This window comes from Comamonas sediminis, from assembly GCF_041107495.1.
In the GTDB taxonomy this organism is placed as follows: Bacteria; Pseudomonadota; Gammaproteobacteria; order Burkholderiales; family Burkholderiaceae_C; genus Comamonas; species Comamonas sediminis.
The window spans coordinates 1-223,586 of record NZ_JBGBDC010000008.1 but is presented as its reverse complement, the minus strand read 5'-3'; the positions used below and the strand labels follow the sequence as shown (position 1 = coordinate 223,586).

The 223,586-nt window shown below is 64.1% G+C and carries 213 protein-coding genes, 2 tRNA genes and 2 pseudogenes (1 of these 217 running past the window's edge); 99 read left to right on the top strand and 118 right to left on the bottom strand.

Translation table 11 applies throughout. The features are described 5' to 3' along the window. Together clpB and moaE are read right to left on the bottom strand one after the other, a co-directional pair. Nucleotides 1-199, bottom strand: partial view of an ATP-dependent chaperone ClpB gene (gene clpB, locus AB7A72_RS18875; protein WP_239809152.1) — the 5' portion only. The gene continues 2,408 nt to the left of window position 1, outside the view; the window shows 199 of its 2,607 coding nt (coding positions 1-199); its start codon is at nt 197-199; its stop codon lies beyond the left edge, outside the window. A gap of 233 nt (nt 200-432) precedes the next feature. After that, nucleotides 433-903 carry a molybdopterin synthase catalytic subunit MoaE gene (gene moaE, locus AB7A72_RS18870; protein WP_312413176.1) on the bottom strand — a complete coding sequence of 157 codons (471 nt, stop codon included), beginning with the start codon at nt 901-903 and terminating at the stop codon, nt 433-435. A 199-nt stretch (nt 904-1,102) separates the two neighbouring features. Here moaE and AB7A72_RS18865 point away from each other — a divergent pair, with 199 nt between their 5' ends. Further along, nucleotides 1,103-1,354, top strand: a complete 252-nt coding sequence (locus tag AB7A72_RS18865) for a hypothetical protein (protein WP_239809154.1) — start codon at nt 1,103-1,105, stop codon at nt 1,352-1,354. Between the two features lie 40 nt (nt 1,355-1,394). Then, nucleotides 1,395-1,733, top strand: coding sequence for a hypothetical protein (locus AB7A72_RS18860; protein ID WP_369460811.1), 339 nt, complete (start codon nt 1,395-1,397; stop codon nt 1,731-1,733). Nucleotides 1,734-1,739: 6 nt separating this feature from the next. Here the strand turns inward: AB7A72_RS18860 and AB7A72_RS18855 are convergent, their stop codons facing one another. The 7 genes from AB7A72_RS18855 to AB7A72_RS18825 form a co-directional block, all read right to left on the bottom strand. Further along, nucleotides 1,740-2,000, bottom strand: a complete 261-nt coding sequence (locus AB7A72_RS18855) for a MoaD/ThiS family protein (RefSeq protein WP_373449965.1) — start codon at nt 1,998-2,000, stop codon at nt 1,740-1,742. A gap of 28 nt (nt 2,001-2,028) precedes the next feature. After that, nucleotides 2,029-3,261: a molybdopterin molybdotransferase MoeA gene (locus AB7A72_RS18850; RefSeq protein WP_369460810.1), complete on the bottom strand. Its 1,233-nt coding sequence runs from the start codon at nt 3,259-3,261 to the stop codon at nt 2,029-2,031. A gap of 60 nt (nt 3,262-3,321) precedes the next feature. Continuing rightward, nucleotides 3,322-3,882: a molybdopterin-guanine dinucleotide biosynthesis protein B gene (gene mobB, locus AB7A72_RS18845; protein WP_313334520.1), complete on the bottom strand. Its 561-nt coding sequence runs from the start codon at nt 3,880-3,882 to the stop codon at nt 3,322-3,324. A 72-nt stretch (nt 3,883-3,954) separates the two neighbouring features. Then, nucleotides 3,955-5,379, bottom strand: a complete 1,425-nt coding sequence (gene thrC / locus AB7A72_RS18840; RefSeq protein ID WP_369460809.1) for a threonine synthase — start codon at nt 5,377-5,379, stop codon at nt 3,955-3,957. A 207-nt stretch (nt 5,380-5,586) separates the two neighbouring features. After that, nucleotides 5,587-7,767: a M48 family metallopeptidase gene (locus AB7A72_RS18835; protein ID WP_369460808.1), complete on the bottom strand. Its 2,181-nt coding sequence runs from the start codon at nt 7,765-7,767 to the stop codon at nt 5,587-5,589. A gap of 244 nt (nt 7,768-8,011) precedes the next feature. After that, the gene (locus AB7A72_RS18830) at nt 8,012-9,346 is read right to left on the bottom strand and encodes a homoserine dehydrogenase (protein WP_239809160.1); all 1,335 of its coding nucleotides are present in this window, start codon (nt 9,344-9,346) and stop codon (nt 8,012-8,014) included. 79 nt (nt 9,347-9,425) lie between these two features. Further along, nucleotides 9,426-10,721 (bottom strand): pyridoxal phosphate-dependent aminotransferase, encoded by a 1,296-nt coding sequence (locus tag AB7A72_RS18825; protein ID WP_239809161.1) that lies wholly within the window; start codon nt 10,719-10,721, stop codon nt 9,426-9,428. Between the two features lie 198 nt (nt 10,722-10,919). Here AB7A72_RS18825 and AB7A72_RS18820 point away from each other — a divergent pair, with 198 nt between their 5' ends. From AB7A72_RS18820 to AB7A72_RS18810, 3 genes are all read left to right on the top strand, one after another. Next, nucleotides 10,920-11,300 (top strand): Mth938-like domain-containing protein, encoded by a 381-nt coding sequence (locus tag AB7A72_RS18820; protein ID WP_239809162.1) that lies wholly within the window; start codon nt 10,920-10,922, stop codon nt 11,298-11,300. 154 nt (nt 11,301-11,454) lie between these two features. Beyond that, on the top strand, nt 11,455-11,943 hold the full coding sequence (locus AB7A72_RS18815; protein ID WP_239809163.1) for a peroxiredoxin: 489 nt from the start codon (nt 11,455-11,457) through the stop codon (nt 11,941-11,943). A 288-nt stretch (nt 11,944-12,231) separates the two neighbouring features. Then, a complete protein-coding gene (locus AB7A72_RS18810; RefSeq protein WP_369460807.1) occupies nt 12,232-14,010 on the top strand; it encodes a PhoH family protein in 1,779 nt (592 codons plus the stop codon). A gap of 113 nt (nt 14,011-14,123) precedes the next feature. Here AB7A72_RS18810 and AB7A72_RS18805 read toward each other — a convergent pair whose 3' ends face one another. Together AB7A72_RS18805 and amaB are read right to left on the bottom strand one after the other, a co-directional pair. Continuing rightward, nucleotides 14,124-15,815, bottom strand: coding sequence for a thiamine pyrophosphate-binding protein (locus AB7A72_RS18805; protein ID WP_369460806.1), 1,692 nt, complete (start codon nt 15,813-15,815; stop codon nt 14,124-14,126). Between the two features lie 361 nt (nt 15,816-16,176). Then, nucleotides 16,177-17,709, bottom strand: a complete 1,533-nt coding sequence (gene amaB / locus AB7A72_RS18800; protein WP_239809166.1) for an L-piperidine-6-carboxylate dehydrogenase — start codon at nt 17,707-17,709, stop codon at nt 16,177-16,179. 290 nt (nt 17,710-17,999) lie between these two features. Here amaB and AB7A72_RS18795 point away from each other — a divergent pair, with 290 nt between their 5' ends. Next, nucleotides 18,000-18,902 carry a LysR substrate-binding domain-containing protein gene (locus AB7A72_RS18795; protein WP_230775087.1) on the top strand — a complete coding sequence of 301 codons (903 nt, stop codon included), beginning with the start codon at nt 18,000-18,002 and terminating at the stop codon, nt 18,900-18,902. Between the two features lie 33 nt (nt 18,903-18,935). On the opposite strand, the gene dnaB is transcribed toward AB7A72_RS18795, so the two are convergent. Continuing rightward, nucleotides 18,936-20,348, bottom strand: coding sequence for a replicative DNA helicase (gene dnaB / locus AB7A72_RS18790; RefSeq protein WP_133855424.1), 1,413 nt, complete (start codon nt 20,346-20,348; stop codon nt 18,936-18,938). Nucleotides 20,349-20,359: 11 nt separating this feature from the next. Between dnaB and AB7A72_RS18785 the strand changes: the two genes are divergently transcribed. Further along, a complete protein-coding gene (locus AB7A72_RS18785; RefSeq protein ID WP_239809168.1) occupies nt 20,360-20,512 on the top strand; it encodes a hypothetical protein in 153 nt (50 codons plus the stop codon). A gap of 4 nt (nt 20,513-20,516) precedes the next feature. On the opposite strand, the gene rplI is transcribed toward AB7A72_RS18785, so the two are convergent. The 4 genes from rplI to rpsF are packed head-to-tail and all read right to left on the bottom strand — an operon-like array spanning nt 20,517 to nt 21,956. Next, the gene (gene rplI, locus AB7A72_RS18780; protein WP_239809169.1) at nt 20,517-20,969 is read right to left on the bottom strand and encodes a 50S ribosomal protein L9; all 453 of its coding nucleotides are present in this window, start codon (nt 20,967-20,969) and stop codon (nt 20,517-20,519) included. A gap of 11 nt (nt 20,970-20,980) precedes the next feature. Then, entirely contained in the window at nt 20,981-21,262 is a 282-nt protein-coding gene (gene rpsR, locus AB7A72_RS18775; RefSeq protein ID WP_021028346.1) for a 30S ribosomal protein S18, read from the bottom strand. An 11-nt stretch (nt 21,263-21,273) separates the two neighbouring features. Next, nucleotides 21,274-21,570, bottom strand: coding sequence for a primosomal replication protein N (gene priB / locus AB7A72_RS18770; RefSeq protein WP_230775098.1), 297 nt, complete (start codon nt 21,568-21,570; stop codon nt 21,274-21,276). A gap of 11 nt (nt 21,571-21,581) precedes the next feature. Beyond that, nucleotides 21,582-21,956, bottom strand: coding sequence for a 30S ribosomal protein S6 (rpsF, locus tag AB7A72_RS18765; protein WP_230775490.1), 375 nt, complete (start codon nt 21,954-21,956; stop codon nt 21,582-21,584). 262 nt (nt 21,957-22,218) lie between these two features. Between rpsF and grpE the strand changes: the two genes are divergently transcribed. The 4 genes and pseudogenes from grpE (at nt 22,219) to dnaJ (ending at nt 26,465) form a co-directional block, all read left to right on the top strand. Further along, the gene (grpE, locus tag AB7A72_RS18760) at nt 22,219-22,755 is read left to right on the top strand and encodes a nucleotide exchange factor GrpE (RefSeq protein ID WP_239809171.1); all 537 of its coding nucleotides are present in this window, start codon (nt 22,219-22,221) and stop codon (nt 22,753-22,755) included. 102 nt (nt 22,756-22,857) lie between these two features. After that, nucleotides 22,858-24,795: pseudogene (dnaK, locus tag AB7A72_RS18755) on the top strand (molecular chaperone DnaK); the annotation flags it as partial. 173 nt (nt 24,796-24,968) lie between these two features. Further along, the gene (locus AB7A72_RS18750) at nt 24,969-25,310 is read left to right on the top strand and encodes a DUF7709 family protein (RefSeq protein WP_239809173.1); all 342 of its coding nucleotides are present in this window, start codon (nt 24,969-24,971) and stop codon (nt 25,308-25,310) included. Nucleotides 25,311-25,334: 24 nt separating this feature from the next. Beyond that, nucleotides 25,335-26,465 carry a molecular chaperone DnaJ gene (gene dnaJ, locus AB7A72_RS18745; RefSeq protein ID WP_239809174.1) on the top strand — a complete coding sequence of 377 codons (1,131 nt, stop codon included), beginning with the start codon at nt 25,335-25,337 and terminating at the stop codon, nt 26,463-26,465. Between the two features lie 87 nt (nt 26,466-26,552). Here the strand turns inward: dnaJ and AB7A72_RS18740 are convergent, their stop codons facing one another. Further along, nucleotides 26,553-27,530 carry a DUF4349 domain-containing protein gene (locus AB7A72_RS18740; protein WP_369460805.1) on the bottom strand — a complete coding sequence of 326 codons (978 nt, stop codon included), beginning with the start codon at nt 27,528-27,530 and terminating at the stop codon, nt 26,553-26,555. Nucleotides 27,531-27,774: 244 nt separating this feature from the next. Between AB7A72_RS18740 and AB7A72_RS18735 the strand changes: the two genes are divergently transcribed. From AB7A72_RS18735 to accD, 12 genes are all read left to right on the top strand, one after another. Then, a complete protein-coding gene (locus AB7A72_RS18735; RefSeq protein ID WP_312527701.1) occupies nt 27,775-28,773 on the top strand; it encodes a LysR family transcriptional regulator in 999 nt (332 codons plus the stop codon). A gap of 49 nt (nt 28,774-28,822) precedes the next feature. Continuing rightward, nucleotides 28,823-30,247 (top strand): 3-isopropylmalate dehydratase large subunit, encoded by a 1,425-nt coding sequence (gene leuC / locus AB7A72_RS18730; protein WP_239809177.1) that lies wholly within the window; start codon nt 28,823-28,825, stop codon nt 30,245-30,247. A gap of 16 nt (nt 30,248-30,263) precedes the next feature. Further along, nucleotides 30,264-30,389, top strand: a complete 126-nt coding sequence (locus AB7A72_RS18725) for an entericidin A/B family lipoprotein (RefSeq protein ID WP_239809178.1) — start codon at nt 30,264-30,266, stop codon at nt 30,387-30,389. Nucleotides 30,390-30,451: 62 nt separating this feature from the next. Continuing rightward, nucleotides 30,452-31,114, top strand: a complete 663-nt coding sequence (leuD, locus tag AB7A72_RS18720) for a 3-isopropylmalate dehydratase small subunit (RefSeq protein ID WP_116924768.1) — start codon at nt 30,452-30,454, stop codon at nt 31,112-31,114. Between the two features lie 79 nt (nt 31,115-31,193). Then, entirely contained in the window at nt 31,194-32,261 is a 1,068-nt protein-coding gene (leuB, locus tag AB7A72_RS18715; protein WP_312413107.1) for a 3-isopropylmalate dehydrogenase, read from the top strand. A gap of 491 nt (nt 32,262-32,752) precedes the next feature. Next, entirely contained in the window at nt 32,753-33,865 is a 1,113-nt protein-coding gene (gene asd, locus AB7A72_RS18710) for an aspartate-semialdehyde dehydrogenase (protein WP_369460804.1), read from the top strand. A gap of 334 nt (nt 33,866-34,199) precedes the next feature. Beyond that, nucleotides 34,200-36,944 (top strand): FimV/HubP family polar landmark protein, encoded by a 2,745-nt coding sequence (locus AB7A72_RS18705; RefSeq protein WP_369460803.1) that lies wholly within the window; start codon nt 34,200-34,202, stop codon nt 36,942-36,944. A gap of 79 nt (nt 36,945-37,023) precedes the next feature. Continuing rightward, complete coding sequence (gene truA / locus AB7A72_RS18700) at nt 37,024-37,842, top strand: tRNA pseudouridine(38-40) synthase TruA (RefSeq protein ID WP_239809182.1); 819 nt, start codon at nt 37,024-37,026, stop codon at nt 37,840-37,842. 22 nt (nt 37,843-37,864) lie between these two features. Continuing rightward, nucleotides 37,865-38,587, top strand: a complete 723-nt coding sequence (locus AB7A72_RS18695) for a phosphoribosylanthranilate isomerase (RefSeq protein WP_369460843.1) — start codon at nt 37,865-37,867, stop codon at nt 38,585-38,587. After that, nucleotides 38,580-39,848 carry a tryptophan synthase subunit beta gene (gene trpB, locus AB7A72_RS18690; RefSeq protein ID WP_239809183.1) on the top strand — a complete coding sequence of 423 codons (1,269 nt, stop codon included), beginning with the start codon at nt 38,580-38,582 and terminating at the stop codon, nt 39,846-39,848. Before AB7A72_RS18695 ends, trpB begins: the two co-directional genes overlap by 8 nt. Then, nucleotides 39,845-40,654: a tryptophan synthase subunit alpha gene (gene trpA, locus AB7A72_RS18685; protein WP_312413093.1), complete on the top strand. Its 810-nt coding sequence runs from the start codon at nt 39,845-39,847 to the stop codon at nt 40,652-40,654. The genes trpB and trpA overlap by 4 nt, the downstream gene beginning before the upstream one ends. Nucleotides 40,655-40,714: 60 nt before the next feature. Continuing rightward, nucleotides 40,715-41,587: an acetyl-CoA carboxylase, carboxyltransferase subunit beta gene (accD, locus tag AB7A72_RS18680; protein WP_133855407.1), complete on the top strand. Its 873-nt coding sequence runs from the start codon at nt 40,715-40,717 to the stop codon at nt 41,585-41,587. 103 nt (nt 41,588-41,690) lie between these two features. Here accD and AB7A72_RS18675 read toward each other — a convergent pair whose 3' ends face one another. Beyond that, a complete protein-coding gene (locus AB7A72_RS18675; RefSeq protein ID WP_369460802.1) occupies nt 41,691-42,248 on the bottom strand; it encodes a YggT family protein in 558 nt (185 codons plus the stop codon). A 255-nt stretch (nt 42,249-42,503) separates the two neighbouring features. On the opposite strand from AB7A72_RS18675, the gene lysS reads away from it, so the two are divergent. The 4 genes from lysS to AB7A72_RS18655 all read left to right on the top strand — a co-directional run bounded on the left by lysS (nt 42,504) and on the right by AB7A72_RS18655 (nt 46,163). After that, nucleotides 42,504-44,045, top strand: a complete 1,542-nt coding sequence (lysS, locus tag AB7A72_RS18670; RefSeq protein ID WP_312463269.1) for a lysine--tRNA ligase — start codon at nt 42,504-42,506, stop codon at nt 44,043-44,045. 107 nt (nt 44,046-44,152) lie between these two features. Continuing rightward, entirely contained in the window at nt 44,153-45,166 is a 1,014-nt protein-coding gene (locus AB7A72_RS18665) for a hypothetical protein (RefSeq protein ID WP_369460801.1), read from the top strand. A gap of 81 nt (nt 45,167-45,247) precedes the next feature. Continuing rightward, nucleotides 45,248-45,871, top strand: a complete 624-nt coding sequence (locus AB7A72_RS18660) for a mechanosensitive ion channel family protein (RefSeq protein WP_239809188.1) — start codon at nt 45,248-45,250, stop codon at nt 45,869-45,871. A 118-nt stretch (nt 45,872-45,989) separates the two neighbouring features. Next, the gene (locus tag AB7A72_RS18655) at nt 45,990-46,163 is read left to right on the top strand and encodes a DUF1328 domain-containing protein (RefSeq protein WP_021026435.1); all 174 of its coding nucleotides are present in this window, start codon (nt 45,990-45,992) and stop codon (nt 46,161-46,163) included. Nucleotides 46,164-46,262: 99 nt separating this feature from the next. Here AB7A72_RS18655 and AB7A72_RS18650 read toward each other — a convergent pair whose 3' ends face one another. The 14 genes from AB7A72_RS18650 to AB7A72_RS18585 all read right to left on the bottom strand — a co-directional run bounded on the left by AB7A72_RS18650 (nt 46,263) and on the right by AB7A72_RS18585 (nt 58,783). Continuing rightward, nucleotides 46,263-48,020 carry an ABC transporter ATP-binding protein/permease gene (locus AB7A72_RS18650; protein ID WP_369460800.1) on the bottom strand — a complete coding sequence of 586 codons (1,758 nt, stop codon included), beginning with the start codon at nt 48,018-48,020 and terminating at the stop codon, nt 46,263-46,265. An 85-nt stretch (nt 48,021-48,105) separates the two neighbouring features. After that, nucleotides 48,106-49,191, bottom strand: coding sequence for a beta-N-acetylhexosaminidase (gene nagZ, locus AB7A72_RS18645; protein WP_369460799.1), 1,086 nt, complete (start codon nt 49,189-49,191; stop codon nt 48,106-48,108). A gap of 55 nt (nt 49,192-49,246) precedes the next feature. Then, the gene (gene acpS / locus AB7A72_RS18640) at nt 49,247-49,639 is read right to left on the bottom strand and encodes a holo-ACP synthase (RefSeq protein WP_239809191.1); all 393 of its coding nucleotides are present in this window, start codon (nt 49,637-49,639) and stop codon (nt 49,247-49,249) included. 24 nt (nt 49,640-49,663) lie between these two features. Then, the gene (locus tag AB7A72_RS18635; RefSeq protein WP_239809192.1) at nt 49,664-50,434 is read right to left on the bottom strand and encodes a pyridoxine 5'-phosphate synthase; all 771 of its coding nucleotides are present in this window, start codon (nt 50,432-50,434) and stop codon (nt 49,664-49,666) included. Further along, entirely contained in the window at nt 50,431-51,192 is a 762-nt protein-coding gene (gene recO, locus AB7A72_RS18630) for a DNA repair protein RecO (protein WP_230775147.1), read from the bottom strand. The genes AB7A72_RS18635 and recO overlap by 4 nt, the downstream gene beginning before the upstream one ends. Before the next feature lie 106 nt (nt 51,193-51,298). After that, the gene (gene era, locus AB7A72_RS18625) at nt 51,299-52,375 is read right to left on the bottom strand and encodes a GTPase Era (protein ID WP_394680463.1); all 1,077 of its coding nucleotides are present in this window, start codon (nt 52,373-52,375) and stop codon (nt 51,299-51,301) included. A gap of 6 nt (nt 52,376-52,381) precedes the next feature. After that, nucleotides 52,382-53,065 (bottom strand): ribonuclease III, encoded by a 684-nt coding sequence (gene rnc / locus AB7A72_RS18620; protein ID WP_239809193.1) that lies wholly within the window; start codon nt 53,063-53,065, stop codon nt 52,382-52,384. After that, a complete protein-coding gene (locus AB7A72_RS18615; RefSeq protein ID WP_373449979.1) occupies nt 53,066-53,434 on the bottom strand; it encodes a DUF4845 domain-containing protein in 369 nt (122 codons plus the stop codon). A gap of 25 nt (nt 53,435-53,459) precedes the next feature. Beyond that, nucleotides 53,460-54,428, bottom strand: coding sequence for a signal peptidase I (gene lepB / locus AB7A72_RS18610; RefSeq protein WP_239809194.1), 969 nt, complete (start codon nt 54,426-54,428; stop codon nt 53,460-53,462). 26 nt (nt 54,429-54,454) lie between these two features. Next, nucleotides 54,455-56,263 carry a translation elongation factor 4 gene (gene lepA / locus AB7A72_RS18605; protein WP_312833853.1) on the bottom strand — a complete coding sequence of 603 codons (1,809 nt, stop codon included), beginning with the start codon at nt 56,261-56,263 and terminating at the stop codon, nt 54,455-54,457. 156 nt (nt 56,264-56,419) lie between these two features. Further along, nucleotides 56,420-57,370 carry an MBL fold metallo-hydrolase gene (locus AB7A72_RS18600; RefSeq protein WP_369460798.1) on the bottom strand — a complete coding sequence of 317 codons (951 nt, stop codon included), beginning with the start codon at nt 57,368-57,370 and terminating at the stop codon, nt 56,420-56,422. Between the two features lie 66 nt (nt 57,371-57,436). Further along, a complete protein-coding gene (locus tag AB7A72_RS18595; RefSeq protein ID WP_407064998.1) occupies nt 57,437-57,721 on the bottom strand; it encodes a hypothetical protein in 285 nt (94 codons plus the stop codon). Between the two features lie 5 nt (nt 57,722-57,726). Then, a complete protein-coding gene (locus AB7A72_RS18590) occupies nt 57,727-58,122 on the bottom strand; it encodes a nuclear transport factor 2 family protein (protein WP_239809198.1) in 396 nt (131 codons plus the stop codon). Nucleotides 58,123-58,141: 19 nt separating this feature from the next. After that, entirely contained in the window at nt 58,142-58,783 is a 642-nt protein-coding gene (locus AB7A72_RS18585; RefSeq protein ID WP_407064997.1) for a DsbA family protein, read from the bottom strand. A 75-nt stretch (nt 58,784-58,858) separates the two neighbouring features. On the opposite strand from AB7A72_RS18585, the gene AB7A72_RS18580 reads away from it, so the two are divergent. The 3 genes from AB7A72_RS18580 (at nt 58,859) to AB7A72_RS18570 (ending at nt 62,389) form a co-directional block, all read left to right on the top strand. After that, nucleotides 58,859-59,827, top strand: coding sequence for a LysR family transcriptional regulator (locus AB7A72_RS18580; protein WP_369460795.1), 969 nt, complete (start codon nt 58,859-58,861; stop codon nt 59,825-59,827). A gap of 76 nt (nt 59,828-59,903) precedes the next feature. After that, on the top strand, nt 59,904-60,512 hold the full coding sequence (locus AB7A72_RS18575) for a M17 family peptidase N-terminal domain-containing protein (RefSeq protein ID WP_369460794.1): 609 nt from the start codon (nt 59,904-59,906) through the stop codon (nt 60,510-60,512). Between the two features lie 230 nt (nt 60,513-60,742). Then, nucleotides 60,743-62,389 (top strand): ABC-F family ATP-binding cassette domain-containing protein, encoded by a 1,647-nt coding sequence (locus tag AB7A72_RS18570; protein WP_369460793.1) that lies wholly within the window; start codon nt 60,743-60,745, stop codon nt 62,387-62,389. Here the strand turns inward: AB7A72_RS18570 and AB7A72_RS18565 are convergent. Continuing rightward, on the bottom strand, nt 62,386-62,553 hold the full coding sequence (locus tag AB7A72_RS18565; RefSeq protein WP_239809203.1) for a hypothetical protein: 168 nt from the start codon (nt 62,551-62,553) through the stop codon (nt 62,386-62,388). The genes AB7A72_RS18570 and AB7A72_RS18565 overlap by 4 nt on opposite strands. Before the next feature lie 72 nt (nt 62,554-62,625). Here AB7A72_RS18565 and AB7A72_RS18560 point away from each other — a divergent pair, with 72 nt between their 5' ends. The 3 genes from AB7A72_RS18560 to AB7A72_RS18550 all read left to right on the top strand — a co-directional run bounded on the left by AB7A72_RS18560 (nt 62,626) and on the right by AB7A72_RS18550 (nt 65,088). Next, entirely contained in the window at nt 62,626-63,519 is an 894-nt protein-coding gene (locus AB7A72_RS18560; RefSeq protein WP_369460792.1) for a LysR family transcriptional regulator, read from the top strand. Continuing rightward, the gene (locus AB7A72_RS18555) at nt 63,452-64,504 is read left to right on the top strand and encodes an NAD(P)-dependent oxidoreductase (RefSeq protein ID WP_369460791.1); all 1,053 of its coding nucleotides are present in this window, start codon (nt 63,452-63,454) and stop codon (nt 64,502-64,504) included. The genes AB7A72_RS18560 and AB7A72_RS18555 overlap by 68 nt, the downstream gene beginning before the upstream one ends. Nucleotides 64,505-64,605: 101 nt before the next feature. Continuing rightward, a complete protein-coding gene (locus tag AB7A72_RS18550) occupies nt 64,606-65,088 on the top strand; it encodes a hypothetical protein (protein ID WP_369460790.1) in 483 nt (160 codons plus the stop codon). A gap of 58 nt (nt 65,089-65,146) precedes the next feature. Here AB7A72_RS18550 and yghU read toward each other — a convergent pair whose 3' ends face one another. Then, nucleotides 65,147-65,983: a glutathione-dependent disulfide-bond oxidoreductase gene (gene yghU / locus AB7A72_RS18545; protein WP_313332416.1), complete on the bottom strand. Its 837-nt coding sequence runs from the start codon at nt 65,981-65,983 to the stop codon at nt 65,147-65,149. Nucleotides 65,984-66,244: 261 nt separating this feature from the next. Between yghU and AB7A72_RS18540 the strand changes: the two genes are divergently transcribed. Further along, on the top strand, nt 66,245-66,994 hold the full coding sequence (locus AB7A72_RS18540; protein WP_239809208.1) for a type 1 glutamine amidotransferase: 750 nt from the start codon (nt 66,245-66,247) through the stop codon (nt 66,992-66,994). A 65-nt stretch (nt 66,995-67,059) separates the two neighbouring features. On the opposite strand, the gene serS is transcribed toward AB7A72_RS18540, so the two are convergent. The 3 genes from serS to AB7A72_RS18525 form a co-directional block, all read right to left on the bottom strand. Beyond that, a complete protein-coding gene (gene serS, locus AB7A72_RS18535) occupies nt 67,060-68,376 on the bottom strand; it encodes a serine--tRNA ligase (RefSeq protein WP_312413021.1) in 1,317 nt (438 codons plus the stop codon). A 116-nt stretch (nt 68,377-68,492) separates the two neighbouring features. After that, nucleotides 68,493-69,476, bottom strand: coding sequence for a 4-hydroxy-3-methylbut-2-enyl diphosphate reductase (gene ispH / locus AB7A72_RS18530; RefSeq protein ID WP_239809210.1), 984 nt, complete (start codon nt 69,474-69,476; stop codon nt 68,493-68,495). 2 nt (nt 69,477-69,478) lie between these two features. Beyond that, nucleotides 69,479-69,964 carry an FKBP-type peptidyl-prolyl cis-trans isomerase gene (locus AB7A72_RS18525; RefSeq protein ID WP_230775199.1) on the bottom strand — a complete coding sequence of 162 codons (486 nt, stop codon included), beginning with the start codon at nt 69,962-69,964 and terminating at the stop codon, nt 69,479-69,481. Nucleotides 69,965-70,227: 263 nt separating this feature from the next. On the opposite strand from AB7A72_RS18525, the gene radC reads away from it, so the two are divergent. Beyond that, entirely contained in the window at nt 70,228-70,935 is a 708-nt protein-coding gene (gene radC, locus AB7A72_RS18520; RefSeq protein ID WP_312833864.1) for a RadC family protein, read from the top strand. A gap of 205 nt (nt 70,936-71,140) precedes the next feature. On the opposite strand, the gene AB7A72_RS18515 is transcribed toward radC, so the two are convergent. After that, nucleotides 71,141-73,453, bottom strand: a complete 2,313-nt coding sequence (locus AB7A72_RS18515; RefSeq protein ID WP_369460789.1) for a UvrD-helicase domain-containing protein — start codon at nt 73,451-73,453, stop codon at nt 71,141-71,143. 1 nt (nt 73,454) lies between these two features. Further along, nucleotides 73,455-74,303 (bottom strand): hypothetical protein, encoded by an 849-nt coding sequence (locus AB7A72_RS18510; protein WP_369460788.1) that lies wholly within the window; start codon nt 74,301-74,303, stop codon nt 73,455-73,457. A gap of 471 nt (nt 74,304-74,774) precedes the next feature. Here AB7A72_RS18510 and AB7A72_RS18505 point away from each other — a divergent pair. After that, nucleotides 74,775-75,434 (top strand): annotated as a pseudogene (locus tag AB7A72_RS18505) (Smr/MutS family protein); the annotation flags it as partial. Between the two features lie 169 nt (nt 75,435-75,603). Here the strand turns inward: AB7A72_RS18505 and AB7A72_RS18500 are convergent. The 4 genes from AB7A72_RS18500 to AB7A72_RS18485 form a co-directional block, all read right to left on the bottom strand. Further along, nucleotides 75,604-76,719, bottom strand: coding sequence for a M48 family metalloprotease (locus AB7A72_RS18500; RefSeq protein ID WP_369460787.1), 1,116 nt, complete (start codon nt 76,717-76,719; stop codon nt 75,604-75,606). A 42-nt stretch (nt 76,720-76,761) separates the two neighbouring features. Beyond that, nucleotides 76,762-77,355, bottom strand: a complete 594-nt coding sequence (locus AB7A72_RS18495; RefSeq protein WP_239809212.1) for a LemA family protein — start codon at nt 77,353-77,355, stop codon at nt 76,762-76,764. Nucleotides 77,356-77,567: 212 nt separating this feature from the next. After that, the gene (locus AB7A72_RS18490) at nt 77,568-77,966 is read right to left on the bottom strand and encodes a group II truncated hemoglobin (protein ID WP_239809213.1); all 399 of its coding nucleotides are present in this window, start codon (nt 77,964-77,966) and stop codon (nt 77,568-77,570) included. A gap of 105 nt (nt 77,967-78,071) precedes the next feature. Next, entirely contained in the window at nt 78,072-80,588 is a 2,517-nt protein-coding gene (locus tag AB7A72_RS18485; protein ID WP_369460786.1) for an ABC transporter permease, read from the bottom strand. A gap of 196 nt (nt 80,589-80,784) precedes the next feature. Between AB7A72_RS18485 and AB7A72_RS18480 the strand changes: the two genes are divergently transcribed. Further along, nucleotides 80,785-81,810 (top strand): sensor domain-containing diguanylate cyclase, encoded by a 1,026-nt coding sequence (locus tag AB7A72_RS18480; RefSeq protein WP_369460785.1) that lies wholly within the window; start codon nt 80,785-80,787, stop codon nt 81,808-81,810. Nucleotides 81,811-81,854: 44 nt separating this feature from the next. On the opposite strand, the gene AB7A72_RS18475 is transcribed toward AB7A72_RS18480, so the two are convergent. The 4 genes from AB7A72_RS18475 to apbC form a co-directional block, all read right to left on the bottom strand. Beyond that, complete coding sequence (locus tag AB7A72_RS18475) at nt 81,855-82,145, bottom strand: hypothetical protein (RefSeq protein WP_369460784.1); 291 nt, start codon at nt 82,143-82,145, stop codon at nt 81,855-81,857. Further along, entirely contained in the window at nt 82,145-84,436 is a 2,292-nt protein-coding gene (locus AB7A72_RS18470; protein ID WP_369460783.1) for an FdhF/YdeP family oxidoreductase, read from the bottom strand. The genes AB7A72_RS18475 and AB7A72_RS18470 overlap by 1 nt, the downstream gene beginning before the upstream one ends. Nucleotides 84,437-84,536: 100 nt before the next feature. Continuing rightward, on the bottom strand, nt 84,537-85,499 hold the full coding sequence (locus tag AB7A72_RS18465; RefSeq protein WP_369460782.1) for a LysR family transcriptional regulator: 963 nt from the start codon (nt 85,497-85,499) through the stop codon (nt 84,537-84,539). After that, nucleotides 85,499-86,590 carry an iron-sulfur cluster carrier protein ApbC gene (gene apbC / locus AB7A72_RS18460; RefSeq protein WP_312453015.1) on the bottom strand — a complete coding sequence of 364 codons (1,092 nt, stop codon included), beginning with the start codon at nt 86,588-86,590 and terminating at the stop codon, nt 85,499-85,501. The genes AB7A72_RS18465 and apbC overlap by 1 nt, the downstream gene beginning before the upstream one ends. Nucleotides 86,591-86,698: 108 nt before the next feature. On the opposite strand from apbC, the gene AB7A72_RS18455 reads away from it, so the two are divergent. From AB7A72_RS18455 to AB7A72_RS18440, 4 genes are all read left to right on the top strand, one after another. Further along, on the top strand, nt 86,699-87,280 hold the full coding sequence (locus tag AB7A72_RS18455; protein WP_312412982.1) for a restriction endonuclease: 582 nt from the start codon (nt 86,699-86,701) through the stop codon (nt 87,278-87,280). A gap of 74 nt (nt 87,281-87,354) precedes the next feature. Beyond that, nucleotides 87,355-88,620, top strand: a complete 1,266-nt coding sequence (locus AB7A72_RS18450; protein WP_369460781.1) for a patatin-like phospholipase family protein — start codon at nt 87,355-87,357, stop codon at nt 88,618-88,620. Nucleotides 88,621-88,741: 121 nt separating this feature from the next. Continuing rightward, on the top strand, nt 88,742-90,892 hold the full coding sequence (metG, locus tag AB7A72_RS18445; protein WP_369460780.1) for a methionine--tRNA ligase: 2,151 nt from the start codon (nt 88,742-88,744) through the stop codon (nt 90,890-90,892). Between the two features lie 5 nt (nt 90,893-90,897). Then, entirely contained in the window at nt 90,898-91,296 is a 399-nt protein-coding gene (locus AB7A72_RS18440; protein ID WP_369460779.1) for a hypothetical protein, read from the top strand. A gap of 21 nt (nt 91,297-91,317) precedes the next feature. Here AB7A72_RS18440 and AB7A72_RS18435 read toward each other — a convergent pair whose 3' ends face one another. Further along, the gene (locus AB7A72_RS18435) at nt 91,318-91,995 is read right to left on the bottom strand and encodes a YitT family protein (RefSeq protein WP_312452977.1); all 678 of its coding nucleotides are present in this window, start codon (nt 91,993-91,995) and stop codon (nt 91,318-91,320) included. Nucleotides 91,996-92,322: 327 nt separating this feature from the next. Next, the gene (locus tag AB7A72_RS18430; protein ID WP_312412967.1) at nt 92,323-92,817 is read right to left on the bottom strand and encodes an outer membrane protein assembly factor BamE; all 495 of its coding nucleotides are present in this window, start codon (nt 92,815-92,817) and stop codon (nt 92,323-92,325) included. A gap of 44 nt (nt 92,818-92,861) precedes the next feature. Here AB7A72_RS18430 and AB7A72_RS18425 point away from each other — a divergent pair, with 44 nt between their 5' ends. The 3 genes from AB7A72_RS18425 to AB7A72_RS18415 all read left to right on the top strand — a co-directional run bounded on the left by AB7A72_RS18425 (nt 92,862) and on the right by AB7A72_RS18415 (nt 94,431). After that, the gene (locus AB7A72_RS18425; RefSeq protein WP_021026491.1) at nt 92,862-93,068 is read left to right on the top strand and encodes a DUF3460 family protein; all 207 of its coding nucleotides are present in this window, start codon (nt 92,862-92,864) and stop codon (nt 93,066-93,068) included. A gap of 64 nt (nt 93,069-93,132) precedes the next feature. Continuing rightward, nucleotides 93,133-93,996 (top strand): segregation and condensation protein A, encoded by an 864-nt coding sequence (locus AB7A72_RS18420; protein WP_407064996.1) that lies wholly within the window; start codon nt 93,133-93,135, stop codon nt 93,994-93,996. A 72-nt stretch (nt 93,997-94,068) separates the two neighbouring features. Then, the gene (locus tag AB7A72_RS18415) at nt 94,069-94,431 is read left to right on the top strand and encodes a 5-carboxymethyl-2-hydroxymuconate Delta-isomerase (protein ID WP_239809226.1); all 363 of its coding nucleotides are present in this window, start codon (nt 94,069-94,071) and stop codon (nt 94,429-94,431) included. A gap of 107 nt (nt 94,432-94,538) precedes the next feature. Here AB7A72_RS18415 and AB7A72_RS18410 read toward each other — a convergent pair whose 3' ends face one another. Then, the gene (locus tag AB7A72_RS18410) at nt 94,539-96,107 is read right to left on the bottom strand and encodes a TerC family protein (protein WP_312413651.1); all 1,569 of its coding nucleotides are present in this window, start codon (nt 96,105-96,107) and stop codon (nt 94,539-94,541) included. 240 nt (nt 96,108-96,347) lie between these two features. Beyond that, the gene (locus AB7A72_RS18405; protein ID WP_369460777.1) at nt 96,348-98,177 is read right to left on the bottom strand and encodes a chorismate-binding protein; all 1,830 of its coding nucleotides are present in this window, start codon (nt 98,175-98,177) and stop codon (nt 96,348-96,350) included. Nucleotides 98,178-98,262: 85 nt separating this feature from the next. Between AB7A72_RS18405 and AB7A72_RS18400 the strand changes: the two genes are divergently transcribed. Together AB7A72_RS18400 and AB7A72_RS18395 are read left to right on the top strand one after the other, a co-directional pair. Beyond that, nucleotides 98,263-98,895: a tRNA-uridine aminocarboxypropyltransferase gene (locus AB7A72_RS18400; protein WP_369460776.1), complete on the top strand. Its 633-nt coding sequence runs from the start codon at nt 98,263-98,265 to the stop codon at nt 98,893-98,895. 117 nt (nt 98,896-99,012) lie between these two features. Then, the gene (locus AB7A72_RS18395) at nt 99,013-100,542 is read left to right on the top strand and encodes a M20/M25/M40 family metallo-hydrolase (RefSeq protein ID WP_369460775.1); all 1,530 of its coding nucleotides are present in this window, start codon (nt 99,013-99,015) and stop codon (nt 100,540-100,542) included. A 50-nt stretch (nt 100,543-100,592) separates the two neighbouring features. On the opposite strand, the gene AB7A72_RS18390 is transcribed toward AB7A72_RS18395, so the two are convergent. Further along, nucleotides 100,593-101,654 carry a purine-nucleoside phosphorylase gene (locus AB7A72_RS18390; RefSeq protein WP_369460774.1) on the bottom strand — a complete coding sequence of 354 codons (1,062 nt, stop codon included), beginning with the start codon at nt 101,652-101,654 and terminating at the stop codon, nt 100,593-100,595. Nucleotides 101,655-101,686: 32 nt separating this feature from the next. Then, nucleotides 101,687-102,676 (bottom strand): LysR family transcriptional regulator, encoded by a 990-nt coding sequence (locus AB7A72_RS18385; protein WP_369460773.1) that lies wholly within the window; start codon nt 102,674-102,676, stop codon nt 101,687-101,689. 167 nt (nt 102,677-102,843) lie between these two features. On the opposite strand from AB7A72_RS18385, the gene lysA reads away from it, so the two are divergent. Continuing rightward, entirely contained in the window at nt 102,844-104,094 is a 1,251-nt protein-coding gene (gene lysA, locus AB7A72_RS18380; protein WP_312452903.1) for a diaminopimelate decarboxylase, read from the top strand. Here the strand turns inward: lysA and AB7A72_RS18375 are convergent, their stop codons facing one another. After that, entirely contained in the window at nt 104,095-105,504 is a 1,410-nt protein-coding gene (locus tag AB7A72_RS18375) for an aminotransferase-like domain-containing protein (RefSeq protein WP_369460772.1), read from the bottom strand. Between the two features lie 148 nt (nt 105,505-105,652). On the opposite strand from AB7A72_RS18375, the gene AB7A72_RS18370 reads away from it, so the two are divergent. The 3 genes from AB7A72_RS18370 to AB7A72_RS18360 all read left to right on the top strand — a co-directional run bounded on the left by AB7A72_RS18370 (nt 105,653) and on the right by AB7A72_RS18360 (nt 109,573). Then, nucleotides 105,653-106,939 (top strand): hydroxymethylglutaryl-CoA reductase, degradative, encoded by a 1,287-nt coding sequence (locus AB7A72_RS18370; RefSeq protein WP_369460771.1) that lies wholly within the window; start codon nt 105,653-105,655, stop codon nt 106,937-106,939. A 357-nt stretch (nt 106,940-107,296) separates the two neighbouring features. Continuing rightward, nucleotides 107,297-108,484 (top strand): DUF11 domain-containing protein, encoded by a 1,188-nt coding sequence (locus tag AB7A72_RS18365; RefSeq protein WP_312412930.1) that lies wholly within the window; start codon nt 107,297-107,299, stop codon nt 108,482-108,484. A gap of 198 nt (nt 108,485-108,682) precedes the next feature. After that, nucleotides 108,683-109,573, top strand: coding sequence for an NAD(P)-dependent oxidoreductase (locus AB7A72_RS18360; RefSeq protein ID WP_239809237.1), 891 nt, complete (start codon nt 108,683-108,685; stop codon nt 109,571-109,573). Nucleotides 109,574-109,591: 18 nt separating this feature from the next. On the opposite strand, the gene AB7A72_RS18355 is transcribed toward AB7A72_RS18360, so the two are convergent. The 4 genes from AB7A72_RS18355 to AB7A72_RS18340 form a co-directional block, all read right to left on the bottom strand. Further along, nucleotides 109,592-110,593, bottom strand: a complete 1,002-nt coding sequence (locus AB7A72_RS18355) for an NAD(P)H-dependent glycerol-3-phosphate dehydrogenase (RefSeq protein ID WP_239809238.1) — start codon at nt 110,591-110,593, stop codon at nt 109,592-109,594. A gap of 120 nt (nt 110,594-110,713) precedes the next feature. Then, nucleotides 110,714-111,175 (bottom strand): protein-export chaperone SecB, encoded by a 462-nt coding sequence (gene secB, locus AB7A72_RS18350; RefSeq protein ID WP_116924716.1) that lies wholly within the window; start codon nt 111,173-111,175, stop codon nt 110,714-110,716. A gap of 161 nt (nt 111,176-111,336) precedes the next feature. Beyond that, nucleotides 111,337-111,594, bottom strand: a complete 258-nt coding sequence (gene grxC / locus AB7A72_RS18345) for a glutaredoxin 3 (RefSeq protein ID WP_312412904.1) — start codon at nt 111,592-111,594, stop codon at nt 111,337-111,339. Nucleotides 111,595-111,680: 86 nt separating this feature from the next. Next, nucleotides 111,681-112,088, bottom strand: coding sequence for a rhodanese-like domain-containing protein (locus AB7A72_RS18340; RefSeq protein WP_312412899.1), 408 nt, complete (start codon nt 112,086-112,088; stop codon nt 111,681-111,683). Between the two features lie 294 nt (nt 112,089-112,382). Between AB7A72_RS18340 and gpmA the strand changes: the two genes are divergently transcribed. The 4 genes from gpmA (at nt 112,383) to AB7A72_RS18320 (ending at nt 116,338) form a co-directional block, all read left to right on the top strand. Continuing rightward, nucleotides 112,383-113,123 carry a 2,3-diphosphoglycerate-dependent phosphoglycerate mutase gene (gene gpmA, locus AB7A72_RS18335; RefSeq protein ID WP_239809241.1) on the top strand — a complete coding sequence of 247 codons (741 nt, stop codon included), beginning with the start codon at nt 112,383-112,385 and terminating at the stop codon, nt 113,121-113,123. 332 nt (nt 113,124-113,455) lie between these two features. Beyond that, nucleotides 113,456-114,964: a S41 family peptidase gene (locus AB7A72_RS18330; protein ID WP_239809242.1), complete on the top strand. Its 1,509-nt coding sequence runs from the start codon at nt 113,456-113,458 to the stop codon at nt 114,962-114,964. A 78-nt stretch (nt 114,965-115,042) separates the two neighbouring features. Then, entirely contained in the window at nt 115,043-115,798 is a 756-nt protein-coding gene (locus tag AB7A72_RS18325) for a HesA/MoeB/ThiF family protein (RefSeq protein WP_369460770.1), read from the top strand. A gap of 153 nt (nt 115,799-115,951) precedes the next feature. Continuing rightward, entirely contained in the window at nt 115,952-116,338 is a 387-nt protein-coding gene (locus AB7A72_RS18320; RefSeq protein WP_239809244.1) for a response regulator, read from the top strand. 76 nt (nt 116,339-116,414) lie between these two features. Here AB7A72_RS18320 and AB7A72_RS18315 read toward each other — a convergent pair whose 3' ends face one another. Further along, a complete protein-coding gene (locus tag AB7A72_RS18315) occupies nt 116,415-117,047 on the bottom strand; it encodes a response regulator (RefSeq protein ID WP_021026242.1) in 633 nt (210 codons plus the stop codon). Between the two features lie 109 nt (nt 117,048-117,156). On the opposite strand from AB7A72_RS18315, the gene AB7A72_RS18310 reads away from it, so the two are divergent. From AB7A72_RS18310 to AB7A72_RS18290, 5 genes are all read left to right on the top strand, one after another. Then, complete coding sequence (locus AB7A72_RS18310; RefSeq protein ID WP_239809245.1) at nt 117,157-118,494, top strand: sensor histidine kinase; 1,338 nt, start codon at nt 117,157-117,159, stop codon at nt 118,492-118,494. 262 nt (nt 118,495-118,756) lie between these two features. Continuing rightward, nucleotides 118,757-118,918 carry a DUF1328 domain-containing protein gene (locus AB7A72_RS18305; RefSeq protein WP_021026244.1) on the top strand — a complete coding sequence of 54 codons (162 nt, stop codon included), beginning with the start codon at nt 118,757-118,759 and terminating at the stop codon, nt 118,916-118,918. 111 nt (nt 118,919-119,029) lie between these two features. Further along, entirely contained in the window at nt 119,030-119,416 is a 387-nt protein-coding gene (locus tag AB7A72_RS18300; RefSeq protein WP_239809246.1) for a hypothetical protein, read from the top strand. 93 nt (nt 119,417-119,509) lie between these two features. Beyond that, complete coding sequence (locus AB7A72_RS18295; RefSeq protein ID WP_239809247.1) at nt 119,510-119,830, top strand: BON domain-containing protein; 321 nt, start codon at nt 119,510-119,512, stop codon at nt 119,828-119,830. A 124-nt stretch (nt 119,831-119,954) separates the two neighbouring features. Then, nucleotides 119,955-121,079 carry a zinc-binding metallopeptidase family protein gene (locus AB7A72_RS18290; RefSeq protein WP_312527612.1) on the top strand — a complete coding sequence of 375 codons (1,125 nt, stop codon included), beginning with the start codon at nt 119,955-119,957 and terminating at the stop codon, nt 121,077-121,079. Between the two features lie 14 nt (nt 121,080-121,093). Here the strand turns inward: AB7A72_RS18290 and coaD are convergent, their stop codons facing one another. From coaD to AB7A72_RS18270, 4 genes are all read right to left on the bottom strand, one after another. After that, nucleotides 121,094-121,591, bottom strand: coding sequence for a pantetheine-phosphate adenylyltransferase (gene coaD, locus AB7A72_RS18285; RefSeq protein ID WP_239809249.1), 498 nt, complete (start codon nt 121,589-121,591; stop codon nt 121,094-121,096). A gap of 105 nt (nt 121,592-121,696) precedes the next feature. Beyond that, nucleotides 121,697-122,401, bottom strand: a complete 705-nt coding sequence (rsmD, locus tag AB7A72_RS18280) for a 16S rRNA (guanine(966)-N(2))-methyltransferase RsmD (RefSeq protein WP_239809250.1) — start codon at nt 122,399-122,401, stop codon at nt 121,697-121,699. After that, nucleotides 122,401-123,744 carry a M16 family metallopeptidase gene (locus tag AB7A72_RS18275; RefSeq protein ID WP_369460769.1) on the bottom strand — a complete coding sequence of 448 codons (1,344 nt, stop codon included), beginning with the start codon at nt 123,742-123,744 and terminating at the stop codon, nt 122,401-122,403. Before AB7A72_RS18275 ends, rsmD begins: the two co-directional genes overlap by 1 nt. 102 nt (nt 123,745-123,846) lie before the next feature. Then, nucleotides 123,847-125,292, bottom strand: a complete 1,446-nt coding sequence (locus tag AB7A72_RS18270) for a M16 family metallopeptidase (RefSeq protein WP_239809252.1) — start codon at nt 125,290-125,292, stop codon at nt 123,847-123,849. Between the two features lie 28 nt (nt 125,293-125,320). On the opposite strand from AB7A72_RS18270, the gene ftsY reads away from it, so the two are divergent. From ftsY to AB7A72_RS18255, 3 genes are all read left to right on the top strand, one after another. Further along, entirely contained in the window at nt 125,321-126,535 is a 1,215-nt protein-coding gene (gene ftsY / locus AB7A72_RS18265; RefSeq protein ID WP_369460768.1) for a signal recognition particle-docking protein FtsY, read from the top strand. 152 nt (nt 126,536-126,687) lie between these two features. Continuing rightward, complete coding sequence (locus AB7A72_RS18260; RefSeq protein WP_369460767.1) at nt 126,688-129,873, top strand: metallophosphoesterase family protein; 3,186 nt, start codon at nt 126,688-126,690, stop codon at nt 129,871-129,873. Between the two features lie 93 nt (nt 129,874-129,966). Beyond that, a complete protein-coding gene (locus AB7A72_RS18255; protein WP_312527603.1) occupies nt 129,967-130,746 on the top strand; it encodes a DeoR/GlpR family DNA-binding transcription regulator in 780 nt (259 codons plus the stop codon). Nucleotides 130,747-130,776: 30 nt separating this feature from the next. Here the strand turns inward: AB7A72_RS18255 and cutA are convergent, their stop codons facing one another. Next, nucleotides 130,777-131,124 carry a divalent-cation tolerance protein CutA gene (gene cutA, locus AB7A72_RS18250; RefSeq protein ID WP_239809256.1) on the bottom strand — a complete coding sequence of 116 codons (348 nt, stop codon included), beginning with the start codon at nt 131,122-131,124 and terminating at the stop codon, nt 130,777-130,779. A gap of 349 nt (nt 131,125-131,473) precedes the next feature. On the opposite strand from cutA, the gene rpoH reads away from it, so the two are divergent. The 7 genes from rpoH to AB7A72_RS18215 all read left to right on the top strand — a co-directional run bounded on the left by rpoH (nt 131,474) and on the right by AB7A72_RS18215 (nt 138,696). Further along, nucleotides 131,474-132,451 (top strand): RNA polymerase sigma factor RpoH, encoded by a 978-nt coding sequence (gene rpoH / locus AB7A72_RS18245; protein ID WP_394680901.1) that lies wholly within the window; start codon nt 131,474-131,476, stop codon nt 132,449-132,451. A 162-nt stretch (nt 132,452-132,613) separates the two neighbouring features. Continuing rightward, the gene (locus tag AB7A72_RS18240) at nt 132,614-133,585 is read left to right on the top strand and encodes a Bug family tripartite tricarboxylate transporter substrate binding protein (RefSeq protein WP_373450014.1); all 972 of its coding nucleotides are present in this window, start codon (nt 132,614-132,616) and stop codon (nt 133,583-133,585) included. Continuing rightward, nucleotides 133,582-134,337 carry a sterol desaturase family protein gene (locus AB7A72_RS18235; protein ID WP_369460766.1) on the top strand — a complete coding sequence of 252 codons (756 nt, stop codon included), beginning with the start codon at nt 133,582-133,584 and terminating at the stop codon, nt 134,335-134,337. The genes AB7A72_RS18240 and AB7A72_RS18235 overlap by 4 nt, the downstream gene beginning before the upstream one ends. Before the next feature lie 10 nt (nt 134,338-134,347). Beyond that, the gene (locus tag AB7A72_RS18230) at nt 134,348-135,304 is read left to right on the top strand and encodes a fatty acid desaturase (protein WP_312527600.1); all 957 of its coding nucleotides are present in this window, start codon (nt 134,348-134,350) and stop codon (nt 135,302-135,304) included. A gap of 6 nt (nt 135,305-135,310) precedes the next feature. Further along, on the top strand, nt 135,311-137,254 hold the full coding sequence (locus AB7A72_RS18225; protein ID WP_369460765.1) for an iron-containing redox enzyme family protein: 1,944 nt from the start codon (nt 135,311-135,313) through the stop codon (nt 137,252-137,254). Next, a complete protein-coding gene (locus tag AB7A72_RS18220; RefSeq protein WP_369460764.1) occupies nt 137,251-138,174 on the top strand; it encodes a DUF6999 family protein in 924 nt (307 codons plus the stop codon). The genes AB7A72_RS18225 and AB7A72_RS18220 overlap by 4 nt, the downstream gene beginning before the upstream one ends. A 21-nt stretch (nt 138,175-138,195) precedes the next feature. After that, complete coding sequence (locus AB7A72_RS18215) at nt 138,196-138,696, top strand: gamma-glutamylcyclotransferase family protein (RefSeq protein WP_369460763.1); 501 nt, start codon at nt 138,196-138,198, stop codon at nt 138,694-138,696. Between the two features lie 24 nt (nt 138,697-138,720). On the opposite strand, the gene ureG is transcribed toward AB7A72_RS18215, so the two are convergent. Genes ureG through AB7A72_RS18175 form a run of 8 tightly spaced genes read right to left on the bottom strand, consistent with a single transcriptional unit; the run spans nt 138,721 to nt 144,184 of the window. After that, nucleotides 138,721-139,380: an urease accessory protein UreG gene (ureG, locus tag AB7A72_RS18210; RefSeq protein ID WP_133855334.1), complete on the bottom strand. Its 660-nt coding sequence runs from the start codon at nt 139,378-139,380 to the stop codon at nt 138,721-138,723. Further along, nucleotides 139,377-140,078 (bottom strand): urease accessory protein UreF, encoded by a 702-nt coding sequence (locus AB7A72_RS18205; protein WP_407064995.1) that lies wholly within the window; start codon nt 140,076-140,078, stop codon nt 139,377-139,379. The genes ureG and AB7A72_RS18205 overlap by 4 nt, the downstream gene beginning before the upstream one ends. 2 nt (nt 140,079-140,080) lie before the next feature. After that, nucleotides 140,081-140,656, bottom strand: coding sequence for an urease accessory protein UreE (gene ureE, locus AB7A72_RS18200; RefSeq protein WP_369460761.1), 576 nt, complete (start codon nt 140,654-140,656; stop codon nt 140,081-140,083). Beyond that, nucleotides 140,653-141,135 carry a GNAT family N-acetyltransferase gene (locus AB7A72_RS18195; protein WP_369460760.1) on the bottom strand — a complete coding sequence of 161 codons (483 nt, stop codon included), beginning with the start codon at nt 141,133-141,135 and terminating at the stop codon, nt 140,653-140,655. Before AB7A72_RS18195 ends, ureE begins: the two co-directional genes overlap by 4 nt. A 14-nt stretch (nt 141,136-141,149) precedes the next feature. Then, nucleotides 141,150-142,868: an urease subunit alpha gene (gene ureC, locus AB7A72_RS18190; RefSeq protein ID WP_312833896.1), complete on the bottom strand. Its 1,719-nt coding sequence runs from the start codon at nt 142,866-142,868 to the stop codon at nt 141,150-141,152. Between the two features lie 49 nt (nt 142,869-142,917). Then, the gene (locus tag AB7A72_RS18185) at nt 142,918-143,226 is read right to left on the bottom strand and encodes an urease subunit beta (protein ID WP_230775352.1); all 309 of its coding nucleotides are present in this window, start codon (nt 143,224-143,226) and stop codon (nt 142,918-142,920) included. 14 nt (nt 143,227-143,240) lie between these two features. Continuing rightward, complete coding sequence (locus AB7A72_RS18180) at nt 143,241-143,849, bottom strand: HupE/UreJ family protein (protein WP_239809267.1); 609 nt, start codon at nt 143,847-143,849, stop codon at nt 143,241-143,243. Between the two features lie 32 nt (nt 143,850-143,881). After that, entirely contained in the window at nt 143,882-144,184 is a 303-nt protein-coding gene (locus AB7A72_RS18175) for an urease subunit gamma (RefSeq protein ID WP_239809268.1), read from the bottom strand. Nucleotides 144,185-144,444: 260 nt separating this feature from the next. On the opposite strand from AB7A72_RS18175, the gene AB7A72_RS18170 reads away from it, so the two are divergent. Continuing rightward, the gene (locus AB7A72_RS18170) at nt 144,445-145,275 is read left to right on the top strand and encodes an urease accessory protein UreD (protein WP_369460759.1); all 831 of its coding nucleotides are present in this window, start codon (nt 144,445-144,447) and stop codon (nt 145,273-145,275) included. A 33-nt stretch (nt 145,276-145,308) separates the two neighbouring features. On the opposite strand, the gene AB7A72_RS18165 is transcribed toward AB7A72_RS18170, so the two are convergent. Genes AB7A72_RS18165 through AB7A72_RS18145 form a run of 5 tightly spaced genes read right to left on the bottom strand, consistent with a single transcriptional unit; the run spans nt 145,309 to nt 149,498 of the window. Next, complete coding sequence (locus AB7A72_RS18165; protein ID WP_369460758.1) at nt 145,309-145,917, bottom strand: SCO family protein; 609 nt, start codon at nt 145,915-145,917, stop codon at nt 145,309-145,311. Between the two features lie 7 nt (nt 145,918-145,924). Further along, nucleotides 145,925-146,824, bottom strand: coding sequence for a heme o synthase (gene cyoE, locus AB7A72_RS18160; protein ID WP_312452589.1), 900 nt, complete (start codon nt 146,822-146,824; stop codon nt 145,925-145,927). A 33-nt stretch (nt 146,825-146,857) separates the two neighbouring features. Beyond that, nucleotides 146,858-147,988: a COX15/CtaA family protein gene (locus AB7A72_RS18155; RefSeq protein ID WP_239809272.1), complete on the bottom strand. Its 1,131-nt coding sequence runs from the start codon at nt 147,986-147,988 to the stop codon at nt 146,858-146,860. Nucleotides 147,989-148,000: 12 nt separating this feature from the next. Then, entirely contained in the window at nt 148,001-148,741 is a 741-nt protein-coding gene (locus AB7A72_RS18150; RefSeq protein ID WP_239809273.1) for an SCO family protein, read from the bottom strand. Next, nucleotides 148,674-149,498 (bottom strand): SURF1 family protein, encoded by an 825-nt coding sequence (locus tag AB7A72_RS18145; RefSeq protein ID WP_369460757.1) that lies wholly within the window; start codon nt 149,496-149,498, stop codon nt 148,674-148,676. The genes AB7A72_RS18150 and AB7A72_RS18145 overlap by 68 nt, the downstream gene beginning before the upstream one ends. A 203-nt stretch (nt 149,499-149,701) precedes the next feature. Here AB7A72_RS18145 and AB7A72_RS18140 point away from each other — a divergent pair, with 203 nt between their 5' ends. Beyond that, nucleotides 149,702-149,920, top strand: a complete 219-nt coding sequence (locus AB7A72_RS18140; RefSeq protein ID WP_239809275.1) for a DUF2909 domain-containing protein — start codon at nt 149,702-149,704, stop codon at nt 149,918-149,920. Between the two features lie 25 nt (nt 149,921-149,945). Here the strand turns inward: AB7A72_RS18140 and AB7A72_RS18135 are convergent, their stop codons facing one another. From AB7A72_RS18135 to AB7A72_RS18105, 7 genes are all read right to left on the bottom strand, one after another. After that, complete coding sequence (locus AB7A72_RS18135; protein ID WP_239809276.1) at nt 149,946-150,827, bottom strand: cytochrome c oxidase subunit 3; 882 nt, start codon at nt 150,825-150,827, stop codon at nt 149,946-149,948. A 56-nt stretch (nt 150,828-150,883) separates the two neighbouring features. Next, entirely contained in the window at nt 150,884-151,096 is a 213-nt protein-coding gene (locus AB7A72_RS18130; protein WP_239809277.1) for a DUF2970 domain-containing protein, read from the bottom strand. Further along, the gene (locus AB7A72_RS18125) at nt 151,096-151,722 is read right to left on the bottom strand and encodes a cytochrome c oxidase assembly protein (protein ID WP_369460756.1); all 627 of its coding nucleotides are present in this window, start codon (nt 151,720-151,722) and stop codon (nt 151,096-151,098) included. The genes AB7A72_RS18130 and AB7A72_RS18125 overlap by 1 nt, the downstream gene beginning before the upstream one ends. 18 nt (nt 151,723-151,740) lie before the next feature. Continuing rightward, entirely contained in the window at nt 151,741-151,848 is a 108-nt protein-coding gene (locus AB7A72_RS18120) for a cytochrome oxidase small assembly protein (protein ID WP_230775372.1), read from the bottom strand. Further along, nucleotides 151,845-153,491 carry a cytochrome c oxidase subunit I gene (gene ctaD / locus AB7A72_RS18115; protein WP_116924682.1) on the bottom strand — a complete coding sequence of 549 codons (1,647 nt, stop codon included), beginning with the start codon at nt 153,489-153,491 and terminating at the stop codon, nt 151,845-151,847. The genes AB7A72_RS18120 and ctaD overlap by 4 nt, the downstream gene beginning before the upstream one ends. A gap of 39 nt (nt 153,492-153,530) precedes the next feature. Beyond that, on the bottom strand, nt 153,531-155,174 hold the full coding sequence (gene coxB, locus AB7A72_RS18110) for a cytochrome c oxidase subunit II (RefSeq protein WP_369460755.1): 1,644 nt from the start codon (nt 155,172-155,174) through the stop codon (nt 153,531-153,533). A 289-nt stretch (nt 155,175-155,463) separates the two neighbouring features. Next, entirely contained in the window at nt 155,464-156,372 is a 909-nt protein-coding gene (locus tag AB7A72_RS18105) for a biotin synthase (RefSeq protein ID WP_369460754.1), read from the bottom strand. A 49-nt stretch (nt 156,373-156,421) separates the two neighbouring features. Here AB7A72_RS18105 and AB7A72_RS18100 point away from each other — a divergent pair, with 49 nt between their 5' ends. Beyond that, complete coding sequence (locus AB7A72_RS18100; protein ID WP_369460753.1) at nt 156,422-157,189, top strand: ComF family protein; 768 nt, start codon at nt 156,422-156,424, stop codon at nt 157,187-157,189. 64 nt (nt 157,190-157,253) lie between these two features. After that, entirely contained in the window at nt 157,254-157,739 is a 486-nt protein-coding gene (trmL, locus tag AB7A72_RS18095; protein ID WP_369460752.1) for a tRNA (uridine(34)/cytosine(34)/5-carboxymethylaminomethyluridine(34)-2'-O)-methyltransferase TrmL, read from the top strand. A gap of 39 nt (nt 157,740-157,778) precedes the next feature. Here the strand turns inward: trmL and AB7A72_RS18090 are convergent, their stop codons facing one another. Continuing rightward, nucleotides 157,779-158,417 (bottom strand): LysE family transporter, encoded by a 639-nt coding sequence (locus AB7A72_RS18090; protein ID WP_239809283.1) that lies wholly within the window; start codon nt 158,415-158,417, stop codon nt 157,779-157,781. A 245-nt stretch (nt 158,418-158,662) separates the two neighbouring features. Here AB7A72_RS18090 and kefC point away from each other — a divergent pair, with 245 nt between their 5' ends. Together kefC and AB7A72_RS18080 are read left to right on the top strand one after the other, a co-directional pair. Continuing rightward, a complete protein-coding gene (gene kefC / locus AB7A72_RS18085) occupies nt 158,663-160,537 on the top strand; it encodes a glutathione-regulated potassium-efflux system protein KefC (RefSeq protein WP_239809284.1) in 1,875 nt (624 codons plus the stop codon). Nucleotides 160,538-160,631: 94 nt separating this feature from the next. Continuing rightward, complete coding sequence (locus tag AB7A72_RS18080; RefSeq protein WP_239809285.1) at nt 160,632-161,066, top strand: DUF1841 family protein; 435 nt, start codon at nt 160,632-160,634, stop codon at nt 161,064-161,066. Between the two features lie 21 nt (nt 161,067-161,087). Here AB7A72_RS18080 and AB7A72_RS18075 read toward each other — a convergent pair whose 3' ends face one another. Continuing rightward, nucleotides 161,088-161,768, bottom strand: coding sequence for a c-type cytochrome (locus tag AB7A72_RS18075; protein ID WP_239809286.1), 681 nt, complete (start codon nt 161,766-161,768; stop codon nt 161,088-161,090). Between the two features lie 103 nt (nt 161,769-161,871). Here AB7A72_RS18075 and AB7A72_RS18070 point away from each other — a divergent pair, with 103 nt between their 5' ends. The 3 genes from AB7A72_RS18070 to AB7A72_RS18060 are packed head-to-tail and all read left to right on the top strand — an operon-like array spanning nt 161,872 to nt 163,572. Beyond that, the gene (locus AB7A72_RS18070; protein ID WP_239809287.1) at nt 161,872-162,726 is read left to right on the top strand and encodes an AAA family ATPase; all 855 of its coding nucleotides are present in this window, start codon (nt 161,872-161,874) and stop codon (nt 162,724-162,726) included. A gap of 7 nt (nt 162,727-162,733) precedes the next feature. Beyond that, entirely contained in the window at nt 162,734-162,964 is a 231-nt protein-coding gene (locus AB7A72_RS18065) for a hypothetical protein (RefSeq protein WP_239809288.1), read from the top strand. A gap of 14 nt (nt 162,965-162,978) precedes the next feature. Beyond that, complete coding sequence (locus tag AB7A72_RS18060) at nt 162,979-163,572, top strand: GNAT family N-acetyltransferase (protein WP_239809289.1); 594 nt, start codon at nt 162,979-162,981, stop codon at nt 163,570-163,572. A gap of 19 nt (nt 163,573-163,591) precedes the next feature. On the opposite strand, the gene AB7A72_RS18055 is transcribed toward AB7A72_RS18060, so the two are convergent. Further along, the gene (locus AB7A72_RS18055) at nt 163,592-164,203 is read right to left on the bottom strand and encodes a hypothetical protein (RefSeq protein ID WP_369460751.1); all 612 of its coding nucleotides are present in this window, start codon (nt 164,201-164,203) and stop codon (nt 163,592-163,594) included. A gap of 72 nt (nt 164,204-164,275) precedes the next feature. Here AB7A72_RS18055 and AB7A72_RS18050 point away from each other — a divergent pair, with 72 nt between their 5' ends. From AB7A72_RS18050 to AB7A72_RS18040, 3 genes are read left to right on the top strand one after another with little or no spacing between them, the layout of a single operon-like run. Further along, nucleotides 164,276-165,463 (top strand): vWA domain-containing protein, encoded by a 1,188-nt coding sequence (locus AB7A72_RS18050; protein WP_312452451.1) that lies wholly within the window; start codon nt 164,276-164,278, stop codon nt 165,461-165,463. A 2-nt stretch (nt 165,464-165,465) separates the two neighbouring features. Then, nucleotides 165,466-167,352: an autotransporter assembly complex protein TamA gene (locus tag AB7A72_RS18045; RefSeq protein WP_369460750.1), complete on the top strand. Its 1,887-nt coding sequence runs from the start codon at nt 165,466-165,468 to the stop codon at nt 167,350-167,352. Between the two features lie 2 nt (nt 167,353-167,354). Continuing rightward, the gene (locus AB7A72_RS18040) at nt 167,355-171,758 is read left to right on the top strand and encodes a translocation/assembly module TamB domain-containing protein (RefSeq protein WP_369460749.1); all 4,404 of its coding nucleotides are present in this window, start codon (nt 167,355-167,357) and stop codon (nt 171,756-171,758) included. Between the two features lie 129 nt (nt 171,759-171,887). Here the strand turns inward: AB7A72_RS18040 and AB7A72_RS18035 are convergent, their stop codons facing one another. Next, the gene (locus tag AB7A72_RS18035; protein ID WP_369460748.1) at nt 171,888-172,622 is read right to left on the bottom strand and encodes an MOSC domain-containing protein; all 735 of its coding nucleotides are present in this window, start codon (nt 172,620-172,622) and stop codon (nt 171,888-171,890) included. A 170-nt stretch (nt 172,623-172,792) separates the two neighbouring features. On the opposite strand from AB7A72_RS18035, the gene AB7A72_RS18030 reads away from it, so the two are divergent. After that, nucleotides 172,793-172,867, top strand: a tRNA-Arg gene (locus AB7A72_RS18030). 215 nt (nt 172,868-173,082) lie between these two features. Here the strand turns inward: AB7A72_RS18030 and AB7A72_RS18025 are convergent. The 3 genes from AB7A72_RS18025 to AB7A72_RS18015 form a co-directional block, all read right to left on the bottom strand. Next, nucleotides 173,083-174,366 carry a fibronectin type III domain-containing protein gene (locus AB7A72_RS18025; RefSeq protein ID WP_369460747.1) on the bottom strand — a complete coding sequence of 428 codons (1,284 nt, stop codon included), beginning with the start codon at nt 174,364-174,366 and terminating at the stop codon, nt 173,083-173,085. Between the two features lie 425 nt (nt 174,367-174,791). Then, nucleotides 174,792-175,229 carry a bleomycin resistance protein gene (locus AB7A72_RS18020; RefSeq protein WP_369460746.1) on the bottom strand — a complete coding sequence of 146 codons (438 nt, stop codon included), beginning with the start codon at nt 175,227-175,229 and terminating at the stop codon, nt 174,792-174,794. 96 nt (nt 175,230-175,325) lie between these two features. Beyond that, nucleotides 175,326-176,132, bottom strand: a complete 807-nt coding sequence (locus tag AB7A72_RS18015) for a sulfite exporter TauE/SafE family protein (RefSeq protein ID WP_369460745.1) — start codon at nt 176,130-176,132, stop codon at nt 175,326-175,328. Between the two features lie 105 nt (nt 176,133-176,237). Here AB7A72_RS18015 and AB7A72_RS18010 point away from each other — a divergent pair, with 105 nt between their 5' ends. The 6 genes from AB7A72_RS18010 (at nt 176,238) to AB7A72_RS17985 (ending at nt 181,487) form a co-directional block, all read left to right on the top strand. Further along, nucleotides 176,238-177,026, top strand: coding sequence for an AraC family transcriptional regulator (locus AB7A72_RS18010; RefSeq protein ID WP_369460744.1), 789 nt, complete (start codon nt 176,238-176,240; stop codon nt 177,024-177,026). Nucleotides 177,027-177,139: 113 nt separating this feature from the next. Then, nucleotides 177,140-177,439, top strand: coding sequence for a DUF705 domain-containing protein (locus AB7A72_RS18005; RefSeq protein WP_369460743.1), 300 nt, complete (start codon nt 177,140-177,142; stop codon nt 177,437-177,439). A gap of 92 nt (nt 177,440-177,531) precedes the next feature. Further along, on the top strand, nt 177,532-177,909 hold the full coding sequence (locus tag AB7A72_RS18000; protein ID WP_369460742.1) for a c-type cytochrome: 378 nt from the start codon (nt 177,532-177,534) through the stop codon (nt 177,907-177,909). Nucleotides 177,910-178,184: 275 nt separating this feature from the next. Continuing rightward, the gene (locus AB7A72_RS17995; protein WP_312412585.1) at nt 178,185-179,549 is read left to right on the top strand and encodes a chloride channel protein; all 1,365 of its coding nucleotides are present in this window, start codon (nt 178,185-178,187) and stop codon (nt 179,547-179,549) included. Nucleotides 179,550-179,605: 56 nt separating this feature from the next. After that, nucleotides 179,606-180,016: a hypothetical protein gene (locus tag AB7A72_RS17990; RefSeq protein ID WP_369460741.1), complete on the top strand. Its 411-nt coding sequence runs from the start codon at nt 179,606-179,608 to the stop codon at nt 180,014-180,016. A 361-nt stretch (nt 180,017-180,377) separates the two neighbouring features. Beyond that, entirely contained in the window at nt 180,378-181,487 is a 1,110-nt protein-coding gene (locus AB7A72_RS17985; RefSeq protein ID WP_369460740.1) for a hypothetical protein, read from the top strand. 224 nt (nt 181,488-181,711) lie between these two features. On the opposite strand, the gene AB7A72_RS17980 is transcribed toward AB7A72_RS17985, so the two are convergent. After that, on the bottom strand, nt 181,712-182,059 hold the full coding sequence (locus AB7A72_RS17980; protein ID WP_312527522.1) for a PRC-barrel domain-containing protein: 348 nt from the start codon (nt 182,057-182,059) through the stop codon (nt 181,712-181,714). Nucleotides 182,060-182,268: 209 nt separating this feature from the next. On the opposite strand from AB7A72_RS17980, the gene AB7A72_RS17975 reads away from it, so the two are divergent. After that, nucleotides 182,269-182,886, top strand: coding sequence for a hypothetical protein (locus AB7A72_RS17975; protein WP_369460739.1), 618 nt, complete (start codon nt 182,269-182,271; stop codon nt 182,884-182,886). Nucleotides 182,887-183,015: 129 nt separating this feature from the next. Here AB7A72_RS17975 and AB7A72_RS17970 read toward each other — a convergent pair whose 3' ends face one another. From AB7A72_RS17970 to AB7A72_RS17960, 3 genes are all read right to left on the bottom strand, one after another. Beyond that, nucleotides 183,016-183,552 carry a Dps family protein gene (locus AB7A72_RS17970; RefSeq protein ID WP_239809305.1) on the bottom strand — a complete coding sequence of 179 codons (537 nt, stop codon included), beginning with the start codon at nt 183,550-183,552 and terminating at the stop codon, nt 183,016-183,018. Between the two features lie 257 nt (nt 183,553-183,809). Then, nucleotides 183,810-184,019 carry a helix-turn-helix transcriptional regulator gene (locus tag AB7A72_RS17965; RefSeq protein WP_369460738.1) on the bottom strand — a complete coding sequence of 70 codons (210 nt, stop codon included), beginning with the start codon at nt 184,017-184,019 and terminating at the stop codon, nt 183,810-183,812. Further along, nucleotides 184,019-184,429 carry a hypothetical protein gene (locus AB7A72_RS17960; RefSeq protein WP_369460737.1) on the bottom strand — a complete coding sequence of 137 codons (411 nt, stop codon included), beginning with the start codon at nt 184,427-184,429 and terminating at the stop codon, nt 184,019-184,021. Before AB7A72_RS17960 ends, AB7A72_RS17965 begins: the two co-directional genes overlap by 1 nt. A gap of 290 nt (nt 184,430-184,719) precedes the next feature. On the opposite strand from AB7A72_RS17960, the gene AB7A72_RS17955 reads away from it, so the two are divergent. Further along, nucleotides 184,720-185,910, top strand: coding sequence for an IPTL-CTERM sorting domain-containing protein (locus AB7A72_RS17955; protein WP_369460736.1), 1,191 nt, complete (start codon nt 184,720-184,722; stop codon nt 185,908-185,910). A 67-nt stretch (nt 185,911-185,977) separates the two neighbouring features. Here AB7A72_RS17955 and AB7A72_RS17950 read toward each other — a convergent pair whose 3' ends face one another. The 5 genes from AB7A72_RS17950 to AB7A72_RS17930 all read right to left on the bottom strand — a co-directional run bounded on the left by AB7A72_RS17950 (nt 185,978) and on the right by AB7A72_RS17930 (nt 191,639). Then, a complete protein-coding gene (locus AB7A72_RS17950; RefSeq protein ID WP_369460735.1) occupies nt 185,978-187,381 on the bottom strand; it encodes a phospholipase D-like domain-containing protein in 1,404 nt (467 codons plus the stop codon). 59 nt (nt 187,382-187,440) lie between these two features. Next, nucleotides 187,441-187,797 (bottom strand): arsenate reductase (glutaredoxin), encoded by a 357-nt coding sequence (gene arsC, locus AB7A72_RS17945; RefSeq protein ID WP_239809310.1) that lies wholly within the window; start codon nt 187,795-187,797, stop codon nt 187,441-187,443. A 13-nt stretch (nt 187,798-187,810) separates the two neighbouring features. Further along, nucleotides 187,811-188,215 carry a roadblock/LC7 domain-containing protein gene (locus tag AB7A72_RS17940; protein ID WP_133855284.1) on the bottom strand — a complete coding sequence of 135 codons (405 nt, stop codon included), beginning with the start codon at nt 188,213-188,215 and terminating at the stop codon, nt 187,811-187,813. A 51-nt stretch (nt 188,216-188,266) separates the two neighbouring features. Next, a complete protein-coding gene (locus AB7A72_RS17935; RefSeq protein WP_312527509.1) occupies nt 188,267-189,652 on the bottom strand; it encodes a phosphatase domain-containing putative toxin in 1,386 nt (461 codons plus the stop codon). A gap of 352 nt (nt 189,653-190,004) precedes the next feature. Next, nucleotides 190,005-191,639, bottom strand: a complete 1,635-nt coding sequence (locus AB7A72_RS17930) for an ABC transporter permease (RefSeq protein ID WP_312452225.1) — start codon at nt 191,637-191,639, stop codon at nt 190,005-190,007. An 88-nt stretch (nt 191,640-191,727) separates the two neighbouring features. Between AB7A72_RS17930 and AB7A72_RS17925 the strand changes: the two genes are divergently transcribed. Beyond that, on the top strand, nt 191,728-192,771 hold the full coding sequence (locus tag AB7A72_RS17925) for an ABC transporter ATP-binding protein (protein WP_369460734.1): 1,044 nt from the start codon (nt 191,728-191,730) through the stop codon (nt 192,769-192,771). A 28-nt stretch (nt 192,772-192,799) separates the two neighbouring features. On the opposite strand, the gene AB7A72_RS17920 is transcribed toward AB7A72_RS17925, so the two are convergent. The 8 genes from AB7A72_RS17920 to AB7A72_RS17885 form a co-directional block, all read right to left on the bottom strand. Continuing rightward, a complete protein-coding gene (locus tag AB7A72_RS17920) occupies nt 192,800-193,555 on the bottom strand; it encodes a lysophospholipid acyltransferase family protein (RefSeq protein ID WP_369460733.1) in 756 nt (251 codons plus the stop codon). A 17-nt stretch (nt 193,556-193,572) separates the two neighbouring features. Next, the gene (ruvX, locus tag AB7A72_RS17915; protein ID WP_312833932.1) at nt 193,573-194,022 is read right to left on the bottom strand and encodes a Holliday junction resolvase RuvX; all 450 of its coding nucleotides are present in this window, start codon (nt 194,020-194,022) and stop codon (nt 193,573-193,575) included. Then, nucleotides 194,019-194,627, bottom strand: coding sequence for a YqgE/AlgH family protein (locus AB7A72_RS17910; RefSeq protein WP_239809316.1), 609 nt, complete (start codon nt 194,625-194,627; stop codon nt 194,019-194,021). Before AB7A72_RS17910 ends, ruvX begins: the two co-directional genes overlap by 4 nt. Nucleotides 194,628-194,750: 123 nt before the next feature. Continuing rightward, nucleotides 194,751-201,023 (bottom strand): hybrid sensor histidine kinase/response regulator, encoded by a 6,273-nt coding sequence (locus AB7A72_RS17905; protein WP_369460732.1) that lies wholly within the window; start codon nt 201,021-201,023, stop codon nt 194,751-194,753. A 165-nt stretch (nt 201,024-201,188) separates the two neighbouring features. Further along, nucleotides 201,189-203,456: a methyl-accepting chemotaxis protein gene (locus AB7A72_RS17900; protein WP_312412546.1), complete on the bottom strand. Its 2,268-nt coding sequence runs from the start codon at nt 203,454-203,456 to the stop codon at nt 201,189-201,191. A 38-nt stretch (nt 203,457-203,494) separates the two neighbouring features. Further along, on the bottom strand, nt 203,495-204,022 hold the full coding sequence (locus AB7A72_RS17895; protein ID WP_239809319.1) for a chemotaxis protein CheW: 528 nt from the start codon (nt 204,020-204,022) through the stop codon (nt 203,495-203,497). 3 nt (nt 204,023-204,025) lie between these two features. Continuing rightward, nucleotides 204,026-204,391, bottom strand: coding sequence for a response regulator (locus tag AB7A72_RS17890; RefSeq protein WP_256460938.1), 366 nt, complete (start codon nt 204,389-204,391; stop codon nt 204,026-204,028). 9 nt (nt 204,392-204,400) lie between these two features. Next, nucleotides 204,401-204,787 carry a response regulator gene (locus AB7A72_RS17885; RefSeq protein ID WP_021027286.1) on the bottom strand — a complete coding sequence of 129 codons (387 nt, stop codon included), beginning with the start codon at nt 204,785-204,787 and terminating at the stop codon, nt 204,401-204,403. 304 nt (nt 204,788-205,091) lie between these two features. On the opposite strand from AB7A72_RS17885, the gene thiD reads away from it, so the two are divergent. Both thiD and hemL read left to right on the top strand, forming a co-directional pair. Then, entirely contained in the window at nt 205,092-206,012 is a 921-nt protein-coding gene (thiD, locus tag AB7A72_RS17880; protein WP_369460731.1) for a bifunctional hydroxymethylpyrimidine kinase/phosphomethylpyrimidine kinase, read from the top strand. A gap of 98 nt (nt 206,013-206,110) precedes the next feature. Then, the gene (gene hemL / locus AB7A72_RS17875) at nt 206,111-207,409 is read left to right on the top strand and encodes a glutamate-1-semialdehyde 2,1-aminomutase (RefSeq protein ID WP_239809321.1); all 1,299 of its coding nucleotides are present in this window, start codon (nt 206,111-206,113) and stop codon (nt 207,407-207,409) included. An 85-nt stretch (nt 207,410-207,494) separates the two neighbouring features. Here hemL and AB7A72_RS17870 read toward each other — a convergent pair whose 3' ends face one another. The 5 genes from AB7A72_RS17870 to dusB form a co-directional block, all read right to left on the bottom strand. Then, the gene (locus AB7A72_RS17870) at nt 207,495-208,205 is read right to left on the bottom strand and encodes a Bax inhibitor-1/YccA family protein (protein ID WP_239809322.1); all 711 of its coding nucleotides are present in this window, start codon (nt 208,203-208,205) and stop codon (nt 207,495-207,497) included. 146 nt (nt 208,206-208,351) lie between these two features. After that, a complete protein-coding gene (locus AB7A72_RS17865) occupies nt 208,352-208,840 on the bottom strand; it encodes a c-type cytochrome (protein ID WP_239809323.1) in 489 nt (162 codons plus the stop codon). Nucleotides 208,841-208,969: 129 nt separating this feature from the next. Continuing rightward, nucleotides 208,970-210,568, bottom strand: a complete 1,599-nt coding sequence (gene purH, locus AB7A72_RS17860; protein ID WP_369460730.1) for a bifunctional phosphoribosylaminoimidazolecarboxamide formyltransferase/IMP cyclohydrolase — start codon at nt 210,566-210,568, stop codon at nt 208,970-208,972. Nucleotides 210,569-210,646: 78 nt separating this feature from the next. Further along, complete coding sequence (locus AB7A72_RS17855; protein WP_021027292.1) at nt 210,647-210,880, bottom strand: Fis family transcriptional regulator; 234 nt, start codon at nt 210,878-210,880, stop codon at nt 210,647-210,649. After that, nucleotides 210,877-211,950: a tRNA dihydrouridine synthase DusB gene (gene dusB / locus AB7A72_RS17850; protein WP_312412514.1), complete on the bottom strand. Its 1,074-nt coding sequence runs from the start codon at nt 211,948-211,950 to the stop codon at nt 210,877-210,879. The genes AB7A72_RS17855 and dusB overlap by 4 nt, the downstream gene beginning before the upstream one ends. A gap of 307 nt (nt 211,951-212,257) precedes the next feature. On the opposite strand from dusB, the gene AB7A72_RS17845 reads away from it, so the two are divergent. Next, nucleotides 212,258-212,797 (top strand): YqaA family protein, encoded by a 540-nt coding sequence (locus AB7A72_RS17845; RefSeq protein WP_369460729.1) that lies wholly within the window; start codon nt 212,258-212,260, stop codon nt 212,795-212,797. A 25-nt stretch (nt 212,798-212,822) separates the two neighbouring features. Here AB7A72_RS17845 and AB7A72_RS17840 read toward each other — a convergent pair whose 3' ends face one another. The 5 genes from AB7A72_RS17840 to AB7A72_RS17820 form a co-directional block, all read right to left on the bottom strand. Then, nucleotides 212,823-213,815 (bottom strand): tripartite tricarboxylate transporter substrate binding protein, encoded by a 993-nt coding sequence (locus AB7A72_RS17840; RefSeq protein WP_407064994.1) that lies wholly within the window; start codon nt 213,813-213,815, stop codon nt 212,823-212,825. Between the two features lie 51 nt (nt 213,816-213,866). Beyond that, the gene (gene nadC / locus AB7A72_RS17835; protein ID WP_312833939.1) at nt 213,867-214,736 is read right to left on the bottom strand and encodes a carboxylating nicotinate-nucleotide diphosphorylase; all 870 of its coding nucleotides are present in this window, start codon (nt 214,734-214,736) and stop codon (nt 213,867-213,869) included. A 149-nt stretch (nt 214,737-214,885) separates the two neighbouring features. Continuing rightward, on the bottom strand, nt 214,886-215,785 hold the full coding sequence (locus AB7A72_RS17830) for an NUDIX hydrolase (protein ID WP_369460841.1): 900 nt from the start codon (nt 215,783-215,785) through the stop codon (nt 214,886-214,888). 335 nt (nt 215,786-216,120) lie between these two features. Next, on the bottom strand, nt 216,121-217,215 hold the full coding sequence (gene ychF, locus AB7A72_RS17825) for a redox-regulated ATPase YchF (RefSeq protein ID WP_239809328.1): 1,095 nt from the start codon (nt 217,213-217,215) through the stop codon (nt 216,121-216,123). Between the two features lie 185 nt (nt 217,216-217,400). After that, nucleotides 217,401-218,282 carry an MOSC domain-containing protein gene (locus AB7A72_RS17820; protein WP_312527487.1) on the bottom strand — a complete coding sequence of 294 codons (882 nt, stop codon included), beginning with the start codon at nt 218,280-218,282 and terminating at the stop codon, nt 217,401-217,403. Nucleotides 218,283-218,436: 154 nt separating this feature from the next. Between AB7A72_RS17820 and AB7A72_RS17815 the strand changes: the two genes are divergently transcribed. The 5 genes from AB7A72_RS17815 to AB7A72_RS17795 all read left to right on the top strand — a co-directional run bounded on the left by AB7A72_RS17815 (nt 218,437) and on the right by AB7A72_RS17795 (nt 223,584). After that, a complete protein-coding gene (locus AB7A72_RS17815) occupies nt 218,437-219,594 on the top strand; it encodes an FAD-dependent monooxygenase (RefSeq protein WP_369460728.1) in 1,158 nt (385 codons plus the stop codon). 192 nt (nt 219,595-219,786) lie between these two features. Beyond that, entirely contained in the window at nt 219,787-220,500 is a 714-nt protein-coding gene (locus tag AB7A72_RS17810; protein WP_312412499.1) for a DsbC family protein, read from the top strand. Between the two features lie 107 nt (nt 220,501-220,607). Then, nucleotides 220,608-222,443 carry a M61 family metallopeptidase gene (locus tag AB7A72_RS17805; protein ID WP_369460727.1) on the top strand — a complete coding sequence of 612 codons (1,836 nt, stop codon included), beginning with the start codon at nt 220,608-220,610 and terminating at the stop codon, nt 222,441-222,443. Between the two features lie 148 nt (nt 222,444-222,591). Next, nucleotides 222,592-223,371 carry an enoyl-CoA hydratase gene (locus tag AB7A72_RS17800; RefSeq protein ID WP_230778938.1) on the top strand — a complete coding sequence of 260 codons (780 nt, stop codon included), beginning with the start codon at nt 222,592-222,594 and terminating at the stop codon, nt 223,369-223,371. A 139-nt stretch (nt 223,372-223,510) separates the two neighbouring features. Further along, nucleotides 223,511-223,584 (top strand) — tRNA-Met (locus AB7A72_RS17795). Nucleotides 223,585-223,586: the final 2 nt, after the last annotated feature.

Genomic DNA, 223,586 nt, shown 5'->3' with positions numbered 1-223,586 from the left:
TCGCGTTTTCTGCCGCTGTGCTCATCGCCGTGGCATTGGCGCCTGCGCGCGCCAGCAGCGATTTGGGGCCATCGGGCTGGCGCAGCATGGCCGCCAGCACATGGACCGGTTCGATATAGGCATTGTCATTGCCCAGGGCCAACGATTGGGCGTCGGCCAGCGCTTCTTGAAATTTGGTTGTCAGTTTGTCAATTCGCATGAATGTTCCCACTCAACAATTGTTACTGGGGAATATTTTGCGCTGGACCTCGAATTTTCAAGAACCTCGCCGCACATATAGGTCGTGCCAGCGCGCATCGCCAGATGCTGTACGCCTGCTCCTACGGCAGCAACGGTACCCATGGCAGCCCCGCTCCCCGCATCCATTGCAGCAGCAATGTGCCCCCAATTGCTTGCGCCCGGTCAAGACCGGCGCAAACAGGCCGGTCGCTGTCAGCGCTGGGGCCACCCCCAGCGCGCCATCGCGGCCTCATCGCTGACGCGGGCATCGACCCAGCGTGCGCCCTCGGGCGTGTCTTCCTTCTTCCAGAACGGCGCCTCGGTCTTGAGGTAGTCCATCAAGAACTCGCAGGCCTGGAAGCTCTCGCCCCGGTGCGCGGAGGAGACGGCAACCAGCACAATCTGGTCACCTGGCGCCAGCAGCCCCACGCGGTGGATGACGCGGGCGCCAAAGATGTCAAAGCGCTGGCTGGCGGCCTCGACCATCTGGGCAATCGATTTTTCCGTCATGCCGGGGTAGTGCTCCAGCTCCATAGCCGCCACCTGGCTGCCGGCATTGCGGTCGCGCACGGTGCCGACAAAGCTGCAGACCGCGCCGATGCGGCCATCGGCGGCGCGCAGCAGCCGCAACTCCTCGCTCACATCAAAGTCAGCGGTCTGTACGGCGATATGGGTGTGCAGCATGGCAGCGTCTCGGCAAAAAAGGCAACAGGACCCAAGCCTAGCACGGCCATCCGGCGCCTTGCACAAACCAGCGCAGGCGACGGCCGCTTTGCGATTGCGGCACACTAATGCTTTTGCACCCGGCATGGCTTGGACAGATTCCCTGGTCCGCTCCCGGCCCGCCATGGTGCAAGGCCCGTTTTTTATTTGGATGGTTTCCATGCCCAGTCAGACCCTGCAGGCCCACGGCTTCCTGCTCTACCCCAATCCGCGCAACCAGCACCGTATCGTGTTCGAGCACCATGTGTTCGTGCCCTACCCTTACGCGATCATCGACATTCCCGCGATGGACCTGGTCGGCAAGACCAGCGTCTATGCCGCCTGCCGAGAGAGCGATCAGAAGATGGGCCAGGTCGTGACCTTCGAACTGCTGGAGGACGTGGCCCGTTTTGAAAAGCGTTTCACGCCCTAAGAACGCGCCGGCGCGCCCACCACCCACCACACGGACACCCATGCAAGACGGCAGCCAGATCTTTGTCCCTGATTCCTTCATCGCCCTGTCCCAGGGCCGCAACCAGCGCCTGCGCCAGCCGCTCGACGAGATCGCCCAGCGCTATGAGCTCTGCGAAGACCTGGCGCAGATGCTGGTCGAGCAGGCGCAGATCCTCTACCACCAAAGCGCGCCGTCGGAGAGCGCCATTTTGCAGACCATCTACAGCGGTCTGCAGACACCGGACGCCGGCATCAGCGCCGAGGAAGCCCGCTGGGTGGTACTGCGCCTGTCCGAACTGCTGGAATGGAAAGCGCCCGAGTTGCTGCTGCCCAGCCCCGCAGAAGATGGCGCTGCTTAAGGTTTCTTAACCGCCGGTCACCGGCGGAAAAAACGCCACCTCGGCACCCGCTTCCAGTACCGCGCTTTCGTCGCTGAGCACCTGGTTGACGGCGGTGCGAACAGCGCGCCCCCGGGCCAGGCAGCTGGCATAGGGCTCGCCCCGCGCCAGCAGGGCCTCGCGCAGCTCGGCGACGGTGCTGGCGCCGGTGACAAAAGCCTCGCTGCCGCTGCCAATGGCCTCGCGGATACTTGCAAAATAGCGCAGCTGTACGGTTTTCATGGTCATCGCGTTCTCCCTGTGGGCAGGCCTGGGCTCAGCCCAGCAGCTGGGCAAAGGGCACAAAGCGCACCGTGTCGCCATGCGCAATCGTCTGGCCGGGCGGGTTGTCGACCAGGCCATCGGCCCAGACGGCCGAGGTCAGCACGCCCGAGCCCTGGTTGGCAAACCGGTCCAGCCCCCCTTGCGCATTGATGCGCACCCGCAAGAACTCGCGGCGCTTGTCGGCACGTGGCCAGTCAAAGTCGGCGCGCATGTCCACCGCCTGCGGTGCCACAGCCCGCACGCCTTGCAACCGCAGCAGGAATGGCCGGACCAGCAATGCAAAGGTCACCAAGCTGGAGACCGGGTTGCCCGGCAGGCCGATGACATGGGTCTGGCCCACGCGTCCATAGGCAAAGGGTTTGCCCGGCTTGATCGCGATCGCCCACAGATCGAGGCTGCCCAGCGCTTGCACGGCCGGCTTGACATGGTCTTCCTCACCAACGGACACGCCCCCGCTGGTCAGCACCAGGTCGCTGTGCTGCGCCGCATCCTGCAGTGCTGCCACCGTCGCCTCGTAGCTGTCGGGCACGATGCCCATGTCACGCACTTCGCAGCCCAGGCGCTGCAGCATGGCACGCAAGAAGAAGCGGTTGCTGTTGTAGATGCTGCCGGCGGGCAGGTCCTGGGGTGCCACATCGCCGGGCATGACGAGCTCATCACCGGTGGAGAACAGGGCCACGCGCGGGCGGCGCGCCAGCGGCAAGCGGGCACAGCCCATGCTGGCGGCCAGGCCCAGCTCGGCAGGGCCCAGGCGCGTGCCGGCAGTCAGCACCGTGCTGCCCAGTTGCATGTCCTCGCCGCTTTTGCGGATGTTCTGCCCTGCTTTGACCGACGCATGGACCTGCACCCGGCCATCGTCCAGCACGCTGCACTCTTCCTGCATCACCACCGCATCGGCGCCCTCTGGCACGGCCGCCCCGGTAAAGATACGGGCGGCGGTGCCGGCAGCCAGCGGCGGGCCGAGGTTGCCTGCCGCGATGCGCTGGCTGACCGGCAAGGCCTGTTCTGGCCCGCTCAGGTCGGCGGCGCGCAGCGCATAACCATCCATCGCGCTGTTGTCGAAAGGCGGCACCTGCAGCGCAGCGACCAGGTCCTGCGTCAGCACGCGGCCGTCGGCATCAAAGGTATTCAGCAGCTCATGGCCTTCCAGCGGCTGGGCATGCGCCAGCAGCTCGGCCAGCGCGGCATCGAGCGATTTCAACGGGGGACGGGGCTGGCTGTTCATCTCAATCATTCCTTGGGTTGGCGGCCGCCTTCAGGCAGGCCGAACATCGATACGGCCCGCTCAGCCGGCACTGTCGATCGCAAAGACACAGGGCGGCGTATAGGCAAAGCGGGCGCGGTGTGCCAGCAGCCACTGTGCCACGGCGCCGGGCGCATCGCGGGGCAGCTGCGGCAACACCGTGGCGGGCAGCAGTTGCCGGGCCGCCGACAGCACCACGGCCTGCACGGCCGCATCCTGCGGGTAGAGCGGCGCCTTGCCACTGGCTTCCGGCGCATTGGCCAGCACCTCCAGCTTGGGCAGGTCACAGTCCTTGAAGCCTTCCACCAGCACCCAGTCCACCTGGCGGTCGAGCTGGGCGATCAGCGCATGCACATCGGGCTCCTGTGTCCGGGGCAGCTCGCGCATCAGCACCACGCGCTGGTCGGAGGCGGCCAGCACCTCGTAAGCGCCCGCCTGGCGGTGGCGCCAGGTGTCCTTGCCGGGCGTGTCGATGTCAAAGCGGTGGTGGGCATGCTTGATGACCGACACCCGCTGGCCCTGCGCGATCAGCACCGGGATGACCTGCTCGATCAAGGTCGTCTTGCCACTGCCGGAATAGCCCGCAAAACACACCACCTGCATACCGACCCTCCTTGATGATCCCACGGCCCGCCCGGCACCCAGGCACGCGGCGGCAGCAAAAGCGCAGCCTGCTCAGCGGCAGTGGTCCTGGATATAGGCCTTGACCTGGTCCACATCGGCAGGCATCACCACCACGCGCTTGGGCAGCGCTTCGATGCCGTCGAACTTGGCGGGGCGTTCGGGCAGGCGGCCCAGCGCCTCTTCGATGGTCGCGGCGAACTTGATCGGCAACGCAGTTTCCAGCACGATCATCGGCTCGGCCCCCAGGTGCTCACGCGCCACCTTCACGCCGTCGGCGGTGTGGGTGTCGATCATCTGGCCCAGGCGCTGGTAGGTGTCCTGGATGGTGGCCAGGCGGTCGGCATGGCTGCTCTTGCCGCTGACAAAGCCATAGCGGCCCGCCGCATCCTTGAAGGCCGGATCGGCCTGCAGGTCAAAGCGGCCCTCTTGGGCCACGCCCTGCGAGAACAGCTGCTGCAGGCGGGCGCCATCGCGGCCGACCAGGTCGAACACAAAGCGCTCGAAGTTGCTGGCCTTGGAGATGTCCATCGACGGGCTGGAGGTCTCGAAGGTGTGGGCAGCGCCCCGCACCTGGTAGACACCGGTGCGGAAGAATTCGTCCAAAACGTCGTTTTCGTTGGTGGCCACCACCAGCTTGGCAATCGGCAGGCCCATCTGGCGCGCCACATGGCCGGCGCAGACATTGCCGAAATTGCCGCTTGGCACCGTGAAGCTCACCTTCTCGCTGTTCTGGGTGGTGACCTGCAGGTAGCCGGCAAAGTAGTAGACCACCTGGGCCAGCAGGCGCGCCCAGTTGATCGAGTTGACGGTGCCGATCTTGTACTGCGCCTTGAAGGCGTGGTCATTGCTGACCGCCTTGACGATGTCCTGGCAGTCGTCAAAAACGCCTTCGATGGCGATGTTGTGGATGTTCTCGTCCTGCAGGCTGAACATCTGTGCCTGCTGGAAGGGGCTCATGCGGCCGTGCGGGCTGGTCATGAACACACGCACGCCCTTTTTGCCGCGCATCGCGTATTCCGCCGCGCTGCCGGTGTCGCCACTGGTGGCACCCAGGATATTGAGCTCCTCGCCACGGCGCGCCAGTTCGTACTCGAACAGGTTGCCCAGCAGCTGCATGGCCATGTCCTTGAAGGCCAAGGTGGGCCCATTGGAGAGCGCCTCGATCATCAGCTGGCCTTCGAGCTGGCGCACTGGCACAATCGCCGCCGTGCCGAACACCGCCTCGGTATAGGTCTTGTTGCACAGCGCGCGCAGGTCCTCGGCCGGGATGTCGTCGATGTACAGCGACAGGATCTCGAACGCCAGTGCGGCATAGCCCTGATTGCGGAGCGTCTCGCGCAACGCGGTCAGCTTGGCATCGTCAATCTGCGGGTACTGCACCGGCATGTACAGACCGCCATCGGGCGCCAGGCCCTCGAGCAAAATGTCGCAAAAACGTTTTTGTTCGGCATGGCCGCGCGTGGAGAGATACAGCATGGAGGGTGCGAAATAAGTGGACACAGCCCGCTCGCGGGCAAGGAGCAACCACCTATTATCCTGCAGTCACCAGTACCGGCACAGCTTGCGCAGGAATGTGGGGCACAGCAGCCGGTAGCAGCGGCCAGGCTGCAACACCGATGGCCGCCGCAGGCATAAAAAAGCCCCGGACCAGGTCCGAGGCTTGGCGGCGTCAAGAAACGGCGGTCAGGCCTGCTCACCCATGCGCGCCAGGTCCTGGCGGGCGTAGTAGGCGCGCCACTGGTTCACCAGCAGCTCGGCAAAAGCCTGGTTCTTCATCTTCTTGACGCCCTTGAGCATCACCACGACCCGCTGCTTTTTCTTCTGGAACTGGGCGCGGCGCTTGCCCACACCCATGGCAGGCGGCTGCACTCCGGGCTCCAGGGCCATGATGACGGTGAGCATATGGTTGGCCTGGTTGAATTGAAAGTCATCGATCGCCGACCAGGGCAGCAACTGCTGCGCGTTGAAAAGGCGCACACCCGCGGGCTGCAGCACCATCGCCGGGCTCTGGCCATCGCGCCAGAACAGCCGCGCGACCCACAGGCAGACAACACCACCGGCCAGCACCCCGGCACCAATGGCGGTATGCAGGCCCGCGATGAACAAGGCCACCGCCCCGCCAAAGCAGGCCAGGGCCAGAAAGCAGAACAAACCCATCATGAAGACCGAGCGCTCATGGATCACCGTCTCGGGCGTCGCCAGGGCCGCGATCTCGCGCAGCTCCACCAGCTTGGCGCTGCGGTTGGCCGCTGCCGCACTGCTGAGCTCGTTTTGCAATGCGGCATTCATATCGACCACGGCAGCGGGCGCCACCGCGCCGGCCAAGGTGCGGCTGCCAGCCGCAGGCGCGCCCTGCTCCAGCCCAAACTCCTGCAGCAGCGGGCTGCCCTGGGCGTCCATCGCGCGGGCCAGCAGTTCGGGACTGACGGGCACTCCCAGCGCCGCCAGGCGCTCGGCCAACTCGGGATGGGTGTCGGTGGGGTGGGCCTGGCGCTGGTCCAGGTGCTCGCTGGGGTCGGTCATGCCCTTGGCAGCGACCAGCTGGCGCACATGGCCCAGCACACCGCCTTCGACCGTCTCACCCCGGTCCCAATTGGCCTGCAACGCCTCCTCCACCAGCGGAGCCAGTGCGCTGATGCGCAGCAGCGAAGAAGCAACGGCCTGCGGGCTGACCACCTGCGCGCCCACGGCATCGGCGGCCAGCTCGCGCTTGCGGCTCCAGTAGCGCACCGCTTCGTGGAAGCTGTCGAGAAACATCTCGCCAAACAAGGTGGCAGGCCGGCGCAGGATGTCCATCCAGGACTCCTCATAACGCTCGCCGCCACTGATGGCCACCAGGTGGTGGATGGTGGCGCTGTAGATCGGCGAGAAGCGCTGGCTGTAGAGCGTGTCTTCGCCGATGAAGTGACCCAGTTCGTGGCCGATCACCGCCGCAACTTCGCCGGCATTGAGAAAGGCCAGGTACGGCAACGGCAAATACAACACCCGCCCCTGGGGCAGCAAGGCGCCGCTGGCCAGTTGCACCGGATGCTCGGTCACAAAAAAGCCCTCGTTCAAACCCACCACCAAGGTATCGGGCAGGCCTGCGCCGGTCTTGGCCGCCACGCTGTCGACAAAGGCCCACAGCTCGGGCGCCTGCTGGCGGCTGACGGTCTGGCCCATCACGTCGATGGGCTCGTTCTCCAGCGGCTTGCGCGAAGCTTTCCAGACATCGACGAGCACCTTGCAGCCCGAGTACAGCAGGAACAGCGCCAGGCCGCCGAGGATGAACATCAGCTTCATGTCACCCTTGCTGTAGTTGCGGTGGCGGAGGATAGGCATCATCTCGTAGACCAGCAGCGGGATGGCTGCACCAAACAGCAGCAGCACCATGACCACCATATAGGTGGGCAGGAGCTTGCGGCCCTTCTGGAACGTGGCGAGCAGCTGCTCGCGCGACTGCATCGCCTTGGCGCCCATGCCCCGCTGGTAGACCATGCCCAGTACCGACCACAGCAGCGCCAACACGCTGAACGCGATGGTGCAGCCCGCCAGCACCGGCTGCAAGTTACGGGTAGTGACATTCAAACCCTGGTTTTGCAGGTCCTTGATGGCCATCAGGTAGTCGTTCTTTACCTTCCAGACCGGGTGCTCCTTGCCCTCGCTGTCCCGCACCGTTGCGCGGCGCCCCGGTTTTTCGGCCTCGATCGCCTCGAGCTGGCGCACCACCTGCTGGTACTCGGCGATCTGCGCGCCCACATCGGAGACCGGCGTATCCGCCCGCGACCACTGCCAGACGCCGATGGCCAGCATCAGCAACGGAATCCCGAACAACACCCCCCAGCGCTTGGCAAGCGCCATCCATTTCTTGTCGGTCTCCGACATAGTGCAACTTCCTTTTGTTATCGATGGACAGCGTCTGCGGGACCGGGCCCGAGGCACTGCATTTGTGAGCGGCAATTATTTATAAAAATAATGATGTAAACAAACCGACAAGTAACAGAATGATGCGCGTTCCGCTACGGCAGCGGGAGGCAGAAAAAAGAGAACCGCCAGGGCCGGAGAGGCCACAGGCGGTTCAGGGAGCGGCAGACGCCAGGCCTTGCGGCCGCAGCGTCGCACTGCAGGTCTAGTTCAACTCTTCCTTGCGGATACGGGTGATCGGCGCCAGCACGGTCGGCAGGCCCTGGATTTGCGCCAGCGCCTTGTCCATGTCGCCTTCGCGCGTCTCGTGCGTCAGGATGATCAGGTCGGTCTGGGTCGAGCCCTCACCACCGATTTCATCGGCTTCGCGCTGCAGCACGGCATCGATGCTGATGCCCGCACCCGCCAGCAGGCCGGTGACCTTGGCCAGCACGCCCGCCTCATCGGCAACCCGCATGCGCAGGTAGTAGCTGGTGGTGATGTCGGCCATCGGCAGCACCGGCAGCTCCTGGCCCGCTTCGCGCAGGGTGCTGCTTTGGAAGGCCAGCGGCGGCACGCGGTGGGCCACATCGGCGCCTTCCAGGCGGGCGATGTCGACCAGGTCGGCAATCACGGCCGAGGCGGTGGGCTCGGAGCCCGCGCCCTTGCCGTAGTACAGGGTCGTGCCGACAGCATCGCCATGCACCACCACCGCATTCATCGCGCCTTCCACGTTGGCGATCAGGCGCTTGGCGGGCACCAGCGACGGATGCACGCGCAGCTCGATACCCTTGTCGGTGCGCTTGGTGATGCCCAGCAGTTTGATGCGGTAGCCCAGCTGCTCGGCGTAGCGGATATCGATCGACGACAGCTTGGTGATGCCCTCGACGTAGGCCTTGTCGAATTGCACGGGCACACCAAAGGCGATGGCGCTCATCAACGTGGCCTTGTGGGCAGCATCGACGCCTTCGATATCGAAGGTCGGGTCGGCCTCGGCATAGCCCAGGCGTTGCGCTTCTTTCAGCACCACGTCAAAGTCCAGGCCCTTGTCGCGCATCTCGGACAGGATGAAGTTGGTGGTGCCGTTGATGATGCCGGCGATCCACTGGATCTGGTTGGCGGTCAGGCCTTCGCGCAGCGCCTTGATGATCGGGATGCCGCCTGCCACGGCCGCTTCGTAGGCGACCATCACGCCCTTGTCGGCGGCAGCCTTGAAAATCTCGGAGCCATGCACCGCCAGCAAGGCCTTGTTGGCCGTCACCACATGCTTGCCAGCGGCAATCGCCTCCAGCACCAGCGTCTTGGCCACGCCGTAGCCGCCGATCAACTCGATGACCACATCGATATCGGGATGGGCGATGACCTCGCGGGCGTCCTTGACCACGGCCACCTGGTCACCCACCACGGCACGGGCACGGGTTTCGTCCAGGTCGGCCACCATGGTCACGGCAATATCGCGGCCCGCGCGGCGGCGAATTTCGTCATGGTTACGTTGCAACACGTTGAACACACCGCTACCGACGGTGCCGATGCCCAACAAGCCTACTTGGATCGGTTTCATAAATTCTCTTGGATACGTTGAATAACCAACAAGGCGCCCAGCCGGACGCCCGTTGTTGTCAGACAGGGAAGGGGTCGACTCAGGCGGCGGATTTTTCTGCCTTGGTCTTGACCAGCTTGATATCGGCCTTATGGGCCTGCGCCAGCTGATCGGTTCCATGGCGAAGGCGGTACTTGGCCAGGAAAGCGGCCAGGCGGTTGATCGCTTCGCGCAGGTCCGCCTCATGGGGCAGGAACACGATGCGGAAGTGGTCAGGCCGTGGCCAGTTGAAGCCGGTGCCCTGGACCAGCATCACGCGGGTCTCCTTGAGCACCTGCAGGAAAAACTCCTGGTCGTCCTCGATCGGGTAGATCGCAGGGTCGAGCTTGGGGAACATGTACAGCGCGCCCTGGGGCTTGACACAGCTGACACCGGGGATGGCATTGATCAGCTCCCAGGCCAGGTCGCGCTGCTTGCGCAGGCGCCCGCCCTCTTGCACCAGCTCGTCGATGCTCTGGTGCCCGCCCAGCGCGGTCTGCACGGCCCACTGGCCCGGCACATTGGCGCACAGGCGCATGTTCGAGAGCATGTTCAGGCCCTCGATGTAGTCGGCAGCGCCACTCTTGTCGCCGGAGATCACCATCCAGCCGGCGCGGTAGCCGCAGCTGCGGTAGGCCTTGGACAGCGAATTGAAGGTGATGGTCAGCACATCCTGCGACAGCGAGGCCATCGGCGTGTGCTTGGCGTCTTCGTACAGCACCTTGTCATAGACCTCATCGGCAAAGATGACCAGGCCATGCTCACGCGCGATCTGCACGATGTCGCGCAGCAGTGCGTCGGAGTACAGCGCGCCCGTGGGGTTGTTGGGGTTGATGACGACGATGCCCTTGGTGCGGGGCGTGATCTTGGCGCGGATGTCGGCCAGGTTGGGCATCCAGCCGTTTTCTTCGTCGCACATGTAGTGCACCGGTGTGCCGCCGGACAGGCTGGTGGCAGCCGTCCACAACGGGTAATCGGGGGCCGGCAGCAGCATCTCGTCGCCGGTATCGAGCAAGGCATTGGTGGCCAGGCTGATCAGCTCGGACGCGCCGTTGCCCAGGTAGATGTCGTCCAGACCCACGCCCTTGATGCCCAGGCGCTGGGTTTCGTGCATCACCGCCTTGCGCGCCGCAAAGATGCCCTTGCTGTCCGAGTAGCCTGCCGAATTGGGCAGGTTGCGGATCATGTCCTGCTGCACCTCTTCAGGGGCATCGAAGCCGAACACCGCCAGGTTGCCGATGTTGAGCTTGGTGATCTTCTGTCCTTCGTCCTCCATCCGCTTCGCCGCGTCCATGATCGGCCCTCGAATGTCGTAACACACATTGGCCAGCTTGGCGGATTTTTGAATCGTCTTCATGACAGAAACCACTACCTCTGAAAACAAGGGATTGCAGCCGGTGGGCAACCATGCCAACACCTCGAACCCACAATCCAACTAGGTGAAAACTATAATTTGACCACAGATCCTTGCGTTGATCGCCCTGTAGTGGCTCCCTGTGCCTGCCGCAGCGCGCCCTGCCCCGTGTTTGCCCCCTGTTTGCCGAAAGCCCGCGCCATGAAGTTCCAGCCCGACAAATCCGACACCTTGACCATCACAGGCTACGGCCCGGGCTGGCTGGCGGTGGACAAGCAGTCCTACACGCACAGCCTCGTCGTCAGCTCCAGCGGTAGCCTGCAAGCCTGGGACTGCACACGCTTCGAAGACCTGGGGCCTGCCCATTTCGCCCAGCTCGCAGAAGCCGATGTGGAAACGATCATTTTCGGCAGTGGCAATCGGTTACGTTTTCCTTCGCCGGCTTGGCTGGCTCCACTGATTGCAAAACGTATCGGCTTCGAGACGATGGATACGCCCGCTGCGTGCCGTACCTACAACGTATTGGCGGGTGAAGGACGCAAGGTGTTACTGGCCGCCCTCGTAGAGGCACCTGCGCTATAACCACAATCGATAGCCTGTGTTTATCAGGGGGGCTCGATAAATATTTCGATTCGGGTTAAAATACTCGCTTGCGGCCGCGGGCCTGAATAACAACTAGATGAATACTTTGATTCCTGCGGCCTTTTTGCGATTACTCCGGAGAAAATAGAGAGCTATGGCTGTTGTTGTCAACAAACCCTTGCCAGAATTTGAAGCACAAGCGACCGGAGGCCTGAAGGTCTCCAACACGTCGCATCAGGGGCAAATTCTGGTGCTGTACTTCTACCCCAAGGATAACACCCCCGGTTGCACTACCGAAGCCATGCAGTTCCGCGACAAGTACGCGGACTTCGTCAAGGCCGGTGCAGCCGTCTTCGGCGTGTCGCGCGACAACATGAAGTCGCACGACGACTTCAAGGAGAAGCTCGAGCTGCCGTTCGAGCTGATCGCTGATACCGAAGAAAAGCTGTGCCACATGTTCGGCGTCGTCAAGAACAAGATCATGTACGGCAAGAAGGTCAAGGGCATCGAACGCTCGACCTTCCTGGTCGGCCCTGATGGCCTGCTGGTGCAGGAATGGCGCGGTCTGAAGGTACTGGGCCACGTCGAAGAAGTGCTCAAGGCCGTCAAATCGATGAAGGCCGCGCAAAAGAAGGCTGCCTAAGTCCTTCTGCCAGGCAGAACCAGTGCGGCGGCGCGCGATCTGCGGATGCGCGCCGTTGCTGTTTCCGTCTTTCTGGCCAGGTGCCGCTATCGCTGACGGCGATTGCTGGTTCCGAGACGTCCAGAATGTGCATAATGGGCTCCATATGTATGTGAGTCCGGATTGTTCTGTCATCCCCCATGAAAAAGGCTGTCTTGCTTGCGAGATGGCCTTTTTTGCATCCGGGTGGCAGGCGTTCGGAGTGAGTTCGCCCATTTGGCGAGTGTTTAGATAAAGGCCCCGAGCTCCATGCCCTTGCCTCCCGCACCTACCCGCCGTGGCAGCCAGCTTGCCGCTGGTGACTTTTCCGCCAAGACCAACGCCAAATCCCGTGCATCCGCCGCCGCTGCGCGCGATGAACAAGACGACGATCTTTTTGACCTGGACCCGGCGCCCGCCGCCGTGGCCCCTGCGCCCGCACCCCGCCGCGCACAAGCCGCTGCCGCGCCCAAGGCCGGCAGCCGCAGCAAGAAAGGGGCGGCCGCTGCTGCCCCGGTGCACGCCCCTGCGCCGGTGGCCGCAAACGCCAAGGCGCCAGCTGCCGCCAAGCCTGCGCAAGCTGCGCGCAACCCTGCCGTGGCGGAATCCAGCCCCGTGCCGGCCAGCAAGCCTGCCAAGGCCGCCAAGCCGCGCAGCGACAAGGCCAAGCTTTTCGTGCTCGACACCAATGTGCTGCTGCATGACCCCAGCAGCCTGTTCCGCTTCGAAGAGCACGACATCTACCTGCCAATGATCGTGCTCGAAGAGCTCGATGGCCACAAGAAGGGCATGACCGAAGTGGCCCGCAATGGCCGCCAGGCCAGCCGCACACTCGATGCACTGGTCGCCAGCCAGGAGGCCCATCTGGCCCAGGGCATTCGCCTCGATGCCACCGGCCAGAAGGGCGCCAGCGGCTGCCTGTTCTTCCAGACCGAGCCGCTGACTTACCAACTGCCCGAGAGCCTGCCCCAGGGCAAGGCAGACAACCAGATCCTCGGCGTCGTGGAGGCACTGCGCCAGCGCCATCCGGACCGCCCTGTGGTGCTCGTCTCCAAGGACATCAACATGCGCGTCAAGGCGCGTGCGCTGGGCCTGGAGGCAGAGGACTACCAGAACGACAAGACCTTGGAAGACGGCGACCTGCTCTACACCGGCATGCTGCAGCTGCCGCTGGATTTCTGGGCCAAGGTCGGCAAGAAGGTCGAGAGCTGGCAATCGGGCGCTTCCACCTGCTACCGCATCAGCGGCGCCATCACCCAGCAGTTGCACATCAACCAGTTCGTCTACTACGAGGCACCTGGCGAGAACAGCCTGTTCGCCCGTGTGATCGAGATCCGCGACAAGACCGCCGTGCTGGAGACCTTGAAGGACTACGGCCACCAGAAGAACAATGTGTGGGGCGTGACCACACGCAACCGCGAGCAGAACTTCGCGATGAACCTGCTGATGGACCCGGATGTGGACTTTGTCACGCTGGCCGGTACGGCGGGTACCGGCAAGACCTTGATGGCCTTGGCCGCAGGTCTGAACCAGGTACTGGACGAGCGCCGCTACACCGAGATCATCATGACCCGTGCCACTGTCAGCGTGGGCGAGGACATCGGCTTTCTGCCAGGCACCGAAGAAGAGAAGATGGGCCCCTGGATGGGCGCGCTGGACGACAACCTGGAGTTCCTGGCCAAGGGCGACGGCGGCAACCCGGGTGAGTGGGGGCGCTCTGCCACCAATGACCTGATCCGCAGCCGCATCAAGATCAAGAGCATGAACTTCATGCGCGGCCGCACGTTCCTGAACAAGTACGTGATCATTGACGAGGCACAGAACCTGACACCCAAGCAGATGAAGACCTTGATCACCCGCGCCGGCCCCGGCACCAAGATCATCTGCATGGGCAATCTGGCGCAGATCGATACGCCCTACCTGACCGAAGGCTCCTCGGGCCTCACCTATGTGGTGGACCGCTTCAAGGGCTGGCCCCACAGCGGCCACATCACCTTGGCACGGGGTGAGCGCTCGCGCCTGGCAGACTTTGCCAGCGATGTGCTGTAAGCCTATCTAAGCTGCAGCGGAGGCGTCACAGTCTCCGCCAACGCCCAGGCCAAAAGCCCAACAAAAAGGCACCGAGTTTTAGCTCGGTGCCTTTTTTTGCGTTCGGCCGGCGCTTAAACGCCGGTGCCGCGGATCTGGTCCAGGCTGCGGGCCGGAGTGATGGCCTGCGGATCGAGCTTGCAGTGCAGGATCACCGGCAACTGGTGCTGTTCAGCCCAGCTGCGCATGGCAGCCAGCGCAGGTGCAAAGTCTTCGGTCTTCTCGACCAGGGCCGCATTGCCGCCAAAGGCCTTGGCATAGGCGACAAAGTCGGGGTTGCGCAGCTCGGTCGCGCTGACCCGGTTCGGATAGTCGCGCTCCTGGTGCATGCGGATGGTGCCGTACATGCCGTTGTCGATCAGCAGCACGATGACGGGCAGCTGGTACTGCACGGCGGTTGCAAACTCCTGGCCATGCATCAGAAAGTCGCCATCGCCGGCAATGCAGACGACACTGCGCTGCTTGTTCAGCCGTTTGGCGCCCACAGCGGCCGGCAGACCATAGCCCATGCTGCCGCTGGTGGGGGCCAGCTGGCTGCCGTAGTGGGTAAACGGCCAGAAGCGGTGCACCCAGGTGGCAAAGTTGCCAGCGCCATTGCACCAGACCGTATCGGCCGGCAGCACCTCGCGCACATGGGCCATCAGCTGGCCCATCTGCAGCGCGCCGGGCACCTGGATCGGCGCGGGGTTGCTCCAGGCCAGGTAGTCGGCATGGGCCTGCTGCACCAGCGCCTGGCGCTCGGGGCGCGGGGCAGCGGCGGGCTGGCGGGCCAGCGCCGCGCAGAAGGAGTCGGGCGCGGCCACGACCGCCTGGTCGGCCTGGTAGACCCGGCCCAGCTCGTCCGGATCCGGATGCACATGGATGAGCCGCTGGCCGCTGCTGGCCGGAATACCCAGCAGGCTGTAGCCCTGCGATGGCACCTCGGACATGCGGCCGCCCAGCAGCAGCACCAGATCGGCCTGCTTGATGCGCTCGATCAGCTTGGGATTGACGCCCAGCCCCACATCGCCGGCATAGTTGCCGTGCAGCGCGGGAAACACCATCTGGCGGCGGAACGAGCAGGCCACCGGCACCGCATGGGCCGCGGCAAAGGCGGCGATATCCGCATGGGCCTGCGCGCTCCAGCGCGAGCCACCAGCAATGATGATGGGGTTTTGTGCCGCCGCCAGCTGGGCCACCACGGCGGCCACATCGGCATCGGCGGCGTGCGCGGGCGCGGGCTGGTAGCGGCGGGCATCGGGCACCATGACGGCATCGCGCAGCATGTCCTCGGGCAGCGCAATCACCACCGGGCCGGGGCGGCCGCTGGTGGCCACTGCAAACGCGCGGGCAATCGTCTCGGGGATGCGCGCCGCATCATCGATCTCTGTGGCCCACTTGACCATGCTGCCAAACACGGCGCGGTAGTCCAGCTCCTGGAAGGCCTCGCGCCCGCGCGCCGAGCGCTCGATCTGGCCAACGAAGAGGATCATTGGGGTCGAGTCCTGCATCGCGATATGCAGCCCGGCCGAGGCGTTCGTCGCGCCAGGCCCCCGCGTGACCATGCAGATCCCGGGCTGGCCGGTGAGCTTGCCTTGCGCTTCGGCCATCATCGCGGCGCCGCCTTCCTGGCGGCAGATCGTCGTTTCGATGGGCGCGTCATAAAGCGCATCGAGCACCGCCAGAAAGCTCTCGCCCGGCACCGTGAAAATCTGCTGCACGCCGTGGATCAGCAGCTGGTCCACCACCAGCTGGCCACCGGTGCGTGCTTGTTGCTTGTCTGCCATGTCTTGTCTCCTTGGTCTTGTCATCGATGCGCCAGAAGCGGGGGATTGGACCGCATCTGGCCAGGGTACACATTGCGCCAGCGCAGCAAAAGGCTGCGCAGCGCCGCAAAAAACGGCAGCATCGGATGCACCAAGGGCTGGCCTGCAGCAGTGGCAGGCCAGCCCTTGGCGGATGCTGGAGTGGTAGGAGGCAGGAGCGCCGAGCCCCTGTCTGGGCGGGAGGCCGCACCAGGCACAGGCATATCAGTGGCCTGCGCTGGCAGCACATACCCGGCGGCGCAGCGGCCGCCCCGGTTGGGAGCGCTGCCAGCCCGGGCAGCGGGCTGCATGCCCGCTGTGCCGGACGGCAGCTGCCCGCCCATCAAACGTCAAAGCGTACGCCTTGCGCCAGTGGCAGCGCGCCACTGTAGTTGATGGTGTTGGTGGCACGACGCATATAGCCCTTCCAGGCGTCCGAGCCGGATTCGCGGCCACCGCCGGTTTCCTTCTCGCCGCCGAAGGCGCCACCGATTTCCGCACCCGAGGTGCCGATATTGACGTTGGCAATGCCGCAGTCACTGCCGGCCGGCGACATGAAGCGCTCGGCGTCGCGCAGGTCGCTGGTGAAGATGGCCGACGACAGGCCCTGGGGCACGGCGTTCTGCACGGCGATCGCATCGTCGGCGCTGCCTTCGTAGGTGACGATGTACAGGATCGGGGCGAAGGTTTCGTGCTCCATCACCTTGGTCTGCGCAGGCATCTTCACCAGCGCGGGACGCACGTAGTAGGCGTCCTGGCCCAGGTCTTCGCGCTCGCGCTGGCCGCCGATGACGGTGCCGCCCTCTTCCTTGGCCTGGGCCAGTGCGGCCTGCATGCCGTCGAACGAGGCCTTGTCGATCAGCGGACCCACCAGGGTGCCGTCGGTCAGCGGGTCACCGACGGTGACGCTGCCATAGATCTTTTCCAGGCGGGCCACCAGCTGGTCGGCCACCGATTTGTGCACGATCAGGCGGCGCAATGTGGTGCAACGCTGGCCAGCGGTACCCACCGCCGCAAAGGTGATGGCGCGGGCGGCCAGTTCCAGGTCGGCCGACGGTGTGACGATCATCGCGTTGTTGCCACCCAGCTCCAGGATGGAACGGCCAAAGCGCTCGGCGACCTTGACGCCGACCTGGCGGCCCATGCGGGTCGAACCGGTGGCGCTGACCACGGGCACCAGGGGGCTGTCCACCAGCACCTCGCCCACTTCACGGGCACCAATCAGCAGCTGGGCCAGGCCGGCCGGCACGGCGCCGGGCTGCTCCTGGTTGAAGGCGGCAATGGTCTGCTCCAGCAGGTGCTGGCAGGCGACGGCGGTCAGCGGGGTCTTCTCGGAAGGCTTCCAGACCACCGCGTCGCCGCAGACCAGCGCCAGCGCGCTGTTCCAGCACCAGACGGCCACCGGGAAGTTGAAGGCCGAGATGATGCCCACGACGCCCATCGGGTGCCAGGTTTCCATCATGCGGTGGCCGGGGCGCTCGCTGGCAATCGTCAGGCCATGGAGCTGGCGCGACAGGCCAACGGCAAAGTCGCAGATATCGATCATTTCCTGGACTTCGCCCAGGCCTTCGGAGGTGATCTTGCCCGCCTCGATCGACACCAGCGCGCCCAGCGCGGCCTTGTGCTGGCGCAGCGTCTGGCCAAAGCGGCGCACCAGCTCACCACGCACCGGTGCGGGCACGGTGCGCCACTGCAGGTAGGCCTGGTGGGCTGCGGCGATGGCGTCCTGCGCCTGCTGCGCGCTGTGGGCCTTCAACACGGCCAGGGTGGCGCCATCGGCAGGCGAGCGGCTGGTGATGTCCTGGCCTGCCAATGGCTTCAAGTCGAGCGCAAGCGCCTTCAGGATATCGTTCAAACGTTGGGTGGATTGCGTCATCGCTCGTCTTTCCTATTCACTATCACAACAGAAACTGTCCGGTCCACTCGGCGGGCCCGGACCATGATGGGGGGCGCTGCCCTGCAGCTTAAGGCGCGGCAGGCACAAACGCAGGCACAGCCCTTGGTACACCCCGCCGGTGACAGGGCTGCACATCGGGGCATGCGGCAGTCAGCAAGCACGGCGCGCGGGCTGAAGTGCCGAACTTAAAAATACTATGTGAACTATCAGGAACAACAAAATGAGAAAATGGTGAGACATAGTGCGTTTTTTGAACAAAGTCTCCATCCATGCGCAACGCGATTCCCAATATCGGCCTGTTGATGGCTTTTGAAGCCTCGGCCCGGCACGGCAATTTCTCCCGCGCTGCCAATGAGTTAGCGTTGACCGCCAGTGCCGTCAGCCGCCATGTGGCGGCGCTGGAGGACCGGCTGGGCGTGCCGCTTTTTGTGCGCCACAAACGCCGCGTCATGCTGACGGATGCGGGTAAACGATATGCGCAGCGCGTGCGCGTGCACCTCAATGGCCTGGAGCGCGATACGCAAGAGATCGCCAACAGCCGCGCGCAGGGCTATGCGATCCACCTGGCCGTCGTCTCCAGCTTTGCCACGCAGTGGCTGGTGCCGCGCCTGCCGGCCTTTGCGCAGCAGCACCCGGACATCCACGTCCACCTGTCGGTGCGCTCCGAGCCGTTTGCGTTCGAGGAAAGCGGCTTTGACGGCGCCATCTACTCGGGCGACGGCCTCTGGTCCAAGACCCAGGGCCAGCGCATTGCCCGCGATGGTGCCTGCATCCCCATCTGCAGCCCCGCCTTTGCGGCGCAGCATGCGCTGGCCACGCAGGAGGACTGGCAGCAGCTGGTGCACATCGGCCTGGAAAGCCGCCCCGCCGCCTGGCGCGACTGGTACAGCGGCCTGGGCTGGGATTACTCGGTACAGGCCTCGCGCGGTCCGCGCTATGAGCTGTTCTCGATGGTCATCATGGCCGCTGCCGCCGGCCTGGGCGTGGGCCTGGTGCCTGAGGTGCTGGTGCAAACCGCGCTGGACGCCGGCCAGGTGATTCCCGCCCATACCCAGACCTTGCCGGGCACGCAGAGCTACTGGTTCAGCTACCCGACCTACCGCGAGCCTTCGCCGGCGCTGCAGGCCTTTGAGCAGTGGGTGATCCAGCAAAGCCAGGGGCAGCAGGACTGAGCGCTGCGCCAGCCTGCCCGGCCCTGCCCGGCATCAATAGTCGTCGCCGCCCACCGCCAGGTTTTCAAAGCGGGTCTGGTTCTTCTGGAAGAACAGCTTGACCGTGCCGGTCGGGCCGTTACGCTGCTTGCCGATGATGACCTCGGCCACATTGGGCTCGTTGCTCTCTTTGTTGTAGTAGTCGTCGCGGTAGATGAACATGATGATGTCCGCGTCCTGTTCGATGGCGCCCGATTCCCGCAAGTCGGACATCATCGGGCGCTTGTCGGTGCGCTGCTCCACCGAGCGGTTGAGCTGCGACAGCGCAATCACCGGGCATTGCAGCTCCTTGGCCAGCATCTTCAAACCCCGCGAGATCTCACCCAGCTCGGTCGCCCGGTTGTCCGAGCTGGCCGCGGAGCCCGAGCCACTCATCAGCTGCAGGTAGTCGACGACGATCAGGCCGAGCTTGCCGCACTGGCGGGCCAGGCGGCGCGAGTTGGCACGCAGCTCCGACGGCGTCAGGCCCGGGGTCTCATCGATGTGCAGCGAGACGGTGCGCAGCCGCTCGATGGCCTCGGACAGCCGCGGCCACTCTTCATCGGTCAGCTTGCCGGTACGCAGATTGCCCTGGTTCACCCGGCCGATCGAGCCCACGATACGCACCGCCAGTTGGGCGGCGCCCATTTCCATCGAGAAGATGGCCACTGGCAGGCCTTCGTTGAGCGCCACATGCTCGGCAATGTTCACCGCAAACGAGGTCTTGCCCATCGAAGGGCGCGCCGCCAGCACCACCAGGTCACCAGCCTGCAGGCCACTGGTCATGCGGTCCAGGTCGGCAAAGCCGGTGGGCACACCCGTCACGTCGACCGGGTTGTCCGCCATCTCCTGCACCCGGTCGAGCAAGTCCACGACCAGGTTGTCCAGCGACTGGAAGCCCTGCTTCATGCGCGAGCCTTCTTCGCCGATGGCAAAGATCTTCTGCTCGGCTTCGTCCAGAATGCGGTCCACCGTCTTGCCCTGCTGGTTGAAGGCATTGGTGGCGATCTCGTCGCTGGCGGTGACGAGCTTGCGCAGAATCGAGCGCTCGCGCACGATCTCGCCATAGCGGCGGATATTGGTGGCGCTGGGCACATACTGGGCCAGCTGGTTCAGGTAGGCCAGCCCGCCCACTTCCTCGGCCTTGCCGATGCTTTGCAGGTGCTCATAGACCGTGATCACATCGGCGGGCTTGCCGGCATTGATCATGCTGGCCATCGCCGCAAAGATCAGCTTGTGCTCATGGCGGTAGAAGTTGTCCTCGGCCAGCACATCGCCGACGCGGTCCCAGGCATTGTTGTCCAGCAGCAGGCCACCGAGCACGCTGGACTCCGATTCGATCGAATGCGGCGGTATGCGCAGCTGTGCCACCTGCTTGTCGGGGGTGATGAAGGCAGCGTCATCCAGGGGAGGAAAGGTCTCTGACATGGGGAATCCAAATGAGCAAACGCCAGCTTGGCAGCCAGCAATCCACAAGAATAGCGCAGATGCCGCGCAAGGCTGGCAGCGGTGCGCAAAACCCGCATCCCGGCGAGACGCTGCGGCCGGGAACGAAAAAGCCGCCCGAAGGCGGCTTCCAACGCAAAGCGTGAGAAATTACACGTGTTCGCCGTAGACGGACACGGTCACTTCCACCACCACGTCGGTGTGCAGAGCCACTTCCACAGCGGTCTCGCTCACGGTCTTGATAGGACCGTTAGGCAGACGCACTTGCGACTTGACCACTTGGAAGCCCATCTTGCCCAGTTCATCAGCGATGTCGTGGTTGGTGACGGAGCCGAACAGACGGCCATCGACACCTGCCTTTTGGGTCAGCTTCACGGTCTGGCCGGCCAGCTTCTCGCCTTGGGCTTGTGCAGCAGCCAGCTTCTCAGCAGCAGCCTTTTCCAGCTCAGCGCGCTTGGCTTCGAACTCAGCCTTGGCAGCTTCGGTAGCGCGGCGTGCGCGGCCCGAAGGGATCAGGAAATTACGTGCGTAGCCGTCCTTGACCTTGACGATTTCACCCAGGTTGCCCAGGTTCACGACCTTGTCGAGCAGAATGATTTGCATGTTCGTGCTCCTTAGATCTTGTGTTGGTCAGAGTAAGGAACCATGGCCAGGAAGCGAGCGCGCTTGATGGCAGTGTTCAACTGACGTTGGTAGATGGCACGGGTGCCGGTCAGACGTGCTGGGATGATCTTGCCGTTTTCAGCAACGAAGTCACGCAGGGTGTCGACATCCTTGTAGTCGATTTCTTCGACGCCAGCCACGGTGAAGCGGCAGAAACGCTTGCGCTTGAACAGCAGCGACTGGGTGTTGCGCTTTGGGCGCTTGTCTTTGTTGAATTTCTTGAACGTGGCCATTTTCGGACCTCTCAATAAGTATCTTGTTGAATATCCTGGATGTGCAGAACCAGCGATTTGCTGTTGCGCGGTGTGGCCAGAAAACCCTGGAATGTCCAGGTGCTCCCTACAGCCTGCCGAGCGATTCGCTCTGCCAGTGCACCAAAGGCAACCGCCTTGAGCACGGCATTGACTTGTCGGGGTTGGGCTGCTTCGGTCTGGGTGGAGCGGTGCTCCAGCACGACATCTACAGCAGGTAGCCCGGCCGGCGTGTATCGCAAAATCTTGATTTCAGCGATGACGGCGGTGACAAGTACGCGGTTCTCCACCTCCTGTGTGATTAACGCTCTGCAGCGGCGTGCTCAGCCTGGTTGGCCTTGCGCGCTTCTTCGCGTTCCACGGTCTTCATCATGGCGGAAGGAGCGGTTTCAGCCTTCTTCTTCTGCACAGTCAGTTGGCGCAGCACAGCGTCGTTGAACTTGAACGCGTGTTCCAGTTCAGCCATCACAGCCTGGTCGGCTTCGATATTCAGGCACAGATAGTGGGCCTTGGCCAGCTTGTTGATCATGTAGGCCAGTTGACGGCGGCCCCAGTCTTCAACGCGGTGGATCTTACCGCCGCCGGCGGTAATCATGCCTTTGTAACGCTCCAGCATAGCTGGAACTTGTTCGCTCTGATCGGGGTGGATCAGCAGCACGATCTCATAGTGACGCATGCAAACTCCTTGTGGATTGCGCCACCCGCTAGTGCGCCTTTTCGCAAAGAACGCAGCACGGTGTGGCAAGGGAAACCAGGGATTATACAAACCAATTCAAAAACCGTCAAACATGGTTTATAAACACGGGCCCCGGCAGTCTCCAAGGCACCCGGGAGCGAGGGCTCCGGCCCGAACCGCAAATAAGCCCCTTGAAAAGCAAGGAAATGCCCCCAGGTGCGGCCACAAGAGTCCTTTTTGTTAACGAAATACGAACAGCACCATGTCAGACAAGCTCCACCCCGAAGGCCAAAATCCCATGTCCGCCGAAGAGCTGGAAGCCGCTGCCGCTGCCAACCAGTCGCAACTGGAAGCAGAGCTGGCGGAGTTGAAGGCCAAGAATGCCGAACTGGCCGACCAGTACCTGCGCGCCAAGGCCGAAGTCGAGAACGCCCGCCGCCGCGCCGATGATGAAGTGGCCAAGGCCCGCAAGTTCGGCGTTGAAAGCTTTGCCGAAAGCCTGTTGCCGGTGATCGACAGCCTGGACGCCGCATTGGCGATCCAGAATGCCAGCCCCGAGCAACTGCGCGAAGGCTCGGATGCCACCTTGCGCCAGCTCGTCTCCGCGCTGGAACGCAACAAGGTGGTTGCCATCAACCCGGCGGCCGGCGACAAGTTCGATCCCCACCACCACCAGGCGATCTCTGCCGTCCCCGCGGCCCAGGATCCCAACACCGTGGTGGCGGTGCTGCAAAAGGGGTATGCCATTGCCGAGCGCGTGCTGCGTCCGGCCCTGGTGACCGTTGCCGCACCACAATAAAACGCACCTCCCGGCTTTTTTGCGTTGCGCACTTGAACAACACCAAAAAAGCCACAAATAACAGTCAATTAGGGCGCAACGCCGCCTCAAGAATACAGGAGTAGAGAAATGGGAAAGATTATCGGTATTGATTTGGGCACGACCAACAGCTGCGTGGCCGTGATGGAAGGCAACACCACCCGTGTGATCGAAAACAGCGAAGGTGCACGCACCACGCCGTCGATCGTTGCATACCAGGAAGACGGTGAAATCCTGGTGGGCGCTTCTGCCAAGCGCCAGGCCGTCACCAACCCCAAGAACACGATTTACGCTGCCAAGCGTCTGATCGGCCGCAAGTTCGACGAGAAGGAAGTGCAAAAGGACATCGACCTGATGCCGTTCCAGATCGTCAAGGCCGACAACGGCGACGCCTGGGTGCAAGTGCGCGACCAGAAGCTGGCCCCGCCACAGATCTCCGCAGAAGTGCTGCGCAAGATGAAGAAGACGGCCGAGGACTTCCTGGGCGAGCCCGTCACCGAAGCCGTGATCACCGTGCCTGCGTACTTCAACGACGCACAGCGCCAGGCCACCAAGGACGCTGGCCGCATCGCCGGGCTGGAAGTCAAGCGCATCATCAACGAGCCTACCGCTGCAGCCCTGGCCTTCGGCCTGGACAAGGGCGGCAAGGGTGACCGCAAGATCGCCGTGTATGACCTGGGCGGCGGTACCTTTGACGTGTCCATCATCGAAATTGCCGATGTGGACGGCGAAAAGCAGTTCGAAGTGCTGTCGACCAATGGCGACACCTTCCTGGGCGGCGAAGACTTCGACCAACGCGTGATCGAATACATCATTGCCGAGTTCAAGAAAGAGCAAGGCGTGGACCTGTCCAAGGACGTGCTGGCCCTGCAGCGCCTGAAGGAAGCGGCTGAAAAGGCCAAGATCGAGCTGTCCAGCTCGGCGGCGACCGACATCAATCTGCCCTACATCACCGCTGACGCGTCAGGTCCCAAGCACCTGAACATCAAGCTCACCCGTGCCAAGCTCGAAAGCCTGGTGGACGAGCTGATCGAGCGCACCATCGCCCCTTGCCGCACCGCGATCAAGGACGCTGGTATCGCTGTCTCCGATATCGACGACGTGATCCTGGTGGGCGGCATGAGCCGTATGCCCAAGGTGCAGGAGAAGGTCAAGGAATTCTTCGGCAAGGATCCCCGTAAGGACGTGAACCCTGACGAAGCCGTGGCCGTGGGCGCTGCCGTGCAGGGCCAGGTGCTGGGCGGTGACCGCTCCGACGTGCTGCTGCTGGACGTGACGCCACTGTCCCTGGGTATCGAAACCCTGGGCGGCGTGATGACCAAGATGATCACGAAGAACACGACGATCCCGACCAAGTTCGCGCAGACCTACTCGACCGCCGAGGACAACCAGCCTGCGGTGACCATCAAGGTGTTCCAGGGTGAGCGTGAAATCGCCAGCGCCAACAAGCTGCTGGGTGAGTTCAACCTCGAAGGCATCCCTGCTGCACCCCGTGGCACGCCACAGATCGAGGTGACCTTCGACATCGATGCCAACGGTATCTTGAACGTTTCTGCCAAGGACAAGGGCACCGGCAAGGAAAACAAGATCACCATCAAGGCCAGCTCCGGTCTGTCCGAGGACGAGATCCAGAAGATGGTCAAGGACGCCGAGCTGAACGCGGCCGACGACAAGAAGAAGCTGGAGCTGGTGCAGGCGCGCAACCAGGGCGAAGCTGCCGTGCACAGCGTCAAGAAGAGCCTGGGCGAGCATGGCGACAAGCTCGATGCCGCTGAGAAGTCGGCCATCGACACCGCAGTGCAGGCGCTGGAAGAAGCGCTGAAGACCGAGGACAAGGACGCCATCGAAGCCAAGACCACGGCCTTGATGACCGCCAGCCAGAAGCTGGGCGAGAAGGTGTATGCCGACGCCCAGGCCGCACAGGCGGGCGCCGCCGGTGCAGCAGCGGGTGGCGCAGCCGGTGCTGCGGCAGCCGATGACAACGTCGTCGATGCCGAAGTCAAGGAAGTGAAGAAGGACTAAACGCCTTCCGACGAGCCTGGAGCCAGCCGCTGCCAAGCACCCATGCCGGAGTTCGCATCGCCGCACTCCGGCATGGCTTTTCTGCAGCATCGCTCTTTCCCCGGCCGCCCGCAACCGCGGCCGGGTCAACGCAGACCCCGTCTCTCATTCATGCAAGCATCCAAAGGCACACGATGACATCTACCACAGCACCTGCGACCGACGCACTGCATGTTGCAGAGCTCAGCCGTGTCAACCAGAAGATCACCGATGGCGCGGCAGACCTGCCCGCCGTCACGCTCAAGGACGGCAGCCGGGTGCAGACCGGCACCGTGGCCACGATGCTCTACAACATCGCTCTCTACAATGCCGGCGAGCGCGGTGCCGTCGAAGCAGAGCTGAAGATGGCGATCCCCACGCTGTTCAAGGTGGGGTTGTTTGAGCTATTTCCACCGCAGCAATGGATTGACGGCGACAATCCCGGCCGCAGCTTTGTGGGCACACATGCCCGGGCGTACCTGAACGCCGCTGGTTAATTACCCACAGAATTGAAGAACACCATGTCCAAACGCGATTACTACGAAGTCCTCGGCGTGAGCAAATCCGCCACGGAAGTCGACATCAAGACGGCCTACCGCAAGATGGCCATGAAATACCACCCCGACCGCAACCAGGGCGACAAGGCCAAGGAAGCGGAAGAGAAGTTCAAGGAGTGCAAAGAAGCCTACGAAATGCTCTCCGACAGCCAGAAGCGCAGTGCCTACGACCAGTACGGGCACGCCGGTGTCGACCCCAATATGCGTTCGGGCATGGGCGGCGAGGGCTTTGGTGGTTTTGCCGAATCGTTTGGCGACATCTTTGGCGAAATGTTCGGCGGCGGGCGCCGTGGTGGTGGTGGCCCCCAGGTCTACCGGGGTAACGACCTGTCCTACGCGATGGACATCAGCCTTGAAGAGGCGGCTGCAGGCAAGAACGCGCAAATCAAGATTCCCTCCTGGGACGAGTGCGACACCTGCCACGGCAGCGGCGCCAAGCCCGGCACCCAGGTCAAGACCTGCAGCACCTGCCACGGCAGCGGCCAGGTCCAGATGCGCCAGGGCTTTTTCGCGGTGCAGCAAACCTGCCCGCACTGCCGAGGCACCGGCAAGATCATTCCTGAGCCTTGCACCAGCTGCCACGGCCAGGGCCGCACCAAGTCGCAAAAGACCTTGGAAGTGAGCATCCCCGCCGGTATCGACGACGGCATGCGCATCCGCTCGACCGGCGACGGCGAACCCGGCCAGAATGGCGGCCCGCCCGGCGACCTGTACATCGAGATCCGCGTGCGCAAGCACGAGGTGTTCGAGCGCGATGGTGATGACCTGCACTGCGAGGTGCCCGTCAGCATGGTCACTGCCGCCTTGGGCGGCGAGATTGAAGTGCCCACCTTGAGCGGCAAGGCTGCGATCGACATCCCCGAGGGCACCCAGACCGGCAAGCAGTTCCGCCTGCGCGGCAAGGGCATCAAGGGCGTGCGCGCCAGCTACCCCGGTGACTTGTATGTGCACATCGTCGTCGAGACGCCCGTCAAGCTCACCGAGCACCAGCGCAAGCTGCTCAAGGAGCTCGATGAGTCGCTGAAAAAGGGCGGCGCCAAGCACACGCCCAATAACCAGTCCTGGGCCGACCGCCTGAAGAACCTGTTCACCTGATCAAGCAAAACGCCGCGTCTCTCCGATGCGGCGTCTCTTGTGCAAGCACCAGCCTCGCTGGTGCTTTTTTCATGGCCGTTGCGCGCCTCAGTCCTGGTTTGCAGCCTGCGCCCGGGCAGCGCTGCGGCGCATCCAGCGCCGGATGGCGAAGCGCAGCGGCAGCAGCACCACCAGGGCCAGCGCCAGCAACCAGGGCAGCGCTTGCGCGGCAGTCAGAATCAGTGACTGCACGCTGCGCGTCAGGCCATCCCAGCTGCGTTGCCAGGTTTGCTGCCAGGGGCTGTAGGTGCCACTGGCGATGGCGCGTGCGGGCTGGAACCGCATCTGCACAAACTGCTTGGCAGTATCGCGCTGCAGCAGCGCACGGTGGGTGTTGGCCGCATCGATCTCGGCCTGCACCTGCGAGAGCGTATCGCGGATGGCCATCAGATCCTGCAGGCTGCGTTTGACATTCTTCTCCAGCATCAGCGCGCGCAGGCTGTCGCGGTATTCGGTCCGGTTCTTGATTTGCGCCTCCACGTCCACCACCTCATAGGTCTTGTCCTCGGTCGTGGTCTGGTGGTTGAGCACCCGGGCGCCGGCGCCCAGCGACGAGGTCAGCGCAGCAAAGTCCTGGGGGCTGACCCGCATCGCCAGCATGGCCTCGGCGGCCGACTGCGGGGTTTCGCGCCGCAGTTGCGAGCCCTCGACATAGCAGTCCAGCCGCTCGCAGCGCGCCTTGACCTCTTCCCACAGCCCCGCCAGATCGGCAGCAGGCGTCTCCACCTGGATGCGGTGGCTGATCGCCAAAAAGCGCGCGCTGGGCGCGGCCGCACCGCCCTGCCCCATGGCCATATCGGCGGCGGGCGCCATCTCCATGCTGGCCATCTTGCCCGCGGAGCGCGCCGCCATCGGCGCTGCCGGTGCAGGTGCAGCCGGCGCCGCCAGCTGCACTTCAGCGGGCGGCGCGCTCTGCCCGGCATCTGGCGAGCAGCCGGCCAGCAACGCGGCCACCGCGATGGCAATGGCCGCCAGGCCACCAGAACGCGCATTGAACAGGCCAGAAGAAGGGGAGCGAGAAAACATCGGTCATTCCGTTTCTAGAGCATCGCTGCTTGCGATGTCTGCTCAATCGCTGTAGGCCTGCCGAATGGGGTCAAGGCTTTACAAAAACGAACATCTTCCGCACCCGCTGGCGAAAAATCGTGGTTGGGGGGCCTGGCTACGTTTTCATGCAAATGACACATCAGCCATCGTCATTCGCGATACCAGTTGCGCTATTTGCCTATAAAATGGCTGCTGATTTCTAAAAACACGATACCTCCCCGCCATGAAAAGCTCAGAGCGCAGTTTTGCGCGCCGCATTGACCTGACCTCGCTCCAGCTGTTTGTGGCGGTGTGCGAGCTGGGCAGCATTGGCCGGGCGGCGGAGCGGGAGTTCATTGCAGCGTCGGCTGTCAGCAAGCGGCTGTCGGACCTGGAAACGGCCGTCGACACCCAGCTGCTGTACCGCCACAGCCGGGGCGTCACCTTGACGCCGGCCGGAGAGAGCCTGCTGCACCATGCCCGCAATGTGCTGTTCGGGCTGGAGCGCATGCAAGGCGAGCTGAGTGAGTACGCCGATGGCGTGCGCGGCCATGTGCGCATCCATGCCAATATTTCCGCAATTGTGCAGTTTCTGCCAGAGGACCTGGGCCGCTTTGCGCGCGCGCACAGCCAAATCAAGATCGACCTGCAGGAGCACCTGAGCGCGCAGGTGATCCAGGCCGTGCACGAAGGCACGGCCGATCTGGGCATCTGCAACCCCGATGCCGTCGCCAACACCGCCGAGCTTGATCTGCAGTCGCGCCCCTACCGCAGCGACCACCTGATGCTGGTCGTACCACTGGACCATGCGCTGGCCCAGCGCAACACGATCAGCTTTGAAGAAGCGCTGGAGTGGGACATCGTCGGCCTGCAATCGGGCAGCAGCATCAGCCAGGCGATGCGCACGGCATCGGCCCAGCTGCGCCGGCCACTGCGCCAGCGCATCCAGGTCACCAGCCTGGATGCCATGTGCCGCATGATCGACAACGGCCTGGGCATAGGCCTGCTGCCGGACCGCGCCTTTGCATTGATGCACGGCGTGGGCAACCTGCGCGGCATCCGCCTGGCCGACGCCTGGGCGCACCGCGAGCTGCGCCTGATGGCCCGCGATTTTGAGGCGCTGCCGGTGACTGCCCGCCTGCTGGTCGAGCACCTGAGCCCCCGGCCCGCCGACGCGACCCAGGCCGCCGAGCAGCAGGACGCCGACATGGCCGCACACCTGCAGACCTTTGCCCATCTCTGATATTTCGTATTAGCCCCTTGATGAGACCCTTGACCCAAAGAGAACCACGATGACCGGACGCACCCTCTACGACAAGATTTTTGACGAGCACACCATCCACACCGAAGAGGATGGCACTGCCGTGCTGTATATCGACCGCCATCTGGTGCACGAAGTCACCAGCCCCCAGGCGTTCGAAGGGCTGCGCATGGCGGGCCGCAAGCTCTGGCGTGTCAGCTCGGTGGTCGCCACCGCCGACCACAACACCCCCACCACCGGCTGGGAGCGCGGCTATGACGGCATCGAGGACCCGATCAGCAAGGAGCAGATCGTCACCTTGAACGACAACATCGGCGAATTCGGCGCAGCCGCCTTCTTCCCGTTCATGGACAAGGGCCAGGGCATCGTCCACGTGATGGGGCCTGAGCAAGGCGCCACCCTGCCCGGCATGACCGTCGTCTGCGGCGACAGCCACACCAGCACCCATGGCGCCTTCGGCGCGCTGGCCCACGGCATCGGCACCTCCGAGGTCGAGCACGTGATGGCCACCCAGACCCTGCTGGCCAAAAAGGCCAAGAACATGCTGATCAAGGTCGATGGCAAGGTGGCCCCCGGCGTGACCGCCAAGGACATTGTGCTGGCCATCATCGGCCGCATCGGCACCGCAGGCGGCACCGGCTACACGATCGAGTTCGCCGGCTCGGCCATCCGTGACCTGTCCATCGAAGGCCGCATGACGGTCTGCAACATGGCGATTGAAGCTGGTGCCCGCGCCGGCCTCGTGGCCGTGGACAGCAAGACCATCGACTATGTCAAGGGCCGCCCGCTGGCGCCCACCGGCGTGGAATGGGACCAGGCCGTCAGCTACTGGAAGACCTTGCACTCCGATGTCGATGCCAAGTTCGACACCGTGGTCACCTTGCGCGCCGAAGACATCGTTCCGCAGGTCACCTGGGGCACCAGCCCCGAGATGGTGCTGGGCGTCGATGCGACCGTACCCGATCCAGACAAGGAAAAGGACCCGAACAAGCGCGGCGCCATCGAGCGGGCACTGACCTACATGAACCTGGAGCCAGGCAAGCCGATCAACGACATCTTCGTCGACAAGGTGTTCATCGGCAGCTGCACCAACAGCCGCATCGAGGACATGCGCGAAGCCGCAGCCGTCATCAAGAAGCTGGGCCAGAAAGTGGCCAAGAATGTGAAGCTCGCGATGGTGGTTCCCGGATCGGGCCTGGTCAAGGCCCAGGCCGAGGCCGAAGGCCTGGACCAGATCTTCACCGCCGCCGGTTTTGAGTGGCGCGAGCCCGGTTGCTCGATGTGCCTGGCGATGAACGCCGACCGCCTGGAGCCCGGCGAGCGCTGTGCATCGACCAGCAACCGCAACTTTGAAGGCCGCCAGGGCGCCGGTGGCCGCACCCACTTGGTCAGCCCCGCGATGGCTGCAGCCGCTGCGGTACACGGCCACTTTGTGGATATCCGCCGTTTTGCATGACCCCAGGAGCCCTGCGATGAAAACCCGTTTTGCCTTCATCACCATCGTGCTCGCCGCGCTGCTGTCGGGCTGCAACACCGTCCACGGCATTGGCCAGGATGTGCAGGGGGCGGGCAACGCCATCTCTCGCGCAGCACGCTAAACCATCACTCATACCGCTGCCCGCGCTCAGTCCATGAATGCGGACAGCCCAAAGGCTAGAACATGCAGAAATTCACCATCCACACCGGCCTCGTGGCACCCATGGACCGCGAGAACGTCGACACCGACGCCATCATTCCCAAGCAGTTTCTCAAGTCGATCAAGAAGACCGGCTTTGGCGTCAATGCGTTTGACGAATGGCGCTATCTGGACCAGCCCGGCCAGCCTGGCGTGCCCGAGTCGGCGCGCAAGCCCAACCCGGACTTCGTGCTCAACCAGCAGCGCTACCAGGGTGCCAGCATCCTGATCGCCCGCAAGAACTTTGGCTGCGGCTCCAGCCGTGAGCACGCCCCCTGGGCGCTGGACCAGTTTGGCTTCCGCGCCATTCTGGCGCCCAGCTTTGCCGACATCTTCTTCAACAACTGCTTCAAGAACGGCCTGCTGCCCATCGTGCTGCCCGAGGCCACGATCGACATGCTGTTCAACGAAGTCGCAGTGCACCCCGGCTACAGCCTGACCATCGACCTGGACCAGCAGGTCATCCTGCGTCCCGGCGGCGAAACCATCCCCTTCGATGTGATCGCCTTCCGCAAGTACTGCCTGCTCAACGGCTTTGACGACATTGGCCTGACCCTGCGCCACAAGGACAAGATCCAGGCCTATGAAGCCAACCGCCTGGCGACCAAGCCCTGGCTGGCGCACAGCCTGGTGCAAGCCAAGGCCTGAGCGCCGCGAGAGGCGGTTCACCGCCATCCCCGCTGCGCCCCACCGGGCGCGGCCCTGCCATCCTGACTGAGAAAAAACCATGAAAATCGCTGTATTGCCCGGAGACGGCATTGGTCCAGAAATCGTTGCAGAAGCCGTCAAGGTGCTCGACGCCCTGAAGCTGGACCTGCACCTGCAAAGCGCACCCGTCGGTGGCGCCGCCTATGAGGCCTCCGGCCACCCGCTGCCACCCGCCACGCTGGAGCTGGCCCAGGCATCGGACGCGATCCTGTTTGGCGCCGTGGGCGACTGGAAGTACGACACGCTCGAGCGCGCACTGCGCCCCGAGCAAGCGATTCTGGGCCTGCGCAAGGCGCTGGGCCTGTTTGCCAACTTCCGCCCCGCGATCTGCTACAAGGAGCTGACCCACGCCTCCAGCCTCAAGCCTGAGCTGGTGTCCGGTCTCGATATCCTGATCATCCGCGAGCTGACGGGCGACATCTACTTCGGCCAGCCACGCGGCCGCCGCAGCGCACCGGACGGCCACTTCCCCGGCGCCGAAGAAGCGTTCGACACGATGCGCTACACCCGCCCCGAAATCGAGCGCATCGGCCATGTGGCCTTCCAGGCCGCGCAAAAGCGCAGCAAGCGCGTGACCAGCGTCGACAAGGCCAATGTGCTGGAGACCTTCCAGCTGTGGAAGGACGTGATGACCGAAGTGGGCAAGCAGTACCCCGATGTGCAGCTGGACCACATGTATGTCGACAACGCCGCGATGCAGCTGGTCAAGGAACCCAAGCGTTTCGACGTCGTCGTCACCGGCAATATGTTTGGTGACATCCTGAGCGACGAAGCCTCGATGCTGACCGGCTCGATCGGCATGCTGCCCTCGGCCAGCCTGAACGACAAGAAGCAAGGCCTGTATGAGCCCAGCCACGGCTCGGCACCGGACATCGCCGGCAAGGGCGTCGCCAACCCGCTGGCCACCATCCTGTCGGCGGCGATGATGCTGCGCTTCAGCCTGGGCCAGGAAGCCGCTGCCCAGAAGATCGAGGCCGCTGTGCAAAAGGTGCTGGCCCAGGGCCTGCGCACGCCCGACATCTACAGCGAAGGCACGACCAAGGTCGGCACCCAGCAGATGGGCGATGCCGTGGTGGCCGCGCTGTAAGCAGCGGTCTTCAGCTTGCATCTCTGACAGCGACCTGCGGGTCGCTTTTTTGCGCCGGCGCAAGAACGATCCGCATCCACCGCGCAAACCCCTGCCCCGATTCAGCACCAAAACGACGACAGAAGCACGGCTCGCTTTCGACTTTGGTCATTTCGACGAATTAAAAAACCATAAATGGTCGAAAAATAGTTTTTAATGTCATATATGCATGCGCTTCGATGCGCCAGCACTCGAAATTTATAAAATTTCTTGCACAGGTTTTAAAAATTGGCGCTAGAATAGCTTCCCATGTCTGCGCACCGCCCTATTTCTTGGCTGAACACCATCACCCCCATTGAGGCGGGTATGGCTGCGCGCGCATACACATTCACAACCACCACGAAGATTACCGGCTGATCCAGCCTGGTTCGTCGTGCGCCTCCCACTGGCCGACGAGCCAGGCCCTCAGCCCCCGTGGCATTTCCTTTCGTTTAGGTAGACAAGGGCGTTTTATGAGCAAGCAATTGGTAGGTTTGGTGGGCTGGCGCGGCATGGTCGGCTCGGTGTTGATGGACCGCATGCAGGCCGAGGGTGACTTCGCGCTGATCGAGCCGGTGTTTTTCTCGACCTCCAACGCCGGCGGCAAGGCACCGGCGATGGCCACCGTGCACACCCAGCTCAAGGATGCCAATGACATCGCCGAGCTGTCCAAGTGCGACATCATCATCACCTGCCAAGGCGGCGACTACACCAAGGAAGTCTTCCCCAAGATCCGCGCTGCCGGCTGGAACGGCCACTGGATCGATGCCGCCTCGTCGCTGCGCATGCAAGACGACGCCGTCATCGTGCTGGACCCTGTCAATGACGCACTGATCCAGCGCAAGCTGGCCGCAGGCGGCAAGAACTGGATCGGCGGCAACTGCACCAACTCCATCTTGCTGATGGGCCTGTCGGGCCTGTTCAACGCCGGTCTGGTCGAATGGGTCTCGTCGATGACCTACCAGGCTGCGTCCGGCGGCGGTGCCAACCACATGCGTGAACTGCTCAAGGGCATGGGCGTCGTCCATGCCGCCGTGGCCGATGAGCTGGCCACGCCCGCTTCGGCCATTCTGGACATCGACCGCAAGGTCGCGCAGACCATCCGCAGCGATGTGCCCACCGAATTCTTCGGCGCACCATTGGCCGGCGGCCTGATTCCCTGGATCGATGCCCAGCTCGACAACGGCCAGTCCAAGGAAGAGTGGAAGGGCCAGGCCGAGGTCAACAAGATCCTGGGCACAGACGCCCCGATCCCCGTCGATGGCCTGTGCGTGCGCATTGGCGCGATGCGTTGCCACAGCCTGGCGCTGACCCTGAAGCTGAACAAGGACCTGCCGCTCGCCGAGATCGAAGCGCTGATCAAGGGCGGCAACGACTGGGTCAAATGGGTGCCCAACGAGCGTGCCGTGACGGTCAAGGAGCTGACCCCCGCAGCCGTGACCGGCGGCCTGGAAGTCGCTGTCGGCCGTGTGCGCAAGCTGAACATGGGCCCCGAGTACCTGTCGGCCTTTGTGATCGGCGACCAGCTGCTCTGGGGCGCTGCCGAGCCCCTGCGCCGCATGCTGCGCATCCTGCTCGCCGCTTGATGGCCGGCTGATTCCCCGCCAACCCACACCACACCTTCCGGATCTGCCCGATGCAGCCGGAAGGTGTTTTTTCTGGTGATCGGGCCCAGGGCCGAGGGATCGGGGTGTGCAGGCGCCGCTCTCTGAAAAGTTGCTCCAGCACAACATTCATGCAGGCCGGGGCCAGCCCAGGCTGCCTATCAAAAGGCAAGCCCGCTCCTTAACTTGTCACCCCAAGACATTACTGTTAAGGTTCTTTTTACTGATAATTACCGATTTCGCGTCTTAGGGGGAGGGCTTTCTCATGGGTACAAAAACAACCCCGCACGCTTCTACTATTCAATCAAATAGCACTATGCATCGCTGGAAAATCACTGCGCTTGCCGCCGCCATGGCAGCCTTTGGCCTGTACACAGGGGAAGCATCAGCACTCGCGCTGGGCAAGATCAATGTGAAATCTGCACTGGGCGAACCGCTGCGCGCGGAAATCGAAGTGCCGCAGATCACGGACGCCGAGGCCGACACCTTGCAGGTCAAGACGGCCTCGTCGGCCGTGTTCCGCACCCAGGGCATGGACTACTCAGGCACCGCCAGCGCCGTGCGCGCCCAGCTGCAGCGCCGAGCCAATGGCACGGCCGTCATCGTGCTGACTACCCAGCGCCCCGTCAACGACCCCTTTGTCGACTATGTGATCGACGCCAATTGGAACTCCGGCCAAGTGGTGCGCAGCTACACGATGCTGTTCGATCCACCCAACCTGCGCAAGTCTGAACCAGCCGTCACCGTGGCCCCGCAGCTCAGCGCTGCCGCCGCGCCAGCTGCCCGCCCGCCCACGCCTCCCGTGCGGGTGATCGAGGAGCCGCTGGCCTCTGCCACGCCAGCACCTGCGCCGGCCGCACGCACCGCCGCCGCACCGCGCCCTGCGGCCCCGGCGCGCGCCAATGTTCCTGCCACCTCCAGCAACAACACCGGCGGCGACTCCGTGCGCACCCAGCGGGGTGACACGCTAGGCCGCATTGCGGCCCAGAACAAGCCCGCCGATATCTCGCTGGACCAGATGCTGATTGCGGTGGTCCAAAGCAACCCCCATGCCTTTGTTGGCGGCAACGTCAACCGCATGAAGGCCGGCGTAACCCTGACGATGCCATCGGCCGAACAGGCCCGGGCCGTCTCGCCACGCCAGGCACGCCAGATGGTGGCCGCACAAAGCCGCGATTTCAACAGCTACCGCAGCCAGCTCGCCGCCAAGGCAGCACCGGCCCAGGTCGCCACCGATACCCGTGCCGCCAGCGGCAAGGTGGAAGCCTCGGTCGACGACAAGAAGCCCCAGAGCGTAGCACCGGACCAGCTCAAGCTCAGCAAGGAAGCCGCCAAGGGCACCAAGTCCGCAGAAGCGAGCGTTGCCAGTGCCCAGCAGGCCAATGCCGCCCAGGAGCGCACCTCCGAGCTGAACAAGAACATCGAGGAGCTGAACAAGCTCAAGCAAGCCGCTGCAGGCTCTGCCGCCGCCGGGGCATCCGCTGCTGCGCCCGCAGACAGCAAGCCCGCCGGTTCGGCGACTGTCCCTGCTGCGGGCACGACCGCTGCGGCTGCAGCGCCTGCTGCCACGCCTGGGGCTCCGGCCCCTGCTGCATCCGCGCCTGCACCGGGAGCACCGGCAGCACCTGCCACCCCAGCAGCCACCGCGCCCGCGCCTGCTGCGGCTGCCAGCGACTCTGCAGCGCCTGCACCGGCTCCTGCCCCTGCCCCCAAGCCCGCGCCTGCACCAGCACCTGCGCCCGTCGAAGAGCCCAGCTTTGTCGATGAGCTGCTGGACAACCCGCTGCTGCCAGCAGCGGGCGGCCTGGCCATCCTGGCGCTGCTGGGCGGCCTGTGGTACCGCAACAAAAAGCGCAAGGAAGGGGTCCACGCGGCCACCGATTCCGTGCTCGAGAGCAGCCTGGCCCAGGACTCGTTCTTTGGCGCCAGCGGCGGCCAGCACATCGACACCTCGGTAAGCGCGATGACCACCGGCAACTCCTCGCTCGCCTACACGCCCAGCCAGCTCGACGCTGGCGATGTGGACCCGGTGGCCGAGGCCGATGTCTATCTGGCCTATGGCCGTGATCTGCAGGCCGAGGAAATCCTCAAGGAAGCGCTGCGCACCAGCCCGACCCGCAGCGCCCTGCATGCAAAGCTGGCCGAGATCTATGCCAAGCGCAAGGACCGCCTGGCGCTGGAGAGCATTGCCAAGGATGCCCGCCAGATCACGGGTGGCGCCGGCCCTGACTGGCTGCGCATTGCCGCGCTCGGCCAGGAGCTGGACGCCGCCAACCCGGTCTACCAGAACAACACCGCTGCGGTGCCGTCTGCTACCGAGATCGCCACGCCTGCCGCGCTGGCCGCCGCTGCCGCTGCTGCGCGCGCCGAACCGATCCCGTTCGAGAACACGCTGCCACCCACTGCGATCGCACCGTCCAGCAGCCCTGCCAGCGCATTCAGCCCGTCCACCGGTCTGGATTTCGCGATGAGCAGCCAGCTGACCGAAACCCCGGATGCGGCCTCTCAGTTCCAAGCGGCAGCACCTGCAGCCCCGGTTGCAGCGCCTGCAGCCGATGCCGGTCTGGCCTTCGAGGCATTGGCGCCTGCCGCTGGCAAGCCCGCGCTGTCGATGGAAGACTTTGACCGCCAGCTGGCCGAAGCGCTGAGCATTCCGTCGGAGCTGTCGCCCAGCGCCAGCCACAGCGCCGCCCAGAGTCTGGAGACCCAGCCCGGAGCACTGGACTTCCAGCTGAGCGACTTCGACAGCCAGAGCACCGCGCAGATGCCCATCAGCGACAAGAGCATGCCGACGATGGACTTCGACATGACCTCACTGTCGCTGGATCTGCCCGGCTCCGGCGAGCCAGACCATACGCATCCGGTCACCTTGGCCGATGACATGGCCGGTCTGGAGATCGATGACAGCGACCCGCTGGCCACCAAGCTGACCCTGGCCCAGGAATTCCTGGCCATCGGCGACAAGGAAGGCGCCCGTTCACTGGCCGAGGAAGTCATGGCTGAATCGTCCAGCGCCACGGTCAAGGCCCAGGCCCAGCGCCTGCTGGACCAAAGCCGCTGAGCGGCAGGCCCTCTCCGGCAAGCCCCGCTCTGCGGGGCTTTTTCATGGCCGGGTGCGCCAGCCGCTTTATGATGGCGCCATGCGAATCGCCCTGGGCATCACCTATAACGGACAGGCCTACCAGGGCTGGCAAAGCCAGCCCAGCGGCAACACTGTCCAAGACCATCTCGAAGCGGCGCTGAGCCGCTTTGCCGCCTCCCCCATCTCCACCATTTGCGCAGGCCGCACCGATGCCGGTGTGCACGGCCTCATGCAGGTGGTGCATTTTGACGCCCCTGTGGAACGCACCGAGGCCTCCTGGGTGCGCGGCACCAACACCTTTCTGCCCAAGGACATCGCCGTCCAGTGGGCGCGGACCGTGCCGGACGCGTTTCACAGCCGGGCCTGCGCCACATCGCGCCGCTATGGCTATGCCTTGCTGCAGTCGCCGGTGCGCCCCAGCGTCGAGGCTGGCCGGGTCGGCTGGGTGTTCCAGCCGCTCGACCTGCAGGCCATGGAGCGCGCGGTGCAGTACCTGCTGGGCGAGCACGATTTCTCGTCGTTTCGCGCTGCCGGCTGCCAGGCCAAGTCGCCGGTCAAGACCTTGTATGCGATCCACATTGGCCGCAGCGCCCAACGCCCTAGTGCCTCCCGCGACGGGGTGCCTTCGTGCTACTGGCGCTTTGACTTCCAGGGCAGCGCCTTTCTGCACCACATGATCCGCAACATCATGGGCTGTCTGGTCGTGATTGGCCAGGGCACCAAGCCGCCGCAATGGATGCAGGAGGTGCTGCAGGCCCGCAGCCGCGAGACCGCTGCTCCCACTTTCTCGCCCGACGGCCTGTACTTTCTGGGCCCCCAGTACGATGCGCACTGGGGCCTGCCCACCGAGGCCATTTCTTTTGACTGGTTTGCCTGAACAAGGAGTTCCATTGACTGCGATGCAAGCAACTGCGGGCCGCACCCGCATCAAGATCTGTGGCCTGACGCGTGAACAGGACGTGGACGCGGCCGTGGCCGCCGGGGCGGATGCCATTGGCTTTGTGCTCTACCCCGCCAGCCCCCGGGCCGTGACCGCCGAGCGCGCCGCCGAGCTGGCGCGCCGCCTGCCGGCCTTTGTAACGCCAGTGCTGCTGTTTGTCAATGAACCGCCTGCCCAGGTGATGGCCGCCTGCGGCAAGGTGCCCGGCGCGATCGCGCAGTTCCATGGGGATGAGACCCCGGAGCAATGCCTGGCATCGACCGGCGGCGGCGAGCGCAGCTTTTTGCGCGCCGCACGCATACCCCTTGGCGACGCTGCGGTGCAGTTCGACCTCGTAGAATATGCCCATCGATATTCACACGCCAAGGCCATCCTGCTCGACGCCCATGTCGAGGGGTTCGGCGGTGGCGGCAAAGCATTCAATTGGTCACTGCTTCCAACAAACGTAGCCTCTCATCTCGTTTTGTCTGGTGGACTCACGCCTGCAAACGTGACCGATGGCATTGTGCAAGTCAGACCGCGCTGCCTCTCGCTCGCGGTGGATGTGAGCTCCGGCGTTGAGAGGACCGGTGCCGATGGCAAGGCCATCAAGGGCACCAAGGACGCCGAAAAAATCCAACAGTTTGTCGCAGCCGTGCGTGCCGCTGACACACTACTTGCCAAGAATCCCTTCCATGTTTGAATACCAGCAACCCGATACTGCGGGCCATTTCGGCCCCTATGGCGGCAGCTTTGCCAGCGAAACCCTGACCCACGCCCTGGTCGAGCTGCGCGAGGCCTATGACAAGTACCAGAACGATCCGGAGTTCCTGCGCGAATTCCAGTACGAGCTGGCCCACTATGTCGGCCGCCCCTCGCCCGTCTACCACGCAGCGCGCATGTCGCGCGAGATGGGTGGCGCGCAGATCTACCTCAAGCGCGAGGACCTCAACCACACCGGTGCCCACAAGATCAACAATGTGATCGGCCAGGCCATGCTGGCCAAGCGCATGGGCAAGCCGCGCATCATTGCCGAGACCGGCGCCGGCCAGCACGGTGTGGCCACTGCCACCATCTGCGCCCGCTATGGCCTCGAATGCGTGGTCTACATGGGCAGCGAAGACGTGCGCCGCCAAAGCCCCAACGTCTACCGCATGAAGCTGCTGGGCGCCACCGTGGTGCCGGTCGAGTCGGGCAGCAAGACCTTGAAGGACGCGCTCAACGAGGCCATGCGCGACTGGGTGGCGAATGTGGACAACACCTTCTACATCATCGGCACCGTGGCCGGCCCCCACCCCTACCCGATGATGGTGCGCGATTTCCAGAGCGTGATCGGCAACGAGTGCCTGTCCCAGATGCCGGCGCTGTTCAAGGAACAGAACATGGCCGCTGAGCAACCCGATGCAGTGATTGCCTGCGTCGGGGGCGGCAGCAATGCCATGGGTATCTTCTACCCCTATATCCCCTATGAGAACACGCGCCTGATAGGCGTCGAAGCGGCTGGCGAAGGCCTGGACAGCGGCAAGCACTCCGCATCGCTGCAGCGGGGATCCTCCGGTGTGCTGCATGGCAACCGCACCTATATCCTGCAGGACGACAACGGCCAGATCACCGAGACCCATTCCATCAGCGCCGGCCTGGACTACCCCGGCGTCGGCCCCGAGCATGCCTGGTTGCAGGAAATCGGCCGTGCCCAGTATGTCGGCATCACCGACCAGGAGGCGCTCGATGCCTTCCACTACCTGTGCCACACCGAAGGCATCATCCCGGCGCTGGAATCCAGCCACGCCGTGGCCTATGCGATGAAGCTGGCCAAGACCATGCGCCAGGACCAGTCCATCCTCGTGAGCCTGTCGGGCCGGGGCGACAAGGACATTGGCACGGTGGCCGATCTCTCGGGCGTCGACTTTTATGCCCAACCCTCCAGCCGCGGCGTGGCCGTCAAGGGGAGCTACACCAAATGAGCCGTATCGCCGCTACTTTTGACCAGCTGAAGCTGGCCGGCCGCAAGGCCTTGATTCCTTATGTCACCGCCGGCTTTCCGTTTGCCGACATCACACCTGCGCTGATGCACGGCATGGTCGATGCGGGCGCCAACGTGATCGAGTTGGGCGTGCCCTTCTCGGACCCGATGGCCGACGGCATCGTCATCCAGAAAGCCGGGGAGAAGGCCCTGTCGCTGGGCATTGGCATGAAGCAGGTGCTGGCGATGGTGGCCGAGTTCCGCGTGAAGGACAACACCACGCCGGTGGTGCTGATGGGTTATGCCAACCCGGTCGAGCGCTACGAACAGGTGCACGGCAAAGGCGCTTTTGTGCGCGATGCCGCTGCCGCCGGAGTCGATGGCCTGCTGGTGGTAGACTACCCGCCCGAAGAATGCGAAGCCTTTGCGGCCGATCTGCGTGCGCATGGCATGGACCTGATCTTCCTGCTGGCGCCCACCTCGACGCCGGAGCGCATGCAGCAAGTGGCGCGCGTGGCCAGCGGCTATGTGTACTACGTCTCGCTCAAGGGCGTTACCGGTGCGGGCACGCTCGATACCGGCGCCGTCGAAGCGATGCTGCCGCAAATCCGCCAGCATGTGCATATCCCTGTGGGCGTAGGCTTTGGCATTCGCGATGCGCAGACGGCCCAGGCCATCGGCAAGGTGGCCGATGCCGTGGTGATCGGCACCCGCATCATCCAGCTGATCGAAAACCAGCCGCACGAGAAAGTCGTGGCGCTGGTCTCCGATTTTTTGCGTGGCATCCGCAAGGCGCTTGACGCATAATGCGCCTCCTGGGCTGCGCCGTGCGCAGCCCGACGAGTGCGAGAGCAAAGGAAAACAACCATGTCCTGGCTAGAGAAACTGTTACCCGCCAAGATCCAGCACACCGACCCGGCCGAGCGTCGCCAGATGCCCGAAGGTCTGTGGATCAAGTGTCCAGCCTGCGAAGCCGTGCTGTACAAGGCCGACCTGGAGCACAACTTCAATGTCTGCCCCAAGTGCAGCCACCACCACCGCATGTCGGCGCGCGCGCGCCTGAACCAGTTTCTGGACGCCGAAGGCCGCTACGAGATTGGCCAGGAAGTGCTGCCCGTCGATGCGCTGAAGTTCAAGGACAGCCGCAAGTACCCAGAGCGCCTCAAGGAAGCGCTGGAAAACACCGGCGAGACCGATGCGCTGGTGGTAATGGGGGGCTCGGTCAAGAGCGTCAACCTGGTGGTCGCCTGCTTCGAGTTTGAATTCATGGGCGGCTCGATGGGTTCGGTCGTCGGCGAGCGCTTTGTGCGCGGCGTCGAAACCGCCATCGAGCAAAAGGTGCCGTTCGTGTGCTTCACCGCCACCGGTGGTGCGCGCATGCAGGAAGGCCTGCTCAGCCTGATGCAGATGGCCAAGACCAATGCCGCGCTGACCCGCTTTGCCAAGAAGGGCCTGCCCTATATCAGCGTGCTGACCGACCCCACGATGGGCGGCGTGTCCGCCGGTTTTGCCTTCATGGGCGACATCGTCATGGCCGAGCCCAAGGCGCTGATCGGCTTTGCCGGCCCGCGCGTGATCGAGAACACCGTGCGCGTGAAGCTGCCGGAGGGCTTCCAGCGCGCCGAGTTCCTGCAACAAAAGGGCGGCGTGGACATGATCGTTGACCGCCGCGAGCTGCGTGACCGCATCGCCAGCAGCCTGGCCATGCTGCAGCGCCTGCCCGCTGACGCCGTGGCCTGATCGGCCCCGATACCCCAGCGGCCTACTCAGGGCCGCTACCCCCACAAAAAAACCGCCCTAGGCGGTTTTTTCGCGTCCGGGCTTGCGCCCCACAAGTGTCAGATCACACAGCCAGCAGCAGCCGCGACTGCAGGTGGGCCAGCATAATGGAGATGATCTGCAAACCCACCAGCAGCACGATGGGCGACAGGTCCACACCGCCAACCAGCGGAATGATCTTGCGCAGCGGGCGCAGCAGCGGCGCGGTCAGCTGGTAGAACACGGCATTCATCACCGCGTTGCCCGACGACAGCCAGGACAGCACCGCATGCACCAGCGTGACCACCACCATCGTGGAGATGCCGATATTGGCCACGCCAATGGTGGCGACCACCAGCACCGACAGCAGCGATGACAGCCCCCCCGCCGCCAGCCACAGCAGCACAAACTGGACCACCTGCACCAACCAGGCGCCCAGGATGCTGGCCCAGTCGCCGCCGGGCAAGCCCTTGGTTATCCTGCGCAGCGGCAGCACCATCCAGCTGGTCAGCGCCAGCACCAGCTGCCCCAGCGGGTTGTTGAAGGAGACGCGCTGGTACTGCATATACCAGCGCAGCAGGCAGGCACCGGTCAGCAGACCACCTGCAATATTGAGCAGCAGGGACAGGATTTGAAAAAGCATCGGTGTTTTCCAATCGGGAGCGATCCCGAGAATGCGAAATTTGCTATTAAAAACGAAGCTGACAGACCAATGGCAAAGGGCTTCAAGCTGTTATTCTAGGGCCGCGGCCAGGTCCCGTGCCACCAAATCCCCCAGCGTGCCAGGGACGAAAAGCGGTGCAGCAGTCGGACACTACGGCTTTTGCCGGCACAGGGCACGCTAAAAATCTTAAAATGACAGGTTTTGGCCGTTTACCAGCGCAATGCTGGCCTCTTCATGTCTGAAAACCACACCACTCCCGAGACCGCGCCGGTTGCGCACGACGAAAACCAACTGATTGCCGAGCGCCGCGAAAAACTCAAAGCCCTGCGCGAAGCACAGCGCCAAGGCAAAGGTGTGGCTTTTCCCAACGACTTCAAGCCCGCCGACCGCGCAGCCGATCTGATTGCGGCCCACGCCGAGCAGGACGCCGCCGACCTGGACGCTGCCGCACTGACGGTCAGCGTCGGCGGCCGCATGATGCTCAAGCGCGTGATGGGCAAGGCCAGCTTTGCCACCGTGCAGGATGCCACCGGCCGTATCCAGCTCTACGTCACCCGCGATGCGGTGGGCGAGGAGCTGTACGCCGATTTCAAGAAATGGGATCTGGGCGACATCATCGGCGCCGAAGGCCAGCTGATGAAGACCAAGACCGGCGAGCTGTCGATCAAGGTGACCAAGATCCGCATGCTCACCAAGAGCCTGCGCCCCATGCCCGACAAGTTCCACGGCATGGCCGATCTGGAGCAGAAGGTGCGCCAGCGCTATGTCGACCTGATGACCGACGAAGACGCACGCAAGCGCTTTGTGGCCCGCTCCAAGGCGGTCTCCGGCATCCGCGAGTTCATGGTCGAGCACGGCTTTCTCGAAGTCGAGACCCCGATGCTGCACCCGATCCCCGGTGGCGCCAATGCCAAGCCCTTCATCACCCACCACAATGCGCTCGACCAGGAGATGTACCTGCGCATCGCTCCGGAGCTCTACCTCAAGCGCCTGATCGTCGGTGGCTTCGAGCGCGTGTTCGAGATCAACCGCAACTTCCGCAACGAAGGGGTGTCGGTACGCCACAACCCTGAGTTCACGATGATGGAGTTCTACGCGGCCTACTGGAACTACCGCGATGTGATGGACTACACCGAAGCGCTGATCCGCGACGCCGCGATGAAGGCCGTGGGCACCTTGGAGTTGAGCTATGGCGGCAAGCCGGTGGACCTGACCCAGCCCTTCGAGCGCCTGACCATCACCGAAGCCATCGTCAAGTACACCGATGCCGGCGAGAACGTGGGCAACCGCGAATGGCTCACCAATGCCTTGAAGAAGCTGGGCATGAAGGAAGAGAAGGACAAGCTGGCAGGCCGCACCCTGGCCAGCCTGCAGGTGCTGTACTTTGAGGAAGTGGTCGAGGACAAGCTCTGGAACCCCACCTTCATCATGGAGCACCCGACCGAGATCAGCCCGCTGGCCCGCGCCAACGATGACCGCCCCGAAGTGACCGAGCGCTTTGAGCTCTACATCACCGGCCGCGAGTTCGGCAACGGCTTCTCCGAGCTGAACGATGCCGAAGACCAGGCCGCGCGCTTCAACGCCCAGGTCGCTGCCAAAGATGGCGGCGATGACGAAGCCATGTACTACGACCACGACTTTGTGCGCGCGCTCGAGTACGGCATGCCACCCACCGGCGGCTGCGGCATCGGTATCGACCGCTTCATGATGCTGCTGACCGACAGCGCCAGCATCCGCGACATCATCCTGTTCCCCGCGCTGCGCCGGGAGCAATAAAGCGCGCGGCAGGCCCCTGGCCTGCCAGCAGCGCCCAGCGGCACAGGCTCTGCCCAGAGCCTGTGCCGCTTTTTTCTTGGCTTGCCGCCGCCGATATACTGGCCTGCATGCAGATACCCCGTTACTGGGCGCAAGCACGCCTGCGACATGAAACCAGCCCGCGCCATGGCGCCACCGTGCAGCGCTGGGGCTGGTCCGACCACAGCCCCGAAGCCGCACAAGCCCATGCCCAACAGCGCGCCCAGGCTGCGCTCGACCAGGTGCTCAGCGCCCCGCAACTGCGCCATCTGGATGCCAGCTTTCAGCGCATGGAACGGCTCGGTGAATATGGCCTGAATGGCCAGACCCCCATCCGGGAAGAGATCCTGGGCCAGCGCGGCCAGACCGTGATGACGCGCAACAGCTACGGCGCGCACTGCCTCAACACCCCCGATGTCGCCATCGCCGACATGGACTTCCCGCCGCAACCCCAGCCACCCAGTGCGGCACCGCTGCTGGCCGCAGCTGTCTTGGCGCTGGCGGTGGGCTTCGTCGTCTTTGCGCAGGGTGGCGTGCTGCCCGCGATGGCGGTGCTGGCGGGCGGGGCCGTGGTCCTGGTGCTGTGGCTGCGGCGCTGGTTGAACCTGCGCCAAAAACAGGCCGGCAGCGCCGATCCCCGGCAGTTGGCGCTGGAGCGGGTCACCGCCTTCAGCCAGCAGCACCCCGAATGGGGTCTGCGCGTCTACAGCACGCCCAAGGGGCTGCGCATCATCGTCACCCACGAGGCCTTGCGGCCCGGCGACAGCGCGGTGCAGGATCTGTTCTCTGCGTTGCAGGTCGATCCGGTCTACCAGCGCCTGTGCCTGCAGCAGCAGTGCTTTCGCGCCCGCGTGACCGGCAAGCCCTGGCGCATGGGCCTGTCCGGCCCCAGCCCGCAGGTGCGGCGCTGGCCGGTGGCTGCCAGCCAACTGGCAGCACGCGCTGAATGGACGCATGTCTACGACCAGCAGGCAGCGCGGTACAGCGCCTGCCAGTTCATTGCGCAGCTGGGCCAGTCCCGCATGGGCATGGACATCCAGGCCCTGGTCGACTGGCATGACGAAGCCTGCCGCGCCCAGCAAAGCCAGCTGCCGCTGGCCTGAAGCCCGCTCCATCGTCATCGATAATCAGCGCATCCCCCACCACGGGCCCATCTGGCGCCCGTTGCGCGCCCTGCTCCCGCCATGAACCGACTCAAACTCCTGATTCCCGAATGGGCCACCGAATGGGTGGACATCATCGTGCCTGCGATACAGATCACCTTGATCCTGCTGCTGGCCATCACGCTCAACTACGTCACCCGCAAGCTCATCACCCGCGTGGCCCAGCACTACCACTGGCCGCTGGAGCTGGCCGTGCCCGTCAAGGGCTTGGTGCGCTGGCTCATCATTGGCGGCACCTGCCTGTTGATTCTGGAGCGCCTGGGGGTCAGCGCCACCGTGCTGTGGACGGCGTTCTCCGGCTTTGCCGCGGTCGGCGCCGTGGCCTTCTTCGCTGCCTGGAGCGTGCTGTCCAACTTCTTCTGCGCGGTGCTGATCTTCACCGTGCGGCCCTACCGGCTGGGCGACTACATCGAGGTGCTGGACGGTCTGGACAAGCCCGGTGCCAAGGGCCGGGTGGTCGATATCAACATGCTCTACACGACACTCGAAGATTTTGTGGCGGACCGCAGCCAAAGCGTGGTGCTGCAAATCCCCAACACCCACATCTTCCAGAAGGTGGTGCGTCGCTGGACCGATGATCCCCCGCCCCAGCAGCCGCCAGAGGCCAGCCCGGCTGCGCCAGCCGATACGCCCGCTGTACCGTGACACCGCGCATTCCAGGCGGCTGTCAGCGCCAGCCTACCGGTACTTGCCTCTTCGGCCCACGGCGCTGATTCGCCCCCCTGCTTAAGATCAACCATCACATGACAACAGGAGGTGTTCGATGCTTAAGTGGGCCATTATTTTTGCGGTGATCTCGTTGCTGGCCGGTGTGTTCGGCTTTACCGGTGTAGCCTCTGGCGCCGCCGGAATCGCGAAGATCCTTTTCTTCATCTTCATCGCCATCACGGTGATCTTCCTGGTGATCGCCCTGCTGGGTGTCGGCGCCGTCGCCTGACCCCGCCTCCACCAGCCATCGCTGACGAATGCCTGCCCCGTGCAGGCATTTTTTTGGTCCGCCGCAGCCGGGTCGCCTTGCGGCGGCCCAGGGCACGGACTAGCGCGTGCCCGTCCCGGGCCGCACCGCACGCTGCGCCGCATCGAGCTGCCAGCGCCCGCTGTGGAAGGCCTGCACGCTGTCGCGGTGGGCCACGGACACCAGCGATCCGCCGCGCGCACGCACCAGCGCTACCAGCGCCGCATAGACCTCGGCCTCGGTCGCCTGGTCCAGCGCGCTGGTGGCCTCGTCGGCAAACACCCAGGCCGGGCGTTGGAGCAGCACCCGTGCAATCGCCAGGCGCTGCTGCTCCCCGCCCGAGAGCATGGCGTTCCAGGCGGCAGTCTCATCCAGCCGCTCCACCAACGGTGCCAGCTGCGCGGCGCGCAAGGCTGCCTGCAGCTGGGCATCGTCATAGTCCGCAGCGGGCTGCGGGTAGGCCAGGGCCTGGCGCAGGCTGCCATCGGGGAAATAAGGGCGCTGCGCAATGAACATGCTGTCCATCGGCCGCTGCACCCGTCCATGCGCAAACGGCCAAATGCCGGCCAGGCTGCGCAGCAACGTGGATTTGCCGCTGCCCGAGCGTCCGCTGATCAGCACGTCCTCGCCGGCCGCCAGCTGCAATGCCGCATTGTCGATCACCACCCGGCCATCGGGCAGCGCTACCTGCAGCCCCTGGGTTTGCAGATGGCCAGCGGCCTCCAGCGTCGGGCCCTGGGCTTGGGCCTGGGCGCGCAGACCGGCGTCAAAGCTCGCCAGCCGCCGCGTGGTGGCTCGCCAGGCCGCTATATCGCTGTAGTTGTTGACGATCCAGCTGAGCGCGTCCTGCACCTGGTTGAATGCCGAGGCAATCTGCATCAGCTGGCCCAGCTGAATGGCACCGCTGAAAAAGCGCGGCGCGGCAATGATGAAGGGAAACACCACGGCGGCCTGGCCAAAGAAATTGGTGAACCAGGCGAGCTTCTTTTGCTGGCGGATCAGCAGCAGGTAGTTGCCCAGCACATCGCCAAAGCGCAGGCGCAGCTGCTCGCCCTCTACCCGCTCTCCGCCATCCATCGCGATGGCTTCGGCATGCTCACGCACCCGGACCATGTGGTGGCGGTAGTTGGCCTCCAGGCGCTGTTGCTGGATATTCAGACCCACCTGCGGCTTGCCCAGCCACAGCGATACCGCGCTGCCGACCAGGCAGTACACGACGGCCATCCAGACCATAAAGCCGGGAATATGCAGGCTGCCGCCGCCCAGCATGGCAGGCAGATCCAGATCCATCGCCGCGCTCAGCCCCCAGAGGATGCCGACAAAGCTGACAAAGGTGACCAGGGCGTTGAGCAGCCCCATGCTGAGCGCCACAGTGTAGCTGCTGAACAGGTTGATGTCTTCCTGGATGCGCTGGTCGGGGTTGTCCGGCATCTGCTGGCTGCCGCTGTAGCGGCCCAGCTCCATGCGGTAGAAGGCCTTGTGGGCCAGCCAGCGGCCTTGCAGGTGCTCGGTCAGCCAGCGGCGCCAGTGCCACTGCAGCAGCTGGGTGAGGTAGAACTTGTAGACTGCAATGACGATGTAGACCAGCGCCAGCCACAGAAAGCGCCAGAGCTGGTGCCAGAACACATCGGCCTGCTTGTTCTGCAGCGCATCGTAGAACACCCGGTTCCAGCTGTTGATCTGCACCAGCATGAACACGGCCGCCAGGTTAAGCGCGACGATGGCGGCCAGCAGGCCCCAGGCGCGGACCTTGTCCTCGGAAACAAAATACGGCCGGGTCAGCGCCAGGGCCTCGCGGCCGGCCAGCGCCACACGGCGCAAAGGGTGGTGAAGGGGCATCGCTCTCTGCCAGCTAGGGGATGAGAGCAATCTAGAGGACGGGGCTGAGGCGAGGCTTAAACCGCCGCCTCCGTCAAAAAGCGGTTCAGCCCAGCAGGTCCAGCGCGTCCTGGTAGGCCGGCTGGCGCATCAGCTCATCCCAGGGCTGGGGCACCGTCTCGGGCAGCAGCGCCAGGCGGCGCGATTCCGAATCTTCGTCCGGCTGCCAGCGGCCGCTGCGCAGCGCATCGTCCATGCCGTCGAGCAACTCGTCCACATGGGCGCCCAGGCCCAGGCTCTGGTTGCACAGCAGCACCATGTCGCAGCCGGCAGACAACGCGGCCAGCGCGGCCTCGGTATAGCTGATCACGCTGCCATTGATGCGGCGCGCGCCTTCCATACTCAGGTCATCGCTGAAGATCGCACCGTCATAGCGCAGGCGCGTGCGCAATACGTCCTTGAGCCATTTCTCGCTGAAGCCGGCCGGGCGCTTGTCCACCTTGGGGTAGATGACATGGGCGGGCATCACCGCCGTCAGCACGCTGCTCAGCCAGGGGTAAGGCGCGGCATCCTCGGCGAGGATGGCGCTCAAGCTGCGCCCATCGACGGGGATGGCAACATGCGAATCCGCCTTGACAAAGCCATGGCCGGGGAAATGCTTGCCGCAGTTGCCCATGCCGGCCTGCAGCAGGCCATGCATCAGGCTCTTGGCCAGCATCGCCACCACTCGCGGGTCGCGGTGAAAGCTGCGGTCACCGATGACCGAGCTTTCGCCGTAGTCCAGATCCAGCACCGGCGTGAAGCTGAAATCCACCGCGCAGGCCCGCAGCTCGGCGCCCAGCACATAGCCGGCAGCGGTGGCGGCATTCATCGCCCGCATCGCACCGCTGCCCTCACGTTTGCGGCTGCCCTGGCCGTCGTCCATCCACATCTGGCCGAAATGCCGCATCGATGGCAGGTGTGTGAAGCCATCGGTGCGAAAACGCTGCACGCGCCCGCCCTCGTGGTCCACACAGATCAGCAGGTCGGGCTTGATGGCCTTGATCTGCGCGCACAGCTGCACCAGCGCCGAGCGGCTCTCCCAGTTGCGGGCAAACAGGATGATGCCGCCCACCAGCGGGTGTGCGAGACGGGCGCGGTCGGCATCGGTCAGGGCCGTGCCGGCGATATCAATGATCAGAGGAGCGTGCATGGATGGATGCGAAAGAGTCAGAAACGGGCCCTGGCAGGGCCCGGAGGATCGGAAATCAGAGCTTCTCGACCACGCAAAAGCTGGCGGCGTAGTCGACCTCGTCGGTCACGGTGATATGCGCCGTCAGGCCTTGCGCCTCGAACCAGGCGGCCAGCTCGCCATGCAGCCGGATGCCGGGCTTGCCGCTGGGCAGGTTGATGACCTCGCAGTGGCGCCAGGTCATCGGCATGCGCATGCCCAGGCCCACGGCCTTGCTGAAGGCCTCCTTGGCCGAAAAGCGCGTCGCCATGTAGCGCACGCCCCGGTCGGGCCAGCGCTCGCTGCGGCGGCGCCAGACAGCCAGCTCCCCCTCGGCCAGCACCTTGTGGGCAAAGCGCTCGCCCTGGCGCTCCAGGGTCGCACGGATGCGGCGGATATCACAGATGTCGGTGCCAATACCGTAAATCATGCTGTCACAGACCTGGGCGGGCGGTTACAGCAGCACGCCATCGGCGCGGGCGTCGAGCGAGCGGCGGTAGGCACGCACAGCCTCGGCGTAACCCATCTCCAGCGCATCGGTCACAAAGGCGTGGCCGATCGACACTTCCAGCACCTGGGGCACATGGGTCACAAAGGGGGTCAGGTTGCGCAGGCTCAGGTCATGGCCGGCATTGACGCCCAGGCCCACCGCCTGCGCGGCCTTGGCGGCTGCCACGTAGCGCGCCAGCTGCGTGCTTTGCTCGGGCGTGCCAAAGGCGGCCGCATACGGCTCGGTGTACAGCTCGACCCGGTCGGCGCCCACAGCCTTGGCAGCGGCCATCTGCTCCGGGATCGGGTCCATGAACAGGCTCACGCGCACACCCAAGGCCTTGCACTCGTCAATCAGCGGCTTGAGGCGCTCGGCATCCTGCGGAAAGCTCCAGCCATGGTCGCTGGTGAACTGGTCCTCGCCATCGGGCACAAAGGTGGCCTGGTGCGGACGGTACTTGCGCACATAGTCCATCAGATTCTGGAAGGGATTGCCTTCGATGTTGTACTCGCGCTTGACCGGCCAGGTGGCGATCACGCCCGCGAGCTTTTCCACATCGCCGGGGCGGATGTGGCGCTCGTCCGGCCGGGGGTGCACGGTGATCCCCTGCGCGCCCGCTTCCAGGCACAGCCGTGCCGCACGCGTCACGCTGGGAATCTCCAGGTGGCGGGTGTTACGTACCAGTGCCACCTTGTTGAGGTTGATAGACAGGGCAGTTTTCACGGGGGTAGTCATAGCGATTGGATATCCATCATCAACTGGCGCGTACGCAATACCGGCTGACCACAGTGGTGTTGCAGCAGCGTACGCAACTGAACTTTTAACTCGCCGGCACACAACACGCAAGCCCTCAGAACAGCCGGATAGGGATTTGCCGCCGACAGCGCTTCCTCCAGGGCTTCCCATTGTGCACCGGTCAGGCCTGCCCTGTCCTGTCCATGGGCCTCGCGCAGGCCGGCATCGGGCACCAGCACATAGCGCGTGGCGGGTTGGAGCGGCTGCAGCGACAGCGTCTGCGCCGCCAGCGAGGGCAGCAGCCCCAGCTCGCGCAGCAGCAGCAGCTCGAAGGCGCGCAGCACGGGTTCGAGCACATCGCCATGGTCGGTGGCCAGCACGCGCACCACACCGGCATAGATGTCGAACAGGTTGGCAAAAGGGTCCTCGCGCGCCAGCAGCCGCATCAGCAGCTCATTGAGGTAGAGGCCCGACAGCAGGCCACCGCCCACCGGCATCGTGTGGCCGCCCACCCATTCAGCACTTTTGAGCGTGTGGATGTCCGAGCCGCCCTCGCCCGCGATGCCCCAGGACAGGCGCAGCGGCTGCAAGGCCAGCAGCACCGGACGAAAGTTGGAAGTGGGTTTCTTGACGCCCTTGGCAACCAGCGCCACGCGCCCCCGGTGGCGGGTAAAGCACTCCAGCACCAGGCTGGATTCACTCCAGTCATACCGGTGCAGGATATAGGCCGGTTCCTCGTTGACGCGCTTGACAGCCATGGCTCAGGGGGTTGCATTGCGTGGCCCGCGCGGGGCCACAGAAGAGGTCGGTATCACGCACGGGGCGCGCAACCCGTGCATAGCAGACGGTGCGCCAGGGTTGTGCTTATTCGTAGCCGAAGGACTTGACCCGGGCCTCGTCATCGGCCCAGCCGGACTTGACCTTGACCCAGACCTCCAGGAACACCTTGGCGTCCAGCAGCTTTTCCAGCTCCTGGCGCGCTTCGGTGCTGATGCGCTTGAGCTTTTCACCCTTCTCGCCAATCACCATCGCCTTGTGGCCATCGCGCTCGACGACGATGGTCGCGGCAATGCGCATGAAGCGGCCATGTGTCTTGCTGGGCTCTTCGTCGAACTTGTCGATGACAACGGTCGAGGTGTAGGGCAGCTCATCGCCGGTAAAGCGGAAGAGCTTTTCGCGCACCGTCTCGGACGCCAGGAACTTCTCGCTGCGGTCGGTCAGCTCTTCGGGACCGTAGAACCAAGCCTGCTCGGGCAGGTATTTTTCGCAGATGCCGAACAGGCGCTCGATATCGCCCTTGTTCTTGGCCGACATCGGTACGAACTCGGCAAAGGGGTGGCGCTCCTGCATGTCACGCAGCCAGGGCGCAATCTCGTGGCGGCGGTGCACGGTGTCGAGCTTGTTGGCGATCAGCAAGGTCGGAATGCCGGGCTTGAACAGCGACAGCACCTTGGCATCGGCCAGCGTAAAGCTGCCCGCTTCGACGACGAACAGGATCAGGTCCACATCACCGATGGCACCCATCACCGTCTTGTTGAGCGACTTGTTCAACGCGCGCGAATGGCGGGTCTGGAAGCCGGGCGTATCGACAAACACGAACTGGGTGTTGTCCTGCGTGCGGATACCGGTGATGCGGTGGCGTGTGGTCTGCGCCTTGCGCGAGGTGATCGAGATCTTCTGGCCGACCAGCGCATTCATCAACGTGGACTTGCCCACATTGGGCTTGCCAACGATGGCGATCAGGCCGCAGCGCTGGGGGCCGGTTGGCGCGGCAGGCGCCTCGGCCTGGCCGGCATCGGGGGCGCTGACGCGCGCCACGGTCGCACCGGGCTTGGCGGCGGCCAGCATCGCGTCCAGGTCGGAGAGGGTCTGGCCCGAAGGCAGCAGCTCTGCAGGGGCTTGGCCAGCAGCGCTTGGAGAAGGAGATTTTTTCGAGGTCATAAAAGCTTAGCGATGCTGGGTCTGCAGTTGTTGCAACATGATGGCGGCTGCCGCCTGCTCGGCCGCGCGGCGCGATGCGCCAGCGCCTCCGCTGCGGGCCTGGAAGGCCGGCACCACACAGTCGACATGGAAAGTCTGCGCATGCGCAGCACCGGTGGTGCCGGTCACCACATACTCCGGCACCGATTTCTTGCGTGCCTGCAGCCACTCCTGCAACGCCGTCTTGGCATCCTTGGACGCGGCGGGCATGTGCTGCGAGATCTCGACACGCTCATAGAGATGATGCACGATCGCCTCGGCCTGCGTATAGCCGGCATCCAAGTAAACCGCTCCAATAATCGCCTCGACCGCATCGGCCAGAATCGAAGGACGCTCGCGTCCGCCCGATTTGGACTCGCCCTCCCCCAGACGCAGCACCTTGGCCAGCTGCAGGCGCAGCGCAATCTGGTGCAAGGTGTCCTGCTTGACCAGGTTGGCCCGCATGCGCGAGAGCTCGCCTTCCGGGGTGCCCTTGAGCTTCTGGAACAGCATCGTCGATACCGCCAGGCCCAGCACCGAGTCACCCAGAAACTCCAGGCGCTCATTGTGATCCGCACAAAAACTACGGTGCGTTACCGCTCGCTGCAGCAACGCACCGTTCGCAAAGGAATACTGCAGGCGTTCCTGCAATCGGCTGAGTTCTGATTCCACCTACTTCACACTATCGTTAAAACGGAAGACCAGATAGGCCGGACCGTACAGCGGGATATCGCGCTCGTAGCTGTACGACACCACAATCTTGCCGTCCGTGTCCTTGGTCACTTCCAGATCATTGGCATTGACCGAGGTCATGTCATCAATGGCCTGCGAGCGCTCATAGATGGCGCGCACTTCCTGCACCGTAGTGCCCTGGCGCGCGGCCTTGACCGCGGCCTTCTTGATGTTCATGTTCTCGATCACGATCGGGACGGCCTTGCTGCCCACAATGGCCAAGGCCACGATGATGAAACCCCAGAGCACCACACCGATGAACGACATGCCGCGCTGGCGGTGCCTTGGTGCTTGTTTCATAGTCTGCATAGCCAATCCCTCTTAGAAAACTTTTTTAGTTAAACGGTCCGATACGCTTGATGTTACCGAAATTCATCCAGACAAAGAAGGCCCGGCCCACAATGTTGGCATCCGGCACAAAGCCCCAGTAACGGGAATCGAGCGAGTTGTCGCGGTTGTCGCCCATCATGAAGTAATGGCCTTCAGGCACCTTGCAGGTCACGCCTTCGACGCTGTAGCGGCAGTTGTCCTTGTACTTGAAATCCGTCACGCCCTGGACAAAATTGGGCACATCCGGGTTGATGATGGCGCGGTGCGTCTTGTCACCCAGCTGCTCCTCGATCTGCTTGAAGTAGCGCATCGCATCCTGCTCGAAATAATCGGGCTGGTTGGTCGTCGGCACCACCTTGCCATTGATCGTCAGGCGCTTGTTGATGTAGGCCACCTCGTCACCGGGCACGCCCACCACACGCTTGATGTAGTCCATGCTGGGCTGCGGCGGGTAGCGGAACACCATCACATCACCGCGCTTGGGCGCCGTGCCCTCGGTGATCTTCTTGTTGATCACCGGCAGGCGCACGCCATAGGTGAACTTGTTGACCAGGATCAGGTCGCCCACCTGCAAGGTCGGGATCATCGAGCCCGACGGGATCTTGAACGGCTCGAACAGGAAGGAGCGCAGGATGAAGACCACGGCGATCACCGGGAACAGGCCTGCGGTCCAGTCCAGCCACCAGGGCTGCATCAGCAGGCGCGTCTTGCCCTCTTGCACGTCGATGCCATCGACCTTGTCGATCCCCTGGGCATCGAGCTGCCGGCGCCGCTCGGCCGCCGACACTTCCAGCTGCGCGGCAGCCGCCTGGCGCCGGGGGAAGAAGTAAAAGCGCTCCGCCAGCCAGTAGGCGCCGGTGATCACCGTGGCCAAAAACAGCAGCAGTGCAAAATTGCCTTCGATGGCGCCGCTGTACCAGGCGCCCATATAGGCCACAAAGGCGGCCAGAATCAGTGTTGTCAGGAGTTGCATAGCTTTGCTTTTGGCTTCTTCTCTTCTTAATCGTCCACTTGCAGAATCGCCAGGAACGCCTCTTGGGGCACTTCGACCGAGCCGATCTGCTTCATGCGCTTCTTGCCGGCCTTCTGCTTTTCCAGCAGCTTGCGCTTACGCGTGATGTCGCCACCATAGCACTTGGCCAGCACGTTCTTGCGCATCGCCTTGACGGTTTCGCGGGCGATGATGTTGGCACCAATGGCCGCCTGGATCGCCACGTCGAACATCTGGCGGCTGATGATTTCGCGCATCTTGGCCACCACCGCACGGCCCCGGTAGACCGACTGCGAACGGTGCACGATGATGGACAGCGCGTCCACCTTCTCGCCGTTGAGCAGAATGTCGACCTTGACCACGTCGGAGGCCCGGTATTCCTTGAACTCGTAGTCCATCGAGGCATAGCCGCGCGAGACCGATTTGAGCTTGTCAAAGAAGTCCAGCACGATTTCGCCCAGCGGCATTTCGTAGGTGAGCATCACCTGGCGGCCGTGGTAGGCCATGTCCATCTGTACGCCGCGCTTCTGGTTGGCCAGGGTCATCACCGGGCCTACATAGTCCTGGGGCATATAGAGGTGCACGGTCACAATCGGTTCCCGCACCTCTTCCAGACGGCCGGCATCGGGCATCTTCGAGGGGTTTTCCACATCGATGAGTTCGCCATCGGCCTTGAGCACCTGGTAGACCACGCTGGGCGCGGTGGTGATCAAGTCCTGGTCGAACTCGCGCTCCAGGCGCTCCTGCACGATTTCCATGTGCAGCAGGCCCAGGAAGCCGCAGCGGAAGCCAAAGCCCAGTGCCTGCGACACCTCGGGCTCGTAATGCAGTGCTGCATCGTTGAGCTGCAGTTTTTCCAGCGCGTCACGCAGCTGGTCGTATTCGGAGGCCTCGGTCGGGTAGAGACCTGCGAACACTTGGGATTTGACTTCCTTGAAGCCCGGCAGCGGCGCGCTGGCGGGGCCCAGGTTGTTGGGCAGCTTCTTTTCCAACGTGATCGTGTCACCCACCTTGGCGGCCTTCAGCTCCTTGATGCCGGCAATGATGTAGCCCACCTCTCCGGCCTTGAGCACATCGCGCGGCTCATTGGCGGGCGTGAACACGCCCAGGCTGTTGGCTTCATAGGCCGCGCCGGTGGCCATCATCTTGAAGCGCTCGTTCTTCTTGAGCTGGCCATCGACCACGCGCACCAGCATCACGACGCCCACATAGGGGTCAAACCAGCTGTCCACGATCATCGCGCGCAGGGGCGCTTCGGGCTCGCCCTTGGGTGGCGGCACCTTGGCCACCACGGCTTCCAGAATGTCTTCAATGCCCATGCCGGTCTTGGCCGAGCAGGGAATCGCGTCGCTGGCATCAATGCCGATCACATCTTCGATCTCGGCCTTGGCATTGTCCGGGTCTGCATTGGGCAGATCCATCTTGTTGAGCACCGCGAACACTTCCACGCCCAGGTCCAGCGCGGTGTAGCAATTGGCCACCGTCTGGGCTTCAACGCCTTGCGACGCATCGACCACCAGCAGCGCACCTTCGCAGGCCGACAGCGAACGCGAGACTTCATAGGAGAAGTCCACGTGGCCGGGGGTGTCGATCAGGTTCAGGTTGTAGACCTGGCCGTCCTTGGCCTTGTAGTGCAGGGCCGCCGTCTGCGCCTTGATGGTGATACCGCGCTCTTTCTCGATGTCCATCGAGTCCAGCACCTGTGCCTCCATGTCGCGCTCGGCCAGGCCTCCGCAATATTGGATCAGGCGGTCCGCCAAGGTCGACTTGCCATGGTCAATATGGGCAATGATGGAAAAATTACGAATGTGCTGCATTAACAAACAACGGAAAAAGGCCTGGAATCGGGCGCGCACGCCAAAGGGGGCTGGAGATTCCAGCCAAAACACGCATTGTAGGCAAAAAACAATGCACCCCAGCGGGGATAGCCGATCCCGCCGGGGTGCCGTGCTGTGGGCCGTATCAGCCCCTCATCAATGCCACTGCATCTCGCCCTTGGCCACCTTGGCGCTCAGCGCCAGGCCTTCCAGACCGCCCAGGTGGGGAAAGCGCTGCTTCATTGCCGCTTCCAGTGCAGCGCCGTCCTTGGCCTTGGCCGTTTCTTCGTCAAAGGCGCGGATGTAATCGGCGGTAAAGTCCACGGCCGCCGTGCCCGCTGGCATCGTGCCGGCAAAGTGGCCGGGGATCACCACATCGGGGCCCAGCGCCTTGATGCGCGCCAGCGTCGCCAGCCAGTCGCTGTGCGACTGCGGCGTCTGGGTATCGGCCATCCAGACATGCTCACCGGCCATCACCGGGATGCCACCGGCCACCGTCTTGATCGACGGAATCCAGACCACCGTGCGGTCCGGCGTAGGGCCGTCCAGGCCAATCAGCTGCAAGGCCTGGCCATCCACCTGCAGGCTGTCGCCCTGCAGCGGCTGGGGCACCACCAGCTGCTTGGGCGCGTTCTCGCCCAGCTTCGGGCCCCAGACCTTGAGCTTCTCGTCCTTCGTGGCCTCGATATGGGCAATGGTCTGCGGGGTCGCCACAATCCTGGCGTCTGGGAACGCGGCTTGCAAGGTGTCCAGACCAAAGTAGAAGTCCGGGTCGCCATGGCTGATGTAGATGGTCGTCAGGCGCTTGCCGCTGGCCTTGATCTTGTCGGCCAGCTTGCGCGCCTGCTCGGCCGAGAACTGCGCATCGATCAGCACCGCCTCGGTCTTGCCCTGCACCAGCACCGAGGAGACGGCAAAGATCGCTTGTTCGCCAGGATTGAAGACCTCGGTGGTCAGGGTCGCCTGTTGGGTATCGGCCGGCGCGGGGGCCGCAGGCGCGCTGGCGGCCGGCGCAGCGGGCGCCTGCTGGGTGCTGCTGCGCTCACAGCCCACCAACAAGGCAGCGGCCAGCGCACAGGCGGACAGGGTGTAGTAGCGTTGTTTCATGGTCTGGTTTGCTTTCAAAAAGGGATTCAACAAAGGTGGGCGCAGGCCAGGCTGCAACCCGGTGATTCAGGCTCCGGCAGCAGCCCCCTCTGCCATCGCTTGCGCCAGGGCTGCGTGGAACTGGGCCAGTTCCTGCGCCAGGCTTTCGCGCTGGCGAAAACGCTTGCCGGCGCGCTCGTACCAGTTTTCGGCGTCTTCCAGATCGCCTTCCTGCAAATGCACGATGCCGTGCAACCAGGCGGCCAGCAGGCCGGGAATGCGCTGCACGCCATCGTGGGCGGCATGCCAGTCACCCGCTTGCAACTGGGCCGCCAGCCCCTGCAACTGGCGCAGTTCGTCCGGCGTCTGCATGGCCGTCATGGCTGCATCGCCTGGCGCATCGCAGCGCTGTCCACCACCTGCTCCATGCGGATGATCTGGCCACCGCGCAGCTGGTACAGGTGCGAAAAGCCCGCCTCCATCGCCCGGCCGCTGGCGCGGTGGGTGCCGGTGTAGCGGCCAAAGGCGGCCACCCGGTCGCCATCGGCCAGGTAGCTGTGCACATGGACGCGGAAGTCCGCCCAGTCGCTGCCCAGCCGCGCAAACACACCCTCCACGATCTGCGCGGCGCCCACATACTCGCCGGCATAGGGCGATCCGGCCGCCTCGATCCAGCGCACATCGGGCGCCAGCGCCGCCATCAAATGGCGGGCGTTGTCCTCGGGGCTGCCTTCATAGGTGGCACGAATGGTGTCCAGGTTGCGGGTGGTCATTGAGAGCCTCCGTACAGATTCAGGCAGCCAGGCACTGCGCCACAAAGGCCTGGGGGTTGGAGAAAGCGGCGCTGGCGTTCAGCAGCTGGCGCTGGCCATCGCGCTCCAGCACAAAGCTGGGCACACCCTGGGCGCCCAGCTGGCGCATCAGCTGCCGGGCCTGGGCCATTCGGGCGTTGTTGGCGTCCATCAGCGCGGCATCGGGTTGCGCCAGCCGGGCGGCAGCGTCGTTCAGGCCCAGGCCCCGCAGCAGATCGAGCAGCACGGGAATGGCCGTGTTGTCCAGCCCATCCACATAGCGCGCATGCTGGATGGCCTTGAGCGCCTCGGCCTCGCGCTCTGGTGCCGTCAGGTGCACGGCCGTCAGCGCCACCGTGGCGGGGCCGCTGTCAAACATCTGTTGCGGCTTCTCGAGCACCTCGCTGCGGTAGCGCTGGCTGAAAGGCTGGCCGGTCAGGCGCTCGATGCGCTGGTCATTGCTCCAGGCATAGGCGGCAAAGGCCTCGTCCATCGGGCGGGCGCCTTCGCCCGAGAAAAGTCCGCTGGGCAGCAATTGCAGCTGCTCGCCGCCTTGCTGCGCCAGGCTTTCCAGCACCGGTCCTGCGCCATAGCACCAGCCGCAAAGAGGATCAAAGAGGTAATAGAGGCGTTTCATATCCATTGCTTATCGAATGCGATGGCGCCATAGTAGTCAATTTGAATTGACAAATAAACCGCAATCAAATAGATAACTCGTATGCAAAAAGCAAACAATCTTGATGATGCGGCGATGGGCCACTTCTCCAACCTCAAGCGCTTGGCCTATTTCAGTGCCGTGGTGGAAACCGGCAGCTTCACCGCCGCCGCCGCGCGCCTGGGCATCACCAAGGCGGTGGTCAGCCAGCAGGTGGCACGGCTGGAGGCCGACTTCCGCACCAGCCTGCTGACGCGCAGCACCCGCAAGGTGGTGCCCACCGATGCGGGCCAGGCCTTCTACCAGCGCTGCGCGCTGATCCTCAAGGAAGCAGCCGACGCCTTTGACGAGCTGGCCCAGGGGGCCGAGGCGCCCACGGGCACCTTGCGGCTGACGGCACCGCTCGATTACGGCATTGCGGCCATCGTGCCGGCCATCACCGCCTTCTGCCGCCGCTACCCGCAGTGCAAGGTCGACGCCTCGCTCAGCGACCAGTCGCTGGACCTGATGGACGGGCAGGTGGAGCTGGCCATCCGCGTGGGCTGGCTGACCGAGCTGCACCTGCAGGCGCGCCAGATCGGCAGCTTTCGCCAGTTGCTGGTGGCTTCGCCTGCCTGGAAGCCACAGCTGGCCAGCATGGAGGAGCCGCAGCAACTGGCCGCCCTGCCCTTTGTGGCCAACACCGCGCTGCGCGATCCGCTGCACTGGAGCTTTTCGCGCACGGCTCTGGAGCGCCAGAACGTCAGCATGCCGTCGGTGCTGTCGCTCAACGCCACGATGGCCGTGCGCGAGGCGGTGCGCCACGGCGCAGGCCTGTCGGTGCTGCCCGACTATGCCGTCGCCGATGACCTGCACAGCGGCCGGCTGCTGCAGGTGCTGCCGGATTGGAAACTGCCCTCGGGGGGCATCCATGCCGTGTTTCCCGCCGCGCGCTTTCGCCCGGTGAAGGTGCGCGCCTTTGTCGAGCTGCTGCAAGAGCAGCTGGCGCAGCAAGACGCCAAAGCCGGAGGCCCTTTGACGGCAGCCGGTTGATGCGCTTGTTAGGATGGCCGACACCTTGGGCGGCATGCAGCCGCCGCGCAACCCCCTCTGACAGGAGATACCCCCAATGGCAGCAGCAGTAGAACGTAGCGATATCGGGCAGTACCGAGGGGTGCGGCTGGAGCTGGTGACGGTCGATGCCACTGGCGCGCAGGTGGATCTGTCCTGCGCCTGCATGTTCACGCATGAAGTGGACCACCAGCCCATGGCAGGCGGCCTGGCCCACCTGGATGCCGCCCTGGGCGGCCAGCTGGCCCAGGCCCGGCGCGATGGCGCGTTCCGCGCCCAACCGTTGGAGACGCTATTGATCACACCCCCAGCAGGCGCCGTGCAGGCCCCCGCCATCCTGGTGATCGGCATGGGCCATCCCGAAGACTGGAGCCCCGCGACCAGTGCCGCTGCGGTGGCCTGCGCATTGCGGGTCGGCCACCTGCGCGGTGCGCGCAGCGTGGCGATCGCGCCCAGCATTCTGGACACCGGCATCCACTCCGATGAGGACGTCAACGGCCCCATGCTGCATGGCTTCAAAACCCAGCTCGATGCCCTGCACCAGCTCCACAGCCTGGGGCTGGCAGCCGCGCCCGCCATCGAGCACTGGGTGTTCGACACCGGCGCGGCCCATTTCCCGCACAAGCTGCAGCACTACCAGCAGGCTTTTGCATCGATGATGGGCTGAGGGTCAGGCAGCGGCGGCTCTTGACCGCTGCGCCATGCGGCCTACAATGGGCTGCTTTCTTACCTGTGCGAGGTCTTCTACCCATGCGCTATTGATGCTGCCGTCTTGCTGACGGCCCCACGTCCCGCCCCTTGATCGCAGCGGCTGCCCTATCTCTCACGATGGCCAAAGCTGCAGGCTCACCAGCCATGGCTCGGGGATGTTCGGCATCGATGAATCGCACGGGTGGTATGACAGACACGCATTTGACGCTGCATGGCGTCTCCTATTCGCTGCCGCAAGGCCGGCAGCTTTTCTCCGATCTCCACGCCCGCTTTGACCGCCAGCACACCGCGCTGGTCGGCCGCAATGGCGTGGGCAAAACGGTGCTGGCCCAGCTGCTGGCTGGCGCGCTCGAGCCCACCAGCGGCCGCATCAGCCGTGCAGGCCGCATCCATTACCTGGCGCAGAACCTGCTGGTGCAGCACCCCGCGCAAAGCATTGCCGAGCTGGCTGGCCTGGCACCTGCGCTGGCAGCGTTGCAGCGCATCGAGCAAGGCAGCAGCGACCCGCAGGACTTTGCGCTGCTGGCAGAGCGCTGGGATCTGCGCCAGCAGTTCCAGACCCTGCTGCAGGACAGCGGCTTGCCCGCGCTGCCTGCCGAGACCCCGGCCCACACCTTGAGCGGCGGCCAGGCGATGCGCGTGGCGCTGTTGGGCGCGCAACTGGCCCAGGCCGATTTTCTGATTCTGGACGAGCCCAGCAACCACCTGGATGCCGCTGGCCGCGCCGCACTGGCGCAGCGCCTGCAGCACTGGCCCGGCGGCCTGCTGCTGATCAGCCATGACCGGCGCCTGCTCGCCCAGATGGAGGTGATCGCCGAGCTGAGCAGCCAGGGGCTGCGCATGTACAGCGGCTCCTTTGGCGGCTACCAGCAGGCGCAGCAGCAGCGCGCGCAGCATGCGGCGGATGCGCTGGCCCGCAGCAAGCTTGAGCGCAAGCGCAGCGAGCAAGCGCTGCAGGGCCAGCAGGAGCGCCAGCAACGCAAACAGGCCAGAGGCCACCAACAGGGCAAGCAGGCCAACCAGGCCAAGATCCTGCTGGGCCGCGCCAAGCAGCGCGCCGAGGCCAGCTCGGGCAAGCTCGTAGCCCAGCATGCCGCTGCCCGCGATGCCTTGAACGCCCGCGTCAGCGAAGCGGCCCGGGCGATCGACTGGCAGGCCGGCCCCATCCACTGGCAGCTGCCGCCCGAGGCCTTTGAGCAAGGCCGCAGCAGCGATGCCCTCGTCGCCGAGCTGCAGGACCTGCAGTCCCCCCGCCTGGCGGGCAGGCAGCCGCTGAACCTGCAGCTGCGTGCAGGCCAGCGCCTGGCCATCACCGGGCCCAACGGCTGCGGCAAAAGCAGCCTGCTGCAGATCCTCGCCGGCCAGCTGGCACCCGGCGCGGGCCAGCGCCAGCTGCATGTGCCCTGGGCCATGCTGGACCAGCAGCAAAGCCTGCTCGACCCCGCGCGCAGCCTGCTGGCCCAGCTGCAGCAAGGCAACCAGCAGACGCCGGAAGGCGTACTGCGCATGCGCCTGGCGCAGCTGGGGCTGGATGCGCGCTGCATTCTGCAGCCCAGCGGCGAGCTGAGCGGTGGCGAACGGCTCAAAGCCGCCATGGCCTGCGCGCTGTACCGCGATGCGCCCGCGCAGCTTTTGCTGCTGGACGAGCCCGACAACCACCTGGACCTGCCGGCGCTGCAAGCGCTGGAGCAGATGCTGCGCAGCTACCCTGGCTGCCTGGTCGTCGTCTCGCACGATGAGGTACTGCTCGATGCGCTGGCCTTGACGCACCGGCTGGCATTCGAAGGTGACCGCTGGGAGTTGGCGCCATGGAGAAGCGGTACGCAGTCCTAGCCTCCGCCTGGTGGTACCCGGAAGTTCTCGCTGATGCGGCGCTCGGCGCGCTGGCATAGATTCAGCCAGCCATGCCAGCGCCGGGCCAGCCAGCTGCGCGGCAGCGGGGCCGCTGGCGGTGGCGGATGGGGCAAGGGTTCAGGCAGTGGTCGAGGGTTTTGCATGGCCACCGATGCTCGGCGCCGGCCAGACTTCTGTAAAGTTGAATTTCCTATGCATTCACTTCAGAAAAACTGATGCGCAACCTCAACCTCGACCAGGTGCAGACCCTGGTCGCCATTGCCGACCTGGGCACCTTTGCGGCGGCCGCGCAGGCGCTGCACCTGTCGCCACCGGCCATCAGCCTGCATATCAAGGAGCTGGAAACGCGCATGGACACGGCCTTGCTGGTGCGCGGCCGGCGCCAGGCGGTGCTCACGGCGGCGGGCGAGCTGCTGGTGGCCCATGGCCGCAAGCTGCTCGACGCCAGCGATGAGCTGATCGACCTGGTGCAGCGCCGTGCCAGCGGCCGCGAAGGACTGGTCAAGGTGGGCGTGTCGGCAGGGGTCAGCACCCGCTTGCTGCCGATGATGCTCGAACAGCTGAGCAGCCGCAGCCCGGGGGTGGAGGTCAAGCTCGAAGCGGTGGGTTCGGCCGATGCGATGCAGCGCCTGCGCACCGGCTCGCTGGATGTGGCCATTGTGGCCAGCCCCCAGCCCAGCAGCGCCGAGATCGTGCTGACACCCTGGCGCAATGACCCGATGGTGGTGCTGCTGCCCGCCGCCTGGAAGGCGCCCAAGCGGGTAACGCCGGACTGGCTGGCCGGCAAGCGCTGGGCCTCGTTTGCACCAGCCACACAAATGCATGGGCTGATCGCCGGCTGGTTCGGGCAGGCGGGCCACCACCCCCGGCCCTTTCTGACCCTGAGCTACCCCGGCGCCCTCAAAAGCCTGGCCGCGGCCAGCCAGAGCGCGGTCATCCTGCCGTTCGAAGAGGTCGAAGACCAGCTGCAGCTGCCCGGCGTGCAGGTGCGCCATCTCTGGCCCCGCCTGATGCGCCCGATGGCCGTGGCCCACCGCCGCGATGGCAGCCACAACCCGGCAGCCGCTGCGGTGCTGGCGGTGCTGGCCGCTTTTGCGCTGCCGGGCTGATGTCCTGTGTTTGACAGGGGCCAGGGCCCCGCGCCTGCCATCATGGACGCATACCAACAAGGAGACATGCATGGCAGACAAGATCGGTTTTATCGGCCTGGGCCGCATGGGCAAGCCCATGGCTGCCAACCTCGTCAAGAAGGGTTTCGCACTGGTCGTCCATGACCTGAACCAGACGGCCGTCAAGGACCTGGTCGCGATGGGTGCGCAAAGTGCCCAGGTGCCCGAACTGGCGCGCGACTGCAGCATCATCGTCACGATGCTGCCGTCCTCGGTGGAGGTGGAGCAAACGGCGCTGGGCGAGGGCGGCATCTTTGCACATGCCCAGCCCGGCAGCATCCTGATGGACATGAGCACCATCGATCCGCTGGCCACCGACCGGCTGGCGCAGCAGGCCGCTGCCAAGGGCCTGTCGATGGTGGATGCGCCGGTGGGCCGGCTGGCCGAACATGCCGACCGGGGGGAATCGCTCTTCATGGTCGGCGCCAGCGATGCCGACCTGGCCCGCGTGCAACCCCTGCTGAACGCGATGGGCACTACCACCCACCACTGCGGCCCGGTGGGCACGGGCGGGCGCACCAAGCTGGTCAACAACTACCTGGCCGTCACCCTGACCCAGGTGAATGCAGAGGCGCTGGCGTTGTCGCAGCGCTTTGGCCTGGACATCGGCAAGACCTTGCAGGTGCTGCTGGGCACCTCGGCCACCAATGGCCAGCTGCGCATGAACTTTGCCAACAAGGTGCTGCTGGGCGACACCACGCCGGGCTTCACGATCGACCTGGCCCACAAGGACATGTCGCTGGTCATCGCCGCCGCCCATGCGAGCAAGGTGCCGATGCCGGTGGCCGCTGCGGTGCATGAGTCCTACAGCCTGGCCCGCGCCAGCCAGCACGGCGGCCTCGATTTCTCCGGCATGGCCGATGTGCTCTGCGGCCTGGCAGGCATCGACAAGCCGCGCGTGCCCAAGGGCTGGACACCCGGTTGAGGGGCTGATCCCGGAGGCTGCGATGTCAGCCCTTGTCCTATGCCCGCCGCAGCGCAAAATGGGTACAAAGACTGCTGTTCCACCCTCTGCCGAGACCCGCCATGTCCACGCCTATCCCTGCCCCTATCGCCGCTCTCTGGCGCAATAACGACAAGATCGCCGCGATCAAGCGGCTGCGCGAAGCTACCGGCATGGGCCTGGCGGAGGCCAAGAGCGCATTGGAGACGCAGCTCGATGGCGACGATGGACGGGAGCTGCCCGGCGGTGCAGAGGCATTGCGCCCCGCGATTGAAGCGGCGCTGGCGCGGGGCGACAAGATCGTCGCCATCAAGCTGCTCAAGGATGCCACCGGCATCGGCTTGAAAGAAGCCAAGGACCGCATCGAATCCGGCGACCCCCAGCAGTGGTTGCCGCAGCCCAATGCCGCCACGAGCCCCGGCAGCACGCCGGCCGCACCCGCTGCTGCAGCGTGGATGGCACCGGACCATGAGCCGGGCCGGGTGCGCAGCTCGGGCGCCTGGACGGCGGTTTTCGCCGTAGTACTGGTTCTGCTGCTGGCGGGCTGGTACTTCTGGCGCGCCTGATCGGCAGACCGCCGGGCAGCGCTGCGCGTCAGCGCGCGGCAGTCCGGCCGCCTAAGCGTCAGCGCTCAAAGTCTGCTGCACTGTGCCGCTCGGGCATCGGTGCATCGCCCCGGATGCGGTTGACCCGCTTGCCGCGTTGCACCGCAGGGCGCTGCGCGATCTCATCGGTCCAGCGGCGCACATGCTGGTAGGACTGGACATCCAGGAACTCGGCCGCGTTGTAGACCTCGTTGTTCAGCAGCGCGCCATACCAGGGCCAGGCAGCCATGTCGGCAATGCTGTAGTCCTGTCCAGCGATAAAGCGGTGCTCGGCGAGCTGGCGGTCGAGCACATCGAGCTGGCGCTTGACTTCCATCGCATAGCGGTTGATCGGGTAGGCCATCTTCTCGGGCGCATAGGCATAGAAGTGGCCAAAGCCGCCACCCAGAAACGCCGCGCTGCCCACCTGCCAGAACAGCCAGTTCAGCACCTCGGTGCGGGCCGCTGCCTCCTTGGGCAGGAACTGGCCAAACTTCTCGGCCAGGTGCAGCAGGATGGAGCCCGACTCGAACACCCGCACGGGCGTGCTGCCACTGCGGTCCAGCAGCGCGGGGATCTTGGAGTTCGGGTTGACCTCGACAAAGCCGCTGCCAAACTGGTCACCCTCGCCGATATTGATCAGCCAGGCGTCGTACTCGGCCTCGGCAATGCCCAGCTCCAGCAGCTCTTCGAGCATGATCGTCACCTTGACGCCATTGGGCGTTCCCAGCGAATACAGCTGCAAGGGGTGCTCACCCACCGGCAGTACCTGGTCGTGCGTGGCGCCCGCTTCGGGGCGGTTGATATGGGCGAAGGCGCCTCCATTGCCTTTGTCCCAGGTCCAGACCTTGGGCGGTTGGTACGGTTGATCCGACATGCTTTACCTCAGCTTTCTGTACATGGCTGGGGCCCATCGCTGCGGCCCGGCAGGGTGCTGGCGCGTGCTGGGGGCCACCTGCTGCCGATCATAGAGAGGAGCCCGGCGCACTGCAGCGGCGCCGTGAAAGACCACAACGCAGGTTGGCAGCAGCTTGATGCCATCTTGATGGCGGGCCGCACAGTCTAGACATGCGCTCAATGCCGGGCTTTCTACAGTGGGGGCCTCTCCACCCAGGGCTTGAAGCGCAAGCCACCCTCCATGAAACCTGTCGCCATCCTCCAGCATGAAACCTCGCAGGGCCCGGGCGTGCTGCTCGCGCACCTGCAGCAGCAAGGCATCCCCTATGCATTGATCACGCCCTGCGACAAGGGCATCGCGGCCATGCGGGCGCGCGACTACCGGGGCATCGTCGTGCTCGGCAGCAACCACTGTGCCAATGAGCAGCTGCGCTGGATCGAGCAGGAACGCTGCCTGCTGCAAAGTGCCCTGGCGGCGGAGGTGCCCGTGCTCGGCCACTGCTTTGGCGCGCAGATGCTGGCCCGCGCGATGGGGGCCCGCGTATGGCGCAACCCCTGCGCCAATATCGGCTGGAGCCGTGTCTGGATCACCCCCGACGCGCAGGCTTGCATGGACCTGCCCGCCGAGGCCACCCTCTTCAACTGGCACTACGACAGCTTTGAGATTCCGCACGGCGCCCGCCGCAGCATGTACGGCCGCCACTGCCTGAACAAGGGCTTTGTGCATGGGCCGCACTGGGCTTTCCAGGGCCATCTGGAGGTCACCGCTCAGAGCGTGCGCGACTGGTGCGACGAAGGCGCGCCCGAGCTGCGCAGCGCTGCAGGCCCTGCCGTGCAAAGCCGGGCGCAGATCCTGGCGCAATTGCCCAGGCATATCCGCCAGCTGCACCAGATCGCCGCGCGCACCTACAGCGCCTGGACGGCCCAGCTGCCGCGCCCGCGCCTGTTCTACATGCCCGTCTGGGGAGAGGCGCGCCTGGCGCTGGCATGAGCCGGCCCCATCAAAAAAGCCGGTGCATCGCTGCACCGGCTTGGTAGAACGCAGGGCCTGAACGCTTAGACCTTCAGCACGGCCACGCCGCCCAGGTAGGGTTGCAGCGCTTCGGGCACGGTCACCGAGCCGTCGGCATTCTGGTAGTTCTCCAGCACGGCCACCAAGGTGCGGCCCACGGCCAGGCCCGAGCCGTTCAAGGTGTGGACCAGCTCGTTTTTGCCTTGCGCGTTCTTGAAGCGGGCCTGCATGCGCCGGGCCTGGAAGGCTTCGCAGTTGCTCACCGAGCTGATTTCGCGGTAGGTGTTCTGCGCGGGCAGCCAGACTTCGAGGTCATACGTCTTGGCAGCGCCAAAGCCCATGTCACCGGTCGACAGTGCCAGCACGCGGTATGGCAGGCCCAGGCGCTGCAGCACATCTTCGGCATGGCGCGTCATCTCTTCCAGCGCCTCGTAGCTCTTGTCCGGGTGCACCACCTGCACCATCTCGACCTTGTCAAACTGGTGCTGGCGGATCAGACCGCGCGTGTCGCGGCCGGCCGAGCCCGCTTCCGAGCGGAAGCAGGGGCTGTGCGCCGTCAGCTTGATCGGCAACTGGTCTTCGCTCAGCACTTCGTCGCGCACCAGGTTGGTCAGCGGCACTTCCGAGGTCGGGATCAGGTAGAGCGCTGCGGTGTCGGGCACCGGCTCGGCATCCTGGCCGCCCTTGTTGGCGGCGAACAGGTCCTGCTCAAACTTGGGCAGCTGGCCCGTGCCCTTGAGCGAGTCGCTATTGACGATGTAGGGCACATAGCACTCGGTGTAGCCATGCTGCTCGGTCTGCAGGTCGATCATGAACTGCGCCAGCGCGCGGTGCAGGCGGGCGATCGGGCCCTTCATCACCGTGAAGCGCGAGCCAGTCAGCTTGACACCGGCCTCAAAGTCCAGGCCCAGTGGCGTGCCCACATCGACATGGTCCTTGATCTCGAAATCAAAGCTGCGGGGCGTGCCCCAGCGGCGCACTTCAACATTGGCCGACTCGTCCTCGCCCACCGGCACACTCTCGTGCGGCAGGTTGGGCACGGCCACCAGCATGGCCTGCAGCTCGGCCTGCAGTTCATCCAGACGCGTGGCCGATTGCTCCAGCTCGGTCTTCATCGCGGCCACATCGGCCTTGGCGGCTTCGGCAGCGTCCTTCTCGCCCTTGCCCATCAGCATGCCGATTTGCTTGGACAGCTGGTTGCGCTTGGCCTGCAGCTCTTCGGTGCGGGTCTGGATGGTCTTGCGCTCGGCTTCCAGCGCCTTGAAGGCCTCGACATTCAGAAACTGCTGGGGGCTCTTGCGGGTCTGCAAGCGGGCGATGACCGAGTCCAGGTCTTTGCGAAGCAACAAAATATCAAGCATGAATAACCTCTTGGGGTGGGGCAGCGCCGAGGCCTGCCCATGAAAGGGGAGTGAGGTGGGCGCCGCCCACCGCGATCAAAGGGAAGTGGACGAGCCGCCAGGCCACCAGGCCTTGTTCAGCGACCCGTCTCCGGAGATCGTGCAGAAATCTCCAGCCCGCCGACATCGATTTTCAGGCCCTTGGGCAGCGGAAACTTCACCGTCTCCTCGATGCCATCCATCTTGCGCACTGATGTGGCACCCAGCACCTTGATGCGCTCGATCACCTGCTTGACCAGCACCTCGGGGGCCGAGGCGCCCGCGGTCAGGCCCACGCGGGCGATGCCGTCAAACCATTCGGGCTTGAGCTCGTCGGCGTTGTCCACCATATAGCCCGGCGTGCCCAGCTTGACGGCCAGCTCGCGCAGGCGGTTGCTGTTGGAGCTGGTGGGGCTGCCCACGACGATGACGAGATCCACCTGGCTGCTCATCACCTTGACGGCATCCTGGCGGTTCTGCGTCGCGTAGCAAATGTCCTGCTGCTTGGGCTCGCGGATCTGCGGAAAGCGCCGCTTGACGGCCGCAGTGATCTCGGCGGCATCGTCCACGCTCAGCGTGGTCTGCGTCACCACCGCCAGTTTGTCGGTCTGGCCGGGGTTGACATGGGCCACATCGCCCACTTCTTCGACCAGGTGGATACCTTCGGACAGCTGGCCCATCGTACCCTCGACCTCTGGATGCCCCTTGTGGCCGATCATGATGAACTCATAACCCTCCTTGGCCAGCTTGGCCACTTCCACATGGACCTTGGTCACCAGCGGGCAGGTGGCATCGAAGATGCTGAAGCCGCGGCGCTCGGCCTCCAGCTGCACGGCCTTGCTCACGCCATGGGCCGAGAAGATCAAGGTCGCGCCCGGGGGCACGTCATCGAGCTCTTCGATGAAGATCGCACCCTTGGACTTGAGGTCGTTGACCACATAGGTGTTGTGCACGATCTCGTGGCGCACATAGATGGGCGCGCCAAACTTTTCGATCGCGCGCTCGACGATCTCGATCGCCCGGTCCACACCGGCGCAAAAGCCGCGCGGCTCAGCCAATACGATTTCCTGGGGCCGCAACATGCTCAGAGCACTCCGATCAGCTGGACTTCAAAGGTCACCGGCTGGCTGGCCAGCGGGTGGTTGAAGTCGAATTGCACGGCGCCATCGTCGCGCACCTGCATCGCCACACCGGCGTAGGTGCTGGCACCATCAGGCGTGGGGAACTGCACCACATCGCCCAGCGTGTACTGCTCCATCGGATCGCCCAGCTCATTGAGCAGGCGCCGTGCCACCCATTGCACCATCTCGGGGTTGCGCTCGCCAAAGGCTTCGCCAGCGGGCACGTGGAAGGTCGCATGCGTGCCCTCGGGCAGACCCAGCAGCAGGTTTTCGACCGCAGGCGAGAGCTCGCCCATGCCCAGCGACAGGGTCGCGGGCTTGCCTTCAAAGGTGTTGATCACATCGCCCGCCGGACCAGCCAGGCGGTAGTGCAAGGTCAGAAACGATCCGGGTTGTACCACTGGCGCATCAACAGGCAGCGGCGTCACGGGGGCCATCGGAGTAGTCATGCAAATCCCTATAAACTGGGGTGTATTGTAGGTTGTAGGGTGAAACCCCTGCATGCAACCTATATCAAAAGATGCCCGGCAGAACCCGACCAAATGGGGGGTTTTGCCCGGACAAAAGGCCACCGGCCGACAGCGAACCGCCAGGAGTGCCCGTGAACACCCATCGTTGCTGCCTTGCCCCTGCCTGCGCATGGCATGCCCCGCCCCTGCCCCGCCCGTCTGGCGCGCCCCCGGGGCCAGGCCAGCCCGATTGAAAGGACTGCATGCCCCTCAAAGACCTCCCCGCCGACTGCCAGCCGCGCGAGAAACTGCTCGCCAAAGGTGCCGGCACGCTCACCGATGCCGAGCTGCTGGCCATCCTGCTGCGCACCGGCATGGCCGGCAAAAGCGTGCTGCAATGGGCGGCCGAGCTGCTGGCGCCGCGCCAGCCCGATGCTCTTGGCAGTGTTGGCAGCTTTGGCAGCATCAATGGCCTGCTGCAGGCCAGCAGCGCCGAGCTCTCCCAGGTCAAGGGCCTGGGGCCTGCCAAGCGCGCTGAACTGATCGCGGTGCTGGAGCTGGCCCGCCGCGCGATGGCCCAGCAGTTGCAACAACGCCGGCTGCTGGACAGTGCCGCCACCGTCAAAGCCTATGTGCAGCTGCACCTGGCCCACAAGCAGCATGAGGTGTTTGCCGTGCTGTTTCTCGACAGCCAGCACCAGCTGATTGCGCTGGAGGAATTGTTCCGGGGCACCCTGGGCCAGGCCTGCGTCTACCCCCGCGAAGTGGTCATACGGGCGCTGCACCACCACGCTGGCGCCGTCATATTGGCGCACAATCACCCCAGCGGCCAGGTCACGCCCAGCCAGGCAGACAGGCAACTGACGCAGAGCCTGCGGGCCGCCCTGTCCCTGGTCGATGTGCGTGTGCTGGACCATATCATTGTGGGCCCCGGGGCTGCACTGTCGATGGCCGAGGAAGGTGAGATGTGAGTAAACAGGACAAAGCACGAGGCGCCACCGCAGGCAAAAAACCTCAACACACACCCTCAGTTATAAAATTAAACCACCTAAGTCGTCCAATCTGTATCATTGATCAAAAAATAATAACGATGCGAGCAGCAGCCAAAACCATGCCAACACAGATATCACTGATGTATTAGATAAATAATTTTTAATTATTAAAGACTATACCAGATCATACTTCATTCACAGTCAGAAGCTCCGAAGCTACGGCACTTGAAAATACCGGACTCAGACCACGAGGACGTGCCCCCAATATTTCCACTCTATATTTAGCACGTGTTAATGCTACATATACACGCTGATGAGAAGCATAATTAAGATAATTTTGACTATCTTGGTACGCTCCCCCGTCTCTAGGCGGCACTCTCCCACCATCCACTCCAACCAATACGACTGCGCTAAACTCCAGCCCCCCGACATATTCGGGGGCAGTTAATACAAAACGCCCGGATACTTTTGCCTTATTTACGGCATCTAAGTCCCCACGACTTTTAATGACCTCCACCGGTTTACCCAAAGTTCTAGCTCTACTTTGCAATAAACCAAAAAGCTCATTTCCAAAAGCAATAACAGCAACGTCCGCTTTAGTTCCGCCAATTGCTTTAACAATTGCCTCTGCGCGTGAAAATGCCGCATCCATCATGAGCTCATCAGAGGCGTACATCAAAGCAGTCGGTTTCTCGCATTTTCTTTCCTCTTCTGCAGTAAAAATACTTTGTGCAGCAACCATGGGATTGTGAAAATCAGTGAACAAGGTTGCACCTGATGCTGTTACTGAAAATGCTAAATTCACAATATCTGGCGAACAACGAAATATAGATTTAACATCCGTTGACAAAGGATCTCCAGCTATTGAATTGGGATCAAAAGCATGCTCAAATGAGGAATCAGTCCATCCACGATCTCCCAGTGCTTGAGATCGATCAACCGAATATGCAATAGGTTGCGAATTCTCAGCCCTAGTCAATCGATGAAATATTGAAAGCTCATTTACATTAAAGAGATGAGTTTCATCTACGAAAATACTGTCATAACCTTCTCGAACTCTTCTACGTCGCCAAATTGGCGTTGTAAGTTGCGACATTGCACTCAAAACCACATCATCTGTATCATACTGATTTGAGTTCTCCAACTCAGCTTGATATTTCTCATGCATAAGAAATACAAATATCTTATCGCCATCAGTCACTAATGGAAAGCCATTTTTTAGTCGAGCAAGTTTTTTATAATTCTCGATATTTTGTCCCGCACGTCCTTTAATTTGCACGCTTATTTCATGCTGAAGCATATCAGCAACAACCCATTTTTCTGTTTTTGACAGAAAGTCAATAAATTCGTTAGACAAATATGGTTTATGCGACGCTAATTCTCTTTGCATCGCAAAGTCTACAGCTTCAGCAGCATATAGTCCCTGCACCATTTTTGACTCATACGCATCTTTATCCACAAGCTCAGTTTCAGAAATATCTTGGTGCAACAGTCTTGAACAAAGACTTTGCAAAGTGGCTACACGTACTTCTTGTCTTTTGGTGAACTCATGGGATATTGGAGTAAAAAATCCATGCTCATCATTTATACTAAATAGATTCTCAATTGCTTTTTTCGTAGCTTCACTATGAGCAACAAAAAGGCTACGATGATCTTTATCGTCATCACGAGCCATCTCCAGAGTTTTAAGACATTTGAGGACCAAACTCAAGGTCTTTCCTGTTCCTGCGGGTCCTTCAATTCGATGCGGCACAGTTAAACGACTTTTGACAAAATCTTGTTGCTTCTGTGTTAATAGTGGCATCCAGGCATTCAAACCGGCTTCATAAGCAGCATGGCTTCGACGATCATTCTCGAGCGAAGTTACTGCCAAAGCTTTTTCGCCAGGCTGTGCAACTTTGTTTACTGCAGCGATTACTTGTGACGCATATTCATATGCTCCAACGCGCTCCTCAAGTGATCTTCGAAAATTTGTAGTTCTGACTTCCTCGCTAACACCATTGCCAGCACCATTAGAAAATTTATAAACTAAAAGTGCAAGCCCTGTTTCCCGCTTAGCTCGTCGCTTTTCATCTGGATTTCGCTCAATAGCGACTCTTAAATCCGTTTGCATCCCTATTGGATACGGAAAGACAACCGCCTTCCCATTCGCCAATACCAGCTCATGAGCACTCGGCTTATTACCATCCCAAAGCTTAATCGCAAACCTTAAAGTCTTTTGCAACACCAACAAGAATCCATTATCATCCAGCTGCAACAGATCTCGCGCCTCCTCATAATCAAAAACAATATAATTATCTGTATTTTTCCCTGAGTAAATGATATAACTGCCGTTCGAAGAAGCCACACCAGCAACGCGTGCACCAAGAACTATTTCTTTCAACCCATTTTTAACAAATTGCGCTAAACTTTTTCCTATAGGAAACTCCGCCGATTGAAGAGTTCTCTCCAAAACAAGCTCTCTCGCCGAGAATTCATCCAGATATAAAAACTTCATTTCATGCTCCAAGACCTATTTTGATTAAAGATTTTTTCACATCTTTATGATCAATATCTTTTACGCCAATTCTAGCGAACAGCATAGAAAAACACTGCATTATGTGCTCAATCCATGGCGAGGTAATTTTACCAATTGGAAGAGAAAAATCATCTGAATCAATAAACCTAGGACAAATTAAGTCAGCTCTCTTCATATCTAAAATATCACTTGGAGCGCAGCCATCAATTATTTTTCTCGCAATACTACCCGGAATATGATGAACTTCACGGAGCAGAACTATAAAATCGGTTTCATCATCTGCATCCAAGCTTTTAACGCCACGCAGTAAATAATATCCACTCAACCTATTTCCCGACAACTCTTTCAACAACCCCTCAACCGTTTTCTCAAATATCTTCAAAGCATCTTTAATCACTTCAGCATCATCAATTTTCTCTTTAAATAAAACAACCTGCTTATATGTATTTAAATTTTTTTCGAATTTCAAAAAATGAGATTTTTTTGCCTTATCAGTTTCCATTGGAAGAAAATGAGTTTTAAAAATATCATCCAATGGATGCACCTTCAAAAGCGAAGGAGACAAATCGACTGCCTTCAAAATCAAACTAAATGTATTATCCAAATCTGCCAGTATACGCTCGAACATGATGATGGCTCCGTCTCTTAGCATCCAAGTCGCCAATGAAACCACCGGAACATAGGAGTACACAGGGACCTTTTCTTGCGCAGCGTCGCATCGAGCAGTAATAACAAGTCCATAAACTTTATTTTTTAGATAATTCTCCGCATAAGCACACGAAAAAATTGTCCCCTGAGTAAATTGCCCAGTTCTTGGCTGTTCGAACATATACCCTCAATATACAATTATGCAAATATAAATTTAGTCACTATTGATTAGTATACTATTTCACACTCACAACAAATTAAATACACATAGATCATTTTAAAATTTTGTAAAACCCATATACCCCAGATAAATTAATTTGTGATTTATGAATATTTTATTTATTTTTGCAATACATTTTTCATATCGCATTGTTGATTACTGGGAATTTATACTTTAATCAAGCACCCAACCTAATAAACTACTACATACAAAATTAAATCTTGTTCTCATTGGATAAAACAAGAAAAGTCTTATATGATTTTTTGTGCAATGAATTATTTCAGATATTTTTGATTAAAACAAGTCTCTTGCATCCGAATTACGATAGAAGGATGGGAACTTCACCGCACAAGCAAGATTCTGGCGCACAATCTTTCTGCTGTGAGCCGACGCGTACGGAGCAGCACTGTCGATGGCCGAGGAAGGTGAGATGTGAGTAAACAGGACAAAGCCCGAGGCGCTTCATCGTTGCGCGAGCTCAAGCAGCTGCGCAAGGCGCTGACGGCCTTGCAGGCCGAGCAGGCGGCCCAGCGCCAGCTGCAGGAAGCCGCCCGCCAACAGGCGCTGCGCCAGACCGAACGCGACCGCCTGCTGTTCCGGCAGACCGTGGGCGCCGTGCGCCCGCTGCCCAGCAGTGGCCAGATCCACGCCGAGATGGCGCTGCCCGATCCGCTGCCGCTGCAACACTGGGCTGATGAAAAACGCGTGCTGCTCGAAGCGATGAGCGACGAGTTCGACGCCAGCACCCTGCTCGATACCGATGACCAGTTGAGCTTCAGACGCAAAGGCATTGGCCGCGATGTGGTCCACAAGCTGCGTGCCGGGCACTGGACCATCCAGCGCCAGATCGATCTGCATGGTCTGCGCACCGACGAGGCGCGCCAGGCGCTGGGTACGTTCATCCGCCAGTCCCAACGCCAGGGGCTGCGCTGCGTGCGCGTGGTGCATGGCAAGGGCCTGGGCTCGCCCGGGCGCATGCCGGTGCTCAAAGGCCGGGTGCACAGCTGGCTGGTGCAGAAAAACGAGGTGCTGGCCTTTGTGCAGGCGCGCCCGGCCGAAGGCGGCGCCGGCGCACTGGTGGTGCTGCTGCGTGCCGCCACGATGACGGCCAGTGCCGTCAACGTGGCCGATGCGCTGCTGGAGATGCAGGCACTGGCCGGGCAGGCCGCCGCCGTGCCCGCCCCTGACCCGGTGGCCCAGCAGGTGGCATCCTGGGCGGCGCAGTACCGCAGCGCCAAGCCCAAGCGCTGACCGCGCGTTTTCAGGATGCCTCGGGCTTGCCCAGCGGCAAAGGGGCCGTGAAGGGGTTCACCCAGCGCTTGTCCGGGTCCTGCAGCGGCAGCGCCTCGCGCGCATCTTCTTCGCCATAGATGCGGGCGATACGCTCTTCCAGGCGGGGATGGCTGGCCAGCCAGCGCGCGCCGCCCAGGTGCCAGAAGTCGTGCATCTCTTCGGTGCTGTGCACCTCCACCAGCAGCATGTGCTCCACCAGAGGCGCATAGGCGCCGGCTGCCCCGCCCCGGGATTGCAGCGCACCGGCCTGCATCGGGTAGTCCTGCTGCCACAGCGCCTTGCGCAGTACGCGGCCCAGGCCATCGGGGTTGCGCGTCCACTGCACGGCCCGGGCATCGGCCAGGTACTCGCGCTGGCGCGATACCGCCGCCTTGAGCGCCTGCGCCGCCAACCAGCCCAGCCAGCCTACGGCCATCAACGGCCTGCCAAACAGCGACACGCCGCGCTCGACCCAATCGCGCCCGTAGTTGAACAGCATCTCCAGCCCGAACACATAGCCGGCCAACTCCATGTTGAGCCGGGTATCGCCCTCGTGCAGATGGGACAGCTCATGCGCCACTACCGCCTGAAGCTCATCGCGGCTGAGGTACTCCAGCGCACCCATCGACACGACGATCACCGCATCGTCGGCCTCCCAGGCGGCGGCAAAGGCGTTCAGTGACAGGTCACGCGGCAGCACCATGGCCTGGGGACGCCGGGCGCCGGCGGCAATGCAAAGCTCGTCAACGATGTTTTGGTACTGCTGCTCGGCATGCGATACCGAGGGGCGCAGCGCCCGCGCGCCCAGTTGCCTGGCCAGGTGCAGCCCGCCCTCGCGCAGGTTACTGCGCTTGATCCAGGCGCCGCCCAGCACCATCAACGTGACAATGCCGATATTGGTGGCCAGAAAACCGGCCGGGTAGTGCACCGCCACCTGCTCCAGCCGCAGTGGGCTGAAAGCCACCGCCACCAGCGCAGGCATCCAGAACACCAGCGCCAGCACCAGGTGCACACCCACGGCAATGCCCAGCACCAGCAGCGCAAAGGCGGCCAGCAGGCCCCAGGTGCGGCGCCTTGCGCTGGTTTGGAAATCCCAGAATTTCATGCGGTGGCGGCTACGGCTTGGCAGCGCACCGGGCCATGGCCCTTAGAACTGCACACGAACGGCTTCGCGTTCCTGGGCGCTTTGCGTCGACTGCAGCATCGGCATCGCATGGAAGCCGAGGATCGAGGCCACGACAATCGCCGGGAAGGCGCGGGAGGCGTTGTTGAATTCCAGCACCTGGTCGTTATAGGCCTGGCGCGCATAGCCGATGCGGTTTTCGGTGCTGCCCAGCTCTTCGCTCAGCGAGCGCATCGTGTCATCGGCCTTCAGATCAGGATAGCTCTCGGTCAGCACCATCAGCCGGCCCAGCGCGCCCCCCAGCGCGCCCTCCGCAGCCACCATCGCCTCGGCCACCTCGGGCTTGCCGGGCGCGGCACGCAGCGCACTGGCCGCTGCCTGGGCCTGGCCGCGCGCGCGGATCACCGCCTCCAAGGTCTGGGACTCATGCTCCAGGTATTTCTTGGCGACCGCCACCAGGTTGGGCACCAGGTCATAGCGCCGCTTGAGCTGCACATCGATCTGCGCCAGCGCATTGCTGGTGCGGTTGCGCAAGGTCATCAAGCGGTTGTAGACCAGCACGCCCCAGACCAGCACGGCGGCGGCCAGCGCCGAGACCACCATCAAATTGGTATTCATAACCCTCATCCACCCTCATTGTTTTTAGTGGCCTGATTATGGGCCAAAGCGTCGCGGGACCCCAATAGGGAATGCAAACCAGGGTGGCCGTTGCATTTTGTGAACCTTCTGCATGACAGATGTCAAGAAATCAGGTATTGGGCTGCGGGCTCGCCGCCACAGCGCGGGGATCAGCACCCACCCGCGCAGGCATCTCGGTGGAGCGGGCCTTGTCAGCGGTTGCGCATCCAGTCGGCGGTCTGGAAAAAGCTCTGGCCTAGGCGGCTGCGCAGTTTCTCGTCCACCCCGACATCGCCCATGGCCTGGTCCATGCAGGCCAGCCACTGGTCGCGCTCCAGGATGCCGATCGAGAACGGCATATGGCGCATGCGCAGGCGCGGGTGGCCAAAGCGCTGCTGGTAGTGGTCAGGGCCGCCCAGCCAGCCGCAGAGAAACCAGAACAGCTTGTCGCGCGCATCCTGCAGGCTGCTGCCATGGGCCTGGCGCAGTTCCTGGTAGCCGGGCTCCAGGTCCATCAGGTCATAGAAACGGTCCACCAGCGCCCGCACTTTTTCCTCGCCACCGATCCATTCGAACGGGGTGTCAAAGGGGGGTTTTTCTTCGATTTGCATAACGGGCTCTCAGGGTACACGGGGGCAGACCATCGGGGGAGCGGGCGCTGTGCCAGTACAGCGCCCGTGCTACCGGGCCCGCGATATTACCGCTTTTGGACGGCGTCACACGGCCTCGCGCAAGGTCACGACGACCGGGCGGCGCAGCACCTCGCGCAGGCCCCACCAGCCGGCCACCAGCGCCAGCAACGCACCGCTGGCACCGCCGGCCAGCGGCACCCACCAGCGTGGCACCCAGACAAAGTCGAACACGAACCGGGCCAGCGCCCAGCCAATGGCCATGGCCACCACGCTGGCCAGCACACCGGCCAGCAGCCCGACGCCGGCCAGCTCGGCCCGTTGCACCTGCTGCAGCAACTGGCTGCGTGCGCCCACGGCCCGCATGATCGCGTACTCACGGGCGCGCTCCTCGCGCGTCGCGGTGATCGCGGCAAACAGCACCACCAGGCCTGCGGCCAGCGTGAATCCGAACAGGAACTCCACCGCGCGGATGACCTGGCCGAGCACCTGCTGGAGCTGGGCCACGGTGGCGCGCAGGTCGACGTTGGTGATGTTGGGAAACTCGCGCACCAGCGCATTGTCAAAGCCCGGGGCGTCTGGCGCGCGGTAGGCGGCCAGGTAGGTCACGGCGACATCATCCATCTTCGCGACCGGGTACATCACGAAGAAGTTCGCGCGCATCGATCCCCAGTCCACCTTGCGCAGGCTGGTGATCCTGCTCTCGTGCTGCACGCCGCCCATGTCAAACAGCAGGCGGTCGCCGATTTTCAGGCCCAGCGTTTCGGCAATACCTTCTTCGACACTGACGCCCCCCGCCTCGCCCGGCGTCCACCGGCCCTGCACGATCTGGTTGTGCTCCTGCAGCACATCGCTGTGGGAGATGTTGAACTCGCGGTCGACCAGGCGCTTGGCGCGGTCTTCGCTGTAGTCGCCCGGGCCCACGTCCTTACCATTGATCTGGATGAGGCGGCCGCGCACCATCGGGTACCAGTCCCATTTGTCGATGCCGGCCTGGCGCAGCCGCTGCTGGAAGGCGCCCGCCTGGTCCGGCAGGATGTTGATGACAAAGCGGTTCATTGCATCGGGCGGCGTCGTCTGCCGCCAGGTCTGGATCAGGTCGGTGCGCAGCAGCACCAGCAGCACCAAGGCCATCAGGCCGACGGCCAGGCTGCTGACCTGGACCACGGCAAACCAGGGCCGGGCGGCCACCTGGCGGGTGGCCAGCAACAGCCAGCGTGGCGCCGTGCGCTCGTTCACCCCACGGCGCAGCAGCGCAATCGCCGCCGCGCTGAGCAGGCCAAACAGGACGATGGCCATCGCAAAACCACCGACCGCAATGCCGCCGAGCTTGGCATCGCCACTGACCAGCAGCAGCAGGGCCGCAAAACCCAGCACCCCCAGCAGCAGCACCGAGGCCGACGCCGGGCGCAGGGCACCCAGGTCACGCCGCAGCACGCGCAGCGGTGGCACCTGGGCCAGCTGCAGCACCGGTGGCAGGCCAAAGGCCAGCAGCAAGGTCATGCCCATGCCCACGCCCATCACCAGGGGCCAGCCGCTGGCAGCGGGCAAGGTCACGGCCAGCAAGCCCGCCATCAGCCAGACAAACAGGTAGTGCATCGCATAGCCCAGCGCGACGCCCAGCAGGCTGGCCGCCAGGCCGACAATGACGAACTCGACCACATAGGCGCCGGCAATGGCGCGCTGGCCCAGGCCCAGCACCCGCAGCAGTGCCGCGCCGTTGAGGTGGGCACTGGCAAAGGTGCGCGCCGCCAGCGCCACGGCCACGGCCGACAGCAGCGCGGCCAGCAAGGCCACCAGGTTCAGGAATTTCTGCGCCCGCTCCAGGGTCTGCTCCATCTCGGGCCGGCCGCTTTGCAGCGACTCGATGCGCACGCCATGCGTATGCGGCTGGGCCACTTCGGTCTCGGCCCATTGCAGAAACTGCGCTGCTGCTGCGGGCTCACCGGCCACCGCAAAGCGGTACAGCAAACGGCTGGCGGGCTGCACCAGACCGGTGGCAGCCAGGTCGCTCCAGTCCAGCATCACGCGCGGAGAAAAGCCCAGAAATCCCGCCCCCCGGTCCGGCTCGATCGTCAGCACCCGGCCAATCGTGAAGCGCTTGTCTCCAAGCCACAGCACCGATCCGGTCTTGAGCGCCAGCGCCTCCAGCAAGCTCGGGTCCACCCAGACTTCGCCAGGCGCCGGAAGGTCGCGGGTGGCACTATCGGGCTGGCCGGCAGCCGCTGCGGTGCGCAGGCTGCCGCGCAACGGGTAGCCGGCCTGCACCGCCTTGAGGCCAACAAGGCGGGATTCACCGCCATCGGCATCGTCCGCGCGGGCCATCGTTGGAAAGGTCACCGTCGTGACGCCCTGCAGCCCCAGCGCCTGGGCCTTGTCGCTGAAAGCCGCTGGTGTGCGGTTGTCGCTGACCACCACGACATCGCCGCCCAGCAGCTGGCTGGCATCGCGCTGCAGCCCTGCCTGCAGGCGGTCGGAGAAAAAGCCCACGGACGTCAGCGCCGCCACGGCCAACGCCACCGCCACCAACAGCAGGCGCAGCTCACCGGCGCGCCAGTCGCGCAGCAATTGGCGCCAGCCCAGCGCAAAAAAGTTGTGTTTCATGCAGCAAACATAACTGATGCGCGTTTACCCCCAGCCATGGCCGGAATTGCGCGCGGAAACGCGCGCTGGCAGCCACTCACCCCAGGCAACGGAGATTTCGTAGACGGCCTCCAATGGCTCCATTGAAAGAGATGATCCCCAACACGGCGATTGCGAGTTACGATATGAAACAACGTTCTCTCAACGAGCCAACCCTATGCAAGCCTTGATTTCACAATTGGGCCAGACCTTTGCCAAAGCTCGCAGTTTGGAGGAGCTGACGCGCCCCCTGCTGGAGATGCTGCAAAAAGTCACCAGTCTGGAATCCACCTACCTCACCCGCATTGATCTGGGCCAGCGCGTCCAGCAGGTGCTGTTCGCGCGCAATACCCAGAGCCTGCAGATTCCCGAGAACCTGAGCGTGCCCTGGGAAGACACCCTGTGCAAGCGTGCCATCGATGAGAACCGCCTCTACACCGATGATGTGGGCACGATCTGGGGCGACTCGCAGGCCGCGCGGGCACTGGGAATCCAGACCTACGCCAGCACCCCCGTGCACCTGTCGGACGGTGCGCTGTACGGCACGCTGTGCGGTGCCAGTGCGAAACGCCAACCGCTGCAGCGCGACACCCAGGATGTCATGCGCCTGTTTGCCCAGTTCCTGGGCCAGCAGGTCGAGCGCGAGCAGCTGCTGGTCCAGATCCAGGTGCAGAACGAAGAGCTGCAACGGCTGGCCCGCACCGATGCGTTGACCGGCCTGCCCAACCGCCGCGCATTGATCGAGCAGCTCGGCCAGCTGCAGGCCATAGCCCGCCGCCAGGAGCGCTATGTGCTCGTCGGCATGATCGACATGGATGGCTTCAAGGCCATCAACGACGGCTACGGCCATGAGGCGGGTGACCGCTTCTTGCAACTGCTGGCCGACCAGATGCGCGAAGCGATGCGCGGCTCGGACCTGGTTGCGCGCCAGGGCGGCGATGAATTCGCCTTTGCCGGTCTGGGCCCGTTTCTGAGCGAGCCCGTCGCACCGGCCCTCAACGAAACGCAGGCGCGCCTGTTTGCCAGCACCCGCGCCGAGGCCCTGTGCCTGGGCCAGGGCGTGAGCCTGAACTACCAGGGTGCCAGTGTGGGCCTGGTGGCGGTGACGCCGGACACCGATGCGGACAGTGCGCTACAGCAAGCCGACCTGGCGATGTACCAGACCAAGCAGGCCCGCAAAGCGCGCAATGCGGTCGTTGCCTGAGTGCTGAGACGGCGCCCAGGCCAGCGGACATTGCGAGACGCTGGTCAAGCCTCGGCGATCTGCGCCGCGGCCACGGCGCCAGCGGCCGTCAAAGCCAGCATCCAGCGCCCTTCCGATGCGTCAGCCACCACCCAAGCGGGTTGCTGGGCTTGCTGCAGGCGCCCGTTGAGCATGGCCAGCTCGCGCAACACGCTGCTGGCAGGGGCATCCAGACATTTGGCGATGCGCACCAGCGCCACCGCCTGCCCGGCGCGGGCCTGCTGCTCCTGCGCCAAGACCTGCACCATGCGCTGCGCCAGCGGCGAGAGCTCCGGCAGAGCGGTGCGCCACTCCATCACTGCGGCGCCTGGCCTCGCTCCAGCACCACCGGAATGGATTTGGACGTCGGCGTGCCCGCATGTGCCGCCACTGCCGACAGTGGCACCAGCGGGTTGGTCTCCGGGTAGTAGGCCGCCAGGTTGCCGCGCGGAATGTCATAGGCCACCAGCTTGAAGCCTTCCACGCAGCGCTGCTGGCCATCGTCCCAGACGGTGCGGATATTGACCCAGTCACCATCGGCCAGGCCCAGATCGCGGATGTCATCGGCATGGATGAATACCACCCGGCGCTGGCCAAACACGCCCCGGTAGCGGTCGTCCATGCCATAGATCGTGGTGTTGTACTGGTCGTGCGAGCGGGTGGTCAGCAACGTGAACACGCGCTGGTCATGCAGGCGTGCGCGCGCCCGGTGCGTGGGGGTGGCCACCGGCACCGCATGGGCGTGGAAGCTGGCCTTGCCACTGGCCGTGGCCCAGATGCGCTCGCTGGCGGTGTTGCGCAGCCGAAAGCCACCGGGCACGGCCACACGCTGGTTGAAGTCGGCAAAGTCAGGAAAGACCTTGGCGATCTCGTCGCGGATCAGCGCGTAATCGGCGGCCAGCGCCAGCCAGTCCACCCGGCTGCGCGCGCCCAGGGTGGCATGGGCCAGGCGCGCCACAATCGCCGGCTCCGACAGCAGATGGGCCGAGGCCGGTGGGTTCATGCCCATCGACAGGTGCACCATGCTCATCGAGTCCTCGACCGTCACGCCCTGGGGCTGGCCGTTTTGCAGATCGATCTCGGTGCGGCCCAGGCAGGGCAGCAGCAGCGCCTCGCGGCCATGCACCACATGGCTGCGGTTGAGCTTGGTGGTGACCTGCACCGTCAGCGCGCAGCGCTGCAGGCCTTTCCAGGTCTCATAGGTATCGGGCGTGGCAGCGGCAAAATTGCCTCCCAGCGCAAAGAACACCTGGGCACGGCCATCGCGCATGCTGGCAATGGCCTCCACCGTGTCCATGCCGTGCGCGCGGGGCGGCGCAAAGCCATAGACCTCCTGCAGCCGGTCCAGCAGGGCCGCAGGCGGCTTTTCCCAGATGCCCATGCTGCGGTCGCCCTGCACATTGCTGTGGCCGCGCACCGGACAAGGCCCTGCCCCGGGCCGCCCGATATGGCCGCGCAGCAGCAGCAGGTTCAGAATCATCTGGATCGTGGCAACTGAATGCGCATGCTGGGTGATGCCCATGCCCCAGCAGGCAATCACCTTGTCCGCGCCCAGGTAGACATCGGCCGCCGCCCGCATCTGCGCCTCGCTCAGGCCCGATTCCTGCGCCAGCAGTGACCAGTCTTCCTGGCGCAGGCTCTGCGCCAGCGCGTCGAAGCCGGTGGTGTGTGCAGCAATAAAGCCATGGTCCAGCACACCGCCCCGGGCCGCTTCCTGCTCCAGCACATGCTTGAGCATGCCCCGCAGCGCCGCCAGGTCGCCACCCACGCGCAGCTGAAAATAATGCGTGCTGATGGGGGTGGAGCCCAGGGTCGCCATCTCCAGCTTGTCCTGCGGGTCGGCAAAGCGCTCCAGCCCGCGTTCGCGCAACGGATTGAAGCTGACGATGCGCGCGCCGCGCTTGTGCGCCTCGCGCAGCTCGCCGAGCATGCGCGGGTGGTTGGTGCCCGGGTTCTGGCCAAAGATGAAGATCGCATCGGCCTCTTCAAAATCCGCCAGGGTCACCGTGCCCTTGCCCACACCGATCTGCTCGCGCATCGCCGTGCCGCTGGGCTCGTGGCACATGTTGGAGCAATCGGGGAAATTGTTGGTGCCGTATTCGCGCACAAACAGCTGGTAGAGGAAGGCCGCCTCGTTGCTGGCCCGCCCCGAGGTGTAGAACACCGCCTGGTCCGGGCTGGGCAGCGCGTTCAGATGCCGGGCAATCAGCGCAAAGGCGTCGTCCCAGGCGATCGGGAGGTAGTGGTCGCTGGCCGGATCGTAGACCATCGGGTGCGTCAGACGGCCCTGGTCCTCCAGCCAGAAATCGCTGTGCTCGGCGAGCTCGCGCACGCTGTAGCGGGCAAACAGCTCGGGGCCTGCACGGCGGGCCGTGGCCTCGGCGGCAACGGCCTTGACGCCGTTCTCGCAGAACTCGAAGGTCGAGGCATGGTTGCGGTCGGGCCAGGCACAGCCCGGGCAGTCAAAGCCGTCGGGCTGGTTGGCCGACAGCAGCGTCTTGGCCCCCTTGACGGCGATATCGTGGTGCAGCAGCGTGTTCTTGACACTGTTCAAGGCACCCCAGCCACCGGCTGGGCCTTTGTAGAAGGCGATTTTTTGTTCTTGCATGGCAGGACTGGTTAGAACGTGTTAACGATCTCAGCCCTGCATTTCAACCCGCTGCCCTGCCAGCGTCAAATTCAATGCCGCAATGCCGGCATTCGCAAAACTATGCTTGGTCTGGCGGGGCCGCTGCCAAGGCGCCGGCATGCTGCAGGCACTGCTGCTGCCATTCGTCCTGCGCCATCAGCGCGCGCGCCGCCTCCATCGCGGGCATGCCCTGCTGCGATTGCTGGTAGAGAAAGGCGACCTCGCTCTCGACCACCGGCTCCACCAGCGGCCAGGCGCGCAGGCCAGGTGTGTGCCGCACGGTGGCCAACACGGCGCCCGGAACGATGCTGGCCACCTGGCCCTCGCCCACCGCCTGCAGCAGGGCCTGGACGGAATTGGTCTCCATGGCAGGCTGCACCAGCACGCCGACGGCCAACAAGCTGCGCTCGACGATCTGGCGGTTGTGCATGTCGGGCGTCAGCAGGCACAGCGGCTGCTGCGCGGCCTGGGCCCAGCGCAGCGGCTCGGCGGCATGCAGGGTATCGCCCACACAGGCCGGGTGCGGCGCCGCTTGCAACAGGTAGTAGTGTTCCTGGTACTGGGGCGCGCAATGGGTGCGCGGGCGGCGGATGCGGTCGCTGTAGCCCAGCGCCAGGTCCAGGCTCAGCTCTTCCAAGCCACGTTCAATATCGGGGGAACTCATCGCATGCAGCACCGGCACCAGGCCCGGATGCTGGCGGCGCAGCAGGCTGGCAAAGCGCAGCAGCATCGGCATGGCCGTGGGCACGGCCGCCATGCGCAGCTGCCCTTGCAACTGCCCTGCCTGGGCGCTCAGGCGCTGGCGCAGGCGCGCCTCGCTTTGCAGCATCTCCAGGCCGGTCTGCAGCACCTGCTCGCCCTCGGGCGTGAAACCGGCAAACACCCGGCCCCGCCGCACGATGGCCACGCCAAACTCGGCCTCCAGCGCGCGCAGCGCGTTGGACAATGCCGGCTGGGTGATATGGCAGGCCTGGGCTGCCCTTGCGAAATGGCCGTGCGCATGGAGCGCGGCCAGATAGCGCATGGCAGCGAGCAGGTTCATCAGGTGTTGCTGCTGACGGAGATGGTCGGGAACTTCGACGAGAAGTCCTTGGCCTGCTGCGCGATCTTGACCGCGATGCTGCGGGCCACCTGCTTGTAGATGGCCGCCACTTCGCTGTCAGGCGCCGCCACCACCGTGGGGGTACCACTGTCCGCCTGCTCGCGGATCTGCATCGACAGCGGCAGCGCACCGAGGTAGTCGAGCTGGTAGTCGGCAGCCATATGCTTGCCGCCATCGGCGCCAAAGATATGTTCCACATGGCCGCAGTGGGTGCAGACATGCATCGCCATGTTCTCGATCACGCCCAGGAGCGGCACACCCACCTTCTCGAACATCTTGATGCCCTTGCGCGCGTCGAGCAACGCGATGTCCTGCGGCGTGGTGACGATCACCGCACCGGTCAGCGGCACGCGCTGGCTCAGGGTCAGCTGGATGTCGCCGGTGCCCGGTGGCATGTCGATCAGCAGGTAGTCGAGGCCGGCCCAGTTGGTCTGGCGCAGCATCTGCTCCAGCGCCTGCACGGCCATCGGGCCGCGCCAGATCATCGCCTGGTCCTGGTCGACCAGCAGGCCGATCGACATCACCTGCACGCCATGGTTGAGCTTGGGCTCCATGGTCTTGCCATCGCTGCTCTCGGGCTTGCCGTCCACGCCCATCATCATCGTCTGGCTGGGGCCGTAGATATCGGCATCCAGCACGCCGACGCTTGCGCCCTCGGCCGCCAGCGCCAGCGCCAGGTTGGCGGTGGTGGTGCTCTTGCCCACGCCACCCTTGCCCGATGCCACGGCAATGATGTTCTTCACACCGGGGATCAGCGGCACACCGCGCTGCACGGCATGCGTGATCACCTTGTTGCTGATGGTCACCGAGACGTTTTCGACGCCCGGCACCGCCTTGGCAGCCGCCACGAACTGGCTGCGCAACTGCGGCACCAGGCTTTTGGCGGGGTAGCCCATCTCCACATCAAAGGCGACATCGCCGCCATGGATCTGGAGGTTGCGCACGGCACGCGTGCTGACAAAATCTTTGCCCGTATGCGGGTCTTGAACGCTGGCCAGCGCGGCCAGTAGCGCGGTTTCGGTCACTGTCATCGTGTTTTCTATTCCTGAGACAGCAATAAGTCTAGCGAACCGCGCTTGCCCTTGCGAACCAGCGACAATCTGGGCTTTTCCCCTGCACCTCTTGAAAGACCTGCACCCGTGAAACTGAAAATGGCCGAGAACTCCGTGTTTGCGATCTTGCTGCGCTCGTCGTGGTGGATCAGTGTGGTGGTCGGAGCCATCATCGTGGTGCTGTGCCTGGCGCTGCTGCCCAAGGACATCCGCTTTGTCGGCGCAGCCGGCAGCCTGCCATTCTTCGTGATCGGCGCCATGGCCGCCAAGCGCCAGTGGAACCAGCCCAGCGCGGCGGCCAGCCAGGCGCTGCTGGCGCAGGCCAGCGCCCTGTCCAGCCGCGACCTGCAAGCCTGGCTGAGCCGCGCCTGGCAGGCCGAAGGCTATACCGTCACCCCGGTGCAGCAAGGCGCCGCCGATCTGCAATTGGCGCGCAACGGCCAGACCACCCTGGTGCAAACCAAGCGCAGCAAGGCCGGCGTGCATGGCATCGAGCCGCTGCGCGCGCTGCATGAGGCCGCCAGCCAGGCGGGCGCCGCCAGCGTCTATGTACTGCTGCAAGGCGAGCTCAGTGACAACGCGCGCACGTTTGCCCGTGACCAGAAAATCGTGCTGCTGCAGAACCTGGAACTGGCGACCTTGCTGAAAAAGGCGGCGGCGAAAGCCTGACGATGGGGCATTGCGGATAGCGCAGCGACAGCGCCACTTGGCGCAGCACCCCCGTTTCGGCTATGGTGCTGCCCATGTCTGCCGCTCTGCACTACAGCCCCCATTCCGCTGCCACCGCCATCGTGCTGTCGGGGGGCGGCGCGCGCGCCGCCTACCAGGTGGGGGTGTTGCAGGCGCTGTCGCGCCTGCGCCAGAACGCCGGGGCCGACCATGCGCCCACGCCCTTCCCGATAGCAGTAGGCACCTCGGCCGGCGCGATCAATGCGGCCGGCCTGGCCTGTGGCGCTGAGCATTTCGACCTGGCGGTGCAGCGCCTCTCGCGGGTGTGGCGCAACTTTTCCACCAGCCAGGTCTACCGTGCCGATGCCTTTGGGGTCATGCGCAGCGGGGCGCGCTGGCTCAGCCTGCTGACCCTGGGCTGGGCGCTGACCCGCTGGCACCACAGCAAACCCCGCTCGCTGCTGGACAACGCCCCGCTGCTGGAGCTGCTGCAGGCCGAGCTGCCCCTGGAGAAAATCCCCCATTTGCTGCGCAAAGGCACGCTGTCGGCGTTGGCCATCACCGCATCGAGCTACACCACCGGCGAGCACATCACCTTCTACGAAGCCGGCCCCCATGTCCCCAGCTGGTCGCGCACGCAGCGCCGCGCCATCCAGGACCGCATCAGCCACCAGCACCTGATGGCCTCGTCGTCGATCCCCTTCATCTTCCCGCCCGCCGAGCTGATGCTGCGCGGCCAGTACAACTACCTGGGCGACGGCGCGATGCGCCAGACCGCGCCGCTCGCCCCTGCGGTGCACCTGGGCGCCCAGCGCATTGTGGTGGTCGGTGTGGGCCGCTCGCACGAGGTGCTGAACCTGCCCCAGGGTGAGCACCCGCCGTTCCCGTCGCTGGCCCAGGTGGCCGGCCATGCACTGTCCACGATCTTTCTCGATGCACTGTCGGTCGATGTGGAGCGGGCCCAGCGCATCAACCACACCTTGAGCCTGATCCCCGAGGCCGAGCGTGCCCGCAGCGCACTGCGGCCGCTCGATCTGCTGGTGATCACGCCGTCGCAGTCGCTGCATGCGCTGGCGCTGGCGCACCTGCAGGAGCTGCCCACGCCGGTGCGGGCGCTGCTGGGTGCAATGGGCGTGTCGGTGCACAGCCAGAATGTTGGCAGCGCTGCGCTGGCCAGCTACCTGCTGTTCGAGCCGGGCTACACCCGGGCGCTGATGGCGCTGGGCCGGGCCGACACGATGGCGCGGCGCGACGAGGTCTGCGCCTTTTTCGGCTGGGGCAGCCGGCCGGCAGGCCCTGCCAATCCCCTGGTCGCGCCATCTGGCCCGGTAAGCGCCTAGAATTGGCCGGTTCTGGAGCGCCCGCGGGCGCGAGGGCTGGCCATGCCGCCCTCCCTGTGACCAGAATCCGCAACGGCCACCGGCCTGCGTCCTCTCTGTGATTAGAAAGTTCCGCAACCCTATGTCTCAACGAAAGATTTTCGTCACCACCGCCCTGCCGTATGCCAACGGCAACTTCCACATCGGTCACATCATGGAATACATCCAGGCCGATACCTGGGTGCGTGCGCAGCGAATGCAGGGCAATGCGGTCAACTTTGTCGGCGCCGATGACGCCCATGGCGCGCCGATCATGATTGCCGCCGAAAAAGCCGGCAAGACGCCACAGCAGTTTGTCGCCGACATCGCCGCCGGCCGCAAGCAGTACCTCGACGGCTTCCACATCGGTTTTGACAACTGGAGCAATACCGACAGCCCCGAGAACCACGAGCTGTCCAAGCAGATCTACCTGGACCTGAAGGCCGCCGGCTTTATCGAGACGCGCACCATCGAGCAGTTCTTCGACCCGGAGAAGAACATGTTCCTGCCTGACCGTTTCATCAAGGGCGAATGCCCGCGCTGCCACGCCAAGGACCAGTACGGCGACAACTGCGAAGTCTGCAGTTCCGTCTATGCGCCCACCGACCTGGTCAACCCCTACTCGGCGCTCTCTGGTGCCAAGCCGGTGATGAAGAGCTCGGAGCATTTCTTCTTCAAGCTGTCCGACCCGCGCGCGGTCGAGTTCCTGACCCAGTGGACCCAGGACGGCCAGCATGTGCAGCCCGAGGTGGCCGCCAAGATCAAGGAATGGTTCGGCGTGCGCACCAACCCCGATGGCTCGACCAGCGAAGGCCTGGACGACTGGGACATCTCGCGCGATGCGCCCTACTTCGGCATCGAGATCCCGGATGCACCAGGCAAGTACTTCTATGTCTGGCTGGATGCGCCGGTGGGCTACCTGGCCTCGCTGAAGAACCTGCTGGCCCAGCGTGGCGAGGACTACGACGCCTACATGGCCGATCCGGCGCTGGAGCAGTACCACTTCATCGGCAAGGACATCATCACCTTCCACACCCTGTTCTGGCCGGCGATGCTGAAGTTCAGCGGCCGCAAGACCCCCACCAAGATCTGCGTGCATGGCTTCCTGACCGTGAACAACGGCGAGAAGATGAGCAAGAGCCGTGGCACCGGCCTCGATCCGCTCAAGTACCTGGCCCTCAAGATGAACCCCGAGTGGCTGCGCTACTACCTGGGCGCCAAGCTCAACGGCAAGAACGAAGACGTCGACTTCACCGCCGAAGACTTCATGCTGCGCGTTAACTCCGACCTGATCGGCAAGTACGTGAACATCGCCTCGCGCGCTGCCGGCTTTATCAGCAAGCGCTTTGAAGGACGCCTGGGCGAGGTGAGCGCCGACGGCCAGGAACTGCTGGCCGTGCTGCGCGCGCAAAAGGAGGCGATTGTGGCCGCCTACGAGGCACGCGACACCGCCCGCGCTGCCCGCGAGATCATGCAGCTGTGCGACAAGGTCAACAGCTATGTCGATGCCAACAAGCCCTGGGAGCTGGCCAAGAAGGACGGCATGGAGCAGCGTCTGCACGATGTCTGCACGGTCTGCATCGAAGCGTTCCGCATCTTGACCATCTACCTCAAGCCGATCCTGCCGGGTGTGGCTGCCGAAGTGGCGAACTTCCTGATCGTGCCGCCCGAGCAATTTGCCGACGTGGACAAGCCGCTGGGCGCTGGCCACCAGATCGGCGTCTACCAGCACCTGATGCAACGGGTGGACCCGCTGCAGCTCGAAGCGCTGTTCGAAACCCCTGCCAGCCAGGAAAAGGCGGCGGCCGCTGCAGCGCCTGCCAAGGCCAAGAAGGCCGAGAAGAAAGCCGAAGCCGTGGTGGACCCGAACGCCCCCGGCGGCGAGCCGCTGGCCGAGACCATCGGCATCGACGACTTTGCCCGCATCGACCTGCGCATTGCCAGGATTGTCGAATGCAAGGCCGTGGAAGGCTCGACCAAGCTGCTGCAGCTGACCCTGGACGTTGGTGAAAAGGGTGAAGACGGCAAGCCCAAGACCCGCAATGTGTTCAGCGGCATCAGCAGCATGTACACGCCGGAGCAGCTGCAAGGCAAGCTCACCGTGCTGGTCGCCAATCTGGCGCCCCGCAAGATGAAGTTCGGCATCTCCGAAGGCATGGTGCTGGCCGCCAGCCATGCCGACGAGAAGGCCCACCCTGGCATCTATGTGCTGGAGCCCTTCCCTGGCGCGCAGCCAGGCATGCGCATCCATTGATCCGGATGGCCGCTGACCGCCGCCTCTTGCAGCCCCTGCGCTCCGTAGCCGCAGGGGCTTTTTACTGCGCCTCGGCCCTGCTGCTGGGCGGCTGCAGCGTTGTGGCAGTCGGAGCCGCCGCCGTCAGCGTGACCGCCACGGCGGTGGGGCTGGCCGCCGATGCGGCGGTGGGCACCGCCAAGGTGGTGGGCAAAGGTGTAGGCAAGGCCTATGACATGGCGACAGGCGAAGAACAGGACAACAGCGGAATAACAGTGCGCTACCGGGAGCGCAGACCGGGCGAAACCTTCCCGCCGCCGCAGCCCACCGAGCCGCTGGCAACGCAAGCGCCCGCACCTACCCCTCCAATGCCGCCAGCCAGGCCTGCTGCGGCAGCAGAAACCGCCATCCCCAACGGGCCCTGAATCACCCGGTTTTGAGAGCGCTCAGTTACCGGCGTAGCGACCGGGCCGGTGGCTGATCCACAGGAACACGCTCATCACGACGGCGGCCAGCACCGAGTAGGCCACGCGCTCGAATGGCACGACCCACAGCGCCAGCAGCACCACCGTGCAGTCGATGACCATCTGCACCTTGCCGGCGCGGATGCCATAGCGGTCCTGCAGGTAGAGCGACACGATGGTGGCGCCGCCCAGGCTGGAGCGGTGGCGCGCCAAAAAGAGGCAGCCGGTGCCCATCAGCAGGCCACCGGCGATGGCGGCATACAGCGGGTTCAGGTAGTCGATATGGATGAAACGCGGGCCGATATCGACCAGCAGCGCCAGCATGGCCACCGAGATAAAGGTCTTGACGGTGAACTCCGGCCCCATGCGCGTCCAGGCAAACCAGTAAAAGGGCAGATTGATCGCGAAGAAAATCGCACCAAACGGCAGCCCCGTGGCGTAGTGCAGCAAAAACGCCAGCCCTGCGGTGCTGCCCGTCAGCAAACCCGCCTGCGCAAACAGGCCCAAGGTGATCGAGACAAACAGCGAGCCGGTGAACAGCGCCTGGGCATCTTCAAAGCGGCCATGGCGCATGGCAGGCCCCGGCAGCGCAGCAGGGGCAACGGCCACGGTGCCGGGCAGGCCCGTGGGCGCGGTGGGGCGGGATAGCGGTGAGGACATGTCGGGTGGACAGCAAGTTTCATGCCCGCACAAGGATGGTGCGCGGGGCAGCCTGGCAGGGGTAATGCTAGGTATAAACCCGAATTTTAAAGAGTTTCAGCCCGTTACGGTAAAGGATCTTCTGCAAGTCCCTCGCCAAGCGGGATGGGCGCGGATCGGGATGAGACGCAAGGCGTCTTTCGCGGTCAATAGCCGTAGTTATTGACAAGGAAGACCACGCAGGGGATCGCCCGAGCCCGCGTTCAGACCACGGCAGGGAGTTTTGCAGAAGGTCCTGAGGCATATCCGCAACAGTTGGGGGCCTATCACGGCGGATGCAGGCCGCGCTCAGCGGCTGGGCAGCACCTGGGTGCTGTTGCTGCGTAGCACCTTGCCCTGGGCATCAAACACCACGGTGAACAGCATCTTGGTGTTGGGCGGATCGATCCAGCCCCAGTCCCATTCCGCCTCGTTCTTCAGCGGGTAGCTGGTGCGCTTGGCCGGCTGGCCCAGCAGCCGGCGGATCTCCTGCTGGTCCATGCCCGGCTGCACCTTCGCAAAGTAAGCCGGGGCCAGCACCTGGCGCAGCGCGCTCATCTTGCCATCGGTGCCAATGGTGATCATGTAGTTCTGCGCACCGGCGGGCTGGCGCGTGTACTCCAAGGTGTGCGAGCCATCGGCCTCGTCCCAGATCTGGTTGGGCTCGCCAAAACGGTCGCGCACGTCCTGCTCGGTCGAGACGTGCTCCTCCAGTTCCTTGATGCGCTGTTGGTCGCAGCCCGCCAAAAACACGGAAACGGCCAGCGCGGAAGCGGCGATTGCAAATTTGGTAAGGAAGGACATGGTCAGGTTCGGTAGAATCCAGGCACAAGAGGTAAATATACGCTATGTCTTTCTTCCGCCGCCCCGACTACCAATCCGACACCACCCAGTTCCTGCTGAAGCTCAAGGCCGACAAGCCCGAGCTGGAACAAGGCCAGCGCGAAGGCCGCGCCCTGCTGTGGGACAAGGATCTGGACCGCCAGCAGCAAGCCGAGTACCAGACCGCACGTGTGGCGCAAAAGCCTTACGTATACCAAACCAACCACGATTGATCGCCCTGCCCGCTGCCGGCCGCCTGGCTCCGCAGCGGCTTTCGATCCCGCATAGCCCCCGCGCATGGCAACCCCCGGCAACCTGACCACGGCTGAGGACGACACACGCCCCGCCGCAGGTGCCGCTGCCATGCCCGAGGTGGTGGACCAGGTGGCGCTCGCCCGCCTGTACGGCGAGCCGCTGTTCGCGATGCCCACCGACCTGTACATCCCGCCCGATGCGCTGGAGGTGTTTCTTGAGGCTTTTGAAGGCCCGCTGGACTTGCTGCTCTACCTGATCCGCAAGCAGAACTTCAACATCCTCGACATTCCGATGCTGAGCGTCACCCGCCAGTACCTGAGCTATGTGGACGAGATCCGCAGCCGCAACCTGGAGCTGGCCGCCGAATACCTGCTGATGGCCGCGATGCTGATCGAGATCAAGTCGCGCATGCTGCTGCCGCCCAAGAAGCAGGCCGAGGGTGAAGAAGCCGAAGACCCCCGCGCCGAGCTGGTGCGCCGCCTGCTGGAGTACGAACAGATGAAGCTGGCCGCCCAGGGGCTGGGCGCCGTGCCGCAGTACGGGCGCGATTTCATCAAGGCCCAGGTCTTCATCGAGCAGGCGCTGCAGCCGCGCTTTCCGGATGTGGAGATGTCCGAGCTGCAGGAGGCCTGGCGCGACATCCTCAAGCGCGCCAAGCTGGTGCAGACCCACAAGATCACCCGCGAAGAGCTCTCGGTGCGGGAGTACATGAGCGCCATTCTCAAGCGCCTGCAAGGCCGGCGCTTTGTCGAGTTCGAGGACATCTTCGAGCCCGAGAAAGGCAGCACCGTGCTGGTGGTGACCTTTATCGCGCTGCTAGAGCTGGCCAAGGAAACCTTGATCGAGATCACCCAGGCCGAAGCCTTTGCGCCCATCTATGTGCGGCTGTCGTACACACCCGTCTGAGCCGCTCCAGGCCTGACCCTGCTACCGCCCAAGCCCCCTTATTACCCTGCCTTTATTCCAACGGAGACCACCATGCCGCATCTCGTCATCGAATACACCAACAACCTCGAGAACTTCCCCGAAGCCCATCTGCTCGATGCCCTCAACGCTGCGGTGATCGCCAGCGGCCAGGTGCAAAACGAGCAGGACCTCAAGAGCCGCGTCGTGCGCACCGAGCAGTTCGTCATTGGCGCCGACCCCACCGCGCTGCGCGGCTTTGTGCATGCCGAGCTGCGCCTGCTGGCCGGCCGCACGCCCGAGGCCAAGCGCGACCTGTCCGACCGCATCGCCGCCGTGCTGCGCGAGTTCACACCCCACCCCGAGGGCATGCTGGTGCAGCTGAGCGTGGACATTGTCGACATGGACCGGGGCGCTTACTACAAGGGCTCGCTGTAAGCAGCATTCAGCGGCCGCCGCATTCGCGGCCCCAAATATACAAGGCCTGCCGGCTCTTGCGAGAGGGCAGGCCTTTTTCATTGCGGGCCGAGGCGAAGATGCGGCGCTCAGTGCTCCACAGGCATCTGGCCCTTGTTCTCCCTCTCGATGCGGATCTTGCGCATCACGCCATCGGTGGCCTCGGTGACGGCAAACTGCCAGCCGTCGATCACCACCACATCGCCCTGCCGGGGCAGCGCCCCGTTGAACTCGGTGAGCAGACCGCCCAAGGTGGTGAAGGCATCGGCAGACGAGACCAGCTCATTGGAGCCCAGCAGCTGCTGCACCATGTGCACATCGGCGGCGCCGCTGGCCATCCAGGTGTCGGGCTCGCCGTCCACCGCCTGGATCGTGAAGCTCTCGTCCTCGTCGGGAAACTCGCCGGCAATCGCTTCGAGCACATCGACCGGCGTCACGACGCCGCTCATCACATGGAACTCGTTGATCACGATCACCATATGGCCCTTGGACTGGCGCAGGTCGTTGATCAGCGCGATCACGCCGGCGCCTTCGGGCACCATCAGCGGCTTGCGGATGGTGGCCGGCTGGATGGCGCCATGCTGCATCAGGTCCATCAGCATGTCCTTGGCTCGGGCAACACCCTGGAGCTGGTCCACATGGCCCATGCACACCGGCAAGTGGCTGTGCGGGTTGTCGTTGAGCGAACGCTGGATGGCCTCGGCATCGTCGCTCAGGTCCACCCAGTCCACATCCGAGACGGGGGTCATGATCGAGCGCACCTTGCGGTCACCCAGCGACAGCACGCCGCTGACCATGATGCGCTCTTCGGGCGCAAAGGTCAGTTCGGCCTCGGCAGCGCCCGGGTCGTTCTGCGCATGCTCGGTCTGGCCCTGGCCGCTGCGGCCTGCCATCAGCGACAGCACTTTCAGCGCCGTGCGCTCGCGCAGCGGCACGCGCTGCTCATGGCGGATCGCGTTGCGCGAGGACACCTGGTTGAAGGTCTCGATCAGGATCGAGAAACCAATGGCAGCGTACAGATAACCCTTGGGCACATGGAAGCCCAGGCCTTCGGCCACCAGGCTGAAGCCGATCATCAGCAGGAAGCTCAGGCAGAGGATGACAATGGTCGGGTGCGCATTGACAAAGCGGGTCAGCGGCTTGGAGGCAAACAGCATCACACCAATCGAGATGACGACCGCCGCCATCATCACGCCCAGGTTGTTGACCATGCCGACGGCGGTGATCACGGCATCGAGCGAGAAAACCGCATCGAGCACCACGATCTGCGCGACCACGGCCGAGAAGCTGGCGTAGACCGTGCTGCTCGACTTGCTCAGGCTCACACCTTCCATGCGCTCATGCAGCTCGGTCGTGGCCTTGAACAGCAGGAACAGACCGCCCAGCAGCAAGATCAGATCGCGCCCGGAGAAACTGAGCGGCCCAACAGAAAACAGCGGTTGCGTGAGGGTCACCAGCCAGGAGATGGCGGTGAGCAGACCCAGGCGCATCACCAGGGCCAGGGACAGGCCGATGACACGTGCCTTGTCCCGCTGGTGGGGCGGCAACTTGTCGGCAAGGATCGCGATAAAGATGAGATTGTCTATGCCCAGAACGATCTCGAGCACCACCAGGGTAATGAGACCAATCCAGATCTGCGGGTCCGAGAGCAGCTCGATCATGCGGCGCTCCCTTCAACGGGCAGAGACACCGTCAGCGGTGTACTGGGGCAAGAACTAAAGGACAGCGACAGCGTGGTCGCACACGGAAGAGGCTCAGGGTCCGGGTTGTCGGGCATACATTCCGAAGGGTTGCTAAACAGCCTCCATCCTAACGTGCAGCACAAAAACCCCTGGCCTCTGGCCCATTCGTCGCGGTAGCCGCATGCCGCCACGCGGCAAGCACGGTCCCCGGCAGACTCAGCGCTCCATCGCTGGCTGCGGCCAGACCGGCACCGCACCCTGCACCTGCGCCGGTATCCAGCCGCGCAGGCTGTTGACAAAAGCCCAGGCTTGCACACGCGGTACATCGCTCAACGTCACCACGCCTTCCACCAGCTGACCCGCCTCCAGCGCCAGGCGGCGCCCCACGCCGGGCAGCAGGCCGCAGTGCAGCGCCGGCGTGATCCAGCGGCCATCGAGCTGCATGGCGATATTGCCCCGGGTGGTCTCGGTGATCTCGCCGGCCTCGTTCCACAGCAGGGTGTCAAACACGCTGCTGTCCTGCGGCGCCCAGCGCTCGTAGTGCGCACGGCGGCTGGTCTTGAAGCGCACAAACTCGCCGTGGGCCTCGGCCAGCGGCGCGGCCGCCCATTGCAGCCGGACCTGCGCAGGCGATGGCGGACAGGCAAAGGCCTCGGCCTGGAAGCTGCCCGGGGCATGGAGCAGCAGGCGCAGGCGCCACAGGCCTTGCGGATGGGCTTGGGCCAGGCCGTCCAAAGCCGCTTGCGCGGCCACCCCATCCCAGCGGTAGCCAAAATGCGCGGCCGCAGCGGCCATGCGCTCGAGGTGCAGCGCAGCATGGCGCAACTGGCCATCGTCCAGCGCCAGGGTTTCGATCAGCGCAAAGGGCATGCTGGCCCGCTCCAGAAAGGCACGCTTGTGCAGCCACTCGCGCCACTCGCCGTCAGCGGTGGCATCGGCGGTGATGCCGCTGCCAATGCCGCATTGCAGCTGCGCGCCGCGCAAGGCCACGGTGCGGATGGGGACGTTGAAGGTCGCGCGTATGCCGCCTGCGCCATCGGAGCGCACAACGCCCAATGCGCCGCAGTACCAGCCGCGCGGCCCAAGCTCCAACTCGGCAATCGCCTGCATCGCCGCCCGCTTGGGCGCGCCGGTGACCGAGCCGCAGGGGAACAAGGCCTGCATCACGTCGGCCAGGCCGGTGCCCTGGGGCAGCTTGGCCCGCACGTCCGAGGTCATCTGCCATACCGTTGGCAGCGCCTGCAGCGCAAACAGCTGCGGCACCTGCACGCTGCCCAGTTGCGCAATGCGCGCCAGGTCATTGCGCAGCAGGTCGACGACCATCACGTTTTCGGCCCGCTCCTTGGCCGATGCGCGCAAGGCCTGGGCCTGGGCCTCGTCCTGCGCGGGGCTGCTCCCCCGTGCAGCCGTGCCCTTCATCGGGCGGGTCAAGATATCGCCCGCGCCGCTGGCCGGTTGGTGCCAGTCAAAAAACAGTTCAGGCGATACCGACAGCAGCTGCTCATCGCCCCGGTCGATATGCAGTGCATAGCCGCCGGGCTGGGCCTGCTGCAACGCGGCAAACAGCGCGGCGCCGTCCACCCCGCCGCCGGGCAAGGCGCTGTGGCCCTGCAGCTGTTGGGTGTAGTTGATCTGGTAGTAGGCGCCGTTGCGGATATCGGCATGGATGCGCGCCATCTGCGCATCGAACTGGGGGCGGCTCAGCGTGCCGCGCCATTGCAGTTGCACGGCAGGCGCTTCGGCCTCGGGCAGCTGCGCCATGTCAGCCGGTGGCGCATCCCACACCGCAAACCAGGCCAGGGGCTCGCCGCTGGGCGCTGCCTGGGTCGGCAAATAGGGGTTCAGCGCCGAGGCGGCTTCATAGCGCAGGCCGCCCACGCAGAAGGCCCCGGCGCGCGCGGCCTGCTCCACGGCATCCAGCAAGGCGCGCAAGGATGGCGCGTCCTGCGCCTCCAGCACCCGGTCCGGGCCGGACAGGGCCAGGCGCAGGCGCTGCTGCTCACCGGCCAGAGGCTGGCCCATATCGATGCGGGCAGAAAAGGACATGTGCGCTGTCATAGGGGCGCCAGCATAGCGGCGGCGCCTTGTCCTTGCAGCACAATAGCCCTCTGTCTGCTCCCTTACAGCTCCCGTGTCCTCTGCCCCGCGCCGCGCCCAATGCCCCCGCTGCCTCCGTCCGCAAACTGCCTGCATCTGTGCGCTGGCGCAGCCGCTGCAGGCTGCTACCCAGGTGCTGGTCCTGCAGCACCCGCTGGAGCTGCAGGAAGCCAAGGGCACTGCGCGCCTGCTGCACCTGTGCCTGCCGGGCAGCCGGCTGGAGGTAGGCGAAGCCTTTGACCCAGCACAGCTGGAGCAATGGCTGTACGGCGCCTGGCCCGGCGCAGAAGCCCCCCAGCAAACGCTGTTGCTCTACCCCCAGACACCCGACCAGCCCGCCGCCCTGATGGCGCTGACGGACCGCGACGCGCCAGTACCCGTCCGGCGCCTGGTGCTGATCGACGGCACCTGGCGCAAAAGCCGCAAGATGCTCTATGCCAACCCGCTGCTGGCCCGGTTGCCCCGCCTGGCGCTGACGGACACCGCGCCAGCCGGCTACCGCATCCGCAAGGCACCCCGCGCAGGCCAGCTCTCGACCCTGGAGGCGGCTGCGCTGGCACTGCAACAGCTGGAGGCCTGGCCCGATGGCGCGCCGCCGCTGCAGGCGCTGCAGCAGTCCTTTGACGGGCTGATCGCGCAGTACGAACGCCTGCGCAGCGCCCACTGAGCGATTGGCGCCCTGGCGACAATGCGCCCGCCTGCGCGCCCGGGGGTGAGCGCGCACTCGGGGATACTCCAGGCCATTGCCTTGAACCTGTTTTCCTTTGACTGACGGAGCCCTTGCATGAAGTTCTCGACCCTCACCCTGCTCACCGCCGCGCTGTGCGCCGCCGGCCTGGCCCAGGCCGCCGCCCCCTCCGATGCCGCCGTGCAACAAGCCAGCAGCGCCAGCCTGCGTGAATGGATCGAGGTGCTGGCCTTGCCCAATGACTCGAACGTGGCAGCCGACATCGAGAAGAATGCGCAGTGGTTCAAGGCGGCGCTGGACAAGCGCGGCTTCCAGACCCAGCTGCTGCCCAACCAGGGCAAGCCGATGGTGCTGGCCACCCTGCCCCCGGTGCCCGGCGCCACCAAGACGGTGCTGTTCTACGCCCATATGGATGGCCAGGCGGTGACCCCGTCCGAATGGCAGCAGGAAAGCCCCTGGAAGCCGGTGCTGAAGGAACGCCAGGCCGATGGCGCCTGGAAAGAAATTGCACTGGAGCAGCTCTACGGCGCCCAGCCCAACCCCGAGTGGCGCGTGTTTGGCCGCTCGTCGTCCGATGACAAGGCCCCCATCATCATGCTGATGGCCGCCATCGATGCGCTCCAGCAGCAGGGCCTGGCGCCCAGCACCAATATCAAGATCCTGCTCGACTCCGAAGAGGAAAAGGGCTCCCCATCGCTGGGCGGCGTCATCGACGCCAACCTCGAGGCCCTGAAGGCCGATGCACTGCTGGTGCTCGATGGCCCGATGCATGCCAGCAACCGCCCCACCCTGGTGTTTGGCAACCGGGGCGTGGCCCAGGCCACCCTGACCGTGTACGGCCCCAGCCAGGATCTGCACAGCGGCCACTATGGCAACTACGCCGCCAACCCCGCGTTCACGATGGCGCAGCTGCTCGCCTCGATGAAGGCGCCCGATGGCCGCGTGCTCGTCAAGGGCTACTACGACGGCATCCGCTTTGATGCGCAGACCCAGGCGGTGATGAAGGCCGTGCCCGATGACGAGACCGCGCTGCGCAAGCGCCTGGGCATCGCCCAGACCGAGAAGGTGGGCAACAACTACCAGGAAGCGATGCAGTACCCCTCGCTCAATGTGCGCGGGCTGCAAAGTGCGGACGTCGGCGCCAAGGCCCGCACCGTGGTGCCCGCCCAGGCGATCGCCGAGCTGGACCTGCGCACCGTCCCCGAGACCCCGCCCGAGCGCCTGCTGCAGCTGCTCAAGACCCATATCGAAGGCCAGGGTTTCACGCTGATTGACGGCGAGCCCAGCGCCGAGCAGCGCGCCCAGTACCCCAAGATGGCGAGCCTGAAGATGGGCGGCGTGTCGGCCTCGTCCAGCGCCGTGCGCACCGACCTGAACGCCCCCATTGGCGACTGGCTGCGCCAGGGCATGCAGCAGGCCTGGGGCCAGGCACCCGTGCAGATCCGCATGATGGGCGGCACAGTGCCCACCGGCGCTGCAGTGCAGGCGCTGAAGGTGCCGTTTGTGATCGTGCCGATGGTCAATGCCGACAACAACCAGCACAGCAAGAACGAGAACATGCGCCTGGGCAACTACTTCGATGGCGTCAAGAGCCTGGCATCCATCCTGAGCCAGCCCTGGAAATAAGCCCCAAAAAAGGCCCCCAAGCGGGGGCCTGCTGTGCGTAGCGGTTCAGCTCAGCGCTGTGCCGGCACGCCATCCTTCCACTGCGGCCAGTTCTTGACGACCGTGTCGACAAAGACGCCGCCCACGGCTGCCACATTGGCCACCGTTTCGGCAAAGCCGCCTGCGGTTTCGCCGGGCTTGGGGTCCAGGTGGGCCTGGGTCGTTTCCTGCGGGTTGCCCTGGTCAAAATTGACCGAGCCGCGCAGGCTCAGAATACGGTCGGTCCCATGGCTGCGCTGGAGCACCAGCGCAATGGCGGCGGCCTCCATCTCGGTGGCGACATAGTCGTCCGCACCATAGAGCTTGGCGATGTACTGCGCCTCCCTGGACAGGCCCGGGCCGTGGAAGAAGGTATCGCCGGTCATATGCGTGCCCACATGCACGCTGGGCGCCTGGCGGGCGGCGGCATCGGGGTAGCGCATGCGGTAGCGCTGGGCCGATTCGCTGTCCTGCAGCGGCACGGCGCGGGTCATCGCATAGGCGGCCTGGGTCAAGGCCGGATTCAGCGCAAAGCGGCGGTAGTCCTCATAGCCCTTGCGCGGCATGAACACCGGCGCGCCGGCCTGGCCCTCTTCCGGCGCCCAGCGGTGGCCCAGGTCGTAGTCGACCAGCCAGCTGCCCCAGGTCACATCGCCAATGGTGCCGCGCGATGGCGGGGTGCCGGCCACGCCGCTGATCACATAGTAGGCCTGGTCAAAGTTGAACTGCGGGTTCAGCACGATGGCCTGGATCGAGGCCGAGGCATTGACCTTGCCCATGCCCAGCACGCTGCCGCACACGCCATCGGCATTGCAGAACACCGGCCCCAGCGCGCCCGGCACCTGGATCGGTTGGGCATCGCGGAAATAGCGCTCATACCAGTGCTGGAACTCGCCGGCCCGGTCGCCGGTATTGGCACCGATCTCGAACATGGCCGCAACGAACACCTTGACCTGGACCGGAGGCGCAGCCTGGGCCACTTGGGCCGTCCTGGGCGGCTGGCTGCCGGTGCTGGCGCAACCGGACAGCAGCGCCAGCAACAGCGCGCTGGCGCACAGCGGCCGGGCGAGAGAGCGAAGCGGGGCACGGGACATGGGGTATTTCTCCTGATCAGACCACCGGTATCTCAGCGCGATCCGGCGTGCTGCGCATTGTAGGTCGGCAGCTGGGCCGCCGCCTGGCCCAGCGCTGTCACCAAGGCATCGACCTCCGGGACCGCCGCCCGGTGCAGCGGCAGCAGCACCTGGGTGCGGAATGGAATCGAAAAGGCCAGTGGCCGCTGCACCAGGCCCTGGCCCATGCAGGCCTGCGCGGTGAACGGGTTCACGATCGCCAGGCCCAGCCCGTTTTGCACCATCGCGCAGACCGCCACGGCGCTGTGCGTCTCCAGCAGCATCTGCCGGCCCACGCCGGCATCGGCAAACACCTGGTCGATCTGGGTGCGGTAGGGGTCACCCTCGGCCAGGCTGATAAAGGCCTGGCCCGCAAAGTCAGCGGGCTGCAAGGCGCGCTTGCGCGCCAGCGGGTGGCCGGCGGGCAGGACCGCCACCTCGTCCAATGCCGGCAAGGCCATGGCACGCGTGCCAGCCGGTGCCTCGCCGTGCTCGGTCAGGCCCAGGTCATAGCGCTGGGCGGCCATCCACTGCTGCAACAGCGGGGCCTCCTGCGTGGCGACGCTGACTGCGACCGGCCCCTGCGCCTGCTGCATCCGCGCCAGCGCCGCCGGCAGCAGCGCATGGCTGAGTGCGGGCATGCTCAGCACGCTGATGCGCGCCGCTTGGGGGCGCGACAGTGCTACTGCCCGGTCGATGACCCGGTCCAGCCCCTGCCAGCTGCGCTGCACTTCTTCCCACAGCGCCAACGCGCGTGCATTGGGCCGCAGCCTGCCTTGCACCCTCTCAAACAGCGGGTAGCCGAGCAGCTGCTCCATGCGCGCCAGATCGCGGCTCACCGTGGGCTGGGAGCTGAACAGCAGGCCTGCCGCGCCGGTCACCCCGCCCGCCAGCATGACGGCGCGGAACACCTCGATATGGCGGTGCTGCAGCCGGGTCGCTGATGGGCTGGGCTCCTGGGATGGATCGGAAGCGGACGGAGCGGGGCTGGGCGAACGGGGCATGGCGAGGTGGCACGACGACAAAGACATATCCATTATGAATGACATGCCGATAAATAAGCATTAGACCAAATACCTCACCCCGGGCACACTGGGCAGCTGATTTCTCCCATCCCCCCTATCCCCCGATTCCCCGTTTCCCTGATTCCACGCCGTCCGGCATACCGACTATGAGCAACCCCTTTACCCCCGATCTGCTGTGGCAGCTGGCCGATGACTTCAACACCCCGCTGTGGGTGTATGACGCGGACACCATCCGCCAGCGCATCGCACAGCTGCAGGCTTTTGATACGGTGCGCTTTGCCCAAAAGGCCTGCTCCAACATCCATGTGCTGCAGCTGATGCGTGCGCAAGGCGTCAAGGTCGATGCGGTCTCGCGCGGCGAAGTGCTGCGCGCGCTGGCGGCCGGCTACCAGGGCGGTTTTGGCGAGCCGTCCGACATCGTGTTCACCGCTGATGTGATGGACGAGGCCACCCTGGCCACCGTGGTCGAGCACAAAATCCCCGTCAATGCCGGCTCCATCGACATGCTGCACCAGCTGGGCCAGGCATCGCCCGGCCATGCGGTCTGGCTGCGCATCAACCCCGGCTTCGGCCATGGCCACAGCAACAAGACCAATACCGGCGGCGAGCACAGCAAGCACGGCATTTGGCACAGCGACCTGACGATGGCGCTGGCAGTCATCGCCGAGCGCGGCCTGCAGCTGGTGGGTCTGCACATGCACATCGGCTCGGGCGTGGACTACGGCCACCTGCAGGAAGTCTGCGGCGCGATGGTGCAGCTGGTGCAGCGCACCCACGCGGCCGGCCACCGCCTGCAGGCCATCTCGGCCGGCGGCGGCCTGTCCATCCCCTACAAGGAGGGCGATGCCACCATCGACACCCAGCACTACTTTGGCCTCTGGGATGCGGCGCGCAAGCAGGCCGAGGCGCTGGTGGGCCACCACCTGGGGCTGGAGCTGGAGCCGGGCCGCTATCTGGTGGCCGAATCGGGCGTACTGCTGGGCACGGTGCGCGCCACCAAGGATGCCGGCAGCAACCACTTTGTGCTGGTCGATACCGGCTTCAACGAGCTGATGCGCCCGTCGATGTACGGCAGCTACCACGGCATGCATGTGCAGCGCCGTGGCGTCGGTGTGCTGCCTGCGCAGGGCGAAGCCGTCGTCGCCGGCCCGCTGTGTGAATCGGGCGATGTCTTCACCCAGGGCGAGTCCGGCGTGGTGCTGCCCCGTCCGCTCGGTAATGCGCAGGTGGGCGATCTGCTGGTGATCCACGACACCGGTGCCTACGGCGCCTCGATGTCCAGCAACTACAACAGCCGCCCGCTGGCCGCCGAGGTGCTGGTCGAAGACGGCAAGGCGCGTCTCATCCGCCGCCGCCAGACCGTCGAAGAACTGCTGGCGCTGGAACTCGGCCTCTGATCAGCGCGGCGCCGCGCGCCATTGCGCCACCGCCGCGTCCAGGCGCGGCGATTGCATGGCGCCGACATTGCAGCGTGACCAGCGCGATACCAGGCTGCTATCGAGGCTGAACACCCGGCCCGGCGCCATCGTCACCTGCCGGGCCAGCAACTCGCTGGCCAGTTGGGCCGAATCCTCGCAACCGGGGAAGGCCGCCCACAGGTAGAGCGACTGCGCGCTGCGCGCAAACACCTCGCAACCCTGGCGGTCCATCCAGTCCAGCGCCTGCGCCGTGGCCTGGCCCAGGCGCCCGCGCAGGCGCACCAGGTGCCGCTCATACTGGCCCTCGCGCAGCATCACATCGACCATGCGCTCGCAGTACTCCGAGCCGCTCACATGGATGAGGCTGCGCAGATCGGCCAGGTCGCTGGCCAGATCGGGGTGGCAGGCGATGAAACCCACCCGCAGCGCCGCAGAGAATGACTTGGAAAAGCTGCCGATGTAGATCGTGCGCGCCAGCTGGTCCAGCACCGACAGGCGCGTGGCCTTGGTCGGTTTGAAATCGGCCAGCGGGTCGTTTTCAACGACCAGCATCTGCTGCTGGCCCGCCAGTTGCAGGATGCGGTAGGCCTTGGCGGCACTCAGGTCCGAACCCGTCGGGTTGTGCGCCAGCGATTGGGTGAAGAACAGCCGCGGGCGCTCGGTCTGCAGCAGGCGCTCGAGCGCCTGCACATCGGGGCCATCGGGCTGGCGCGGCACGCCCAGCACCCGCGCGCCAGCGAGCTTGAGCTTGCCAAACAGCAGGTAGTAGCCGGGGTCGTCCACCAGCACGGTGGTGCCGGGTGTCACCCAGTGGCGGATGACCAGGTCGAGCGCGTCATTGGCGCCCTGGGTCAGCAGCAGCTGCTGGGAGGTCACGCTCAGGCCGAACATGCCCAGCTTGCGCACCAGGCTGTCGCGCAAGGGCGCATAGCCCATGCGGCTGCCGTAGCGGAACAGCGCACCCAGCCCTGTGCGCACCACCTTCTGGTGGTAGCGGTCCAGGCGCATATCGGCCAGCCAGCCGATGGGCGGAAAACCATCGCCCAGCGCCAGCGCGTCGGGCTGGGTCTTGAGTTGCTCGCGCATCAGCCAGACCACATCCATCGCGCGCTGCAGTGGCGCGCTGTCATCGCCTGCAGGCACGGCCACCACCGGCCGCTGGTCCAGCACATAAAAGCCCGAGCCGCGCCGCGCCTCAACCAGGCCGCGCGATACCAGCAACTCAAAGGCCGCCACCACGGTGTTCTTCGCATAGCCATGCAGCTGCGCCAGCGCGCGCAAGGAGGGCAGCTTGTCACCGGCGCGCAGCACGCCGCCCGCAATCTGCCGGCCTAGCATGGCGGCCAGGTTTTCCGCAATCGAGGCCTTGCGGCCAGAGGGGGTGGGCATAGGTGCTCCAAGGCGAAAAAAACCGGGGCCGCGATGCTGCGTTGCAGAAGCACTGTCCCGGCAAACTGTACCTGTCTATAGCGGTACAGTTTAGATAGATTGCGGGCTGGACCTATCGCATCCCCCTTAAAAATTACCAGGAGACACCATGGCCACCGATTCCCGCCTGCCGCAGTTCCGCGCCCTCAGCCCCGCCCAGCGCTGGGACGTCATCGCCAAGGCCTGCCAGCTGAGCGACGAAGACCGCGCACTGCTGACCGAGCCCGGTGCCCTGCCCTCCAGCGTGGCCGACGGCATGATCGAAAACGTGATCGGCACCTTTGAGCTGCCGCTGGGCGTGGCCGGCAACTTCCAGGTCAATGGCCGCGATGTGCTGGTGCCGCTGGCCGTCGAAGAGCCCTCGATCATCGCCGCAGCCTCGTACATGGCCAAGCTGGCGCGCGAGGACGGGGGGTTTCAGACCTCCAGCACCCAGCCGCTGATGCGCGCCCAGGTGCAGATCGTCGGCATCCAGGACCCCTATGGCGTGCGGCTGGCGCTGTACCAGGCGCGTGCCCAGATCCTGGAGCTGGCCAACAGCCGCGACAAGGTGCTGATCGGCCTGGGCGGCGGCTGCAAGGACATCGAGGTCCATGTGTTCCCCGATTCACCCCGTGGCCCCATGGTGGTCATGCACCTGATCGTCGATGTGCGCGATGCGATGGGCGCCAACACCGTCAACACCATGGCCGAGTCGGTCTCGCCGCTGGTCGAGCAGATCACCGGCGGCTCGGTGCGGCTGCGCATTCTGTCCAACCTGGCCGATCTGCGCCTGGCCCGCGCCCGCGTGCGCCTGACGCCCCAGACCCTGAAGACCGCCGAGCGCAGCGGCGAGGAAATCATCGAAGGCGTGCTCGATGCCTACACCTTTGCCGCCATCGACCCCTACCGCGCCGCAACCCACAACAAGGGCATCATGAACGGCATCGACCCGGTCATCGTTGCCACCGGCAACGACTGGCGTGCGGTGGAGGCCGGCGCCCATGCCTACGCCAGCCGCCACGGGCGCTACACCTCGCTCACCACCTGGGAGAAAGACGGAACCGGCGCGCTGGTCGGCACCATTGAGCTGCCGATGCCGGTGGGCCTGGTCGGTGGCGCCACCAAGACCCATCCGCTGGCCCGCCTGGCGCTGAAGATCATGGACGTCAAATCTGCCCAGGAGCTGGGCGAGATCGCTGCCGCCGTGGGCCTGGCGCAGAATCTGGGCGCCTTGCGCGCGCTGGCCACCGAAGGCATCCAGCGCGGCCACATGGCCTTGCATGCGCGCAATATCGCGCTGGTGGCAGGGGCCGTCGGTGCAGAGGTTGACCAGGTCGCCAAGCGCCTGGCCGCCGAGAACGATGTGCGCACCGACCGTGCGCTGGAAGTGCTGGCCGAGCTGCGCCAGCGCTGAGACCGTGGAGCGCGGGGCGCCGCTTGCTCCGCGCCGCAATTCACAGTCGCTTTCCATGCACACATCTGCATCGTGCGGAAATACATACAGCTTGATGCAAGTTAAGCCGCTGCTGCGAAGCGGGGGAGACAAACGGCTTCGCATGCAGACACAGGGCCAGCCGGCGTGCGGGCAGGGATCAGCGGGTATTCACTTGTATTCCACAACAATCGGCTAGCAACGTTGTAAACATCTTGCGTAGCTGAGCGGTGATTTACATACAAATACAGTTCTTAATATTATTGGTATTTTTTATTGAATCCATTTTTGCAATACAAATAAACTCAAACCCTCCCTTCGACTGTAGAAAGAGTTCATATGTTTGCAAAATGGATGGCTACGGCCGCCACCTTGTTGGCCTGCCAATGGGTGAGCGCGCAGCCTGTTCCCTATATTCCGACGTTCAGCTGCCAATCGAGCAATGCCATCCTGAACACCGGTTATGACTTTGAAGCGGGGGCGCTGGTCCCCAACGGCGGCGAGGACCTGCAGTGGTGGGTGTCATCCAGCCAGTCGGATCCGACGGGCGCCCTCGGCCCCAGCCCCACGGCGGTTTGGAAACCCACCACCGTCCCCAACACTGCGGCGATACCTGCCGACTGGGTGTCGGGCAGCGCCCTGGGTGGCCAGACCAACTGGATCTCGCCGCTGGCCAACGCCACGACCCGCCCTCGCCCCTATCCGTTCAACCCGCTGGTCACCAACTACTACCGCATGCAGTTCAACTTGCCTGCCGGCATTCCGCCGAGCGCGCTGAAGCTGAGCATGGACTACTATGCCGATGACGGCATGCTCGGCGTGTCCATCAACGGTGTTTTCCAACCGCTGCCCATCGGGAGCTACGCCCCTGGCACTGGCGGGACGGCCCCGCTCAACGGCCAGTGGGTCACCGGTCTCAACACGCTGATCTTCTCCGTGGTCGATGGTGGCTGGGGATCGGGCTTGCTGGCGCACCTGAAGTCAGACAGCCTGATGTGCGAAACCTCATTGACCATTCAGAAGACCATCGACAAGCCCAGCTACACCCCCGGACAGACGGCGAACTACACGATCACCGTGCGCAACCCGGGCCCCTCCGATGCCAGCCTGGTGACGCTCAGCAACGAGATGCCCACGGCCCTGAGCGAAGCAGCCTGGTCCTGCAGCGCAGCCAACGGTGCGGTCTGCCCCGGCGATCTGGGCAACGCACCTTTCAGCTTTGACCTGCCTCCAGGCGGCGAGCTGGTATTTGGCCTCTCCGGCACGGTGGCCGCATCGGGCAGCCTGGCGAGCGTCGCCACCATCGAGCCCGGCCCGGGTGCGATCTGCGACGCCAGCACAGGCTGCACGGCCACGGCAGAGGCCGAGATCACCACCGAAGTCATCCCGCTGGATCCAGAGCCCCAGCCCACCCCGGAAAAGGTGCCCACCCTTGGCAACTGGGCGATGGCAATCCTGTCGGCGCTGACGATCGCGCTGGTGTGGACCCAGGCTCGCAGGCGCCAGCGGGGCCGCCCACAACGCTGATAGCGGGCCACCCCGCCGCCGCCAGGCCTCGTACTGCCCCGCAGGTGGTACGAGGCTTGTGTCTGTCTGGTCTGGCACAGAGGGACGCGGCAGCCGGTCGCCAAGTTGACTGCGGCCACGCATGCGGCCGCCATGGCCCAAAGGCCTTGCGGTACGCTCGGGACATCGCTTACTTGTGCACATCGCCAGGAGATTTCCATGCCATCGCAAACTGCCCAGCCGGTCGTCGGCCTGATTGGGGTCGGCCTGATGGGCCACGGCATTGCCCGCAACGTCGCGGCCAAAGGCTTTCAACTCTATGTGCTGGAGCACCCCGGCAACCAGCCGCTGACGGAGCTGCTGAGCCTGGGCACCCGCACCTGCCAGACCCCGGCCGAGCTGGCCGGCCACTGCGACGTCGTCATCCTCTGCGTGACCGGCTCGCCCCAGGTCGAAGCCGTGCTGACCGGCGCGCAGGGCCTGCTGTCGGCCTTGCGCCCCGGCACCGTCGTGATCGATTGCTCGACCGCCGTGCCCGCATCGACGGTGCGCATGGCGCAGGCGGTGCAGGCTGCGGGCGGCCAGTTCATCGATGCGCCGATGACCAAGACCTCCAAGCAGGCGCACGACGGCCAGCTCAATCTGCTGGTCGGCGGCGATGCCGCCGTGCTGGCCCAGGTGCAGCCGGTGCTGGCCACCTTCACCAGCCAGGTGACCCATGTGGGTGCGCTGGGCGACGGCCACCGCATGAAACTGCTGCACAACTTTGTCTCGGTGGGCCAGATGAGCCTGCTGGCCGAGGCCACCGCCTGCGCGCGCAAGCAGGGCATGGACATGCAGGCCTTCCACAGCGTGCTGGCCGCAGGGGGCGGCGCAGGTGTGGCGCTGGACCGTCTGCAGTCCTACATCCTGGCGGACGACCCCTCGGGCATTGCGTTCTCGATCGCCAACGCGGCCAAGGATTTGAGCTACTACGCGACGATGGCCCACGATGCCGAAGCCGCGAGCCTGATTGCCGATGCGGCCGCCACGACCTTGCAGAACCAGGTCGAGGCCCGGCATGGCGATGCGATGCTGCCGGCGCTGATCGGACTGTTGGCCAAGTCCTGAAGAGCAGTCCGGGAGTTTTTATTCGGCGCGGGGCTCGCGCCCCATCAGCGCCTGCACCACATCGGGGGCCGACAGGCTGCCATCGAGCAAGGCGACGACGGCGGCCGTGATCGGCATCTCCACGCCCAGCTTCTGCGCGCGCTGCAGCACCGTGCGGGCACTGTACACCCCTTCGGCCACATGGCCGAGCGACTGCACCGCCTGCTCCAGGCTCTGGCCCTGGGCCAGCAACAGGCCGATCTTGCGGTTGCGCGACAGATCCCCTGTGGCCGTCAGCACCAGATCGCCCAGGCCCGACAGACCCATGAAGGTATCGGTGTGCGCGCCCAGCGCCACGCCCAGGCGCGTCATCTCGGCCAAACCGCGCGTCACCAGGGCGGCGCGGGCATTCAGACCCAAATTCAGGCCATCGCAGAGGCCGGTGGCAATCGCCAGCACGTTCTTGACGGCGCCACCGACTTCGACCCCGCTGATGTCCTCATTGGCATAGACGCGCAGGTTGTCGCCATGGAAGGCCGCGACCAGCGCATCGCGCACATCGGCATGGCGGCTGGCTGCCACCAAGGCCGTGGGCTGGTGCTGGGCCACCTCCTGCGCAAAGCTGGGGCCGCTCAGCACGCCGGCATGCAGCGCGGGTGCCACCTGGGCGCAGACCTCATTGCCCAGCAAGCCATGGCTGCCGGCGGGCGCGCCCGGGGGCACGGCTTCAAAACCCTTGCTGAGCCAGGCCACCGGCACCTGGCAATCGCGCAGCATCGTCAGGCCGCCGCGCAACGCCGCCATCGGCGTGCCCAGCACAATCAGCTCGGCCTGGGCCACCAGAGGCTGCAGATCGCCGCTGGTTACATGCAGAGCATCGGGCAAGCGGATGCCTGGCAAATAGCGCTGGTTCTCGCGGCTGGTTTGCAGCTGGCGGGCCTGCTGAGTGTCGCGGGCCCACAACTGCACGCTGTGGCGTGCGGCCGCATGCATGGCCAACGCCGTTCCCCAGGCCCCCGCCCCCATCACCAAGATCTTCATAGCCACCCCCTCTTACATCAACTCAAATGCTGGCGCTGCCTGCGGCCGGCTCCCCGGCAGATACAACAAAGGCCTTGCAACCTAGACTGCAAGGCCCTTGCGTTGTCAACACAGCGGCAATTACTGGGCCAGTGCGGCACCGGCGCCAGCGCCATTGGCCTGGGCTTGTTGCTGCTCGTACATGGCCTGGAAGTTGATTTCCGCCAGGTGCACAGGCGGGAAGCCGGCGCGGGTCACGATGTCTGCGACGTTGCCGCGCAGGTAAGGGTAGACGATCTGCGGGCAGGCCACACCGATCACAGCACCCATCTGGTCGTCAGGAATGCCACGGATCTCGAAGATACCGGCTTGCTTGGCTTCCACCAGGAACACGGTCTTGTCTTCGATCTTGGTCTGCACGGTGGCGGTCACGGCCACTTCGAAAATGCCATCGGCCACAGGGGTGGCTTCCACACCCAGCTGGATGTCCACGCTGGGCTGGGTCTGCTCCAGCAGAATGGCTGGCGAGTTGGGCTGCTCCAGCGACGCGTCCTTCAGGTACACGCGTTGAATTTGGAACACGGGATTTTCTTGATCCGCCATGGTTGTCTGTCTTTCGCTAGAAAAAGGAATGGAGTGCAGCTGCGATGCCGCCCGTTGTGTGCGCCCCTCGCATGCAGCCTGCCATTATGCAATGGCAAATTGACAGTGCCGGCAAGCGCCCGCTCCGGCCCGGAGGGGCATGCACGAGGCAGTGAAAGGTCTCAGGATTGCAGCAGTGGCACGAGACCACCACGCTGGTCCAGTGCTATCAGGTCGTCACAGCCGCCCACGTGGGTGTCGCCAATGAAGATTTGCGGCACGGTGCGCCGGCCGGTGGTCTCCATCATCACCGCACGCTGCGCTGGATCGCTGTCGATGCGGATCTCTTCAATCTGCGCGACCCCCTTGGCTTGCAGCACCTGCTTGGCACGCGTGCAATAAGGGCAGTAGGCGGTGGTGTACATCTTTACAGCTTGCATGAGAGTGTCCTGGAGCCCGGCGCCCGGGAGGGCGCTGACCCGTCAATGGTGTCTAAAGGCCGTAGATGGGGCCAAAATGTGCGAAATCAAGCCTTCTTCAGCGGCATGCTGGCGGCGCGCCAGCCTTTCATGCCACCGGCCAGCGCCTGCACATTGGTGTAGCCCAGCTTCTTGGCCACGGCCACGGCCCGCTGCGAGCGCTGGCCCTGTGCGCAGACCAGAATCAGCGGCAAGGCCTTGTTCTTGACGACGGCGGGTAGCTGGGCTTCGAGCTGGTCCAGCGGTACATTCTTGGCATTGCTGATGTGGCCGGCGCTGAATTCCTGCGCATCCGACACGTCGACCACGACGGCCTTCTCACGGTTGATCAGCGCCACCGCGTTGGCAGGGCTGAGCGTGCCTCCGCCCATGTTCTTCATGGCGGGCATCATCAGCATCGCGCCCGAGCCCAGTACCAGCACGATCAGATACCAGTTGTCGATCAGAAAGTTCACACAAGTCCCTTGTCAAAAATGCTCAAACAGCCTCGCATTCTAAAAGCGCGGCCATGCCGCTGCGCGATAAAAGCCTTTGATGCCCTGGAATGTCACCGCCGAAGGCCTGCGCAGGTTTCTGGCCGCGCTGAATGCGGCTTCTGGCCATTCGGGACCGCCAAGCTGTGCAGGCGCCGTGGGATTTAGGCCTGCCTCTACAATCGGCGCCATTGTGAATGCAGCGGGATCCCCAGGCCCTGTGGCGCCACCGGCCCGCGACACGTACCGCTTTTTTGACTATTGCACGAGGATTGCATGTACAAGCTTGTCCTGATTCGCCATGGTGAATCGACCTGGAACCTGGAAAACCGCTTCACCGGCTGGACCGATGTGGACCTGACCGACACCGGCGTGGCGCAAGCCAAGCAAGCCGGCCAGCTGCTCAAGGCAGAAGGCTATGACTTCGATGTGGCCTACACCAGCGTGCTCAAACGCGCGATCCGCACCTTGTGGCACACCCTCGACGAGATGGACCGCACCTGGCTGCCGGTGCAAAAGTGCTGGCAGCTCAATGAGCGCCACTACGGCGCGCTGCAGGGCTTGAACAAGGCGGAAACCGCGAAGAAGTTTGGCGACGAGCAAGTGCTGGTCTGGCGCCGCAGCTATGACACGCCCCCGCCTGCACTGGAATCCGCCGATCCGCGCAGCGAAAAGGCCGACCGCCGCTATGCCGGCGCTGCCGACCAGGTGCCACTGACTGAATGCCTCAAGGACACCGTCGAGCGCGTCGTGCCTTTCTGGAACGAAGCGATTGCACCGGCCATCCAGCGGGGCGAGCGTGTGGTGATTGCCGCCCACGGCAACTCCATCCGTGCGCTGGTCAAGTACCTCGATGGCGTCTCCGACAGCGACATCGTGAACCTGAACATCCCCAACGGCATTCCGCTGGTCTATGAGCTGGACGCCAACCTGAAGCCGCTGCGCCATTACTACCTGGGTGACGCCGAAGCCGCTGCCAAGGCCGCCGCTGCGGTCGCCTCCCAAGGCAAGGCCTGAACGCCGGGCGGCCCGCCGCCCACCTGCGGGCCTGCCGGGCTGCGGGGAACTCTGCGCTGCAAGCGGTAATCCGAGTCAGGCGGCTGCGCACTGGCGATGACAGCGGCCTGCCCCATGGCAAGGCCGCTGCGCCAGATCCCTACAGGCTCTTGGGCAGCGTTGAACCGCCCGAAGGCGTACCGCTACTGGCGGTGTCAGCGCCAGCCGCTTGCCGGTGCCAGTAGGCGGCTAGCGAAAGTAAATACTTGTCTTAACACCCGAAAAGCGCTGCTGCGCCGCACCGGCGCAGGCGCTTGGGTGTATATTGGCACGCTATAGAAAGTTGTGAGCATATGGGCCAAAAATTGAAGATTGCCGGCTGGGTTTCACTGGGCGTGGTGGCTGGCGCGCTCACGACCGTCTCCTTGCAGACGGTCGCAAGGGGCGTGATGTCGCCGATGCCGCTGGAAGAGATCCAGCAGCTGTCGGCCGTTTTCGGCCTGATCAAGACCGACTATGTCGAGCCAGCCGATGACAAGAAACTCATCACCGATGCCATCTCCGGCATGGTGTCCGGGCTCGATCCCCACTCGCAGTACTTCGACAAGAAGTCGTTCCGTGAATTTCAGGAAGGCACCAGCGGCAAGTTCGTCGGTGTCGGCATCGAGATCACCCAGGAAGACGGCCTGATCCGCATCGTCTCCCCGATCGAAGGCTCGCCTGCTGACCTGGCCGGCCTCAAGACCAACGACCTGATCACCAAGATCGACGACACGGCAGTCAAGGGACTGTCGCTCAACGATGCGGTCAAACGCATGCGTGGCGAGCCCAACACCAAGGTGGTGCTGACGATTCTGCGCAAGGACGAGAGCCGCAGCTTCCCGGTGACGATCACCCGCACCGAGATCAAGACCCAGTCCGTCAAGGCCAAGATGATCGAGCCGGGCTACGGCTGGGTGCGCGTCTCCCAGTTCCAGGAACGCACGGTCGATGACTTTGTACGCAAGGTCGAAGACCTGTACAAGCAGGACCCGAACCTCAAGGGCCTGGTGCTGGACCTGCGCAATGACCCCGGTGGCCTGCTGGACGCGGCCGTGGCGATCTCGGCAGCCTTCCTGCAGCCGAATGTGACCGTGGTGACCACCGACGGCCAGCTGGCCGAGAGCAAGGCGATCTTCCGCGCCTCGCCCGAGTTCTATGCGCGCCGTGGCAGCGATCCGATCAAGTCGCTGCCTGCGGCGATCAAGAACATTCCGCTGGTGGTGCTGGTCAATGAAGGCTCGGCATCGGCCTCCGAGATCGTCTCGGGCGCGCTGCAGGACCACAAGCGCGCCACGATCATGGGCGCGCAGACCTTCGGCAAGGGCTCGGTGCAGACCGTGCGTCCCCTGGGCCCGGACACCGGCATCAAGCTGACGACGGCGCGCTACTACACCCCGAGTGGCAAGTCGATCCAGGCCAAGGGCATCGTGCCGGACATCATGGTCGACGAGTCGGCAGAAGGCGACCTGTTTGCCGCGCTGCGCACCCGCGAAGCAGATCTGGAAAAGCACCTGTCCAGCGGCCAGGGCCCTGAAGTAAAGGACGAGGCCCGCGAGAAAGCCCGTGAAGCGGCGTTGAAGCGCCTGGACGAAGAGAGCAAGAAGCCCGCCTCCGAGCGCCGCCCGCCCGAGTTCGGCTCGGACAAGGACTTCCAGCTGCAGCAGGCACTGCACCAGCTCAAGGGTGAGCCGGTGAAGGTCAGCCAGACCAAGACCGAGCGCCCCGCCGAGAAAAAGGACGAGGAGAAGACCAGCGCTACCGACAAGCCCGAATCGTCGACCGACGACACGAAGCTGCCGGCAACGGAGCCCAAGAAGTAAAGCCCGTTTTTAAGCTGCATCAAAAGGCCGCCAGCAGAGTTCCTGCTGCGGCCTTTGTTTTTTTCAGACAATAGCCCCATGAACGATGAGCAACTCTTGCGCTACTCTCGCCATATTTTTCTGGACGAGATCGGCATTGAAGGCCAGGAGGCCATTCTGGCCGCGCACGCGGTGGTGATCGGCGCAGGCGGCCTGGGCAGCCCGGCGGCCATGTACCTGGCCTCAGCCGGTGTGGGACGCATCACCCTGGTCGATGACGACACCGTCGACCTGACCAATTTGCAGCGCCAGATTGCCCATACCACCGAGCGCGTGGGACAGTCCAAGGTCAGCTCCTGCGCCGCCACGCTGCAGGCGATCAATCCGCATGTCCAGGTCATGGCGCTGCAGGAGCGTGTCGGTGAAGAGCGGCTGCAGGCCCTGGTCGCCAGTGCGACCGTGGTGCTGGACTGCACGGACAACTACCGCACGCGCCAGGCCATCAATGCGGCCTGTGTGGCACAGGGCAAACCGCTGGTGAGCGGGGCGGCGATCCGCTTTGACGGCCAGATCAGCGTATTCGACAGGCGCCACGAAGGCGCCGCCTGCTACGCCTGCCTGTTCTCCCCGGACGAACAGTTCGAGGAGGCCAGCTGCTCCACGATGGGGGTGTTTGCACCGCTGGTGGGCATCATTGGCACGATGCAGGCCGCCGAGGCGCTCAAGCTCGTGGCTGGCGTGGGGCGCAGCCTGAACGGGCGGCTGATGATGCTCGAGCTCAAGGACATGGAATGGAGCAGCATGCAGGTCGCCCGCAACCCCCAGTGCCCAGTCTGCGGCCAGGCCGACCATTGATATCCCGCTTTGTTATTTGTTTTTTATATATTATTATAGATAAATATTAAACCTACGAGGTCTTGTCCTACTTACGCCATCCTTTCAGACCGATGGTTTCACCACGGCTTGTTGCTATCATCGTTACGGTAAGACACACCCGTGTAGCCGTATATGCATCGCCGTTTGAAAACATATCTGGTAGAAGACAACAAGACCATCCGCGACAACCTGATAGCCACACTAGAGGATCTGGCACAGGTGGAGACCGTGGGGCATGCCAGCACCGAAACCGACGCCACGACCTGGCTGACCAACCCGGCCACCGACTGGGATCTGGCCGTGATCGACATTTTTTTGCTGGAAGGCAGCGGCCTGGGTGTGCTCGAAAAGCTCCAGGAGCGGGCGCCACACCAGCACCTGGTGATTCTCAGCAACTATGCGACGCCGAGCATGCGTGAGCGCTGCGCGCAGCTGGGCGCCAACCGGGTGTTCGACAAATCGGAAGATATTGACGCGCTGATCGACTACTGCGTTGAGCGCACATCCCAGCTGCAGTGAGCGTCTGATGTTGCCCTGCTGGCCATCACAAAAAAGCGGCCTGGGCAGGCCGCTGGTCTTGCGAAAGTGGGCGCATTCAGTCGATCAGACCGTTCTTCAATGCGTAGTAGGTCAGGTCGCTGTTCGACGCCAGTCCCATCTTCTCCATCAAACGCGTGCGGTAGGTGCTCACCGTCTTGACGCTGAGCGACAGCTGGTCGGCAATATTGCCCGCTGTCTCACCCTTGGCCAGCTTCAAGAACACCTGAAACTCGCGCTCGGACAGCTGCTCATGCGGAGGCGCATCCTCCTTGCGGTGCAATTGCTGGGCCAACAGGTCGGCGACGGCCGGCGTCAGATAGCGTTTGCCCAGCGAGATCGTGCGCAGCGCCTCGACAATCTCCGACGGGTCGCATTCCTTGTTCAGGTAGCCGCTGGCCCCTTGCCGGATCAGGTTGATCGCATAGTGGGCTTCAGGGTAGCCGCTCAGGATCAGAATGCCCATGTCGGGCGCCTTGGCGCGCAACATCGCCAGCGCATCGATACCGCTTTGCCCGGGCATCGACAGATCCATGATCAGAACGTCGATCTCTTCCTTGCGCACCAGATCGATGGCTTCCCGTCCATTGGCCGCCTCTCCGACGACACGCAGATCGACATGTTCGGCCAGAAATTGCTTGAGGCCCGAGCGCACAATGGCGTGATCATCGACGATACCAACTTTAATCATATTTCCCCTCATGCAGCGCAAACCGCAGCACTTGCCAGTCGCAAGCGCTGCCCGAAGTTTGCTCTATTATCACTCGCATAAACCAAAAACCATCAAAAAAGGAAGCTCCATGCGTTGGTCACGCTTGCGCAAATGGGCGATCAGTCTGCCAGCCGCCTTTTTGGCTGCTGCCGTGCTGATCGGCATCAACGAGGCTGGTTATTACCGGTCCCATGACTCGCTGCAGAACCTCACGGTCACCTACCAGACCCGCACCACCTTGGACAAGCTGATGCAGCAGGTGGTGGATGCGGAAACCCATGCACGCGGTTACCTGCTCAGCGGTGAAGAGAGCAACCTCATGGCCTACCAGCAGGCCTGCACGAACGTCAACAATGCCGTCGATGAACTGCGCGCCATCTACAGCGTGTTCCCCGAAGACCTGCAGACCTCATCGATGCTGGGACGGGAAGTCGCCAAGCGCCTCAGCCAGATGGATACCAGCATCTCGCTGCGCCGTCAGGGGCTTGAAGAGGCCTGGCGCTTTCTGGTCAAAAGCCCCGAAGCCCAGGCCACGATGGACAGCATGCGCAAGCTCAGCAATGAGCTGGTGATCCACAGCAACGAGAGGCGCATGCACAACGAGGCCGAGATCCTGAAATCGCTGACCCTGGCGCGGCTGGGAATCGCGATGGTCAGTGTCGTGGGCCTGCTGGCGTTCTACCTGTACCTGCGCCAATCGAACCGCCTCACCGGTCTGATGCTGCGCGAGCAACGCATGCTCGAAGACGAGCGCGATCAGCTGGAGAAACAGGTGCGCCAGCGCACGGCCACGTTGGGCGAGCTCGCCACCCACCTGCAGCAGGTGCGTGAAGACGAGCGCGCCCACCTGGCCCGCGAACTGCACGACGAGCTGGGCGCGTTGCTGACCACGGCCAAGCTCGACGTGGCGCGGCTCAAGTCCAAGATCGACATGGCAGCGCCCGATGTGCAGGAACGTATCAAGCACCTGATCGAGACACTCAACAGCGGCATTGCCTTGAAGCGCCGCATCATCGAAAACCTGCGCCCGTCATCGCTGTCCAACCTGGGCTTGACCGCGTCGCTGGAGATTCTGGCCAAGGAGTTCTCCGAAAGCAGCAACGTCGCCGTCGAGCTGAGCCTCGAGCCGATCAATGTGCCCGAAGCGATGCAACTGAGCATCTACCGCCTGATCCAGGAATCGCTCACCAACATTGCCAAATACGCGCAGGCGCGCAACGTGCTCATCAGCCTGCAGAGCCACCCCAAGCATGTTTTCGTGCAAGTGCGCGATGACGGCGTGGGCTTCGACCCCAGCCAGGCCCATCCCAACTCGCACGGTCTGGCCGGCATGCGCCACCGCATCGAAGCCAGCGGCGGACGGCTGCACATCGCCTCCGCGCCCCAGCAGGGAACCACCATCTCGGCCAACCTGCCGCAGAACTGATGGGGTGGGCAGCCCTTTTGCCCCCTTCCCCGCGGCGCCAGAAGCCGCCTCCACTAAAGCACAGTCCACGCAGGGGCCGCCGACAGGCGGCCCTTGCTGCATGCGGCTGCGCAGCTGCCGCGTTGCCGCAGCGGGCACGCGACAGCGGGAACCGTCCTACACCTGTTCTTCGCACCTGCTGGCAAGACGGCCTGCGGGCAGCAGCCAGAATGCAGTCATTGCTCGCACCTTCTTGCACAGCAAACAACATGAGGAGAAAAATATGCTGCATTACGCTGTTGTCTTTCTGGTCATCGCCCTGATCGCCGCTGTGTTCGGCTTCGGTGGTATCGCGGCCAGCGCGGTGGGCATTGCGAAGATTCTGTTTGTGATCTTTATCGTGTTGGCCGTGGCGTCGTTCCTGATGGGATTGTTGAAAAAGTAGCGCTTTGACAACCCTTGAACCTGTGCTCACCACCAGATACATTTAATCGGTACGCGCAGGTCAACGTACACTGCAACATCTTCATTGAACATCATAGAAAGAGGCTATTTCATGGATACCGAAAAAATTGCCAAAGACGCTGTGGACAAAGTAAAAGACACTGCCAATGACGTGCTGGACGGCGCTGAAAAGGCTGTCGACAACACCCGTCGTGCGGTCAAGTCCGCTGCCAACAAGGCCGAGCGTGCTGTCGATGAATACGGTCATGAAAAGAGCCACTCGATCGACCATATTGCCTCTCGCGCTCAAGACTGGGCAGAGCGCGGCATTGGCCTGGCGGCTGACTCGTCGCACCGTGCCCGTGAGCAGTTCTACCGTGCACAAGAGCGTGCCAACGAATATGTCTCGGACCAGCCGGGCAAGTCGATGGCCATCGCGATGGCAGCCGGTGCTGCACTGGCCACGCTGGTCATCATGGCGACCCGCCGTCGCGACTGATTTCAAGTATCTGTCGGCATATAACGGATAAGTGCGGTGCAAATGCCGATCGATTTTCAAGCACCCTAACAACACTTTGCGAGGAAACAAAAAATGAAACTCTCCCGTACTATCGCTATCGCTGCTTTTGCTGGTGCAACCCTGGTGATGGCCACTGGCTGCTCCGTGGCTCGCAAGCAGGAAACCGTGGGTGAATACATCGACGGCTCCGCTGTGACCACCGCTGTCAAGGCCAAGCTGGCCGAAGACAAGGAAACCTCCGCCAGCTCGATCAATGTGAAGACCATGGACGGCGGCATCGTGCAACTGTCCGGTTTCGCCAAGTCCCAACTGGAAAAGGACCGCGCGGGCCAGATCGCTCGCGGCGTGAAGGGCGTGACCGAAGTGCGCAACAGCCTGATCGTCAAGCAGTAAGCTTCGCGACCCGACTGCAAAAACCAGCTGGCCCAGGCCCGCTGGTTTTTTTTCGCCTGTGCACGAGCGATCGTCTGACTGGCTGGTCATGGTCAATCGCGCAGCGATGCGTTAAGCTTGACCGATGCGCCTGTTCCATTGCGACCAATGCGGTCAACTGGTTTTTTTCGAGAGCGTGCACTGTGTCAACTGCGGCGCAGCGTTGGCCTATCTGCCTGACTGCGACGATGTGGGGGCCATGGCTGCACTCGACTCCGATACGCCCACGCCCGTGCCGGGCCCTTTGTGGCAACGAATCACCTCAAGAGCGGGCAGCAGCGGCCAGCGCTACCGCATGTGTGCCAACCGGGACCAGTACCAGGCCTGCAATTTTGCGATTCCGGCCGATGCGCCCCATAGCCTGTGCAGCTCCTGCCGGCAAACCCTGGTGCTGCCTGATCTCTCCGTCAGCGGCAACACCTTGCGCTGGCAAAAGCTAGAAAGCGCCAAACGCCGGCTTTACTACACGTTGGCGCGCCTTGGCCTGCATCCTGATGAACCCAGCTGGACCCCCCATTACCAGTTCCTCGCCGATGTGCCGGACCAGCCTGTGGTCACCGGCCATGCCAACGGTCTGATCACCATCAACATTGCCGAGGCCGACGACGACGAACGCGTGCGCCGCCGTGTGGCGCTGCACGAACCCTACCGCACCTTGCTGGGGCACCTGCGCCATGAATCGGGCCATTTCTTCTGGGACAAGCTGGTGCGCGATGGCGGAGAGCTGGACAGCTTCCGCCAGCTGTTTGGCGACGAGCGCCAAAGCTATCCGCAGTCTTTGCAGCACTACTATGCGAACCCACCCAGCTATATGCAGTGGAGCGGCCAGCACGTCAGTGCCTATGCCAGCGCCCACCCCTGGGAAGACTGGGCAGAATCCTGGGCACATTATCTGCATATGGTCGATGTGCTGGAGACCGCAGCGAGCTACCAGACGCGGATGACGATGGCCGAGGGCAGCCCTTCGGTGTCGATGGGGGATCCGTTTGTCCAGCCAGCGCCCAGTTTTGAAGACATGGTGGCGCAGTGGGTGCCGGTCACCCTGCTGCTCAACAGCCTCAACCGCAGCCTGGGCCAGCAGGATGCATATCCGTTCGCGCTGTCCGCAGGCGCTCTGGAAAAACTGCGGTACGTGCATGAGATTGTGCGGCGCCCGCACCCGCTGCACAGTGCGCCGGTGCATGCACTGGCGCAGTCCTCCGAGGGCTGACCAGCGCTGCCGGATCAGGCCTCTTCTGCCCGGCGCTGCGTCACCTTGCGCTGCAGCTCCTGCGCGACATAAGGAGAGACGAACTTGTCAACCTCGCCGCTGAGCATCGCGATTTCGCGCACAAAGGTGCTGCTGATGAACTGGTAGCGGGTGCTGGGGGTCAGAAACACGGCTTCCACATCGGGCATCAGCGAGCGGTTCATGCCGGCCAGCTGGAACTCGTAGTCGAAATCGGTGACTGCACGCAAGCCGCGCACGATCGCATTGCCGCCTTGGGCCACAACAAAATCGCGCAGCAGGCCTGAATAGCTCTCGACCCGTACGCTGGGGTAATGCTTGACCGCCTCGCGCGCCATGTCCATCCGCTCCTTGAGCGTGAACATGGTCTTCTTGTGGTGGCCCTCGGCCACGGCCACGATCACGTTGCCGAACAGCTGGTAGGCCCTGCGCACCACATCCTCGTGGCCCAGGGTCATCGGGTCGAACGTGCCTGGGTAGATGGCCAATGTCATGTATGTCTCCTGCAAAGCATCATCGTCGTGCCAACAGCCCTGGCACATTGCAGTGCAGCATAAACCATTCCGCCACGGCCCTGCTACCGCGCAGGCATTCCCGCTCTAGCCCTGCTGCGCCTCGGCTTTCTTCAACAGGTGCGCATGCACGGCGCCTGCCTTCAGGTAGCGATGGCACACCAGCCCGAGCGCGGCCAAGGCCTCCTCGCTCCAGGCCTCCGGCGCCTCCAGGTAGATGTAGCCCTGGGCGGTCACCGCTGCATGCGCCGCCTTGAGCGCCGGCACAAACAGCTGGCCGGAGAACGGGGGGTCGATAAAGACCAGATCCCAGTGCGCCTGGTAGGCCTGCAGCGCTGCCAGTGCGTCGCCCCGGCTCACCTCCACCTGTGTGGCACCCAGCTTTTGCGCCAGCTGCTTGATCTGCGCGGCCAGTTGCACATCGGACTCGACCATGCGCACCTGGCTGGCGTTGCGCGAAGCGGCCTCCAGCCCGAGCGCGCCGGTGCCGGCAAAGGCATCCAGGCAGCGCCAGCCGGCCAGGTCTTGGCCCAGCCAGTTGAACAGCGTTTCGCGCACACGGTCCGGCGTTGGCCGCAGATCGGGGCGGGTCAGCACCGCCAGCTTGGTGCGGCGCCATTGGCCGCCGATGATACGGATCTCTCCGGCCGCAGATGCTGCGACGCGGGAGGCATTCCCGGCGTTGCCGCGCTTGCGGGCGGGCGCCGCGTCGGCAGCGGTCTCTGCAGCAGCGGCTGCTTTTTGCACCAGCGCGCGCAGCGCACTCTCGCTTTTGATGGCACTGCGTCCCATTATGGTTTTGCTCCCAACACCACGGTCACTTGCTTGTCGGGCTGCACCATGCGCGCCATGGCCTTGCGCACATCGTCCGCACTGAGCGCCTCGACGCGGTCGGTCCAGTGGTCCAGGTAGTCCAGCGGCAGGCCATTCCAGGCGATATTGGTCACATTGCCCAGCAGCTTGGCATTGCTGTCCACGCGCAGCGCAAAGCCGCCAATCAGGTTGTCCTTGGCATCGCGCAGCTCCTGCTCGGTGGGGCCCTTGGCGATGAACTGGCTCAGCACCTCACGTGTGACCTTGAGCGCCTCGGCCGCCTGGTCTGGCCGCGTCTGCAGACCGATCTGGAAGGCACCGGCATCCAGCCCCGGGTTGAACGTCGAATACACGCCATACACGAGGCCTCGCTTCTCGCGCACCTCCTCCATCAGGCGCGAGGCAAACCCGCCGCCGCCCAGAATATGGTTGCCCACCATGACCGCCAGAAAATCCGGATCGGCGCGGCGGATGCCGGGCTGGCCCAACAGCACCTGGGCCTGGGCGGAGTCAAACGCGATTTTCACGTCATCGGCCTTGGCCAGCGGCTGCACTGCGGGCACCTCGGCCGGTGCAGCGCACTGCGCCTTGGGCGTGGCCGGCATCTGGGCCAGCAGGCGCTTGACCAGCGCATCGGCCTGGGCCTTGTCCAACGCGCCCACCAGGGTCACCTTGGCGCGGCAGGCATCGACCGAGCGCGCCAGGTACTGCTGCATCACCGCCGGGCTGATCTGGGCCAGCGTGTCTTCGGTGGCGCGCAGCCCATAAGGATGGCTGCCAAACACGGCCTTGTTGAAGGCACGGCCGGCGACGACGGCGGGGCGGGTATTGCCCTCCTTGATCGCCGCATTCCAGCGCTCGCGCTCGCGTTGCCAGACAGCATCGTCATAGCTGGGCTGGGCCATCTGGCGCGCCGCCAAGTCGGCAGCACGGTTCAGCAGGCTGCTGTCGGTCAGCGACCGCAGCGAAAAGGTCAGCGCATCGCTGCTGGCACCCGCGCCAAAGCTGGCACCCAGATCGGCCCAGGCCTCGCCGACAGCGTTTTCGTCCAGCGCAGGCGCACTGCCCTGGGCTTTGACACCCTTGGACGCCATCATGGCCGCAGCGCTGGCCAGGCCGGCCTGGTTGGCCGGATCGCGCCGGCTGCCGGCATCAAAGTTCAGCTGCACATCCACCATCGGGATGGTGGGGCTGTTGACCAGCCAGACCTGGGCGCCGCTGTCCTGCGTCCAGTGTTCGATGGGCAGCAAGGCCCAGGCCGAATGGGAGGCCAGCAAGGCTGCCGCGCCGCCGACCAGTGTTTTGCAAAAAGAGGTTCGCATGGGTATCTCTGCTAGCCAGGGCCGCCTGCCATGGGCAGCAGGCCCTGAGAAAAACAATCGGTGGCGGGCGCCTCAAGCACGGCACCCGCCACCGGGTTCCGGTCAGTGCACCGCACCATCCTTGGTCGCCGCGCCGCTGCGCTTCTGGGCGGCCCGGTCCGCATCGGTCAGCGGCTGGGGCACCAGGGTCGCGACCGTCATCTGGTCATCGCCAAAATAGCGCGCTGCCACCGATTGCACCTGCGCAGCCGTCACCGTTTTCATCAGCGCCAGCAGCTTGTCATTGGCATCCAGCGGCAGGCCCAGCACCCAGTTGGAGCCCAGGTCATTGGCCTGGCCAAAGACCGAGTCGCGTTCATAGACGGTCGAGGCCTGCCACTGCGTGCGCACCCGCTCCAGTTCGGCCTCGCCCACCCCTTCGCTGGCAACCCGGGCCACTTCGGCACGCAAGGCCGTCTCTACCTCTTTGGCGGTCTTGCCCTGCGATGGCACACCGCCCAGCAAGAAGGTGGAAGGCCCCCGGTTGACCACGCTGGCACCGCTGAAGGTGGCATCGGCCACACGGTTGGCGCCCTGGGTCAGTTGCCGGTCCAGGCGCGCGCCGTCATAGCCGCTGAGGACGGACCCGAGCATCAACAGCGCCATCGCATCCTTGTCGCTGTCCTTGGGCTCGACCAGGTTGCGCAGGTCAGGCACCTTGAAGCTCATCACCACATAGGCCTGCTCGGCAGGCGCCTTGTAGTCGAGACGGCGCTCGCCCTTTTGCAGCGGCTCGGGCCGGGGCTTGCGCTCGGGCAGCGCACGGCTGGGAATGCTGCCATAGTACTTTTCGGCCAGCGCACGCACCTTGTCCACATCGACATCGCCGGCGACGACGACGACGGCGTTCTCCGGCACATACCAGGCCTTATGGAAAGCACGGGCATCATCGGGGTGCATGGAATCGAGGTCGCCCATCCAGCCAATCACCGGGCGGTGGTAGGGCGAGGCCTGCCAGGTCGCGGCATTGAGCTGCTCCATCAGGCTGGCACGCGGGTTGTCATCGGTGCGCATGCGGCGCTCTTCCTTGATGACCTCGATCTCTTTCTTGAACTCGCTGTCAGGCCACTGGTTGTTGGCAAAGCGGTCCGACTCCAGGCGCATCACGTCTTCGAGCTTGCCGGACGGGATCTGCTGGTAGTAGCCGGTGTAGTCGCGGTTGGTGAAGGCATTGTCCTGCCCGCCCAGCGCCGCGACCTTGCGCGAGAAATCGCCAGGCGCCACCGTGGCCGTGCCCTTGAACATCATGTGTTCCAGCGCATGGGCCAGGCCCGAGCGGCCATCGACCTCGTCCATCGAGCCCACACGCACCCAGACCATGTGCACGGCCGTCGGCGCGCGCTTGTCTGGCTGTACGATCAGGCCCATGCCGTTGGACAGGGTGAACTGCTGGGCACCGGCAGAATTGGAGGCAATGGCAGCGCTGGAGACCGGCGGCGCGGCCAGCGCTGAAGAAGCCCCAGCGCCCAGGGAGGCCATCAAGGCCAGCAAAATGGTGGAACGTTTCATAAAATAGGCTGATTCTACGTAGCGCACAATGTTCAGTTTTTTCAAGAAAAAATCTCCCGCTGCCGACGCAGCCCCCAGCCCTTCCGCCGCCGAGCCAGTGCCTGCGCCCGCTCCGCTGGCCGGCACCCCGGCGCCCGCACCCCAGGTGCCCAGTGCGCCGGTGGCCCCTGTCCCCCCTGTGGCGGCGGAGCCCGCCAAGACGGGCTGGCTGCGTGGCCTGGGCATGGGCGGCAAGGCCGCAGCCCCGGCACCCACGGCTGCAGAAACGGTAACAAAAACCCCATCTGCACAAGCCCCGCAGGCGCCGATAGCTCCTATCACTATAGCACCCGAGGTTCCCAGCAGCCGCGACAGCTGGATGGGCCGCCTGAAGAACGGGCTGCGCAAAACCGGCTCCAGCATTGCGACGGTTTTCACCGGCACCAAGATCGACGAACAGCTCTACGAAGAGCTGGAAGAGGCCCTGCTGATGGCCGATACCGGCGTCAAGGCGACCCAGCACCTGCTGGACGACCTCAGGCAGCGCGTCAAGGACAGCAAGACCACCGACCCGGCCGCCGTCAAGGAACTGCTGGCCAGCGCGCTGGCCGACCTGCTGGCACCGCTGGAAAAGCCGCTGGTCATCGGTGAGCACAGCCCCACGGTCATCATGGTGGCCGGTGTCAATGGCGCCGGCAAGACCACCTCGATCGGCAAACTGACCAAGCACCTGGCCGATGCCGGCCAGAGCGTGCTGCTGGCGGCGGCCGACACCTTCCGCGCTGCGGCGCGCGAGCAGCTCGGTGTCTGGGCCACCCGCAACACGGTCGAGATCATCAGCCAGGAAGGGGGCGACCCCGCTGCCGTCAGCTTTGATGCGGTGACCGCCGGCAAGGCCCGGAGCAAGGATGTCGTGCTGGTGGATACCGCCGGCCGCCTGCCCACCCAGTTGCACCTGATGGAAGAGCTCAAGAAGATCAAGCGCGTTGTCACCAAGGCCGATGGCAGCGCGCCGCACGAAGTGCTGCTGGTCATCGATGGCAACACCGGCCAGAACGCGCTCAACCAGGTGCGGGCCTTTGACGATGCCCTGCAGCTGACGGGCCTCATCGTCACCAAGCTCGATGGCACGGCCAAGGGCGGCGTGCTGGCGGCCATTGCGCAGGAGCGCCCCATCCCCGTGTACTTCATCGGCGTCGGCGAAAAGGTCGAAGACCTGGAGACCTTCAGCGCCAAGGAATTTGCGCAGGCCCTGCTGGCCTGATCGCCACACCGGCCCTCCCCCGTGCAGCCCCGCTCTGCCAAGCGGGGCTTTTTCTGGGCTGAGTCATTGTAGTTTCATGCAATCTTGTTATTTTTTGCAATTCCTGGTGAAGACATGCTTTCACCACATCGGCCTTGAAGGCAGGAGGTTTCATGAAAATAGCAAGCGTGCGGCAGCTGTGTGCCGCCGGGCTCTGGGCCATCAGCGGGTTGGCGCTGGCCCAGACGGTGGTGTTCAGCGAGAACTTTGATGCAGCGGGCGCCGATGCGCCTGCCGGCCTGGGCACAGCAGCGCCCGCCGGCTGGACGCTGCGGCTGGAGAATGCCGAGACAGTGGCCACCAGCGGCCGCTCGACCGCGGCCAAACTGCCCTGGCTGGGCTGGAAGTTCGTCACGCCCAGCTACTGGACCACCCAGGTCTCGGGCGGTGAGCGTGCCAAGTTGACCAAGGCCAGCGGCAAGATCGCCGTGGCCGAATCGGATGGCCTGCGGCCCACCAGCGGTCAGTACTTCAGCACCGTGATGGAGAGCCCCGGCATTGCGGTCCAGGGCGGCGGCAGCTACACGCTGGCCTTTCTCAACCATTTCCAGATGGGCTCGACGAAGAAGGAGAGCATCAGGGTCGAGGCGGTCTTTGATGACAGCAGCGTCCAGACCCTGTTGAATGAGACCAGCGCCTCGCGGCTGAACCAGGCCGAGAGCCTGGCCTTCAGCGTCCCGGCCGGCGCCAAGAGTGTCAGCCTGCGCTTCAGCTACCTGAACACCGACAACAATTGGTACTGGGGCCTCGATGATGTGGTGCTGACCCGCACCAGCAGCGAGCCGCCCAAGCCCTTTGATCCTGCGAGGCTGCCCAGCACGGCCACAGCACCGGCACTGAGCGTCGGCCCCACGTTGCAAAACCCCGGCCCCGACCACATGGCCGTGATGCTCGAGACCAGCGAATCCGCCCCCACCATCTGGTGGCGGCTGGCCGGCAGCACGGGGCCTTACACCTTGCTGCCCGCCAAGAACCCGGTCGGCGACTTTGCCGACAGCAGCATCTTCTTTGCCGACATCACCGGTCTGCAGTCCAACACACTCTATGAGTACGCGGTGGTGACAGGTACCAGCGCAGCACCCAAGCTGGCAGGCCCTTTCCAGTTCAAGACCTGGCCACGCGAAGGCGATGGCGTCGCCAGCGCCAAGTTCGCCGTAGTCTCGGACACCCAGGATGGCCTGGCCAACCGCCTCAAGAACATCACCCAGGGCATCATCAACAACGACTGCGCAGGCGTAGCCGCCCAATGCGCGCAGAACCTGGCCGGCTTCATGGTGCCGGGTGACCTGGTCGGATCGGGCGGCACACGCAGCAACTGGAAGGACCAGTTCTTCGGACCGCTGGCCGCCATCACCGCTTACGTGCCGCTGATTCCCGCGCCAGGCAACCACGAATATTTTGGTGGAGAACAAGCCAGCGCTGGCGCTGAAAAAAGCTGGGCCAAGACCTACCGCAAGTACTTCAACCGCATGCCTGCCAATGGCTCGGAGAAGCACCCGCTGCACTGGTACCAGCTGGACTACCTGGGCATGCGCATTGTCGGCAGCGACTTCAACCCCGCCTCGGCCATGCACAACACCGGGGGATGGAGCAGCTATGACAACGGCCGCGGGCTCTTCCGCGCCGACTACATGCAGGAGCACCTGAACTGGTTCACCGGCCTGATGGCCCAGACCCGTGTGGACAAGAAGCCCTATATGGTGCTGCTCAACCACCACCCCTGCCTGAGCGAAAAATGGCGCCAGGGCGAGGTAATGGCCACCTGCGATTTCATTGCGCAGATGGAAGACTATGGCCGCACGACCGGGGCCATCACGGCCAACCTGAACGGCCATGTGCACTTCTATGAGCGCGGCAATTCGATGAACAGCCGCCATCTCTGGCTGAACGTGGCCTCTGGCAGTGGCGCGCTCGAAGGCGCCAAGCAAAGCGATGACAGCGATCTGGACGTCATCGCCAACACCAAACTCAGCTTTGGCTATGGCACCTTGGAAGCCAGCTTTGGCAGCGCCACCCCGGCCATGACCTGGAAGCGCTACGACCTGGGCGCCGCCACCACCAGCAGCACGCCGGACGACAGCATCGCCATCACCAGCCAGGCCTGGTCCCTGAAGCCGGAGCTGGTCCAGGCCAAGCTGGGCAAGGTCGATCCGGCCCGTCTGCAGCTGGCCTACCGCCCAGTGGCCGGGCCAGCGCTCTACGAAGCGCAGTGGCAGGTCTCCAAGGACCCGCAATTTGCCGCCGGCCAGCCGGTCTACGACGTCTGGGGCAATGACACCCGCAGCGAAAACTGGACCTACCTGAACGGCGTGCGCACCAATACGCAAAAGGATGCCGACATCGCCACCCTGCCGCTGGGCCAGCTGCTGGCCAACCCCCAGCGCCTCTACCCCAATGTGGCGGCCAACACTGCGCGAGGCAAGCTGACGGGCGCGATCATTGCAGGCGGTAACAGCCTGCGTGACCGCTGGAGCTGCGGCTACAAGTGGGACGAAGACGGTGACAGCGGTGCCGAGCGCCAGGGCGGCCGCCAGTGCTATGCGCAGCTGCTGCAGGCCGGTGGCAGCAAGGGCTCGGCCTGGGACCCCTTCCAGGGCCAGCCAGCGCAGGTGCTGCAGCTGGGCCAGGATGAACGCTGGTACTGGCGGGTCCGCGTGCGCGATACCCATCTGAACTGGTCCGGCTGGAGCGTGACCGGCTCTTTCGAGCTGGGCAACCCCGCGCCTGAGCCCGAGCCTCCCGTGCAGGACCTGATCGACACCGGCCTGCCCAGCCCCGGCGGCCACCTGCCCGCGATGAACCTGAACATCCAGGCCGCCACCCGCTGCGACCAATCCAACGCCAGCGTCAGCGCCGTGCCCGCCGGCCTGCTGCCCGCCGGCCTGCTGCCCGCCGGCCTGCAAGCTGCTAGCGGCCTGCTGTCCTTCACGCTATCGGGATGCGACCACGCAGGCTTCAGCGCCCAGGTCCGCCTGGAGCTGCCCGCCGGCCTGCCCGCCAACAGCCGGGTCATGAAGGTGCATACCGCGAGCAACGGCCAGCGGACGGTCAGCGAGATCACCGGCGCCAGCATTGCCGGGGGCGCCGTCCGCTACACCGTGACCGACGGTGGCCCGCTGGACGAAGACGGGGTGGTCAACGGCGCCATTGTCGATCCGGTGCTGGTCGCGGTGCCCGCCGACATCGTGGTGCCCCCGGTGCCGGCCGCCCAGCCGGTGCCCGCCAACCAGCCTCTGGCATTGCTGCTGGCCTCACTGCTGTTGATCGCAATGGCTGTGGCCGCAAGGCGCCACCGCTGAATGGACCACCGGCCCCAGCACGTATCTGCCGGGGCCGGTGTTGCACAATAGCGCGGGCTGCCCGAGCAGCCTGCCCCCGAAGGAAACGCATCCATGCTGCAAGAAGACCGCTTCGTCCGCATCCAATCGCTGCTCGCCTCGATCGACCGGCTCAGCACCGAAAGACTCATTCAGGACATGCAGGTCTCGCGCGAAACGGTGCGCCAGGACTTGCTGGCGCTCGAGTCCATGGGCCTGGTGCGGCGCGTGCATGGCGGCGTTGCCCGTGTCACACAGGACGAGCCCCCGTTTGTTCAGCGCCAGGCGTTGCGCGTGGCAGAAAAGCGCGCGATTGCGAAGGCGGCGGTCAAGCGCCTGCAGCCGGGCCAGATGGTGTTTATCGATGCGGGCACCACCACCGCCATCCTCGCCGAAGAGCTCCGGCTGATCAGCCGGCTGGTCGTGGTCACCAACTCCATCACCGTCGCCCTGAAGCTGGCAGGCACCCAGGCCCCGTCAGACACAGCCCAGGGCATGCGCGTGGTGCTGCTGGGCGGCGATACCAACCCGGAAATTCCTTGTACCTATGGCCCGGTCACCCTCAACGAGATCCGCCGCTACCGCGCCGATGTCACCCTCATCTCGCCCGTGGGCATCAACGCGCACGATGGCGTGACCTTCGGCAATGAGCAGGAAGCCAGTCTGGCCACCGCGATGGCCGAGCAGTCTTCCTCGCTGCTCGTGCTGGCCGACTACAGCAAGATAGGGCTGCGCAGCCGCTACGCCGTAACCCGCCCTCCTGCCCAGCAGACGCTGGTCACCAATGTCCATGCGGCCAATGCGCCGGCCTTGGCAGCGCTGAGCGCGCAGGGGTTGGACGTGGTCACCGTTTAAGGCTTCACGGCAAGGCCTCGGTTCTGGCCCTCAGGCCTGCACCGGGGTTCCCACCTCGGCTGCCACCCAGGCTGCATAGGCGGGACTGGCAGGGCCATCCCCCCACAGCCATTGCGGCAGTGCATAGGGATGCAGGGGCACCAGCAAGCGTTGCAGCGCCGGCAGACTGCGGGGTGTGGTCTTCCAGGTGATGCGCCATTCATCGCCCTGCTGCAACTGACCGTCCCACCAGTAGTGCGAATGGATTTTCTCGACCTGCGCGCAAGCGGCGAGCCGGGCATGGACCCCTTCCCGTGCCAACGCATGCGCAGCCGTTTCGCTGTCTACCGTGGTACTGGCCCAGGCCACCAGGTAGTTGCCGTCGGGGCGGGGGTTCATTGCCAACCTGTCCATTTTCAACTCCATGACTTTTATCACATATTAGCCGCTCTAGGGGTGCCATCCAGCGTGGTGGCGCGCGGCAATGCCAGCCGATTCTTCGGCCATTCCTTGGAACTTATCCACAACCTGGCCACTCCAACCGCCCTGAAAGCGCAAACGGGTGTCAGACAGCACCCCGCCCGCCGCGGCTGCCGCCGTAAAGAAACTTGAAGATGCTCAAAAACAGGAGCAACGCCTCCTTCACCGGCGCCGTTTTCAGCGTTGCTTAGCTGAAACTTAACCCCCCGCATAATGCACCGCAGCATCGGAACTCCCACAGCATCTAGGGACTCCTACCGGTGTTACTATGTATCGCATAGACGAAAGGACTTCTAGCGTGACAACTCATTCTGGAGCCGCCATCCCCTCTACCGCACTGGCTCCTGCAAACCCATGGTCGTTGGTACCACCCCTGGGCAATCTGGACGCGTACATCACTGCGGTCAACCGCATCCCCATGCTGACCCCCGAGGAAGAGCTGGGCTATGCGAAGAAACTCAAGGAAAACGGCGATGTCGAGGCCGCAGGCCGCCTGGTGCTCTCGCACCTGCGCCTGGTGGTATCCATTGCCCGCCAGTACATGGGCTACGGCTTGCCGCATGGCGATCTGATCCAGGAAGGCAATGTTGGCCTGATGAAGGCCGTCAAGCGCTTTGACCCCGATCAGGGCGTGCGCCTGGTCAGCTACGCGATGCACTGGATCAAGGCCGAGATCCACGAATATATCCTGAAGAACTGGCGCATGGTCAAGGTGGCAACCACCAAGAGCCAGCGCAAGCTATTCTTCAATCTGCGCTCGATGAAGCAGGGCTTCAAGGCGGAAGCTGGCATGGAAGACGGTGCTATGCAGCGCGAGACGCTCTCCGAGAGCGAAATCGATGCGATGGCCGCGCATCTGAATGTCAAGCGCGAAGACGTGATCGAGATGGAAACCCGCTTGTCGGGCGGTGATGTGCTGCTCGACCCCAGCCCTTCCGATGACGGCGAGCAAGCCTACGGTCCCATCGCCTATCTGGCTGATGCATCGCATGAGCCGACCGCGATGATCGAATCGCGCCAGCGCGATTACCTGGCTACCGATGGTATCCAGGAGGCCCTGGCCACCTTGGACGAGCGCAGCCGCCACATTGTGGAAGAGCGCTGGCTCAAGGTGAACGACGATGGCTCGGGCGGCATGACCTTGCACGACTTGGCTGCGGTTTATGGTGTCAGCGCCGAGCGGATTCGCCAGATCGAATCGGCAGCCATGAAGAAAATGCGCAAGGCATTGGCAGAGTATGCCTAAATAGGCAAAGAATATCTCAAAGGATATATTGATATCCAGAGGGTATTAAATACAATAATTAACGCACAGACCTGTCGGTCTGTGCGTTTTTTTATGCTTGCATGCGACTTGGTGAATGTATAAAGTGCCTGCCGCCACGGTTCATGCGAAACTGGAACTCTTATGACATTTAAATTACCTCGCCGTCTGATGGTGGCCACCCTCGCCGCCCTATGGGCCAGCACCGGCGCGCTGGCAGCGGACAACTGGCCGAGCAAGCCCCTGCATCTGATCGTTGGCTTTCCAGCCGGGTCGTCGCCTGACCTGACTGCCCGCGCGCTGGCAGAGCCGCTGGAAAAAGCGCTGGGCCAACCGATCATCGTCGAGAACAAGGTCGGGGCCGGTGGCAATATCGCCGCCGAATATGTGGCGCGCGCGACCGACGGCTACACCTTCAGCGTGATGATCAACGGCAATATGACGATTGCCAAGCTGCTCAATCCGTCGATCCGCTATGACCCGCTAACCGATCTGCAGCCTGTCGGTCTGATTGGCGTGGCACCGCTGGTGCTGGTGGCGCCGGCCAAGGCGCCCGAGGGCAAGGCCTTCTTCGACGCCGCCACCCAGGCGGGCAGCAGCTGGAGCTATGGCTCGCCCGGCGTAGGCACCATTGGCCACCTGGGCATGGAGCTGCTCAAAAGCCGCGCGAAGATCAAGCCCGAGCACATCCCCTACCCTGGCTACCCCCAGGTGTTCAACGGCATTCAGGGCGGCGACCTGCAGCTGTCGATGCTGCCCCCGGCGCTGGCGATGAACCAGATCCAGGCCGGCAAACTGCGCGGCATTGGCGTGACCTCTGCCGCGCGCAGCCCGCTGGCCCCCGGCCTGCCCAGCCTCAAGGAGCTGGGCATTGCCAACTACGACATGGAAATCTGGAACGCCGTGGCAGCGCCCAAGGCCATGCCCAAGGCCCATGTCGACAAGTTGGCCGCTGCCGTGGGCGAGATCGTGCGCAGCCCCGACATGCGCCAGAAGCTGGCGCTGCAGGGCTGGCAGGCGGTCGGCAGCTCCCCCGAAGGCCTGAAGAACCGCATTGATGCCGATGTGAAGGCGCTGGGCGCCATCATCAAAGAGCAGAACATCCGCGCGCAATGACGGCCGCCCAAGTCTTCTCCGATCTCAGCGCCTGGCAGGTGATGGCCTGGGGCCTCGTGTTCTTCAGCGCGCTGTACCTGATCGGAGGACTGGGCATGACGGCGCTCACCCGCTTTCTGCTAAAGCGTGGCATTGGCCGGGTGCTCGATACCCGGCCGCTCAAGCCCGACCAACTGCGGCGCGAATGGCGCCAATCCTTTCATTCCATCCTGGTGTTTGGCCTGGGCATGGTCGTGCCCTGGGGCTTTGTACAGCTGGGCTGGGCGCATTTCGCCATCGCCCCCAGCGGCTGGCAGATCGCCATCGAGATCTGGGTGCTGCTGATCTGGAACGATGTGCACTTCTGGATCAACCACCGCCTGCTGCACACGCGCTGGTTCAAGCGCTTCCACGGCGACCACCACCGCTCGGTCGTGGTCACGCCCTGGTCGACCTACAGCTTCCACCCGATCGAGGCGATGATGCTGGGCAATGTGATCCTGCTGCCGATGGTGCTGCATGACTTTGCCTTCTGGTCCCTCGCTTCGGTGCCGGTGTTCAGCATCTTCCTCAACGCCGTGGGCCATGCCAATTACGACTTCTTCCCACATGTGGGACCCCGCCACCCGCTCGCTGCCAGCCGCCGGCACCACCTGCACCATGCCCGGCCGGCCGGCAACTATGGCTTTGCGCTGGCCTTCATGGACCGGCTGATGCGCAGCGAAGCCGACCCGCTGCCGCCACGCGCGGCCCCAGGCCGTCCCGCTGCTTGAACCGGTCCGCATGACCCGCGACGACAGCCTGCCCCAGCCCGCCACCGCCTCCCGCAAGCTGCCCCGGCTGCGCCATTGGCGTGACTGGCAATCGCTGCTCTACATGCTGGCGCTGCCGCTGATTGCCGCCTGGCAGTGGCAGCATGGTCTCGTCTGGTGGCTCTACCTGGTCGCGCTGTTTCTGACTCTGGGCATCGGCGTCATCCACCACAACCACACCCATCTGCGCATGTGGACGGGCCCCCACAGCCGCTGGCCCAACCGTGCCACCGACTATGCGCTGACCCTGCTGCAGGGCCACCCCACCTTTGTGTTCTGGCCCGCCCATGTCGGCAACCACCACCGCTACAAACATGGCGAGCAGGACATCGCCCGCACCTACCGCTTTGGGGGCGACACCAACCACCTCTGGGGTTACCTGGTCCATCCGCTGCAGGCGGCCTGGGTGCTGTACCCGCTGTTCATCCGCTGGCTCCGTGGCCTGCGCCAACGGCATCCGGGCGCATTTCGCTACTGCATGGGCCAGTACGCGCTGTGGCTGGGCAGCTGGGCGGTGCTGCTGGCGCTGGACTGGAAAAAGGCGCTGCTCTTCGTCATCGTGCCGCAGCTCCATGGCCTGCACTGGCTGCTGGCCACCAACTACCTGCAACATGCCCATGCCGATGGCCGCAAGCCCCCCAAGCCGGAAAACGATACCGGCAGTGGCATGCTGAACTACGCACGCAATTTTGAGGGCATGGTCAACCCGTTGCTCTTTAATATTGGCCTGCACACCGCCCACCATGAATGCCCGCATGCACACTGGTCGGCGTTGACCCGCCTGCATGCCGATGAATACCGACACCGGGTCCACCCGGTGCTCAATGAGGCAGGCCTGTTGCCGTACATGGCGCGGGTCTTTGTAGGAGGGTTGGTGCGCCGATCGGCCCGCAGCCGGTCGCTGATGCCGCCTATGGAGAAAAAGTAGTCATCTATGCCAGTCGCATACTCGCAGGTCTATATCGAATCCGCCGGTCACTTCATGCCCGGTGCCCCCGTCGCCAATGACGGCATGGATGCCTATGTGGCTCCGCTCAACCGGCTGTCCGAACGCATCAAGCGCCGCATCCTCGCGGAAAACGGCATCCAGCAGCGCCACTATGCGATTGCGCCCGATGGCAGCACCACCTACAGCAATGCGCAAATGGCCAAGGGCGCTATTGAAGCAGCACTGGCGCAGGCCGCAAGGCCGCTGGCAGACATCGGCTTTCTGGCCAGCGGTTCATCGGGTGGCGATGCGCTGATGCCCGGCTTTGCCAGCATGATCCAGGGCGAGATGGCTGCCCCGCCGATGGAGCTGCTCAGCGTGCATGGCGTCTGCGCGGCCAGCGTCGGCGCGCTGCAAAGCGCGGCGCTGGCAGTGGAGCATGGCACGCATGGCCATGCGCTGGCGGTGGCCAGCGAGATGCCGTCCCGGCTCTTCAAGCGTTCGCGCTACGCGGGCCAGGACTACAACACCGATTTTGATGCGCACTTTTTGCGCTGGATGCTGAGCGATGGCGCCGGTGCCGTGCTGTTGGGCCAGGGCGCCGCGCTGCCCGAGCGCCCCGATCTGCGCCTGAAGCTGCGCTGGACACACCAGCGCAGCTTTGCCGGCGACTACCCCGTGTGCATGCAGCTGGGCCTGACGCATGACCGCCAGCGCAGCCATCTGGATTTCCCGTCCTGGGCCGACGCCGAGGCCGCGGGCGCGCTGTCGCTGCGCCAGGACATCCGCCTGCTGCCCCACCTCTTTGATGTCTGCATCCACGAGTACGCGCGCATCGCCCACCAGGGCTGGCTGCCCGAGCGTGGCATCGACCACTTTCTGTGCCACTACTCGTCCGAGAAATTCATCCCTGTGGTCGATGAGCTGCTGAACAAGGCCCAGCTGTCCATCCCGCGCGAGCGCTGGTGGAGCAACCTGGCCTGGCGCGGCAACACCGGTGCGGCCTCCATTTTTGTGATGATCGCCGAGTACCTGCAGACCCAGCATGCGCGCCTGAAACCCGGCGACACGATACTCTGCTTTGTGCCCGAGTCCGGCCGCTTTACCGCTGGCTATATGCTGCTGGAGGTGGAGAACCACACACCCGCCAGCCCGGCAGCAGCCCGTGCCAGCACGCCTGCCCAGCGGGCCACCCCCGCCGCCGCCGCTGCACAAAGCGCGCTGATCGCCCCACCCCATGACCCTGCCGCCGCCCCGGCAGGCCTGGCACCCTTGCTGACCGAGCTGGCCAGCATCTGGCATGACTACCGCTCCCAGGTCTGGCGCACGCCGCTGGTGCACCGCATCCACAGCGGCCAGATCCAGCCGGCCGACTACGTGCGCTGGATGAGCCAGTGGGTGCCCCAGGTGCGCGAAGGCAGCCTGTGGATGCGCGAAGGCGCGGCCTCGCTCACAGGCGCCTATGCCGAGCTGGCCGCGCTGATGGGCGTACATGCCAGCGAGGAGCAGAACGACTTCAAGATCCTGCACCAGGACTACCTCAACGCCGGCGGCACGCAAACCGACATCCAGCAGCTGCGCCGCAACCCCGGCGGCGAGGCGCTCAACAGCTACCTGCACAGCCTGGCGGCCACCCCCAACCCGATTGGGCTCCTGGGTGCCATCTACATCATCGAAGGCACGGGCCAGCGCATCGTTCCCAGCCTGCTGCCGCTGCTGCGCCAGCACCTGGCACTGGGACCGGACTGCTTCCGTTTTCTGGAATACCACGGCGCCAATGACGAAGACCACCTGGAGCGATGGCTGATGGCCGTGCAGATGGCCATGGCGCTGGACGAGACCGGCACTGCCGCTGCGGCGATTGCCGCCACCGCACGCCATACCGCGGCGCTCTACCTGATGCAGTTCCAGCACATTCTGGATGCCACGGCCACGGAGCCCGCACGATGACCGACTTCCGCGACATTCCCCACGACGAGCGCGATCCCAACCCCTGGCTGGCGCTCTACCTGGACGACAGCACGCCGCTGCCCGACCATGTCAAGGCAGCCTGGCTCAAGGATTCCAGCAGCCGCTCGCGCCAGTTTCTGCTGCCCTTCATCCGGCCGGTTGCACGGCTGAGCATCATCCTGATCCAGATCCTGAAGGTGCTGCTGCCCAAGCGCTGGGCGCATTCCAGGCTGCTGCACCGCACCCTGGCCTTCAGCATGAACCGCTTTGTCTCGCCCGAGGCGAACTGGCTCATCATGCGCCACTTCCACCTGGGCTCGCAGATCCTGAGCTTTATCGGTGCCAATGCCCCCACGCCCGTGCCCACACAGCCACTGGCACCGATGGAGATCGACGACATCAAGGACGAGCTGTTCCTCAAGCACGACCTGAACCTGTTCAACTTTGTCATCCGGCTCAACACCAGCTTGCGCACCCACGGCCAGCACATGGGCCCGGTGGCCGAGCCCAACTTTGGCATGCTCTGCGATCCGCCGCTGGAGCTGGCGGCGATGCCGCAGGGGCGGTTGAACATTCTCGATCTGCAAAGCGCCATCGAAATCTACACGCCGGTCTACCAGCTGCTGCTGACCGACAACGATTTCTGGCGCGCCAGCAATTCGCTGCAGCTCGATGAGACGGTCGCCATCTATGCGGCCAAGATCCTGTCCTCGCCCGAGCATTTGGTGATGCTCAACAACAAGCACCCGCTGGTGCCGCTGTCCACCCTGCGCGCCGGCCACCGCCTGGTGCTCCATGGCCTGTCCACCGAGATGCTGCACTGCCTGCTGATGCGCATGGCCACCGGTGAGACCCCGCTGCCCAGCCGCGAAATCGCCAAGACCCGGCAGGCCGCCGGCCGCTCCCCCCAACCCAGCTGAGCCACCGTCCACCACCTTCCGATGCAGACGTCGCCCCCCGAACACCCTATCCCCGCACGCTGGAGCCCTTGCGGCGCCGGCCATGTCGCCGTCTATGGCACCTTGCGCGCCGGCGGCGTCAACGACATCACCCGCCTGGCCGACCAGCTCGCCTGCGTGGGCCGCACCCTGCTGACCGGCACCTTGTATGACCTGGGCTGGTACCCCGGTTTGCAACTGCAGGGCAGCGGCCTGGTGCTGGCCGAGGTCTACCCGTTGAGCGATGCGCTGGAGCAGGCGATGGACCGCATCGAAGGCATCTGGCCTGTCGATATTGGCGAATACACCAAGCGCGTGCTGACCCTGGATGTGGAGCTGGTCAGCGGCGGCCAGCAGCCGCTGGAGGTGCTGGTGTACGAGGCCCTGCCCCCCGCCCTGCACGGACGCACGCAGATCACCGCGCAGGACTGGCTGGAATGGATTGCGCAGCAGGGCCGCGAGCACCCCGATACGGCATTCAGCTTGAACACACCCCCGGGCTAAGCTGCAAACGCCCAAGCCAGGGGCTCAGCCCAGCAGCAGACCCTGCTTTTCGATAAAAGCGACCACCTCGTCCAGACCATCCAGCGTCTTCAGGTTGGTCATCACAAAGGGCTTGGTGCCCTTGGGGCCGCTGCGCATGCGCTCGGTGTCGCTGCGCATGACATCCAGATTGGCACCGACATAGGGCGCCAGATCGGTCTTGTTGATCACAAACAGATCGCTCTTGGTGATGCCGGGGCCGCCCTTGCGCGGGATCTTCTCGCCGGCCGCCACATCGATCACATAGATCGTCAGGTCCGACAGCTCGGGGCTGAAGGTCGCAGCCAGGTTGTCCCCGCCCGATTCGATAAAGACGATGTCGGCATCGGGAAACTGGCCCAGCATGCGGTCAATCGCTTCGAGGTTGATCGACGCATCCTCGCGGATCGCCGTGTGCGGGCAGCCGCCCGTCTCCACCCCCATGATGCGCTCGGCCGGCAGCGCGCCGCTGACGGTCAGCAGGCGCTGGTCTTCCTTGGTGTAGATGTCGTTGGTGATGGCGATCAGGTCCCATTTGTCGCGCATGGCCTTGCACAGCATCTCGAGGATGGTGGTCTTGCCCGAGCCCACGGGCCCGCCGATGCCGACGCGCAGCGGAGGCAGTTTTTTGCTGCGGTGGGGAATGTGGTGCAGTGCAGTGCTCATGATCGAAAAAGCCGTGAGTATTGGTGTTCATGCCGGGCCGAGAGAATGGCCAGCATCGGAGAAAAAGCCTGGCGCTGGTCATCGCCCAGCGCCAGCGCATGGTCGGCCGCGCCCGGTATCGCCTGCGCCAGCCGCGCCAGAATGCGCTGGCCGGCACTCTGCCCCAGCGGTACCGATTTGATGGCCGCCTGCACCATGTTCTCGGCCCAGCCAAAGGCATAGGCCAGCAGCGCATCGCGCGCGCCCGCCCCCGCCAGGTGCGCGGCCAGCGCAAAGGCCAGCGGGTAGCTTGCATCCTCGGCCGCCAGCCAGTGCACCAGCGCCAAGGCCTGGGCATCATCGGCATAGCGGTTCTGCAGCCAGGCCACCAGCGAGCGGCCCATCTGCTCGGTCTGCAGGCGCAGCTCACTGCTCTCGCGCGTCTGCAGCACCCAGGCATTGAGCGCAACAATGCGGACGCGCTCATCGCGCTGCCAGGCCTGCATCGCCTGGGCCAGCACCGCCATATCGCCCCGTGCCTGGCTCAGCTGCAGTTGCTGGTCAATCCAGTCTGCGGCCTGCGCCTCGTTGCCTACCAGAGCCGCATTCACGCCCGCCTCCAGCCCTTCGGAATACGAGAATCCTCCTATCGGCAAAGCCGGCGAGGCCAGCCACATCAGCTGCAAAAAACTGGCGGGCGAGAGGCTGAGGGGCTGCATGCTCATCCGTGGTGGTGCGGATGGGCATGGCCATGCCCGAGGTCATGGGGGTGGTCATGGCTGTGCCCGTGGCCATGCCCATGGTGGCTGTGGCCATCGTTGGTGACATGCCCGCCATAGGCGCCGCCTTCGGGCTCAAAGGGCATGTTTGCCTCAACGACGGTCATGTGCATGCTGCGCAGCATGTCGGCCAGCACATGGTCGGGTTCGATCTTGAGGTGGTCGGGCTGCAGCTCGATCGGCACATGGCGGTTGCCCAGGTGGTAGGCGGCACGCATCAGGTCAAACGCCGAGCCATGCTGCGCGCAGGCGCTGATGTGCAGCACTTTTTGCGGCGCGGCCTGCACGAGGACCACCGAGCCGTCTTCGGCGACCAGCACATCACCACCGCGCACGGCCTGGCCGCGTGGCAGAAAAATCGCCAGCGCGCGGCCGCTGCTGTCGGTGGCCGAGAAGCGCGACTTCTGGCGCACATCCCAGTCCAGTTCGACAAAGCTTGCGCGCTTGCGCAGGGCCGGTGCCAGGCCTTGGCCACCGGGCAGACATTTGGAGACCTGCAGCATCGCTTGCGCCGTCATGGCAGCTCCAGGCGCATGAAGCAGCTGTTCGGATCGGGCTGGTAGCTGCCAAACGGTGCGCAGTGGGCAAAGCCATTGCGCGCGTAGAAGCGGCGCGCCGGCGCAAAAAAGGCCTCGGTACCCGTCTCCAGGCTGATGCGTGCAGCCCTCATCGCCCGGGCTTGGGCCAGCACATGGTCCAGCACCTGCTGGGCTGCGCCCGAGCCGCGCTGCTCGGCGCCCACCCGCATCGATTTGAGCTCCAGATGGCCGGCATCCAGGGTCTTGAGCGCGCAGGTGGCGACCAGCGCCTGGGGCTCTTGCCCGGCCGTCCAGGCGGTCCAGAGGTACATCCCGGGCGCACGCAGCTGCTCCGGGTCCAGCGCATGCACGCTCTCAGGCGGCGAGATACGGCGCATATCGCTCAGGTGCTCTTCCAAAAACGCCAGCACGCGCGGGTCGGTCACCGGGTCGCGCTTGAAAATCAATGGGCTTGCCATGGGTCTCTACCGCTTCAAAACAGAAAATAACGCTGGGCCATAGGCAGGCTGCTGGCCGGCTCGCAGGTCAGCAGCTGGCCATCGGCACGCACCGCATAGGTCTGGGCATCCACCTCCATGTGCGGCGCCAGGTCGTTGTGCACCATGTGCTGCTTTTGCAGGCCGCGTATGCCCTTGACGGCCGACAAGGTCTTGGCCAGCCCAAAGCGCTGGCCGATGCCGGCGGCCAGGCCGGCTTGCGAGACGAAGGTCAGCGAGGTCCTGGCCATCGCCCCGCCAAAGGCGCCAAACATCGGGCGGTAGTGCACCGGCTGCGGCGTCGGGATCGAGGCATTGGGGTCACCCATGGCCGCCATGGCAATAAAGCCGCCCTTGAGAATGCAACTGGGCTTGACGCCAAAAAAGGCCGGCTTCCAGATCACGATATCGGCCCACTTGCCTACTTCCAGGCTGCCCACCTCATGGCTGATGCCATGGGCAATGGCCGGGTTGATGGTGTACTTGGCGATGTAGCGCTTGATGCGAAAGTTGTCATGCCGGTCGCTGTCGCCCGGCAGCGCGCCGCGCTGCAGCTTCATCTTGTGCGCCGTCTGCCAGGTGCGCAAAATGACCTCGCCCACCCGGCCCATGGCCTGGCTGTCGGAGCTGAACATGCTGATCGCGCCGATGTCGTGCAGGATGTCCTCGGCCGCAATGGTTTCCTTGCGGATGCGGCTCTCGGCAAAGGCCAGGTCCTCGGCAATGCCGGCATCCAGATGGTGGCAGACCATCAGCATGTCCACATGCTCGTCCAAGGTGTTGATCGTGTAGGGCCGCGTCGGGTTGGTGGAGCTGGGCAGCACATTGCTCTCGCCCACCACTTTCAGGATATCGGGCGCATGGCCGCCGCCTGCGCCTTCGGTGTGGAAGGTGTGGATAGTGCGGCCCTTGAAGGCGGCCACCGTGTCTTCGACAAAGCCGCTCTCGTTGAGCGTGTCGGTATGGATCGCCACCTGGGTGTCGGTCAGCTCGGCCACATCCAGGCAGTTGTCGATCGCGGCGGGCGTGCTGCCCCAATCCTCGTGCAGTTTGAGGCCAATCGCGCCAGCGCTGATCTGCTCATGCAGCGCCAGCGGCAGGCTGGCATTGCCCTTGCCCAGAAAACCCAGGTTCATTGGGAAGGCATCAGCCGCCTGCAGCATGCGCTCCATGTTCCAGGCGCCGGGCGTGCAGGTCGTCGCGAAGGTGCCGGTGGCCGGGCCGGTGCCACCGCCAATCATCGTGGTCACCCCGCTGGTCAGCGCCTCCTCGATCTGCTGGGGCGCGATGAAGTGGATGTGCGTGTCGATGCCGCCCGCAGTGACGACCATGCCTTCGCAGCTGATGATCTCGGTGCCAGGGCCGATGGTGATGTCCACCCCTGGCTGCGTGTCCGGGTTGCCTGCCTTGCCAATCGCGGCAATGCGGCCGCCCTTGAGTCCAATGTCCGCCTTGACGATGCCCCAGTGGTCAAGGATCAGCGCATTGGTCAGCACCGTGTCCATCGCGCCCTGCGCACTGCTGCGCTGGCTTTGCGCCATGCCGTCCCGGATGGTCTTGCCACCGCCAAACTTCACCTCTTCACCGTAGCCGCCTGCGCGCAGGGTGAAGTCCTGCTCCACCTGCACGACCAGCGCGGTATCGGCCAGGCGCAGGCGGTCACCCACCGTAGGCCCATAGGTTTCCGCGTATGCGCGTCTGTCCATCGTTGCCATCAGAACCATCCTGTCTTAGAACGCAGGCCCGCAGGCTGCGTGCTGCGCATCATTCCAGCGCCCCTTGCACCAGGCCGCGAAAGCCGTAGATCTGCCGGTCACCACCGATGTCCACCAGCTCCACCGTGCGCTGCTGGCCGGGCTCAAAGCGCACGGCCATGCCGCTGGCAATATGCAGGCGCATGCCGTGGGCCGCCTGGCGGTCAAACACCAGACCGGCATTGGTCTCGGCAAAGTGGTAGTGCGAGCCGACCTGGATGGGCCGGTCGCTGGCGTTGTGCACCACCAGGCTGGTGGTGCGGCGCCCCGGGTTCAGCGTATGTTCGCCGGCGTCCAGCAGCAGTTCACCTGGGATCATCGTGCGGCTCCTCGTCAGGCCAGGCGGGTCAGCATGGCTGCGCCCAGAACAGCGGTGGCGCCGCCCGCCAGCCTGGCCAGCCAGCGGTGGCGCTGCATGAAGACCTTGCCCAGCACCATGCCGGCAACATGCAGCAGAGCCGAGCCCAGCGCCATGCCCGCCAGCGCGCCGGCAGATGCCAGTGCAGAATCGGCCGCCAGCTCAAAGCCGTGGGCCGCACCATGGAAAAACGCAAACACCCCGGCCAGCGCAGCGGCCAGCACCCAGGGCATCTGCTTTTGCACGGCCACCAGCAGGCCCAGCACCAGCACCGATGCGGCAATCATCGGCTCCACGCCGGGCACCCACAGGCCCGCAAAACCTGCCAGTGCGCCGGCCACCAGCAGGGCCACAAAGGCAGCCGGTGCACGCCAGGCGGGCGTTACGGTCAGCGCACTCCAGGCACCCACGGCCAGCATGGCCGCCATGTGGTCGGCACCGGTAAAGGGGTGGGCAAAGGCATGGCCAAAGCTGCTCAAAAAGCCATGGTGGCCGCCGCCATCGCTGCCCACATGGGCGAGTGCAGACAGGGGCAAGGCGGCAGCGGCAAGCGCCACACTGGCAGAGAGTTTCTTGAAGTTCATGGTGCTATCTTGCGCAGGGAAAAGAGAGGAGTTCAGACAATGGGCTCGTGCACGGTGACGAGCTTGGTGCCATCGGGGAAGGTTGCCTCGATCTGGATATCGGCAATCATCTCCGGGATGCCCTCCATCACATCGGCGCGGGTCAACACTGTGCGGCCGGCGCTCATCAGCTGGGCAACGGTTTGGCCATCGCGCGCACCTTCCATTACGAAGGCGCTGATCAGGGCCACTGCCTCGGGGTAGTTCAGTTTGAGCCCCCGGGCCAGGCGCCGCTCGGCCAGCAAGGCGGCGGTAAAGATCAGCAGCTTGTCTTTTTCGCGAGGTGTCAGTTCCATACAGACTGCAAAGCAAGGCACATGCCAAGGGCCGCAGCGGCAGCGCATGCACGCTTTCCGTGCTGCATCGCCAAACCTCTGCACCACAAGCATGCAAGCCTGGCGCAGATGCACCAATTCAGCGCAGCCCGCACCCCAGCGCAGTGCAGTTCCTGGCACGTGGCTTGCAAAAGCCCAGGCATGTCCTGCGCACCCTTCTCGCCTCCGATCCCGGCCCCTGGGCTTAGCTGCCCAGCGGCGACTCAGCACCAGCGCCAGCCATGAGCTGGCATGCCCAATTGGCGCTGCAGTACCGCCAGCACGCCGGCAAGACCTCGGTGCATTTCAGCCACGATGGCCCGCTGCGCATCCTCAAAAGCCTCTACCCCGAAGGCCCGGGCATTTGCCACAACGTGCTGGTGCACCCGCCCGGTGGTCTGGTGGGCGGTGATGTGCTGGATATCTCGGTGGAGGTAGCGGCAGGCGCGCATGCGCTGGTCACCACGCCGGGGGCGACGCGCTTTTACAAGAGCAATGGCCAGCCGGCCTTGCAGTGCACCCGCCTGCAGCTGCAGGCCGGCGCCCGGCTGGAATGGCTGCCGCTGGAGGCCATTGCCTACAACGCCTGCGATGCGGCGAACGAGCTGCAGATGGAGCTGGCACCCGGCGCCGAGCTGCTGAGCTGGGACATCACCGCGCTCGGCCTGCCGCTGGCGGGCCAGCCCTTTGTGCAGGGGGTGTTCTCCCAGCACATCGCCTGGCCAGGGCATTTTCTGGAGCGTGGCCGCATCCGGGCCGATGATGGGCTGCTGCTCAACGGCCAGCTCGGTCTGGCCGGCCAGCGCTGCATGGGTAGCCTGGTCTACGCCAGCGGCTCGCCGATCGCCCGCGCCCAGCGCGAAGCGCTGCTGGAGAGCACCCAGCTGCTGCTGGAGGCCGCGCCTGCAGAGGTGATGGCAGGCGTGACCGCGCCGAACGAGCACATGCTGGTGCTGCGCGGCCTGGCGCCCGTGGTGGAGCCGGCGATGCAGTTGTGGAAGACGGTCTGGGGCCACTGGCGCAGCAGCCTCTGGGGCTTGCCGGCGCAGCGGCCGCGTATCTGGTCGATGTAAGACCTGTTCCAAGGGGCTGCTTGCCCCGCGTGCTTAAGCGCCGTCGATCAGCTGCTCAATGTCCTTGGCCAGGGTATCGACCGGGGTGCCATAGCGGCTGTACAGACGCAGGCGGCCTTCGGGGTCGAAGATGTAGTCGCCCGCGGTGTGGTCCATCGTGTAGCTGCCCGGGGTCTGGCCCTCGACCCGCTTGTAGTAGACCTTGAAGTCCTTGGCCATCTTGGCCGTTTCCTCGTCGCTGCCACGCAGTGCCAGAAAGCTGGGGTCAAAGTTGGCCAGGTAGGCTCCCAGGATCTCGGGCGTATCGCGGGCAGGGTCGACCGAGGCAAAGATCACCTGCAGCTTGTCGCCCTTGGCGCCGAGCTTTTGCTTGACCGCTGCCAGGTCACCCAAGGTGGTCGGGCAGACATCGGGGCACTGGGTAAAGCCAAAGAACACCAGCACGACCTTGCCTTTGAAGTCCGCCATGCTGCGGCGCTGGCCATGCTGGTCGGGCATCGAAAAATCCTGGCCGTACTCTTTGCTGCCCGTCAGGTCGATGGCGTTGAAATCGGCCTTGGATTTGCAGGCGGTCAGAAAACCGGCGGTCGAGGCCAGCATGGCCGAGCCCGCCAGCCAGCGAAGGGCATTGCGCTTGTTCATTGCAGATTTACCAGCTCACATAGTGGTCCACCAGCAGCGCCACGAACAGCAGGCTGAGGTAGACCAGTGAAAAACGGAAAGTCTTGCGTGCCAGCGCATCGGAGTAATTGCGCCACAGTGCAAAGGCATAGCCAAAGAACCCGGCACCGAGCACGACGGCCGCCACCAGGTAGATCCAGGAGCTCATCTGGATGATGAAGGGCAGCAGGCCGGCGGCGAACAAGACCACGGTGTAGAGCAAGACCTGCACGCGGGTGTAATAGTTCCCATGGGTGACCGGCAGCATCGGCAGGCCGGACTTGCGGTAGTCCTCCACCCGGTACAGCGCCAGCGCCCAGAAGTGCGGAGGCGTCCACAGGAAGATGATCAGGAACAGCAGCAACGCCTGGGGCGAGACATCGCCGGTCATCGCAGCCCAGCCCAGCACCGGCGGCATGGCGCCCGATGCGCCGCCGATCACGATGTTCTGCGGCGTCAGCGGCTTGAGGATCACGGTGTAGATGATGGCGTAACCGACGAAGGTGGCAAAGGTCAGCCACATCGTGATGGCATTGATCCAGACGATCAGGATGGCCGAGCCGGCAATGCACAGCGCTGCAGAAAACATCAGGGTCTGCAGGTTGGACAGCTCACCGCGCGCCGTCGGGCGCCAGGCGGTGCGCTTCATGCGCGCATCGATGCTCTGCTCCACCAGGCAGTTGAAGGCGGCGGCGGCCCCCGCCACCAGCCAGATGCCCGCACAGGCAACGGCCATGCGCAGCAGCTCGGCGCCGGTGGGCACACCGGGCACGGCCAGCACCATGCCGATCAGTGCGCAAAACACAATCAGCTGCACCACCTTGGGTTTGGTCAAGGCATAGAACTGCGCAAAGCGGTTCGGCATTGGCGTTGCGGCAAGTTCGGTCATCGGGGCACTCAGTCTTTGTTCCATACAGCGTCATCAGCTCGCAGCACTGCGGGCAGGTTCAGGGCCCGCAGTACACCAGATCCAGGTCAGCACCACCATGATGGCGGCAGCGCCCCCGGTGTGCAGAACGGCCGCCAGCATCGGCCAGTCCAGCACCACATTCGACAGTCCCGTGGCAAATTGCAGCAGCGTCAGGCCGATCAGCCAGCGGCGCTGCTGCCGCAGCAGCGGCACCGTGCGCAGCATCCAGCCCAGCCACAACAAGGCGGCAATCACCAGGTAGGCAAACAGCCGGTGCATGTAGTGGATGGCCACCAGCGCTTCGTAGCTGATGTGCGACCCGTCGGCCAGAAAGCCCAGCGGGCGCCAGATCTGGAACCCGTCGAAGTTCATTGCCGGCCACCAGGCGCCATTGCACATGGGAAAGCTGGTGCAGGCCAGCACCGCATAGTTGGTACTGACCCAGCCACCCAGGGTCACCTGCGCAAACACCAGCAGCGCCGTGACCGCCACCAGGCCCCGCAACAGGCGCGGCACTGGGACTAACCCTAGATTATCGGCAAATTGCGTGTGGCGCGTTGCCTGCACGGTTAATAGCATCAAGAGCACGGTGCCACCCAGCAGGTGCAGGGTGACGATGGCGGGGAACAGCTTCATCGTCACGGTGAGCGCGCCAAAGGCCCCCTGGATCAGCACCCAGACCAGCGTGGCGGTCGGCCACCAGGGGCTGATCGGCTGGGATCCACCGCGTTTGCGCTGCAGCCAGGCACTGGCTGTCAGCACAATGATCAGGCCGCCCACGGCGGTGGCCAGGTAGCGGTGGATCATCTCCACCCAGGCCTTGCCATGGGTGACCGGGCCGGTCGGCATGGCCGCTTGCGCGGCCGATATCTCGGCATGCGCGCCAATCGGGCTGGCATTGCCGTAGCAGCCCGGCCAGTCCGGGCAGCCCAGGCCGGAATCGGTCAGCCGCGTAAAGGCGCCAAACATCACCAGGTCGAAGGACAGAAACAGGGTCAGAACGGCGAGCACCTGCAGGCGCTTGAGCGGCGTGGCACCCCGGTGGCGCCACCAGATCCAGACGATGGGGCCCAGCGCAATGATGGCCCCGGTGAGCAACACACGCGCCAGCGGCGCGAAATCATACAAATCCTGCGAAGTCATGCTAGCTATCCACTACCGCCCTTCCTGGTCCCAACTCGACGACGCGCGCAACAAACGCTCCAGATCCTTGCGCGCCTTGGCCGCATCGGAGCGGCTGAGCTGGGCGGGGAAACGCATCATCCAGTGGCCCAGCGGGTCCACCACATACAAATGTTCGCCCAGCTGCTGGCCGGCCGCCGGCTGCAGCCACTGGGCCACCAAGGCCTGGGGGACGCGCAGCACCGTCGCCTGGTCCAGCGCGGCACGCAGGGCCTGCGGCGGCTCGCCGTCATCGGTCACCAGCCAGACCCAGTCCAGCCGGTCCTTCTCGCGGCCCAGGCTCTCGCGCAGCTGGCGCTGCAGGTAGAGGTTGTTCTGGCAGACCTCGTCGCAGGCCGCAGCCGAAGCGCTCAGCAGCAGCCACTGGCCTTTAAGGCTTTGCAGGTCAAACGGCCGGCCGTCCAAGGTCTTCACCTGCGCGGCCGGAATCGCCGGCTGCTGGCTGACCAGCTCGCCAAAATTGCGCCGCCCTTCGGGTCGGATCACGTAGTAGGTGAAGTAGGAGGCGATCACCGGCGCCGCACAGACCAGCAGCACCAGCAACATCTTGAGGCGGCCGCTGCGCGAGCGCTCGGCCTGCTCCAGGGCGGCTTCCGCCTGCCCGGCAGGCGGCAGGCCATGCACGGTCAGGCCCAGCAGCGCTTCATCAGCGGGCGGCGGGGCCTGGGTGGCTGCGGCGTCGAAGGACACGTCGGACAATTTGGAACCAGACATAGAGGATCGCAATCAGGCTACACAGACCAAACCATTGAAATGCATAACCATAATGCTTTTCCACGCCGCTGCCTACTACGGGCCAGTCGCGCAGCAGGCCTTCACTGGACTGCCCGGTCTGCACCACGGTGAGTGCTGCCAGGGGCTGGCCGGTTTCCTGCGCGTAACCATCGGTGTCGAGATTCTGCCGGATTCGGGAAACCCCTGGGTTCCCGGCGGACGTCTGCAGCTCGAAAAGCCGCGCCGGCTGGCCCGCCACCCGCCCCTCCAACTGCACCGTGCCGGCAGGCGTTTGCACCTCGGGCAGCGCCAGCCGGTCTTCAAAGTTGCGCGGTACCCAGCCGCGCTGCACCAGCACCGTCTGCGGCTGGCCTGGCGCTACCGGGCCGGCCAGGCGCAGCGGTGTCAGCACATAAAAGCCGGGGCGCGCCTGCATCTGGCGGTTGTCCAGGAAGACCGTGTACTGCGGCAGCCACTCGCCCTGCAGCACCACCTGGCGGTGCAGCAGGCTGGCGCGCTCGGCCTCGCCCATGGGCTGCAGCAGGCTAGCCCCGGCCAGCGCCGGAAGGGCGGCACGCGCATCCAACTGGGCCTGGTAGGCCAGCTTCTGGTCGGCGCGGCGCAGCTGCCAGAAGCCGAGCGAGGCCGTCAGCAGCATCGAGGCCGCAGCGGCGGCGGTGATCAGCACCCAACGCAGCTTCGCCCGGCGCTCGGTGCTGGTCGCGGGGATGGGGGAGGAAGCAGAAGGCGCGGGCATACGCTGGTTATACCCGCTGCAGGGCGTCGCAGCCAGCACCGCGTAGGACGTGATGCCGCAGGGTGACCTTATTGGGGTGCGGGCGGATGGCGCGCTGTCTGGCACTGCCGCACAATGGGTGGGCTGCGCCGGCTGCCAGAGAGGCCATCCGGGCGCTACGCGGCGCATTCCAAGAACACCGAGACAACCCTGAGGACAGCCCTATGCATTTGCTCATCGCACTCGCCCTTGTGGTGATCCTGGCCTGCCTGGCTGCGGCCGGTCTTTTCATGCTGCGCGGCAACCAGTCCGACGCCGGCAGCAAGCGCATGGCCTGGGCGCTGACCTTGCGCATTGCGCTGTCGGTGCTGGTGTTTGCCGGCATTCTGCTGGCCTGGAAGCTGGGCTACCTGCAGCCCCATGGCATACCGCTGGGGGCTTGAGGCCCCGGCAGCGGTCAACCTTCCGCTACATCCAGTACACGAGGATGTAGAGGCCCAGCCAGACCACATCGACAAAGTGCCAGTACCAGGCGGCGCCCTCAAAGCCAAAATGCTTCTTGGCGGTGAAATGGCCCTTCTGCAGCCGCAGGGTGATGACCAGCAGCATCAGCATGCCGATGAACACATGCAGGCCATGGAAGCCCGTCAGCATGTAGAAGGTGGAGCCGTAGGTGCCGGAATTAAGCTTGAGGTTCAGCTCGGTGTAGAGGTGGAAGTACTCATAGCCCTGCACGCAGAGGAAGATGATGCCCAGCACCACCGTCATCCACATGAAGCGGATGCACTTGCTGCGCTGGTCGGCCTGCAATGCATGGTGGGCAATGGTCAGGGTGACGCCCGAGGTCAGCAGCAGCGCGGTATTGATGGTGGGCAGCCAGAAGGGCCCGACGGTCTGGAACGGCTCGACGATGCCGGCGGGCGAGGCGGTCGCGCCCATTTCCACGCTGGGCCACACGGCCTTGAAATCGGGCCAGAGAAGGGCATTGTCCAGGCTGCCCAGCGCTGGCAGCGAGTGGGAGCGTGCCCACCACAGCGCCGTGAAGAAGGCGCCGAAGAACATCACCTCCGAGAAGATGAACCAGCTCATGCTCCAGCGGTAGGACAGGTCGATGCGGTGGCTGTAGAGGCCCTGCTCGCTTTCGCGGATCGCATCGCCAAACCACTGGTACAGCACAAACAGCCACCAGGCAATGCCGGCAAAGAGCAGGTACATGCCCCAGGTATGGCCGTTGACCCAGTTGCCGGCGCCGGCAATCACAAAGCCCAGGCCAATGGCCGCCATCACCGGGTGGCGGGACTCGGCCGGAACATAGTAGTACGGTGTGGTGCCATGGGAAGTCGCACTCATCGCTGCTCCTGAAATATCGTTTATTGATTCATTCTTGCGCTATGCCAATACTGGCATCAAACCAGCCATTGCACCAGGGCCATCAACCCCAGCACAAACAGGAAGATCGCCACCAAACCCACGGCGATCACCTGCAACGGCGTGATCTGCACGCCATCCTCTTGCCATTCCGCCCCCTTGCGTACCCCCAAAAAGGACCAGGCCACGGCCTTGACCGTGCGCCAGAGATTGCCTTTGCGCGGCGGTTGCGGGCCGGGCACGCTCGCCATCAGGAGGCCCCCGCCTGCGCCCCGGCGCCCTGCACCGCAGGCACCAGCACCGCCGTTGACGCAGGCGCTGCCGGGATGCGGCCACCGACCTCAAAGAAGGTATAGGACAGCGTGATCGTCGTCACATCCTTGGACAGCTTGGGATCGATCACAAAGGCCACTGGCCATTCCTTGCGCTCACCGGGCTCCAGCGTGTACTGGTTGAAGCAGAAGCATTCGAGCTTGTTGAAATACGGCGCAGCCTGCTTGGGCGCATAGCTGGGAATCGCCTGGGCCGACATGCGGTGGTCCTGCTCGTTGCGGAACTCGTACATCACCGTGCTCAGCGCGCCGGGGTGGACCTGCATCGAGCGCACCGCCGGCCTGAAGCTCCAGGGGCCGCGCGCATTCGCATCGAACTCCACGGTGATGGTGCGGCTCTCGTCAACCTGGCTGTTGAGCTTGACGTTCTTGCCCGCGGTGCCGTTGCCCGGCACATCGCGCTCGGTCAGCGCCAGGATGTTGATGCCGGTGACCTCGCAGATGCGCTTGTACAGCGGGATCAGCGCGTAGCCGAAGGCAAACATGCCAAAGGCGACCACGGCCAGCTTGCCCACCATCTTCGCGTTGTCTGCATGTCTGCTCACCTGCTGCTCCCCGTGCTGCTAGAGCACCGTCATTTTTACGAGAAATCCGATGAAGAACGCCACGGCGATCGACGCCAGAATCCATGCCAGTCGCCGGTTGGCCTTGCGCTGCGCCGGCGTGATCATCCAATCACCTTCGTGGCGGTCGCATCGAGCTTGGGCGGGGTCTCAAAGGTGTGGAAAGGCGCGGGCGATGGCACCTCCCACTCCAGACCTTCGGCACCTTCCCAGGGCTTTTGCGGGGCCTTCTCGCCACGGTGGCGCATGCCAGGCCAGACGACGAAGGCGAAGAAGTACACCTGCATCAGACCAAAGCCGAAGGCGCCGATCGATGCGATCATGTTGAAATCGGCGAACTGCATCGGGTAGTCGGCATAGCGGCGCGGCATACCGGCCAGGCCCAGGAAGTGCATCGGGAAGAAGGTGATGTTGAAGAAGATCAGCGAGCCCCAGAAGTGGATGCGGCCGCGCGATTCGGAATACATCACGCCCGTCCACTTGGGCGCCCAGTAGTAGTAGCCGGCAAACATCGAGAACAGCGAGCCCGCCACCAGCACATAGTGGAAGTGCGCCACCACATAGTAGGTGTCCTGCAGCTGGATATCGATCGGCGCCATCGACAGGATCAGGCCGGTGAAGCCGCCCATCGTGAACACGAAGATGAAGCCCACCGAGAACAGCATCGGCGTCTCGAAGGTCATCGAGCCGCGCCACATCGTCGCGACCCAGTTGAAGATCTTCACCGCTGTCGGCACCGAGATCAGCATCGTCGCGTACATGAAGAACAGCTGGCCGGTCACCGGCATGCCGGTGGTGAACATGTGGTGCGCCCAGACGATGAAGGACAGGATCGCAATCGCCGCCACCGCATAGACCATCGAGGCATAGCCAAACAGCTTCTTGCGGCTGAAGGCCGGCACGATCTGGCTGATGATGCCAAAGGCCGGCAAGATCATGATGTAGACCTCGGGGTGGCCGAAGAACCAGAAGATATGCTGGTACATCACCGGATCACCACCGCCGGCGGGGTTGAAGAAGCTGGTGCCGAAGTGGCGGTCGGTCAGGGTCATCGTGATGGCGCCGGCGAGCACCGGCATCACGGCGATCAGCAGGTAGGCGGTGATCAGCCAGGTCCAGGCGAACATCGGCATCTTCATCAAGGTCATGCCCGGCGCGCGCATGTTCAGGATCGTGACGATGATGTTGATCGAGCCCATGATCGACGAGGCACCCATGATGTGCATCGCAAAAATGCTGGTGTCCATCGAAGGACCCATTTGCAGGGTCAGTGGCGCATACAAGGTCCAGCCCGCAGCGGGTGCCCCACCAGGCATGAAAAACGAGCCCACCAGCATCAGGCCGGCCGGGATCATCAGCCAGAAGCTGAAATTGTTCATGCGGGCAAAGGCCATGTCGCTCGCGCCAATCTGCAGCGGCAGCATCCAGTTCGCAAAGCCGACAAAGGCCGGCATGATCGCGCCGAACACCATGATCAGCCCGTGCATCGTCGTCAGCTGGTTGAACAGCTCGGGGTTGACCAGCTGCAGCCCGGGCTGGAACAGTTCGGCACGGATCAGCAGGGCCAGCACCCCGCCGACCATCAGCATCGTGAACGAAAACAGCAGGTAGAGGGTGCCGATGTCCTTGTGGTTGGTGGCAAACACCCAGCGGCGCCATCCCGTGGGCGCACCATGGTGGTGGTCGTCATGGGCATGGTCGGCGTGGCCGTGGTCGCTATGGCTGGGGTCTGTGGGGAGAACAGCGCTCATAAATCTTGACTCCGATGGCTCTTCTGGGGCTTGCACGCTTCAGGGTGCAGCAACAATGTCGACACGGCGCGCCTGGCTGTCAGCGCCCTCGCCTGCGGTGATGGTCTGCGGCTTGCGCAGTTCGATGCGTGCTTCGGCCACGCCCTGCGCGACCAGCAGCTTGGCCACCGCCTGGGCGCGCTCCTTGGCCAGCAGCGCATTCTGATCGGCATTGCCGGTGCCATCGACAAAACCGGACAACGCTACCTTGCCGCTCTGGCCGGCCAGGGTCGCGGCCGCCTTCTTTACGGCTTCCTGCGCTGCGCTGTCCAGCTCGCTCTTGCCGCTGGCAAACAGCACTTGGGAGATGGACGCTTCTGCGGCTGCTGGTGCTGCTGCAGGGGCTGCTGGTGCTGCTGCAGGGGCTGCTGGTGCTGCTGCAGGATCTGCTGGGGCCGCAGAGGCTGCCCCTTCCGCTGGCGCTGCGCCCGGTGCAGCAGCAGCGGCTGGCGCGGCCGAGCCTCCGCCTTCAGGGAAGGTGCCGGTACGCGCCGCCACAAACTGGGCGGGCTGCACCATCGTGCCCGTCTTGTTGCTCCAGTGGTTCTTGGTGAAGGTGACCACCGCCGCAAGGTCGGTATCGCTCAGTTGCTTCCAGGACGGCATGGCCCCGTTGGCGCGGCCTTCCAGCACCGTGTGCATCATGTCGGCCGTCGGGCCCAGTACCACCGGGCTGCCATCGAGCGCCTTGATCGGGCCGGCGCCCTTGCCGTTGGCCTGGTGGCAGGCGGCGCAGTTGGCGGCATAGACCTTTTCGCCCCGGGCCACCAATGCGGCCAGCTCCCAGACCTTGTTGGGATCATCAGCCTGTGCGGCCAGCAGCTTCTTTTGCTCAGCCACCCAGGCGCTGTAATCACTGGCCGACAGCACCTTCACATGGATGGGCATGTAGGCATGCTCCTTGCCGCAGAGTTCGGCGCACTGGCCATAGTAGTCGCCGGTCTTTTCGGCACGGAACCAGGTGTCGCGCACAAAGCCCGGAATCGCATCCTGCTTGATACCGAAGGCCGGCACCATGAAAGAGTGGATCACGTCGGCAGCGGTGGTGATGATGCGCACCTTCTTGTCGACCGGCACGACCAGAGGCTTGTCGACGCGCAGCAGGTAGTCATTGGGCGCCTTGGAGACATCGCCGCTGTTCGACATCGCACGCTGGCCGCTGTCCAGGGTGGAGATAAAGCTCAGGCCTTCGCCTTCGCCGGTCAGGTAGTCATAGCCCCATTTCCACTGGTAGCCGGTGACCTTGACCGTCAGATCGGCATTGGTGGTGTCCTTTTGCGCGACCAGCACCTTGGTGGCTGGCAGGGCCATCAGGATCACGATGATGAAAGGCAGCACGGTCCAGGTGACCTCGACCGTGACCGATTCATGGAAGGTGGCAGGCACGGCCCCCTTGGATTTGCGGTGCTTCCAGATCGCATAGAACATCACCGCGAACACACCGACAAAGATGATGGTGCAGATCCAGAGCATCATCCAGTGCAGCGTGTGTTGCTCCTGGGCAATACGGGTAACGGGGGGAGCCAGGTTCATCTGCCCTACGGCCGGGCCGCCGGGAAGACTTTGCACCGCATGGGCTGCGGAAGTGAGGCCGGATGCCACCAGCAGCAGCCAAGAAGCCAGCTTATGAGAATCACTTTTCATAGTTGTCACTTACTTCTCATCTTCTCATCGTTATATAGGGCAGGCTGAATGATGTGGGGGACAACATCCAGCCGCGTGGTGCAGACACCGCCGGGCGCATCTCCGCTTGCACCCGTACCACTTGGTCGTTACAGCGAGCATGGCCGCAACCGCGCAAGATTGCAACCCATGCAATCCCGGGATCATAGGAGATTGACAACAGCTGCTGTCCACCACTGGACAGCGCAGGAATGTGTTAAGGCGGCGGCACCGGCTGGGCGCTGCGCGCCAGCAGCCGCAAGCGATGCGGTCAGGCCCCGCCTGGTCGCCCTTGGCGCAGCATCTGTTGCATATCCTGCACGCTGATGCTGCTCTCGCCTTGCACCTTCATGCGCGGCGCGGGCTTGAAGGCATGGCCGTAGATGATCTCGAACGACAGCACCAGACGGCCCTGCTCCTGCGCATCGGCCAGCTTGGCCGTCAGCAAGGCGTCGAGCTGGTCGCGCCACTGGCGGCCGCGCAGGCCGCCAAAGCGGGCCGGGTGCAGGTTGCGGCCCAGCTCACGCAGCTCGGCGCGCAATTGCGCGGCGCCTGAATACGACAAGCTGATGCGCTCCATGTCCATCACCGGCTCGGCAAAGCCGGCCTGCACCAGCATATCGCCCCAGTCGTGCATGTCGGTGAACTCATGGCTGGCAGCAGGCCAGCCCTGGCTCGCATAGGCCGCGCGCAGCTCTTTGAGCGTGTCCGGCCCGAAGCAGGAAAACATCACAAAGCCGTTGACCGCCAGGCTCTGGTGCCAGGTCTGCAGCAGCTGCTGGGGGTTGGGGTGCTGGTGCAGCGCCATATTGGCCCAGAGCATCTGCACACTTCCCGGCGCAGGTAGGCCCCAGTGCAATTTGGCCTGGCGCCAGCGGCTCAGTGCCCACCAGGGCTTGTCCAGCTGGCTGCGCAGCAGCGCGGCATGGGCCGGACGGCTTTCGACGATGTGGATGTCAGCCGCAGGGTAGCGTTCTGCCACCTGCTGGTGCGCCTCCAGCCCGCCGTAAACTGGCTCCCAACTGCACCAGGATTCCGGTTTTTGCACGATCCACTGCAGGCGCTCCTGCATCCGGCGGCCGACCTCCTCGTGCAGCCAGGGGCTGTGCGCAGGCGCGCGCCGCTGCCAGGCATAGGCGGCTTGGGGGTCGATCGAGGGAGGTGCGGTAAATTCAGCCATGGGGGACACCTGCGCTTTGGCGCGCAGATTATGGATTGGTATAAAAGCAATGACAGCAGCGACACCTGACAAGCAGCGGCCCAGCCTGTGGCAGCGGGCGGCCCAGGTGCTGGGCCACCTGCCCAGCCAATGCCTGGTGTGCCGCAGCTGGCCCCGTGACTGGATCTGTGCGTCCTGCGCCCAGGTCTGCTGGCAGCCAGGCCTGCGCCGCTGCAGCCGCTGCGCGCTGCCCTTGCCGGCCAGCACCGATGTCTGCGCCGGCTGCCTGCGCGATACACCGCTGTTGCAGTGCTGCCATGCCGCCGTGGACTATAGCCCGCCTTGGGATGGCATGGTGATGCGGCTCAAATTTCACCAGCAGCTGGCATGGGCAAACCGCATGGCCCAATTGCTGCTGCGCACCCCGGGGGTCCTCGCCAGCCTGCAGCAGGCCAGCGTCATTCTGCCGGTGCCGTTGTCTGCCGGGCGCATGCGCGAGCGCGGCTACAACCAGGCCCTGCTGCTGGCCCAAGCGCTGTGCCGCCAGGCGCCCACCGGGCTGGTGCGGGCCCAGGTGCAGCCACGCTACCTGCAGCGGCTGCTGGACACCCCCGCCCAGGCCGGCCTGGACCGCGCGGCCCGGCTGCGCAACCTGCGCCATGCCTTTGCCCTGCGGCCGGGGCTGCAGGCGCAGGATCTGGGTGCGTGCCCCCTGCTGGTGGATGATGTGATGACCACCGGCGCCACCTTGGGCGCGGTGGCGCAATTGCTGCAGACGCGTGGCGCACCGGCCGTGCAGGCCCTGGTCTTTGCCAGAACGCCGGCGCCGGGCCAATAGCGCAGCGGCCCACCCCTGTTTGGCCGGGCCGCTACACTGGCGCCCTTGTTTTTGCGCATTTGCCATGTTCAACGTCGTCCTGGTCGAACCCGAAATCCCCCCCAACACCGGTAATGTGATCCGTCTGTGTGCCAACACCGGCAGCCGCCTGCACCTGATCGAGCCGCTGGGCTTTTCGATGGAAGACCGTCTGATGCGCCGCGCCGGCCTGGACTACCACGAATACGCCGCCACCCAGCGCCATGCCAACTGGGAAGCCTTCATCGAGCGCATGCAGCCCGCCGCCGACCGCATGTTTGCGATGACCACCCATGGCAGCAGCCCGGCCTTTGATGTGCGCTTTCAGCCCGGCGACTGGCTGGTGTTTGGCTGCGAGACCCGGGGCTTGCCCATCGCCGTGCGCGAAAGCTTTCCCACCAGCCAGCGGGTGCGCCTGCCGATGGTGACCGGCCAGCGCAGCCTCAACCTCTCGAATGCCGTGGCAGTGACCGTGTTCGAGGCCTGGCGCCAGAACGGCTTTGCGATGCCGGACGGCACGCGGGCGCAGTAAACACCCACCAGCCCCGCCACCCCAGCGGGGCTCTCCGGCTCAAGCCGCGTTTTGCGTGCGCTTGACGAAGAACAGGCCCATGCCCACCAGCATCAGCAAGCCGCCAAACACCTTGTTCTGGATGCGCATTGCGCGGCTGTCGCGCAGCAGGCGGCGCAGCACGCTGGCGCTACCGGCGTAGCCATGCATCACCACCGTGTCGACCGCCAACGTGGTGGCAGCCAGAATCAGCAACTGCAGCCACAGCGGGCGCTCCGTGGTCATGAACTGGGGCAGCACCGCCACCATGAAGATGATGCCCTTGGGATTGGTGGCATTGGTCAGAAAGCCGCTCAGCGCGCGCTTTTGCCAGCTGCCGCTGGCAGGCTGCTCGGCCTCGGTATCGATGATGCCGCCCTTGGCGCGCCACTGTGCAAAGCCGATGTAGATCAGGTAGCAGGCGCCGACGATCTTGACGGCATTGAAGGCCGTCTCCGATGCGATCAGCAGCGAGCCGACACCGGCACCGGCGATCAGCAGGATCAGCAGCAGGCCCAGTTGCAGGCCCAGGATGGTGGCGCTGGTCTTGCGCACCCCGTAGGAGAGCCCGTGGCTCATAGACAACACGGCGCCCGATCCGGGAGATACGGCAATGATGCAAGCCGCAACGAGATACGCCATCCAAGTATGCAAGTCCATGGTTCATCCTGGGGCAGCGGAGCCGTCCGCCACCAACACAGCCCCTTTGGGGCAAAGCGAGGATTATCACGCGGCCGGGCCGGGCACGCAGGCGCTGCGGCCATTGCCGCACTCTATTTTTTGATAGCTAACGCGGCAATACCCACAAGCGCCAACCGCAAAACATTGCAATAAATTACCGTGACCCGGCAAATAAAAGTAATCTGTGCACCGCAACTACAAAACACCGATAACAAACCGCAAGCATGGAACACGCTCCCGCCTGGCTTACCTATACCTTTCTCTACCTGGCAGCCGCCGTCATTGCGGTGCCCATCTCCCGGGCGCTGGGCTTGGGCACCATCATCGGCTACCTGGTCGCCGGCATGATCATTGGCCCCAGCGGCCTGCAGCTGGTCAGCAACGTCCAGGACATCCTGCATTTTTCCGAGTTCGGCGTGGTGCTGATGCTGTTCCTGATCGGGCTGGAGCTGCAGCCCAGCCGCTTGTGGAGCATGCGCCGCCCCATCTTCGGTGTCGGCACCGCCCAGGTGCTGCTGTGCACTGCCGGCCTGTTTGCCGCCGGCCTGGTTTTTGGCTATGACTGGCATCTGGCACTGATTGCGGCGCTGGGCCTGGCGCTGTCATCCACGGCGATCGCGCTGCAAAGCATTGCCGAGCGCAACCTGATGTCCACCACCAGTGGCAAGACCAGTTTTGCGATTTTGCTGTTCCAGGACGTGGCGGCGATCCCGATCCTGGCACTGATTCCGCTGCTGGCCGTGGGCCACCAGGCTGCCCAGAACGACGGCAATGTGCTGATGGAAATCGGCAAGACGCTGGCCATCATCGTGGCCGTCATTCTGGTGGGCCGCTACCTGCTGCGCCCTGTGCTGCGCTGGATTGCCCAAAGCGAGTCGCGCGAGATATCGACCGCCACCGCGCTGCTGCTGGTCGTGGGCATTGCGTTCTTGATGCTGCAGATCGGCCTGTCGATGGCGCTGGGCGCCTTCCTCGCCGGCGTGCTGCTGGCCGACAGCGAATTCCGCGCCGAGCTGGAAGCCGATATCGAGCCTTTCAAGGGGCTGCTGCTCGGCCTGTTCTTCATTGCCGTGGGCATGAGCATCGACTTCTCCGTCATCCTGCAGGCGCCGCTGACGATGCTGGTGCTGGTGCTGCTGTTCCTGCTGATCAAGTCCGTGGTCATCTATGGGCTGGCCAAGCTGCTGCGCATGCCGGTACAGGAGCGCCCTCTCTTCACCTTGCTGCTGGCCCAGGGCGGTGAGTTCGCCTTTGTGGTGTTCAGCGCCGCCCAGGCGCAGCGCATCTTGACGCCCCAGCAGTCCTCGCTGCTGATTGGCTCGGTGGCCATCTCGATGGTGGCCACACCGCTGATCGTGGCCGCGATGGACCGCTGGCTGATGCCCCGTTTTGCCAACCTGACCAAGGGCGACGATGTGCCACCCGAGCTCAGCGAGCAGCAGGAAGCGACGGTGCTGATCGCCGGTTTCGGCCGCTACGGCCAGATCGTCACCCGCGTGCTGCTGAGCCAGGGCATCAAGGCCGTCATCCTGGACCACAGTGTCGAGATGCTGGAGGTGGCGCAGAACTTTGGCTACCGGGTGTTCTATGGCGACGCCACGCGCCAGGACCTGCTGCGCATTGCCGGCGCGGAAAAAGCCGAGGTGATGGTGATCGCGGTCGATGACGAGCTGCAGACCAACCAGATCGTGCGCCTGGTGCAGCAGCATTTTCCGCACCTCAAGATCGTCGCCCGGGCCAAGGATGTGGCGCATTGGTATGCGCTGCGCGACATGGGCGTGCACCATGTCGACCGCGAGGTGTTCGACTCCAGCCTGCAAACGGCCGAGAAGGCGCTGGAGCTGATGGGCTACAGCGAAGAAGATGCGCAGTATGTGGTGACCGTGTTCCGCGCGCACAACATTGAGCTCTCCGACAAGATGTACGAGCACCACCATGACCGCGAAACCATGCTGGCCGTTGCCAAGCAGGGCCGCGAGCAGCTGGTCGAGCAAATGGCCCGTGAGCGCCAGGAGCGGCAAGAGCAGGTGCAGGAAGCCAAGGACGCACCAAGCAGCCCCTACCCGCCGCCGCCCGAAGACCCGCACAGCCAGATCTGAGAACCTGTTGACAAGCGCCAGGCACCGGCCGCCCTTCCACCGGCTTAACCACAGCCCAGCGTAGCCGCCCAGCGCATGCTACGCTGTGCGCCCTATGTTCAATCCCTCCCAAGCCGATGTCCGGCGCTTTTTCTGCGCCGCCAATGCCAAGCACCAGGCGGGCCAGCCGATGGAAGCCATCGAGACCCTGGCCAGCCTGTGGATCGATGAGCACCCGGAATACCGTGAAGACCTGAGCGACGTGGATGCGGCCATTGCCCGCAACTACGACCTGACGCCGGAAAAGACCAATCCGTTCCTGCACCTGTCGATGCACCTGTCGATCAGCGAGCAGTGCAGCATTGACCAGCCGCGCGGTATTCGCCAGGCCGTGGAGCTGCTGGCCAAGCGCCTGGGCTCGTTGCACGATGCCCACCATGTGGCCATGGAATGCCTGGGAACCATGCTGTGGGAGAGCCAGCGCTCAGGCCGCCCGCCCGACGGCAATGCCTATGTGGCTGCGGTGCAGCGCCAGGCCACCAAGGACTGAGCGGCTGACGACTGCAGTGCCTTAGTTGGCCGCTTGCTTGCTGCGAAAACGCGACTCGGGCACGATTTGCAGCGGTCCATCCAGACTGCCGATGTAGTTGGCGAGCGCCTTCATCTCGGCATGGGTGAGTTGCTTGGCCATGCCCACCATGATCGGGTGGTTGCGTCCGATGCGCGCGTTCTTTTCGACGGTATAGGACTTCAGCGCCGCGTACAGATAGTCCGGGTGCTGGCCCCCCAGCTTGGCATACGAAGGATCGAGCGGCTTGGAGAAGTTGTCGCCATGGCAGCTGACGCAGGTGCCTTTTTTCAGCAGTTCCGCCACCTCGGCGCTGGGCACCTTCGATGGTTTGTCCGCCAGCTTGGTTTCACCCACCGTGTGCTGCGCATAGTACGCAGCCAGATCGGCAATGTCCTGCTCGCTCAGCGAATCGGCAATCGCGCGCATCGTCGGGTGCTTGCGGTCACCCTTCTTGTAGGCGTGCAGAGCGGCATCGATGTACTTCTCGCTCTGGCCCGAAATCTTGGGCACCTGGTAGACCTCGGGGAAGCTGGCCTTGTAGCCCACAATGCCGTGGCAGCCAATGCACATCGCTACCTTGCCCTCAGCCGCCTTGGCGTTGCCCTTGATCTCCTGCGCGCAGACTGCGCCGGTCGCTGACGCGACAAGCAAGGCAAATATCGTGGTCCATCTTTTATTCATTGTGCGCACAATCGTGTGGTTCAGGCCACCGCAGTGATGCGGAGATCTGGGTTTATAGTCAACGCTGTACCGGCCCCGTCATCACGATTCTGCATCCACTTCCATGAAATTCCAAGGCACACAGAACTACGTCGCGACCAATGACCTCATGCTGGCGGTCAATGCGGCAATTACCCTTCAAAGACCGCTTCTCGTCAAGGGGGAACCAGGGACAGGGAAAACCATGCTGGCGGAGGAGGTTGCACAGGCGTTAGGCATGCCGCTGCTGCAGTGGCACATCAAGTCCACGACCAAGGCGCAGCAGGGTTTGTATGAATACGATGCGGTCAGTCGTCTGCGTGACAGCCAGCTCGCCGACCCCGAGAGCGCAAGCCGCGTCAAGGACATCAACAACTACATCATCAAGGGCGTGCTGTGGCAGGCCTTCACCGCCGACCAGCCGGTGGCACTGCTGATCGACGAGATCGACAAGGCGGATATCGAATTCCCCAATGATCTCTTGCGTGAAATCGATCGGATGGAGTTCTACTGCTACGAGACACGCCAGATGATCCGCGCCAAGCACCGCCCGCTGGTGGTCATCACGTCGAACAACGAAAAAGAGCTGCCCGATGCCTTCCTGCGCCGCTGCTTTTTCCACTACATCCGCTTCCCCGATGCCGAGACCATGCAGCAGATCGTGGCCGTGCACTTCCCCAAGCTCAAGCAAGAGCTGCTGTCGGCCGCAATGAAGGTGTTCTTCGACATCCGCAACCTGCCGGGCCTGAAGAAAAAACCGTCTACCAGCGAGCTGATCGACTGGCTCAAACTGCTGGTGGCCGAAGACATTCCGCCCGAGGTTCTGCAAACGGCCGACCAGAAGATCGCCATCCCGCCGCTGGTGGGTGCGCTGCTGAAAAACGAGCAGGATGTGAGCCTGTTTGAAAAGCTGGTCTTCATGAACCAGCGCAACCGCTGACGCTGCCATGGCCACGCCGCAGCAACTGCTGATCGAAGGGCTGAGCGACGCGGCCGGTTTTCTGGTGGGCGCGCTGCTGGGCTGGGGCATTGCCACGCTGCTGGGCTGGCAGTTGTTCTCCGAAGGCTATGGCGCCGGCAGCATTGCCGCGATTGTGCTGGTCGGCCTGGGCGGTGGCGCGGGCTTGCAATTGGCCCGGCGCTGGCGCAGCCGCCGCCCCTCCAACCCTGAACGCTGAATAGAAAGAGGCATATGGCCTTCGTTGAACCCGTTGAACTGCGCGCCCGTGGCGTGCTGCTGACCCCGCTGACCCTGGCGCATGAGGCGGGCCTGCGTGCTGCCGCGCAGGATGGCGAGCTGTGGAACATCCGCGTGACCTCGGTACCCGAGCCGGAAAACACCCGCGCCTATATCGAGCAGGCCCTGGCGATGCGCGATGCCGGCAGCCGCATGCCCTTTGCGGTGGTGGACGAGGCCAGCGGCCAGTTGCTGGGCACCAGCAGCTACCACGATATCGTGCCCGCATTGAAGCGCGTCGAGATTGGCTACACCTGGTATGCGCGCAGCGTGCAGCGCAGCCATGTCAACACCACCTGCAAGCTGCTGCTGCTGACCCACGCTTTCGAGACACTGGGCGCTGCCGTTGTGGGCTGGCGCACCGACAACTACAACTTCGCCAGCCAGCGCGCGATCGAGCGCCTGGGCGCCAAGAAGGACGGCGTCATCCGCCACCATGCGCCGCGCCGCGATGGCACCGTACGGGACACCGTGCTCTACAGCATGCTGGCCGGCGAATGGCCCGAGGCCAAGGCCCAGCTGCTGTATCTGCTGGACCAGCCGCGCTGAGACTTCAAGAGCTGCCAGCTCAGGCAGTCTGCAGGTTCAACACGCCCAGATACTGCTCCGGCAGAATCTGGCGCAGATGGGTTTTGACGTTGTCGGCATAGCCGGTATTGGTCATCTGCTCCAGAAAGCTGACCATGTCCACCAGGCCCAGCAGCAACTCGGTCTCATCGCTGGCCTGCTGCACCCGCACGGCCAGCGCCATCGCATCGGCACTGCGCTGCATCTGCAAAATCCCCACGGCATACATCTTGCAGCCGGCCAGCGAGCGTTTGCTGCCAGGGCTGGCCCGCGTCTGTTCGACATATGCAGCTGTCCCCGGTGCGGATGCGGGCCGAGCAGACGATGGGGGTGGGGGCGTGCCTGGCAGGACCGGAGGCGCTGAAGGCGCTGAAGGCGCTGAAGGCGGTGAGGGCGGTGAGGGCGGAGGCGGTGCTGCGGACTGCTGCGTGGCCAGATAGCCGGACAGGACCAAGGCATCCAGCACACTGCCCGCGCTGTCCCCGACCCAACGCGCAATCTCTTGACGTGAGCGCTGGCCGTCGCACAAGATCAGAATCTGGCGCTCCTGCACGGACAGGCTGCCGCGATCCCGCAAAGCCTGGCGTGCCTTGTCCGTTTTGATCATCACCATGACAGCTAGCCTTCCGAGTACCCGTTAGACTGGAGAGGCTAGCGCCAAACTGTTACGGATTGTTTACAAACCATGTTGATAGACTTTTTCTACACCTTGCGCGCGGCCAAGTTGCCGGTGTCGGTCAAGGAGCTGCTGACGCTGCTTGAAGCACTGGACAAGGGCCTGGCCGGTCCCCGCTCCCAGGATGCCTGGAGCCTGGACGACTTCTATTTCCTGGCGCGGCTTTGCCTGGTCAAGGATGAAAAGCTGTTCGACAAGTTCGACCAGGCCTTTGGCGCCTATTTCAAGGGCATGGAAATGCTCACCGACTGGAAGAAGGAGCTGCCCGAGGACTGGCTCAAGCAGGTGCTGGAAAAAGAGCTGAGTGCCGAAGAAAAGGCCGCCATCGAGGCGATGGGCTGGGATGAGCTGATGGAGACGCTCAAAAAACGCCTGGAAGAGCAAAAAGGCCGGCACGAGGGCGGCAGCAAATGGATCGGCACCAATGGCACCAGCCCCTTTGGCCATGGTGGCTACAACCCGGCCGGCGTGCGCATTGGCGGCCCGGGCAAGAGCCGCAGCGCCGTCAAGGTCTGGGAGCAGCGGGCCTACCGCGATTACGACGACACCCAGGAGTTGGGTACCCGCAATATCAAGGTGGCGCTGCGCCGCCTGCGCCGCTTTGCCCGCGAAGGCAACGACCTGGAGCTGGACCTGCCCGACACCATCCGCGCCACGGCGGCCAATGCCGGCTACCTCGACATCAAGATGGTGCCCGAGCGCCATAACCATGTGAAAGTGCTGCTGCTGATGGACGTGGGCGGCACGATGGACGACCACATCCAGCGGGTCGAGGAGTTGTTCAGCGCCGTCAAAAGCGAGTTCAAGCACCTCGAGTTCTACTACTTCCATAACTGTGTCTACGACTACATGTGGAAGAACAACAAGCGCCGCTACGCCGAGAAATTTCCGACCTGGGACATCATCCGAAAATACAACAAAGATTACAAACTGATCTTTGTCGGCGATGCAACAATGAGTCCATACGAAGTCCTACAAGCTGGAGGCTCTGTTGAGTACAACAATGAGGAACCTGGGGCCGAGTGGCTTAAACGATTGACCCATGCCTTTCCAAAACACGCCTGGATCAATCCGGAGCCACAAGGCGTGTGGCAATACCGCCAAAGCATCAGCCTGATACAACAACTCGTAGGTGACCGCATGTTTCCTCTGTCGCTCAAAGGGCTGGAGGACACAATGCGTTTGCTGTCAAAGTGACCATGCGCCAACGTCTGACGACGCCGGTCCTGCCGGCGTTTTTTATTCTTACTGCTGCTCTGCTTGCAGGCTGCAGCAGCACCCCCAAGGGCGACGACGCGGAGGATTCCGCGACGCATGCCAGCAGCGCACCCGCGTTTGATATCACCGTCAAGGCCCCCAAGGAGGTGCGCGAGTACCTGGAGCAGCACCTGGAGCTCAAACGCTATCGCAACTTTCCCGGGCTGCAGATGAGCGAGATGACACGCCTGCTGGGCAGTGCCGATGAAGACGTGCGCGAGCTGCTGGGCACCTTGGGTTACTTCAGCCCGGAGATCAAGATCGATGCCTACGACACCGGGACCGCGCCCGCCGACACCGGCATCTCGACAGACAACAGCCAGGCACGCCCCCAGTTGCTGATCGAGGTCGAACCCGGCCCGCAGACCAAGGTGACCGAGGTCGAGCTGGACTACAGCGGTGAAGTCACCCAGGAAAAGAACTTTGCCGCGCGCCGCGCGCGCTTTCAACGCAACTGGGATCTGCAGCCCGGTGAGGGCTTTACCCAAAAAGGCTGGAGCAGCGCCAAGTCCGAAGGCCTGCGCAGCCTGCAGCGTAACCGCTACCCCACCGCCAAGATCAGCAACAGCCAGGCCAATATCGATGGCGATACCAACCAGGCCAAGCTCTCGGTGGGCTATGACAGCGGCCCGCTCTACAAGTTCGGCCCGCTGCGCATCGAGGGGACCGAGCGTTACGACGCTGAAGGCATCGCCCGCATTGCCCGCTTGCCCAGCGGCCAGAACTACAGCGAAACCGACATGCTCGATGCCCAGACCCGGCTGGCCGCCAGCGGCTACTACGATTCGGTCTTTCTGACCTTGGACACCGACACCGCCAACCCCAAGGAAGCGCCGGTCATTGCCCAGGTGCGTGAAGCCAAGCTGCAAAAGGTGGTGTTTGGTATCGGTATGTCGACCGACACTGGGCCGCGTCTGAGCCTGGACCACATCCACAACAAGATGCCCGGGCTGGGATGGCGGGCCGTGAGCAAGTTCTCTTTTGAACGCGACAAGAAGCTGCTGTCCACCGAATGGACCGATCTGCCCAAGGAAAGTGGCTGGGCCTATTTTGGCGCCGGCGAGGTCAAGCGCGAACTCAATGGCGATTTCACCGTCAACTCCATGCAGCTGCGCGGTGGTCACAAGAAAAGCTCGGACCATATCGACCGCAGCGCTTTTCTGCAGTACGACTTCTCCTCGGTGCAGGGCCAGGAAAGAATCCCCTCCAGTAGCGCCTTGAGCGTCAACTACGGCTGGACGGGCCGCTACTTCAACAACAATACCGACCCCACGCGCGGCTACGGCATTGCCGCCGAGCTGGGTGCCGGCTACACCATCACACCAGAGCGCGAGCCCTTTGTGCGCAGCCTGCTGCGCTGGCAGGGCTTTGTGCCGGCAGGCAAGGTCACAGCGCCCAATGGCAGCTCACGCAGCGCGCGCATTGCGCTGCGGGCCGAAGGCGGCGCCATCATGGCCAAGGATTCGGCCGTGATCCCTGCGACCCAGCTGTTCATCACCGGCGGCGACGCCACCGTGCGGGGCTATGGCTACAAAAAGATCGGCACCCGCGTGGCCGATGACCAGGTCTATGGCGGCCGCTACATGTATGTGGGCAGTGTCGAGTACCAGCGCCCCCTCGTGCGCAATGGCGAGATCAGCGCCTGGGAATCGGCCGTGTTTGCCGATGTGGGCTCGGTGGCAGACAAGGTTGGTGATATGACGCCCTACTGGGGCATTGGCACGGGCCTGCGCTGGCGCAGCCCTGTGGGCGCGCTGCAGGCCGATGTGGCCTATGGCCTCAAAGATGAACGCTTCCGCTTGCACTTGCGTCTGGGATACAGCTTCTAAAAATGGCAGATACACACGCTATTGCACCTCCGGCCAGCGCCGCAGCGCCAGCGGCGCCGCCGGTCAGCGCCCCCTCCTCTGGCCCCTCCTCTCCCAAAAAGCGCAGCGGTCTGCGCCGCGCCGCGCGCTACCTGCTGTGGCTGCTGATCGCCCTCATCCTGCTGCTGGCTGCCCTGCTGGGCGGCGCCTGGTGGTGGACCGGGCAGAACGATTCGCTGGCCCGCACCATCACCCTGGCCCAGCGCTTTTTGCCGGCCGACATGCAACTGCAGGCGCAGGATGTGCAAGGCAGCCTGCGCGGCGGTGGCAGCATCGGCCAACTGCAATGGAGCAACCCGTCGATCAGCGTCCAAGTCGACCAGGCCACCATCGGCTGGAGCCTGGACAAGATTCTGGACCGCGAGCTGCGCCTGGCGCCCATTCATATCGCCAAGGTCACCATCACGCCTTCGGGCATCGACAAGCCCAAGGAGCCGACCAAGCCTCTGGAGCAGTTACCGCTGCCGCTGCGCGTGCTGGAGGTGCCTTTTACGGTGGACGAAATCGTCTGGGCCGCGCCGCAGCCCGTCACCGTCACGCAGTTGCAGGGCCACTACCTCTACGCCGCTGACAAGCACCAGCTGCAGATCGACCAGGTCGAAGCCTTCAACAGCCGCCTGCAGCTCAAAGCCGACGTGGATGCACTGGCGCCGATGCAGACCAGCGCCAATCTGAAAGCCCAACTGGACCAGCCTGCCACCGATACCCTGCCCGCCATCCTGGCCGATGCCGGTGTGCAGGTCACGGGGACCTTGTCGGGCCTGGATGCCGCTTTGCGTGTGCAGGCCCAGGTCAATCCCCAGTTGCCCGCTGCAACGGCCAAGGCGGCGGACACCCCACCCGCGCCAGCCCCCGGCAACAAAAAAACCGCCAACAAGGCACCCTCGGCCCAGGAGAAAGCCGCCAAGGCCCAGGCCGCCCGCTCGGCCCAGGCACTGGCCAGCGCCGCGCCCATGCAGGCCCATGTGAATGCCACCGTCTACCCCTGGCGCCCCTGGCCGCTGGGCCCGGCACAGGCGCAGTTGCAAAGCGTCAACCTGGGCGCCTTCTTGCCCAGCCTGCCCACCACCTTGCTCAACGGCCAGTTGGCGGTGAGCGAGGCAGCGCCCGAGCTGGTCAGCAGCACCCATGCCGCCCATCCCGCACCAGCACTGGTGGATGTGCCGGCGGACCCCACAGCCGGCAAGGCCGATGCCACTTCTGCCGATGCCCAGGATGCCGCCCCCGCAACGCCCCCTGCGCTGCTGCCCGTGCCGCTGGATATCCAGGTCGATATCAAGAACGCCCTGCCCGGCCCCATCAACCACCAGCACCTGCCGGTCAGCGCCGTGCAGACCCACGCGTTGTTCGACGGCCAGCGCGTGGATGTCCTCGAAGGCAGCCAGGTACACCTGGGCAGCGGCAGCCTGACCGCCCAGGGCCACTACCGCCTGGCCGACCACCATGCAGGCATCCAGGCAGCACTGCGCGCCATCAACCCGGCGCTGGTCGATACCCGCATCGACAGTGCACCGCTATCTGGCACCCTGTCTGCCCAGTCGCAGAACGAGGCCATTGTTTTTGACGCCAACATCACCTCCGACCGCCGCACGCCAGCCAAGGCCAATGCAGCGAGCACCAGCTTGCCGATCGACCGCGTGGTCGCCAAGGGCCAGTGGAAAGCACCCGAGCTGCAGCTGCAAAGCGCGCAGATCGATGCATTGGGCGCCCACATCAACGCCAAGCAGTTGACCGCCAATATTGACCAGCGCAGCGGCGCGGGTGAGCTGTCGGTGCAGGCACCCGGTGCCAATCTGGATGCCAAGGCCCAGGCCACGCCTCAGCAAGGCCAGGGCAATGTCATGCTGCGGCTGAGCAGCGCCGAGCAACTGCTGCAGTGGCTGCGCAAGGTGCCGGGCATGGCCCAGGCGTTGCCCGAGGGCATGCTCGCCCAGGGCAGCCTGGATGCCAGGCTGCGCTTTAGCGGTGGCTATGGCGATGCGCTGCGCCAGCTGCAGCAGGCCGGCCTGCTGGCCCGATTGCCAGAGGGCATTCCCTCTAGTGGCCAGCCCTTTTCACTCGATGCCAGCATCACCACCCCGCAGCTGAGCGTGCGCCCCAGCGCCGATGCCGCCGACTTGTGGCAGCTGCGCGATACCGAGCTGGCCCTGGTCGGCAACCTCAAAAAGGTGCAACTGGACCTGCGCACGCAAGCCCAGCATGGCGAGCAGCAAATGGCCGCCCAGGTCAGCCTGGCGGCCAACAGCACGGCCGCCCAGCGGTGGAGTGGCGCCTTGAGCAAACTGCAAGCCCGCGCCACGCTGCCGCCCAACAAGGAGCCCTGGCAGGTACAGCTGCAGCAGCCGCTGGACTTCCAACTGCAGCTGCCCACCGGCAACCAGCCCCTGCGCGCCAGCACCGGTGCCAGCCAGTTGCAGCTGACCGGCCCCCAGCCCGGCACCGTCACCTTGCAATGGAACCCCTTGCAGTTCAGCCAGGGGGCGGACAAGGCTGTGCAACTGCAAAGCACGGGCACCCTGCAAGGCCTGCCTGTGCGCTGGATACGCGCCTTTCAAAAGCCCGATCCGAGCCAGGCGCAAAAACACAGCCCGCTCGATTCGGACCTTGTCGTCCAGGGCCGCTGGGATGTCAACACGCAAAACGGCCTCAACGCCAAGCTCGAGATCGAGCGCGCCAGTGGCGATCTGCAGCTGCACACCCAGGGCAGTGCGCCGAAGAACGTGACCTTCCACTCCAGTGGCAAGGAAGGCGCCATCTCCAAGGCCTTCTCGGCAGAGGGCCAGACCGTCATCGCGCGCATCCGCACTGCCAAGGTGGAAGTCACCGTGCAAGACCGCCAGGTGCGCAGCCGCGTGCAGTGGGATTCGGTCAATGCCGGCCAGCTGACGGCCGATGTGCAAACCGCGCTGCAGTACGAAGGCAAGAACTACCTGGGCGCCACCGTGGCCCCCGATGCGCCACTGAGCGGCAGCGTGCAGGCGCAAATGCCCGACCTGGGCATCTGGGCCAGCTTTGCGCCCCCGGGCTGGCGCGTAGCGGGCAGCCTGGCGGCCAATGTGCAGTTGGCGGGCAATCTGCAAGACCCACGTTGGAGCGGCACCATCACCGCCGACAAGATGCACGTCCAATCGCAGCTGGATGGCGTGGACCTGCGCAACGGCAGCCTGCGTGCGCAGCTCAACGGCAATACATTGGAGCTGCAAAGCCTGCACTTTGACGGCGGCGAAGGCAGCCGTGCCCGCATCGCCGGTTACAGCGGCAATCTGACGGCCGCGCCCACCAGCGGCGGTACCCTGGATGCCACCGGCACCATCAGCTGGACCATGCCGCAAAACGGCACTGCACCCGATATCCGCATGGACATCCGCACCCAGGCCAAGGCCTTGCAGGTGCTGGTGCGTGCCGACCGCCAGGTCAGCGTCTCCGGCCAGGTGCGCAGCCAGCTGCAGCAAGGCCAGATGAGCATCACCGGGGACCTGACCGTGGACCGCGCCAGCATCATGCTGGCCGATGAATCCTCGCCCAAGCTTGGCAGTGATGTCGTGGTCAGCACCAAGGCCAGCCGCGCAGCCGCTGCCGAGAAGGCCAAGCAGGAAGCGGCCAAGGCCGCCCAGGCCAAGCTCGATGCCCCTGCAGGCCAGGTGACTCCCGCCAAGCCGCTGATCCTGAACGTCAAGCTCGACATGGGCCACGACTTCGCGCTGCAAGGCTATGGCATCACCACCCGCCTGACTGGCACGCTCAATGTGCAAAGCAGCGGCGGCGCCGGCATTGGCATGCCGCGTATCACCGGTGTCATCAGCACCGAAGAAGGCCGCTACCGCGCCTGGGGCCAGGTGCTGAATGTGGAAACCGGCCTGATCCGTTTCAATGGCCCGTACAACAACCCCTCGCTCGATATTCTGGCGCTGCGTCCGAACATCGCTGTGCGGGCGGGTGTGCAGGTCAGCGGCTCGGCACAGGCGCCGCGCGTGCGCCTGTACTCCAACCCCGAAATGCCCGATGCGGAGAAGATCTCCTGGGTGGTGATGGGACGCGACCCAGCCGAAGGTGGCGCCAGCAGCGCACTGATGCAGCAAGCAGCGCTGGCCTTGCTCAGCGGCGGCTCGGGCGAGAGCATCACCGGCAATATTGCCAAGGGCCTGGGCCTGGACGAAATCGGCTTTGGCGGTACCGACCGCGACTCCGCCAGCCTGTCCCTGGGCAAACGCATCTCGCAGGACCTGTATGTGACCTACGAAGCCGGCCTGGCCGGCACCCTGGGCGCGCTCTACATCTTCTATGACTTCACCCGCAATCTGCAGCTGCGCGGCTCCGCCGGTACAACCAGCGCGCTGGATCTGATCTACACCTTGCGGTATGACTGATTGAGCCCCTGAGCCACAGATCGGGTGCAGTGCGCAAGGACATGCCTCCGCCCCGTTGCAAAACGGCGGGGGCATGTTTGTCAGTGGGAAGCGGGGGTTGCAGTTGCCGTTTCTCAGGCAATGCAGGCGTCAATCCTGGGCCATGCCAAAGAATCCAGCACCGGACCAGGGCGCCTCAGCCACCGCACTGCGCTGGCTCCGCACCCTTGCGGCCACGCTCGCTGGCAACTGCGCCAGCACCCTGGGGAAAGCTCTGCAATAGGCCGTTTGCACGCCGGCCATCTCGGCCAGCTGCCGATAGCTGATCCAGGCGCCCCCGGGCACCGCGCAGGCCACCTGCTGGACCCTCTGCTGCCACTGGTCGCTGAACGCAGGCGCTATCGCGCGGCATACCGCTATCGCTGCGCCACGGCGGATGGTTCCGCCTCGCAGCACGCGGGCAAGCATGCCTCGGTCTCGGCCGATATTCGCAACGATCCCCGGCGCCCTGCGCTCCAGCAGCCTGCAGGGTTCACAGACAAACGTGATCCAAAGCACCACGTCGCTCCCAATCCGCAGCAGATCACCGGAAGCAAGTCCCCGGACCGGGAAGTCCACCCGCAGATTCTCCCTAAGAGTGCCGTCCGCTAAATCCCAGCGCCGGTAGGCACCGTTGTCTGCAATCAGCAGTTGCCGGGGAGACAGAAGGGACGCATGGCGATCCTCTGCCAGGCCATAGCCGCCGATCGCCTGGGCCTCCGCCACCGATCGCGGCTCAGGCGCCTTGCCGGCTCTGACGTAAATCGCTTGCAGGGAACCGATGGGTTGCCAGCGGTCATGGAGCGCCGCCAATGGGGGGAGTGGGGTGGAAGGAAAAGGAAACATGCTGTGAAATTTTGCGCTTCAGCAGGAGTTTGCCTGGAGTCGCGACTTTTTACAGCCCAGGCAGACACCTGCGCTGAGCGGCATCCTGTGTGCGGATCAACGCATCGGATGCAGTCCCCCGCCAGATTGGCTGCGAGGCTCGGCAAGTCCTCTACAATAGGCCGCTGTCCCTCTCCGTAGTTCAATGGATAGAACGAGTGCCTCCTAAGCGCTAGATACAGGTTCGATTCCTGTCGGGGGGACCATGATCTGGCTGCAGATGGGCCGCTGTCATCACTGCGCTTAGCCGGCGCTCAATGTTCAGCTGAGCGCCCCAGGCAATGAATCCGGCCTCTCGTCGCCAAGGATAGCCTCCAAGGTACGCCACCACCGCGAGGCTCTTGCTGCATGCATTTCTTCTGCCGTCACGCGGCAGATATTCAAAGATAAGCAAAAAAGCCCTCCGAAGAGGGCTTCTGAATCAGACCGATTTGCGTCGGCGCATCACGCCCATTGAGCCCGCAACCACTCCGGAGAGTAGCAACAAACCCATGCCGCCCAGTGCAGGTACGGGTGTAGCGGGGACTTGGACCACTGGTGCTGCAGTGATCACGATCGTGAAGGTCTGCTCAGCGACATGGACGGCTTTTTCTGCCAGCGTTGGTTGCACCGCGCTGTCCATCGCCATGACCGAGAAGCTGTATGTGCCCGGCGTCGTTGGCGTTCCGGCGATCACGCCGGTGGCAGTGTCGAGAGCCAGGCCAGGCGGCAATTCGCCATTCACAGAGAAGGTATAGGGTGGCAGGCCGCCCGTTACCTGCAAAGCCTGGGAATAAGCGGCTGCAACGACGCCGCCAGCGAGCGTGATGCCAGAGCCGCCACCAGCAAAGCTCAGGTCGGCGCTGGGCACAGCTTCAGCACTTTCAGGCGAGGGAGTGCTGTCGCCATTGGCGTTAGTGGCCACCACCGTAAACTGGTAGGGGGTGCCGTTGGTGAGACCAGTGACGGTGCAGCTTGTTTCGGGCGTGGTCGCAGGGGGAACAACCTCGCTGACACAGGATCCGCCAGGAACGCCCGTCACGGTGTACTTGGTAATCGCCGAACCATTCTCGCTCGGAGCTGTCCAGTTGACGGTCAGCGATTGATCCCCCACATTTGAAACACCCACAGAGGAAACAGGGTCTGGCTTGGCGGCCGTGGGAGCCGCGTTGGCGGTGTAGAAGATACGCTCAAAAGTTGCCATGCCGTTGAGCATGGCAGCGCCGCATCTGTAGCCCGAGCTCAATGAGCCTCCACCGGTATGAATGCACATGCGGGTTTCACTGCCTGCACCTGACCTATCTTGCACATCGCAAGTGGATTTAGCGACGGCCTGCCCCTCCGCTGCAAAGCCCCAAGAACGACCCGGATTGAAATACCATGAAACTCCATTGGCTGTGTGAGTGGTAACCCTGTCATCTTGACCGGTATCCGTCATCACGTCGGCTTTGGGAGCTTGGGCCAACAGTTGCAGGTTGGTATCTCCGGTGGGGCTACAGGCCATCATCAATTGCGTGCCACCACAAGCGGTGGATATTTCTTCGATGGATTTCCCAATTTTGTCGAATGTCTCTTTGTAACATTCCGTCCACCCGCCGTCCGTTACCGTTTGCACGGCAACGTTTTGCTGCACGCCCACCGGATGGTAGGTGGCAGGGGCAGCATTCACTGTAGCCATGCACAACCCTGAAAAAACGAGAAATGCTGCACGTTGATAGAAATACATAAGCGCGCCTTCGCGACAAATTTAAATAAACTACAAGTGTAATATTTTGTACATTTGTTAACAACTGTTTTTTGTCGCATTTTTTGTAAATTTTTTGATCGGCTTGACCCTCGTATTTAGAAGGGTCGCTCTGCATGGGGTGAGATCGGCACTACCGACCCTTCATCAGCCTCAGGCCGTTGAATCGTCCACTTGGCCTGTTGGCTGCAGGCCTGGTCGCTGTCAGCCAGGTTCAGACCTGCCGCCAACTTGAGCACCATGGGCGGCGATGGCCACCGATGTCGAACAGCGCGTGCAATGCCTGGCGCTGCGTGACGGTCAACAAGTGTCTCTGTTTGCCTGTTCTTGCTGCGCCGCGCGCTACTACACCGACCAGTTCAGCTGAGCCCGCTTGTGTGCCAAGAGAGCACATCTGGGCAGCAAAACTATGAAGGCGCCGGCAGGCGCTTGGAGCGGGTACCCAGCGGCTGCATGCAACGCACCAGATAACCATCCGGATCTGCGACGATCATTTGCCGCCGCCCCACCTCATGATTCCCCTGCCGGTACCAGCGCTCCTCCATCTGCCAGAAGAGCGCAATGCCCTGCCGGGCGCAGCGGTCGGCGATCTCGTCCACCGATGGCACCGCCAACTGGAAATTGATGCCACGGCCAAAGGGTTGCGCTAGCGCACCATTGACAAAGCTGCGGTCGCCCGGGCAATGCTGCTCCAGCATGATCTGCGCCTCCCCCAAGCTAAGGTAGGCAAAGTGTTCTTCCGGGCGGTCATACCACACAGTAAACCCCACAACACCACACCAAAACTGAAGACTGGCGTTGATGTCCGTCACCACCAACTCTGGCACCAATCCAGAAAACCCCATCTGACCTCCCAGGTATGCTGCCACCCAGCGTGCAACGAGGCATCCCGCACCGTCCAAGCCGCAGCGATTGTTCCTCGGGGCGCCCGTCGCTCACTGCTAGCTCAGCAGCATGGCCAGCAAGACCCCGCACAGCAATGCAATATAGACCTTGGCATGGAGGCCATCGGGGATCTTCCCAATCCACCGGGAGGCCAGGTGGATACCGAACCAGGACCCGAGCACCAGCACGGCGCAAGCGCGCAGATCGATAAAGCCCAGATGCCAGGCGCCCAGAGACGCGGTGTTCCAGGCCATCAGCGCATAGGTGGCGGTGCCTGCGATCGCCATCGGCAATGACAGCGGGTTGGCTGCCGCTGTCGCCGCTGTCATGCTCGCGCCGCGCCGCCGCATCAGCGGCACCGTCATCACACTGCCGCCCACGCCCAGAAAGGCGGCAATAGCGCCTATCGACAGGCCTGCCGCAGCCGCAGCGGGTTGGGCCATGGCGCGCATCTCGCTGCGATGGCTTTGGGTAAAGCCAGAGCGCAGCAGGCTGTCCAGAATCGTCAAGCCCAGATAGACGATAAAGGCCCAGCGGATCCAGCTGCCGCTCAGCATCAGCGCAGCGATTGCGCCGGGTATCGCGCCTACCGCGACATAGCCCAGCAGCGGCCGCACCTGGCGCCAGGGCAGGGTTCCGGCCTGGTGGTGGCGCCAGCTGGCCATGCCCGCGCCAAAGATCATCACGCAGGTAGAGGTGGCGACCGCGATATGCATCGCAGCGCGCCCCATCTCGCTATCGGCACCGTAGACCCCTAGCAGCACCGCGTACAGCAGCGGCACGACCACAAAGCCTCCGCCAAAACCAAACAGCACGGTGGTCACACCGGCAAGAACACCAAAACACAGCAGCAGCAAATACATGAGAAGCGCAGTTCCAAGGTTGCAAAGCGCCACGATAGAAAAATATGCAGCGGCTGACCTTCAACAAATAGCCAAACATCCTCGCCTTTAGGCCAAGATGCCGGGATGCACAACATTGCCCTCGATGCGGTGGACACCGTGCCCCGCCCTCTGCTGGCCATCAGCACCGATTACCGCCCCGGCACCTTGCTGGACACCCACACCCACCGCCGTGCGCAGGTGCTGTACGGCATGAGCGGTTTGATGGAGGTGGAGACCGACGATGGCGCCTGGGTCATTCCGCCGTTCAGCGGGGTGTGGATTCCGGCAGGTAAACGGCACAGGGTGCGCATGCAAGGCGTCAGCACGCGCAGTTTGTATATAGAGCCCGCAGCCGCGCCGCGCGAAGGCGAGCACTGCGAAGCGCTCGTGGTCAGCCCGCTGCTGCACCAGCTGCTGCTGGCATCCATCGCGCTGCCCGCGTTCTACGACGAACAAGGCCGCGACGGTGCGCTGGCGCAATTGCTGCTGCATGAAGTGCGCCTGGCCCAGACCATGCCCTTGTTTGCGCCCATCCCGCAGGACGCGACGCTGGCAGCGTTGTGCAAGGCGTTCCTGAAGGCGCCACAGCTGCAGGACGCGCCGGAGGACTGGGCCGAACAACTGCACAAAAGCCTGCGCAGCTTCAACCGCTTCTTTCGCCAGCAAACCGGCATGAGCTTTGGCGCCTGGCGGCAGCAGGCCTGTTTGCTCGCGGCCCTCCCCAGGCTGTCGGGCGGGCAGTCGGTCACGCAGGTGGCGCTGGACCTGGGTTATGACAGCCCCAGTGCCTTTTCAACCATGTTCCGCAAGCGCTTGGGCAGGGTGCCCAGTGGCTTTATCAAGATGGCATCGCCAAGCGCAAACCTTGGATAGCGCACCAATCTGGCCGATATCCTGCGGACGCAAGCAGCGGTAAAAAGGTCTATCTGGCGCCCCATCCTTGGTCTAGGATGCAGGCTCAATCAACGCTTGGGTGCCTTGAAGATATGCAGAAGAAAATAATATTCATTGATGTTGACGACACCTTGGTGCGCACCGTCGGATCCAAAAGAATTCCGATGCCTTCAGTGCTGGAACAGGTGCGCCGTCTTCACCAGGAAGGGGCAGTGTTGTACCTTTGGAGTTCCGGTGGCGCTGATTATTGTCAGAACACCGCCGATGAGCTTGGGATTACCCAGTGCTTTTGCGGATTTCTGCCAAAACCAACGGCTTATCTGGACGACCAGCCGGTGCAGGACTGGCGCGATTGCCAGCACTTCTACCCCATGCAGGCTTCACAGGCCTGAGCCCCAAAAAACAGCTCCGGCATCTGCAAATAGCAGCAGAAAGCCCGTGCCTTGCCACAAAATAACGCGGCTAAAAATTTCCATAACACCCGATGAAAAAATCCGTCTTCGTCTCGCTCGGTCTTCTGCTGCTGGCACACACGCCCTGGTCACAGGCAGAGAACAGCAATGGCAAAAATATCTTTGTGCAGCGCTGCGCCATGTGCCATGGCGCCGATATCAAAGGCACAGGGCCTTTGGCGAACAAAAGCAACCCGCCTACCCCCGACCTCACGACCGCCGCGTTCAAGAGGCGCTTGAATGACTACCCTGGCGTCATCGTCTCATCGGTGGTGCTGAGGCCCAATGGCGATTTGATTCCCAGAACCCTGCGCGAGAACGGCGTCAAGCTGCCAGCGTTTACATGGCGGGTGAAGGATTTGCGCGACCTCAACGAGTACATGACCGCCGAGATCTCGAAAAAGCGCTGACACGCATAGAGCGAGATGGCCAGGTAGTGCCCTGCCTTGTGCCTGGATTGCCCCACCTCCAGTACGAGCGCACGGCGCCTGCTCGCGCGTTGTGGGGCCTTCATCCCTGCCGCAATGTCCGGTCGGTTCACCACAGCCTGTGTAGCGCGGCAGGTTCCGTTCTCAACCATGGGCCTCCGCTACAAAAGCCTGAGCTTTATGGTCGCGCGCAGCGATGGCAATGGCCCATCCCCTCCAAACTGACTAGACTGAACGCCTCACTCCACGAGGGCGCAATGCAGCAAGAACCCGATTTCGTACAGAACCTGAGACAAGAATTCGGGGAGGGATGGCGCTGGGTGGAGCGTGGCATTGTGCTGGCCTATGCCGCCGCTGCGGGTTTGTGCGTCGTGGGTTTCACGATGGTGGCCGAGAAGGCGTTTGACTGGTTCATGCACATCTACCACTGGCAAGGTGGCTGGGCCGTGCTGCTCTGGACCCCCTGCCTGACGGCAGCGATCGTCTGGGCCACACGGCGCTGGGCCCCGGGGGCTGCGGGCTCGGGGATTCCTCAGGTCATGGCTGCACAAGAGACGGCGCTCCATGACCAAGAGCGCAGTCGCTTCGTGTCGCTGTGGTTGTCCGCGTCCAAGATAACGCTGGCAGGCTTCGGGTTTCTGGCCGGGCTGTCCATCGGCCGCGAAGGGCCATCGGTTCAGGTGGCCGCGGGTGTCATGCACCACGCCAAGCGCTGGTTCGGTCCGCGCTCGGGCATCACCGGCCATGCGCTACTGGTGGCGGGCGGCGCAGCGGGTATTGCGGCGGCCTTCAACGCGCCACTGGCGGGGATCGTGTTTGCAATTGAAGAGCTGTCCCGCAAGCTGGAGTCGCGCGCCAGCGGGTTGATCATTGCGGCGATCGTGCTCGCCGGTCTCATGGGGGTGTCAGCCTTTGGCAACCTGAATTACTTCGGGCGCATCCAGGTGCCGAGCCTGGATTGGCACGCGCTGCTACCTGGCATCTGTGTGGCCTTGAGTTGCGGCGCGCTGGGGGGTCTGTTTGCCAAACTGATGGCCGCATCACTGACAGGAGCACCAGAGCGCCTGAACCGCATTCGCGCGCAATACCCTATCCGCTTTGCAGCAGCGGGGGGTCTGCTGATCGCGGTCATCGGCCTGGTCACCAGCGGCGCCACTTTCGGTGCCGGTTCTGAGGAAGTGAAGCACATGCTCGCTGGCGAAGCGGAAATGCCGACGCTCTACGTGACGCTCAAATTCATCGCGACCTGGCTGTCTGCCTGGGTGGGTGTGCCGGGCGGAATTTTTGCGCCGTCCTTGTCCATTGGCGCGGGTGTCGGTCACAACGTGTCGCTGATGATGGGCAGCGATATTGCACCCGCATTGATCGCGATGGGCATGGCTGCCTTCCTCGCTGCCGTCACCCAAGCGCCTCTCACCGCCTTCATCATCGTGATGGAAATGGTAGATGGGCACTCGATGGTGCTGAGCCTGATGGCGGCCGCGATGCTGGCCAGTCTGGTCTCGCGGATGATCGCCCGACCGCTGTATGAAACCTTGGCGAACTACATGCTGGCACAGGTACGGCCAGCGGAGCCTGCCAGCACGCAAGCGGCAGTGCAGCCACCTGCGTCTTCGCCGTAGATCTGCCCCAATTCGAGGCTGCGGCTACCCCCCATGGCCCTGCACCAGGCCGCCGCATGCCTACCGCTCTCCGTGCAGGGCTGCACGGCATGACCTGGGGGCCGAGGCCGCCATCCTGCAAAACTACAATTCAAAATAGCTTTATTTTCTTTTTAAAGCCTGCAATCGCTGTTTCAGCCCTCGCCGCAACATCGCCCAACGCATCACATCATCGTTTCGGAGGTTCAATAATGGTCCCCACGAAGCCTCAACAGCGCCGCGTGAATACCGGAAGACACCATAAAGATATTCCCTCGGTCTCCATCCATGGCACTTCAAACATCGATAGCCAATGCATCGATGACACCTCCTTCCGATGGAACCACCGGACAGCCGAGAAAATCAGCCACCTGCCACCGCCAAAAAGCTTGCGCACCACACTATTTACCAGCTTGCTGCCAAGTGCTGAAATAATCATCAAAAACTAAGACCATGCATTGGTAGTTGCTACTGACTATCCATCCGCTACTTTGGTTTTTGCGGCAAATGTCAACAATATAAACACCCGCCTCGATTCTGGAAAATCACCCAACACATTTGCATAAAAGCAAATATCTTTGCAAAAAACCAAAGTATTGAACATTTAGACACGCTGTATATTTTCTGCATACCTCTCCACCTGCCTGGGTATCACCCGGCTCGCGGCCGTTATCCAGGTCCGACCACCTGTGCCTGTGTTAGCGAGCTTGTCCCGGGACGGCGGTGATCCGCAGATCCACGGCAATGGGAGACGGTTCAGCACTCCAACGGAGGCGGAGCGGTGCCTCAGTACAGCAAATGGAAAGTACGATGCGAACACAGATTCTGACCCTTGCCGCCATGCTTGCAATGGCCGTGCCCGGCTTGTCCAGCGCCGCGGCCATATCCGGCCCGGTGACTTACGCCGGAAGCGGAATCTATTCAGGCACCTCTACATCGCTGGCTTATGATCCCGATGGACCACTTTATAGCGATGACGAAGTGCTGCTGATTTGTATTGATCACCGCACGAACCCGCCTTTTACCTACAGTACACCCAAAGCGCAGTTTGAGACGGAAGCGGGGGCGACGGCGATCCGGGGCCCATCGGGTGCGGCAGGGGAAGCGGCCATCTATTGGCTGCTCGACCAGTATTATCTGACTTTCTACAAAACAGGCACTATTGAGCAGCGGCGCGCACTGCAGTATGCCTTGTGGGAAATCGGTAATGATTATGACGGCAGCGCCGCCAGTATCAATACCAGCACAGGTTCCTCGCGCCCCGCGTTGGAAAACGTCATTGATTATGGTGGCACGGACCAGGCGGCATTCGTCACCGCCTACACCACCTTGTACGACGCGATGAAGGCCAACCTGCCCACACTGCGCACGTCCTACCGCTCCACCACCTACACGATGGACCTGTTCCGCAACCTGGATCCTGTCTACCAGCACATGGTGGCCCTCATCGAGCGCCCCCCCCCCAATACCGTGCCGGTGGCCGAGCCCGCCATCACCGGCACGCCCCAGGTCGGCTCCACCGTCACCGGCAGCTATACCTATACCGACAACAATGGCGATGTCGAAGACCCCAGCGGCACCGGCACCAGCTACCAGTTTGTCACCAGTCCCAACCCCAGCATCGCAAGCGCCAGCGAAGGCACCGTCGTCGCCAGTGGCACAACCGGTGGTGCGGGCCAGACGGTCAGCTACACCTTGCAAGCCACGGATCTGAACCAGTACGTGTTCTTCTGCGTCAAGCCGGCCGCCCAAACCGGCGCCAGTCCTGGTGCAGAGGTCTGCACCAGCCCGGTGGGACCTGTCACCGCCCGTGTGGTGCAGCAGGCCCCTACGCCGGTGCCAGGTCTGGGCCTGTGGGCGCTGCTCGGACTGACACCGCTGATCGCATGGCTCGGAATCGGCCGCCAGCGCCGCGCCTGACAGCCGAGCGCCGTCAACGGGCAAGCCACCGCAGGGTGGCTTTTTTATGTCTCGGTGCCAGGGCCTCACGGATACCGCTCCGAGGCGGCAGGCCTGCCGGGCATGGACGGCAGCGCAACCACTGCCGCACTGGGTCCGGGCCAGTTCGGCAAAAGCGCCGCAGCTGCGATGGACAGCAACGGCGCTCAGCGTGGAACAGCGGGTGGGGGCGCGGGCGCCAGGGCTTAGACGGTGGCCTTCGGATAGACAAACTGGGGCAGGCCCTGCAGGGTCTCCTTGCTGGCATCGGGGAGCAGCAGTCCGTATTTGCCGAGCTTGAAGCGGGAAAACTCAATCGCAACATCATAGGTCCCCAGCCCCATGAAGCCGCCGATGCCAACGATGGCAAAGATCAGGTTGTCTTCTCTGCCAACGATCACATCGTCGACCGTGCCAATTTCCTGGCCGTTGGCATCGTGCACCGGCTCGCCGATGAACTCTTTTTTGACACTCCAGCCGGTGGCCAGCACTTCGGCGCCACGCGGAGAGATGGCAAAAGGGGTGTGAATCGTGACTTTGTCTTGGTTATCCATACACTCACCACAAAAAAATTTGGAGCAAAAGCAAATGTATCAAGATATTTGCCCATTGCAGCGGCTCCGCGATGGCAAGCATCCAAAGAGCGCCGCGTCTGACAGGCTACCACCAGAGCAGGAGTGCACCGCAAGCGGCCGCGATTGCGCCAGCGCACCTGGAGATTGGGATACATTTGTTTGCATTCAAACCCCTTTGGAAAATGACGATGAGCAAACTTCTATGTGCAGGCGCCCTTGCCCTGGCCTTTGCTGGCTTTACCTCAGCCTCCCATGCAGCACTGGTGCAATGGACATTGACCGATGTCAGGTTTGCGGATGGCGGCACCGCCAGCGGCTCTTATGTGTTTGACGCGTCCACCGGCAGCTACAGCCGCATCGGCATTGCCACCACGGTGCCGGATGGCTCTGCGGCAGCCAGCTTCAGCAGTACCTGTGATGGCGCCAACTGTGCCGAAGCGTCGCCCGACCCTGCGCAGTTCATTATTTTTGCACCGCCGGACACCAGCGATATGACCGGCAAGCAGGTGCTGCTGATCGACCTGCAAAGCCCGATGACCGATGCGGGCGGCACCATCCCGATCAATCCGATGGCGCAGCCCGTCCTGGCACTGCGCAGCAAGGCGTTCTCCACGGTTTGCCCCGATGCACGTTGCACCATCCCGGGCGACCTGCGTCTGATCGAATCAGGAGAGGTCGTGGGCCAGGCCTATGTGCCTCCTGCCGCGACGCCGGTGGCGGTACCCGCGATGGCCCCCTGGGGCCTGGCCCTGCTGTCGTTGCTGCTGGCCCCACTCGCCTGGTTGCCCAAGCGCCGCCAGCGCTGAAAGGCAGCGCCAGCTCGCCGGCCACAGGCGCGCCGGCAACTTCTGTGGCCCACCGCCGCGCGCAGCGGGGTGGGGCTTTGCAAGCGAGCACAGGCGCCGCGGTGCGCACTGCACCGGGCGCTCCAGCCCTTACCCTGCGTTGCGGCTCGATTCGAACAGGAACCAGGTGCGGCGCTCGGTTTCGTCGATCCAGTTTTCCAGAAGGCTCGACGACGCAATGTCTCGGTGCTCGTCGGTGACGTTGTGGGCCTCGCGCAGCCGGGCGGCCATCTGCTGGTTGTCCTCGCGCAGTTCCGCCAGCATGTCCAGCGGTTCGACATAGTCGGCGTCGTTGTCGCTGATGCGCTGCAGGCGGGCGATATGGCCAATGGAACGCAAGGTCGTGCCACCGACCTTGCGGATACGCTCTGCAATGGCGTCCGTCATCGCATAGAGCTGGTCAGCCTGTTCGTCGAGCAGCAGGTGGTAATCACGGAAGTGCGGTCCGCTCATATGCCAGTGGAAATTCTTGGTCTTGAGGTAGAGCGCAAAGACATCGGCCAGCACGCCGTTGAGGGCCGCGCTGATGTCCTTGGTAGCCGCCGAATCGAGGTCACTGGGGGTGACCAGCGGCGCCTTGCGGCGCGCCTTGATATCCGTTTTGGTGCTGCGGTCAGATTTGGCCATGGAATACCTTTCAAACAAAGCGTCGAAGACAAACGAAGCGAAAGCGGCTGAACCTGCAAGTATCGGGCGCCAGCATGGCAGCCAGATGGCAGCGGTCCATCCGCTCTAACAGACTCTGCTATTCAGAGGCTGTCTAGCTTCATACCAAAGCAGAAATATTGCAAACAAATCCCTGTCAGCCAATGTTGATGATGTGCGGGAAAGCACCGGATGTTGACGCACCTCAGTGATCGCCGGAAGCAACCGCCCACGGGCATTCAGGACCCGTCGCTGCGGTAGGGGTTGGCAAAGATCGCCTCCACCGGCAAGCCAAACACCACACTGATGCGGTAGGCCAGATCGAGTGAAGGATCGTGCTTGCCCGTCTCGAGCGCATTGACCGCCTGGCGCGATACACCGAGACGCTGAGCGAGATCTGCCTGCGTCCACTGGGCCGTGGCACGCAGGGCGCGCAGATGGTTATCCATCAGCCCCGCACCCGCATCACTGCGCTCACCAGCGCCCACACCAGCCAGAACAGCGGCACCACCAGCCAGACAGGCAAATGCGGTGCGGCGGCATAGCTCTCGCCAAAGCCCCAGACCGTGCATAGCATCAGCAACAGCCCACAGGCCATCACCACACTGCGGATGGCCTGCGCACGCTGGTATTCGTCGGCCGCCTGGATCCACAGCAGCGATGCGCGCAACTGCGCTGCAATCGGCACCGCGACGGCCAGTGCCAGCAACCAGGCGCTGGGCGTGCCGAGGATGGCGTCGAACCAACCCAGGATGACCCCCAGATGAAGGGCGCAATAAATGCCCATCCATACCGCTGTGCGGATCAGGTAGCGGCGCAGCGAAGCGGACGGCGGATGCGAAGAGAGCGCGAGGTGCACGGTGAAGTCTCCAAAAATGTAAAGTAAACCTGACTTTATCAATGTCAGGTTTACTTGTCAATCGCGGCAGGATGTCTGCTCGGAGAGTGCCGGCAGCCATCATCTTTCCAGCTTGGCCCTCATCGATATCTCAGCCCGTAAAACAATCTCGCCTGCGACGCAGGCGCATGGAAATGTCACAGCTTTGTGGACAATTTTCAACGGCTATAAATGTTTCGCTGTACTCAACAGATTTTTTCTATTGAATTTGAAATAATGAAAATTCAATTGATTTATTGAATACATCGACCATGTCCCATCGACAAAAACACCCGGCACGCCACTGGGCGGCCAGCGCCCTTCTTGCCGCCAGCTGGGGCGTATGGAGCCTGGCCCAGGCCCAAACCTCCGTCACGATCGATTGCAGCCCCAACTCGCTGGCCCAACTCAATACTGGACAGCCCAGTACCAGCAACGCACAGGTCGACAGCCGTTGGCGCTTTCAGTACCTGTCTGCCTATGCGGGCAGCGATCCGGCCAACTGGCGCAGCTTTGGCGATGCCACGATCGTCACCAGCCGCGTGTCGAGCTGGACCAGTACGCCAGCGGCCAGCAGCACGGCGCAATGGATCGCTGCCAATGCCTGGGGCGGCCAGCCCTATGTCGACGGCGCGAACTTCGGCAATATCGATGCCCTGTTCCAGGTGCAATTCAACATTGACCCGGCAGTATCGCTGGGCAGCTTTGCGCCTTCAATGACCTACAGCGCCGACAACTCGGTGGTCGATATCTTCATCAACGGCAAATCGCAGCTGGCACGGGGCCTGGGCACCTGGGGCCTGCCGCAGGCAGGCAGCACCAACCAGTTCAACTACAACGGTTTTGGCACCAACCGCTGGCTCACCATCGCCAGCATGGCCTCGCCCGACTGGCAGGCCGGTGCAAACACCATGACCGTCTATGTCAAAAGCGGAAATCCGTACATGGGTTTCGCAGCGGCTATCTCGGGCAGCAATGCCTGCCTGCCCAATGATGCACCGGCCGCCACCCCTGCCGTCAGCGGCCAGCCTGACGTCGGCCAGACCCTGACGGGGACCTATGGCTACGCCGATACAGAATCCGACCCCGAAGACAGCAGCGCTACCGGCACCCGCTACCAATGGGTGCGCAGTGACAATGCCAGCCTGACCCAGGCTGCCCAGGGCACCGTGATGCAGTCGGGCAACACACTGGGCGCCGCAGGCACGGTGACCTACACCACCCAGGCTGCCGATGACAAAGCCTATCTGTACTACTGTGTCACTCCCGTGGCCGTCCGGGGCACCCTGGTGGGTCCCGAGGTGTGCAGCGCGGCCTTCGGCCCGGTCAAGACGACCACCACACCGCCACAACCTGCAACGCCCCAAGCGGTTCCCGTGCTCGGCATCTGGGCGTTGCTGGGCATGTCGGGTCTGGTGGCAGGCTGGGGCCTGGCGCGTTCACGCAAACGGGTCCGGGCCTGATGGCCTCTTGGTCTGGTACTAGCCACCTGCAGGTGGCTTTTTTTGGGGTCTGCTGCGGATCGGCGCTTCACAGCTGGAAGGCAACGCCCCGCACCAGCCCCTCTCCGACATCCCGCCACCACCCCGGTGCACGGTAGGCATAGGTCGTGCTTTCGGCCATCTGCTGCCCGCACCAATGCTGGAGCCAGGCGATCTCCCGGGCGCTGTAGAACGCGGTCATCGCCTCGTAGTTCAAGAACAGGCTGCGCCCGTCGAGGTTCGCCGAACCGCACAGTGCCATGCGGTCGTCGACCACCACCACCTTCGCATGCACCATATGGGGGGAGCAATACACCTGGGCACCGGCAAGCACCAGCGCCCGCAATGCGCGCTCACGGGCCCAGTCGGCCAGGCGGTGGTTGGAGCACTGGGGCACCACCACGCGCAGCTGCACGCCGCGCCGGCAGGCCAGGCACCAGGCCTCCAGCAGCGCGTCATCGGGCACAAAATACGGGCTCACCAAGGTGATCGATGTCTGCGCATGGAAGGCGCTGGCCAGGTAGAGCGCATGCAAGGTGTCATCGGCATGGTCGGGGCCGCTGGGCAGCCACTGGGCCCAGCCCTGGTCGCCACCCCCCAGCGCCATCGCTGGCGACAGCCACATAGGGCGGCGCCGGCCTCTGGCCGCGCGCCAATCGGCCTCGAACTGCGCGGCCACCACGCCGGCCAGGGCCCCTTGCACGTTGAAGCTCAGGTCCACCCAGGCCGGGTGCCCGGCACTGCTGGGCAGAAAGTACTCATCGGCCAGATTGCGCCCGCCGCTCCAGACATGCACGCCGTCAGCCACTGCGAGCTTGCGGTGGTTGCGCAGATTGCTGCCACCGCGTATCGGCTGGAGCATCGGCACCATGAAGCGGCGCACCAGCACGCCCGAGCGCCGCAACTGGCGCAGCCGCATGGGCAGCAGGCGCCAGCAGCCCACGCCATCGAGCAGCAGCCGCACCTTGACCCCGCGCTGCGCAGCCTGCTGCAGCGCCGTGCCGATCTGACGCCCGACGACATCGTCGGCAAACACATAGGTGCAGACATCCAGGCTGCGCTGTGCCTGCTCGATCAACTGCAGCAGCTGCTGCAAGGCCTGCAGGCCATCTTCATGGAACACCACCTCCGCATTGGGCTGCGCCGGATCGAGCTCCATGCTGGCCAGCAACTGGCCTGCCCAGCCCGGCACCTGAGGGGGCACCGTACTGCGGCGCTGGCCGGTGGAGGGGAGAACGGCATGCGCCGGCGGCCGCACCGCCTTGCGCGGCCCGAACACCAGAAAAAGAGGCAGGAAGAGATAGGGAAAGGTGACCATGCCCAGCACCCAGCCGATGGCGGACGCGGGATGGCGGCGCTGGTGCCCGGCACGCGTGACCAAGGTGTAGACCAGCAGCGCCACCACCACTGCAATCGTGTGGCCCAGGCCTGAGAGGACGGTCACGCGCAGCATGGCCTACTGCCCGTCAGCGTGCGCGGGACGGCGGCTGGGCGCGCAAGCGGCCGGGCCCATCAGAGCAGGTCAAGCACCCGCTCAGGCGGGCGGCACAGACGCGCGCCCTTGGCGCTCACGACGATGGGCCGGTTGAGCAGCTCGGGATGGGCGGCGATCTGCGCAATCAGTTCGGCATCGCTCAAGCCCGCACGGCCCAGATCCAGCGCCTCATAAATGGCCTCCTTGCTGCGCATCACCTCGCGCACCGGCAGCCCCAGCTGCGCGATCAGCGCCGCGAGCTGCGCGCTGTCCAGCGGCGCACGCAGGTAGTCCACAATCCGGGGCTCGATGCCGCGGGCCTCCATCAGCGCCAGCGCGCCGCGTGAGTTGCTGCAGCGAGCGTTGTGGTAGATGGTGATCGTGTCTTGGGCCATGCCCCCGATCTTATTACAGAGAGGCTTCGAGCTCGGGCATGATGATGCGCGCCTTGGTCAGCGCCATACCCAGGTTGGCGGTGCGCCGGCAGACCAGCACGGCCACATACTCGGGGTTGGCCTTGCCGCGCATGAAGATATGGATCAGGTTGTCGCTGTTGACGATGATTTCCTGGAAGTAGTGGTGGCCATCGTCCTGCAGACCGCGCGACTTCTTGAACATGCGCTCGATCATCGACACATTGGGACCGTTGAAGAGGTCGGCGGTGGCCGCGGCCACCAGGTCGATCACCTCGCGCGGGTGCGAATCGACCGTGCGAATGGCCAGCAGCATGCCGGTAGCCACATCGACATAGCCGGCAGCCAGGCATTCGGGCACAAATGTAGCGACCTTCTGCAAAACGGTATCCATGGACATTGATGTATTCCTTCAAAGTGGGTTGGTAAGGGGCTGGCACCTCGGATGCGATTAGCCCATCTTCTCGAGCAGCATTTCTTCATACGCCAACAGCGAGCGTTCTTGCTGCTCGGACTGCACGTACTGCGGCTCGATCTCGCGCACACGGCGCAGCGCTTCTTCAGCGGTGACGCCTTCAAAAACCAGCCAGGCCGCCAGCACGGTGCCGGTGCGGCCCAGGCCCGCCAGGCAGTGCACCGCCAGCACTTCGCCGGCCAGCAGCAGGCGCTTCATCTTCAGCATCAGCATCTGCAGCTGTGACACCGATGGCGGTTCCCGGTCATGCACCGGCAGATGCACATTGCGCAGGCCGTTGCGCGCCAGCGCCGCCTGGTCGATATCGGTCTCGGTCAACGACACCAGGACGGTGATGCCGCAACGCCTCAGCGCCTGCATGTCCACATCGGTGTCATTGACCACACCCGGCAGCGGCGTGCCGGCCAGCTTGCCCGGCACCAGCCAGGCAAAACCGCGCGGCCCGCGCGCGCCGGGCACATAGTGTTCGGCCGCCAGCACCGGGTTGGCCAGCGCCAGATCGGGCAATACCGCGCGCTGGCTTTGGCGCGCCGCCTGCGCAGCGGTGCGGGCGGGGGCCTGCAGCGCTGCAGGTGCAGGTTCGGCCTGCATGGCCTCTTGTACCGTCTGCTGCGGCGCCACCACGGCACAGCTGCCGCTGCGTACAAACTGCTGGCCTGCCGGCGAATACGGCGCGGAGAAAAAATGGTCAGCGCGGCTCGTCTCCTGCACCGCACCACCGGCCAGCAGCAGCACATGGTCGGCCACGCGCTGGGCATGGCGCTGGTTGTGGGTCACCAGCAGCACAGCGCGCTCATGGGCAATGCGTTTGAGCAGTTCCAGCAGCAGATAGGCGTCGTAGTCCTGCAAGTCGGCAGTGGGCTCATCGCACATCAGCAGCAAGGGTTGGGCAGCGGCTTCGCGCAGAATGGCTACCGCACGCTGGTGCATCGCAGACAGCTCCACCGTTGTTTGCGCCAGCAGCGGTTTGATATCGGCAAAGCCCATGCGGTCCAGATAGGCCTCGCACCAGGCACGTCGGTCCAAACCGGAGAGCAGATGGGCCTGCGGCAGCAACTCGCTGAGCGAATCCTGCACGCTTGACTGCATCAGGCGCACATGCTGGCGCACCAGGTGGGGCCGGTGGACGCCCGCCAGCGGCTGGCCGGCATAGCGCAACTGTCCCCATTGCGCAAAGCGCGGGTTTTCGTCATTGAGGCCCGCCAGACTGCGCAACACCGTGGACTTGCCCCCGCCCACCGGCCCCATCAGGACCGTGATGGCGCAAGGGGCGATCTGCAGTTGCAGGCTGGAGAGGATGACCTTGTCGCCATAGGCCACGCCCCAGTTGTCTGTTTCCAGAACGGGAGTTGGTGTTTGCACGCGATGGGAGCCGCTGCGCGGCATTGGGAGGTGGACGGGAAGCCAAGCCTGGCACCACCTCGGCGCGCCAGCCATCCAATCACGCGGACGGCAAGCATCTCGGTGATTCAAAAAATGAAACACCAATAGTCAATTAATGTTTCAAAAATTCAGTTTAAGGGAAAACCCGAGATGGTTGTTTGATCCAGATCAAATGCGATATAGGTCACCTATCGATAGGGCAATAACGCCACGGAGATCCAAATTAGGGGGAGCGTGCAGCCGCTGTGGTGATGCAGCTTGCCGAATGCGCCGATGGAATGTGCGCGGCCAGCCTGCTGAACCGCCAGCCAGGCAACGAGGATGAGAGGTATCAGCGCGATGCCGAGCTGCGCATCGTGCGGATCAGCAAGATGACCGGCACCAGTCCCACCAGCACCAGCGCCAGCGACGGCAGCGCCGCCTCGCCCAGGCGCTCGTCGCGTGCCAGCTGGTAGGCCACCACGGCCAGCGTGTCGCTGTTGAAGGGCCTCAGCACCATCGTGGCGGGCAGCTCCTTCATCACATCCACAAAGACCAGCAACGCGGCGGTCAGGGCCGAGCGCCGCAGCAGCGGGCCATGCACGCGGACCAGAAGGCCGGCGCTGCCCACACCCAGCATGCGTGCCGATTCATCCAGACTCCTGGGAATGCGGGTGTAGCCGCTCTGCAGGGACTGCAGCGCAATGGCAGTGAAGCGCACCAGATAGGCCCAGATGATGCCGGCCGAGGTCGCGGTGATCAGCGCCGGAAAGGCCCATTGCGGAAACGCCTGCTGCACCCAGCCCACTGGCAGCAGCAGGCCCACGACGATCACCGCGCCGGGCACCGCATAGCCCAGGCTGATGAGGCCCACCGTGCTGCGCGTGACCCAGTCCTGGCTGCGGCGGGCCGCATAGGCGGCCAGCATGGCAATGGCCACGGCCAGCACGGCAGTGATGGCCCCAAAGCGGATGCTGTTGCCGGCCCACTGCACAAAGCGGTCCAACGGAATCACCGACCAATCGGCCGCCAAGGGCCGCAGCATGAACATGACGGGCAGCACAAAGCCCAGCAGCACCGGCAGCGCACAGAGCAACCAGGCCGCCAGGCAGCGCGCACCCTGCAGGCGATACGGCTGGGCCTCGGCCGATGAGGCGCGCCCCACCCCGCTGGTGACAAAGCGCATGCGCCGCTGCGCGCGCAGCTCCAGCTGCAGCACCACCAGCACCAAAACCAGCAGCATCGTGGCCAGCTGGGCTGCAGCACTGCGGTTCTCCATCGACAGCCAGGCCTTGTAGATGCCGGTGGTGAAGGTCTGAATGCCAAAGTAGCTCACCACCCCGAAATCGGCCAGGGTCTCCATCATCACCAGTGCCACACCGGCCACCACCGCTGGCCGGGCCATCGGCAAGGCCACCGCCCAGATCCGGCGCGGCATCGACGCGCCGAGCAGGCGCGCCGCCTCCATCAGGTGGGCGGCGCGCTCGCTCAGCGCCGTGCGCGCCAGCAGGTAGACATAAGGGTAGAGCGAGACCACAAACACCAGCACGGCGCCGCCGAGCGACCGCACCTCCGGCAGCAGCCGCCCTTGCAGCCCGAAGCTGGCACGCATCCACACCTGCAGCGGCCCGCTGAACTGCAGAAAATCGGTATAGGCATAGGCCGTCACATAGGCGGGCATCGCCAGCGGCAGCAGCAGCAGCCATTCCAAGGTTTTGCGGCCGCGAAAGTCGAACAGGGTCACCACCGCCGCGCACAGGGTGCCCACGACCGCCGAGCCCAACGCCACCATCAGCCCCAGCGCCACCGTGGTACGGATGTAGCCCGGCAGCACCGTCGCAAACATTTCGCGCACCACGGCAAACGCACCGAGGTCATTGCCCGCCCCGGGCAACCAGGCGCTAAAGACGGTGAGCACCGGCAACACCAGCACCAGGGCAATGGCTACGAGCAGCAGCTGACGACGGAAGCGGGCGAGATTTTGCAAATGCGAATCACTGACGGGCCAAAAGCTGGCGATTCTACCTGCCAGGCACCTAAGCCCTTTGCCCGGGAGAGCCCTCTACAATGCGGCCATGTTTCTAGAGGTCTCCCAACTGAATGTGCGCTATGCCGGGCGCCCCCAGCCTGCGGTGGCGCAGGTGTCTTTGCAGCTGCAGGCAGGCGATATCGGCGTGCTGATTGGCCCCTCGGGCTGCGGCAAGACCACCTTGCTGCGTGCAGTGGCCGGGCTCGAGCCGATCGCCAGCGGCGAGATCCGCCTGCAAGGCCAGGTCGTCAGCAGCAGCAGCGCTAATCTGCCGCCCGAGAAACGCCGGATCGGCATGGTGTTCCAGGATTACGCCCTTTTTCCGCATTTGACGGTGGGCAAGAATGTGGCCTTCGGCATCCACCAGTTGCCCCGGTCCGAGCAGCAGCAGCGTGTGCAGGAGGTGCTGCGCCTCGTGGGGCTGGAGAACAGCGCTGGGCGCTACCCGCATGAGCTGTCAGGCGGCCAGCAGCAGCGGGTGGCGCTGGCCCGGGCGCTGGCGCCCCGGCCGCAGCTGATGCTGCTGGATGAGCCCTTCTCCAACCTCGATGTGGATCTGCGTGAACGCCTGGCCCATGAGCTGCGCGACATCCTCAAGGCCGCGCAGGCGACCGCGCTGTTCGTCACGCACGACCAGCTGGAGGCCTTTGCGATTGGCGACCAGATTGGCGTGATGGAAAGCGGCCACCTGCACCAATGGGCCGATGCCAGCACCCTGTTCCAGCAACCCGCCAGCCGCTTTGTGGCCAACTTCATCGGCCACGGCAGTCTGCTGCCGGCCACCCCGGTGTCGTCTGCGCAAGGCTGGCAGCTCGACACCCCGCTCGGTGCCATCGCCGCGCCGGAAGCATCACAGGCCTGCGATGTGCTGCTGCGCGCCAGCGAGGTGGTGTTTGACCCTGCCTCGCCGTACCGCGCCACCTTGCTGCGCAAGTCCTTCCGGGGATCGCAGTATCTCTACACCTTGCAGCTGCCCAGCCAGCAGCTGGTCTATGCGCAGGTCTCCAGCCAGCTGCAGCACGCGGTAGGCGACAGCATCGGCCTGCGTGCCCAGCCCGAGCACCTGGTCTGCTTCGCGCCCGGGCAATGAACCTCAGGCCAGAAGCCCTCGGTCCTCGTCAGCGCTGCACCTGGCGCAGCTGGTCCACCGCCGCCTGCAGATCGGCCGACCAGTCGCGCCGGTTGCGGCCTGCGCTGGCCTGCGGCTGGCCATAGTTCAGCTGCGCCACCAACGGCGGGGCCGTCACGGTGCGCCAGATGGATCCCAACAGGCTCTCATCGCCTATATAGCTCGGGGCACTGCTCATGCGGCCACTTAGCTTGTCGTAAAAGCACAGCCCCAAGGGCAGCACCGGCGCCTCGGCCGCAATCGCCGATTGCAGCAGGTTGGCATGGAAAGGCAGCAGCTGCCGGCCATCGCCCGTCGTCCCCTCGGGGAAGACCGCAACGATATCCCCGTGGCGCATTGCTTCCTCCATGCGGCTGACGGTGCGCATCGCATCGCGCCGGGAGTTGCGCTCAATGAACAAGGTGCCTGCGGCGCTGGCCAGGCCGCCGATGACGGGCCAGGCCTTGACGTCGGATTTGGAAACAAAGCGGCAGTGCCCCGCCGCATGGATGGCCGGAATGTCGAGCCAGGACAGATGGTTGGCAACGATCAGCAAGGGGCCGTGCGCAGGCACCGCACCCAGCACCCGCAGCTCGATGCCGCTCAGCCGGAGCAGTTGAGCGGCCCAGCGCTCCACCGCCCGGTTGCGCTCGGCATGGCCCAGGCGGCCAAACGTCAGCCAGATCGTGATGACACCCACCACGATATGCAGACCCATGCGCGCCAGGCGCCACAGGCCAATCAGGGAACGGCTCAGCGCTTGCATGGCGGGCCAGCGGGGTTTCAGGCCGTGCCGCCCAGATCGGGCACATCCAGGCTGCGCATGAACTGCTCGAGAATGATGCAGGCCGAGGCCGCATCGGCATCGCGCGCGCCATTGGCCAGCGCCTCGGTGGTGCTGTAGCGCTCATCCACCTCGAACACCAGCAGTCCAAAGCGCCCCCGCAGCTGGCGCGCAAAGCGCAGCGCCAGCGCGGTATTTTCATGGGCCGCGCCGTCGGGGTGGTAGGGAATGCCGACGACCAGTGCGTCGGGCTGCCACTGGCTGATCAGGCTCTCCATCGGCGTGAAACGGGCCTTGCCTTCGGCATGGATCGTCGGCAGCGGCCGGGCCGTGCCCAGCATCCGGGTGCCAAAGGCAGCGCCGGTACGCTTCATGCCAAAGTCAAAGGCGATGAAGCTCTGCATGCGAGCCGCTTCCGCCAGCAAAGGCTTGGTGGCAGCGTCCGTCATGCGCGGCCAGCAGCGGCAGACAGCGCCCAGGGCTGCACGCCCAGCAGCGCCAGCGCCGTGTTGTAGCGCTCGGCCACCGGTGTATCAAAAATCACGCCCGCATCGGCATGCACGGTCAGCCAGGCGTTTTCGGTGATCTCCGACTCCAGCTGGCCCTCGCCCCAGGTCGAATAGCCCAGCGATACCAGCACCCGGTGCGGACCGGCGCCGGTGGACAGCGCTTCGAGTACATCGCGCGAGGTGGTCATCTCCAGGCCGCCCGGAATGGTCAAGGTGGCCGAGTACGCGGACTCGTCGGCGGCGCCCGATTCGATGACGATCCGGTCGTGCAGCACAAAGCCGCGCTCGGTATGCACCGGGCCGCCCTGGAAAACGGGTTCGAGCTCCAGGTCCTCGCGGCGCAGTGGCAGATCGACCTTGTCAAACAGCTTGCCCATCGTGATGTCCGAGGGCTTGTTGATGATGATGCCCAGCGCGCCTTTTTCGCTGTGCTCGCACACATAGACCACGCTGCGGCCAAACATCTCGTCTTGCATGCCCGGCATCGCAATCAGAAAATGGTGTGTCAGGTTCATGGTCCCGGAAGTGTCGATCTCAGCGCTCATGGGGAACCATTGTACGGGCAGCCCGGCGCCCTTTTGGGTGCACGGCACGCTGCAAGGGCTGCCGGGCGCGCATAAAAAAGGGCTGCCCGCAGGCAGCCCTTGGGACTGGAGCCATCGGCCCGATCAGTGCAGCGGGGCGGCGTCGGCCGCCTTGATCTCATTGTCCAGCACACACTGGCGGACCAGCGACAGCAGCACTTCGTCGGCATAGGGCTTGCCCAGGTAATGGTCCACGCCCAGGCTGGCCGCGTGCTCGCGGTGCTTGTCGGCAATGCGCGAGGTGATCATCACCACCGGCAGGTCCTTCATCGCCGCATCGGCACGGATTTCGCGCACCAGCTCGAAGCCGTCCATGCGCGGCATCTCGATGTCCGACAGCACCATGACCGGGCGCTCCTCGCGCAGACGGTCCAGCGCCTGCAGGCCATCGGCGGCCAGCGCTACGCGGTAGCCTTCGCGCTGCAGCAAACGCTGGGTCACGCGGCGCACGGTGATGGAGTCGTCGACCACCAGCACCAACGGCGTCTGCACCACCTGCTCGGCCAACTCACGCACCGGTGCCTTGGCCACTTCAGGGCGCACCGCCGCTTCGGCAATGCGGTCGGCAATCTGCTGGCCATACACGGTGTACAAGGCCACCGGGTTGTAGATCAGCACAATCGCACCGGATGCCAGCACCGACATGCCGGCCAGACCTGGCAGGCGCGCCAGTTGCGGGCCCAGGTTCTTGACCACGACTTCCTGGTTGCCCAGCACTTCATCGACGTGCACGGCCAGGCGCTTGGTGGCCGAGCGCAGGATCACGACCGCGCTGGTCTTCTCCGGCTCTTCCTGGCTGCGCAGGTGGCCCTGCAGCAGCGCACCGGCAAAGTAATACGGCAGCTCCTGCTCGTTGTCGGTGTAGACACCGTTGGCATGGGCCTGCTCGATCAGCGCCTTGGGCACGCGCCGCACGTATTCCACCAGGTTGGCGGGAACGCCGAACTTGAGATCGCCGGCGCGCATCATCACCACCTGGGTCACCGCCGTGGTCAGCGGCATCACCATCTGGAAGCGCGTGCCCTTGCCGGTCTCCGACGTGGTCACGATGTGGCCACCCAGCGACTGGATCTCGGTACGCACCACGTCCATGCCGATACCGCGCCCCGACAGCTCGGAGACCTCGGTCGCTGTGGAGAAGCCGGGGGCAAAGATCAGCTGCGCCGCCTTGTCCACATCGAGCGGCTCGTCGGCCGTGATCAGACCCGACTGCATGGCCTTGCGGCGAATGGCCTCAAGCTGCAGGCCCGCGCCGTCGTCGTGGATGGACACGGCGATATCGTTGCCTTCCTGGCGCACGTCGATGGCGATCGTGCCCACCGGCTGCTTGCCTTGCGCCTTGCGCTCCTCCGGCGTTTCGATACCGTGCGCAACGCTGTTGCGCAGCAAGTGCTCGAAGGCCGGGGTGACCCGGTCCAGCACACCCCGGTCGATCTCGATCGAGGCACCGGTGATGTCCAGCTTGACCTGTTTGCCCAGCTCCTTGGAGATCTGGCGCACGATGGCGTAAAGACGCTCGGAGATGGAGTCGAACTCCACCATGCGCGTGCGCAGCAGGTCCCGCTGCAGCTCGCGCGCCTGGCGGCCCTGGGCAATCAGATCGTCTTCGGCGCCTTCAGCGGTGCGCTGCAGATTGCGCTGCACCGTGCCCACGTCGTTGACCGACTCGGCCATCATGCGGGTGAGTTCCTGCACGCGGGTGAAGCGGTCGAACTCCAGCGGATCGAAGCCCGAATCCGAATCCTTGGCCAGCGCCATGCGCGACTGCATCTGCGACTCGGCCTGCATCTCCACATCGCGCAGCAAGGTGCGCAAGCGCTCCAGGTTGCTCGACATGTCCTTGATCGACGAGCGGATGTTGCTCAGGCGCATGTCCAGACGCGAGCGGGCAATCAGCACCTCGCCTGCCTCATTGACCAGGCGGTCGAGCAACTGCGAGCGCACACGCACCGATTGACCGGCAGCGGCACGCACCGGCGCCATGCGCAGCATCAGCGGCTTGTGCTGTACGCCAGCGCTGGCGTCAGCGGCATCGGCTGCTTGCAGCGCCTGCTCTGCACTGGCGCTTTCCTGTGCAGCGGGCGTGCTGGCCGCCACTTCGGCCACCACTTCGCCCATCTCGGTGGCTGCAGGGGCCTGCTGGGGCAAGGCACCCTCTGCCAGCACCTGGTTGCCCCGCTCCTGCAGACCGACAAATTCCTGCTGCAGGCCGTCATAACGCGCCAGCAGAATCTCGATGTCCTGGCCGGTCAGGTTTTCGGTGCCGATGTCCTCGACCTCGGACTCCATGCGGTGGGACATTTCGCCCAGGCGCATCGCGCCTGCCAGCCGCGCACTGCCCTTGAGCGTGTGCAGATGACGCAGCACTTCGCCGCGCGGCGGCAGGTACTGCGGGTCGGAAGACCACTCGCGCAGCGCCCCACCCAGCTTGGGCAGCAGCTCCTGCGCTTCTTCTTCGAAGATCAGGAACAGGTCGGGGTCAATGACGTCGACAACTTCGATCGCATCGTCATTGCGCAACTCCAGCAGATCGGGCAACGCAGCGGCCGGCACGGCGGCTGCAGCTGCAAAGGCGCGGGCCGGCTCGGCTGCGCGTGCCGGATGCTCGCGCAACTCGCCCAGGCCAGAGGGCTCGAGGTCGAACTCGGCCATGCCATAAGGCGGATGCAATTGCGAGTTGATTTCCTGGTTCGCAATGTCTTCGAGGTCCTGCACCACGATCTCGCTGGCCGGTTTGACAAAACCGGCTGCCAGCTGGTGCAGCAGCTTGCGGATCTCCGAGCCCGCTGCCTGGCAGGTATTGAGCCAGGACACCTCCGGGTTGGAGAAGTTGTGGATGTGCGAGAGCGCATGCTCCAGCGACCGGGCCAGCTCGGACAACGAACTGAAACCGACCGTGGACGAGCTGCCTGCCAATGAATGGGCGTAGGCGATCGCATCTTCGGGGAAATTGCGGTTGGGCGCCTGGGCCCAGGCGTACAGCACCTTCTCCAGGTTGTGCGACCAGTTCTCGGCTTCCGCAAGGTAGACATTGAACAGCGCCGGGCTTACGCCCAGCACATTGGCCACCTCGGCCGGCTCCTGAGCATCGGCCGGCGGCTCGGTGTCAGACGGCGCAGGTACGGGAGCCAGCGCCTCTGCTTGCGCGTCGGCGGGTGCCTCCGGATGGGCCTGCGTTTCCGCGTGGACGGATAGCTCGGCCGCTGCCTCAGCCTCTGCGGCAGCGGCGGGTTGCAGCGCGGGTTCGGCTGCCTGCGGCTCGGCAGCCGACACGAACGCCTCGTTCAGATCCGCTGCCGGGATATCTGGATGCGGCTGCAGTAGTTCAACCGGCTCCGTCACTTCCAACGCCTGCGGAACCGCCTCGGGGAACGCCAGATCATCGGGCACCACGAGCAGGGTCTGGGGCTCGGCCACCGGCTCCTCGGGCAGCGCTTCGAGCGCGGGCAGCATGGTGTCCGCGAACTCGATGGCATCGAATCCAGTCGGGGTGGCCGGCTCCAGCGAGGCGGGCACGTCGGTCAGATCCAGCGATGGCAGCTCCAGCGGCAAGCGGGTTGGCGCCGGCTCCAGCTTGGCAGCCTCGAGGTCGGCCACAAATTCCAGGCCTGCGTCCATCGATACAAAGTCCAGCGCGCTGTCGTGCGGTTGCAGCGTCTCGGGATCCTGCACAGTGGGGGCCTTGGCCTCGGCACTGGCCATCGCCTGGGCAAACTCCGAGAAATCGACCTCCTCGGCGCTTTCCGGCGCCATCGCCAGCGGCACCAGGCCCGAAGGCGTGGTCAAGGCAGGCTCGGGCTCCAGCGCAGCGGGCGGATCCAGCTCCAGGTCGAGGCCGTCGAGCGGCCAGGCCAGCGCTGGCGCCGGCTCGGCCGGCGCATCCGGTGCGGCAGCAGGCGCTGGCGGAGTCAGCTCCAACGCGGCCCCTTCTTCTGCAGCGTCGGCTGCGGCAGCAGCATCGGACTCCAGCGCCGAAGGCTCGGTACCGTGCGGCCACTGCTCCGTCTGCGGCACCTGGCCAGGCGCGCCAGGCACCACCAGGGGCAGGTGCACGCCATCCAGACGCATGGCATCGGCGGAGATGCGGAAGATCTCCGGGTTCCAGGTGGACTGGCGCTGCGCGCCAATGTCCTCGGCCCAGCGGCCAAAACCGGTCAGTGCCTCGGCGCTCAGCGCCAGCAGCGGCGCATCGGCCGGCTTGTGTTCTGCCAGCCAGCTGTTGAGTACCTGTTCCATCGACCAGGCCGCATCGCCATACTGCACCAGCCCGACCATGCGGGAGCTGCCCTTGAGCGTGTGGAAGGCGCGGCGCAAGGTCGTCAGCGCCTCGGCATCGGCCGCATCGCGGCGCAGGGATTGCAGTGCCTGGCCGCCGGTCTGCACGACCGACTGGGCCTCTTCCAAGAAGATGTCCAGCAGCTCCTGGTCCAGTGCCTCCTCGGAGACCTGCGGCTGTGCCGGGGTTGACGCCACAGGGGATGGTTCTGGTGCTGGTGCTGGTGCTGGTGCCGATACCGGCGCCGGGGCAGGCGCAAAAAACTGCAGATCCGGGGCGAGCACCGCAGGCGCCTTAGGCGCCGGGGCCGGGCTGGCCTCGAACAGGGGCGCCGGAATGGTCGGCGCGAAGTAGACGGAATCGTCTTCCGGTTCCTCGGGCGCATCGGGCGCTGCGGCCGGCGCGGGTACCACCGGGGCAGGCGCGACATCGCCGGCCCTTTGGGTGCCCATCACAATGCGCAGCTCGCCACTGGTCGCATCAAACACAAACAGCTTGCGCGCCAGGGTGCGCTGGTAGCCCAGCATGTCGAGCAGAAAGCCCAGCGCGCCCAGGCTGTTGCCCAGCTTCTCAAAAACCACGGGCTTGTCGTCGTCGGCCACCTGGCCGGCGGCCAGCTGGTCCACCACCAAACGCAGGTGCTGCGTGGCAGCGACAGCCTGGTCCAGACCCAGCACCGACAGCACGCCGCGCATCTGCGACAGCGATCCGGTGACGGTGCCCAGCATCGAGACATCATCGGGGTTGCGGAAATACTGGTCGAGGTGCTTTTCTGCCTCTGCCAGCGTGGAGTGGAGCTCATCGACCACGCTGCCCATGGTCTGGTGGTCGCTGACGCGGCGGTACAGCTCTTCGACCCAGGTCTCCAGAGGCTCGGGCGGCTGGTCCGCCAGCACATGGTCGAGGCGCTGCGCCAGGCGGTCAGCACGCTCGCGCATCAGCGCAGGCTTGACATCCAGCGACTCCAGGTTGGCCTGCAGGTACAGCACGGCGGTGGCGACTTCCATCGCCATCGGGGTCGAAGGCGGCGTGCCGGTGCTCACCAGGCGTTCGGTCACCCGGCCCAGCGCTGCGCCCAGTTCGTCGGCACCAATATGCAGCTTGTGCAGCGATTCGCGGATCAGGTGGAACTGGTCGGCGACCGGCTTGATCTTGTAGCGGTCACCATCGGCCAGCGACGACCACAGCTCGGCCGCGGACTCCAGGCGCTTGCGCGCCTGCGCAAGCACAGCCGGGTCATACAGGCCAAAGCGCTCCTGGCCGTAGTTCACGCCTTGCAGCGCCTCGGTCTGCAGGCTGACGCGCACCGCTTGCAGCACCGCCGCCTTGGCCTCATCCGGGCCCTGGGCAACAGCACAGAAAAAATTCAGCTCATGCTGCAGGCCCTGGTCCACATCGCTGCCACCCTTGGCATGCGCGGCGAACTGCATGATCACCCGCGACGCCGAGCGCTTCACATAGAGGTCGGGGTCGAGCAACTTGTACGCCAGCGCGTCGAAGAAGCCTGCGGCCACCTTCCAGAACAGTTTCAAAGGGGCTTGCGTCTGGCCCTGGGCCAGGCCCAGGCAGACGGCGGTCAAATCCTGCGCTGCACGCGCGTCGGCAGATTTGATGATCTGCAGCATGTCCGCATCGAGGCGCTCACGGGCGCCGCGGTCCAGCGGCAGTGCGGCCACTGGCGGCGTCTTCGGTTCCTGTTGCGCCTGGTCGCCCTGCCAGAGATCGGCCGGGTGGACACGCTCCACACCGGTGAAGGCCTGCATTTCCTTGTACTGCGGAAACAGCGCTACGAAGGAGACGTTGCGCCCCTTGAGCACATGGCTCAGGTACTCCAGCAGCGCAAACGACGTGCGCTCCATCAGCGCGACCGATTTCTCGGTGCACAGGTGGGGCTTGGCCGCAAAACGCTGTGCCGCCACTTCCATCAGGCCCACCAGCTCGGCCGCCTGGCCCACACCCACCATCTGCAACGCACCCTTGACCTGGTGCAGGTACTGCTTGGCCACGCGGATACCGGTGGTGTCGATCGCCTCCAGGTCCGATACCTTGGCCGCTTCCACATCCCGGCTGTAACGAAGCAACGCCTTGACCGTGGATTCCAGTGACCGGCGAACCTCGTCATTGATCCACGCCAATGGCCCGAGATCCCTCTCTTCTGTTGGCTGTGCGTTTTCCGCTTTATTTTCGATAGCTATAGACATGCAACAGTCCCCGATTGCGGGTCAAAATGAAACAGCAGGCATGGGTCAGGCAATCTTGAACCGAGACACCGACTGGCGCAGTTCCTCGGCCATTTGCGACAGCTCACGCACCTGCTGCGCTGTGGTACGGGTGCCATCACTGGTCTGCTCCGTCACCGCAAAGATATGCTGGATATTCTCTGCCACATCGTTGGCCTGAACTGCTTCGTCGGACGCAGAACGGGAAATCTGCTGAATCAGATCTGCCAGCTCACGCGAAACGCGGTCAATTTCCGCCAGTGCCGTACCGGCGCTGTCCGACAGACGGGCCCCTTCCACCACACCCTGGGTCGAGCGCTCCATAGCGGCCACCGCGTCCTGGGTGTCGGTCTGAATGGCCTTCACCAGCACCGAGATCTGGCGCGTTGCATCGGCGGAGCGTTCAGCCAGACGCTGCACTTCCTCGGCCACCACCGAGAAGCCGCGGCCGGCTTCACCGGCGGAAGCCGCCTGGATGGCAGCATTCAATGCCAGCACGTTGGTCTGTTCGGTAATGTCCGAGATCAGGTCGGTAATTTCACCAATCTCCTGCGAGGACTCACCCAGGCGCTTGATGCGCTTGGAGGTGTCCTGGATCTGGTCCCGGATCGAGTTCATACCACCGATCGCGTTTTCCACCGCCTGCAGGCCCGACTCGGCCGCCATCAGCGACTTGCGCGCCACCGAAGCCGATTCCTGCGCCTGTGACGACACGAGGTTAATACGGGTCGCCATGTCGAGAATCGACTTGCCGGTTTCGCGAATCTCACGCAGTTGCTCGGTCGACGCAGCCAGCAGCTCGGTCGACGTGGAGTCCACGGTCGACGTGGTCTGTGCCACGCGGGTCGCCGTGTTCTGCACGCTGCCCACCAGCATGCGCAGCTCTTCCACTGTGTAGTTCACCGAGTCGGCAATCGCGCCGGTGATGTCTTCCGTCACGGTCGCTTCCTGCGTCAGATCCCCTTCAGCGACGGACTGCAACTCGTTCATCAGACGCAAAATGGCAGCCTGGTTGGCGTCATTGAGACGCTTGGCCTCCTGCTCCTGGCGGGTTGCTTCCTGTTGCAGCGATTCTGCAGCGCGGCGGCGGTTCAAGCTGTCTGCCAGCTGCAGGCGCACCAGGCCCCACACACCCAGGCCCACCAGCAACGCTGCCAGCACGATACCCACCAGGTACAGCCATATGCGGTCGGACCAGCTGTTCAGGTCCGCCTGCAGTGCTTCCAGGCCCTTGCGCAGCGGATCGCTGGCCGACTGGATCGAGACTTCGGCCTCACGGGCTTCCGAGATGCCCTTGAGGTTGCTCAACACCGCCGAGCCATCCTTCAACGTGATGTCGTACTGGGACGAGAGTTCCTGCAGCTTGTCGCGCACGGCGCCATCGCGGGCGGGGCTCAGGCGCAGCTCGGCGCTGCCGTTGAGCAGACCGGCGACGATTTCCTTGAAGGTGTTCAAGTCCTTGCCCAGCAGAAACACCGCCTCGGCATTGGCACCCGAGGCGCTCTGGAAGTCGTTGGCCGACTTGCCGATACGCTGGGTCAGCATCGCCAGCTGGCTGGCTGCGGCGATTTCAGCGGGCGGAGCCGCTTGCTGGAGCTTCAGGCTGACCACCGCCTCGCTCAGCTCAAGCAGGGTCTGCGTGTTCTTGTGAATCGCCTGCAAGTCCTTGTTCATCGCAACCAGCGAGGCTTTTTGCTTGACCACGGCATCGCTCTTGCTCGCGGTGCGGTCCGAGGCTTCCACCAGCGGCGCCAGCACCTCGGCGTAGGAACTGCCCAGCGCCTTGATCGCCGGGTCTTCCGAGCCGGAGTTCAGGCCATCGATGTTCTTCTTCAGAATCGACGAGGCTTCTGCCACTTCGGCAAATGCCTGCTCATTGCCGTTGACCGCCTGACCCACCGATTTGGCCAGACGCTGCGACTGGGTCAAGGCCTGGCCGGTGGCTGCCAGCTGGCCGCCTGTGGTGCGCGACTGCAAGATCGCCCACACCGCCAGCGCAAAGAACACCACCAGACCCACGATGACGATGGTCAGCAGGGTCTTTTGGTGTTTGGCAGCCGGTGCCGCACCCAGCACCGGCAGCGTCACCAGATCGTCGGCGGCGGTCTCGCCCTCGACCAGCTGGGCCATGTAATCGTCCTGCACCGCAGCGCCAGATACATTGGCCGCCGTCTTGGCGGGGGACACGCCGTCACCGGTCGAGCCTTCGGAGAGCATCACCTGGTCACCATCTGGGAAGATGCTGACGCCTGGGTCTGCCACGTCTTCTTTGCGTTTGAATAGTTTGTTGAACATACAAATACCGAAAGGGATGAAGCCGCGGAAGCCCCGCACTAAACCGTGATATCGAGAAAATCGGGCGCATTGGCCAGCAGCTGCAGGTTGAGTTCCTGCCACTGCTCGCCACTGGCGGATGTATAGAGCGCACCAAAAAATTCCGGCGCATCGGCCGGCTTGTCTTTGGAATGCGCGAAGTCATTGCTGCCGCGCAAGCCTTCCAGCTGCTCGACAAACAGGGCGGCATTGACGCCCATCATGGGGTTGAGCGCGACGACCGAAGCCCCGGCGAACACCTGTTCGCTGCGTGCGACAGGCAGGCCCAGCATGCGGGCCAGATCCACCACCGTCAACAAAATACCCCGGATGCTGGTCACACCGAGCATCCAGGGTTTGGTGTAGGGCACAGGCTCCACCCCGCTCCAGCCCAGCACTTCGCCGGACTGGCTCAAAGGCAGCAGAAAGTTCCGGCCACTGATCTTGACTGCCAGCCACGAGGCACCGACCGCCGTCTGGTTGCGTGCCTGGCTCAGACGATCGGCCAGCCGGGTTTGCAGCTCTCGCAAGTCTTCGCGCTGTGCCATGCCTTATCCCAGTGCCTCGATCTTGGCCTTGAGTTCGGCCGGATCCACCGGCTTGGTCACATAGCCACGTGCGCCCTGGCGCATGCCCCAGACCCGGTCGGTTTCCTGGTTCTTGCTGGTGCACATGATGATCGGGATATCCGCATACTCTGGGCTGCGGGTGATCAGGCGGGTCAGCTGAAAGCCGTTCTGCCCGGGCATCACGACGTCCATCAGGATCAGGTCGGGCCGGTCTTCCGCCAGGCGCAGCATCGCCTCGTCCGAATTTTGCGCAGTGCGCACCACCATACCCTGGCGTACAAGCAGATCGCTCAAAAACATCAATTCGGTTTTTGAGTCATCAACGATAAGAACTTTTTGAATAGGCACGACCCCTCCTTAACGTTCGGCAACGAAACGTCCGACGGTTTCCAGTAATTGATCTTTGGTAAATGGCTTGGTGAGATAGTCTTCACATCCCACCATGCGTCCCCGGGCCTTGTCGAAAACGCCGTCCTTGGACGACAACATGACCACGGGTGTAGATGCGAAAGCATCATTGCGCTTGACGATGGCGCAGGTTTGGTAGCCGTCCAGTTTGGGCATCAGGATGTCGCAAAACACCATGTCCGGCTTGAAATCGTTGATTTTGGAGAGGGCATCGAAGCCGTCTTCAGCGAGCAGCACCTCGTAGCCGCCTTGCTTCAGAAAAATCTCAGCACTTCTGCGAATGGTATTGCTATCGTCAACTACCAATACCTTGAAGTTGTCTGCGGAAACTGTCACCGGCCACCCTCCTCATTGCATGTCATGAAATGCGAATGCACGCGGCAGCCAAGGCTGACATAGCCCCTCCCACCCGTTTGCATTGAACACATACGCCCTATGGCAATTTTTCTTCGACGAATCCGCATGTGCTGGAGGTGCATTTTGCACCACAGCGCGTACACTGCATCCGTCGTCCCTGCTCCTAATTTTGAAAAGCTTACAGAGGCTTTACATAGAATGCAACGATTGTAGCTTTTCAACACAGATTTAACGGTGATTCCTGCATCAATGTGCTTTATCTCGTTGACCTATGACATCCTCCTTGACAAACCAGCCAGAATCCAGCCCGAGTGAAAGCACGTTGGCCGCGACGATTGATACCGCCAGCATCCTCTGCATCAACGCCAATGACCCCAGCGGCGCAGGCGGCACCAATGCCGATGCGCTGGCCGTGGCGTCGATGGGAGGACACCCCTGCACCGTCGTCACGGGTGCATTGATCCGCGATACGCTCGACACCATCGACTTTTATGCGCTGTCCGATGATGCAGTTCAGCAACAGGCGCAGACCGTATTGCAGGACATTCCCATCCGCGCGATCAAACTGGGCTTTCTGGGATCGATTGAAAATGTACGCGTGTGTGCGGAAGTAACCAATGACTACCCCGATGTACCGGTCGTCGCCTATGTCGCCGGCATGGCCTGGTGGGACAGCGAACTGATCGACGACTACCTCGACGCGTACCAGGAGTTGCTGCTGCCCCAGGTGACGGTGCTGGTCGGTGCCTATGGCCTGCTATGGCGCTGGCTGCTGCCCGACCGCACCTCCGAGCACCGCCCCAGCCCCCGTGACCTGGCCAAGGCCGCCGCCGACCATGGTGTGCCCTTTGTGCTGGTGACCGGCATCCCCGCCCATGACCAGCATGTGGAAAACGTGCTCGCCTCGGCCGACACCGTGTACGGCAGCGGCGAGTTCGAGCTTTTCGAGACCGAGTACATCGGCGCAGGCGACACCTTGAGCGCGGCGCTCACAGCCTTGCTGGCCACCGAGGTGCCGCTGAGCGACGCGACCGCCGAAGCAATGACCTACCTCGACAAATGCCTGGAGGGAGGCCTGCGCCCCGGCATGGGCAAGACCGTGCCTGACCGTCTCTTCTGGGTGCATGCCGATGACGAGGACGTAGAGGAAGACGGCAGCGCGGATGGGGATGAGAGCGACGCGCTCCACACCCGCCCGCTCTGAGTTCAAAGCCTGCCTGTTCCAGTGCAGTGAATACCGGATTGACAGCCCCAGGCACCCGCTTGGCCGACAATCCAAGGCCAGAGTAGATGTGAGCCCTTATGACGATGGATAAAAACGCCCAATTGTTTGAACGTGCCCGCCAGGTGATCCCCGGCGGCGTGAATTCGCCCGTGCGGGCTTTCAATGCCGTAGGCGGCACGCCGGCCTTCATCGCCCGCGCGCAAGGCGCGCACCTGTTTGATGCCAATGACAAACGCTATGTGGACTACATCGGCTCCTGGGGTCCGATGATCCTGGGCCATGGCCACCCGCAGGTGCTGAGCGCCGTGCAGGCTGCGCTGCTCGAAGGCTTTTCCTTCGGTGCTCCCACCGAGCGCGAGATCGCACTGTCTGAAGCCATCCTGAAGCTCATGCCGTCGATGGACATGGTGCGCCTGGTCAGTTCCGGCACCGAGGCGGGCATGAGCGCGATTCGCCTGGCGCGGGGCTATACCGGCCGCAACAAGATCATCAAGTTCAACGGCTGCTACCACGGCCATGCCGATGCGCTGCTGGTCAAGGCCGGCTCGGGCCTGGCGACCTTTGGCGCCTCGTCTTCGGCAGGTGTGCCCGCCCAGGTGGTGCAGGACACCATCGTTCTGGAATACAACGACATCGGCCAGCTCGAAGAAGCCTTTGCCAAGTACGACGGCCAGATCGCCTGCGTGATCATGGAGCCGATTGCCGGCAACATGAACTTTGTGCGCGCCAGCACCGCCTTTACCCGCCGCATCAGCGAGCTGACCCAGGAACATGGCGCCTTGCTGATCTACGACGAGGTGATGACCGGTTTCCGTGTCGCACTGGGCAGCGCGCAAAGCCTGTATGCGCAGCAGATCCCCGGCTTCAAGCCCGACATCACCGTGCTGGGCAAGGTGATTGGCGGCGGCATGCCGATGGCCGCCTTTGGCGCGCGCCGCGAGATCATGGAAAAGCTCTCGCCGCTGGGCCCGGTCTACCAGGCCGGCACCTTGTCGGGCAACCCGATTGCCACGGCCTGTGGTCTGCAGACCCTGTCGCTGATCAGCCAGCCGGGCTTCCATGAAGCGCTGCATGCGAAGACCGGCCAGCTGATGGCCGGCCTCAAGGCCGAGGCCGATGCCGCAGGTGTTCCCTTCAGCGTGGACCACCAGGGCGGTCTGTTCGGCTTCTTCCTGCTGCCGGAGCTGCCCAGCCACTACGAAGCGGTGATGAAGAGCGACAAGCCGCTGTTCAACAAATTCTTCCACGGCATGCTCGCGCGCGGCCACTACTTTGCGCCGGCGCTGTACGAAGCGGGCTTTGTCAGCAGCGCCCATACCGATGCCGACATCCAGGCGACGATCGAAGCAGCCCGCGACGTCTTCAAGACCTTGTAAGCGCCCTCCGCTGCCTGGCCCCCGTCTCTGGCGGGCACAAAAAAACCTCGGCATGCCGAGGTTTTTTGTTGTCTGCCGCAGGCGATCAGTCGTCGCTGCCACCCAGTTGCATGATCAGGCGCAGCACATACCAGAACAGCAGGGCCACCGATGCGAACAGGTGCAGGGCCGCGCCAGCGGGGCGGTCTGCCGGGTAGTGGCGCATGATCTGCGAGGTGTCATACAGCACGCAAGCACCGGCAAACAGCACCATCGCGCCGGAGAACCAGATGCCCAGCTTGAAGCCGAACACGACACCGGCCAGGATGATGCCAATCGCCACCAGGCCACCGATCTTCAGGAAGCCGCCCAGGAAGGAAAAGTCCCTCTTGCTGGTGAAGGCCGTGAAGGTCAGGCCCGCCACCAACGCCAGGGTCGCAATCGAGGCCGCCTGGATCGAGCCGGGGGCAATGATGCTGGCCATGGCCAGCATCGGGGCGAAGATCAGCGATTCGGCGAACACAAAGCCGCCCAGCGCCAGGTACTGCACGCCGGTGCTTTCCGAGTTGTCGGCGGCATTGGTCGCCAGCCATCCGACCACCATGAAGGCGCCCATGACCGCCAGCCAGCCCCACTTGCTCACGCCCAGCATCTTGAGCATCGCAAACGATGCACCGCTGGCGTACAGGCCAAACGACAGCACGGCAAAAGCCAAGATGGCGACGGCCAGATGGCTGTAGGCCGCCTTGATGAATTGGCCTCGGCTGTTCGCCTCGGTCAGGCCACCGCCGTGTCCGGCGTATTCGGGAAAGTTCATGCATCCTCCTTCAGGTCTATGTCGCTGCAGTATCGCAGATTTGCTTTACAAAGCATGGCCTTTCCAGACCCTGTCTACGGACATTGCCGCCAGGCACAAAAAAGCCCGCTGCAGCAGCGGGCGCGTGCAGCCGGTCCGACAGGCGCTCAAGGCGGACTGGCGGCAGGCGCGTTGGCGGGGCGCAGGGCCATCAGCCAGCCAGCCATCAGTTCGGCCTGCTCCTGCGTGACCTGCGGATGGCGTGGCATCACGATACGGCCCCACTCGCCGACGCTTCCCTCGCGGATCTTGCGCGCCAGATAGGGGACGGCATCGTCACGGTCGGCATAGCGCTTGGCGATGTTGCGAAAACCCGGGCCCACGACATCCAGCTCCATCGTGTGGCAGCGCATGCAGTCGCTACTGCGGGTGACCAGCTCGCGGCCCTGCTGCAGCCGGGGGCTGGCCTCGATCAGGCGGTCAGCGGCCGTCACCTCGGGCTTGGGCCGGATGATCAGGCGCCCGATATTGAACATGCCCAGGCCCACCACCAGCGCAAATGCAACGATCAGCACACCCAGCCAGCGCGAGCGGCGCGGCGGGTCACTGTCCGGATCGGAGGCGGGAGGCGGGTCTTGGTGCTGTGGTTCGCTCATGGTGGAAGGGGCCGGGGCCCGGCGCAGAAAACAAGCCGGCGAACCCGAAGATGGCCGGCGTATCGGGGCTGCAGGCCGGATCGGCCTGCAGCCAGCGGTGGCAGCACCCTGGCGGGTACCGCCTTGCCATCAATGGCGGAAGTGGCGCACGCCAGTAAATACCATCGCCACGCCGCGCTCGTCGGCGGCGGCGATCACTTCCTGGTCGCGCATCGAGCCACCAGGCTGGGCCACGCAGGTGGCGCCGGCATCGACCACCACATCCAGGCCGTCGCGGAAGGGGAAGAAGGCATCCGACGCCACCACGGTGTTCTGCAGCGACAGCTTGGCCGCTTCCGCCTTGATCGATGCGATACGGGCCGAATCCAGGCGCGACATCTGGCCCGCGCCCACGCCCATGGTCATGCCGTTCTTGCAGAACACGATGGCATTGGACTTGACGAACTTGGCCACCTTCCACGCGAACAGCAGGTCCTGCAGTTCCTGCGGGGTGGGCTGCTTGACGGTCACGACCTTCAGATCCGCCAGTTGCAACTCATGGTTGTCGGCCGATTGCAGCAGGATGCCTGAGCCCACGCGCTTGGACTCAATGGCGTTGCGGCCCTGCTCCCAGTCGCTGTTGCCGCCAGCGGGCAGTGCAATCTTCATCAGGCGCACATTGACCTTGGACTTGAAGATCTCCAGCGCCTCGGCGCTGAAGTCGGGGGCCATCAGCACTTCGACGAACTGCTTGGACACGGCCTCCGCCGCTGCCTTGTCCACGGCGCGGTTGAAGGCGATGATGCCGCCAAAGGCGCTGGTCGGGTCGGTCTGGAAGGCCTTGGAGTAGGCTTCCAATGCATCGGCACCCACGGCCACGCCGCAGGGGTTGGCGTGCTTGACGATGACGCAGGCCGGCACCTCGAAGCTCTTGACGCATTCCCAGGCGGCATCGGCATCGGCGATGTTGTTGTAGCTCAGCTCCTTGCCTTGCAGCTGCACGCCCGTGGCCAGCGAGCCGGGTGCAGGGTACAGATCGCGGTACCAGGCAGCTTGCTGGTGGCTGTTTTCGCCATAGCGCAGGTCCTGGATCTTGATGAACTGGCTGTTGCTCTGGCCGGGGAAGGCGGCACGCTCGGGCACGTATTCCTCGGACAGCTTTTCGTCTTCGAACGTGACCGACGACAGGTAGTTGCTGATCGCGCCATCGTACTGGCTGATGCGGTTGAATGCCGCCACCGACAGGGCAAAACGCAGTTGGTTGGACAGCTTGCCGCTGGCCTTGAGCTCGGCGAGCACGGCGTCGTACTGGTCGGCGGCGGTGATCACTCCGACATCCTTCCAGTTCTTGGCGGCGGAGCGCACCATTGCCGGGCCGCCAATGTCGATGTTCTCGATCGCATCGGCCAGCGTGCAGCCGGCCTTGGCCACGGTCGCTTCAAACGGGTAGAGGTTGACCACCAGCAGGTCGATGGTCTCGATGCCGTGTTCCTTCAGTGCAGCCATGTGCTCGGGCAGGTCGCGGCGGGCCAGCAGGCCGCCATGCACCATCGGGTGCAGGGTCTTGACGCGGCCATCCAGCATTTCGGGGAAGCGGGTCACCTCGGCCACCTCGGTCACAGGCAGGCCCTTGTCGGCCAGCAACTTGGCGGTGCCGCCGGTCGACAGCAGCTGCACGCCCAGCGCATGCAGGGCCTGGGCAAATTCGACAATACCGGTTTTGTCGGAAACGGAAATCAGGGCTTTCATGTCAATCACTTCAAGAATGGAAACAGGCTTGTGCCGCTTGCGCAGCGGGCGCAAGCAGCACTGAAATCAGGGCGCGGGTCAGAGCATCTTGTGCTCGACCAGCTTCTTGCGCAGCGTGTTGCGGTTCAGGCCCAGCCACTCGGCGGCCCGTGACTGGTTGTTGTCGGCGTGGTTCATCACCACTTCCAGCATCGGGCGCTCCACCATGCGCACTACCATCTCGTACACGCGGTCCGGCACCTCGCCTTCCAAATCCTGAAAATAGGTCTGCAGGCTGTCCCGCACGGACTGCTCAATCGTCGTCTTACTCATACAAGGTCATCACTCATTGTTGTTGCTGGGGCCATCGCACTCCCGCTGGCCTCTGGTGCTGCCGCGATGCCAGGCAGCCGGTCCATCTGTTGCCCCAGGGCCCCCAGATAATCGGCTACGGCCTGCCATTGCGCCGCACTGTTTTCAATCACATTCATCTCGCGCCTGAACGCATCGCCCCCCGGCAGATCGCGCACATACCAGGCAATGTGCTTGCGCGCCGAGCGCACGCCGGTGCTCTCGCCGTACAGCGCATAGTGGTCCTGCAGGTGCTCGAGCAGATGGCGGCGCAGCTCGGCCACCAGCGGAGGCGCGAGCAATTCGCCGGTCTGCAGAAAATGCACGATCTCGCGAAAAATCCAGGGGCGGCCCTGGGCCGCCCGCCCCACCATCACCGCATCTGCACCGGTGAAGGCCAGCACATCGCGGGCCTTGGCCGGGCTCGTGATATCGCCATTGGCAACCACTGGAACCGACACCGCCTGCTTGACAGCGCGGATCGTGTCGTACTCGGCCAGGCCCCGGTAGCCCTGCTCGCGCGTGCGGCCATGCACGGTGAGCATCTGGATGCCCGCCTGTTCGAACTGGCGCGCCAGTTGCACGGCATTCTTGTGGTCATCGCTCCAGCCGGTGCGCATCTTCAGCGTCACCGGCACGCCATGGGGCGCCGCAGCCTCCACCACCGCAGCGGCAATCTCGACCGCGAGGGGCTCGTTCTGCATCAGCGCCGAGCCTGCCCATTTGTTGCAGACCTTCTTGGCCGGGCAACCCATGTTGATGTCAATGATCTGCGCGCCGCGCTCAATGTTGTAGACCGCCGCCTCGGCCATCATCGGCGCGTCGGTGCCGGCGATCTGCACAGAGATCGGGCCGGGCTCGCCGGCATGGTTGGCGCGGCGGCTGGTCTTGAGGCTATCCCACAGGTCCTTGCGGCTGGTCACCATCTCGCTGACCGCATACCCCGCCCCCAGCGCCTTGCACAGCTGGCGAAAAGGCCGGTCCGTCACGCCCGCCATGGGCGCCACAAACACATTGTTGGCCAGAGTATAGGGACCGATGCGGACGGACATGGAATGCAAAAAGCGAGCACTTCGCCACCGAAGTGCTGTCTGTTGTAGTGAGGGGAAGGGGCAGATTGTACTGCTTAAAAAAGTAGCAAACATCCAATCTACCCGCTTGACATTTGGGAATGCCCATAAATCGGGCCTGCGGGCAGGCGTTGGCGACGCGCATGGGCACCCCCTGAATGGCCCGGCAGGCCGTCCGACCCTGCCGGCGCCAGGGCTTGTGCAGCAGGTATTTTTCGGCCTCTTGGCTGACACGGCAGCGGCCCGCTGCGCCGCTGGCAGGCCGGCACCAGCCGCTACACTGGCAGCCATGGAAGCGTGGATTCAACAGTTGCTGACATGGCTGGCCCTGCCGCAGTTCGGGCTCAGCACGGTCTTTGTCGTGGCCCTGATCTCGGCCACGTTGCTGCCGCTCGGGTCCGAGCCCGCTGTGGCCGGCCTGCTACATCTGAATCCGGACCTGTTCTGGCAGGCCATTCTGGTGGCGACAGCCGGCAACACACTGGGCGGCGCGATCAGCTGGTGGACCGGCGCGCTCGCCCGTACCGCCTGGTACAAGGCCCGCCGACTGCGCCATGCCGGCGATGCGGCCGCACCGACCAACCCCCTCATCCCCACGGCACCCCCCAACAAGCAAAGCCGCCACCAGCGCATGGCCCGCATCTGGCTGCGCAAGTTCGGCGCCAAGGCCTGTTTGCTCAGCTGGTTGCCCATCGTCGGCGATCCGCTGTGCGCCGTGGCCGGCTGGCTGCGCCTGCCGTTCTGGCCCTGCGTGTTCTACATGGCGATCGGCAAGTTTTTGCGCTACCTGGTGATGACGGCCACGATTTTGCATTTCTGGCCCTCTTGAAGGCACGCGCGGTTTTCAGCGCTGCCTAATCCACCCGCAAGCCCAGCTGCTGCGCCACGGCGGCATAGCGGTCGATATCGCTGTTGATCACCCGCCCAAACTCGGCCGCACTTTGCTGCACCGGCGTGTAGCCCTGTTCGCGAAACCACTGCTGCATCGCCGGCTCGGCCAGGATCTGCGCCAGTACGCCATGCATGCGCTGCACCACCGCATCGCTGGTGGCAGCAGGGGCCAGCAGGCCATGCCACTGCTCCACGCTGAAACCGGCTGCACCCTGCTCGGCCACCGTGGCAACCTGCGGCCACTGCGCCAGGCGCTGGGGCGCGGTGATGGCAATGGCGCGCACGCGGCCGGCTTCGATCAGCGGCGCTGCGCTGCTGGCGGTGACCATGCCCATGGCGACCTGGCCGGCCGCCACGGCGGTGATGGCCGGCCCGCAGCCCTTGTAGGGCACATGCTGCCAATGCAGCTGCGCGGCCTGGGCCAGCATCTCGCCGGCCATGTGCTGGGGCGTGCCATTGCCGCAAGAGGCAAAGGGCTGCTGCAGCCGCTGCGCCGAGGCGCGCACATCGGCCAGGCTATGCAGCGCACTGGCCTGCGGCACCACCAGCACCGAGGCAATCGTGCCCACATTGAACACGGCCTTGAAATCGCGCCGCGGGTCAAAATCCAGCTGGCGGTAAACGGCGGGGTTGATCGCGAACGAGCTGTTCACCATCAGCCAGGTACTGCCATCACCCGCCGCCTCCGCCACATGGCGCGCGCCGATATTGCCGCTGGCGCCGGGGCGGTTTTCCACGACCACGGTCTGGCCCGTGCGCTGCTGCAAGGCGGCGCCCAGTTTGCGCGCCAGCAAGTCGGTGCCGCCGCCCGGTGGAAAGGTCACCACGATGGTCATGGGCTTGTCAAAGCGGGCTGCCGCCATGCTGCTGCCGCCCAGCCACAGGCCGGCAGCCACGCAGGCCGCAGCGGCGGCGGCAAGCCACCACCAGGAGAAGCGTTGGAGAACGCGGGGCATCACAGGCCTCCTTCCAGGATATGCAGGGTGCGCGGGTGGTAGAGGGCCGGATCAGGCATCCAGGCCGATGTCCAGCACCTTGGCGCTGTGGGTGAGCCAGCCGACGGCGATCTGGTCCACCCCGGTGGCGGCCACTTGCGGCGCGGTCTCGGGTGTGATGCGGCCCGATGCCTCCGTTACCGCCTTGCCCCGGCACATGGCCACCGCCGTGCGCAGGGTCTCGAGGTCCATGTTGTCCAGCAGCACCACATCCACCCCCAGCTGCAATGCGGCATCAAGCTGGGCGAGCGTGTCCACTTCAAGCTCGATCTTGACCATATGGCCGACGCCTGCCCGGGCGCGGCCCACGGCGGTGGCCACATCGCCGGCCAGTGCAATGTGGTTATCCTTGATCAGCACCGCGTCATCCAGCCCAAAGCGGTGGTTGCTGCCACCGCCCACGCGCACCGCATACTTTTGCAGCGCACGCAGGCCCGGCATGGTCTTGCGCGTGCAGGTCACCCGCGTGCCATAGGGCTGGATGGCCTGGGCGATCGCGTAGGTGGCGCTGGCGACGCCACTCAAATGGCAAAGGTAGTTGAGCGCCGTGCGCTCAGCCGTGAGGATTGCCCGGCTCTTGCCGCGGATGCGGGCGATCTCCATGCCCGGCGCCAGCACCGTGCCATCGCCGCACAGCGGCTCAAACACCAGGCCGCTGTCCAGCAGATGAAAGGCCAGCCGCGCCAGATCCAGCCCTGCCAGTACACCCGCTTGCCGTGCTACCAGGCGCAGGCTGTCTCTGGCGTCTGCGGGCACGATGGTGTCGGTCGTCAGGTCCCCGGCGCGGCCCAGGTCTTCCAGCAGGGCCATGCGCACCAGCGGCTCCAGCATCACATCGGGCAAGGGAGGAACCGGCAGCGCCGCAGTTTGATTAATGCTCATTTTGAGTATTTAAAGGGTAAAAAAAGAGGCGAACCAGCGCTTAACCGGTCACGCGCACACTTATGCTAATTATGAGTATAAATATTGTCAAGTCCTGGCGCTGCCAGGATGCCGCCTCCGTTGCGGCCTGCAAGAACGGATCAGCACGATCAGCCGCGCGCCAGCGGCAGCTTGTTGCCCGCAAGCGCGCGTTCCACCAGTACATTGCGGCGAAAACGAAACAGCTTGGCCGGGCGGCCTGCGCCCTGGCTGCTGATCTCGCCGGTCTCTTCCACCAGCGCCTGCTGCTCGATCAGGCGGCGAAAGTTCTGCTTGTGCAGGCTGCGCCCGGCCAGCGCCTCGACAGTCTGCTGCAGCTGCAGCAGCGAGAAGCTGTCGGCCATCAGCTCGAACACCACAGGGCGGTACTTGATCTTGGCGCGCAGCCGCGCCATGCCGGTCGCCAGAATGCGGCGGTGGTCATTGCGCATCGCCGTGCCCAGCAAGGTCTGGCCTGTCGGGGCCGCCCTGCCATCGCGCCAGGCTTCTGCGACCAGGCCCGCTTCGAACAGCAGCTCGTAGCGCTGCAGCACCAGCTCTTCGTTCCAATCGCTGCCCTCGAGGCCAAAGCTCACTCGGGCCCGCTCCCAGCGCGCGCTGGCCGCTGCCTTGCCCGTTGCCTGCGCACTCCAGGCCTGCAACGCTGGCGCAATGCGCTGGTCCAGGATCTCGGGCGCGCCGCTGCGCCAGTCCTCCCAGGGGAAGTAGTGGTACCAGTCCTGCCAGCCCGGCTGGGCCTGGCCGGCATCGTCGAGCTCGCGCGTCAATGCCAGGTAGCTGATGGAGATGGCGCGCATGCCCAGCTCCTGCGAGCGGTCGCCATCGGCAAAGGTGTAGAGCTGCTCGACAAAGCCCAGCGGGTGGTGGGTCTGCGTCTCGACCCAGGCGCGCAGGCTGGCCTGCAGCGAGCGGTGGTTGGCGGTAAAGGGCCCCGCTGGCAGGGTCTCACCGGCCTGGGTGGTCAGTATGCGCGGCTGCCCGCCCGTCACCGCCACCAGCACCGCGACCAGATCGGCCTGTACGGAATGCTGCTCGCGCTCGGCGGCGCTCGGCGCACGGGGGGCATCCGCAGCAGTGGTTTTGGTATTGGCGGCAGGTGGGGTCACCAAATGGGGGCTTTCAAGAATCGGTGGACGGGACTGCGCTTGCAGCGACCGCCAACGGAGCCGCTGTCTGGCAAGCAGCGGCTATCTTATAACGGCTGGCCACGCTTCTCTGCTATCCCGCTCCCACATGCGGATGACCGCAACGCCCCACGAAAAAGCCCGCTGACACGCAGCGGGCTTGGGGGTTATGACTGCCAGCACGCAGCGAATGCCTGCGGGCAGGGTCGCCGCCGAAACGGTCAGACGTTGAACAGGAAGTTCAGCACATCGCCATCCTTGACGATGTACTCCTTGCCTTCGGCGCGCATCTTGCCCGCTTCCTTGGCGCCTTGCTCACCCTTGTACTGGATGAAGTCGTCAAAGGCGATGGTCTGGGCGCGGATAAAGCCACGCTCGAAGTCGCCGTGGATGACGCCTGCCGCCTGGGGCGCGGTGGCACCCACGGGCACGGTCCAGGCGCGCACTTCCTTCACACCGGCGGTGAAGTAGGTCTGCAGACCCAGCAGCGAGAAGCCGGCGCGGATCAGGCGGTTCAGGCCCGGCTCTTCCAGACCCATTTCCTGCAGGAACATGTCGCGGTCTTCGTCGCCCATCTCGGACATTTCTGCCTCGATCTTGGCGCAGATGGCGACCACGGGCGCGCCTTGGGCTGCGGCATAGGCCTTCAGGCTGTCGAGCAGTGGGTTGTTTTCAAAGCCGTCTTCGCTGACGTTGCCAACAAACATTGCGGGCTTGGCGGTGATCAGGCAGAACTGCTTGAGCAGCGGCGCGTCTTCCTTGGATACGGGCACGATGCGGGCAGGCTTGCCCTGGTCCAGCACGGCCTGGATGGGGGTCAGCAACGAGACCAGCTTGGCGGCTTCCTTGTCGTTGCCCGACTTCGCCGCCTTGCTGTAGCGGTTGAGCGCCTTTTCCACGGTGGCTAGATCGGCCAGGCACAGTTCGGTCTGGATGACCTCGATATCGGCAATCGGGTCGACCTTATTGGCCACGTGGATCACGTTGGGGTCTTCGAAGCAGCGCACCACGTTCACGATGGCGTCGGTTTCGCGGATATGGGCCAGGAACTGGTTGCCCAGGCCTTCACCCTTGGAGGCGCCGGCCACCAGGCCGGCGATGTCCACAAACTCGACGATGGCCGGAACAATGCGCTCGGGCTCGACGATCTTGGACAGCTGGTCCAGACGCGGATCGGGCACTTCCACGACGCCGGTATTGGGTTCGATCGTGCAGAAAGGATAGTTTTCGGCGGCAATACCTGCCTTGGTCAACGCATTAAAAAGGGTGGACTTGCCAACATTGGGCAAACCGACGATGCCGCATTTGAGGCTCATGGCAGTGCTTTCTCTATTCTTTCGGACAAACCCGGCATTTTAAGCGGACTGCATGGCAGTCGCGAATCCAGGCGTATTAACAGAGGCTTCGGGCTGCTCACCCAGCCCCGCACACCGCAGGTTGGCGGTTGCCGCTTGGCGCGGCCGGCGGGGCAACGACGTATCCAGGGTGCTGTTTGCGCCGCTCAGTCAAACTGCAGCGCGCCGCCGACGGCATCACCCACCCGCAGCACCCCACCGGTGCCCGCAGGCACATAGGCATTCATGCCGAAGGTCACAGCGCCATCCAGGCGGTCGTCGTGGCGGTAGGTCTGCAGGGTATCGGTGACGCTGGTGCCGCTCGCAGCCGTGGCCGGGTCGATATCGGGGATCGGGCAACGCGCACAGGGCTTGACCAGTGGCAGATCCACCCATTGCTGGCTGCCCGGCCCGCCCTGCTGCACCGACAGGCTCTCGATACGGTCCTCGTCGTGGGACTGGAAGCCCTCGACCACAATATTGGCGCGAAAGCGCTCTGCCACCACCGGCGCTTCGCCTGCCTGGGTCAGGCGCTCATTGAGCTCATGGACCGAGGCCCGGCTGACCACCAGCACCGGAAAGCCATCGGCAAATTGCGTGGGGGCGTCGGCGCCGCCGGTCCATTTCTTGCTGGCCAGCCGCAGCGCCTGCGGGGCCATGCGCACCAGCGTGCACGCGGTCTGCAAGAACGCGCTGAACCAGGCATTGACTGCATCGGGCGCCTGCAGGGCCGGAACCTGGTCGTCCCAGACGCGCACTGCACGCTCGGGGCCGGTAAAAGCCATATCGACTGCAAGCGGCTCCATGCCCGGAGCAGTCACCGTCATCACGCCCTCGGCAATGGCCGGTTGCACCAGCACCATGCGGGCGATCTCGCGCTGCGAGATGAAGTCGCCTTGCCCATCGACCAGCATGAAGGCCCGGTCATGCTCCAGGCCCGTCGGCAACAGACGCGCGCTTTGCACGGCGATGCCGGCGCAGGATTTGATGGGAAAAACCCACAATTGGCCGATATGGCCGGTGACATCAAAAAAATCGCTATTTGCCATGCTGCTCTGCGCCTGGGTTGGTTCTGGGCAAACCACACTGTAACGAGTAAAAGGCTGCGTTGCATCTACGCGGCGCCAAACGGTAGCCAGACCCCTGCAGCAAGTCGTACAGGCGCCCGGCGCTGCCACAGTGCCCCACTACAATAGGTCGCTTATGGCTTCTGAATTCGACGTTTGTATCCGTGGCGCGGGCATTGTGGGCCGCAGCTTGGCATTGTTGCTGGCGCGGGAGCGCATGCGCGTGGCGCTGGTGGATACCGCCCCGGCGCCCAGCAACAGCGGCCATGGTGATGTGCGCGCCTATGCCCTCAACCAGCTCTCGCGGGAGGTGCTGCAATCGGTGCGCAGCTGGCCCGAGGCCCAGTACGCCACGCCGGTGACCCGCATGGACGTCTATGGCGACCAGGGCGGCGAGGTGCATTTTGATGCGGCGCAGCAGCGCACCGAGGCACTGAACTGGATCGTCGATGTGCCCGCGCTGGAGGCCCAGCTGGCCGCCGCCGTGCGCTACCAGCCGATGGTGGAGACGGTGACCCGCCCGGTCGATGCCCGCCTGACGGTGGTCTGCGAAGGCAAGCACAGCCGCACGCGCGAGGAATTCGGCGTGGAATTCACCACCATCCCCTACCACCAGACCGCCGTCGCTACGCGTCTGCGCTGCGAGCGCCCGCACGGCCAGGCCGCGCGCCAGTGGTTTTCTGCCGCGGGCGATATTCTGGCCTTTCTGCCGCTGGGCGGCCCCGGCGGCCATGAGGTGGCCGTCGTGTGGTCGCTGCCGGTCAGCCAGGTTGAAGGGGTCAAGGCGCTGGACGATGCAGGCCTGGCGATGGCGCTGGAATCGGCCAGCCAGGGCATGCTGGGCCAGCTGACCGTGTGCGCCGAGCGTGCTGCCTGGCCGCTGCAGCAGTCGGTGGCGCGCCAGTGGTGCGGCCCGATGCCGGGCAGCGCCTTGCAAGATACTGCCCGGGCCCAAAGCTGGGTGCTGGCCGGCGACAGCGCCCACGCCGTGCACCCGCTGGCCGGCCAGGGACTGAACCTGGGCATGGCCGATATCGCCGCACTGGCGCGTTTGCTGACCAGCGAAGATGCGCGCTGGCGCCGCCTGTCGGACCTGCGCCTGCTGCGCCGCTATGAGCGTGAGCGCAAGGCGCGCCTGGCCCCGATCGGCTTGGCGATGGACAGCATTCAACAATTGTTTACCAGGCCCGAGACGCCTTTGCAGAGCCTGAGAAACTGGGGCATGCGCGGCTTTGAAAGCAGCGGTCCGCTGAAATCATGGGTGACCCGCCAGGCCATGGGAGTGAACTTTTAGCGCCCATCTGGTACAAACCGTCGTTCGGCCAAAAGCCGCTTGCGGTACCAAAATGTTAATAGTTGCGGGGGTTTAGCGTTCAGGCACACTTCCCGCCCAGACGGACATCGGTGCACCGCCAGGCGGCTTTCACTGCGTTGGGGCCCCTCCCGCGCGCTGGCTTTTTACTATCAAGATCAAAGAAAGTTTCCCATGCGAATTCTCTCTACCGTACTGGCCAGTGCTGCCATCGCGGCCAGTTTCTCTGCCAGTGCGCAAGAAGACGCGATCCGCAAGGCGCTGGCAGAGCGTATCCCCCAGCTGCAAAAGATTGACGAAGTCAGTGCCACCCCGATGCAGGGCCTGTATGAGGTGCGCGTCGGCACCGACCTGTTCTACAGCGATGCCAAGGGCAACTACCTGATCCAGGGCGAGCTGATCGACACCCAGGCGCACCGCAACCTGACCGAAGACCGCATCAACAAGCTGACGGCCGTGGATTTCAACAGCCTCAACCTGAAGGACGCGATCAAGACCGTCAAGGGCAATGGCTCGCGCAAGATCGCCGTGTTTGAAGACCCCAACTGCGGCTACTGCAAGCGCTTCGAGAAAGACCTGCAAAACGTCAAGGACGTGACGGTCTACACCTTCCTCTACCCGATCCTGAGCCCCGATTCGGTCGAGAAGTCGCGCAACATCTGGTGCGCCAAGGACCCGGCCAAGGAATGGGCCAGCCACATGCTCAAGGGCACGGATGCGCCCGCCGCTCCGTCGAGCTGCGACGTGACCGCCCTGCAGCGCAATATGGAATTTGGCCGCAAGTACAAGATCACCGGCACGCCCACGATCTTCTTTGCGGACGGCTCGCGCGTGCCGGGCGCCATCGGCTCGGACGACCTGGAAAAGCGCCTCAAGGCGGTCAAGTAAACCAGGCGCGTTGCCCCTCTTTCCTCAGGCCCTTCGGGGCCTTTTTTTGCGCCGGTGAATTCCTGGGTCGGCACGCGCCCATGCAATTGGGGCTACGCTTGCAGGCTATGACCCAAAGCGCACCCGCCCTGGCACCGCACGCCATCCAGTACACCATCACGCCCATCGATCTGCATGCCCACCTCTACCAGGTGGTGCTCAATATCCCCCGACCCAAGGCGATGCAGACCGTGTCGCTGCCGGTCTGGATCCCCGGCAGCTACCTCGTGCGTGAGTTCTCCAAATCGCTGCAGGGCCTGAGTGCCAGCCAGGGCGGGCAGCTGGTCGACGTCCAGCAGCAGAACAAAAACACCTGGGTGATGGACAGCAGCGCGGCCGAGCCGCTGACCCTGAGCTACCAGATCTGCGCCTACGACAGCTCGGTGCGCACCGCCTGGCTCGACAGCCAGCGCGGTTTTTTCAATGGCACCAGCGTGTTTTTGCGTGTGCATGGCAGCGAGCCGCTGCTGCAGGTGCTGCACATCGAGCCGCCGGCCCAGCAGCCCCATTGGCAGGTGGCCACCGGCCTGATGGCCGCGCAGACCAACCCCCAGGGCTTTGGCCGCTACCACGCCAGCAGCTACGACGAGCTGGTGGACTGCCCGGTCGAGATGGGGGCGTTCTGGAGTGCCGAGTTCAGTGCCCACGGCGTGGCACACCGCTTTGTCGTCGCCGGTGCACCGCCCAGCTTTGATGGCGCGCGCCTGGTGGCCGACACGCAAAAGATCTGCGAGACCGAAATCCGCCTCTGGCATCCCCGGGGCAAGCCGCCCTTCGAGCGCTATGTGTTCATGCTCAACGCCATGGACGACAACTATGGCGGCCTGGAACACAAGAACTCCACCGCCCTGATCTGCAGCCGGCGCGACCTGCCCCGCAAGGGCGAGGCCCAGCCCAGCAGTGGCTACATCACCCTGCTGGGCCTGATCAGCCATGAGTATTTCCACACCTGGAACGTCAAGCGCCTGCGCCCGATGGAGCTGGCCAGCTATGACTACGAACGCGAGAACTACACCGAGCTGCTGTGGTTCTTCGAAGGCTTCACCAGCTACTACGACGACCTGGTCCTGCGCCGCGCGGGCCTGCTGGACAACGCGCAGTACCTCAAGCTGCTCAACAAGACCTTGAACCAGGTACTGCAGACGCCGGGCCGGCATGTGCAAAGCGTGTCCGAGTCGAGCTTTGACGCCTGGGTCAAGTACTACCGCCAGGACGAGAACACGCCCAACGCGACCGTCAGCTACTACACCAAGGGATCGCTGGTGGCGCTGTGCCTGGACCTGAGCCTGCGCCGTGCAGGCCACAGCGGGCTGGATGCGGTGATGCGGGCGCTGTACCGGCGCTGCAAGGCCGGCCCCATGCGCGAGCAGGACCTGCTCGATGTGCTGCACGAGCTGACCGGCCGCAGCTGGGCCGCCGACATCAGCGCCTGGGTGCACGGCAAGCTGGACCTGCCGGTAGCCGCCCTGCTGCAGGCCCATGGCGTGGACTGCCAGCCCGACAAGCCCCAGATCGCCCAGCAGCTGGGCCTGCGGGTGGCCGAGGGCGCAGCGGGTATCAGCATCAAGGTGGTGCTGCGCGGCGGCGCGGCCGAGGCCGCCAGCATGATGGCGGGTGACGAATGGATCGGCATCGAGCCACTGCAGGCCAGCACCGACAGCATCGGCTGGCGCCTGCACAAGCTCGACGACCTGCCGCTGTATGCCGGTGACGCCCAGCAGGTGCTGGCGCTGGTGGCGCGCGACAAGCGCCTGCTGCGCCTGCCACTGGCCTTGCCGGCCCGCGCCGCCAGCGCCCCGGGCAAAGGCCGCAAGAAGGCTCCAAAAACTGCCAGCCAGAGCGATACCGTCACCTTGGCTGTCACCGATGTGAATCTGGTCAACCTTTGGCTGGACGGGCGTTGATCACGGGTGGCGGCACGCCCACCAGCACCCAAAAAGCGCCATCTTGTGCAGGCTGCTGCGCCGCAACAGCCTGCTTGGTGTAGGATGCCTGTCGACCATGCGGGCGCCAGCAGGCCGCTGCTGCCCCACAAACCCAAGGAGACAGACCGTGGCCTATGAAATGATCGAAGTGCGCGTCGAAGCCGAAAAGGTGGGCATCATCACGCTGAACCGCCCCAAGGCGCTGAACGCGCTGAACGACCAGCTGATGAACGAGCTGGGTGAGGCGCTCAAGGCCTTTGATGCCGACAAGAACATTGGCTGCATGATCATCACCGGCAGCGAAAAAGCCTTTGCCGCCGGTGCCGACATTGGCGCGATGGCCAAGTACAGCTTTGCCGACGCCTATGGCGGCGACTACATCACCCGCAACTGGGAGGCGATCCGCAGCATCCGCAAGCCGGTGATTGCCGCCGTCAGTGGCTATGCACTGGGTGGCGGCTGCGAGCTGGCGATGATGTGCGACTTCATCATCGCCGCCGACAACGCCCGCTTTGGCCAGCCCGAGATCAAGCTGGGCGTCATCCCCGGCGCCGGCGGCACGCAGCGCCTGCCGCGCGCCGTGGGCAAGGCCAAGGCCATGGACCTGGCCCTCACCGGCCGCATGATGAACGCCGACGAGGCCGAACGTGCCAGCCTGGTCAGCCGCGTGGTGCCCGTCGACAAGCTGATGGAAGAAGCGCTGGGCGCGGCCATCATCATCAGCGGCTTCTCGCAACTGGCCGTGATGGCCGCCAAGGAATCGGTGAACCGTGCGTTTGAAGGCAGCCTCAACGACGGCGTGATGTTCGAGCGCCGCCTGTTCCATGCGCTGTTCGCCACCAACGACCAGAAGGAAGGCATGGACGCCTTCGTCAACAAGCGACAGGCCCAGTTCAGCAACAGCTGATCGACGTGACGGTGCCGTGGAGGCCAGGCCAACGGGCCTGGGCATGCCCGGCAACGGCCCCGCCCCATCACCCCATTTTGACAAAAGCTGGCGACATTGATTGCCAGGCCAAATTTTCGGTATATAATTTCGTTCTGCCGGTCGTATAGCTCAGTTGGTTAGAGCGCAGCATTCATAATGCTGATGTCGTAGGTTCAAGTCCCACTACGACCACC

Excerpts from the sequence above, each read along its gene's own strand:
- AB7A72_RS18835 (WP_369460808.1), bottom strand. The coding sequence starts at position 7,767 with ATGTCGGAGACCGACAAGAAATGGATGGCGCTTGCCAAGCGCTGGGGG.
- gpmA (WP_239809241.1), top strand. The coding sequence starts at position 112,383 with ATGTACAAGCTTGTCCTGATTCGCCATGGTGAATCGACCTGGAACCTG.
- AB7A72_RS18655 (WP_021026435.1), top strand. The coding sequence starts at position 45,990 with ATGCTTAAGTGGGCCATTATTTTTGCGGTGATCTCGTTGCTGGCCGGT.
- AB7A72_RS18155 (WP_239809272.1), bottom strand. The coding sequence starts at position 147,988 with ATGACTTCGCAGGATTTGTATGATTTCGCGCCGCTGGCGCGTGTGTTG.
- radC (WP_312833864.1), top strand. The coding sequence starts at position 70,228 with ATGCCCCTCAAAGACCTCCCCGCCGACTGCCAGCCGCGCGAGAAACTG.
- AB7A72_RS18810 (WP_369460807.1), top strand. The coding sequence starts at position 12,232 with ATGCCCTTGCCTCCCGCACCTACCCGCCGTGGCAGCCAGCTTGCCGCT.
- AB7A72_RS18260 (WP_369460767.1), top strand. The coding sequence starts at position 126,688 with ATGAAAATAGCAAGCGTGCGGCAGCTGTGTGCCGCCGGGCTCTGGGCC.
- AB7A72_RS18330 (WP_239809242.1), top strand. The coding sequence starts at position 113,456 with ATGGGCCAAAAATTGAAGATTGCCGGCTGGGTTTCACTGGGCGTGGTG.
- cutA (WP_239809256.1), bottom strand. The coding sequence starts at position 131,124 with ATGAACCCCCGCCCCGACGGCAACTACCTGGTGGCCTGGGCCAGTACC.
- AB7A72_RS18300 (WP_239809246.1), top strand. The coding sequence starts at position 119,030 with ATGGATACCGAAAAAATTGCCAAAGACGCTGTGGACAAAGTAAAAGAC.
- AB7A72_RS18440 (WP_369460779.1), top strand. The coding sequence starts at position 90,898 with ATGGCCGCTGACCGCCGCCTCTTGCAGCCCCTGCGCTCCGTAGCCGCA.
- grxC (WP_312412904.1), bottom strand. The coding sequence starts at position 111,594 with ATGCAAGCTGTAAAGATGTACACCACCGCCTACTGCCCTTATTGCACG.
- amaB (WP_239809166.1), bottom strand. The coding sequence starts at position 17,709 with ATGACGCAATCCACCCAACGTTTGAACGATATCCTGAAGGCGCTTGCG.
- AB7A72_RS18825 (WP_239809161.1), bottom strand. The coding sequence starts at position 10,721 with ATGAAGACGATTCAAAAATCCGCCAAGCTGGCCAATGTGTGTTACGAC.
- ftsY (WP_369460768.1), top strand. The coding sequence starts at position 125,321 with ATGTTCAGTTTTTTCAAGAAAAAATCTCCCGCTGCCGACGCAGCCCCC.
- AB7A72_RS18370 (WP_369460771.1), top strand. The coding sequence starts at position 105,653 with ATGGCCACCGATTCCCGCCTGCCGCAGTTCCGCGCCCTCAGCCCCGCC.
- AB7A72_RS18230 (WP_312527600.1), top strand. The coding sequence starts at position 134,348 with ATGACCCGCGACGACAGCCTGCCCCAGCCCGCCACCGCCTCCCGCAAG.
- AB7A72_RS18860 (WP_369460811.1), top strand. The coding sequence starts at position 1,395 with ATGCAAGACGGCAGCCAGATCTTTGTCCCTGATTCCTTCATCGCCCTG.
- AB7A72_RS17840 (WP_407064994.1), bottom strand. The coding sequence starts at position 213,815 with ATGCCCCGCGTTCTCCAACGCTTCTCCTGGTGGTGGCTTGCCGCCGCC.
- AB7A72_RS18325 (WP_369460770.1), top strand. The coding sequence starts at position 115,043 with ATGAACGATGAGCAACTCTTGCGCTACTCTCGCCATATTTTTCTGGAC.
- AB7A72_RS18385 (WP_369460773.1), bottom strand. The coding sequence starts at position 102,676 with ATGCCCCGTTCGCCCAGCCCCGCTCCGTCCGCTTCCGATCCATCCCAG.
- AB7A72_RS18450 (WP_369460781.1), top strand. The coding sequence starts at position 87,355 with ATGTCTGCCGCTCTGCACTACAGCCCCCATTCCGCTGCCACCGCCATC.
- AB7A72_RS17980 (WP_312527522.1), bottom strand. The coding sequence starts at position 182,059 with ATGGATAACCAAGACAAAGTCACGATTCACACCCCTTTTGCCATCTCT.
- secB (WP_116924716.1), bottom strand. The coding sequence starts at position 111,175 with ATGGCGGATCAAGAAAATCCCGTGTTCCAAATTCAACGCGTGTACCTG.
- nadC (WP_312833939.1), bottom strand. The coding sequence starts at position 214,736 with ATGAGCATTAATCAAACTGCGGCGCTGCCGGTTCCTCCCTTGCCCGAT.
- AB7A72_RS18145 (WP_369460757.1), bottom strand. The coding sequence starts at position 149,498 with ATGCCCGCGCCTTCTGCTTCCTCCCCCATCCCCGCGACCAGCACCGAG.
- AB7A72_RS17920 (WP_369460733.1), bottom strand. The coding sequence starts at position 193,555 with ATGCAAGCGCTGAGCCGTTCCCTGATTGGCCTGTGGCGCCTGGCGCGC.
- AB7A72_RS18665 (WP_369460801.1), top strand. The coding sequence starts at position 44,153 with ATGCAGATACCCCGTTACTGGGCGCAAGCACGCCTGCGACATGAAACC.
- AB7A72_RS18180 (WP_239809267.1), bottom strand. The coding sequence starts at position 143,849 with ATGAACTTCAAGAAACTCTCTGCCAGTGTGGCGCTTGCCGCTGCCGCC.
- AB7A72_RS18310 (WP_239809245.1), top strand. The coding sequence starts at position 117,157 with ATGCGTTGGTCACGCTTGCGCAAATGGGCGATCAGTCTGCCAGCCGCC.
- AB7A72_RS18600 (WP_369460798.1), bottom strand. The coding sequence starts at position 57,370 with ATGAAACAACGCTACTACACCCTGTCCGCCTGTGCGCTGGCCGCTGCC.
- AB7A72_RS18705 (WP_369460803.1), top strand. The coding sequence starts at position 34,200 with ATGCATCGCTGGAAAATCACTGCGCTTGCCGCCGCCATGGCAGCCTTT.
- leuB (WP_312413107.1), top strand. The coding sequence starts at position 31,194 with ATGAAAATCGCTGTATTGCCCGGAGACGGCATTGGTCCAGAAATCGTT.
- AB7A72_RS18850 (WP_369460810.1), bottom strand. The coding sequence starts at position 3,261 with ATGAACAGCCAGCCCCGTCCCCCGTTGAAATCGCTCGATGCCGCGCTG.
- AB7A72_RS18515 (WP_369460789.1), bottom strand. The coding sequence starts at position 73,453 with ATGAAGTTTTTATATCTGGATGAATTCTCGGCGAGAGAGCTTGTTTTG.
- ispH (WP_239809210.1), bottom strand. The coding sequence starts at position 69,476 with ATGTTGCGGCCCCAGGAAATCGTATTGGCTGAGCCGCGCGGCTTTTGC.
- AB7A72_RS18650 (WP_369460800.1), bottom strand. The coding sequence starts at position 48,020 with ATGCCCCTTCACCACCCTTTGCGCCGTGTGGCGCTGGCCGGCCGCGAG.
- rpsR (WP_021028346.1), bottom strand. The coding sequence starts at position 21,262 with ATGGCCACGTTCAAGAAATTCAACAAAGACAAGCGCCCAAAGCGCAAC.
- AB7A72_RS18295 (WP_239809247.1), top strand. The coding sequence starts at position 119,510 with ATGAAACTCTCCCGTACTATCGCTATCGCTGCTTTTGCTGGTGCAACC.
- AB7A72_RS18120 (WP_230775372.1), bottom strand. The coding sequence starts at position 151,848 with ATGATCACGCCGGCGCAGCGCAAGGCCAACCGGCGACTGGCATGGATT.
- AB7A72_RS18750 (WP_239809173.1), top strand. The coding sequence starts at position 24,969 with ATGACATCTACCACAGCACCTGCGACCGACGCACTGCATGTTGCAGAG.
- AB7A72_RS18395 (WP_369460775.1), top strand. The coding sequence starts at position 99,013 with ATGAAGTTCTCGACCCTCACCCTGCTCACCGCCGCGCTGTGCGCCGCC.
- AB7A72_RS18305 (WP_021026244.1), top strand. The coding sequence starts at position 118,757 with ATGCTGCATTACGCTGTTGTCTTTCTGGTCATCGCCCTGATCGCCGCT.
- AB7A72_RS18855 (WP_373449965.1), bottom strand. The coding sequence starts at position 2,000 with ATGACCATGAAAACCGTACAGCTGCGCTATTTTGCAAGTATCCGCGAG.
- rpoH (WP_394680901.1), top strand. The coding sequence starts at position 131,474 with ATGTATCGCATAGACGAAAGGACTTCTAGCGTGACAACTCATTCTGGA.
- AB7A72_RS18480 (WP_369460785.1), top strand. The coding sequence starts at position 80,785 with ATGCAAGCCTTGATTTCACAATTGGGCCAGACCTTTGCCAAAGCTCGC.
- ruvX (WP_312833932.1), bottom strand. The coding sequence starts at position 194,022 with ATGACGGACGCTGCCACCAAGCCTTTGCTGGCGGAAGCGGCTCGCATG.
- AB7A72_RS17975 (WP_369460739.1), top strand. The coding sequence starts at position 182,269 with ATGAGCAAACTTCTATGTGCAGGCGCCCTTGCCCTGGCCTTTGCTGGC.
- ureC (WP_312833896.1), bottom strand. The coding sequence starts at position 142,868 with ATGGCAACGATGGACAGACGCGCATACGCGGAAACCTATGGGCCTACG.
- rpsF (WP_230775490.1), bottom strand. The coding sequence starts at position 21,956 with ATGCGTCACTATGAGATCGTGCTGCTGATCCACCCCGATCAGAGCGAA.
- ureG (WP_133855334.1), bottom strand. The coding sequence starts at position 139,380 with ATGAGCACTGCACTGCACCACATTCCCCACCGCAGCAAAAAACTGCCT.
- AB7A72_RS17910 (WP_239809316.1), bottom strand. The coding sequence starts at position 194,627 with ATGAGCGCTGAGATCGACACTTCCGGGACCATGAACCTGACACACCAT.
- AB7A72_RS18240 (WP_373450014.1), top strand. The coding sequence starts at position 132,614 with ATGACATTTAAATTACCTCGCCGTCTGATGGTGGCCACCCTCGCCGCC.
- AB7A72_RS18490 (WP_239809213.1), bottom strand. The coding sequence starts at position 77,966 with ATGCAAATCGAAGAAAAACCCCCCTTTGACACCCCGTTCGAATGGATC.
- purH (WP_369460730.1), bottom strand. The coding sequence starts at position 210,568 with ATGAAAGCCCTGATTTCCGTTTCCGACAAAACCGGTATTGTCGAATTT.
- AB7A72_RS17950 (WP_369460735.1), bottom strand. The coding sequence starts at position 187,381 with ATGCTGCGCGTGACCGTCCTCTCAGGCCTGGGCCACACGATTGCAGTG.
- kefC (WP_239809284.1), top strand. The coding sequence starts at position 158,663 with ATGGAACACGCTCCCGCCTGGCTTACCTATACCTTTCTCTACCTGGCA.
- hemL (WP_239809321.1), top strand. The coding sequence starts at position 206,111 with ATGACGATGGATAAAAACGCCCAATTGTTTGAACGTGCCCGCCAGGTG.
- AB7A72_RS18475 (WP_369460784.1), bottom strand. The coding sequence starts at position 82,145 with ATGGAGTGGCGCACCGCTCTGCCGGAGCTCTCGCCGCTGGCGCAGCGC.
- apbC (WP_312453015.1), bottom strand. The coding sequence starts at position 86,590 with ATGACAGTGACCGAAACCGCGCTACTGGCCGCGCTGGCCAGCGTTCAA.
- thrC (WP_369460809.1), bottom strand. The coding sequence starts at position 5,379 with ATGCTGTATCTCTCCACGCGCGGCCATGCCGAACAAAAACGTTTTTGC.
- AB7A72_RS18740 (WP_369460805.1), bottom strand. The coding sequence starts at position 27,530 with ATGTTTTCTCGCTCCCCTTCTTCTGGCCTGTTCAATGCGCGTTCTGGT.
- AB7A72_RS18675 (WP_369460802.1), bottom strand. The coding sequence starts at position 42,248 with ATGCTTTTTCAAATCCTGTCCCTGCTGCTCAATATTGCAGGTGGTCTG.
- recO (WP_230775147.1), bottom strand. The coding sequence starts at position 51,192 with ATGGCTGTCAAGCGCGTCAACGAGGAACCGGCCTATATCCTGCACCGG.
- ctaD (WP_116924682.1), bottom strand. The coding sequence starts at position 153,491 with ATGAGCGCTGTTCTCCCCACAGACCCCAGCCATAGCGACCACGGCCAC.
- AB7A72_RS18035 (WP_369460748.1), bottom strand. The coding sequence starts at position 172,622 with ATGTTTCCTTTTCCTTCCACCCCACTCCCCCCATTGGCGGCGCTCCAT.
- AB7A72_RS18365 (WP_312412930.1), top strand. The coding sequence starts at position 107,297 with ATGTTTGCAAAATGGATGGCTACGGCCGCCACCTTGTTGGCCTGCCAA.
- AB7A72_RS18225 (WP_369460765.1), top strand. The coding sequence starts at position 135,311 with ATGCCAGTCGCATACTCGCAGGTCTATATCGAATCCGCCGGTCACTTC.
- mobB (WP_313334520.1), bottom strand. The coding sequence starts at position 3,882 with ATGCAGGTGGTGTGTTTTGCGGGCTATTCCGGCAGTGGCAAGACGACC.
- lepA (WP_312833853.1), bottom strand. The coding sequence starts at position 56,263 with ATGCAGCACATTCGTAATTTTTCCATCATTGCCCATATTGACCATGGC.
- trmL (WP_369460752.1), top strand. The coding sequence starts at position 157,254 with ATGTTCAACGTCGTCCTGGTCGAACCCGAAATCCCCCCCAACACCGGT.
- AB7A72_RS18070 (WP_239809287.1), top strand. The coding sequence starts at position 161,872 with ATGAAATTCCAAGGCACACAGAACTACGTCGCGACCAATGACCTCATG.
- AB7A72_RS18315 (WP_021026242.1), bottom strand. The coding sequence starts at position 117,047 with ATGATTAAAGTTGGTATCGTCGATGATCACGCCATTGTGCGCTCGGGC.
- AB7A72_RS18275 (WP_369460769.1), bottom strand. The coding sequence starts at position 123,744 with ATGCGAACCTCTTTTTGCAAAACACTGGTCGGCGGCGCGGCAGCCTTG.
- AB7A72_RS18465 (WP_369460782.1), bottom strand. The coding sequence starts at position 85,499 with ATGAACCTGCTCGCTGCCATGCGCTATCTGGCCGCGCTCCATGCGCAC.
- AB7A72_RS18105 (WP_369460754.1), bottom strand. The coding sequence starts at position 156,372 with ATGGCTGAATTTACCGCACCTCCCTCGATCGACCCCCAAGCCGCCTAT.
- AB7A72_RS17995 (WP_312412585.1), top strand. The coding sequence starts at position 178,185 with ATGCAGCAAGAACCCGATTTCGTACAGAACCTGAGACAAGAATTCGGG.
- AB7A72_RS18820 (WP_239809162.1), top strand. The coding sequence starts at position 10,920 with ATGAAGTTCCAGCCCGACAAATCCGACACCTTGACCATCACAGGCTAC.
- AB7A72_RS18015 (WP_369460745.1), bottom strand. The coding sequence starts at position 176,132 with ATGTATTTGCTGCTGCTGTGTTTTGGTGTTCTTGCCGGTGTGACCACC.
- AB7A72_RS18595 (WP_407064998.1), bottom strand. The coding sequence starts at position 57,721 with ATGCAGACGCCGGACGAACTGCGCCAGTTGCAGGGGCTGGCGGCCCAG.
- era (WP_394680463.1), bottom strand. The coding sequence starts at position 52,375 with ATGACCTCGAAAAAATCTCCTTCTCCAAGCGCTGCTGGCCAAGCCCCT.
- AB7A72_RS18540 (WP_239809208.1), top strand. The coding sequence starts at position 66,245 with ATGAAACCTGTCGCCATCCTCCAGCATGAAACCTCGCAGGGCCCGGGC.
- AB7A72_RS17870 (WP_239809322.1), bottom strand. The coding sequence starts at position 208,205 with ATGAACTTTCCCGAATACGCCGGACACGGCGGTGGCCTGACCGAGGCG.
- AB7A72_RS18435 (WP_312452977.1), bottom strand. The coding sequence starts at position 91,995 with ATGTCCTCACCGCTATCCCGCCCCACCGCGCCCACGGGCCTGCCCGGC.
- AB7A72_RS17990 (WP_369460741.1), top strand. The coding sequence starts at position 179,606 with ATGCCTACCGCTCTCCGTGCAGGGCTGCACGGCATGACCTGGGGGCCG.
- rsmD (WP_239809250.1), bottom strand. The coding sequence starts at position 122,401 with ATGGGACGCAGTGCCATCAAAAGCGAGAGTGCGCTGCGCGCGCTGGTG.
- lepB (WP_239809194.1), bottom strand. The coding sequence starts at position 54,428 with ATGCAACTCCTGACAACACTGATTCTGGCCGCCTTTGTGGCCTATATG.
- AB7A72_RS17900 (WP_312412546.1), bottom strand. The coding sequence starts at position 203,456 with ATGTTCAACAAACTATTCAAACGCAAAGAAGACGTGGCAGACCCAGGC.
- AB7A72_RS18590 (WP_239809198.1), bottom strand. The coding sequence starts at position 58,122 with ATGACCACCCGCAACCTGGACACCATTCGTGCCACCTATGAAGGCAGC.
- AB7A72_RS18525 (WP_230775199.1), bottom strand. The coding sequence starts at position 69,964 with ATGACTACTCCGATGGCCCCCGTGACGCCGCTGCCTGTTGATGCGCCA.
- AB7A72_RS18170 (WP_369460759.1), top strand. The coding sequence starts at position 144,445 with ATGAGCTGGCATGCCCAATTGGCGCTGCAGTACCGCCAGCACGCCGGC.
- AB7A72_RS18175 (WP_239809268.1), bottom strand. The coding sequence starts at position 144,184 with ATGGAACTGACACCTCGCGAAAAAGACAAGCTGCTGATCTTTACCGCC.
- AB7A72_RS18865 (WP_239809154.1), top strand. The coding sequence starts at position 1,103 with ATGCCCAGTCAGACCCTGCAGGCCCACGGCTTCCTGCTCTACCCCAAT.
- trpB (WP_239809183.1), top strand. The coding sequence starts at position 38,580 with ATGTTTGAATACCAGCAACCCGATACTGCGGGCCATTTCGGCCCCTAT.
- AB7A72_RS18090 (WP_239809283.1), bottom strand. The coding sequence starts at position 158,417 with ATGGACTTGCATACTTGGATGGCGTATCTCGTTGCGGCTTGCATCATT.
- AB7A72_RS18150 (WP_239809273.1), bottom strand. The coding sequence starts at position 148,741 with ATGTCTGGTTCCAAATTGTCCGACGTGTCCTTCGACGCCGCAGCCACC.
- cyoE (WP_312452589.1), bottom strand. The coding sequence starts at position 146,824 with ATGACCGAACTTGCCGCAACGCCAATGCCGAACCGCTTTGCGCAGTTC.
- ychF (WP_239809328.1), bottom strand. The coding sequence starts at position 217,215 with ATGAGCCTCAAATGCGGCATCGTCGGTTTGCCCAATGTTGGCAAGTCC.
- AB7A72_RS18050 (WP_312452451.1), top strand. The coding sequence starts at position 164,276 with ATGTTGATAGACTTTTTCTACACCTTGCGCGCGGCCAAGTTGCCGGTG.
- rplI (WP_239809169.1), bottom strand. The coding sequence starts at position 20,969 with ATGCAAATCATTCTGCTCGACAAGGTCGTGAACCTGGGCAACCTGGGT.
- AB7A72_RS18185 (WP_230775352.1), bottom strand. The coding sequence starts at position 143,226 with ATGATCCCAGGTGAACTGCTGCTGGACGCCGGCGAACATACGCTGAAC.
- dusB (WP_312412514.1), bottom strand. The coding sequence starts at position 211,950 with ATGTCCGTCCGCATCGGTCCCTATACTCTGGCCAACAATGTGTTTGTG.
- AB7A72_RS18215 (WP_369460763.1), top strand. The coding sequence starts at position 138,196 with ATGCAGACGTCGCCCCCCGAACACCCTATCCCCGCACGCTGGAGCCCT.
- AB7A72_RS18140 (WP_239809275.1), top strand. The coding sequence starts at position 149,702 with ATGCATTTGCTCATCGCACTCGCCCTTGTGGTGATCCTGGCCTGCCTG.
- AB7A72_RS18485 (WP_369460786.1), bottom strand. The coding sequence starts at position 80,588 with ATGAAACACAACTTTTTTGCGCTGGGCTGGCGCCAATTGCTGCGCGAC.
- AB7A72_RS18075 (WP_239809286.1), bottom strand. The coding sequence starts at position 161,768 with ATGAATAAAAGATGGACCACGATATTTGCCTTGCTTGTCGCGTCAGCG.
- AB7A72_RS18055 (WP_369460751.1), bottom strand. The coding sequence starts at position 164,203 with ATGGTGATGATCAAAACGGACAAGGCACGCCAGGCTTTGCGGGATCGC.
- leuC (WP_239809177.1), top strand. The coding sequence starts at position 28,823 with ATGACCGGACGCACCCTCTACGACAAGATTTTTGACGAGCACACCATC.
- AB7A72_RS18045 (WP_369460750.1), top strand. The coding sequence starts at position 165,466 with ATGCGCCAACGTCTGACGACGCCGGTCCTGCCGGCGTTTTTTATTCTT.
- AB7A72_RS18805 (WP_369460806.1), bottom strand. The coding sequence starts at position 15,815 with ATGGCAGACAAGCAACAAGCACGCACCGGTGGCCAGCTGGTGGTGGAC.
- AB7A72_RS18560 (WP_369460792.1), top strand. The coding sequence starts at position 62,626 with ATGCGCAACCTCAACCTCGACCAGGTGCAGACCCTGGTCGCCATTGCC.
- AB7A72_RS18025 (WP_369460747.1), bottom strand. The coding sequence starts at position 174,366 with ATGTATTTCTATCAACGTGCAGCATTTCTCGTTTTTTCAGGGTTGTGC.
- AB7A72_RS17805 (WP_369460727.1), top strand. The coding sequence starts at position 220,608 with ATGACCCAAAGCGCACCCGCCCTGGCACCGCACGCCATCCAGTACACC.
- AB7A72_RS18830 (WP_239809160.1), bottom strand. The coding sequence starts at position 9,346 with ATGAAACCGATCCAAGTAGGCTTGTTGGGCATCGGCACCGTCGGTAGC.
- AB7A72_RS18040 (WP_369460749.1), top strand. The coding sequence starts at position 167,355 with ATGGCAGATACACACGCTATTGCACCTCCGGCCAGCGCCGCAGCGCCA.
- AB7A72_RS18575 (WP_369460794.1), top strand. The coding sequence starts at position 59,904 with ATGGCAGCAGCAGTAGAACGTAGCGATATCGGGCAGTACCGAGGGGTG.
- grpE (WP_239809171.1), top strand. The coding sequence starts at position 22,219 with ATGTCAGACAAGCTCCACCCCGAAGGCCAAAATCCCATGTCCGCCGAA.
- AB7A72_RS18290 (WP_312527612.1), top strand. The coding sequence starts at position 119,955 with ATGCGCCTGTTCCATTGCGACCAATGCGGTCAACTGGTTTTTTTCGAG.
- AB7A72_RS18660 (WP_239809188.1), top strand. The coding sequence starts at position 45,248 with ATGAACCGACTCAAACTCCTGATTCCCGAATGGGCCACCGAATGGGTG.
- AB7A72_RS18580 (WP_369460795.1), top strand. The coding sequence starts at position 58,859 with ATGCAAAAAGCAAACAATCTTGATGATGCGGCGATGGGCCACTTCTCC.
- AB7A72_RS17985 (WP_369460740.1), top strand. The coding sequence starts at position 180,378 with ATGCGAACACAGATTCTGACCCTTGCCGCCATGCTTGCAATGGCCGTG.
- AB7A72_RS18495 (WP_239809212.1), bottom strand. The coding sequence starts at position 77,355 with ATGAATACCAATTTGATGGTGGTCTCGGCGCTGGCCGCCGCCGTGCTG.
- AB7A72_RS17965 (WP_369460738.1), bottom strand. The coding sequence starts at position 184,019 with ATGGATAACCATCTGCGCGCCCTGCGTGCCACGGCCCAGTGGACGCAG.
- AB7A72_RS18100 (WP_369460753.1), top strand. The coding sequence starts at position 156,422 with ATGACAGCAGCGACACCTGACAAGCAGCGGCCCAGCCTGTGGCAGCGG.
- AB7A72_RS18555 (WP_369460791.1), top strand. The coding sequence starts at position 63,452 with ATGGCAGCCACAACCCGGCAGCCGCTGCGGTGCTGGCGGTGCTGGCCG.
- trpA (WP_312413093.1), top strand. The coding sequence starts at position 39,845 with ATGAGCCGTATCGCCGCTACTTTTGACCAGCTGAAGCTGGCCGGCCGC.
- AB7A72_RS18320 (WP_239809244.1), top strand. The coding sequence starts at position 115,952 with ATGCATCGCCGTTTGAAAACATATCTGGTAGAAGACAACAAGACCATC.
- AB7A72_RS18255 (WP_312527603.1), top strand. The coding sequence starts at position 129,967 with ATGCTGCAAGAAGACCGCTTCGTCCGCATCCAATCGCTGCTCGCCTCG.
- AB7A72_RS18360 (WP_239809237.1), top strand. The coding sequence starts at position 108,683 with ATGCCATCGCAAACTGCCCAGCCGGTCGTCGGCCTGATTGGGGTCGGC.
- AB7A72_RS17955 (WP_369460736.1), top strand. The coding sequence starts at position 184,720 with ATGTCCCATCGACAAAAACACCCGGCACGCCACTGGGCGGCCAGCGCC.
- AB7A72_RS18470 (WP_369460783.1), bottom strand. The coding sequence starts at position 84,436 with ATGCAAGAACAAAAAATCGCCTTCTACAAAGGCCCAGCCGGTGGCTGG.
- AB7A72_RS17815 (WP_369460728.1), top strand. The coding sequence starts at position 218,437 with ATGGCTTCTGAATTCGACGTTTGTATCCGTGGCGCGGGCATTGTGGGC.
- AB7A72_RS18725 (WP_239809178.1), top strand. The coding sequence starts at position 30,264 with ATGAAAACCCGTTTTGCCTTCATCACCATCGTGCTCGCCGCGCTGCTG.
- lysS (WP_312463269.1), top strand. The coding sequence starts at position 42,504 with ATGTCTGAAAACCACACCACTCCCGAGACCGCGCCGGTTGCGCACGAC.
- AB7A72_RS17925 (WP_369460734.1), top strand. The coding sequence starts at position 191,728 with ATGTTTCTAGAGGTCTCCCAACTGAATGTGCGCTATGCCGGGCGCCCC.
- truA (WP_239809182.1), top strand. The coding sequence starts at position 37,024 with ATGCGAATCGCCCTGGGCATCACCTATAACGGACAGGCCTACCAGGGC.
- AB7A72_RS18425 (WP_021026491.1), top strand. The coding sequence starts at position 92,862 with ATGTCTTTCTTCCGCCGCCCCGACTACCAATCCGACACCACCCAGTTC.
- AB7A72_RS17940 (WP_133855284.1), bottom strand. The coding sequence starts at position 188,215 with ATGTCCATGGATACCGTTTTGCAGAAGGTCGCTACATTTGTGCCCGAA.
- AB7A72_RS17865 (WP_239809323.1), bottom strand. The coding sequence starts at position 208,840 with ATGAGCGAACCACAGCACCAAGACCCGCCTCCCGCCTCCGATCCGGAC.
- AB7A72_RS17820 (WP_312527487.1), bottom strand. The coding sequence starts at position 218,282 with ATGGCAAATAGCGATTTTTTTGATGTCACCGGCCATATCGGCCAATTG.
- accD (WP_133855407.1), top strand. The coding sequence starts at position 40,715 with ATGTCCTGGCTAGAGAAACTGTTACCCGCCAAGATCCAGCACACCGAC.
- AB7A72_RS17855 (WP_021027292.1), bottom strand. The coding sequence starts at position 210,880 with ATGAGTAAGACGACGATTGAGCAGTCCGTGCGGGACAGCCTGCAGACC.
- AB7A72_RS18565 (WP_239809203.1), bottom strand. The coding sequence starts at position 62,553 with ATGCAAAACCCTCGACCACTGCCTGAACCCTTGCCCCATCCGCCACCG.
- acpS (WP_239809191.1), bottom strand. The coding sequence starts at position 49,639 with ATGATTTACGGTATTGGCACCGACATCTGTGATATCCGCCGCATCCGT.
- AB7A72_RS18080 (WP_239809285.1), top strand. The coding sequence starts at position 160,632 with ATGTTCAATCCCTCCCAAGCCGATGTCCGGCGCTTTTTCTGCGCCGCC.
- metG (WP_369460780.1), top strand. The coding sequence starts at position 88,742 with ATGTCTCAACGAAAGATTTTCGTCACCACCGCCCTGCCGTATGCCAAC.
- AB7A72_RS17845 (WP_369460729.1), top strand. The coding sequence starts at position 212,258 with ATGGAAGCGTGGATTCAACAGTTGCTGACATGGCTGGCCCTGCCGCAG.
- nagZ (WP_369460799.1), bottom strand. The coding sequence starts at position 49,191 with ATGCACGCTCCTCTGATCATTGATATCGCCGGCACGGCCCTGACCGAT.
- AB7A72_RS17810 (WP_312412499.1), top strand. The coding sequence starts at position 219,787 with ATGCGAATTCTCTCTACCGTACTGGCCAGTGCTGCCATCGCGGCCAGT.
- lysA (WP_312452903.1), top strand. The coding sequence starts at position 102,844 with ATGAGCAACCCCTTTACCCCCGATCTGCTGTGGCAGCTGGCCGATGAC.
- AB7A72_RS18795 (WP_230775087.1), top strand. The coding sequence starts at position 18,000 with ATGCGCAACGCGATTCCCAATATCGGCCTGTTGATGGCTTTTGAAGCC.
- moaE (WP_312413176.1), bottom strand. The coding sequence starts at position 903 with ATGCTGCACACCCATATCGCCGTACAGACCGCTGACTTTGATGTGAGC.
- AB7A72_RS18585 (WP_407064997.1), bottom strand. The coding sequence starts at position 58,783 with ATGGATATGAAACGCCTCTATTACCTCTTTGATCCTCTTTGCGGCTGG.
- AB7A72_RS18060 (WP_239809289.1), top strand. The coding sequence starts at position 162,979 with ATGGCCTTCGTTGAACCCGTTGAACTGCGCGCCCGTGGCGTGCTGCTG.
- AB7A72_RS18695 (WP_369460843.1), top strand. The coding sequence starts at position 37,865 with ATGCAAGCAACTGCGGGCCGCACCCGCATCAAGATCTGTGGCCTGACG.
- AB7A72_RS18205 (WP_407064995.1), bottom strand. The coding sequence starts at position 140,078 with ATGCAGCCCCTCAGCCTCTCGCCCGCCAGTTTTTTGCAGCTGATGTGG.
- AB7A72_RS18355 (WP_239809238.1), bottom strand. The coding sequence starts at position 110,593 with ATGAAGATCTTGGTGATGGGGGCGGGGGCCTGGGGAACGGCGTTGGCC.
- AB7A72_RS18500 (WP_369460787.1), bottom strand. The coding sequence starts at position 76,719 with ATGAAATTCTGGGATTTCCAAACCAGCGCAAGGCGCCGCACCTGGGGC.
- AB7A72_RS18550 (WP_369460790.1), top strand. The coding sequence starts at position 64,606 with ATGTCCACGCCTATCCCTGCCCCTATCGCCGCTCTCTGGCGCAATAAC.
- AB7A72_RS18390 (WP_369460774.1), bottom strand. The coding sequence starts at position 101,654 with ATGTCCCGTGCCCCGCTTCGCTCTCTCGCCCGGCCGCTGTGCGCCAGC.
- AB7A72_RS18220 (WP_369460764.1), top strand. The coding sequence starts at position 137,251 with ATGACCGACTTCCGCGACATTCCCCACGACGAGCGCGATCCCAACCCC.
- AB7A72_RS18065 (WP_239809288.1), top strand. The coding sequence starts at position 162,734 with ATGGCCACGCCGCAGCAACTGCTGATCGAAGGGCTGAGCGACGCGGCC.
- AB7A72_RS18005 (WP_369460743.1), top strand. The coding sequence starts at position 177,140 with ATGCAGAAGAAAATAATATTCATTGATGTTGACGACACCTTGGTGCGC.
- arsC (WP_239809310.1), bottom strand. The coding sequence starts at position 187,797 with ATGGCCCAAGACACGATCACCATCTACCACAACGCTCGCTGCAGCAAC.
- AB7A72_RS18815 (WP_239809163.1), top strand. The coding sequence starts at position 11,455 with ATGGCTGTTGTTGTCAACAAACCCTTGCCAGAATTTGAAGCACAAGCG.
- AB7A72_RS18130 (WP_239809277.1), bottom strand. The coding sequence starts at position 151,096 with ATGGCGAGCGTGCCCGGCCCGCAACCGCCGCGCAAAGGCAATCTCTGG.
- asd (WP_369460804.1), top strand. The coding sequence starts at position 32,753 with ATGAGCAAGCAATTGGTAGGTTTGGTGGGCTGGCGCGGCATGGTCGGC.
- dnaJ (WP_239809174.1), top strand. The coding sequence starts at position 25,335 with ATGTCCAAACGCGATTACTACGAAGTCCTCGGCGTGAGCAAATCCGCC.
- AB7A72_RS17895 (WP_239809319.1), bottom strand. The coding sequence starts at position 204,022 with ATGGCACAGCGCGAAGACTTGCGAGAGCTGCAAACCCGGCTGGCCGAT.
- AB7A72_RS18405 (WP_369460777.1), bottom strand. The coding sequence starts at position 98,177 with ATGTCCTTTTCTGCCCGCATCGATATGGGCCAGCCTCTGGCCGGTGAG.
- AB7A72_RS18165 (WP_369460758.1), bottom strand. The coding sequence starts at position 145,917 with ATGAACAAGCGCAATGCCCTTCGCTGGCTGGCGGGCTCGGCCATGCTG.
- AB7A72_RS18430 (WP_312412967.1), bottom strand. The coding sequence starts at position 92,817 with ATGTCCTTCCTTACCAAATTTGCAATCGCCGCTTCCGCGCTGGCCGTT.
- coxB (WP_369460755.1), bottom strand. The coding sequence starts at position 155,174 with ATGAAAAGTGATTCTCATAAGCTGGCTTCTTGGCTGCTGCTGGTGGCA.
- AB7A72_RS18635 (WP_239809192.1), bottom strand. The coding sequence starts at position 50,434 with ATGACTACCCCCGTGAAAACTGCCCTGTCTATCAACCTCAACAAGGTG.
- AB7A72_RS18135 (WP_239809276.1), bottom strand. The coding sequence starts at position 150,827 with ATGAGTGCGACTTCCCATGGCACCACACCGTACTACTATGTTCCGGCC.
- serS (WP_312413021.1), bottom strand. The coding sequence starts at position 68,376 with ATGCTTGATATTTTGTTGCTTCGCAAAGACCTGGACTCGGTCATCGCC.
- AB7A72_RS18510 (WP_369460788.1), bottom strand. The coding sequence starts at position 74,303 with ATGTTCGAACAGCCAAGAACTGGGCAATTTACTCAGGGGACAATTTTT.
- dnaB (WP_133855424.1), bottom strand. The coding sequence starts at position 20,348 with ATGTCAGAGACCTTTCCTCCCCTGGATGACGCTGCCTTCATCACCCCC.
- leuD (WP_116924768.1), top strand. The coding sequence starts at position 30,452 with ATGCAGAAATTCACCATCCACACCGGCCTCGTGGCACCCATGGACCGC.
- coaD (WP_239809249.1), bottom strand. The coding sequence starts at position 121,591 with ATGACATTGGCCATCTACCCAGGCACGTTCGACCCGATGACCCTGGGC.
- AB7A72_RS17970 (WP_239809305.1), bottom strand. The coding sequence starts at position 183,552 with ATGGCCAAATCTGACCGCAGCACCAAAACGGATATCAAGGCGCGCCGC.
- AB7A72_RS18010 (WP_369460744.1), top strand. The coding sequence starts at position 176,238 with ATGCACAACATTGCCCTCGATGCGGTGGACACCGTGCCCCGCCCTCTG.
- AB7A72_RS18420 (WP_407064996.1), top strand. The coding sequence starts at position 93,133 with ATGGCAACCCCCGGCAACCTGACCACGGCTGAGGACGACACACGCCCC.
- AB7A72_RS18570 (WP_369460793.1), top strand. The coding sequence starts at position 60,743 with ATGACAGACACGCATTTGACGCTGCATGGCGTCTCCTATTCGCTGCCG.
- yghU (WP_313332416.1), bottom strand. The coding sequence starts at position 65,983 with ATGTCGGATCAACCGTACCAACCGCCCAAGGTCTGGACCTGGGACAAA.
- AB7A72_RS18615 (WP_373449979.1), bottom strand. The coding sequence starts at position 53,434 with ATGCAGACTATGAAACAAGCACCAAGGCACCGCCAGCGCGGCATGTCG.
- AB7A72_RS18415 (WP_239809226.1), top strand. The coding sequence starts at position 94,069 with ATGCCGCATCTCGTCATCGAATACACCAACAACCTCGAGAACTTCCCC.
- AB7A72_RS18235 (WP_369460766.1), top strand. The coding sequence starts at position 133,582 with ATGACGGCCGCCCAAGTCTTCTCCGATCTCAGCGCCTGGCAGGTGATG.
- AB7A72_RS18375 (WP_369460772.1), bottom strand. The coding sequence starts at position 105,504 with ATGCCCACCCCCTCTGGCCGCAAGGCCTCGATTGCGGAAAACCTGGCC.
- AB7A72_RS18735 (WP_312527701.1), top strand. The coding sequence starts at position 27,775 with ATGAAAAGCTCAGAGCGCAGTTTTGCGCGCCGCATTGACCTGACCTCG.
- AB7A72_RS18000 (WP_369460742.1), top strand. The coding sequence starts at position 177,532 with ATGAAAAAATCCGTCTTCGTCTCGCTCGGTCTTCTGCTGCTGGCACAC.
- ureE (WP_369460761.1), bottom strand. The coding sequence starts at position 140,656 with ATGACGGCGCAAGCGATGCTGCAGGTCTCCAAATGTCTGCCCGGTGGC.
- AB7A72_RS18020 (WP_369460746.1), bottom strand. The coding sequence starts at position 175,229 with ATGGGGTTTTCTGGATTGGTGCCAGAGTTGGTGGTGACGGACATCAAC.
- AB7A72_RS18195 (WP_369460760.1), bottom strand. The coding sequence starts at position 141,135 with ATGGCAAGCCCATTGATTTTCAAGCGCGACCCGGTGACCGACCCGCGC.
- AB7A72_RS18270 (WP_239809252.1), bottom strand. The coding sequence starts at position 125,292 with ATGAAACGTTCCACCATTTTGCTGGCCTTGATGGCCTCCCTGGGCGCT.
- AB7A72_RS18785 (WP_239809168.1), top strand. The coding sequence starts at position 20,360 with ATGAGCAAACGCCAGCTTGGCAGCCAGCAATCCACAAGAATAGCGCAG.